This is a genomic window from Nocardia fusca NBRC 14340 (assembly GCF_001618425.1).
GTDB lineage: Bacteria > Actinomycetota > Actinomycetes > Mycobacteriales > Mycobacteriaceae > Nocardia > Nocardia fusca.
Genome location: NZ_BDCU01000018.1, coordinates 1 through 230,686, shown reverse-complemented (window position 1 = coordinate 230,686; position 230,686 = coordinate 1). Strand labels below are relative to the sequence as shown.

The window sequence follows — 230,686 nt, the reverse complement described above, 5'->3', positions numbered from 1 at the left end:
CGGACGGGGTGCGGGCGCCGGGAGGCTCGGTACCGCCCGCAACCGGGTGATGCGCTCGGCGAGGTCGGCGACCGTGGGTGCCTCGAAGATCACCCGCACCGCGACGGTGACCTCGAGGATATCGCCGATCCGGCTCAGCGCTCGCGTCGCGAGCAGCGAATTGCCGCCCAGTTCGAAGAAATCGTCCTGGGCGCCGATCTCCGGCAGTGCGAGCAACTCGCCGAAGACACCCGCCACCGTCTGCTCGACCAGGCCCCGCGGCTCCCGGAACTCGGCCGCGCGCAGGGCCGGGTCCGGTGCCGGCAGCGCCCGATGGTCGACCTTGCCGTTCGCGGTGAGCGGGATCGCATCGATCCGGATCACCGTGGCCGGAACCATATAGGCGGGCAGCCGTTCCCGCAGCGACGCGCGGATCTCCTGGGTGTCGCACGACGGTGGCGCGACCACATGGGCGACCAGGCGCTGTTCGCCGTGATCGGTGCGTACCTGTACCACCGCGGCGTCCACGGCGGCGTGGGCCACCAGCGCGGCCTCGATATCGCCCGGTTCGATCCGCAGACCGCGCAGCTTCACCTGCGTATCGGCTCGGCCCACGTAGCACAGGCTGCCGGTGGCGTCCCAGCGCACCAGGTCGCCGGTACGGTACAACCGGGCGCCGGTGCCCGCGGGATCGGCGACGAAGGTGGCCGACGTGAGGGCCGGACGTTCGTGATACCCGCGGGCCAGCTGCACCCCACCCAGGTACAGCTCGCCCGTGACACCGTCCGGAACCGGATTCAGCCGGGCATCCAGCACCCGGACCACCACATTCGCCTCGGGTGCGCCGATCGGCACGGCGGTGCCGGAGATCTCCTCGACACGGTGGGAGGTGACGCTGACCGCGGCCTCGGTCGGCCCGTACAGATTGTCGATCCGCGCGGTACCGAACTCGGTGAAGCGCCGGACCGTCTCGGCCGGCAGGGCTTCGCCGATGCACAGGACACGCCGCAGGTCCGGGAGTTCACGGCCCTGCGCGGTGGCCAGGAAGGCGGCGAGCAGCGACGGTACGAAATCGACTGTCGTCACCCGGTGTTCGGCCAGTAGCCGGGCCAGCACCCGGGGGTCGCGGTGCGCGTCGGCGTCCGCGACCACCAGTGCCGCGCCACCTACGGCCGCGGCGAACAGTTCCCACACCGACAGGTCGAAGGTCACCGGCGTACGCCAGATCAGCACATCGGAACCGTCGAGGCCGTAGTGGTCGCGCAGCCAGCACAGCTGGTTCACCACCGCGCGGTGCGGGACGGCCACACCCTTGGGCACGCCGGTCGAGCCGGAGGTGTAGATGACGTAGGCCAGATCGTCCGGACGCAGTGGCCGGAGGCGGTCCGCGTCGGTGATCGGCGCCGGATCGAACCGCGGCGCCGACAGTTCGGTGATCGGCCACTGCGGCACCTCGGGGGGCAGTTCCGCGTCGTCACCCCGGGTCAGCACGGCGATCGGCCGGGCGGTCGCGCAGACCGAGCGGATCCGGTCGGCCGGGTGTTCCGGATCCAGGGGCAGGTAGGCGGCACCGGCGGCGTGGATCGCGTACAGGCCGGTGAGCAGGTCGACGCAGCGGTGCATGGCCACCGCCACCACCGTCCCCGGTCCTACGCCCCGGTCGATGAGGGCGCGGGCCAGCCGGTTCACCCGCTGCCCGAAGTCCCCGTAGTCCAGTCGTTCGCCGGTCGCGGCGTCGATGACAGCCGTCGCCCGCGGAGTGGCCGTGAGCTGTGCCGCGAACAGATCCGCCACCGTCGCCGGGCCGGTGACGGTGCGCGCGCCGGCCGACCGCTCGGCCAGCGCCTGCCGTTCGGCCTCGGTCAGCAGATCGATATCGCCGACGGGCGCGGTGGGATCGGCGAGAACCGCGCGCAACAGCAACCGGTAGCGGTCGAATATCGTGCGGATCGACGACTCGTCGAACAGGTCGGTGGCATACCCGAATTCGACCGCCATGCCGCCGGTCCCACCATCGGCGGACAAGGTGTCGACCAGATTCAGGTGCAGATCGTATTTGGCCACGGCGGGATCGATCATCCGGGCCGTGACCGTCAGACCGTCGATCCGCACGGCCGGGATCTCGATGTTCTGGAACGAGAACCCCACCTGGGTCAGCGGCGCGTGCGCCGTCGATCGGGGCGGATTGAGCACCTCGACCAGCCGTTCGAACGGGATATCGGCATTCTCGAACGCGGCCAGATCCGCGGCGCGGACCTGGTCGAGAACCGCGGCGAACGACGCACCGGGCGCGACCCGGGTCCGCAGCACCAGCGTGTTGACGAACATCCCGACCAGGCCGTCGAGGCCGGGTTCGCCGCGGCCGGCGATCGGTGTCCCGACGGCGATGTCACCGGCCCCGGACAGGCGGGCCAGCAGCGCCGCATAGACGGCGTGCATCACCATGAACACAGTCGTGTCGTGGCGGCGGGCCAGCGCGATGACCTCGCGATGGAGGTCCGCGGGCAGTGTCGTGGAGTACGTCGCGCCCCGGAAGCTCTGCTGGGCCGGGCGGGGCCGGGCGGTGGGCAGGTCGAGTACCTCGGGCAATTCGGCGAGGGCCGAGCGCCAGTACTCGGTCTGCGCGACCGTGGGACTGTGTGGATCGTCCTCGGTGCCGAGCAGTTCCCGTTGCCACAGCGTGTAATCGGCGTACTGCACCGGCAGCGGGGCCCACTGCGGCTCCTCGCCCCGGCGCCGGGCATGGTAGGCGGTCATCAGGTCCGCGGCGAGCGGGGCGAGCGACGAGCCGTCGAAACTGATGTGGTGGACGACCAGGACGAGGGCGTGTTCCTCGGGCTCACTGCGCAGCAGGGTGACCCGGAACGGGATCTCCCGCGTCACGTCGAACCCGGCCGCGGCCTCCGCCGCGATCCGGGCCTCGACCGCCTCGGCCGCGATGGATACCGGCTCCAGCGACGTACCGGTCTCGGCCACCGGCACGATCACCTGGTGTGGCCCGCTGTCGCTGTCGGGGTAACGAGTGCGCAGTGCTTCGTGCCGGCCGAGCACATCGGCGACCGCGGCCCGCAGGGCCGCCACATCGAGGGCGCCCGACAATCGCAACACCAGCGGAATGTTGTACAGCGGTGACGCGGTGTCGAATCGATTGAGGAACCACATTCGCGTCTGCGCCGGCGACAGCGGGATCCGCTCCGGACGGTGCTGCGGAACCAGTGGTGGCCGGCCGGCCGGCGCGCTCGTGCGCAGCCGATCGGCCAGGGCCGCAACCGTCGGTGCGTCGAACACTGTGCGCAGGGCGACATCGACCCCGAATTCCGCGCTCAACCGACCGGCCACCCGGGTGGCCGACAGCGAGTTGCCGCCCAGATCGAAGAAGCTGTCGAAGGCGCCCACTCGCTCGACACCGAGCACTTCCCCGCACACCCGCGCCACGGTCTGTTCCACGCTGTCGCGCGGCGCGACGAATTCGACGGTGGTCGCGCCGAACACCGGCTCGGGCAGCGCGGCGCGATCGATCTTGCCGACCGACGAGAGCGGAAGCCGGTCGAGCACCAGCACGGCCTCCGGGACCATATGGGCCGGCAGGCGCTGCGCCGCGTACGCCAGCAGCTCCGCGGTATCCACCCCGGCCCCTGTGGGCACCACGTAGGCGGCCAGCCGGGCACCGTGCTCGCCGGCGACACCCATCACATGCGCGACCACCACCGCCGGGTGCTCGGCGAGCGCGGCCTCGATCTCGCCGAGTTCGATGCGCTGGCCGCGGATCTTGACCTGGAAGTCGGTGCGGCCGACGTATTCCAGCGTCCCGTCGGCGGTCCAGCGCGCCAGATCGCCGGTGCGGTACATCCGGGTACCGGGCGGACCGAAGGGCGCGGCCACGAACGCGGCCGCCGTGGCCGCCGGCCGCCGCAGGTATCCGCGGGCCAGTTGGACACCGGAGACGAAGAGCTGACCCGTCACCCCGACCGGAACCGGCCGCAATCCCGCATCGAGGACTACGGCGTCGATCCCGCGGATCGGTCCGCCTATCGTCACCCGGTCACCCACCGACAGGGGATCGCTGATCGCGACCATGATGGTGGTTTCGGTCGGACCGTAACCGTTGAACAATTCGCGACCGGGCGCCCACGTCGCCACCGTCTCGGCCGGGACCGCTTCGCCACCGGCCACCAGCACCCGCAGGGAGTCCAGGCCCGCCGGTGACATCGTCGCCAGCACACTCGGTGTCACGAACGCGTGCGAGACCCGCTGGGCGCGGATGAGTTCCGCCAGTTCCGCGCCGGCGAAGACATCCGGCGGCGAGACGACGAGCGCGGCCCCGTTCGCATGCGCCATCAGCAGTTCCAGGACGACCGCGTCGAAGCCGGGCGCCGCCAGCTGCAATACCCGCGCGGACGGCTCCACCCGGTAGCGCTCGCGCTGTTCGGCGGCGAAGTTCGCCAGACCCTCGTGCGTCACCGCGACACCCTTGGGAGTACCGGTCGAGCCCGAGGTGTACAGCACGTACGCCGTATCGAGAACATGGCCGGAGCGGATCCGTTCCCGGTCGGTCACCGGCGCCCCCGATCCGGCGTCGAGCGCGGCCGCGGTGTCCGGATCGTCGAGTACCAGCTGCGCGATCGACTCGGGCAGCAGTGCCCGCGTGGATTCGACCGTCACCGCGATCCGGACCGCGGCGTCGCCGAGCATCAGCGCGATACGTTCGGCCGGATTCCGCGGATCCACCGGGACGAACGCCGCACCGGTCACCGCCACCGCCCGGATACCGGCCACCAGTTCGACCGAACGCCCCATCACCAGCGCGACGTGGTCACCCGGGCCCACACCCCGCGCGATGAGTTCGCGGGCCAGCCGGTTCGACCACGCGTCCAGTTCCCCGTAGGTGACCGTCCGGTCGCCCGCGATCACCGCCGCCGCGTCGCGGTCGGTGACCGCCAGCACCTCGGCCAGGAGTCGAGGCGCCGCCGCCGGGGCGCCCGCGGCCGGGACCAGCCCGGCCCGTTCGGCTCCGGAAAGCACATCCACCGCACCGACCCGGATGCCCGGATCCGTCACGACCCCCTCGAGTACCCGGTTCAGCCGGGCCGCGAACTCCGCGACCGTCCGCCGATCGAACAGATCGGTCGCGTAGTCGACACGCAGGGTGACATCGCCACCGGCGGAGGCGTTCTCCGCGACGGTGACCACGAGGTCCACCTTCGCCGTCCCCGCCCCCGGGTCCAGGACCTCCACGGTGACGCCGGGCAGTTCCAGACCGGGCAGTTCCATGTTCTCGAAGGCCAGATACACCTGGCACAGCGGGGCGTACGCGGCCGACCGCCGGGGGTCGACCTCCTCCACGACGCGCTCGTAGGGCAGATCGCTGTTGGCGAAGCCGTCCACATCGACGGCGCGCACCCGCGCCAGGAAGTCGGTGAACGATTCGCCCGGGCGGACCTCGGTACGCAACGGCACGGTATTGACGAACATTCCGACGAGCGGTTCGAGCGCGGGTTCGCCGCGGCCGGCCACGGCGGTGCCGACGGTGATGTCGTCGGAGCCCGACAGCCGGGCAAGCAGTAGGGCGAGCGCGGCGTGCACGACCATGAAGGTGGTGACGTTCGCCGACCGGGCCAGCTCTTCGATCCCACGGAAGACCTCGGCCGGGATCACGGTCTCGGTGCGGTCGCCGCGCAGCGACCGCTGGGCGGGCCGGGCCCGGTCGGCGGGCAGTTCCAGCACCGGCGGCTTACCGGCCAATTGTTCTTTCCAGTAGTTCAACTGACGGGCAGCCGGCGAATCCGGATCTGTTTCGTCCCCGAGCAGTTCGCGATGCCAGCTGCTGTAATCGGCGTACTGCACCCGCAACGGCTGCCAGTCCGGCGTTTTGCCCTGCACCCGGGCCTCGTAGGCGGTCGCCAGATCGGCCGACAGCGGCCGCAGCGACGACCCGTCACAGCAGATGTGGTGCAGGACGACGGCCAGGACGTGCCGGCGCCGGTCGGCCGAAGCGAACAGGCCGCTGCGCAGCGGCGGCCGTGCGCTGACATCGAAACCCTGCGCCGCGAGTTCCCGGATCCGGTGCTCGAGATCCGCTCCGTCCGCGGTCTCGGGAATCAGATCGAGACCGGCGACCACCTCCTCGGCCGGCAGGACCACCTGGGACCCCGCGCCCTCGACGGCCGGGAACACGGTGCGCAGCGCCTCGTGGCGCTCCAGGACATCGGTGAGGGCGGTCCGCAGCGCGGCCACATCGAGGTGGCCGGTCAGCTGCACCACCAGCGGGATGTTGTACGCCGCCGAGTCCGGGTCGACCTGATTGATCAGCCACATCCGGTTCTGGGCGGGGGCCGGCGGAAGCGGGTCCACCCGCGGCCGGGCGCGCAGGGCGGGACGGGCCGTGCGGTGGGCGGACGCGATATGCGCCGCGAGCCCGGCGACGGTCGATGCGCCGAACAGATCGCGTACCGAGACCTCGCAGCGGGTCAGTTCGCCGATCCGGACGGCGGCGCCGGTCGCGGTGAGCGAATTGCCGCCCAGGTCGAAGAAGTCGTCCAGGACGCCGACCCGCTCGACGCCGAGAACGTCGGCGAACACATCGGCGATCGTCTCCTCGACCACTGTGCTCGGTGCGATATACGCCGCGGCCGAATCGAATACCGGCTCGGGCAGGGCCCGGTGATCGATCTTGCCGTTGACGGTCAACGGCAGTTCCGGCAGCACCACGACACTCGCCGGCACCATGTACTCAGGCAGGACCTCGGCCACCCGGTCGCGCAGAGTGTCGGCGAAGCCGGCGGCCGGATCGCCGACCGGCACCACATAGGCGACCAGCCGTGCCGCCTCCGTGCCGGGCCGATGGACGACCACGACCGCCGTCGCCACCGCACTGTCGGCCAGCAGCACATTGCGGATCTCGTCGAGTTCGATCCGGAACCCGCGCAACTGGACCTGCTGATCGGCCCGGCCGCGATACTCCAATTCGCCCCGGTCGTTCCAGCGGGCGATATCCCCGCTGCGATAGAGGCGTGCACCCGGCGCGCCGAACGGGTCGGCGACGAAACGGGCCGCGCTCAGCGCGGGCCGCCCGAGATATCCGCGCGAGAGCTGTGCCCCCGAAACATAGATCTCACCCCAGGCACCCAGCGGCGCCGGTCGCAACCGCTCGTCCAGTACATAGGTGCGCAATCCCGGCAGGGCCGTGCCGATCGCGCTCGCGGCACCCGGCACCGCGATATCCGAAGTCAACGGCAGATAGGTCACGAAAACGGTGGTCTCGGTGATCCCGTAGCTGTTGGCCACGACCGGCACCCGCGGATCGTGTTCGTACCAGGCGGCGAGCCCCGCCGGATCCAGGCGCTCCCCCGACAGGATCACCGACCGCAGCGCCAACGGCCCCGCGGTCTCCCCGCCGGCCGCGTATCGCTCCCGCGCGGCCGCGAACTGCTGGAAGGCCGAGGGAGTCTGATTGAAAACGGTCACTTTCTCGCGGGCCACCAGGCGTACGACATCGTCGGGCGACCGGGTGGTCACGGTGTCCACCACGACCACCCGGCCCCCGGAGACCAGCGGCCCGAAGATCTCCCACACCGAATAGTCGAACGCGAAGGAGTGGAACAGCGTCCACACATCGCCGGCCCGGACGCCGATCTCTGCGCAGGCATTGATCAGATACGACGCCACCGCGCGGTGGCCGATCGGCACGCCTTTCGGGCGACCGGTCGAGCCGGAGGTGTAGATGACATAGGCGATATTGTCCGGCCGCAGCGGGCGGGACCGTTCGGCATCGGTGACCGGCGTACTGTCGCCGTCGAATCCGGTGCGGTCGCCGAACACGACGAGCCGGTCGGGATCGACCGGAACGCTCTCGCGCAGTGCGGGCTTCGTGACCACCAGCACCGGCCCGGCATCGGCGAGCACGTATTCCAGCCGGTCGGCGGGGTGGGCGATATCCAGCGGCAGATACCCGGCGCCCGATTTCAGCACGGCCAGGGTGGCGACGATCAGATCCGCGTCCCGCGGCATCGCGATGGCCACCAGTGTTTCCGGCCCGGCACCGCGCGCGAGGAGAGTGCGGGCAAACCGATTGGACCGCTCGTCCAGTTCCCGATAGGTCAGGGCGGTCGAGCCACAGGTCACGGCGACCGCGTCGGGGGTGGCCGCGGCCCGGTCGGTCAGTAGACCGACCAACGTCGTTTCCGCGACCGCACCGTCGCGGCCCGCGAGCTCACCGACAACGCGTTGTTCTTCCGCCGAATCGGTAAGGGGAATATCGACGACCGGGGTGTCCAGGGGCGATTCCAGCAGACGCCGCAGGAATTCGACGAACCGCGTGGTGTGCAGTTCGAGCTCGTCCTGGCTGTACAGATTCGGATTACCGTGCAGTTCGAGCAACAGGGGCCCGTCGGCGCCGGGACGGTAGAGGTTCAGCTGCAGATCGTCGAGCGCCCCGGAAGTGAGTGCGCGATAACGCCCGACGGCGGATCCGAGGCGGATCTCGCTGTCGAAGAACAAGATGTTGACTACCGGACCGAACGAATTGGCCGCCGTATCGGCGATATTGGTCTCGCGGCGCATATCCTCGAACCGGTAGAGCTGATGCCGGATCGCCGAAACGAGTTCGGATACCGCGGCGCCGACCAATTCCTCGACCGTGGTCTGCGGCGTCACCGCGAACCGGATCGGCACCATATTCGCCAGCATGGCGGCGGCGTGCCGCAGGCGCCGGGTCACCCGGCCGCTCACCGGCATCGACAGCACGACGTCGTCGGAACCCGTCATCCTGGCCAGGAACGCCGAGAACGCCGCGATGACCACCTGGGCCGGCGAGGCCCGCTGGTTCTCCGCGAAGCGCTCCAGCAGCTCGGTCAGCCGGTCCGGCAGCTGCCGGCCGGCCATATGATCGTTGTCGCTCCACCGCGCGGCCCGTCCCGAAAGACTCACCGGTGTCGGGAGACCGGATATTTTCTCGCGCCAGTACGCCCGGTCGGATTCGAAGCGCGGACTCGCGTGGTACGCGCGATCGGCCTCGGCGATATCTCGGAGGGCGGCCGCCACCAGCGGCGGGGGCTGCCGGCCCTCGAGGATCGCGTTGTAGTTCTCGGTCACCCGGCCGATGAAATTGAATGCGCCGTATCCGTCGATGATCAGATGGTGTGCGCGTCCGTACCACAGGTACCGCCGCTCGCCGATCTTGATGAGTTTGGTGGCGGCCAGCCGGTCACGGCCGAGGTCGACGGCCTTGGTGCTGTAGTCGCGGCGCATCCACTCCATGGCGGCGGCGTAGGGGTCGTCGGCATCGGACAAATCCAGGAGTGCGTCGTCATAGACGATACTGCGGTCCACGAATTGATAAGGGCGACCGTCGTATTCGACCACCCGCACGACGAGTGATTCGGTTTCCCGCCCAGCGATATTGGTTGCCTCGGTGAGCACGTCGACGTCGATCTCACCCTCGATGTCGACGTAATGGGCGATATTGACGTTCGGCCTGCCCGGAAGATTGTCGGCCAGCCACATGCTGTATTGCGCTCGCGACAACGGAATGAGATCAAGCTCGTGGTCGACAGCTGTGGCCGATCTCGAATTCATCTTCCAACCTCTCGCTCAGACTCGGAGGCACCGGAGCACAACAGAAAACCCCCCTGCTGCGCTCGGAGCCTGGGTACGACTTCGTGGTGACGAAGCGGTGTCCACGCCCCTGCCACGTGAACACCTTTAAGAGCAAACAGCTATCAGATCGTGCGCCGGACAATTTATGCACACTCCCCGCGCGCCGTGCAACCGGGTCCGGCGTTTTGCCCATCGGCGCGCCGACCACCCGATACACGGGACATGATTCGGCGTCCGCGGGACTTGGTTCGGCCCGGACCACACGGGAAGTGGGGTGCGGCGCAGACCCTCCGCGATGTGGTCGCATATCCGGTGCGCGGGCAGGCCTTCCCGGATCGACCCGGAGGAAAGGGAGGGCCGCGAGCCACTCACCCGGCCAGGCGAGTATCCAGTTGTACGCAGGTGGCTCTGTACGAAGGGGCCAGATACAGGAAAGCTCGTGCCGTGATCGGACGTCTCACCGCACTGTTCGCCGGGCTCTGGCTGTACGGCTTCTCGATGGCCGTGATGATCCGTGCCGCAGTGGGTTTGGACCCGTGGGACGTCTTCCACCAGGGGGTCACCCGGCAGGTACCGATGAGCTTCGGCACGGTGACCGTGCTGACCGGCGCGGTGGTACTACTGGCCTGGATTCCGCTGCGGCAGTGGCCCGGTGTGGGCACGGTGAGCAATGTGGTGCTCGTCGGTGTATCGGTCGACGCGGGGCTCTGGCTGATGCCGCACTGGGAGTCGGTGCCGGTCCGGGTGGGGGCGATGATGCTCGCGGTCGTGCTCAACGCACTGGCCAGCGTGCTGTACATCGGCGCGGGGCTGGGCCCGGGTCCGCGCGACGGTCTGATGACGGGGCTCGCCCGGCGGACCGGATGGTCCATCCGCCGGGTCCGGACGATCCTCGAGGTGTCGGTCCTGAGCGTCGGCTGGCTGCTCGGCGGCAGCGTCGGTCTCGGTACCGTGGTCTACGCGGTCGCCATCGGACCGCTGATCCAGCTCATGATCCCGCTGGTCGCCGGGCGGTTACCCGGATTCGATACCCCCTCGTCGCCCCGGCGGTCGCCGGACGCGGAGGCGACCCCCGGGCCCGCCGGGACCGAGGACGGGCCGCTCCCCTCCGGCGTGTGATCCCGGGTGATCCACCACCGCGTCCGTACGCCGGATCCGCGGCTCCGGGCCGGCCCGGACACCGAACGAGCGACGCCGGTGTCCCGGCGTCGCCCGTTCGCAGGTCCGATCAGTCGCGGAAGGCGTCCTTCACCTTCTCACCCGCATCCTTCAGATTGGACTTCGTCTGGTCGGCCTTGCCTTCGTTCTTCGTCTGCTCGTCGCCGGTGGCCTTGCCGAGCTTTTCCTTGGCCTGACCGGCGAGATCTTCGGCTTTGTTGTTGATCTTGTCCTTCGCACTCATCGCCTGTCCCCTCTCGTCGGATGCGACCGGCCGGCGGTCCGGCCGATCGTCGGGCGAATAACCACCGCGCGCCCCCTCAAACACCCACCCGAGCCATTTCCCGGGACACCGCGCCGCCCGTGTATCCCGCCGGGACCTGCGTACACCGGGCGAATCGCCGGGTTCCCGGCCGCGGGCGGTGTCCTACTCGCCCGTAGCGCCACACCTGCCTATTCTGCTCCGACGACAACGGAGTCGGGAACCATACCTCCCACCACCCGAGCAGATCGGCAGGCCCGTGAACGCCACAACCATCGACCCCCTCCCGACCCCGGCCGCATCCGGTAGACGGTCCGAGGCGATCCACCGCTTCCTCGTCAAACCCGCCGACGCGGGTATCGCGGGCGCGGTGGACGGCGGCAAGCTCCTCGAATGGATCGACAAGGTCGCGTATGCCGCGGCGGCCCAGTGGAGCGGCCACTACTGCGTCACCGCCTATGTGGGCAATATCCACCTCGACCGGCCGATCGCGGTCGGCGAACTGGTCGAGTTGCACGCGAACCTCGTCTATACCGGCCGGACGAGCATGCACATACTCGTCAGTGTCTACTCGACCGACCCCACCCGGCAGAAACCGGTCCAGACGGCGCAGTGCCTCACCATCTTCGTCGCCGTCGACGAAGCGCGGCGGACGGTCGCGGTACCCCAGTGGGAACCGGCCACGATTCTCGAATTGCAGCGCCATCGGCAGGCCCGGGCCCGGATCTCGGTCCGCAAGCGCATCGAGGAGGCCATGGCCGCGCAGCGCTACACCGCCGCCGGTACCGCCCCGAGCGCGACGCTGCGATTCCTCGCGGCACCCTCGGATATCAACTGGGGCGGCAAGGTACACGGCGGCCGCACGATGGGATGGATCGACGAAGCCGCCTATGTCTGCGGCGCCGACTGGGCCGGCCAGCATGTGATCACCTCCTACTTCGGCGGGATCCGCTTCTACCGGCCGATCGTCATCGGCCATATCGTGGAGGTCACGGCACGACTGATCCATACCGGCCCGCGCAGTATGCACATCAGCGTGCACGTGACCGCGACCGACCCGCATTCCGACGAACCGGCGCTCGCCGCGCACGGCCTGGCCGTGGTCGTGGCGGTGGACGCCGCCGGCAAAGCCCGGCACATCCAGCAATGGACACCGGTCTCCGACGAGGACCGGACCCTGGCGGCCCACGCCCGTCATCTCGTGGACCTGCGCGCCGAGGTCGAACCGTTCGCCACCGCAGCCGATCTACCGGCGGACGCCGAGCCCAGCCATTTCCGCGCGCCGATTCCGGGCTGAGTCCGGTCTGGGAGCGGGTGGCCTGGTCACGTCGCCGGAACCGCGGCCGGCCGGGCTCCCACGGCACGCCGCCAGGCGGCGCCGCGCAGCAGGCGCAGGCCGTTGAGACCCACGATGATCGTGGAGCCCTCGTGTCCCGCCACGCCGAGCGGCAGCGGCAGGGTGCCCACCAGGTCCCAGACCACCAGCACCGCGATGAAGGACGCGGCGATCACCAGATTCGCGACCACGATGCGCCGGGCCCGCCGGGCCAGCGCCAGCACCGCGGGGATGGCGGTGAGATCATCACGGACCACCACAGCATCGGCGGTCCGCAGCGTCAGATCCGAACCCGCGCCGCCCATGGCGATACCGGCGTGCGCGGCTGCGAGGGCGGGCGCGTCGTTGACCCCGTCGCCCACCACCGTCACCGCGGCGCCGCCGGCCCGCAGCTGCCGGACGGCGGCGACCTTGTCCGCGGGCAGCAACTCGGCCCGGATATCGGTGATGCCGACCCGGGCGGCCAACCGCTCGGCGGCCACTTGATTGTCACCGGTCAGCAGCACCGGGTTCGCACCGGTCAGCTGCCGCGACGCCGCGACCGCGGCCGCGGCTTCCGGGCGCATCTCGTCGGCGAGGGCCAGGACGCCGATCGGCCGGTGATCGCAGGTCACCACGACCGCGGTGCAACCACGCGCTTGCAGGGCCGCCGCCGCGGCCACGGCCGTCTCGGTATCCGCGCCGGGCGCGGCCTCCGCCGCCAGCGCCGCCGGTGACCCGACCCCGACGCGGTGGTCGCCGACGCGTGCGCTCACTCCACGACCCGGTTCGGCAGCGAATTCGCCGACCGCGGGCACGTCGAGCCCCCGCGCGCGAGCGGCCCGGACGAGGGAGGCGGCGAGCGGGTGTTCGCTGGGCCGCTCCACGGCCGCCGCGAGCCGCAGGACCTCGTCGGCGTCGAACGAGTCGGTCGTGCACCGTATCTCGACCAGCTCGGGAACGCCGCGGGTCAGGGTTCCGGTCTTGTCGAACGCAAGCAGGTCGGTGGTCCCGAGCCGCTCCATCACGACGGCGGACTTGACGAGTACCCCGTGCCGCCCGGCGGTCGCGACGGCGGCCAGCAGCGGGGGCATGGTCGCCAGCACCACCGCGCACGGGGAGGCCACGATCATGAAGGTCATCGCCCGCAGCAACGCCCGCTGCAGCGACTCGCCGAACAGCAGTGGCACCACGAATATCGCGACGGTGGCGGCCACCATCGCCACGGAATAGCGCTGCTCGATCTTCTCGATGAACAGCTGGGTGCGGGCCTTGGTGCGGCTCGCCTGCTCCACCAGGGCCGCGATCCGGGCGACGACCGAATCCTGCGCCAGACGGTCGACACGGATCCACAAGGCGCCGGTGCCGTTGAGGGTGCCGGCGAAGACCTCGTCGCCGACTGATCTGTCCACCGGCAGCGGCTCTCCGGTGATGGTGGCCTGATCGACCTCGCTTCCGCCGGCGACTACGGTGGCGTCGGCGGCGATCCGTTCCCCGGGGCGTACCACGACCGTATCGCCGATCTCGAGCTCGGCGACCGGGACCGTCTCCTCCTCGTCGTCGGCGGTGACCCGGGTCGCGGTATCCGGCGCCAGATCCAGCAGACCGCGTACCGAGTCCTCGGTCCGCGCGCTCGCGAAGGCCTCCAGCGCTCCCGATGTGGCGAAAATGACGATCAGCAGCGCACCCTCCCCTACCTGCCCGATCGCCGCGGCGCCCAGCGCGGCGGCCACCATCAGCAGATCCACGTCCAGCGTTCGCTCCCGCAGCGCCCGCAGTCCGGCCGCGGCGGGTTCCCACCCGCCCGCGGCGTAGCAGGCCAGGTACAGCGCCCACCACAACCAGGCCGGACCACCGGCCAGCTGCGTCGCGACTCCGGCCGCGAAGAGCACCACCGCTGTTGCCGCCCAACGGGTTTCAGGCAGCTCGAACAGTTTCGTCCGGCGCATGGTCACCGCGGCGGGCATGAGCGTCGAATCGGCGGGCGCGCGCGTCGGAACGGCCACAGGTCACCTCCACAGCAGGAACGAACGATTCACCGACCATAACAGAACACATGAAGACGTCTTCATTTATGCTGGTTGATATGCTGTCTGCTTATGGGACACGGGGTCGAAGGCCGGGACCGCCCGATCGCGCGGCTGGACGGGGACGCGGCCGCCCGTGTCGCGACCACTCTGCAGGCACTGGCCACGCCGAGCCGGCTGCTCATCCTGAGCGAACTGCGTCAGGGGCCCCTACCGGTGACCGAGCTGGCGACGGCGGTCGGAATGGAGCAGTCGGCGGTATCGCACCAGCTACGGCTCCTGCGCAACCTCGGCCTGGTCACCGGCGCCCGCAGCGGGCGCAGCATCGTCTACAGCCTCTACGACAGCCATGTCGCCCAGCTGCTCGACGAGGCGATCTACCACAGCGAACACCTCCGCCTGGGCCTCGCCGACCGCCCCGAAGCGGCCGGCTGAGCCCGGCCGGAACGAGCGGCCCGGCGCAGGTCTGGTCGCTGCGGTGCGGTACCGGCCCCGGCACGATCCCGCCGCGCTCGGCCACGTCCACGACGGCCGGATCGATCCCGCACATCTATAGGACGCGGTGCCGGTGGGCGCGAACAGCTACCGGCACACCCACACCTTCGTCATCGACGACGATCACCGGCGGTGGCCCACGCCGGTCGGTTGATATGCCAGCCTCCGGTTGGTGACCCGCAGCTGCCGAGCGGTCGTCACGGCGAGTGTGCGTAGTTGCACCGCGGTCAAGGGGCCGCACAGCCGGTCCCAGTGCAGGGCGACCAGCTGCCCCGGCGCCGCGTCGGGCACGGCGGAGTACCCGTCCTCCCACACCGGTACCGACAGCGCCGCCGGCGCGCTCAACCGCAACCGGCCCTCGTCGAAGTGCAGCCGGCGGCGCCGCACCGTCAGCTCGTCGCCGTGTCTGGCCGTCACTGTGCCCCAGCTGATCCGGCAGCAATCGAGCACCCGGATCGGCTGCTCCCCGCCGCGACCGAGCAGACGGGTCCAGGGATAGATACCGAAGACGTGGAAGCAGTGATTGGCCGCCGCCTCCCCGACCAGCGATTCCTCGGCGAGGTACTTCCAATAGTGTCCCGCGGCCGGGCCGATCACGGCGAGTAGCTCGGTGACGAATGCGTCCGGATCCAGTCCCGCGCCGACGCCGCCGCCGATCCAGTACGACTCGACGAGCCGGTGATCGAGCGGGTCGGCGATACCGGTCATGCGCGACATCACCCGCAGGTAGGGCCAGGCCCCGGTGAAACGGCGCGCCGCGGCCCGCACCCGGTCCGCGGCGCCGCCGCGCAGGGCCGATGTCTCGGCCGGGCCACAGTAGCCGAGCCGGTTGGGCGTGTAGGCATACCGGGCGAACATCTCGGTTCCCCGGGTGCTGCGGGCATCGGCGGACATGCTCACGGGTCCACCGGCACTCCGCGCCGCCACCGCTGCTCGACGTCGCCGAACCGCCAGACGGCCGCGGCGGCAGCCCAGGTCAGGACGAAGAGTCCGACGATGATGAATCCCATCGCACCGAGATCGAGCGCACCGATCCAGGCGAGCGGGCCGGTGGTGAGATCGAGCTTGTCGGTCAGGATGGAAATGATCTCCTGCGCCCCGATCACCAGGGCCACCGCGACCGACAGGCCCGTGACCACGAAGTTGTAGTAGATCTTGCGGACCGGGCCCGCGAACGCCCAGCCGTAGGCGAAGTTCATGAACGTCCCGTCCAGGGCGTCGAACAGCGACATACCCGCCGAGAACAGGACGGGCAGTACGAGAATCGCGTACCAGGGCAGATCGGTGGCCGCCGCGCCACCGGCGATCACGAGCAGACCCACCTCGGTGACGGTGTCGAAACCCAGTCCGAACAGCAACCCGACCGGATACATCTGCCAGGGCCGGCGCACCGCGCGCATCAGCGGACCGAAGACGCGGTTCAGTGCGCCGCGGTCGTCGAGCCGGCGTTCGAGTTCGGCTTCGTCGTACGCCCCGCCCCGCATACCGCGGAACACCCGCCAGATCCCGATCAGCGACATCAGGTTCAGCAGCCCGATCAGGATGAGGAAGGTACCCGAGACACCCGTGCCGAAAACGCCGGTCCACCGCTGCAACCGCGAATTGTCGTCCTGCAGATTGACCGCGAGCGCCTTCACTCCGGCCGCCAGCAGGGCGACCAGCACGAACACGATGGTGGAATGCCCGAGGGAGAACCAGAAACCGACCGATAGCGGTTTCTGGTTCTCCGCCACGAGTTTGCGGGTCGTATTGTCGATCGCGGCGATATGGTCGGCGTCGAACGCGTGCCGCATACCCAGGGTGTAGGCGGTGATTCCGAGACCCACACCGAAAACGGCGCCGTCCACGAGATAGCCCCCCGGGACCACCAGGAACAGCAGTGTCGCGAAGCCGATGAGGTGCAGGGCGAGGATCGTGAGAATCATCCCGGCGGCACCGCGGCGCTGCGCGGGGTCCAGATCCGACCATCCCGCTCGCAGGGCCGCCACCGATTTCCGCACCGTCGGTCTCCCTCGTTTCTTCCGGGCGGCGGTCCCCGCGGACCCGCCGTGTCAGCAGATCCGCGGCAACTGCTCTCCGGCGGGCAGATCGACCACCCGGGTACCGCCGAGCGCGGTGCGCGCCACCACCATTCCCGGATGCTCCTCGACACAGCGGCCGATCACCGCCGCATGCGCCCCGAGCGGATGGGCGCGCATCGCCGCCAGTACCCGCTCCGCGTCCGCGGGCGGTACGAAGGCGACCAGTTTGCCCTCGTTGGCGACATACATCGGGTCCAGGCCGAGCAGTCCGCAGGCATCGCGGACCGCCGCCGGTACCGGCAGTGCCGTCTCGTCCAGCGCGATGCCCGTCCCCGCGGCACGGGCGATCTCGTTCAGCGTCGCGGCCACCCCGCCGCGGGTCGGGTCGCGCAGCACGTGCAGATCCGCACCCGTTTCCAGCATAGCGGCCACCAGGCCGGCCAGTGGCGCGGTATCGCTGAGCACCGTCGTCCCGAACTCCAGGCCTTCGCGGCAACTCATCACCGCGATACCGTGCACCCCGATCTCACCACTGACCACGACGATATCGCCGGGGGCCGCGCGCTCGGGCCGGATATCGACGCCGTCGGCGAGGACACCGATACCGGCGGTGTTGATGAAGATGCCGTCGCCGTGCCCGGCGTCGACGACCTTGGTGTCGCCGGTCACCAGCGAGACACCGGCCGCCGACGCCGCGGTGCCGAGCGCCTCCGCCACGTGGGCGATCTCGGACAGCGCGGTGCCCTCTTCGAGAATGAAGGCGGTGGAGAGCACCAGGGGTCGCGCGCCGGCCATGGCCAGATCGTTGACGGTGCCGTTCACCGCGAGCTCGCCGATCGAACCGCCCGGGAATACGAGCGGTTTCACGACGAAGGAATCGGTGGAGAAGGCCAGGCGGGTGCCGTCGACCGTGACGACCGCGGAATCCCCCAGGCCGGCGTCGGCGGCGGCCCCGAAGGCCGGGAGGAAGAGGTGCTCGATCAGCTCACCCGACATCGCCCCACCACCGCCGTGACCCATCACGATGTTCGGCGCGTCGCGCAGCGGCATCGGGCAGACCCACGCGTCGGTATCGATCGTCACCGCCGGGGTCATCGGATCCTCACGCATGGGCCACCTCCGCGGGCTGGTCCAGCCGGCGGTACAGGTAGTAGGCGGCACACGCGCCCTCCGACGAGACCATGGTGGCGCCCAGCGGGTTGCGCGGTGTGCACTGGGTGCCGAACGCGGCGCATTCGTTGGGTTTGATCAGACCCTGCAGCACCTCCCCGGACCGGCAGATCGACGATTCGGCCGCGTGCAGTTCGCCCACCGCGAACCGGTGTTCGGCGTCGAAGTCGCGGTAGCGCGGCGACAGCCGCCACCCACTGTCCGGGATCACGCCGATCCCCCGCCAGGCCCGGTCGGTGACCTCGAAGACATCGTCGAGCATGGCCTTGGCCGCCGGATTCCCCGCCGCCGACACCGCGCGCGGATAGGCGTTCTCCACCTCGTGCCGGCCCGCCTCGAGCTGCGCCACCGTGCGACGGATGCCCTCGAGGATATCCAGCGGCTCGAAACCGGTGACCACCATGGGGACTCGGTAGCGCTCCGCCAACGGCGGATACTCCTGGGTACCCATCACCGTGCACACATGCCCGGCCAGCAGGAACGCCTGTACCCGGCACTGCGGCGATTCCATGATGGCGGCGATCGCCGGCGGCACCAGCACATGCGACACCAGCAGCGAGAAGTTCTCGATACCGAGGCGCTGGGCCTGGTAGACGGTCATCGCGTTGGCGGGGGCGGTGGTTTCGAAACCGATTCCGAAGAAGACCACCTGCCGGTCCGGGTTGGCCTTGGCCAGTTCGAGCGCGTCCAGCGGCGAGTACACCACCCGGACGTCCCCGCCTTCGCTCTTGACGTGGAAGAGATCCTTCTCGCTGCCCGGAACCCGCAACATATCGCCGAAGGAGCAGAAGATCACCCCGGACCGGGCGGCGATCGCGAGGGCCTTGTCGATGATCTCCAGCGGGGTGACGCACACCGGGCAGCCGGGGCCGTGGATCATCTCGATCCGGTCCGGCAGCAACTGATCGATTCCGTGCCGGATGATCGAATGTGTCTGGCCGCCACATACTTCCATCATCGACCACCGGCGGTCGGTGGTGGCGCGGATCCGGTCGAGAAGTTTCTTCGCCAATTGCGGGTCACTGAATTCGTCGAGATATTTCACGGCTCCTCCTCGGGGTCGCGCTGCCGTGGAGCTTCGGGGTTGTCCACTCCCGCTTGGGCCGCCGCGACGGCGAAACCGTCGGCGAACTCCTCGTTCAATACGCCGAGGTGTTCGAATTCGGCCAGGGTCGCCAGCGCCGATTCCTCGTCCAGCCGCTGGATGGCGAACCCGACGTGCACGACGACGTAGTCGCCGATCGCGGCATCCGGGATGTACTGCAGGCATACGTCCTTGTGCACGCCGCCGAAATCGACGACCGACATGAGGGTGCCGTCGCGCTCCTCGAGACTGAGCACCTTTCCGGGAACTGCCAGGCACATGATCGTCCTCCTTTCTGCTCAGCCCGCGGCGACCGCGAGCACCTGACCGAATGCGAGGCCGCCGTCGTTGGGGGGCAGCCGGTGGTGGGTGAGCACGGTGAAACCGTGTGCCCGCAGCAGCCGCCGGGTGGCCGACAGCAGCAGCGCGTTCTGGAACACACCGCCCGAGAGTGCGACGGTCGTGGCCGGACCCGGGTGGGCCAGGGCCGTCTCCAGCACCAGCCGCGCGAGCGCGGCATGGAAACGGGCACCGATCACCGCGGCCGGTACCGCGTTCGCGGTATCGGCGATCACCGCCGCGAGCACCGGGGCGGGATCGATCGATACCGGGTCACGGGCGGCATCGATCGCGAACCGATACTCGACACCGCCCGTATCGCCGCACCGGGACACTCCTTCGAGTTCGATGGCCGCTTGCGCCTCGTAGTCCACGGTGTGGCGGACCCCGGCCAGCGAGGCCACCGCGTCGAACAGCCGGCCCATACTCGAGGTCGGTACACATCCCAGGCCGGTCTCGAACTGGTGGGCGAGCACCGCGCGTTCGGCCGCCGGGCAGGCGTTGACCGAGGCGATCGCGGGCCGCCAGTCGATACCCGCCGCCCACAGATGCGCCAGCGCCATCCGGTACGGCCGGTGCACGCTCGTATCGCCACCGGCCAGCGGCACATATTTCAGATGCGCCAGCCGGCGGTAGCCCTTGTACCCGGCGGCCAGGAACTCCCCGCCCCAGACCGCTCCGTCGGGGCCGAACCCGGTTCCGTCGAACGCGACTCCCAGCACGGTGTCGGACGGGCCGAGGCCGTGCTCCCCCATCACCGCGGCGATATGCGCGTGATGGTGCTGCACGGTGCGTACCGGGCGGTCGCCGGCGGCGCGGCGCGCCCACTCCGTGGAGCGGTAGCCCGGGTGGGTGTCGGCGACGAGCTGGGTGGGGCACACACCGGTCAGTTCCCGGAGATGCCGTTCGGTGGCGTCGAAGGCCCGCAGCGTCGCCAGATCGTCCATATCGCCGACGTGCTGGCTCAACCAGGCGTATCGGCCGTCGGCTACCGCGCAGACGTTCTTCAGATCGGCGCCCACCGCGAGCGTCGGCGCCACCGGCACGGGCAGCGCGAGGGGCAGCGGCGCGTATCCGCGCGACCGGCGCACCGGTGTTTCGGCACCGTCGACGACGCGCACCACCGAATCGTCGCAGGGCACCAGAATCCGGCGGTCGTGCCACAGCCATCCGTCGGCCAGCCCGGCGAGGCGGTCCCGGGCGTCCGCGTCCTGGTAGCAGATCGGTTCGCTGCTGCGGTTACCGGAAGTCATCACCAGCACATCGGGGCCGTCCGGATCGCCGGGCAGACCGAAGAGCAGGATATGCAGCGGGGTATAGGCCAGCAGCACACCGAGATCCGGGTTGCCCGGCGCGACGGATCCGGCGACCGGCCGGGCACCGCGCGGGAGCAGCACGATGGGGCGCTGCGGCCCGGTCAGCAGCGCCGCGGGGACACCGTCGAGCCCGGCTATCCCACGGGCGACCGCGAGATCCGGCGCCATGACCGCGAACGGTTTTCCGCCGCGGCGTTTCCGGCGGCGCAGCTCGGCCACCGCGGTCTCGTTCGTGGCGTCGCAGGCCAGGTGATAACCACCGACGCCCTTCACCGCGAGGATGCCGCCCGCGCGCAGCAGCGCCCGGGCGGCGGCCAGCGGTTCCCCACCGCCCGGCCCGGCGTAGTACAGGCGGGGGCCGCACTCCGGGCAGGCGATGGGCTGGGCGTGGAAACGGCGATCGGCGGGATCGTGGTATTCCCGGGCGCAGCGCGCGCACATCGGGAAATCGGCCATCGAGGTCCGCGCCCGGTCGTAGGGCAGGGACGCGATGATGGTGAATCGCGGACCGCAGTTGGTGCAGTTGACGAAGGGGTGCCGGTAGCGGCGGTCGGCGGGATCGCGCAGTTCCGCGGCACAGGCGGCGCAGATCGCGATATCGGGTGAGGCGAGCGTACGGCCGCCGCCCGCGGTGGTGTCGGCGATCCGGAATCCGGTACCCCCGCGGACCGGCAGCTCCCGGCACTCGATCGATTCCACCACGGCCAGCGGCGGCGGGGCGGTCCGTAGGCGGCGTTCGAACTCCGCGAGGTCGGCGGGGGTCCCCTCGGTTTCGATGAACACCCCGCTGCTGTCGTTGGACACCCGGCCGCTCAGCGACAACTCCGCCGCGGTGGTGTAGACGAACGGCCGGAATCCGACACCCTGGACCACGCCGCGCACCACGAACCGGCGCCGCGCCCGGTCCGCGGTCACGGCTGCTCACCCCGGCCCAGGAGACGCAACCCCGCCATCGCCTCGGCCGCGCCGGCCGCGTCGGTCTTCTCGACCGCGAAGCCCATATGGATGACCACCCAGTCACCGGGCCGCGCCGGATCGTCCTCGAGCAGGCCGATGTTCACCCGCCGCTGTTCACCGGCTACGTCCACCACGGCGATCTGGTGGTGGTAGCCGTCGGGGACCGCGACGACCCGGCCGGGGATACCGAGGCACATGGTCACGCCTCCTGATGTGGGCGGAGCAATTCGGTGACGACGCGACCCACGGTCGCCACGGCGGTGTCCACCGCGTCACCGACGGGGGTGGACAGCCCGAGCCGCTCGTCCACCGATTCGACCTGGCATCCGACGACCACGGTCGGGGGCACGGTGCCGCCCAGCGCCCGGACACCGGCGAACACCGCCGCCGGATCCATCGCGTGGGCGTCCAGCGCGGCGGTCTCAGCACGGTCCGGTTCGGCCCGTACCACCTCGATCCGTCCCGGCGTGCCGTGATTCGGGACCGCGTCGACCAGTACCAGCGCCTGCCAGGGGCCGAGCAGGTCATAGGCCAGGTGCATACCGCGGATGCCGTAGTCCACCACCCGCACACCGGCTGCCGGGCGCTCCGGCATCCGCCGCACCACCTCGGGTCCGAAACCGTCGTCGCCGAGGAAGATATTGCCGATCCCGGCGATCAGCACGGTATCCGTCGGCTCAGCCCCTTCCGTCGGTCGGCGTCGTCGCCCCGCCGACATCCTGGTCGTCGACCTTCCCGGTCGCCGTCTCCCCTGGTTCGTTCGCCGTCGCTTTGCGCTCCTCGTAGGGCGGAACGGCCGGTTCGCTGTCGGAGGGCGGTTCCGAGGTGAACTCCTCCTCCCGCTCGGCGTCCTCGCCGTGCGCGGAGGTCGTCTCCTCGTGACCGATATCGCCCGGCTCGCGTTCAGTAGGTCCGCCTGCCACGGTGTCGGCACCGGTGTCGCGCGAGCCCGGCTCGCCGCGTACCTGCTGTGGTTCTTCTCTCGGGTCCTGCATCGTGCCTCCTTCGGAGCGCCCCTACATATGCCGGATCTTCAGATATCTCCGGAGGTCGGGTACCGATCGCACACCCAGGTAGATACCTGCTGCCGCCAGTACCGCCACCACCGCTGTCGAGACAATTCCCACCGTCTGCATCACGTACTTCCTTTCACTTCTCGGGATCGTCGAGCGGCTCCAGTTCGTCGGGCGCGAAATAGAGGTACCGGCCGAACCATTCGTGCAGTTCGGCCGCGGGGTCGTCGTCCAGTACGACCCCGACGTGCGATTCCCCGTCCACGTCCTGGTGCACCGAGACGACCCGGGCGGGCGCACCGTCGACGAACAGATCCTGGGCGTCGGCTCGCCGGGACGGGTGCAGCCGGACCCGGCTGCCCCGGCGCACCAGCACACCCGCCACCGGTACCGCGTCGCGGTCCGGACGGACGGCACCATCGGCCACCGGGTCCCACCAATCGATCCCCTCCGGAACCTCGGGTACCGGGTGGGGCCGGTCGTGACCCGGTTCGCGCAGCACCCCGTGCAGCTGCCGCATCGCTTCCGGCGATACGGCCTCGCAGCGGTCGATGATCTCGGCCGCGCGCGGGTCGGTCGCCCGGGCCTGCGCCTTCTCCGCGTCGGTCATCGTCATCACCCGCAGCGTGAGGATCTCGTCGATCTCGGTGGAATCGAACAGCTCCCCCGTGCTCTGCGCGGCGATTTCGGGGTGGTCGTAGAGGATGATCGGCGAGATCAGCAGCAGGCTGTTATCACCGGGCGGGCCGGCGAGCACCGGGAAGCACCGGTGCGACGCGCAGCGTCCGACCGCCGGCGCGGCCGCCGCCGGTGGATCCAGTGCGGAGACGAACTGTCCGCCGCTGAGCTGCCCGAGGACGTGCGCGCCGATCAGCGAACGGGCGAGCGCGTCCTGGGTGCCGGTGGCGGGGGCGCCCACATTGCGGACCTCCGCCGTGAGCCGCAGGAACCCGCCGTCACGCTCGACGGAGAGCGCGAATTCACCGGCGAGCGGTTGCCGGGTCCGCACCAGGGTCCCGGCCACCCGGCCCACGGCATCGGCGATCTCTTCGGTATCGACGCCCGCGGGGACGGTCAGCGGACGCACGAGTGATTCCGCGGCCATCGGGCCGATGACGATCTCCTGAGGGACGGCCTCGTCCCAGGAAAGCCATGAGCGCGCGCCGACGGAGAGTTCGGCGCGCGGCCGGCCGTCGCCGCCCAGCACCTGCCGCCGCTGGAGCTGGAGGAACCGGACAGTCCATGTCAGCACCGGATCCTTAGCCGGGTCGAGCAGGAACCCGGCCGACAGTGACGACTCCTCGCCGAATCCGGCCGCGGCCGCCCCCGGCGGGCCCAGCACGCCGAACTGCCAGCGCGCCATATTCTTCCGCGTGGTCGCCCGGTAGGGATAGAGCAGATAGCCCTCGTAGAGCACCGCGTCGGCGACGGCGCGGGCCCGGGCCAGCGGTTCGGCGGTCACGGCAGCTCCTTCGCGTGCGCCAGCAGCCGGGTCACCGCGTCGTCGAAACCGAGCAGACCGTGGCCGGATTTGTAGGCGGCCAGCTCGTCGAGGGTGTCCCGGTGCAGGCGGACCCAGCCGGTATTGGGGAAATGCGCGGCCATCAGCTCCTGCCACACCGACACCGGCATATCGAAGGTGTCCTCGCGGTCCCACGGAATCTGCTGGATCGCGAAGCCACCGCTGCCCTTGATGAACACCGTGCCGCTGAACAGGAAGAGCAACGGCACCGAGCCGTCGCGCAGGGCGTGCAGGTATTTCGATCCGGTCACTTCGAAGTCGTAGGTACACGGCATCGGCATATCCACCTCGGCGCCGCCGGAGAACCCGGGCACCATGGTGGCGCAGTGCATCCAGAGGAAGGACCGCTGGGTATCCCGCCAGCGTTCGCGCGCCCCGAACAGGTCGGTCAGTCCGGCGCCCTCTTCGTCGGAGTACCGGCGGCGCGACGGCTGGATCCGTACCTGCGCGCGCAGGGCGATCGCGTGGACGGGTTCGTCCGCGAGCGAGGCGATGCCGACCCGGGCGGACAGGATCGGCGCGACGGAGTAGGGCTGCGGCCCGACCTCCAGGACCGCGAACGTCGTCGAGTGCACGGGACTCATACCGCACCCCGGGCCCGGGCCGAGACCTCCGCGAAGAACTCGTCCAGATAGTCGCGCACATCCTGACCACCGTCGAAACCGCGCCACAGCAGCCGCATCCGGCCGACGAATTCGTAGCACGCGTCGATCGGCAGGAGCAGACAGCTCGCCCGGTCGATATCGTTGTCGGGAACGCGGATCAGCAGGGCTTCGACATCGGCGGCGAGGACATCGAGTTCCGGGTGCCGCCGCAGGATCGTATTCCACCGGTCCAGCGGCAGTTCCGATTCGGTCGCGCCGGCGGGGCCGGGATAGAAGGCCACGGTCCGGTCTTCCACGGAGTTGCGGAAGAAGAAGGCCAGCCCCACCGGTATCTCCAGCGCGTCCCACTCCGCCGGGTCGATCGTGAATCCCGGGAAGGCGAGGTACCGCGCGGGCACCGCCCGGTACCGCAGTGCGGCCTGCTGGTCCACGAACAGCAGATAGCACCCGCGGCAGACACACATCAGCTGCCGGCCCTCGATATCCACGACGTGCTGGTGTTCGGCGGCGATCGGCTCGGCGCACATCTCGCAGCGCTCGCCCACCCGCGGCGCGGGCGGGCGTTCGGCGGTGATCCGCCGGAGCACTCGCGATGGCGTATTCACCCGGCCACCCCCACCGGCACGGCCACCGACAGCTCACCGGACCGTACGAGGACCGGGAGCGGTTCGAGATGACCGTCGCCGTCGAGACGCGCACCGGCCCGGACGACATCGAAATGCGCGCGACAGGTCGGACAGCGCAGGACCGCGTCACCGACCGGGTATCCGGCCCGCCGGTGCAGCGCGGCCCCCGCGAGCGAATGCCCGCAGGCCGGGCAGTGGTCTCGGTAGGCGAACAGTTGCTCACCCACCCGGCAGGCGAGCACCGGGACACCGGAGACCGAGAACCCGCCCACCTCACCGGAAACGAGTTCGGCGAGTTCGGGGGCCGCCACCCAGCTGCCCGCCGCATTGTCGCCGGAGCGCACCCGGGAGAACAGCGAGTCGGCCGAGATCAGCCCCGCCGGTTCCGGTTGCGCGGCCACGGCTTCGATGGCCTCGATCTCCGGAGCGGCGGCACGCACCGCGTCTTCCACGGCCAGTTCCAAGGTCACCGACGAGGACGGGCAGCTGCGGCAACTGCCGGTCAGCTCCAGGCGGACCACGCCGTCGACGATGCCGATCAGGGTGACATCACCGCCGTGCGAACCCAGGTACGGTCGCACGCTGTCGAGCGCGGTCCGTACCCTGGCCTCCACATCGTGCGGGTGCAGCCCGTGCACGAGCAGCAGGCTCGCGACCAGATCGTCGCGGGCCAGGAGTTCGACCGTCCCCGCGTCCAGCAGCTCGACCACGCGGGTCAATCCCGCGCCGTACAACCCGGCCACCTCGCGCACCAGCTCCTCGGCCCGCTCACGAGCGACAGCGCCGCCGGCCGAACTGGCCTCCAGCAGCGTCTCGATCCGGTCGCCCGCCGCACGCCAGCGCTGCCCGTCGGGTGCTGTGCCGTCCCGTTCGCGCGGGGATGCGTCCACCTCACCCTCCCGTCGCCGGTACCGGACTCACTCCGGTGTGGCCGTCTGCGTCGGTGAATGCAGTTTCCGCAGGCTCTGCCCCTTACCGAGGTACATGTGCACACCACACGGCAGGCAGGGATCGAAACTGCGGACGGTGCGCATGATGTCGATGCCCTTGAAGTGCTCGCGGTCGTTCTCCTCGAAGATCGGCTGGCCCTGCACCGCGTCCTCGTACGGACCCGGCGTGCCGTAGCTGTCGCGCGGACTGGCGTTCCACGGGGTGGGCGGATACGGGTGGTAGTTCGCGATCTTCCCGTCCCGGATCACCATGTGATGCGACAGCACACCGCGCACCGCCTCGGTGAAACCGCACCCGATGCCCTCCTCGGGCACCTCGAACTCCTGCCAGGTCTTGGTGTGCCCGGCCCGTATCTCCGCGAGCGCCTTCTCCGCGAAGTGCAGCGCGCAGGCCGCGGCATACGCCTGGAAGTAGGTGCGGGCGCGGTCGCGTTCGATGGTGTTGCTGCCGTGCGCGGGGATCTTCCATTCCAGCGTGACCGGGCCCGCGAGCGCGGTTTTGGGCAGGTTGATCTGCACGCTGTGTCCGGTGGACTTCACGTATCCGATATCGACCAGCTCGGCCAGCGCCGTCGCCCACAGCCGCGCCAGCGGCCCGCCGCCGGTGTCCAGGGCGAGGTGTTCGCTGCCGTCGAACCAGCGCGGCGACATGACCCAGCTGTACTTGTCCTCCAGGTCGCGTTTCTGTGGCCGGGGATTGGTGTGCTGGTTCCAGGGGTGGCGCCGGTCCACCGGATTGCCGAGCGGATCGGTGGCCACGAACGTCTCCTGGTCGGTCCAGTCCTCGTAGTAGGAACTGCCCAGCAGGATCCGCAGGCCCAGATTGATATCGACCAGGGAGGTCGTGACCAGTTTGCCGTCGACCACCACGCCCGGGGTGACGAACATCTTGCGACCCCAGTCCTCCATGTCCGCGTAGGAGAAGTTGCAGAACTCGGGATCCTGGAACGACCCCCAGCAGCCCAGCAGGGTGCGCCGCAGCCCTACCTTGTCGTAGCCGGGTATCGCGTCGTAGAAGAAGTCGAACAGATCGTCGTGCATCGGCACGACCTTCTTCATGAACTCGACGTAGCGCATCAGCCTGGTCATGTAGTCGGTCATCAGCTGGACCGTCGCCACGGTGCCCACACCGCCCGGGTACAGGGTCGACGGGTGCACATGCCGGCCCTCCATCAGGCAGAACATCTCGCGGGTGTACCGGCTCACCTGCAGGGCTTCCCGATAGAACTCCCCGGTGAACGGGTTCAGCGCGCGCATGATGTCGGCGATCGTGCGGTAGCCGTGTGCCTGCGCGTGCGGGGCCTCGGTCCGCTCGGCCACCGCGAGCACGCCGGGATTGGTCTCGGCGACCATCTTCTCGCAGAAATCCACCCCGACCAGGTTCTCCTGGAAGATGTTGTGGTCGAACATGTACTCGGCCGCCTCACCGAGGTCGACGATCCACTCGCCCAGATGTGGCGGCTGCACGCCGTAGGCCATGTTCTGGCAGTAGCAGGAGCAGGTCGCGTGGTTGTCACCGCAGATCCCGCAGATACGGCTGGTGATGAAATGGGCGTCGCGCGGGTCCTTACCGCGCATGAACACCGAGTAGCCGCGGAAGATCGACGAGGTGCTGTGGCACTCCACGACTTCACTGTTGTCGAAATCGATTTTTGTGTAGATCCCGAGACTGCCGACGATGCGGGTGATCGGATCCCACGCCATCTCGACGAGGCTGTCCGGTTCGATCGTCCGATGTGACGGCTCGGGGATGATCTGTGTCATCGCCGGATCCCTCCTACCAGGTTCGGGTCGCGCCGGTCTCGAGCTCTTCGCCCCGGTGCCGCCAGCGTGGCTCTTTGTCGACGGTACGACCGGTGATGTGACGGAGGCTGCGGACCACCGATCCATAGAGGCCCGAGGCGGCGGAGGAGATCTTCCCGCCGGGCGGTTCGTCCATGAACGGCATGAATTTGTCGGGGAAGCCGGGCATGGTGCATCCGATGCAGATACCGCCGACGTTCGGGCAGCCACCCACGCCGTTGATCCACCCGCGCTTCGGCACATTGCACTTGACCACCGGACCCCAGCACCCCAGTTTCACGATGCATTTCGGGGAGCCGTACTCGGTGGCGAAATCGCCCTCCTCGTAGTAGCCCGCGCGGTCGCAGCCCTCGTGCACGGTCGCGCCGAACAGCCACTTGGGGCGCAGTGCCTCGTCGAGCGGGATCATCGGGGCCTGACCGGTGGCCGTGTAGAGCAGATAGGTGAGCGTCTCCGACAGATTGTCCGGGTGGATGGGGCAACCGGGCACGCAGACGATCGGGATTCCGGCCTTGCTCTTCCAGTCCCAGCCGAGATAGTCGGGCACACCCATGGCACCGGTCGGATTACCGGCCATCGCGTGGATACCGCCATAGGTCGCGCAGGTACCGGCCGCCACGATGGCCGTGGCCTTCGGGGCGAGGCGGTCCAGCCATTCGCTGGTCGTCAGGGGCTGGCCGGTGGCGGGATCGTTGCCGAATCCGCACCAATACCCCTCCTCGTGCAATTGTTCGTTCGGTATTGACCCCTCCACGACCAGCACGAACGGGTCGATTTCGCCACGGTCTGCCCGGAAGAACCATTCGAGGAAATCGTCGGCACCGCCATTGGGACCGCACTCGAAATCGATGAGCGGCCAATGCACCGCGACTTTCGGGAGACCGGGGAGGGCGCCGAGGGCGATTTCCTCGACACTGGGCTGGGTGGCGGCGGTCAACGCCACCGAATCGCCGTCGCAACTGAGACCGGCGTTGATCCAGAGCACATGGATCAAGGTCTCTTCGGCTCGGACCGCTTCCTGAGTTGGCATACGCTGCCACCTTCCGGAGTCGAAGCGGGGACTGGCCGTTCCGGCTCATAGACCACGGATTGTGACTCTGATCACAACAGTCTAGATGGGGTGTCCGACACCCTCAAGACTCGGCGCGGCCGCCCGGCGCTGCTCCGCCAGCCATTCATACCAGCGGTCGAGTCCCGCCCCGGTGGTCGCCGAGACCGGGAGGATCTCGAGGCCGGGGTTCACCGTATGCGCGTACCCGGTGCAGGCGGCGAGGTCGAAATCGACATACGGCAGCAGATCGATCTTGTTCACCAGCACCAGACCGGCCGCCGCGAACATATGCGGATACTTCAGGGGTTTGTCGGTCCCCTCGGTCACCGAGATCAGTACGACCTTCCCGGCCTCACCGAGGTCGAACAGCGCCGGGCAGACGAGATTGCCGACGTTCTCGATGAAGAGCACGGTGCCGGAGGCCGGATCCAGCGCGTGCAGTGCCCGGCGCGTCATCTCGGCGTCCAGATGGCAACCGGCTCCCGTGTTGACCTGGACCGCCCGGGCTCCGGTCGCGGCGATCCGCTCGGCATCGCGCACAGTTTCCTGGTCCCCCTCGATCACCGCGATCGGGGTACCGGGCAGCGCGCGGATCGTCCGCTCGAGCAGCGTGGTCTTGCCCGCACCCGGAGAGCTGGTCATGTTCAATGCCAGGATGCCGCGCTCGCGCAGCCACTCGCGGTTGTGCTGGGCGAGGTGGTCGTTCTTCGCGAGCACTTTCTGCTCGAGCGATACCGTCTCGGTCGCCGGCGGGTGGGTATGGGGCGGCCCACCGTCGTGTGCGTGCTCATGGCTGTCGTGTGCGTGCTCGTTGCCGGGACCGTGCGAATGCGGCGGACCGTCCCGGCCGTGTTCGGGTCCGGGATCGGCCGGTCCGTCGTGTCCGACCGTGATCACGCCTACCGTGTCGTTTCCACATCCGCAGGTTGCGCACATTCTCGGCTCACTTCCATCGAGCGGATCCGCAGCTCCCGGCCCGCCCCTATCGCCACATCCGCGCTTCCGCACGCGTCGCAGAGAATGAGCAGGTCGGTGACGGTGAAGTCCGCACCGCAGTCGCGGCAGTGCGCCGCACCCGGTACGCACCGGATATCCAGACTGGCGCCGTCCGCGACGGTGCCCTCGGCGGCGATATCGAACGCGAATCGCAGCGCATCGGGTACCACGGCGGTCAGCACACCGACATCGACGGTCACGCGATACACCGCACGCCCCGCCGCGTGGTCGCACACGGCGTCGACAACACTTTGCGCAATCGCGAGTTCGTGCATGATGCTCTCGACTCGTCGAGGGATAACTGGATGCTACTCCCGCCGCATCCCCCGAGGTCACCCCGCGGCCGGCCCGATCATCGCGACCAACAACGTCTACAGACCCGACGACTCGATGCTCATCTCACACGAGGTGGATCACCGGCGTCCGAGCCGAGCCGGTGATCGAGTATCGAATTCAGCCGCGCTGTCGCCCCGCAACAGCGTCGACAGGGCGGACGGCCACCGGCCCAGCGAGTGCCCGGTCTGGCAGCACCGCCGCTACCGCCACCCGGCGGCCCGGACCGAAGACCGCTACCGCGCGCTCCCCGGTCCGGCGTCGAGGAGATCGACGGCCAGCTCGGTGCCGGTCGCCGCCCGCACCTGCTCCTTCGCGCTCATCGGTGCGCCTGCGTGGCGGGCAGGATCCGGGCACGCACCTCACCGAAACCGATCCGGGCGCCCCCGGGGCCGGGGGCGGTGGCCGTGATGGCGATCTCGTCGCCGTCCTCGAGGAAGGTCCGGGTCTCCCCGTTGACCTCCACCGGTTCGGCCCCGCCCCAGGTGAGTTCGATGAAGGCGCCGCGCTGATCTTTGCGGGCGCCGGAAATGGTTCCGGAGGCGAACAGGTCACCGGTACGCGCCGCGGCGCCGTTGATCGTGGTGTGGGCGAGCATCTGCGCGGGCGACCAGTACATCTGGGCATAGGGCGGCCGGGAGACCGGTTGCCCATTCCATTCGACGGCGAGGTCGATGTCCAGCCCCCATTTCTCCGCACCGCGCAGATACGGCAGTGGCTCGGGGTCCTGGACCGGGGTGTCGATCCGCGCCGCTTCCAGCGCGGCCAGCGGCACCACCCACGGCGAGATCGAGGTCGCGAAACTCTTACCGAGGAACGGACCCAGCGGTACGTACTCCCAGGCCTGGATATCGCGGGCGGACCAGTCGTTGACCACCACCGCGCCGAAGACGTGCTCGGCGAATTCGTCCGGCGTGATCACGGTGCCCGGCGCGGACGGCACCCCGACGACGAAACCCAGTTCGGCCTCGATATCCAGCCGCCGGGACGGTCCGAAGCTCGGTACCGCCTCGGTGGGCGATTTGCGCTGCCCGCAGGGACGGACGATATTGGTGCCGGATACGAGCACAGTGCTCGACCGGCCGTGGTAGCCGACCGGGAGGTGTTTCCAGTTCGGCATCAGGGGCGCCGAATCGGGCCGGAACAGCCTGCCCAGATTGGTGGCGTGCTGTTCGGAGGCGTAGAAGTCCACGTAGTCGGCGACTTCGATGGGCAGATGCAGCGTCACGTCGGCGAGCGGATGCACGGCGTCCGCGGGCACCTCACCCCGGACCAGTTCGGTGATCCGGGTACGGGCGGCGGCCCACTGCCGGGGGCCGAGAGCCATGAAATCGTTGAGCGACGGACGCGCGAACACCTCGTCCCCCAGCGCGACGGCCAGATCGACGACGGTGTCCGCGACCCGGACACCGACACGCGGCGCGGTGCCGGGGGTGGAGAAGACGCCATAGGGCAGGTTGTCGAGCCCGAAGGGGGAATCGGCGGGGATATCGATGACGGTCATGATGCCGAGCTTTCGGAGACGGGCCGCAGGACGGCCGGAAGCAGGTTCAGATCCACCAGTTCGGTGAGGGGGTCGCTGATACTGCAGGTTCCGAACGAGCGGAAGGCGCCCCGCACGGCTTTCTCCTCGGCTTCCGACAGCGCGGCCAGCTCGGCGGCGACCCCGGCGCCGTTCCGGTTCGCCAACACTGCCTCGAGCGCACCGGTATCGGCACCGGCGAGAGCCAGGTGGGTCGCGAGCAGCAGATTGAGGAAGCCGTGTTGTTCGAACCCGGTGGTGGGATCGGTATTGCGGACGGCATGATGCAACCCGGCGGTCGCCTTGAACGGGACCCCGGCGGCGACGGCCGACCGCAATGCCATCGCCAGTTCCCGCTCGTCGGGATACGCCGCGGCGACGATGCCGCCGGTGCGGAACTTCGCCGCGTAGGGCGAGCCGGCGAGCCGCTCCAGGACGGCCGCTCGCCGCTCGTCCCGCGGCACCTCGACGTACACCTCGAGACCCGCCGTCCGGCCGGCGATCGAGTCCAGCGTCGCGAAGAACTCCACCACGGATTCCCGCGCCGGTACGGCGATCTCGAGACCGGTCACGATCAGCCCGTCCAGCACGGCTGCCCGCTCCAGAGCCGGAACCACAGTCCCCGGACCCGCCGGGGCGGTGAACACCACGGTCAGCGAGCCGGGTGACCGCGCCGCCAGTTCGGCGAGCCGCGGAACGGGGAAGATCAGCGGTCCGACGAGTGCCGCGAACTCGCTGTCCCGATAGCGTGCGTGCGCGGTCAGCGCGGCGGGCAGCGGCGCGTTGCCGGGTGGGAAGAGGGCCGCGTCGTCACACAGCCCCCGCAGGAGAGCGGGGATCATGCGCTCGCCTCCCCCAGCCACGACCATGCGTACTCGGGGTCCTCGCACGCGAGCGCGCCCTCGCCCAGTTCCAACGGGGCGAAGGTGTCGACCATGACCGCGGTCTCCTCGACGGATTCCAGGCCGAGCGAACGTTCCATACCACCGGGCTGCGGCCCGTGCGCGTGCCCGCCCGGATGCACCGACACCGATCCGAGACCGATACCGGAACCCTTGCGCGCCTCGTAGTTCCCGCCGCAGTAGAACATGACCTCATCGGAGTCGACATTGGAGTGGTAGTACGGCACCGGGACGGCCAGCGGATGGTAGTCGACCTTGCGCGGGACGAAATTACACACCACGAATCCGGTGCCCTCGAACACCTGGTGCACCGGCGGCGGCTGATGGACACGGCCGGTGATCGGCTCGAAATCGTCGATATTGAACGTGTACGGGTACAGGCAGCCGTCCCAGCCGACCACGTCGAACGGGTGTCGCGGGTACACCATGCGGGTGCCGACGATGCCACGGGAGGTGCGGTGTTTGACCAGTACCTCCACCTCGGCCCCCTCGGCGAGCAGGACGTCGCGGGGGCCGTGCAGGTCGCGCTCGCAGTAGGGCGCATTCTCCAGCAGCTGTCCGAATCTGGAGAGGTAACGCTTGGGCGGCACGATATGGCTGCTCGACTCGATGGCGTACGCGCGCAGCGGTTCGTCGCCCTGCGGAATCCAGCGGTGGGTGGTGGAGGTCGGGATCACGACATAATCGCCCCGCCGGGCCGCGAGGGCGCCGAACACCGTTTCCACCCGCGCCGCGCCGGATTCGAGGTAGACGATCTCGTCGCCGAGGGCGTTGCGGTACAGCGGCGACTCCTTCGCCGCGACCACATAGGAGATCCGCACATCGGAATTGCCGAGCAGCAATCGGCGACCGGTGACCACATCGGTCTCCGCCCAGGTTCCGGCCGGGAAGAGCGTGTGCAATTTCAGGTGCCGCGGTGTCAGCGGATGGTTGGGCGTGGTCGTCTGGTCGGGGACCTCCCACACGTCGGCGCCGGAGATCGCCGACGGGATCCCACGGTGATAGAGCAGCGACGAATCCGAGGAGAAACCCTCCTCCCCCATCAGCTCCTCGTAGTAGAGCCGGCCGCTGTCGTCGCGGTGCCGGGTGTGGCGTTTCGGCGGAACGTTGCCGAGTTGGCGGTAGTACGCCATGACCTGCCTCCTCGTGGAAACGGATATGGATCGGGAAAGGTGGGCGCACGGTGCCGCCGCGGGTGGCCTCGGTCGCCCCGCGGCGGCGACGCGCTCAGTCCACCCGCAGTTCGATGCCCTTGGTCTCCTCGACGAAGAAGACCGTGCCCAGCGTGAGCAGCGCGCAGAACACGAAGTAGCCCGCGGGCGCCAGCGAATTGCCGGTCACGTCGATGAGCCAGGTCGCGATGAACGGTGCGGTGCCGCCGAGCAGCATGTTGGTGATGTTGTTGCCCAGCGCCAGACCGCTGTAGCGGACCGAGGCCTTCAGCATCTCCACGTAGGTCACATACGAGGCACCGTTGACGACCGAGACGCAGATGAAGAGCACCGACTGGCCGACCACCGCCTGCCAGGCGCCCGCCCCGGCCATCAGCACGAACATCGGGACGCCGAGCACGGCCGCGGCGACGCTGCCCCACAGCAGTACCGGTTTGCGGCCGTAGGTGTCGGCGAGGTAGCCCGCGATCGGCAGGGTGATCACGCCCAGGACCAGTGCCAGCGAGGTGGACAGGAACGCCAGCGTCGAGGAATGACCACCCGCGGTCTGCAGGTAGGTCGCCGCGTACACCGAGGCGATGTAGTAACCACCGGTGATGAGCGCACCCAGGAAGACGATCTTGACCACGGCGCCACCGGAAGTGCGCAGCAGTTCCATCACCGGCAGTTTCTTCGTCTCACCCTTTTCGGCGAGTTCCTCGAACTGCGGGGTGTCCTCCATATGGTTGCGGATCCAGATGCCGACGACACCGATGACCACGCTGAGCAGGAACGGAATACGCCACGCCCACGACAGAATTGTCTCTTCGGAGAAGATCGAGGTCAGGGCGAGCGCGACCAGCGAGGCGACGAGGGACCCGAGATAAGTGCCCGAGTTGACCATCGAGGTCTGGGTCGCGCGCCAGCGCCGCGGCGCCGATTCGGAAACGAAGGCGTTGGCACCGCCGAGTTCACCGCCGGCGGCGAAACCCTGCAGACACCTGGCCAGCACCAGAGCCGCGGTGGCCCAGACGCCCAGCGTGACGTAGGTCGGCATCAAGCCCATCAGTACCGTGGCGACCACCATCAGCAGGATGGTCCACGACAGCGCGCTCTTGCGGCCGTACCGGTCCCCGATATGGCCGAAGAAGATCCCGCCGGGCACCCGCAGGAAGAACGCCACCGCGAACGCGGCGAAGGTGCCCAGCAGCGCGGCCGTTTCGTTCTCCGAGACGAAGAACAGGGTGGCGACCACGGTCGCCATGTACCCGTAGATACCGAAGTCGTAGTACTCGACGACGGTACCGACGATGGCCGCGCGGACCACCTTCACCGAGGACTGGCCTTCGGAGCCACCGGCGGCCGAATCGGAGCGGTGCGCTTCTTCGGGCATCAGCTCGTTTCCCAACATGTCAGTTACCTTGTGCTTTCGTGCGAGAGTGCGACTCGGCCGCGGCCGCGCGACCGGCGATGCGCCCCATAGTCAATGCGTTGGCGACGGCGTTACCGCCGCCCACATAGCGGAGTCCGAGAACCCCGCCTCCGGCCTCGCCCGCCGCGAAGAGTCCCGGCACGGGACGCCCGGTGGCGTCGAGGACGGCAGTATCGGAATTGATCTCGAGGCCCGTATGGGTGCAGACGAGTTCGGCGGGCCGGATCTCGGCCGCATAGAACGGTCCCTCGGTGATCGGTTCGAGCCGGGTATCGCTGTGCTTGGCGGCCAGCGAGACATGGCGGCGGAAATCGTCGTCGGCACCGGCCGGCAGCTGGGCGTTCCACCGGTCGACACTGGCCGTCAGCGTCACGGCCGGCACCTCGATGGCCGCCGCGAGTTCGTCCCAGGTATCGGCCCGGGCGGTGCGCCCGGCCGCGGCCTCCTCGGCAACCCGCTCGGGGGTCCAGTCGGTGTAACCGGCCGGGAGTCCTACGCGTGCCTTCTCGTCGAAGATCATCCAGGCGGAGCCGCCCTGCTGGTCGAGGATCCCGGTGGATACCGCATACGGCGCGTCCTCGTCCATGAATCGCCGGCCGTCCCGGTTGACGTATAGCCGCGACGGCGGCGGGAAACCGGACTGCCAGTGGTGGTGTCGCTGGAAGTACACGGTCGGCATGAGCAGACCCCACTCGTGCCCGGCCAGCGCGGCGTCGACCCGGGCGCCGAAACGCAGATGATCGCCCCGGCTGCCCGGTGCCGCGACGACGAACAACGCCTCGCCTGCCGCACGGGCCGCCGGGAAGTAGCGGTCCACGAAGCCGGGGTCCCGGGCGAATCCGCCGGTGGCCACGACCACGGCGCCGCCGCGCACCTCGATACCGTCGGCCACCACTCCGGCCACCCGGCCGTCGGTGACCAGGAGTTCTTCCACCCGGGTGTTGAGCACCACCTCGACACCGTGCCCACGCCGCGCCCGGTCCAGTACCTGGATCAGGCCGTAACCCTGGTCTTTCGGTACGTGCGCCCGCCAGACGTCCTCGACGCCCGCCCGGGCCAGACCGGGCTGATGGGCGTTCCCGGATTCCACCGCGGGAATCTCGACCCCGAGGCCGATGAGCCATTCGAGCGTCGGTGCGGCCTGTTCGCAGAAGGTGTGGATCAGGCCCGGACGCAGCACCCACTGGTTGAGATCCATGTAGTGCTGGAAGAACTTCTCCGCCGAATCCTCGATTCCGAGCGCACGCTGCACACTGGTGCCGGCCGCGGTGAACAGGCCGGCGGACAGCTGGGTGGAACCACCCAGCTCCCGTTCCGATTCGAACAGCAGCACCGAGGCGCCGGCCTCGGCGGCCGAGACCGCCGCGGCCAGCCCGGCCCCGCCGCCGCCGATCACGATGACGTCGAATGCGTCGTCCACTACAGGCTCCCCTCGGTCTCCGCGACGATGCGGTGGTACAGGCCGTTGGAGACCAGTCCGCCGTCGACGGTGACCTCGCTGCCGGTCATATAGCTCGACCGGTCCGACAGCAGGTGCAGGACCGCGTCGGTGATCTCCTGCGGCGCACCCATCCGGCCCATCGGGATGGACCGCAGGGACGACTCCACGAACCCACCAGAGCCACTCACCAGCGCCGTGCCCACCAGACCGGGATGGACGGAATTGACCCGGATGTTCCATTTCGCCAGGCCACCGGCCGCCGATTTCGACAACCCGGTCAGCCCCCATTTGCTGGCGGAATAGGCCGGCGAGAAGTAACCGATCTGCCCGGAGATGGAGGAGATGTTGACGATGGAACCGCCGCCGGAATCACGCATGAGCGGTGCCACGGCCTGCATTCCGTAGAAGGGGCCGAACAGGTTGACCCGCAGGGTCCGGTCCCAGATCTCGTCCGGGGTGTCCATGAACTCGAGCCGCCGCGAGATACCCGCGTTGTTCACCAGCCCGCCGAGTTCGCCGTGGCGGGAGCCGATCTCGTCCACGACCCGGGTCCAGTCCTCCCGGTCCGCGACGTCGAGGCGGTGGGCGCTGGCGGACCCGCCGGCGGCGACGATCTCCGCCGCCGGCTCCTCGGTATCGGCGACGTCGGCCAGACACACATGGGTGCCGAGCGCGCCCAGCGCCCGAGCGTGGGCCGCGCCCATGCCCGCGGCGGCGCCGGTGACCAGGACGACGCCGGGATAGGCCGGCCGGTCAGACATGGCGGGACCCACCGTCGACGGCGATGCTGTGCCCGGTGACGTAGCGGGCACTGTCGGACAGCAGGAACAGCAGCGGACCGAACACTTCCTCGGGGGAGCCGAGCCGGTGCAGCGGGACGATCTCGAGCGCGTGCGCGAGGGCCGCGGGATCGTCCTGCACCCAGCGGGTCATCGCGGTATCGATATAGCCGGGTGCGATGGCGTTGACGCGGATTCCCTTGTCACCGAGTTCGACGGCGAGCGATTCGGTCATATGCGCCACCGCGGCCTTCGACGTGCAGTAGGCGCCGCGCCCCTTGCGCACCCGCAGCGCCGAGACCGAGGACATGTTCACGATGGCGCCGCCGGGCGCCATATGCCGGGCCGCGGCCTGGGCGCCGTAGAGCACGCCTTCGACGTTCACCTTCAATGTGGCGCCGATCTGCTCGGGCGAGATGTCCTCGGCGAGGGCGAACGGGAAGATACCGGCGTTGTTGATCCAGAAATCGATCCGCCCGAATTCCGCGATGGCGAGTTCGGCGAGTTTCTCGTGATCGGCGGGGACGGTCACATCCGCGCGCATCCCGACCACGCGGCCCGGTTCCGCCGCGAGCGACTGCGCGGCGAGTTCGGAACCGATCCCCCGCGCGGTCGCGACGACCTGCTCTTCGTTGATATCGGCGGCTACCACCGACACCCCGCGGGTGGCCAGGCCCGCCGCGAACACCGCGCCCATTCCCTGGGCCGCCCCGGTGATCACGGCGACCTTGCCGGCCATCTCCGGGTACTGCGCGGTCATCGGTGCCGCGTCCGTGCGCCCGGGGTTGAGCCGCTCGGTGGTGGTGCTCATCTGTTGTCCTCCGAAATCGTGTGGAAATCCGTGCGGGGTCGCGCCGCGGCCTACCGCTGCGGCGCGTCGTCGCGGGAGACGCGCCGATGGGCAACCGACCAGCGGTCGCCGGTGAGTTCGAGGCGGTCCTCGATCGTGGTCATCCGCACCAGGCGCGCGGACCCGCCGCGCGGGGTGGCCATGATCTGCAGGTAGGCGCCGACCTCGAGGGTCGAGGAGTCCCGGCGCCGGACCGCGATATTCGTGACGACGTGCCGGTGTACCTCGTCCGCGGCCCGGGCCGCGTCGTGGAACGCACGCGCGAATTCGGTGAGCGCCGCGGTCCCCGTGACCGGCGCGGCGTAACTCGGTGAATGGAACTCACCGGCCGGTGTGAAGGTGGCCGCCCAGTCGGCGGCCCGCCCGTTGTCGATGTGGTGGCTCTGGAAGCCGTACAGCTGGTGGACCGCGGCGACCGTCGCCGGATCGGGCAGGTCGCCGATCGAAACGGTGGTCATCGAATTCTCCTCGACGTGATCGCAGAGCCGCCGCTTGCCCCCACCGGCTCGGTGTGCGATAATCGCACGCACTGTGCGATATGAGTGAAGGCTAGGTGTCGCCGCTCACAAAAGTCAAGAAGGACGTGATGAACCACAGCACCGCCACCGGAAGCGACCGTGCCACCGGGGTCCAACCGGACTCGGGAATGTCGAAAACGCTCCACCACGGACTCGAGATCCTGGAGGCCCTGGCCCGGCATCCCCACGGGCTGTCGATCACCGATCTCGCCGACACCGTCGGCGTGCACCGGACCGTCGCGCACCGGCTGGTCCGCACCCTGGAAGCCCACCGCCTGTGCCGCCGCGACGACGCCCGGCGCGTCACTCTGGGCGCGGGTCTGGTCACCCTCGCCGAGCCGGTCGAACAGGATCTACGCACGGTCGCGCGGCCGGTGATGGAGGAACTCGCCGAACGCACCCGCGCCACCGTGCACCTGGTACTCCGCGAGAACGAGACCGAGGTCCGCGCGCTGCTGGTGGTCGAGCCACGCAACGCACAGGTCCATGTGGCCTTCCGGCCGGGTCAGATCCATCCCATAGACCGCGGCTCGGCGGGCCTGGCGATGCTGGCCGCACTGCCGGCAGTTCCCGGCGAACGCCCCGAGATCGAAACCGCGCGCGATCGGGGCTACGCCCTCACTCGTGGCGAGGTCGTGGCGACCGTGTTCGGTATCTCGGCGCTCGTACCCCGCCGCCGGGGCGAACCGCAAGCCACCATCGGCATCTCGGTCTTCGAGGTCGATGACGAGCCGGCACTCGCGATCGCGGTCCGCGAAGCGGCCCGGCAACTGGGCACCCTGCTGCACTGAACCCGGCGCCGGCCCGGAACTGCCCCTCCGCGCCGCGCGGCCGGGCCTTCCGTCGCCCGCGCCCGGGACGAGTTCGCCGCGCGCGGGCCGGGCGGGGACCGCGGCCGGATCGAAAACGGGCGCCCGACACCGGTCGGCGGAACCCGCACACACCATCTCACCTGCGCGGAGTCGCCACCGAGGTCGTCCGCGGACAGCCTTCGCGCAATCCAACGATCGGTGACTGTAGCGCCGTGTCGGTGGATTGCGACATGTCTTTCGGGTAAGTGTTCTCCGGATCACTCGGTCACTCACGACCCGGCCGATCCACTCGCCCGCCGAAAATACGGGCGAGTAGCACCCGCACGCTGTGCACATAGTGGTCCCGCGGGTGCACACTACGCAGAGCCGAGCCGAAAACGGCTCATCCGTGATCGTGCCCAACAGACGAAGGAGCCAGGGATAGTGTTCAGTCGTATCGCCATCGTGAACCGGGGAGAGGCGGCGATGCGCCTTGTCCACGCCGTCCGGGATCTGGCGGCCGAAACCGGGCAGCCGATCCAGACCATCGCGCTGCACACCGATGTCGACCGGAACGCGACCTTCGTCCGGGAAGCCGATATCGCCTACGACCTCGGTCCCGCCTCGGCCCGCCCGTACCTCGACCTCAAGGCCCTCGAGCGCGCGCTGCTGGCGACCGGCGCCGACGCCGCCTGGGTGGGCTGGGGTTTCGTCGCGGAAGACCCGGCGTTCGCCGAACTGTGCGAGCAGATCGGCGTCACCTTCATCGGCCCGAGCCCCGACGCCATGCGCAAACTCGGCGACAAGATCGGCGCGAAACTGATCGCCGAAGAGGTGGGCGTGCCGGTGGCGCCCTGGAGCCGTGGCGCGGTCGAGACGGTGGAGGCCGCCGCGGCGGCCGCGGCCGAGATCGGCTACCCGCTGATGCTGAAGGCGACCGCGGGTGGCGGTGGCCGCGGTATCCGCGTGATCAACAACGAGTCCGAGCTCGTCGATGCCTACGAGCGCACCAGTCAGGAGGCGGCACGCGCCTTCGGCAGCGGCATCGTATTCCTGGAGCGGCTGGTCACCGGCGCCCGGCACGTCGAGGTCCAGGTGATCGCGGACGGCCAGGGCACCGCCTGGGCGCTCGGTGTGCGCGACTGCTCGGTGCAGCGGCGCAACCAGAAGGTCATCGAGGAATCGGCCTCGCCGGTGCTGCGGCCCGAGCAGGCGGCCGAACTCAAGGCGTCGGCGGAGCGGCTGGCGGTCGCGGTCGGCTACCGCGGTGCGGCGACCGTCGAATTCCTCTACCACCCGGGCGACGAACTGTTCGCCTTCCTCGAGGTCAACACCCGCCTGCAGGTCGAGCACCCGATCACCGAGATCACCACCGGTTTCGACCTGGTCCGCGCGCAGCTGCACGTGGCCTCCGGCGGCCGGCTCGAAGGCGAACCGCCCGCCGAACGCGGGCACGCCATCGAGGCCCGGCTCAATGCCGAGGACCCCGACCGCGATTTCGCCCCGTCCCCCGGCCGGATCGCGCATCTGGACCTGCCGGCCGGCCCGGGTATCCGGGTCGATACCGGCGTCAGCGAGGGCGACACCATCCCCGCCGATTTCGATTCGATGATCGCCAAGATCATCGCCTACGGCCGCAACCGCGACGAGGCACTGGGCCGGTTGCGCCGGGCGATCATCGAGACCCGGGTGATCATCGAGGGCGGCGCGACCAACAAGAGTTTCGTGCTCGACCTGCTGGATCAGCCGGAGGTCATCGACGGCAGCGCGGACACCGGCTGGATCGACCGGGTGCGCGGGGAGGGCCGGCTCGTCTCCCACCGGCACTCCGCCATCGCCCTGGCCGCCGCCGCCATCGACGCCTACGAGGAGGAGGAGCAGGTCGAACAGCACCGGCTGCTGTCCACCGCCTCCGGTGGCCGGCCCCAGGTGCAGCACGACAGCGGACGTCCGCTCGACCTGAAGCTGCGCGGTGCGAGCTACCGGGTGCGGGTCGCCCGGATCGGCGCGCACCGGTTCCGGGTCGGTATCGAGGCGGGCACCGATATCCGCACCGCCGACGTCGATCTCGAACGTTTCGATCAGCACACCGGCCAGCTCGTCGTCAACGGCGTCCGCTACCGCCTGATCACCGGCACCCACGGGCCGGTGCACCTCGTCGACGTCGACGGTGTGACCCACCGGGTCAGCCGGGACGAGGGCGGCGTCGTCCGCTCCCCCGCGCCCGCGCTGGTCGTGGCCACCCCGCTGGAGGTCGGCGCCGAGGTCGAGGCCGGTGCACCGGTACTGGTGCTGGAGAGCATGAAGATGGAAACGGTGCTGCGGGCGCCGTTCCGGGCCCGGCTCAAGGAATGCAATGTCTCGGTCGGCACCCAGGTGGAAACGGGCGCACCGCTGCTGCGGCTGGAACCGCTCGCCGACGAGGGTGCCGAGGCCGAGGCCGACGCCGCGACCGCCACGGTCGAACTGGATCTGCCCGCCGAATCGGACCCGCAGCCGCACCAGCGGATGATTCGCGGCCAGCAGGATCTGCGGAGTCTGCTGCTGGGCTTCGACGTCGACCCGCACGACGACCGCCGGGTGCTCGAGGAGTACCTCGCGGCCCGCCGCGCGGCCGTGGCGGACAATCGCCGGCCGCTGGCCGAGGAGCTCGAATTGGTGCAGGTCTTCGCCGACCTGGCCGAACTGAGCCACAATCGGTCCTCGGAGGACGACCCCACCCCGGGGCACGTCCACAGTGCCCGGGAGTACTTCCACACCTATCTGCAGAGCCTGGACGTCGAGCGGGCCGGCCTCCCGGAGTCCTACCGCGCGAAGCTCGCCCAGGCGCTCGGTCACTACGGTGTCACCGAACTGGACCGCACGCCCGACCTCGAGGCCGCGGTGTTCCGGATCTTCCTGGCCCAGCAGCGGCCCGCCGATACGGTCGAGGTCGTCTCGGCGCTGCTGCGCGAATGGCTGAACGAGCCGATGCCGGACCGGGTGCTGCGCGAGCCTGTCGGCCTGGCGCTGGAGCGGCTCGTCGCCGCGACCCAGGTACGGTTCCCGGTGATCGCGGATCTCACCCGCGGCCTGGTCTTCGCCTGGTACGGACAGCCGGTGCTGCGCCGCAACCGGGCCCGCGTCTACACCGACGCGCGCAAGCACCTCAGCTACCTGGACGCGCATCCGCAGGCGTCCGACCGGACCGCGCGGATCGCCGAGATGGTGAGCGCCACCGAACCTCTGGTGCGCCTGCTGGGCCAGCGACTCTCGCGCGGCTCCGCGGACAACACCGTCATGCTGGAGGTGCTGACCCGCCGCTATTACGGCAACAAGGACCTCACCGACGTCCGTACCCGCGACGCCGGTGACTACACCTTCGTCGTCGCCGAACGCAAGGGCGTGAGCCTGGTATCGGCCGCGGTCAGCTTCGACTCGCTCCCCGGGGTGATGGCCGGTCTGGCCGAACTGTCGACCGGTTCCGCCTCCATCGAGGCCGATATCTACCTGTCGTGGGAGAACCAGCCCGGGGACTTCGATGCCATGGCGGCGGCGCTGCAGGAGGTGCTCAACGCGCAGCCGGTGTCCAACCAGGTGCACCGGATCACCGCCACCGTCGCGGGTAGCGACAACGCGGTCATGCACTATCACTTCACGTTCCGTCCGTCGGCGACCGGCTTCGACGAGGAACGTCTCATCCGCGGCCTGCATCCCTATATCGCGCAGCGGATGCAGATGAAGCGGCTGCACAAGTTCGACCTGACCCAGCTGCCGTCCTCGGACAACGAGGAGGTGTACCTGTTCCGGTGTGTCGCCAAGGAGAACCCGGCCGATGAGCGTCTCGTCGCGTTCGCCCAGGTCCGGGACCTGACCGCGCTGCGTGACCACGACGGCCGGCTGGTCACCCTGCCGACGGCGGAGAGCACCATCGCCACCTGCCTCGACTCGATCCGCCGCGCGCAGGCGGGGCGGCCGTCGTCCAAACGGCTGCAGACCAACCGCATCGTGATGTACGTCTGGCCGCCGATCGATATCACCCGTGGCGAACTGGAGTCGATCGTCGAACGGGTGCGTCCCACGACCACGGGCGCAGGCCTCGAGGAGATCCTGCTCATCGCGCGTCAGCGCGACGCCCGGACCGGTGATCTGGTGAAGCTGGCCCTGCGGATCTCCTTCGATGCCACCGGCGCGACCGAACTGACCGTCGGCGAGCGGTCCGACGATCCGGTCGAGCCGCTGGACGCCTACCGGCAGAAGGTGCTGCGCGCCAGCAGCCGCAACACGGTGTACCCGTACGAGCTCACCGGCCTGCTCGGTGAATTCACCGAGTACGACCTCGACACCGACCACACGCTGGTGCCGGTCGACCGGCCCAAGGGCCGCAACACCGCGGCGATGGTGGCGGGTGTGGTGTCCACCGTGACCGAGCGGCACCCCGAAGGTGTCACCCGGGTGGTGCTGCTCGGCGATCCCACCAAATCGCTGGGCGCGCTCTCGGAGCCGGAATGCCGCCGGGTGATCGCCGCCCTGGATCTGGCCGAGAAGTTGCAGGTCCCGCTGGAGTGGTACGCGCTGTCCTCGGGCGCCCGGATCTCGATGACCTCGGGCACCGAGAACATGGACTGGGTGGCGGCCGCGCTCAAGCGTATCGTCGAGTTCACCCAGGACGGCGGCGAGATCAATATCGTGGTCGCGGGAATCAATGTCGGCGCCCAGCCGTACTGGAACGCCGAGGCCACCATGCTCATGCACACCAAGGGCATCCTGGTGATGACCCCCGATTCGGCCATGGTCCTCACCGGTAAGCAGGCCCTGGACTTCTCCGGCGGCGTCTCCGCCGAGGACAACTTCGGGATCGGCGGCTACGACCGGGTCATGGGCCCGAACGGCCAGGCCCAGTACTGGGCGCCGAACCTGCACGCCGCCCGGGCCGTGCTGATGTCGCACTACGATCACACCTATGTCGTCCCCGGTGAGAAGGGGCCGCGCCGGGTGCCGACCACCGACCCGGTGGATCGGGACATCTCCGGTTTCCCGCATGTCATGGCGGACAGCAGTTTCAGCACGGTCGGCGAGATCTTCTCCGCCACGGCCAACCCGGACCGCAAGAAGCCGTTCGATATCCGCACGGTCATGCGGGCGGTGGCCGACCAGGATCACGCGGTGCTGGAACGGTGGGCGGGGATGGCCGATGCCGAGACCTCGGTGGTCCAGGACGCACATCTGGGTGGAATCCCGGTGTGCCTGCTGGGTATCGAGTCGCGGGGCGTACCGCGGCGCGGTTTCCCGGCCACCGACGGCCCGGACACCTACACCGCGGGCACCTTGTTCCCGCGGTCGTCGAAGAAGGCCGCGCGGGCGATCAACGCGGCCAGCGGCAACCGGCCGCTGGTGGTGCTGGCGAACCTTTCCGGGTTCGACGGTTCCCCGGAATCGATGCGCAAACTGCAGCTCGAGTACGGCGCCGAGATCGGCCGCGCGATTGTCAACTTCCAGGGCCCCATCGTGTTCACCGTGATCTCGCGGTACCACGGCGGCGCGTTCGTCGTGTTCTCCAAGACGCTGAACCCGAATATGACCGTGCTCGCGCTGGAGGGGTCGTTCGCCTCGGTCCTCGGCGGCGCCCCGGCCGCCGCGGTGGTATTCGCCGGCGAGGTGGACAAGCGCACCGCGTCGGACCCGCGGGTCCGCGATCTGGAAGCCCGCGCCGCGAACGCCTCCGGAACCGACCGCGCCACCCTCACCGCCGAACTCGACGAGCTCCGGTCCACGGTCCGCACCGAGAAACTCGGTGAGGTCGCCGCGGAGTTCGACCGCGTGCACGATATCCATCGTGCCGTCGAGGTCGGTTCGGTCGACGCCGTCATCCGGGCCGCCGAACTGCGTCCGCGCATCATCGAGGCCATCGAGGCACACCTGGCCGGCTGATCCTCCGGGCAGCCGCTCTCGATGAGCGACTGCTGAGATCCGGGCACCCGTCACCGCACGGGGTCCCGGTGATCCGCGTGCGGCCGTTGCCTATAGGCAACGGCCGCACTGCTGTACCCCGTCGGCCGCCGCGCGGCCGAGCGAACGGCGCGCCCCCTACAGCGATTCGGGTGGCCGCCCTGGGCTGTCGGCGATACCTTCGACGTCGTCGTCGATCCGGCCGACCGCTCCTTCGCGGCGCTGTATTGACGACCTGCCCCGCACCGTCGATTGGCGTCAGTGTGAGCACAAGTCTGGCCGGATGCCCCGGCCCGGACCTACCGTCACCGCCATGACCACCGGCACCACAGCGCTCAACGACATCACCGAGGCGACCGCGAAGTCCGTACGGGACAACCCCGCCGCCGCTACCGCTGTCTTCCGCGCCACCGGCTCCCCGCGAGGCGCGGTCGGCAGCACGATCACCGCGCGAACGCACCACTTCGCCGTGGACGAGCCGCCGGCGCTCGGTGGCGACGACACTGCCGCCAATCCGGTCGAGGTCTATCTCGGCGCGTTGATCTCCTGCCATATCGTCACCTACCGGTTCTGGGCCCAGCGACTGGGTCTCGTGGTCGACGACCTGTCCGTCGAGGCCGAAGGCGACCTGGACGTGCGCGGCTTCTTCGGTCTCGACGACCGGGTGCGCGCCGGGTTCCAGGCCGTGCGGGTGCGGGTGCGGATCACCGGGCCGGAGACCGCCGAGCGCTACGCCGAACTCCAGGCCGCGGTCGAGGCACACTGCCCGGTCCTGGATCTGACCACCGGTGTGACACCGGTGCACACCACTCTGGAAACCGCCTGACCGCATCCGGTCCGGAGACGCCACCGGCACGAGGCTGTCCGGAGATCCACCGGAGCACACTGATCAGGAATCGAGAAGCACAGGTGACCGGCCCGGAATTAGCGTGAGCAGCATGCACGCTTCGACACACACCACCACCGCCCGCACCGTCCACCTCGAGGTACCCGACCCCGACGCCGCCCGAGCCACCTACGCCGCCGCCTTCGGCCTCGGTGCCGAGCTGGACTTCCGCGCCGCACAGGCCCCCACGAACGGATTCCGCGGTTACATCCTTTCCCTGGTGGTGTCGCAACCCGGGAACGTCGACAGTCTCGTCGACAGCGCGCTCGGCGCCGGGTTCACCACCCTGAAGCCCGCCGAGAAGAGCTTCTGGGGCTACGGAGGTGTCCTCCGAGCTCCCGACGGCGCGATCTGGAAGGTCACGACCTCGAAGAAGAAGGACACCGGGCCGGTCTCCCGCGACATCGACGAGGTCGTGCTGCTGCTCGGAGTCGACGACGTCAAGGCCGGCAAGCGGTTCTATGTCGAACGCGGGCTGGCGGTGGCCAAGAGCTTCGGCGGCAAGTATGTGGAATTCGCGGCCCCGGACTCGCCGGTGAAGCTGGCACTCTATGGACGCCGCGCCGCGGCGAAGGACGCCGGTGTCTCCCCGGACGGGGGCGGTTCGCACCGTATCGTCATCGCCGGCACCGCTGGTTCGTTCACCGATCCCGACGGTTTCGTCTGGGAGTCCACGGCCGGGTGAAGCCGAAGGGGTCGGCGACGGCCGCGGACTTCATCGGCCGCGGGGCGTGGGGAAGGCTTCGGCGCCGCGGCAGCCGGTGTGGTGAACCCGGATGCCGTCGGCCGAGAGCATACTTCGCCGAACGTCAGTCGGCGGCGACGTGCGCCGGCCGCTGCCGGACGAAGGCGAGCACGGGCAGCGCGGTGACGAGCAGAACGGCACCGGCGGCGGTGAGCGCGAGATGATCGGCGGAGGTGAACGCCTCATGCACCGCGGCCGTGATCCGGTCGGCGAGTGCGGCGGGAAGCGAGGCGGTCGAGGAATCACCTTCGCCGGCGGCCTCGACGATCTTGCCGACGGTCTCGTCGGGAAGGTTCTGCCGGTGCAGATCATCGGCGAGTTCGGTGGCGAACCGCGTGGTCAGGATGGTGCCGAGAATACTGGCGCCCAGGACGTTACCGACCTGACGGAACATATTGACCGCGGCACTGGCCATCCCGGCCTGGTGCAGCGGAACACTGATGACGGCGGCCGCGGTGGACGGCGCCACCAGCATCCCGCTGCCGATCCCGACCAGCAGCAGACCGGGCCAGACCCGCCCGAACCCGGGCTCGGGCGGGGCGGCCAGCAGCGCGAAGACACCGGCGGCCATCACGAGCAGCCCCAGGGTGAGCATCGTTTTGAAGCCGGTGCGATGCACGAGGCGACCGGCGAGGGCACTGACGACGATGAACGGTACGAACATGACCAGCAGGCGACTTCCCGCGCCGAGTGGGGTGGTCTCCTGTACGTGCTGAAGATAGAGCACGGTGACCAGGGCGGTCCCGGTGAACGCGAACATCGTGATGGCGGCGCCGGCCAGCACCGCACTGAAGGATGCCGAACGGAACAGCGTGACGTCGAGCATCGGATCGGGATGGCGCGCCTCGTACCAGACGAAGCCCACCAGGGAAACCGCCAGTACGGCATACGCCACCAGGATGTGGCCCGCGGTGTAACCCGAGGCGCCACCCTCGATCACCGCATAGGTCAGGGCGCCCACCGCCAGCGTGCCCAGCGCGATACCGACGGGGTCGAGGGTGCGACCGGGCTGGCGGCTCTCGGCGACGAGGGTGACGGCCCCGAGCAGAGCGATCGCCCCGAGCACCACATTGATCATGTAGATCGAGTGCCAGGAGAAGGTGCCGAGCAGGGCGCCGGCGACGAGTGGCCCGACGGCCAGCCCGAGGCCGGAGCTGCCGGCCCAGATACTGATCGCCTCGGTGCGTTCGTGATCGGCGAAGGCGTGGCTGACAATGGCCAGACCGGCGGGCAGCACCATCGCACCACCCACGCCCATGACCACCTGCGCGGCGATCAGCGCCGGCGTACTGTGCGACGCGAACGCGGTGGCGCTTCCCACCGCGAACAGGGTTGCGCCGGCGGCGAAGACGAGCCGGCGGCCGACGAGGTCGGCCAGGGTTCCGGCACCGAGTACGAGACTGGCCACCACCAGGCTGTAGGCGCTACTGATCCATACCGCGGCCGCGGAACCGGCATGCAGGTCGGACTGGATGATCGCCAGACCGCCGATGGTCGACGAGACATTGACGAAGGTCATCATCGTGCCGACGCAGACCACGACCAGCACCCACCAGCGGCTTCGCGGCACGGAATCGGCAATGGCCGACGCGGGAGCGGTTTCGGAATCGTCGCGGATAGCCGATTCGGGCTGACTCATATCGTGCGGTGTCTTTCTCGCGGGTGACGCAGATATCCGATGCGCTACGGACGCGCCGCCCATCGGACTCGGCGACGCAGACGCGCAATGGCCTGCGGCCCGGCGACGCCGGCCCGTGGTTTCCGCGCCGGCCGGAACCTGCTCGGGCGCCACGGGCAGGGACAACGTACCCCGCCACGGCCGTGGGTACCGTCACCGGCGGGAAGAGCGCCGCAGGCAGGTGACGGGTCCCGCGGCGTCGGGTACCGGCTGCGGCGACCGTCCGGCCTCAGCGGGCGAAGGTCGCGGTGTGGGCAGCGGCGACCAGGCGGGTGAGGTCGGTTCCCGCGTCGTCGCCGAGCACCGCGAACGCGGGGGCGATGAGGTCGTCGGTGATCGATTCCGCACGCCGCCAGGCCGTCCGGATCTCGTCGGAGATCTCCTCGAATGGTTCGGGCCACCCGTACCAGCGGGCCTGGCCGGGGCCGTCGTTGAGTGGCGACCCGGAGATCAGCACGGCCTGCAGCGGGGTGATACCGGCGGCCCGCACAGCGAGAAGGTGCAGTCCGCCGCGCAGTTCGCGCAGAAGGTGGGCGAGCTGCATGACGCGGCCCGGCGCGTCACCGGGCAGGGGTACGGCGCGCCACCCCGCGAACAACGGGAGTCCGGCCGGATCCGCGGCCGCGACAACGGCTTCCAGCAGTTCGGCCAGGCGCGGCGCCTCGTCGAGGGAAGCGAGCTTCCGGCGGCCGAAGTCCTGACAGGCCAGCGCGTACCGGTGAGCGGCCTTCGCGGCAGGCATCGGGACCGACTCCCATGCCGCGCGGATCGAGTGGGCCGGAAAGAACCCGAATGCCGCGGTCACCACTTCGGCGTCCACCTCACCGAGCACGCCCCCGCGACCGCGGGTGTAGGGACCGAAGAATTCGTCCACACCGGTTTCGGCGGCGTACTCCCGGGCCTCCCGGGAGAACATGAAACCGCCGCCGAGTTCCTGGATATGTGCGTTCACCGTGGCGCCGACCGACATTTTCGTTCCTTCCACTGCCCGGATATCCGCCCCACCATATCCATCTTTTACGCCGTACGGACGCCGCGCGCACCGCACTGTCACGCCCGGACCGCCCACCGGCCGATACCCGGCGCGCGGTGACGGGTGTGGCCGGCCGGGTTCGGGGTATCCGCGCGCCGTGAACTCACCCACCGGAACAGCCGAGTCGTATTGGATGGATTCCACCGGGCCGACGTCGTATCCGCCGCTGACCGGCGATATCGAAGCAGAGGTCGCGGTGGTCGGCGCGGGCGTCGCGGGGATCTGCAGCGCCTGGGAGATCGCGGCCACCGGGCGTTCGGTCGTGATACTCGAGGCCGACCGGATAGTCAGCGGAACCACCGGCTACACCACAGCGAAGGTGAGCGCCCAGCACACGCTGGTCTACGACATGCTGCGGTCTTCGTTCGACGAGGAGACCGCGCGCCTGTACGCCCGCTCGCAGCAGGACGCCGTCGAGCATCTCGACCGCACGGCCACGGAATTGGGTATCGACTGCGAACTGGAGCGGGCACCCGCCTACACCTATGTCACCGAGGAGAAGCGGATCGATCAGATCCGCGCCGAGGTCGATGCGGCGCGGCATGCGGGGCTGCCGGCCACCCTGGTCACCGAGACCGGTCTACCCTTTCCGGTGGCGGCGGCCATCCGCGTGGCAGACCAGATCCAGTTCCATCCGCGCCGCTACCTGCTCGGCCTGGCCGAGGCCCTGATCGCGCGTGGCGGCCGGATCTTCGAACGCACGCGGGTCGTCGCGCTGGACGAGGGCAGTCCCTGCCGGTTGACCACCGAGGCCGGCGCCGTGGTCCGCGCGCGGGATGTCGTGGTCGCCACCCACTACCCGGTGTTCGACCGGGCACTGCTGTTCGCCCGGCTGCAACCCCGGCGCGAGCTGGCCGTCGCGGGCGTGATCGCCGCCGAGCACGACCCGCAGGGTATGTACATCACGCCGGAGAACAACACCCGCTCGGTGCGCACCGCCCCGTACGGCGCGGACCGGCGGCTGCTCATCATCACCGGCGAGCACCTACGGCCGGGCACGGTCTCGACCACGGACCGGTTCGACCTGCTGGCGCAGTGGGCTCGCGACCATTTCCCGGTGGACTCCCTCGCCTACCACTGGGGCGCACAGGACAACACCACCACCGACGGGATCCCCTATATCGGCCGCTTTCATCCCGGCGCCCGGCACGTGTACGTGAGCACCGGTTTCGGCGGCTGGGGGATGACCCACGGGATCATGGGCGGGCGGCTGCTGGCCGCCGAACTCGCCGGCGAACCGGCGCCCTGGGCGAAGATCTACGATCCGCGCCGCCTGCACCCGAAGGTCGAGGCCGGCGGCCTGCTGAAGTCCGGGCTGGATGTGGGCCGCCATCTCGTCGGCGACCGGCTCCGCCCGCACACCTTCGTCGACTCCGCCGCGGACCTGGCCCCGGGGAGTGGAGCGGTGATGCGCAGGTCCGGTCGCCGCAGCGCCGTCTACCGCGACCACGACGGGCGGCTGCACTCCGTATCGGCGGTGTGCACCCATCTGGGTTGTCTCGTCGCGTTCAACGATGCCGAAACCAGCTGGGACTGCCCATGCCACGGATCGCGGTTCGATATCGACGGCAAGGTCCTGGAAGGTCCGGCGAACACACCCCTGGAGCCGCACGACCCGGGCGAGGACTGACCGCCGACGGCGGATGCCGGAGGTAGCCGCCGGAGGCGCGGGAAGTCAGCCGGCCGCCGAGCGGACCTCGTCCGCCGCGTCGTCATCGGTACCGACCCGCACCAGCGCCGCGGCGAAGTCGGCGGACCGATCGCGCGGTGCCAGGCGAGCGAGTTCCTCTCGATCGGTGGGCAACCCGACCTTCGCGGCTCCGCGCACGGCGCGTTCGTCGAAATAGGGGCGCGCCCAGGTCCACACATCCTGCACCTCACGCAGGAAGATATCGCCACCCGTGGGACCGATTCCCTTGAACTCCTGGATCAGCTCCGCTGCCCGGCCGGTGTCGTGATCGGCTTCGTCCGCGAGCTTGCGCAGGTCACCGTCGTATTTCTCGACGGCCGTCGTGGCGGCCGCGCCCAGCTGAGTGGCGGTGCTCTCGTCATAGCGGCGATAGTGCCCGCGCCCGAGCGCGTCGACCAGGTCCTGCCGGTCCGCGTCCGCCACTTTCTGGGCGGTGCGGTAACCACTGTTCATCAACTCGGCCGTGGCGGAGATCGCGATATCGGCCGAGATGCGGGCGCTGAGCAGGTCGGTCAGCACGAGCAGCTGGAACAGCGGGGCCGGTTTGTCGTCCAGCCTGATCCCGGCTTCGGCGGCATAGGTGGTACCCGCTCGGTCGAGCAGGGCGCGCACAACGTTTCGGTGGCTCATCACTCCTCCTCGTCTCGGTCGCGCGGGTACCCGTGCCCGGCGCGCCCACACTTCCGCCGGTTCGCTCCCCACCAGGACCGGGCACGGCACGACTCCGTGGCGCGGCTCTCGCGGTGAATCGACCGGTTGCCGGCCGGCGCGCGAGCCGTCAACCCTGCACACCCGCCAGGTCACTACCGCCGGGTGACGCGGTGACCGCATCCGCTTCGCTCACCAGCCACTGCCCGCATACGCAGCGCCAGTAGCGGACCGCGCCGTGTTCGGAGATCAAGGCGGGTTCGGGCCAGGAGCACGCGGGGCAGGTGATGGTCATGACCCGAGTCTGCTGTAATGGTTCTGTGCATTTCAACCCTTACGGAGGCGTCGCTGCCGACCTGGCGGCCCGGCTCGTGAACGCGCCACCGGATCAGGATCTGGCCGCGCTGCTGGCCGAGGCCGGTTACCAACCGATCGGGACGGTGAGTCCTCGGCAAGCGGCCGAACTGCGCCGCTGGACCCGCCGGCTCGACGCGGTGTTCCGCGCACCCGGGGTCGAGCCGATCAACGCGCTGCTGGCCGAGACCACGAGCCGCCCCTATATCTCGACCCACGACGGACGCGCCCCGCACCTGCACTACGCCGCCGAGGACGCGCCGATCGAGGAACGTGTGAAGGCCTATACCGCCGCGGGGCTGGCCGAACTGTACTGCGCGGCACCCGGCCGGATCGGGCAGTGCCGGCGGGAGGAATGCCCGCGGGTGTTCGTCGACATCTCCCGCAACGGACGGCGCCGCTTCTGCTCCGAACGGTGCGCCAACCGAGTGAATGTGGCCAGGCACCGGGCCAGGTCCGCCTGCCGGGCGGGGTGACCCGCTCGCGGCATGCACGTACGGTGGCCCGGGTATCACGGCACCGGGACGGCCTCGAGCACATTCTCCGGCGACAGCGTGGGTGTGCACGAGATCAGCGCGAACCCGGCGCCGGCGAGCAGAGCTCGATATTCGGATTCGGTGCGTTCCCGCCCGCCGGTGTGTACCAGCATCTCGAGATCGATGTAGTTGCCCGGGTGCGGGTGATTCCGGTGCGGCAGTAGGAGTTCGATCACCAGCAACCGGGCCGTGGGGGCCATCGCCGCGCGTACCGTCCGCAGGATCTGCCCCGCCTGTTCGGCGGACCAGTCGTGCAGGATGTGCTTGAGCACATAGGCATCGCCGCCCTCCGGGACGGCGTCGAAGAACGAGCCACCGACCGTGGTACACCGGTCGGCGGTCCCGGCCCGGGCCAGCAGTTCCGCCGTTTCGGCCACCACCTCGGGCAGATCGAACAGCACGCCTGTGCAACCCGGCGCGCGGCGCAGTATTTCCGAGAGCAGGGCGCCGCGACCACCGCCGATATCGACGACCGTGCGGTAGCGGGTGAAGTCGTGCGCTGCCAGCACCGCGCGCTGCCCGAGGCCATCCATATCGGACATCGCGCGATCGAACATATCGCCGAGCGCGCGGTCGGCGCGGACGAGTTCGAAGAAGGCGCGGGCGGGGACGGACGGCCGGCCGGTGCGCACCACGTCCACCAGACGATTCCAGTGGTCGCGGTGCGTCGGGCTACCGAAGAACAGCACCGCGTCCCGCAGCGAGACGGGCACATCGGTGCGCAACGCCTGGGCGATGGGGGTGAGCGTATAACGACCGTCGCGGCGCCGGGCGAAGACACCGTGCGCGGTCAGCAGGCGCAGCAACCGCCGCAACGCATCGGGGTCCGCGCCGATCGCCCGCGCGAGGTCGGTGCCCGAGCGTGGGCCGGCGACGAGCGCACCCGCTATATCGAGGGCGGCGGCCGCGTGGATCGCCTGGGACAGCCAGCCCGCGGTGACCATCTCCAGGAGGGCGAAATGTGGGGGAATCAGCCGCCGGTGGATCCCGGCCAAGCCGGCGCGGACCCCCTCCACCGCGCGAACGACCGCCCGCGGCGGTGCCTTCGTTCGATCGGAGCGCATGGCGACTCCCTCTCGTAGCGGGTGTATCCGCTGAGACTACGACCTCACGCAGGCGGCCCCGGACAATGCGGCGGTCGTGTCGGACCCCGGCCGCCGACGGTCAGCCGGCCTCCGCAGACCGCGGCAGGTGCACAAGAATCAGCCCGACTCCGGCGATCAGGAAATTCTGCAGCGCGGCCGACGAGGCGTTCACATCCTCGTTGGCCCACATCCGGAACCATTCACCGCCGATGGTCAGGAAGCCGCCCGCGAACAGCAGGACGGCCAGCGTCCAGCCCAAGCTGGACAATTTCGCGGCAGTAGGGGTCGCACCCGGCCGCCCACGCAGGGCGCGCGCCCACGCGATGGCCGCCGCGAGCAGGACGAACGCGATGAGAAACTCCCAGCCGACGATGAGGATGTAGGCAACGAGCGCGACGGTCTCGTCACCGATCGCCCGCCAGTCGGTGCCGGCGCTGTGGATGGTCTGTTCCATCGACAGCACCGCGGCGACACCCCGGCGGTTGGTTTCGGTATCGGTGCAATTCGTTATCGCGACGAGCAGGTAGTAGAAGCCGGTGATGGTGGCGAGGACGGCGACCGCCAACTCCCGACTGCCGGCCAGATCCAGAAATCCCTTCCCGCGCTTCGGGTCCGAGCTGAGTGATGTATCCGCTGTGGTTGACACACGGGGATCATTTCCGATCCGCCGCACTGTCACAACGTCGTCGATTCCCCCGGCCGGGAGGCTGCGCGCCCCTCGTCGGCGCGCAGCCCGGCCCCTAGATCGATTCCGGCGCCGAACGCGATTCCCGCACCCGCTCGACCCGTCCGACCAGCAGCACATAGGAGGCGATACCCAGCAGCGTCACCACGGTCATGTAGACGAACGCGGGCGCGAAACTGGCATCGGTGACCAGGAATCCGATCACGATCGGGGTGGCGATACCGGAGAGGTTGCCGATGAAATTGAACATTCCACCGGTCATCCCGATGAGACGTTCCGGCGCCAGCGCCGAGACCAGTGACCAGGTGATGGAGGCCAATCCGTTGCCGAAGAAGGCGACCGACAGGAACACGATCACCAGCGCGGTGGAATCGGTGAAGTTCGCACCGATCAGGGTGGTGCTCAATAGCAGACCCGCGATGATCGGCCCCTTGCGGGCGATACCGAGCGAAACGCCGCGCCGCAGGAGGAAATCGGAGAAGACCCCGGAGAACAGCACCCCGATCACCGCGGCAATGAACGGCAGCGAGGCCAGGAACCCGGACTTGATGTAGTCCATCTCGCGGTATTTCACCAGATAGGTCGGGAACCAGGTGAGGAAGAACCACAGGGTGGAGGTCAGGCAGAACTGCCCGAGATACACGCCCCACAGTTTCCGCCGCCCCAGCACCGTGGCCATATCGGTCCAGGTGACCCGGGTACGCTCCGGCCGCGACGAGGTCAGATCCACCAGGCCGCCGCCCTCGCGGATATGCGCGATCTCGGCCTCGTTGGCACGGGAATCACGCGGCTCGCGGTAGACGAGATACCAGACCAGCGCCCACACCACACCGACCCCACCGGTGAAGATGAAAACCCAGTGCCAGCTCAGCACCGACTGCAGCCACGACAGCACGGGGGTCAGCAGCGCGAGTCCGATGAACTGACCCGAGGTGTAGAACCCGATGACCGAGGCACGTTCCCGCTCCGGGAACCAGGCGGTGGCCACCCGGTTGTTGATCGGATAGGCCGGAGCCTCGAAAACTCCCACCAGCAGCCGCAGTGCGATGAGCGCGACGAAACCGCCGATGACTCCCATGAACACGGTCGCCAGTGACCACAGCAGCAGGCAGGCGGGATACAGCACGCGGGGCGGCACGCGGTCGACGAACCATCCACCCGGGATCTGCAGCGCCGCATAGGTCCAGCCGAATGCCGACAGCAGCAGACCTTGTTGCGCCGAGGACAGGTCCATCTCATCGGCGATGGCGGGTACCGCGATCGACAGGTTCGCACGGTCCATGTAGTTGATGACCACTGTCACGAACAGCATGACCGCGATCAGGATTCGCGCTTTACTGGCCTTGGCGCCCAGGCCGGATGCCGCGGGCCGCTTATCGAGCATTGTCTTCATGGTCACCACTCCGCGAACGAACCGTCACTGTGACGCCAGATCGGGTTGCGCCACCGGTGTCCGACAGCCGCCCGCTCCGCCACATATTCCTCATTGATCTCGATCCCGAGGCCGGGCCCGGACGGAATCCGGACCTGCCCATCGGCATAGGTGAACACCGCCGGATCGACCAGGTAGTCGAGCAGTTCGTTGGTGGTGTTGTAGTGAATGCCCAGGCTCTGCTCCTGGATGGTCGCGTTATAGCACCCCGCGTCGATCTGCAGGCAGGATGCGAGCGCGATCGGGCCGAGCGGGCAGTGCAGCGCCAGCGCCACATCGTAGGCCTCGGCCATATGCGCGATCTTGCGGGCTTCGGTGATTCCGCCGCAGTGGGAGGGGTCGGGCTGGATGATATCCACTGCCCCCGAGGCGATGACCGATTTGAAATCCCAGCGGGAGAACAACCGCTCCCCCAGCGCGATCGGAATCGGCGACTGCCGTAGTACATCCACCACGCTGTCGACATGTTCGGACAGCACCGGCTCCTCCACGAACATCAACCGATACGGTTCCAGTTCGCGGAGCAGTACTTTCATCATCGGCTTGTGTACCCGGCCGTGGAAATCGACACCGATTCCGATATTCGGCCCGACCGCATCCCGGACAGCGGCCACATTCGCGACGCAGCGGTCGATCTTGTCCCAGGTATCGAGGTACTGCAGTTCCTCGGTGCCGTTCATCTTCACCGCGGCGAAACCGCGGTCGACCGCGTCCCGGGCCGCCTTCGCGGTCTCGTCCGGCCGGTCACCGCCGATCCAGGAGTAGACCTTGATTCGGTCGCGGACCCGTCCGCCGAGCAGTTCGTGCACGGGGACACCCAGCGCTTTGCCCTTGATATCCCACAGCGCCTGATCGATACCGGCCAGTGCGCTCATATGGATGCCGCCGCCGCGATAGAACCCGCCCCGGTACAGCACCGTCCACAGATCCTCGATCCGGCCCGCGTCCTGGCCGATCAGATAGTCCGCGAGTTCCTCGACCGTCGCGGCGACCGAGGCGGCGCGCCCCTCCAGTACGGGCTCGCCCCAGCCGACGGTGCCGTCATCGGTTTCGATACGCACGAACAGCCAGCGCGGTGGCAGCGTGAACGTCTCGATCGACGCGATCTTCATTGATTTCCTCCTGTGCAGCGGACAGCGTTGTCCGGTGACGAGCGGGTACTACGGGGTGGAAGCCCAGATCTTCGACAACCGGCGGGCCCGGGCGCGCACCTCGCGGGCGCTGTCGCCGGGCCGGTAGACGGCGGTGCCGATACCGGCCCCGCCGGCGCCGGCGGCGCGCCAGTCCGCGAGGTTGGTCTCGTCCACACCGCCGACCGGGATCAGCTCCACCTCGGCCGGCAGGACGGCGCTCACGGCCCGCATACCGGAGATTCCCAGCGCCTCGGAGGGGAACAGTTTGAGACTGCGCGCCCCGGCACGTACGGCACCGAACGCCTCGGTGGGCGTGGCGACCCCCGGGTACGAGCGCATTCCGCGGCTCCGGGTGGCCGCGATCACCTCGATATTGGTGTCGGGAGACACGATGATGTCGGCGCCGGCCGAGCGGGCCCGCTCCACTTCCTCCGGACGCAGGACGGTGCCGGCGCCGACCGGGCAGACCGTGCCGAAACGCGTCGCCAGCAACTCGATGGACCGATACGGGTCCGGTGAGTTCAGCGGCACTTCGATGGCGTGGAAACCTTCCTCGATCAGAGCCGAACCCACCTCGACGACTTCGCCCGGGGTGATGCCCCGCAGAATGGCGATCAACCCGGATGGGATGGCCTCCGATGTGCCCACCATGAATAGCTCCTCGATAGTGTTCATTTCCTGCCGGGCGTTCATCGGGCGTCCGCACCCGCCGTGACCAGCCCGGCCCCGACCGCAATCGACCACAGCCCCGCCGCGGCGGCATCCTCGTCCACCACCTGCGTGCGCACCTTCCGCGCCCACAGCGCTGTGGCGTACCGGCGGCACAGATCGGCAGCGCCGCACAGGATGATCCGGTCCGCGCCGCCGTACTGCGGCAGCAGATGGCGTACTTCGTCGGCGATGACGACGCCGGAGAGGTAATCCGCCAGCGCGGCCGGTTCGAGCAGGCCGTCGAGAACCAGCGCCCGCGCCCCGAACAGCGTGGCGGCCAGCCCGCGTTCCCGGGACGAGAAGCCGGCCGTCAGGCCGCGCGCGAAAGCCGCGTCGTCGCGGCGCGGGGTGGCCCCGGTATGGCTCAGCAGACCATGCCGGGTGACCAGTCCGTACAACTCGCCGGTCATGGCCGTGGTGAAGGACAGTACCTTGCGGTCGGCGATCCGAATCCATTTGGTGTGGGTTCCCGGCAGCACCAGGACATGTTCGGTATCCGGTCGGTCGATCGATTCGAGCGCACCGATGACCTGCGTTTCCTCACCGCGCAGGACATCCCCGGCACCATCACGCCGTGGGTCGGAGGGGACACGCAGACCTGGCACCAGGTGCAGGACGCCCGCGGCCACCGGCACCCGGGCCAGGGCCGGACCGGTGATATCGAGCCGCGCCGGGACATCGAGATACCCCGCCTCGTACCAGCCCTGCGCGCTGCCCACCATGCCGCAGGCCAGCGCCGGAACCTCCGGGGCGGCACGCAGCCACTCCCCGCACACGTCCAGGTAGGTCGCTTCGTACGCGCGGGCCCGCGCGACCGGATCGGTGGTATCGATGCCCGCGGCCATATCGAGCAGCCCGCCGGCGAGCCGCCGGGTGTCCAGGATCCGGCCGTTGTCACCCAGCAACCAGCACCGCATCGACGTCGTACCCCAGTCGAGTCCGATGAGGCGCGGCGTCGAGAGCCCTGGTCGGTCCGGTGTCATGACGGTCACTATGAACAGGACGTCCCGTTATTTCCAACCTGGTCCCTATTTATGGGACTCTGGAGCGGTGAGCGCTTCTCCCGACACCATTCCGCCCGGCACCCAGACCCTCGCCCGTGGCCTCGCCGTGATCCGCGCGGTCGGCGACGGTGCGCACGGGTTACGCGAGATCGTGGAACACACCGGCCTCGGCCGCAGCAGCACCCACCGGCTCGCACAACTACTGGTCGCCCAGGGCTTCCTGCGCCACGACAACCGGGGCTACACCCTGGGTCCGGCCCTCATCGAACTCGGTTTCCAGGCATTGCACGGCAACCCGCTACCGCTGGTGGCGCGACCGGTGCTCGAGGAACTGTCGGCCACGGTGCTCGATACGGTCCACCTGGCCGTCGAGGACGGCGGTTCGGTGCTCTATCTGGACAAACTCCCCGGCTCGCGAGGTGCGGAGATGCGCTCGCGGATCGGGTACCGTATGCCGCTGACCCGCGCGGGCGTCGGCAAGGCGCTGCTGCTCGACGCGGCCGATCGCTGGGCCGAGCAGTACACCGCCGATGAAGCGCGACTTCCGGCCGGGGCGAAGCCCGGCGACCCCGAGGACTTCCTCAGCCGCATGCAGACCTACGCCCGTACCGGCGCGGCCATGGACCTCGAGGACAACGAACCCGGTATCCGCTGTGTCGCGGCGCCGATTCGCGACGCGTCCCGCGCGATCGTGGGCGCGGTCAGCGTCTCGGCGACCACCCCGTACATGCCCCACGAGCGGATGCGCGGCCTGGTGCCGGTGGTGCGCCGCGCCGCGGGCCGGATCTCGGCCTCGCTGGGCTACCTGGCGACCTGACCCGCCGGGCGCGCACGGCGAGGCGTCCGGTCAGGATCGCTGCCCGGCCTTCCCATCTACCGGTCCGGTGCGTACCTGCCGCAAAGCTCCGGCCGCGCGGCGGGCGGGCGCGTCGCCCGAACCGACGATCGCGGGCACCGCCGAAGGAGGACAGCCGCGGCCGGCGGACCACAGCGGCGACGACGGAAACGCAAGAGCCCCAGAACAACACATAATTACCTGTGCGAAATGCATCGTTTTACCCCGCTACCGCAATATATGAGAAATTCACGCAATTAATCCCGCTGCGCGATCTTGCTCCCTCTTCCGGCTGACATCCATGTAATTCCCAGCGCCGATCCAATTGTGTCGGATGGATCACAATTCAGTTTGATTTAACCCGCGATACCTATAACGTTCGGATAACACCAGTACCAAGGTGTGCGGCGGCGCAGACGGCATCGCCGAAGCAACGGATACGACAGGAGCAATATCATGGGTTCAATGGACTTCAGCGCCCTCGGCGATTTCTTCGGCGCCTTCGGCGACATCTTCGGCGGCATCGGAACCCTGTCGAGCTTCTCTGCCGAGTAAGTATGCGCTGCGCATGAGCAGGGAATCCTGTGAAAACAGCCCGCCGGGTCACCTCCGGCGGGCTGTTGTCGTCCTCCGCCACACATTTAACGTGAGTTTCACATATATCACCACAGCAATAGCGGCTGATTCATTTATCGAAGATTGTCGATACGGGCGATCGGGAGTTGTTTCGCATACCGGGCAACGGACCCGATCGGGCCCGGTCCGGTGCCGGATTCTCCGTACCGACCGAAGCCCTTCTGGGCAACGCGAAGATCACAAACGGATTCACCGGTTCGGCACCGCGGTGACGGACCGTCCAGGTGTTCCGGGCACCGGACGGCTCGTAGCCGGACTCATCGGCACGGAATTCCGGAGCAATACATTCGAGATGCGCGCGAGTGCATGTCCCCGATGCGACGAACCCGAAGGCCGGTCCGTCGCGACGGCGCCACCCGGGGCGGTACCGGGTATGACCCCCGCCACTCCCACTGAACGGTCCCTGCGAGCGATCCGGCACCGACCTGACCGGGCATTATCCGAAAACAGGTATACCCGGGGCCGTTCGACCGGCGCGTATCCGCGCCCGATACCCGACCCTGGAAGCCGAACGAATCGGCAACCATCACATCGAGGGCAGTAATGCACGAGTGGAATTCCGACAACGTCCCGGGCTGCAGTGATCTGTACGCGGAGTGCACCGAGGCCGCGCTGATGATCCGCCGGTGCGGAAGCTGCAGCAGGCTGTTCGCCCCGCCGGTCACCCGGTGCTCGGCATGCCGGTGCGACAATTTCGAGCGTGTCCCCTCGACCGGGAGCGGATCCATCGTGTGCTGGCGGAAAATTGCCGGTGCGCCGAACGCCCGCGCCGAAGCGGTGGAGTCCGCGATAGCGATCGTGGAACTCGACGAGGGGCCCTGGGTCTACACGACGATCCACGGTGAACTGCCCGGTGCCGGGCGCCGGCCGGTCCGGGTGCGCTTCCAGGCGCCGCCGCGCGGGGACCGCTTCCCGGTATTCGTGATCAGCGGCGGGCAGCCGGCTCTCGCCGCGGAGTGACCGCCCCCGCCGTATCCCGCGCCCCCCGGGATGAGCCGCCCGCACCGCGCCCTGCCACGACCTTCCCGGGCACAACGCCTCGCCGCCGGAGTGCCCCGGCGATAGAGTTGAGGTGGCGAGAAGGACGCGTATGTTACCCGGTGCCCACAACCAGACGCGGTGGATCGCGCCCACCCCATGAACAGCGACGACCCCGCACGCACACGCCGCGAGTCGACGATGACCGTCGCGACGGAACTGGACGCTGCCGGATTCGAGGACGCGGCGGAAGTCGGTCGCGGCGGATTCGGTGTGGTCTACCGGTGCAAGCAGGAGCCGCTGGACCGGACGGTCGCGGTGAAACTGATGGCCGCGGAATCCGACGAGGACAATCGTGCCCGCTTCGCCCGGGAGCAACGTGCGATGGGCCGGTTGACCGGGCATCCCAATATCGTCACCGTGCTGGAGGAGGGCGTCACCGCCCGGGGGCGGCCTTATCTGGTGACCCCGTTCTATCCGCTGGGCTCCCTGGACACCTGGATTCGCGACCACGGGCCGCTGGCCGCCGAGGACGTGCTGCAGATCGGCGTGAAGATCGCCGGTGCGCTGGAGAGCGCACACCGGCTCGGCGTCGTGCACCGGGATGTGAAACCCGGCAATATCCTGCTCACCGATTACGGGGAGCCCGCGCTGACCGATTTCGGCATCGCGCATATCGCGGGTGGTTTCCGCACCGCCGCGGGCACCGTGACCGGCTCGCCGGCCTTCACCGCCCCCGAAGTCCTCGAAGGCGAACCGCCCACACCCAGCGCCGATGTGTACGGGCTCGGCGCCACCATGTTCTGCGCACTCACCGGGCACGCGGCGTTCGAGCGGCGCAGCGGTGAGAAAATGGTGACCCAGTTCCTGCGGATCACCACCCAGCCGCTGCCGGACCTGAGGGAGAGCGGCGTGGCCGCCGATATCAGTGACCTGGTGGAATCGGCGATGAACCGGGACAGCCGGAAGCGTCCGTCGGCCGCGGCCCTGGGACAGTACATCCGCCGGCTGCAGGAGCGGCACGGATACCCGGTGGACGAGATGGCGCTGCAGGAGCAACTCGCCCGCGAAGAGCCCGCGGACAAGCCCCGGCTACCGGCACAGCGCAAACCGATCGGCGGCGACCGCAACGGGAACATCCCCCTGGAGCTGACCAGTCTCGTCAACCGGCGCACCGAAGTGCTGGAGGTGAAGAACCTGCTGGCGAACTCCCGGCTGGTGACTCTCACCGGAACCGGCGGCGTGGGAAAGACGAGACTGGCGCTGCGGGTGGCGTCACAGGTGCGGCGGGACTTCCCGGATGGTGTGTGGCTGGTCGACCTCACCGATGTCTCCGACCGCGCGATCCTGGTCGATGTGGTGGCCGACGCGGTCGGGCTGCGCGACGAAACCGGCCGGCCGCTGCTCGATGTGCTGGTGGAGTACCTGTGCCCGCGCGAAACACTGCTGGTGCTGGACAACTGTGAGCAATTGGTGCGCGCGGTCGCGGAACTGGACGAAGCCCTGTTGAAGGGCTGTTCGGGACTGAGAATCCTCGCCACCAGCCGCGAACCCTTGAACATCGCCGGTGAGGCGGTGCTGCGGGTGACGCCGCTGATGGTTCCCGACCCGGGCCGGGTGCCCACACTGCTCGGCCTGCCCCGTTTCGACGCGGTCACCCTGTTCGCCGAACGCGCCGCCGCGGCAGTCCCGGGTTTCGAACTCGACGAGAGCAACAAGGATGCCGTGGCGCGGATCTGTGCGCGCTTGGACGGGTTGCCTCTGGCCATCGAATTGGCGGCCGCCCGGCTGCGCACCATGACACCGCAGCAGATTCTGGAACGGATGGGTATCCGCAACCCGGTGCTCACCCGGGCCAGTCGCACCGCACCGACCCGTCAGCGGACCCTGCGCCTGTGTATGGCCTCGAGTTACGACCTGTGCACTCCGGCCGAACAGCGGTTGTGGGCCCAGCTCTCGGTGTTCTCCGGAAGCTGCGAACTGGACGCCGCGGAGGATGTCTGCGATATAGGTCCCGGCCCGGACAGCGTGCTGGACGTGCTGTCGTCGCTGGTGGACAAATCGATTCTCATCCGGGAGGAAACCGACGGCGTCGTGCGTTTCCGGATGCTGCAGACCCTGCGCGACTACGGCCGGGAGAGCTTACGAGAAGCCGGTAGGGAGGGAGAACTGCGCCGGCGGCATCGCGAGTGGTACGAGCGGCTGTGCGCGGAGGCCACCGCCGGTTGGATCAGCGCCGAGCAGCCCCGCTGGATCGCCCGGCTTGCCCGGGAACAACCCAACCTGCGCGAAGCACTCGAATACTGTCTGGCCGAGGACACCGAGGCGGCGGTGGATGCCGGTCTGCGGACGGCTGCCGGGCTCTTCGAGTTCTGGAACTTCCGTGGGCTCTACGGAGAGGGCCGATCGTGGATGCAGCGCATGCTCGCGCGCTCCGGGTGGCATTCGGTGCCCAACCGGATCGAAGCTTTGTGCGCGGCGGGCAAGTTGGCCGCGATGCACGGCGAATTCCCGGCGGCGACGGACGCTCTGGCGGAAGCCCAGGAACTCGCCGAGCGCGAGACCGAGCCGATGTGCCGCGCGCAGATCGCCTATTTCGAAGGGCTTTTCGCCGTGAGCCGCGGCGAACCCGCCACCGCACTCCCCCATTTCGAAAGCGCCGTGGAACTGACCGGCGCCGACCCTGCGGATCGGCTGCGGATGAGCGCTCTCACCCTGCTCGGCTGGGCACACGAACTGAGCGCGGAGACCACCCGGGCAAGCGAGTACTACCGGGAGGTTCTCGCGATCGCCGAGCCGCGCGGTGAAGTGCTTCATCGCGCGACGGCTCTGCGCGGCATCGGTGTCGCAGCCTGGCGGGACGGCGACCGGAAACGGGCCAAGCAGCTGATACAGGATGCGTTGCGGGTCAACAGTGGCCTGAACAGCACAGTGATCAACATGTTCTGTCTGGAGGCGCTGGCCTGGGTTCTCGATATCCCCGCGGACGCCGAGCGTGCCGCGGTACTCATGGGCGCAGCAGAGGAATTGCGTCCGGCGGGGGTCCGGGTGGCGGCCGCCTTCCACGAGAAATGCGAGCACGATGCCCGGACGGCTTTGGGTGACCGCCGATTCGACGCGGCCCTTCAGCAAGGACAGAGCATGGGCATTGATGCCGCCGTGGCCTACGCGCTCGGCGAACCGGCCACCGCCGCGGGCGGCCCGGCAGACCATGCGGCGAAGCTCACCCGGCGGGAACGTCAGGTCGCCGAACTGGTCGCCCAAGGGCTCAGCAACAAGCAGATCGCGAGCAAGCTGGTGATCTCGCAGCGCACCGCCCAGGGCCATGTGGAGAACATCCTGACCAAGCTGGGGTTCACCTCACGCGCTCAGATCGCGGCCTGGGTGGTGGAGAACGCGCAGCACTGAAACCTGCTCGCCGAGGCCGCGCACGGCACTCGACGCCATCGACGCGCTCGACACCGGTGTCCGCGGCGGCCCGGAGCCTGCCGATATCACCCGCGAGAACTTCGGAGTCGAGATCCCCGAACCCTGAGCGCGCGGCTCACCGGCGGCCCGCGGCCGAGGCCGGCGCCGCGGTGACGAGGATCCGCGCGGACCGGCGCGCGAACTCGTGACCGTCCGCCGGAGACGGATCCGGGCCACCCCGTACAGGACGGCCCGGACTCCGCGGCACAGATCAGCGCAGATCGTAGCGATCGTTCTCGGCGACCTTGACCCACGCGGCGACGAAATCGTCGACGAACTTACGGCCGGCATCACGCTGTGCGTACACCTCGGCCACGGCGCGCAGCACCGAATGCGACCCGAAGATCAGGTCGTTGGCGGTGGCCGTCCATTTGGTCTCCCCGCTGCGGCGGTCGCTGCCCTCGTAGACGTTCTCCGCCGACTCCGATGCCTTCCACTCCGTGTCCTGGTTCAGAAGGTTGACGAAGAAGTCGTTGGTCAGCACACCCGGCCGGTCGGTGAACACGCCGTGCTTGGTGCCGCCATGGTTGGCCCCGAGTGCGCGCAGACCACCGACCAGCACCGTCAGCTCGGGCGCGGTGAGATCGAGCATGTAGGCCCGGTCCACCAGCAGGCGTTCCAGCGGCGCCTTCTCGCCGGTGCGCACATAGTTGCGGAACCCGTCGGCCCGCGGTTCGAGGACCGCGAACGACTCCACATCGGTGTTCTCCTGGGTGGCGTCGGTGCGGCCGGGCCGGAACGGCACGGTGACCTCGTGACCCGCGTCCCGAGCCGCCTTCTCGACCGCCGCCGAACCGGCGAGGATGATCAGGTCGGCCAGCGACACCTTCTTCCCGCCCGAGGCCGACTCGTTGAAGTCCTGCTGGATCCGCTCGAGGACGGGCAGTACTTTCCGGAGTTCGGACGGTTCGTTGACCTCCCAGTTCTTCTGCGGTTCCAGCCGGATCCGGGCGCCGTTCGCACCGCCGCGCTTATCGGTGCTGCGGAAGCTCGCCGCCGAAGCCCACGCGGTCTTGACCAATTGCGGCACCGACAGGCCGGAATCGAGGATCTTGCCCTTGAGCTCGGCGATGTCCTCGTCGTCGATCAGTTCGTGGTCGACCGCCGGGACCGGGTCCTGCCACAGCTGGGGTTCGGGAACCCACGGGCCGAGATAGCGACTGAGGGGCCCCATATCGCGGTGCAGCAGCTTGTACCACGCCTTGGCGAACGCCTCGGACAGCTCCTCGGGATGTTCCAGCCAGCGGCTGGTGATCTCCCGGTAGACGGGATCCTCCCGCAAGGCCAGGTCGGTGGTCAGCATCGTGGGTGTGCGCGCGGGGCCGTCGAAGGGATCCGGGATGGTGCCCTCGCCCGCGCCGTCCTTCGGCTTCCACTGGTACGCCCCCGCGGGACTCTTGGTGAGCTCCCATTCGTAGCCGTACAGGTTCTGCAGGAAGCCGTTGCCCCACTGGGTCGGGGTGGAGGTCCAGACGACCTCGAGACCGCTGGTGATGGCGTCCTTGCCCTTGCCGGTACCGTAGCTGCTCTTCCAGCCCAGGCCCTGCTGCTCGATCGGAGCGGCCTCGGGTTCGGCGCCGACCAGGTCGGGATCGCCCGCGCCGTGGGTCTTGCCGAAACTGTGGCCGCCGACGATGAGCGCGGCGGTCTCCTCGTCGTTCATGGCCATCCGGCCGAAGGTCTCCCGGATATCCCGGGCGGCGGCCACCGGATCGGGCCGCCCGTTGGGGCCTTCGGGGTTGACGTAGATCAAACCCATCTGGACATTGGCCAGCGGGTTCGCCAGTTCCCGGTCACCGCTGTAGCGTTCGTCGCCGAGCCAGGTGTCCTCCGGACCCCAGAAGACCTCTTCCGGTTCCCAGATATCCGGGCGCCCGAAGCCGAAGCCGAAGGTCTGGAAGCCCATCGAATCGAGCGCGACATTGCCGGCGAACACGATCAGGTCGGCCCAGGAGATGCTGTTCCCGTATTTCTGCTTCACCGGCCACAGCAGGCGGCGGGCCTTGTCCAGGCTGGCGTTGTCGGGCCAGCTGTTGAGCGGCGCGAACCGCTGCGCGCCCTGACCGCCGCCACCGCGGCCGTCGGCGATCCGGTAGGTACCCGCCGCATGCCAGCTCATCCGGATGAACAGGCCGCCGTAGTTTCCGTAGTCGGCCGGCCACCAGTCCTGCGAATCGGTGAGCACCGCCGCGACATCGGCTTTGAGGGCTTCGACGTCGAGCTTCGCGAACTCCGCGGCGTAGTCGAAATCCTCGCCGAGGGGATTGGCTTTGGACGAATGGGCGTGCAGTACCGAGACATCGATCTGCTCCGGCCACCAGTCCGTATTGGTGCGGGGGCGGTGGTCGGTATGGGCCGTAGGCGACGGGATCGCCGGATTCTCGCTCTCGCTCGCGCTGCGAGTTCCGGTGTCAGGAGCGGGTGGACGACTATCGGAGGTCACGACTTTCCTTCCTGAATAAGTGGCAGGAGCTGCGATCAGGTGCGGTGCGATGCCGCACAGTCGGGACACAGGCCCCAGTAGATGACCTCGGCTTCGTCGATCGAGTAGCCGTGGTGGTCGGAGGCTGTCAAACAGGGGGCCGCGCCGACAGCGCAATCGACATCGGCGATCGAACCGCAGGTCCGGCATACGACGTGATGGTGATTGTCACCGACGCGGGACTCGTAACGGGCCACCGAACCGGAGGGCTGGATACAACGCAGGAGTCCGGCCGCGGTGAGCGTGTGCAACGAGTCGTACACCGCCTGGTGCGAGACCGCCGACAGGCGCGACCGCACGGCGCGGATGATCGAATCGGTATCGGCATGCGGGTGGTCGTACACCGCGCTCAGCACCGCCACTCGCGGAGCTGTCACGCGCAGCGAAACTCCCCGCAGCATCTGCTGGAAATCCACGGCCGCATGCACAGCCGAAAGTCTGGTCTCTTTTCTGGAATGAGTCAAGCATTCACTGCGCGTTCGACCATCTGCACTGGTCACGGCGATTTGCTCGTCATGTCGAGTTCGATCCTGTTCGTCGCTCAGGCGGCTCGATCGCAGAGACGTACCGCTACGGCCTCCGCCCCACCGGCGCGTGCGACCGTGGAGAACTCCACGCGCTGGTCGGCGAAGAGGACTCGGTACCCGTCGGCGTCGATACTCCGGTACTCCACGAAGACCGGAGCGATATCGTCGTCGGGATCGATGTAGCCGAAGCCCTTCTGGGCGTCGTACCAGATCACCCGGCCGGACCGGACCGAGGAGCGCTCGGCCGCCGGCCGGGATAGCGAGGCGCCGGATTCGTTCTCCAGTCGCGCAGAGGCGGGCGCCGTCACCGGACGCCCGCTTTCGAGGCGCCCATGACCCGGTTCCACCACTCGTCGAGCGGGCTGGGCTCCGGCCAGACCACCCGGGCCTCTGAGCGGGACTCCGTACGTTCTCGTGTCGATGCTGTCGATATTTCGGGAGCGGGCATGACCGGATACATCTCCAAACTGGCGAATCGGGTGGACAAAAGGGTGTTCGTCGTCGGCGCGGCATATCCGCGGGCGAGACGGAGTGGGTGCGGCGGACCGGGGCGGACCACCCGGCTTCTTCGACGGGTGGCCGCTTCCCGTGCACTCCGCTCAGTACGATCGGACTTAGATAATCTCTGTCTCAAAACACAGATTTCTTATAGCACCGACAATTATCTAGTGCAAGTTGATAAGGTAGGAAACCTCGTGTACGACGACGAGGAAGAGGAGTGCATGGATCACGAGCGCGACCCGGGGCAACACCTGCCCAATCCCGATCAGGCGGTATACGGGATCTCGGTCGCAGCAGGCCTCGCGGGCATCGGCGTGCAGACGCTCCGGCTCTACGAACGCCATGGTCTGCTCACCCCCGCGCGCAGTGACGGCGGCACCCGCCGCTACAGCGGTAACGACCTCGCTCGCCTGCGCCGGATCACCGAACTCGTCGCCGCCGGCGTGAACCTCACGGGTATCGGCCGCATCCTCGACCTCGAGGATGCCAATGCCGATCTACACGCCGACAACGACCGGCTGCGCCTGGACAACGACAATCTGCGCGGCACGCCGTAGTCACATGGATCACACCGGAGAACGCGCGCGCCCGTGTCGTACCATGTCGCGCGCTCCGGGTCCACGGGGCGGCACCGGCGGAAACGCCGGCCGCCAGGGGAGTCGAATGCATATGCGGCGTCTACCCCGGATCTTTCCGATCATGCACCGCGACGGGAAATCCGTACCGACTGATCGGTCCGCGGTACACCGGTCACTGCGCGGCCCGCGCCGGAGCGACCGCGGGGCCACCGACTCCGCACTGCGGCAGGCAGTCCACCCGAGCCGGTTCGGGTGCCCGCCGCGGCGGCCGCAACAGCACCCCGGCCAGCGCCGCGCCGGTGAGCAACAGACCCGCACAGATCCACATGGCGATACCGAAACCGGAGTCGAACACCGCGGGATCGTCCAGCGCACCGGAGATCCCGACCAGCCCCGGCAGGGCCGCCACCGCGAGCAGCTGCGCCGTCCGCGCGACCGCGTTGTTCACTCCGGAAGCGATCCCGGCCTCGCTCGCCGACACGGCGCCGAGTACCGCGCCGGTGAGCGGGGCGACCAGCACCGACAGACCGAGACCGAAGACCAGCACTCCGGGCAGTACATCGAGCGGATAGGAGGCGCCGGGACCCACCCGCTGGAGCAGGATCAGCCCGCCCGCGGCGAGCAACGGCCCGAATGTCATCGGCAGGCGAGGCCCGTGCCGCTGGGCCCACCGGCCGGACGGCGCCGAGAGTGCCAGCATCAACAGCGTCACCGGTAGCGTGGCCAGCCCCGCGAGCAACGGCGAATACCCCGCGACAATCTGTAGTTCCAGTACCAGCAGGAAGAACACTCCGCCGAGCGCGGCGTACACCGCGAGAGTGACCAGGTTGGCCACCGTGAAAACCCGGGAGGCGAACAGGGCCGGTGGTACCAGTGGGTGGTCACTGCGCATCTCGATGAGGACGAAGACCGCCAGCAGCACCCCGCCGGCACCCACCAGGACCGGAAGTTCGTCGATCAACCCCAGCGTCAGCGCGCCGAGCGCCGCGGCCACCACCAGCGCACCGGGGAGATCGAGCCGGGCGGTCGCTTTCGGATCGCGGCTCTCGGGCACATGCCGCAGCGAGACCAGGACGACGATCGCCACCAGCGGCACATTGAGGAAGAAGATGGACCGCCAGCCCGCCACCTCGATCAGCCAGCCGCCCAGGAACGGGCCGAGTGCCCCCGCCACCCCACTGAACCCGGACCACAGCCCGATCGCCGCGCCCTGATCGCGATTGTCGATGGAGGCGGAGATGAGGGCGAGGCTGCCCGGCGTGAGCATGGCTCCGGCCACCCCCTGTAGCACCCGGGCGGCCACCAGCATCTCGATGTTCACGGCCGCTCCGCACAGCAGCGACGCGACAGCGAAACCCACAGCGCCGGCGACGAAAACCTTACGCCTGCCGAAACGGTCCCCGAAGGAACCGCCGAGCAGGATGAACGAGGCCAGGGTCAGCGTGTAGCCGTTGAGAGTCCACTGCAATCCGGCGACATCGGTATCGAGCGCGGCGCCGATACGGGGCAGCGCGATATTGACGACAGTGGCGTCCAGGGAAGCCACCGAGGAGCCGAGCACGGTGGCCAGCACGATCCAGCGGCCGCCGACCGACCCGAGACGGGGCAGCGCGGTGGGGTTCACGTCACCGAAGATACGGATCCGCCGCGGTTCGCCACCGCGCGACACACGCCGGGACGGGAGACGAGATCGCCGCAGCCCGGCGCCCCACCGCGCCGGTCGGCAGGGTGGGGCGCGACAGGTATCCGGGACGAGCGTCCGCGCCGGTCACATCCGGGCGTAGCGGGCGCAGGCGAAATCGTAGAGGCCGTAGGCGGCTATGCCGAGTCCGGCGGCGACCAGGAGAGCGGGGCCGAACGGCTGCGCACCCAGCGTTTTCACCGCGGCGTCCAGGCCGCTGGCCTTACCGGGATCGGACTGGAACACCGCCACGATCACGAGTACACCCACCCCGGCGATAGCCGAGCCCTTACTGAGGTACCCGACGGTTCCCAGCCTGCGCAGCAGCGCACGGTTGGTGCGCAGTTCCTTCAGGAACCGCCGGGTGGCTCCCTTGTAGATGTGGTACACGCCCACCGCGATGATCACCGCACCGACCAGCACGAGGGCGATCTTGCCGCCGGTGCTCTGCATCATTCGCGCGGACAACCCGGCGTTCTTACCACCGCTCGAGCTTCCGCTGCCCTGGACGAAACCGAACGCGGTGATCGCGTAGCCGAAGTAGACGAGGGCCACGGCGAACGCTTTGCCGCGGTGGAACAGATCGGATTTGCGGTCCTCGTCACCACGGGTGCGCGACCCGAGTGCCGCCTCCGTGAGCCGCCACAGCGCCATGAAAACGAAGGCGGCGATACCGACTACCAGCGCGGGGACGCCGCCGGGTTTGGCGGCGAGCTCGGCCATGGCACCGGATTGATCGGTGGTGCCGCCGCCACCGAAGGCAAGGCGCACGGCGAGGTAGCCGATCAGCAGGTGTACGAGCCCCGCCATCACGTAACCGGCACGGGCCAGTCGCTCGAACACGCGACTGTCGGTGACACGGTGCGCCGCGGAAACCGGCCTGGATGTGGAAACCTGGATCATCTGGCCTCTCTTCGTACCGGAGGCGCGCGACCGGCAGTACCGGAACCGGCCCCACGCGAGCCCGGCCCCGGATCGGCGTCGACCCGAAACCGCTTCTCGCGCTCGCCTGTTCGCTGCCACGCCTCCTCGAGCGAATGGAACGTTCAGCAGATACCCGGGAACGGGAGGGCGAAACGGTACGCCTACCAGTGGTGGCGCGAACGCGCCATCCCACGACCACCGGCGCGACATCTCGTCATCCCTGCCACCCCCGACGCCGCAACGCGTCCGAGGCACCGGCGAACCGGCCGCTCACAGCCCGCCCCGCGCCACGAGTTGCGACGCGATCACGGTGCGCTGGATCTCGTTGGTGCCCTCGCCGACGATCATCAGCGGGGCGTCGCGGAAGTACCGCTCGACATCGTATTCGGTGGAGTATCCGTAGCCGCCGTGGATGCGGACCGCGTTCAGGGCGACCTCCATCGCCACCTCGGAGGCGTACAGCTTGGCCATACCGGCCTCCATATCGCAGCGCTCGCCGCGGTCGTACATCTCGGCGGCGTGGCGGGTGAGCTGGCGGGCCGCGGTCAGTTTCGTCGCCATATCCGCCAGGTAGTTGCCCACCGACTGGTGCTTCCAGATGGGTTCGCCGAAACTCTCCCGCTGCTGCGCGTAGGCCAGCGAATCCTCCAGTGCGGCCGCGGCGACCCCGAGCGCTCGCGAAGCCACCTGGATGCGGCCGGTTTCCAGGCCTTTCATCATCTGCGAGAACCCTTTACCGGGCTCTCCGCCCAGGACCGCCGACCAGGGAGCCCGGTAGCCGTCGAAGGACAGTTCACAGCTCTCCACGCCTTTGTAGCCGAGTTTCGGCAGGTCACGGGATACGGTGAGGCCCGGGCCGTGTTCGACGAGCACGATCGACATACCTCGGTGCCGCGGGGTCACCGCCGGATTCGTTTTGCACAGCAGCGCGATCACGCCCGCCCGGCGCGCGTTCGTGATCCAGGTCTTGGCACCGTTGATCACGAGCTCGTCGCCGTCGCGCCGGGCCGTGGTGGTCATGGCCTGCAGATCGGAGCCGCCGCCCGGTTCGGTCAGTGCCATGGTCGCGCGGATCTCCCCCGTGGCCATGGGTGGCAGGTAGCGCTGCTTCTGTTCCTCGGTGCCGAACAGGCCGATCAGTTTCGCGACGACGGTGTGGCCGCCCATCGCCCCGGACAGTGACATCCAGCCGCGGGCCAGTTCCTCGGTCACCCGGACGTAGCAGGGCATGGAGACCGGCGTGCCGCCGTATTCCTCGGGGATCGCCAGACCGTAGATACCGATCCGCTTCATCTGCTCGATCCAGTTCTCGGGGTATCGGTCGGCGTGCTCGACCTCCTGCACCGACGGTTTCACCTCCCGATCGACGAACTCCCGCACCGTCTGCACCAGCAGCGCTTCTTCGTCGTTCAGGTAATAGCTCACGCGTGCTGTCCTCATCGTGTCGCGGGCCGACCCGTGCCCGTGCATGTCCACAGTCATGGTCGGCCAACGGTAGTTGATCGATGACCGGCGGAAATCTACGCACGTCATCAGCAGCGGCAGGTACCATCGGCGCCGTGTCCGACACCTCGGGGGAAGCCGCCTCGAACACCACGGCGCGGCGGATCCTCGACTGGGCCGAGAGCGGGGTACCCGCACTCACCGGTTTTCCGAGCGGACCCGCGCTGATCCCACCGGGCGTCGCGGCCACGGTCGCCCGCGAGCACACCACCCGGATCGCGGCGTTCACCGGCGGACGGGTCCGGCTCGACGGCGCCCGCTTGCTTACCGAGCGGGCCGCCTGCACCGGGTCCACCCGCGGCGGCACCCGCTCGGCCGGGCGGGCCTGCCGCCTGCTGCCCACCGCCGACGGCTGGGCAGCGGTCAGTTGCGCGCGGCCCGACGATCCCGTTCTGCTCGCCGCGCTCATCGGCCGGGACGCGGTCGACGATCCCTGGCCCGCAGTGGCGGAATGGCTGCGCACCCACCCCGGCGCCGAACTCGCCGAGCGCGCGGAACTGCTCGGCGTGGCTGCCGGACCGATCGCCCCCGTATCGGCGAAACCACCACAACCGCTGCGCCCGCGTCCGGTGGACAACTTGCGCGTGGTCGATTTCAGCGCCCTGTGGGCGGGCCCGCTGTGCGCCCACCTCCTCGGACTCGCGGGCGCGCGCGTGATCAAGGTGGAGACTCCCACCCGGCCCGACGGCGCCCGCCGCGGTGAACCGGGTTTCTACCGACTGCTGCACGGCGGCCACGAATCCGTCGTCCTCGACCCCGGTGACCTCGGGCAACGTCGTGCACTGCGTGAACTGGTCGCCTCCGCCGATATCGTGATCGAGGCGTCCCGCCCGCGCGCGCTGGCCGGGTTCGGGCTCGATGCCCGAGCGTTCGCCGATGCCGGCGGCACCTGGATCTCGATCACGGCGCACGGCCGGGCCTCGAATCGGATCGGCTTCGGGGACGATATCGCCGCGAGCGCGGGCCTGGTGGCACGGGCACCCGACGACACCCCGCTGTTCGTCGGCGACGCGATCGCCGACCCGTTGACCGGCCTGACCGCGGCCGTACTGGCGATGTCGGCTCCTGCCGACGGGTCCGGGCAGCTCTGGGATATTTCGATGTCCGCAGTGGTGGCCGCGACCCTCGATCCCGGAACCGCCGCGACGGTGCCGATCGACGAGTCACACATCGTCGCGCCGGCCCGCCGCGCGGCAACCGGTACCGCACCGGAAAGCGGCCGCGACACCGCCACGGTGCTCGCCGAACTGGGCGTACGGCCGGGATGACGGATCTGCTGATCCGTGACGCGGAAGTGTCGGGCGGGCCGCGCACCGACATCCTGCTCCGCGACGGCGTCGTCGCCGCGCTGGGCAGGGGCCTGCCCGCGGCCGGAATCCCGGTACTCGACGCCGAGGGTGGCGCTCTGCTGCCAGGCCTGCACGACCACCACCTGCACCTGTACGCGCTCGCGGCGGAGTCGAACTCGGTCCGCTGTGGGCCACCGCAGGTGCATACCGCCGCCGACCTGGCCCGCGCGCTCGCCGCCGCCCCGGGCGACGGCTGGATCCGCGGCATCGGCTACGTCGAAACCGTTGCCGGTCTGCTCGATTCGGCGGCACTCGATGCCCTGCACAGTGTCCGGCCGGTTCGCGTCCAGCACCGCAGCGGCGCGCTGTGGGTACTCAATTCGGCCGCCGCGTATCGGGTCGGGCTCGATTCCGCGAGCGACCCGGGTGTGGAACGCGATAGAACCGGTCGGCCGACCGGCCGGCTCTGGCGCGCGGACACCTGGTTGCGTTCGCGACTACCGGATACCGGCCCGCCCGACCTCACCGCGGTCGGCGCGCGACTGGCTCGGTACGGGATCACCGGAATCACCGACGCAACACCGGATCTGGCCGACGAATCCCTCGCCGCCCTCGGCGCCGCGGCCACCTCGGGAGAAGTGCCCCAGCGGCTCACGCTGCTGGGGGTACCGCTCGGCCGGACCGGCGCGGCCGGGGTGACCGCCGGGCCGTACAAGATCGTCCTCGCGGATTCGGGTCTGCCCGATATCGATACGCTCGTAGGCACTGTCCGGCGCGCGCACGAGTTGGACCGGCCCGTCGCCGTGCACTGCGTCAGCCGGGAAGCGCTGCTGCTGCTGCTCGCCGCATTCGACGAGGTCGGTACGGTTCCGGGCGATCGCATCGAACACGGTGCTGTCGTACCGGCCGAATCCCTGGATGTGCTGCGGCGTCTCGGCGTCTCCGTGGTGACGCAGCCGGGCTTCCTCGCCGATCGCGGCGACGACTATCTGCGGCGGATGGACCCGGCCGACCTGCCCGATCTCTACCGGTGCCGCAGTATGGCCGAGGCCGGCGTGGGCCTGGCCTTGTCCAGCGATGCCCCGTACGGTCCACTGAACCCCTGGCAGGTGGTCGCCGCGGCCGTGGCGCGGCGCGCCCCCGACGGTCGCGTCGTCGGTGCGAAGGAAACCCTGCGACCCCCGGATGCCCTGCGACGCTACCTCGCGCCGCTGCACGATCCGGGTGGCCGCGCCCGCGCCGTCGCCCCGGGCGCGGCCGCCGATCTGATACTGCTGGATCGGCCGCTGACCCGGCTGCTCGCGGAACCGACGGCGGAGGCGGTGCGGACAACGATCATCCGCGGACGGATCATATTCGACCGCTGAGCCGGGGAGGGACACTCGTCGGTGCCGGTATCGTCTCAGCGACTTCCGGCTACCTGCCGCCGCGCGGCATCGACGATCTCGTCGACCAGCCCCCATGCCCGCGCCCGCTCGGCGTCGAGCGCCACACCGGTCACGAACAGGTGCAACGCACGCCAGCGGCCGATCCGGCGCGGCACGCTCACCGTGCCCCCGGCGCCGGGGATCAAACCCATCGCCACTTCGGGTAGACGGACGACGGTATCGGGCGCGGCGACCACCCGTCCGGCGAACGCGGCGATCTCGATCCCGGCTCCGACACAGTGCCCGTGCAACCGGACCTCGATACGATCGGCGAGCCGGGCCATCAACCGGGCGGCACCACCGCGGGTACGGATCAGATGCGCGGTCGCGATATCCGGTGTGTGGCCGAACTCGTCCAGATCTCCGCCGGAGCAGAAGGACGACCCCGCACCGTCCAGGACGATCCGGCCGAACGCGTCGGCGACGACCGCGGTACGCAGCGCCTCGACCAGGCCGTCCCGTACCGCCGTCCCGTAGGCATTGCGCCGTTCCGGACGGTTGAGGGTGATCCGGAGGGTGTCGCCCTCGGCCGACAGCAGCACCGGAGCGGTATCGGGTGGCGGCGGCAGCGGCCGGCCCAACCGTCGCCGTTCGCCGAGCCAGGCACCGAATTCGGCGCCGCCCTGCAGCGTCGAGTACGCCAGCGATTCCACATCGATCGCCGCGGGCACCGGCAGATCCTCCGAGGCGCGCAACACCTGCCCGGCGATATGGGACGCCTGCGGACACCGTTGCACACGTGCGAGGAATTCGGTGCGCGCGCGATCGAGGTCCGCCACACCCACGACCGAGCGATCCGCCGTCTCGGCCGTGGCATAGGTCAGGTCCAACGCGGCGGTCAGGGGCGCCAGGTCCGGGGCGATCCCGCCGGAGCAGACCCCGACCGCCAGGCTCCCCCACGCGGCGATCCGGGCCGCGGCGGTTCGCGCGGTCGCACCGTCGGCGCCGTCCAGCTCGACGATCAGTACGGGCTCCAGCAGCGAGTCCGGGTCCAGGACCGATTCCGGGAGAGCGCCACCGGCCACTTCCGCCGCGGTAAGCGTTCGCACGTCCATATCCACCGTCCCTGACATCGTCCCTCGGAACGTAGCAGGACCCGGCCCTCGCCGATCGCTTGCCCGGACCCCGGCGCCCACCCTTCCTGCGTCCAGGTCACGCGGTCGCTGCCCGCGGGTGAGGCCGCACAGGACCTGGCCGGGACTGTCGTGCGGAGAATTCCAGTACGCTTGTCCTGCAAACTGTTCCGAGGAGGCCGACCGTGCTCCATCATGTGCAGATCGCCTGCCCGCCGGGCGGCGAAGAGTCGATGCGCGCGTTCTACCACGGCGTACTCGGCTGGGCGGAAATCCCGAAGCCGCCGCTGCTCGCCGCGCGCGGCGGGTGCTGGTTCGCGGTGCCCGGAGTGGATGGCCCGGCCGCCGAACTCCATATCGGGCCGGAGGACCCCTTCCGGCCCGCCCGCCGCGCGCACCCCGCGTTCGTCGTCGATGTGGACGCGGTCGCGGCCGGCCTCGTCGCCGCCGGGTACGCGGTGCGCTGGGCGGACGCCGCCGAGATTCCGGGACGCCGGCGCTTCCACACCGACGACCCGGCGGGCAACCGCCTGGAATTCCTGGGCGCCGGCGACGGCGCCGGGGCGCGCCGTGTTCCCTTCGATATCGCGGACTACGAACGCCGGGTGCGGGAGAGTCCGTGTTTCATCTGCGCGATCGTCGCCGGCACCCACGACTCCGAACTGGAACGGATCATCGACGAGGACGACGAGAACATCGCGTTCCTGTGCCGCTATCCGACATTGACCGGTCACACCCTCGTCGCGCCGAAACAGCATCACGAGCATGTGGTGCGCGACCTCGAGCTCGAGAAGTTCCGGCGCCTGACCGAGATGGTCCATCGGGTCGCCCGCGCGGTGGAGACCGTGGTACCGACCGAGCGTATGTACCTGGCCAGCCTCGGTAGCCAGCAGGGCAATTCCCACCTGCACTGGCATATCGCGCCCCTGCCCCCGGGCGTGCCCTATCGCGAACAGCAGTTCCACGCGCTCATGGCCGAGAACGGCGTGCTCGCATGGACGCTCGCCGATGCCGTCGACCTCGCCGGGAGACTGCGCCGGGCGCTGAACTCCTAGTCGTTCGCGAGCGGCATCCGCCCGGCCGCCACGGGAGCAACCGGACCCGGGCACGCGCAGATCCGGAGTACGCGCTTTTGTGTTCCGGCTGATCGCAATCCTGTCCGGTCGGCACTGCGCGCGCTTGGATCGAGAGCAGCAACTGCGGGTCGCCACGGGAGCGCCGGCCGGCTGTTCCCTCCGGGACGGTATCCGGTCGGCCGCCACGGGTGGTCGCCGGCGCGCGTGACAGCCGCCGGTCCACCGGCAACGGCGAGCGGGCGGCCCGACGGAGAGACCTCGGAGGAGCACCACATGGCAACGCAGACCGCGGCCACCGGAAACGACACGTTCCTCGCCGACTGGCAGGACTGGCATCGGCAGCAGGAGGCGCGGCTGGCCGATCCGCACGGATTCCTGGCGGTGACCGGCCTGCACTGGCTCACCGCGACACCGCAGCGGTTCGCCGACGCACCGGGCAGCTGGTCCACCGGCACCGACGGCGTCACCGTGGTTCTCGACGAGGACGAGGAACTGGTGATCGACGGAACCGTCCGACGCGGTACATACCGGTTCGGGATCATCGCGGAGCGCGAGGGCGTCGAGGCCGGATGGGGCGACGCCGTGATCGAGGTCGCCAAACGCGGCGGGCACGATATCGTGCGCCCACGGCACCCGGACAACCCGTTGCGCACCGGGTTCCGTGGCACGCCCGCCTACGCGCCGGATCCGAAATGGGTGGTCGCCGGACACTACACCGCGTTCGCCGAGCCGCGGCCCACCACGGTCGGGGCGGCCGTGGAAGGTCTCGAACACGTCTACGACGCCCCCGGCCGGATCGACTTCGAGTGGGACGGGCAGACATTGGGACTCACCGCTTTTCCCGGGAAGACCCCGGGCGCTCTCACCGTGCTCTTCACCGATGCGACCTCCGGCGTCACCACCTACGCCGCCAACCGCGTGCTGCAACTACCGCCGCCGGACGCGGACGGGACGGTGACCCTGGACTTCAACCGGGCCGTCAATCTGCCCTGCGCCTACACCGATCTGGCGACCTGCCCGCTCCCCCCGGCGGAGAACCGGCTCCCGGTCGCGATCGAGGCGGGCGAGAAGATCCCTTACGAGCGCAGCTGACCCGATGAGTGCGCCCACCTCCATCGCGAACCTGTCGTTCCTGACGCCGGGCAACTACCCCGACGAGGATCCCGCCGCCGGGCTCGAGGACACCCTGCGCCTGTTCGAGTTCGGTGAACGGCTCGGTTTCGACGGCGCCTGGATCCGGCAGCGCCATCTCGAGCACGGCGTCGGGTCGGCGGCGGTATTCCTGGCCGCGGCCGGACAGCGGACCCGCCGTATCCAACTGGGAACCGCCGTGATCCCGATCGGCTACGAGAGCCCGTTCCGGTTGGCCGAGGATCTGGCGATGGCCGATGTATTGTCCGGCGGGCGACTGCAACCCGGCTTCAGCGCGGGCACTCCGCCGCATGCGGAGCTGATCGGGGATCTCGTCTTCGACGGCGACTGGCGCGGCTACGACCTCTCCTACGGGCGGATCGAGCGGTTGATCGATAATCTGCGCGGCGACTACCTGGGCGAGCCGGACACGGTGATCCATTCCCCCGGCAATACGCAGCGGCCGCGGCTGCAACCGCACGATCCGGGGCTGGTCGATCGGCTCTGGTACGGCGGCGGGAGCACCCGGTCGATGCGCTGGGCCGGTGCGCACGGATTGAACTTGCTCACCGGCAATATCGTCTTCGGTGAGCACAGCGACGATTTCACCACCGCACAGCAGGGTCTGATCGCGGAATATCGCCGCCGCGTCGATCCGGCCCGGCCGGCTCGGGTCGCGGTGGGCCGGGTGATCGTCCCGTTCGACAGCGCCGACCGCACCACCCGCGAACGCTACCGCCGCTACGCGGCCGGACGATACGAGCGCACCCGCGCCCCGCAGGGCGAACGGCGGATCCTGTTCGCTCCGGATCTGGTCGGCACCGCCGAGCAGATCCTCGATCGGCTCCGCGCCGATCCGGTCCTCGCCGGGACCACGGAGTTGCGGCTGGAGCTACCGTACGAATTCCATCGCGGCGACTACGAGCAGATACTCCACGACACCGTCGAGTACATCGCACCGGAGCTGGGCTGGCAGCCGTCGGGCGAACTGGTCTGACCACTTGACCTCTTACCAATAATGGGTCTACCGTCCGTGGTATGGCACTGAAGCGGATCGCCCGCCGGTCGGTTCCGGACGAGATCTACGAGCAGCTCGTCGACGACGTCCTCACCGGCGAGCTCACCCCCGGCTCGGCCCTGCCCGCCGAACGTCAACTGGCCGAAGCGCTGGGCGTCTCCCGGCCCACTGTCCGCGAAGCGGTCCAGCGGCTCGCGCGGGCGGGGCTGGTGGAGATCCGCCAGGGCGGCAGTACCACCGTCCGCGATCCGCGCCGCTCCGGCGGCCTGGAACTGTTGCCGCGATTGCTCCTGCGCGGCGGCCGGCTCGACCACTCCGTGGTGCGCAGCATCCTGGAGACCCGGGCGACCCTGGGCCGCGAGGTCGCCGGCCTGGCCGCCCGCCGCCACGGTCCGGCCGCCGGCCCGGCACTCACGGCCGCGGTGGACACACTCGCCGGTCGAGACGATCCGCTGGCCCGCCAGCTCGCGGCACTCGCCTTCTGGGACCACGTGGTCGACGCCGCCGATTCGATCGTCTACCGCCTGCTGTTCAACCAGCTGCGCACCGTCTACGAACCCGCCATGGCCGCCCTCACCGGCGTCATGGACACCGAGGTGGGACAGCCCGAGCGCTACCGCGCGCTCGCCGCGGCCGTCATCGCCGGTGACGCCGATTCGGCCCAGACCCGTGCCGACGCGCTGCTGTCCCTGGCCGGCGCGGAATTCGACAACCTCCTGCACCGATTGGAACAGACCCCATGAACCTCTCGCATGCGCTACGCGCCCGGCGCAGCCGTAACACCGGGATCGACCGTCTCGCCGAGGGGCGGTTGGCCGCCGACGAGGCGAAGGCCGCTCGCCGCGCACCGGAGTCGCTGGCGGACGTGTTCGCCTCGTTCCGTCACGCGCCCTCGCCCTGGGTGATCGCCGCGCTACTGATCACCGCCGCCACGGCCCGTGTCCTGGTGGGCGACTGGCAACTCACCGACGCCCTGGTTCCGGTGCTCATGGTGGCCGCGTTCCCGTTCGTGGAATGGTTCATCCATGTCTGCGTGCTGCACTGGCGGCCGCGCGCCCTGGGCCGCTGGCGGATCGACTCGCTGCTGGCGCGTAAGCACCGCGAACACCATGCCGACCCGCGGATCCGGGAACTGGTCTTCATCCCGTGGCAGACCTTCCGCTGGCTGCTGCCCGTCCTGGTGGCCATCGCACTACTGGCCTTCGGGCGTCCGGGCCTGGGTCTGACCTTCCTCACCACCGTGGGCGTCCTCGGACTGGTCTACGAATGGACCCACCTCCTCGTGCACACCGACTACCAGCCGCGCAGCGCCCTCCTGCGCGCGGTGCGCCGCAACCACCGTCTGCACCATTTCAAGAACGAGCACTATTGGTTCGCCGTCACGACCGCCGGAACCGCGGACCGGGTCCTGGGCACCTATCCCGATCCCGCCTCGATCCCCAACTCCCCCACCGCGAAGGCCCTGCACAAGCCGCAGGCCGTCTGACGCTCGGCCGCGATATCGCCTTCCGGCGCTGCGCACCCGGTACCGGGTGCGCAGCGCCAACCGCCGCAGGGTAGTAGTGAACCCACAGCTTCACGGCGTTCGGGCGGTTCGGGTTTCGACGTGCACCGCCGGGGCAGCCGGTTCTTCCGCAGGTTCCACCCCACAGATCCGAGGATGGCGTATGCACCGATTTCCCGGTCAGGACACGAACACGGCACGGCATGAGATCGCCTGCCGTATCGAAGATCTGCTCGACGAGCAGGCTCGTGTGGTCGATGAGCTGCTATCCGCCGAAGCGGCGTATATCGAAGCGGTGGCCGCGGCCCGGGAAGCCGGCCTGCTGTGCCGGTCGGATCTGACCGAGGCCTATGACCGGTTGCGGGGCTGGGGTATCTCCAATTTCTCGAATCGCTGGCGAAGGCTGGTCGAAACAGGCCCGGCAGACACACCCGCGGCGCAGGTCACGCCGCGGGATCGAGTGCCGCGAACGCGCTGTCGACCGGGCGAAAACGGTGAACTCGGTGTGGTCGAGGGCTTCGGCCGCTGACCCGGTCATACCGGCCCGGTGAACACCACCTCTACACCCGGGTGATGTCGCGGCGCTCGGGCTCTTCCCAGGCCTCCCGCAATACAGCGGCCGCCAGCTGCGCGAACTCCCGCACCCGCCGCTCGCGCCGGTTCTCCGGCACCGCGACGCAGATCTCGACAGGTTCGGCGTCCAGCACCTGCCGGTAGATCAGGTCGGGCCGCGAGTACACCTGCGCAACCCCTCGCGGTACCACCGCGATACCGTGACCGGACGCGACGAGCTCGAACTTCTCCTCGATCGATGCCATACGCCGGACCTGCGCACCGATGGCCGGCTCCCCACGAGATCTGCCTCGAGCAGCGGCCGATCGGCGGCCGGCGACCCGGCGAGCCGATGAGCGACCGGCAGGCACGCGACTTTCGGCTCGGTGGCCACCGTGACAGTGCGCAGCCCGGTGCCGTCGAAAGGCCGGCGCAGATATCCGACATCGGCCCGGCCGTCACGCAGCGGCAGTTCCCGTTCCCACCACTTCAGCTGGAACAGCTCCACTTCCACCTCGGGCCGGATCTCGGCGAAGGCACGCAGGGCCGTGGATACGCGCAGCCCTGAGGCGAATCCGACGACGAGGCGCTCCACCCCGCGGTCGACCTCCCGCTCCCGCCGGACAGCGGAATCGATGGTGGTGAACAGCCCTCGGGCCTCCTCGTACAGCTGGGCACCCGACGGCGTCAATTGCACACTGCGGGTGGTGCGCTCGAGCAGCGTGCAGCCGAGTTCTTGTTCGAGCGCGCGGATCTGCCTCGAACACGGTCCATCCCGGGGCGAGAAACTCCGCGCGATCGTGCGCGACCTCGCCAAGCTCGCCGGCCCGGTCCGCGACCGGGTCGATATCGTGCGCGGCTCGCACGGCGACCCTGCCACCGTGGATCATGCCTTCGCCGGAGCCGACGCGGTCTTCTGGCTCGTCCCACCGGATCCCGCCGCGCCGAACCTGGACGCCGCGTATTCCGGCTTCACCCGCGCCGCGGCCCGCGCGTTCGCCGCACACGGTGTCCGGCACGTGGTCGGAGTTTCGGCCCTGGGCCGCGGCACACCGGTCGCGGACCGCGCCGGCCTCGTGACCGCCTCACTGGCCATGGACGACCTCATCGCCGGCTCCGGCGTCAACTATCGCGCGCTCGCGAATCCGTCGTTCATGGACAACCTACTGCGCCAGGCGCATTCCATTCGTGACGAAGGGGTGTTCACCGGCACCCTGGCCGCCGACCTGCCGGCACCGCTGGCCGCGACCGGTGATATCGCCGGGGCCGCGGCCCGGCTGCTGCTCGACCGATCGTGGACGGGGATCGGTGAGGTTCCGGTACTGGGCCCGCAGGACCTCACACCCGACGAGATGGCACAGACGATGTCGGAGGTGCTGGACAGGCCGGTGCGCTACCGGCGGGTGACGCTCGACGACCTGGCCGCGGCCACTGCGAGCTCCGGCGCCGGCGATGCTTTCGTCCGGGGCATGGTCGATATGATGCGGGCCAAGGACGAAGGCCTCGACAACGGCGTGCCGCGCACCCCGCAGACCACGACTCCCACCACCTTCCGTCAGTGGTGCACAGCGGTTCTCGCTCCGGCCGTGCTCGCCTGATCACGGCCGGACACCCTCGGGAGGTCGTTCGGTGGGCGGACCGTGGATCGCGCCCCGCCCGGCTGCCGACGGCCGGGCGGGCCGCCGGGCACGCGGGCTCTCCACGCCCCTTCTCGCGACGACCGCAGACAGCGCCGCGCGCGCCTCGATCCGGCATCGCCGGTCGATGCGGCCCGAACCGGCCGTCCCGAAGGTGTCGCGCCGGCGGCGTTCACGGGCGCTCCAAGTAGGCGACTATGCCGCCGATCAGGGCTTTCAGCGCGTCGTCGAGATCGCCGTAGGTCCCCAGGGTGCGTTCGGAGGTGATCCCGCGCATCGCCGCCGGGATGAGGGCGGCCACCTGCCGCACCTTGTCCGGGTCGAGGTCCATATCGGCGAAAGCGCGCTGACAGGCCTTGTCCCAGTTCGGTTTCCACGATGCCAGTTCCGCGGCGGTGCGCGGATAGTCACGTTCGAGTTCGGCGTGCTCGCGCGGCAGGGCGGCGCGCAGTGTTTCGATGGCCAGCGATTCCGGTCTGCGCAGCCCGCCGGCCATGGCGGCGATCATCGCGGCCACCCGCTCGTGCAGGGTGCCGTCCGGTTTGATCCCGGCGGGCAGGTCTCCGCGCTTGTCCGCGGTGTACCGCAGGACCGCCGCCCACAGGCCGTCGATATCGCCGAACTGGTACTTGATCACTCCCCAGGTGGCGCCGATATCGCGGGCGATCCGGTTACCGGAGACCGCCGCGGGATCACCGGTGGCGAGTGAGGCGATGGCCGCCTCGAGCATGCTCTCCCGAGATTGGATCCCGCGCCTGTTCGCTCGTCTCCCGCCCACCGCCGCTTCCGTCACGATGGACGACTTTACCCGCCCTGAGCAGGGTGATCCAGTTTCACATAACCCTCTTGTATTCTTTCATAGAGGGTTCTATGCTCGGGAACGCCACGTGCCCGCCGTCATACACCCACACACGGACGGTGCCGTGGCCGCGCCCGCTACAGCCCTCGATGCCTGGAGGATCGCGATGGCAAAACCACCACTACCGATGGAGCCGACGGGCTGGTTCCAGGTGGCCTGGTGCAGCGAGATCGGCGTCGGCGCGGTACACCGGATGAAGTACTTCGGCCGCGAAATGGTGGCCTGGCGATCGGCATCGGGGCGGGTCACCGTATTCGACGCCTATTGCGAGCATCTGGGCGCGCATCTCGGCTACGGCGGCCGGGTGGAGGGCGAGAACCTCGTCTGCCCGTTCCACGGCTGGGAGTGGAATCGCGAGGGACGCAATGTCTGTATCCCCTACGAGAGCCACCCGAACAAGGGCCGCCGCATCCGCAGCTACCCGGTGGTGGAGCGTAACGACGGTGTCTGGATCTGGTACGACGTCGACGGCCGGCCACCGTATTTCGAAGTGCCCGATATCTTCGCCGCGTTCGCCGACGGCAAAACCGCCGCGGACTACTACCCGCCGGTACCCGCGGCCACGCTGTACCGGCCCGGACTCGAACTGCACCCGCAGTACGTGATGGAGAACGGTGTCGATTTCGCGCACTTCAAGTACGTGCACAAGACCCCGTTCGTGCCGGAGTTCACCCGCCATGATTTCTCCGGACCCGTCTCCTACGTCGATTTCACCATCGCCTTTGACGAGGGCGTGGCCGAAGACCAGGTCAACAGCGGTGTCGAATCGATCAACGCCGGACTCGGATGTTCGATCACCAAGAGCTGGGGCATGATCGACAACCGCACCATGCCCGCGGTCACCCCGGTCGACGAGCACACCTCCGATGTCCGGTTCACCGTGTGGATCGGCCGCAAACCCGGCGACGAGAGCCCGGAGATCACCGCCTACGGCACGGCGATGGCCGGTTTCGTGATCGAGCAGTTCGAAGCCGATATCCACATCTGGGCGCATCAGCGCTACTCCGACCCGCCCGCGCTGTCGCGTAAGGAATACGCGGGCTTCCGGGCACTGCGCGAATGGGCCCGGCAGTTCTACCCGGACATCGGCGCGGCCGAACCCGCATCGAACGCGAACGCGACCGGCGCATGACCGCGGACCCGAACCAGCAGCCTCGACCCGCAGACAGAAAGGCCCACCCATGAGCACCTCCGGCAAGATCCGGGTATTCCAGGTCGCGACCGGCAACCTCGGCACCGAGATGATCGGCCGCATCCGCGATCACCCGGACCTCGAACTCGTCGGGCTGCACTGCTACACCCCGGACAAGATCGGCCGGGACGCCGGCGAGATCGTCGGCATCGGGCCGATCGGGGTGACGGCGACCGGTACGGTCGAACAGATCCTCGAGGCGCGGCCCGATGTCCTCACCTTCCACGGCGTCTTCCCCGACGAAGATCTCTACGAGAAGGTGCTGGAAGCGGGCATCAATGTGGTGACCACCGCGGATTGGATCACCGGGTTCCACCGCGACACCAACCACTCCCATCCGTCCGGCCGCAAGGTCAGTGAGATCATCCGGGCCGCGTGCGAGCGCGGCAATTCCACCTTCTACGGCACCGGTATGAACCCGGGGCTGGCGCAGGTCCTCGGGATCGTGCACACCGCCGACGTCGCCGCGATCGAGAACATCACCGTCACCGAATCGGTGGACGTCTCCTGTCACCATTCTGTCGACACCTGGAAAGCTGTCGGCTACGGCCGCCCGGTCGATGATCCGACCATCCCGGACTCGTTGCACAAGTACACCGCGGTCTTCGCCGATTCGGTCTACCTGATGGCCGACGCCTTCGACCTCGAACTGGACGAGGTCACCTTCCACTACGAGCTCGGCGCCTGCACGAAGGATATCGATCTGGGCTGGTATTTCCTGCCCAAGGGCTCACTCGGCGCCAACTACATCAAATATCAGGGTCTGGTCGACGGGGTACCGCGGGTGGAAACCCATCTCGAATGGCAGATGACCCCGCATACCGACCCCGCGTGGAATATCAAGGGCTGCTACATCACCCAGGTCACCGGCGATCCCAGCATCTACAGCAAACATATGATCTTCCCCCGGAAGGGCTTCGACCTGTCGAATCCGGAGAACTTCGCCTCGATCGGGATGACCGTCACCGGATTACCGGCCCTCAACTCCCTGCGGTCCGTTGTCGCCGCGCGTCCGGGCATCATCACCAGCGCCGATCTCCCGCTGCGCGCGTTCGCCGGGCGTTTCGCTATTTGAGCGGTGCGCCACAAGCCCCGCCGGCGCGCCCGAGCAGTCCGGCGCTGGTACCCGGCGGTGGCCCACGGCGCGCTCACTGTGCAATTATCCAGTCGGCGATATCGTCGATGACCTGCACGTCCACATGGTGGGGCCGGGTGTAGTCCGCGGGCAGGGAGATCCCCTCGCCGGGGAAGAACATGTGGTCCGCGGCCGGGTAGGTACGGATCGTCACGGGGGGGCGACCGGCGAGGGCGGTACGCCAGCCGGCCAGGTCCGCGGTCACGGTCACCTGATAGTCGCGTTCGCCCTGGAGGAACAGCATCGGTAGATCCAGGGTCGCGGCCACCGCGGCCGGGTCGTAGGCGCGCAGGTCCAGCCAGTACGGCGCGGGCATCCCGAAAGGCAGCCGGTCGGCCGGCGTGATGGGGGAAAGGTCGTCGCTGTCCACCAGTTCTGCCTGTGCCGTGACGATCTCGACCGACGGTAGGCCGGCCGCGGCGGCCGGATCGACCCTCCCCAGGTGTTCGACGACCCGCACCAGCGACCACTGCAGCGGACCGTGTCCCCGGCCAGGACGACCAGACCGGCCACCGCGGGATCGGCGGCCGCCACCCGCGGGGCAAATCTGCCACCCATACTGTGGCCGACCACGAAGACGCGATCGGCATCGATATTCGGGAGGTCGCGCAGATACCCCACTGCCGCCACCGCGTGTGGGACGTATTCGTCGGTGGGTGTGAAGACGGCCGTCGCGGCAACCGCCTCGGGATGGGCGTGGGTGACCTTGTCGAATCGCAGCACCGCCACCCCGCGACCGGCCAGCCCCCACGCGATGTCCTTCAGGTTCTTGTTCGGTCCGGCGGTGCCGTCCCGGTCGAACGGTCCGCCGCCGGCGAGCAGTACCACCGCAGGGAACGGACCCGCACCGCGCGGCGCGGTGACCGATCCCGGTACGGCGAACCGCCCGGATCCCACTGTTGTCTCCCGGCCGGCCCGCACCCGATCCGACGACGGATATCGAGCAGGAATCATGATCACACCGGCCATCCCGGCGCATCGGACTCTGCGGCTACGCTCCCCGAAGCAGTACGCCGGACAATAGTTCAACCGAAGAGCGCATGGGCGGCGGCGTAGCCCAGTGCCGCCGCGATCAACCCGATGGCGACGCTGGAGGCGGCGTAACCGATCGCGTACCGGTAGGCGCGCTGTTCGGTCAGGCGCACGGTCTCGTAGGAGAAGGTGCTGTAGGTGGTGAAGGCGCCGCAGAATCCGGTGCCCGCGAGCACCGTCCACGCGGCCGGTAGCCCCGCGCCGGTGAGACACCCCAGGATGAGGGATCCGGATACGTTGACCACGAAGGTGCCCCACGGGAACCGGCCGTCGTGCCGCGCCTGTACGAATCGGTCCAGCAGGTAGCGCAGCGGCGCGCCGACCGCGGCCCCGGCGATCACCAGCACAACGTTCATCGTGCCCCGCCCCGTCCGGCCCGCCGGGTGAGGCCGACGCCCAGCGCGCAGGCCGCTACCGCCGCGAACAGGGTCGACGCCAGATATGCGGCACCGATCACGGCGGAGCCCGGCTCGAGCAGAGCCCGGATATCGTTGGCGTAGGTGGAGAACGTGGTGAACCCGCCCAGTACGCCGACCCCCAGAAACGGGCGCGCCAGCGGATGCGCCGGTCGCAGTTCGGTGATCACCACCATCAGCGCACCGAGCAGGAAACTGCCGCCGACGTTGATGACGAACACTGCCCATGGAAACCCTCCGGCCGGTGTGGGCCAGCCGAGGGTCAGACCATAGCGGCCCAGCGCGCCCAGCGCCCCACCGGCGGCGATGACCGCGAGAATCGCACCGTGCGACGCGGCGAGCTCGGCGCGCTGGGGCGGATCCCGCAGATCGATATCCGGGTCCATGGGCAGGAACGGTCCGTGAATAGGTTGCGGATCATCGGGCACAGCGGTCTCCTCCTCCGGAGCCGTCCGGACCGGACGCGGTGGAGCCGGGCATCACGAGGCCGCGTACCAGCCGATCCGGCACGTGTCGTCGACGGGCCGGGTGATGGACCAGAGGCGGCGGAACCGGGAGGCCGCGATCTTCCAGCGGCCGTCCTCGAGGACGTAGGAGTCCTCGTATTCGCCGGTCGACAGCGTATCGGTGTGGTCGAGCAGGTTCACCTGACGGAACTGCATGGTCCACTGCCCGGAGGCGGTACCGTCGGCGTGCACGGTGATATCGGGGTGCATCCCGTGGTGCATATCGAGCACCACATGTTTGCCGTCCACCTGCCGCAGGGCGATGGATTCGAAGACCGCGGCCATTCCGTCCGCGTCCGAAACCCCCAGCTCGCCGTAGTCGAGGACGGCCCCCTCGGTAACGAAACACGCGCGGAAACGCGCGGGGTCCTTGGCATCGCAGGCGCGGAAGTAGCGGTGTTTGAGCGCCTTGATCGCCTCGATCGCTTCCAGCACGGTGAGGCGATGGGCCGGGTCGGCCTCGGGTGACGGTGATCCGGACATACGGCCTCCTCGTTCGGTGGCCGGTATCCGCGGCGCTACGCCGGCCCCGGCCGAACCGGCTCGTATCGCATCACATCACATCACCACCGGACGGCGACGACGGCCCGGCTCACCGAAGCCGTCGCCCCGAGAACCACCGAGGAGCACCGATCCTCGCGGGCCGCCGTCGCGCTTCCCCGCGAGATGCCCCACCGGCCGGATCGGCGCCTCGTCGATCGCGCCGCCGGACAACAGGTGCGTCGCGGCGGCATGTGAGCCGGCCGGACGACCGCAGGTGCGCGTTATGGTGAGGCTGCCGGACGGTCTTTCCGCCGGGCCCCGTACAGGGCCCACCGGTTCGCGAATAGTTCCGGGTCCCATCGATGCCGGGGGCCGGAAGGGCCGGGAGTTCCGCCGAACTGCTGGATCATTCGACTGCTCGCGAAAGGTGGCAGGATGCGCGCACCCTACCGGGAAGTGGTGGACCGGCGGCCGGGTATGCGACCCGCCGCGCGATGACCGGGGATATCGCGAAACGCCGGTGGCACGACTTCCGCGGGTCGCGGTTCTTCCCGGCCACCGTGATCATCGGCATCCTGGCCTGTGCCGCCGCCCTTTTCGCCGGCTCCTACACCTATGCCACCGCCAACCCGAAGCCGGAATACGTGCCCATCGCAGTGGTCGGAACGATGCCCGCCGCGCAGGCGGCGCAACTGGAAGCCGAGCTGGCGACCGCGATGGGCAGTTCGCTGCGGGTCCACCGCTTCACCGACCGCGCGACCGCGCTCGACGCGCTCCAGGACCAGGCCGTATTCGCCGTCGTCGGGACCTCCCCGGCCGACAACACGGTGACACTCGATCTGTCCAGCGCCTCCGGCCAGACGGTGGCGACCGCCCTCGCGCAGGGGCTACCGCCGATCGCCGAACACGCCGGGTACACCGTCCGGGTCGACGATCTGAATCCACTGCAGGCAGGCGACCCGCACGGTCTCACCATCTTCTACATGACGATCGCCTCGGTCGTCGTCGGATTCGTCGGCGCGGTCCAACTCGGGGTCAACGCCCGGGATCTGCACCCGGGCGAACGTATCGCCTGCACCGCGGCATACGCGCTGCTCGGCGGCTTCGCCATTGTGGCAACCGTCGATTGGGTCCTCGGCGCGCTCGAACTCCCGTTCCGATCCTGGGCGGTCCTCGCGCTCACCATGTTCACCTGCGGCATGGTCTTCACCATGTTCCAGGCCCTGTTCGGACGATGGGCGATACTGCCGACCTGGGGCATCATGATCCTGCTCGGCAACCCGACCTCCGGCGGCTCGGTGTCGTGGCCGCTGCTTCCCCGCCTGCTCGCGACGATCGGCGGGTGGCTGCCACCGGGTGCCTCGGTGAACGCCCAGCACACGGCCGTCTACTTCCCGGACCATCAGCACCTCGGCCCCTGGCTGGTGCTCGCGGGGTGGTCGGCGGTCGCGATCGGGGTCTTCCTCGTCGCACAGCGGCGATCGGACAACCGGCAGCCCGCGGGCGCCGAGGCCGGCTGAGGAGGGCGGCGTCGGTCCGCGCCGCATGGGTACGGAGGGTCCCGGCACGACCGCACCCACGCGCGCGGAACCCGGCTCAGGCCGCGAGTACGACCCCCGCCCCGGGGAGCACCGCGGTGGACTGCGGCGGGGCCTGGTATTGCTCGCGGTTGTGCGTCGCCGTGACCAGCACGGGGCCCGCACCGGTCACCACCGGCGCGCTGGTGGGCAGCGCGGCGGCATACTTCTGGTCGCCGGGGACGTCGATCCCGTTCCAGTGCCGCAGATCGACGCTGCCCGCGGCGCCGGTGTTCAGGTTCTGCCAGTGCACGGTGATCCAGCGGTAGTTGTATTGATAGTGGTAGGGCGCCGGAACCGGCACCGAGAAGGTGACCGTCCCCGGTTGTTCGCCTGTCGTCCCCACCACCGAGATCGTCTGCAGAACTCCGCCGGGAACGGCGCCGGGGCCGATTTCCGGGCCGGTCACCACCGGGATCGGCAACGGGGTCACGACCGGGGCCGCGGCGGCCTCGCCCACTGCGGAACCCACTGCCAACGGAGCGATCAGTGCGGCGATCAATACGGTCCTACGCATACGAGACATACGATCCTTTCCTCGATGAACAGTTCCCCTTGTGCAGCGGATCCGCGCGGCAGGACCTGGAGATCCGGCGCGCGGCAGAGCAACACCAACCGCCCCCGCATGCGCGGTCGACAGTATCCGAGTCGGCTGTCGTCGACGCGGAAAACGCCTGACCGGAGAATGTTTCAGATCAGGACCGGCGGTACGCGCGGCGCGACCCCGCCCGGGAAGCCGCGGAGGCCGAAGCCGCGGGGCCGACCGTGGCCGACCTGCGCACCGCGCGCTGCCGGATGGAATTCTCCGATATCGGCGCCGTCGTATGGATCCTGCGCAAATGCGTCTGGTGCGTGCCGGATTTCTCCGTCGACCGCTACCGGGACACTCTTGTGGAATTGGACCGGGATATGCGCGACGGGCACCCGTTCGTCGCATTCTCCACCCGGCATCTCATCGACGCGGTCCGCTGACCCGGCACGACAGACGTGCCTGCCCGCCGGTGCACCGGCGTCGGTGCGCGACACTGGATCGGTGAGTACCGACAACGGCCCGACACCCCCGCCGGCCAGCGCCTCGATCATCGTGCTGACACTGGCGCGGCGAGTGGAGACCGAACTCAATGCCGCCCTGGCGACGCTGGATCTGACCGTCGGCCGCCTGGGTCTGCTCGGACATATCTCCGGCGTGCCGGGTGCGTCGTTCTCGGAGCTCGCGCGGATGTCGGGGATCAGTGTGCAGAGCGTGCACACGGCGGTGAAGGCCCTGGTCGGCGCCGGACTGGTCCACGACCGTACGGCCCGCGCCGGGTCGGCGTCGGCGATCGAACTGACCGACGAAGGGATTCGCCTGCTCCGGGCCGCCCAGCAGGTGGTGACCGACGTCGACGAACGCCTGTTCGGCTCCGCGGCCGACCCGGTGCAACGCCGGATCGGCGCGGCCGTCGTGGACGCGTTCACCGGCGGAGCCGCCCCCTGAACCACGCCGCCACCACCGAGACGGCGGCGCAGCGCGGCCGGCCGGGGGCGTGGGCTCCCGTAATGTCGCCTCCACGAGGGGCGTCTGGGCGCCCGGACGAGAAGGAGGTTGCGGGTGCCGGGAACACCGTGGTCGCGCCGGATGGGTTTATCGGTCCCGATCGTGAACGCCCCGATGGGTGGAGTGGCCGGGGGGCGGCTCGCGGCCGCCGTGTCCGCGGCCGGCGGGCTCGGGATGATCGGCATGGGCAGCACCGGATCGGCCGCGGCCCTGGAATACGAACTCACCCAGCTCGATCCGGCGCCCACGGTGTTCGGTATCGGCATGGTGGGCTGGGTGCTCGAGCGCGATCCCGCCCTTCTGGAGGCGGCCCTGGCCGCGCGGCCGGCGCTCGTCTCGGTCGGTTTCACCGAGGAATGGGCCTGGGTCGACCGGGTCCACGCGGCGGGGGCGGCGGCGGTCACCCAGGTCTACGACGCGGACCATGCCCGCCGGGCCGCGGCGGCCGGGGTGGATGTCCTGGTCGCACGCGGCAGCGAGGGTGGCGGCCACGGCGAAACCCGGTTGGGCACACTCGCGGTACTGGATGCGGTACTCGACGCAGTCACGGTGCCCGTCCTCGCCGCCGGTGGTATCGCCACCGCCCGCGGTCTGGCGGCCGTGCTCGCGGCGGGGGCGGCCGGTGCCTGGCTCGGCACCTGCCTGTCGGCCTGCCCGGAAGCGCTCACCCCGGAACCCGCTCGCGCCGCGCTGGTACGCGCCCGGGCCACCGATACGGTGGTCACCCGGGTCTTCGACCTGGGGCAGCGGCTCCCGTGGCCGGACCGCTACCCCGCCCGCGTACTGGCCAACGAGACCACCCGGCACTGGGCGGAGCGGGAGGCCGCATTGTCCGGGGACGGTGCGGCCCGCGACGAGGTGGCGGCCGCCGCCGCCACCGGGGACCCCCGGCGCGCCCCGGTCGACGCCGGTGAGGGCGTCGGTGCCCTCACCCGCAGTCTCCCGGCCAGTGAGGTGATCGCCGCCCTGTGCGACGGAGCCGATCGCCTGCTGGGCCGGTGGACCGGCGGCACCGCGACCACGGCGGACAGCGGCGCGACGAGATGAAAAAGTCATCAGCCGACCGCTCCGGTTTCCGCCGGGCACCGGCGGTGGACGTTCGAGAAGCCGGGCATCGACCTGTCCTCTCGCCGGGCAACCGATCGACCGCGCAGCAGCGAAGAGGCAATCGATATCCGCGCTGCCGCAAGGTAATTGGCGCTCGTGGCATCTGGACGCGCCCTGCCGCACGCACGTAGAATCGACTGCGGCGCCGACCCGATCCGCTCACTCCCCCGCTCGCGAACAGGAGATACCGCGAGACCGGTCGAGAGATCTTCTGCCGTACCAGCGATCCCAACTCACCATCCCCTCGGAGCTCCGCTGAGGAGCTCCCGTTCCGGAACGATTCGCCCTCGGTAGGCACGGACACCACGGGCCGCACCCGCCCCGAGGTCACCGGCTCCCGGAAACAATCCCGTACCCGACCGGCTCTCCTGCCGTGTACCCACCGGCACCGCGGCCCGGACCTCGGTCGGCGATCCACCGAGCCCGTCGATCGGCCCGGCCGTACCGGTCCGAAAACCCCTGCCGGAAGACAACCGGCGCACCAAGAGACTTCGGAGGTCTGTGATGACATCGGATACCGGCGCACGCCAGGGCGCCTCGGCGGATGCGGTCGAACATCACTACGATATCGGGACCGAATTCTACCGGCTGTGGCTCGGCCCGGACCTGACCTACTCGTGCGCCCTGTGGGCCGACGGCGACGACCTCGACCGTGCGCAGCAGCGCAAGCTCGACTACCTGATCGAACAGGCCCGGCTCACCGGCACCGAACGGATACTCGATATCGGCTGCGGCTGGGGCAGACTGATGCGGGCGATCACCGACCGGCACGCACAGACCCGGGTCACCGGACTGACACTCAGCCGCGACCAGTACCGCCACGTCCGAGCCCATGCCGCGGAGCGCACCGACGTGCGCCTGCAACATTGGCAGGATCATCGGCCCGACAGCCCCTACGACACCATCTTCTGCATCGGAGCGCTCGAACATTTCGTGCGGTTCGGGCTGTCGCGCCGCGAACGCACCGCCACCTATCGGGCATTCTTCACCTATTGCCACAGTATGGTGCGCCCCGGCGGCGGCCTGGTGGTCCAGACGATCGGCAAGGGCAACCGTCCACTCGACCAGAACTCGATCACCGATGTGCAATTCCTGGCCGACGAGATCTTCCCGGAGTCGGATCCACCGCGGCTCGCCGAACTCGCCCACGCGTCGGAGAAGCTGTTCGAAATCCGTTCGGTGGTCAACGACCGCCACCACTATGCGACCACCTGCGCCGAATGGCTACGGCGGCTCCGAGCCCGGCGCGCCGAGGCGGAGAAGCTGGCCGGGGCCCGGGTCACCGAGGCCTATGAACGGTACCTGGAGGCGTCCGTCCGGCAGTTCGAGGAGGAGCACCTGGTGCTGTACCGAATCGCGCTGCGCAGAGTGGGTGATGCCGAGGCGGCGTCCGAATAGACCGGTCACACCGGCCGGTCGAGCAGCCGTTTGGGGTGCATCCCGTCGACGGCACCCATGAACGGCGGGTGGATGCTGTACCCCAGCATCCGCCGGATGTTCTCCGAGACCGTCCGCGCGGTATCCCGGCTCGTGGCCAGGGTATAGGCCTCCTGCGGCCGCAGCCAGGGTTCGCAGTACTGCACGGTCACCCCCAGGCGGGCGCCGGTACTGCGATTCGCACCGCCGCCGTGCCAGAGCGTACCGAGATAGAACGCGCAGGATCCGGCCGGCATCCGCACCGCTGTCCGGACATCGGCTTCGGCGGGACCGCGCTCGGAACCCCAGCGATGACTGCCCGGCAGCACCACTGTGGCGCCGTTGGTCTCGGTGAACGCATCGATCGCCCACATCGTCGCGGCGCTCAACGGGGGCCGGGGTCGCGGGACCGGGTAGAAACCGTCGTCGTGGTGCAGCATCTGCGCGTGTTCGCCGGGGTGGATATCGATGGCCTGCAATTGCGAGAGCAGATAATTCGGCAGGAACAACCGATCGAGCAGGGCCAGCACCCGGGGATGTTCGACGAGCGCGTCGCAGGCACGGGTCTTCTCGAGCAGATTGTAGGCTCGCCGGGTTCGCTGCCCCTCGAAGGTGTTGCGGCCGGTCCGCTCGAGGAACGGGGTGAGCGCGCCACGGAGTTGTTCGCATTCGTCGAGGGTGAGCAGGTTCTCCCAGACGACGTAGCCGTCGCGTTCGAGCGCGGACAGGTCGGCGGCGACCGTGGCCGGGTCCACCGCGTCCGAGGCGGTGGTGGTCGCCGGATGACGGCGCGCCAGATCGCCCCGCAGATCGTCCAGAGAGGTGATGACATCGACCGGAGGCGGAGATTGTGCAGGGTTCACGACTGCTCCTCGAGCGATTCGGGCCCGTCGACGGACCGAACCCAATTGTGTTACCGCTCTTACGGTTCCGCAATACTTTCAGTCCGGCCACCACGGTTGTCGCACACAGGCCCGCGGCCCCGCCGCCACCGGCCGACTGCACGGAACCGGCGTTACCGGCCCTCGGTGCGCACCGGCGAGCCGGGCGACCGTTCGTCCGGTGGCGGTGATCGGCGAGCCGTCAGTGCTTGCGACCGACCGCCCCGTAGAGCACCAGCTTGGTTTCCGGCAGATCGTCGGCGAGCCACTGCTGCAGGGGGACCACGCCGGGCCCGGTGTTCTCGAAACCGTCCAGCAACGATGTCACCTCTTCGCGCGATCGGTACCGCACCTGCGCGGAACTGTTCCGCGCATCCTGAGAGGTGCGTTCGATGATCTCTGGATGGCTGATATCGGCTCCGTGGGTGAGCGCCAGATAGCTGCCCGGCGCCATGGCCTCGCGATACCGGGCGACGAGTTCGGCCGGATTCTCGTCGTCCATCACATAGTGCAGGACGCCGACGAGCGTGAGGGCCACCGGTGCCGCGAAATCGATGCCCGATTCGGTTTCCAGCCGCCGGATGAGTTCGGCGGGACGGCGGACGTCCGCGTGCAACGCGCTCACCCCGGGATGATTGCCCATGAGGGCATTGCAGTGCACGAACACCACCGGGTCGTTGTCGACGTAGGCGACCCGCGCCGCGGGATGCGTTTCGTGCGCCACCTCGTGCACACTGGGTGAGGTCGGGATCCCCGAGCCGAGATCGACGAACTGCCGTACCCCCGCCGCGGCGGCCGTACGGACCGCGTGCAGCAGGAATTTGCGGCTGAACCACGCCAGTGACCTGGTTTCCGGAGCCACCGCGAGAATGCGATGGGCGAGCGCGCGGTCGACCTCGTAGTTGTCCTTTCCGCCCAGCAGATAGTCGTAGACCCGAGCCGAGCGTGGCATGCGCGGATCCACCCCCTGCGGTACACGTTCGATCTCCGGCTGCGGCCCCGCGACCCCGCCGCGACCGCTCGCGGCCACCCCATCGGAATTCATGTCTGCGCTTCTCCCTCCGCGGCGATGCGGACCGCGCGCCGCATGAGCGCGTCGGCCACCGGGCGCGACCGCCGTCCCAGTCCGCACGCACAGGCGATACCGTCCACCGGCCGCCCCAGTGCTGCTTCGACCACCGACAGTACGTGCAGCTGTTCTTGCTCCGTGGGCAGATCGTGTACCAGGCCCGCGTAGAAGGCGGTGCCCGCGCCCAGCGCCAGATCGCCCAGCGGGGTATAGAACTGCGGCCGCAGCGGCGGCGGAATCGAGCCGGCCGCGAGCGGGGCGTGCACGAATTCCAACGGCCGATCCGCCGGCCACTGCCGGGCGATCGCATTGGCCAAATCCACCAGCGGACGGGTGTCGCGCAGCGTGGCGCGGGCCTTGTTGTGCAGGCTGCCGAGGCATAGGTGCACGCCGAACCGGGTGCCCACCGGAGCGGCGGCCGCCAGCTCCGCCGGGCCGCGGGCCAATCCCAGCGCCCGGTCGGCCGATCCGTGGACCGGCTGCGCCATCGCAATCAGCACCAGTTCGGCGGTGGCCTCGAGCTGGACGACGACATCGGGTCCGGCCAGCTCCCGCACGGCGGTGATCTCCCGTGCGGTGGCGTCGGCGAAGGCACGGCGATGCCGCAGCACTCCGCTCGCGCCCAGTGCTACGAAGGCGAGAGTGAAGGCGGTGGGCATCCCGATCTGCAGTGCCGTTCCGGACAGATCACGGGCTCGGCGCAGTCGCGTGTACACCGGGACCGCCTCTTCGGTTTCCCGCCGGTAGCCGAGGTCGAGGGACTCGGCGGTCAGTGTGCTCCCGCGCGGCACGCGGTAGCGGGTGCGGTCCCGGCTGCTCCGCCATTCCCTGACGCGCGTCACTTCCAGTACGCCCTGGGCCGCCAGATCCTCGATGATGGGGCGGATATAGAATTCGTAGCGGCCGATCTCCCCGGTCGGGAGGGTACGCAGCCGGGGCGCGGCGGCATCGAGCATCGCCCGCATGGCGGTTTCGGTATCGGCGGCCGGAAAGCTTCCGACGAAATGGACGGCCCGCCTCTTCACGCTCGCATCCTAGCCCTCCCGGACGGCTGCCGGTGGGCCCACGCGGGAATCGGTAAACCCGCTCCCACACCGATTTCCGGCGCGGTGGGCACCACATCCGTTGCGCGCCACGGCAGCGCCCATTAGGGTCCCGGGCACATGACTGCTCGCAGGTTTCCACTCGGCCGTCCGCAGGGATCGCGGCGTATCCGTCGTTCGACGGTACGCATTTCGGCCGCTGTGGTAGCCGTTCTCGCATTTCTGGCGCCGGGGGTGGCGCACGCCGCGCAACCCGACCCGGGACAGTGCGCGCCGACCCCGTTCCCGCTGCGCGCCGGCGGCACCCTGGCGACAACCCTGTGCACACCGGCCGGTGGTGACACCGATACCGTCATGGTGCTGATGCCGGGGTCCAACTACAACGGCACGTACTGGGATTTCCCGCACGCCCCGGAGATCTACAACTTCCGGCGCGCGATGAACGCCGCCGGTTACGCGACGCTGGTGGTCGACCGGCTCGGGACCGGCGCCAGCAGCCGGCCGGCCAGCACCGGGGTCACCGCCACCGGGGACGCGCAGGCCCTGCACGAAATCATCGGCGCGCTGCGCACCGGTCTCGCCGGCGCCCGGCCCTTCGGGAAGGTCGTCACCGGTGGGCATTCGCTCAGTTCCGGGGTGGCGGTGCTGGAGGCGACCACCCATCACGATGTCGACGGAGTTCTGCTGACCGGCTATTCGCACGGCCTGAACATTGCGGGCGCGCTCGGCATCATCGGCACCTATCAGCCGGCCGAGCAGGATGCCGCCTTCGCCGGCGGCGGTTACGACAGCGGATATCTCACGACCAGGCCGGGCACGCGCGAGAAATCGTTCCATTCGCCGGCGACCGCCGACCCCGCGGTCGTCGCCGTGGACGAAGCCACCAAGGATGTGTTCGCCGCGACGGAGTATCCGGACGGGCTGACCTCCACCCTGCCGCCGATGTCCACGCAGATCACCGCCCCGGTACTCGTGGTCAACGGTAGCGACGATGTGCTGTGCTCCCGGGTCTGTGCCGATACGGCGACCCTGCAGGCCGCCGAGGCACCGCATTTCTCCCCGGCCGCGCGGTTGCGCACGTTCGTGCTGCCCGGGAGCGGGCATTCGGTGAATCTCGCCCGCAACACCGCCGACTATCAGGCGGCGGTGCGGGACTGGATGGAGTCGATCGCCGGCTGAGCGCCGCGGCGAACACGGCGGTCAGTTCAGACCGGCCACTTCCTGGGCGAGGACCGCGAGCCGGGTCTGCGCCGCCGAGACCACACCGTGCCGCTTCTTGTGCGCCTCCTCATAGGCGACGATCGCCCGGATATCGGCCGGGTCGGTCAGTTCCTTGACCGCGGCGACCGCCCGGCTCACATTGAGCCGGTCGTAATCGGCGATGGGCAACTCCCCCGGTTCGAGCACACCGATGCTCGCGCGGACCGAATGCAGCGAACCGGCGGCGGTGCCCGCGCCTTCCCGGCGGGTCACCTGCTCGGCGCTTTCGAGCGCGGCGTCGCGGGAGGCGGTCAGCGTCCGGGCGACGATATCGCCGGCGTGCGCGCCCCGGGCCAGTAGTTCACCGAGCGCGGGCGGGGTGGCCCGGACGGTGTCCAGCGCACGGTCCACACCGCGCGCGGACCAGGTGACGGGCAGATTGACCAGCTTCACGGCAGCACCGGCGGCCGCCTGTAGTGGCGTGCGGCGCAGCGCCGCCGGACCGCCGAGCGCCTCCTCGGCCAGGACGGTGGTCAGCCAGTCCACGGTCGCGGAGTGTGCCGTGATCAGTCGCTGCGCCAGCGCCGCGATATCGCTGTGCCCCGCGCTGGTCGCAAGGGCCTTGACGTACCGCGCGCGGTCGAGGAGCTGGTGTTCCAGGGTGAGATCGCCCAGCAGGGCCTCGTCGAACGGTTGCGCCTGTTCGATGAGCGCCTTCACCACGGCGGTGGCCCGGCCGAGGAAGGGGCCGATCACCTCGGGTACGCCGCCGAGTTCGCGAACCGCGGCGCCGACGGCTTCGGCACGGGCCCGGGCGTTTTCGGCGTTCTCGGACAATTCGCGGCGCACTGCCTCGGTCCGTGCCTGCCCGATGCGGGTTTCCGCGATCTGGATCTCGGTATCGGTCAACTCACGGATCGCACGCAGCTGCGCCAGCAGAGTAGTGGTTTCACGCGAAGTCATACGAATATCGTTCCTCCGGTGTCGATTTTCTGGCGGGTGCCACGATGCACCTCTGGTGCGCCTACCCGCTCTGCCTATCGATAATCAGCGTCACGGAGGAGACTTCGCCCGTTCGCCGCCCCGGCTTCCGGCCCACCGTGCCACTGCAGGAATTGTCCGAACGGTTGCTCGGGTACCGTGTGCGACAGTCGGTACGGGGCGGGAGGTGACGTTGGCGTCTTCGGCGAAGTCGCTCGGCGAGCTCGCGGGGCGGCTGACCGGCGCCCTCGAACAGGCCCGGTTCGCGCTGGCGGGACACATGAACGCACTGGCCAGACAGCTCCGCCGGTCGCAGAAGGAGTTGGCCGACGCCGATCGGTTGCTGTCCGATACCGATCGGAGGGACGCCGATACGCGCGCCGGTCATTTCGGTGACGGCGTCGAGCGTGCGGGTGCGCGGGAACCCTTTTCGGCGCAGATGCGGTCCCGGGAGCCACGGCCGGCCGACGCGACGCTGTCGAAATTGGCGACCGATGTGTACCTGCCGGGGTCGACCACCCGGATCGACGGCTTCACCCGTCTCTCCGCCGCGGAGCTGAACGCCGCCGGGATACCGGACGACGCGCTTCGGGATACGCGCAGCGGACTGGCCGCGGCGTTGTACCGGGATGAGCAAGGCCGGCACGTTCTCGCCTTCGCGGGTACCGGCCAGCGGAGCTGGAAGGGCTGGAAGACGAACCTGTACCAGGGAACCGGGCTGCATGCGCAGCAGTACGTGCTCGCCGGTCGGCTCGGCAAACTGGCTCGGACCGCCTTCGGAAACGAGCTGGTGCTGACCGGCCATTCCCTCGGTGGCGGCCTGGCAGTCACCGCGGCACTCAAGTCCGGGGCTCCGGCGGTGACCTTCAACGCCGCCGGGCTGTCCGAACGGACCGTTCGCGGACTGGGGTTGGAGCCCGAGGCGGCCCGCACCTTCGCGGCGGCGGGGCATGTGCGCAGTTACGTGGTGGCGGGGGATCCGCTGACCGGATTCCAGGAGGCGCACCAGGCGCGCCGCGTGGTGACCGGCGGGCTGCTCGGCGGGCTGGTGGGCGGCGCCTTCGGCGGTGGGGTGGGTGGCGCCCTCGGCGGTCCGATCGGCCGGGCCGCGGGCAGTATGGCGGGACGGGGGCTCGGCGGTATCGTCGGCGCCACCATGGGCGGCTCGGCCGCGGCCACGGTGACCGCCGGCGGGCTGTCCCGCGTACAACCCGCCCTCGGTACCCGTATCGACCTGCCCGACCCGTTCCCGCCGGAGGAGCGGGGCACGCGGCTATCGCACGCGCTGCGACTGCACAGTATGGGTGCGGTGCAGCAGGCTCTCGACACTGTGCGACCGTGGTCGTGACCACCACCCGGCGGCCGAGCACACGGCACGGGAGGCCGAGAGTACGGGAAGGACCAGCGCGATGGGGACACCGTTCGACCGAACCGCTGCCCGGGATTGCGCCGCGGCGATAGCGGCACACGACAGCGGTCGACTCGGCGGGGCGCTCGCCGCCGGCGCCGATCCGAATGCCGTCGGCGACGAGGGCCTCACCCTGCTGCACTGGGCGGTGCTCAGTCGGTCCGAAGCCGCGTGTGCTGTGCTGCTCGATGCCGGTGCCGACCCGCATCGCGCCGACGACGACGGTGAGACGCCTCTGCATTGCGCGGCGTCGATCGACGATCCGGCATATCTGACGACGCTGCTCACCCGGCAGGCGGATCCGGATGTGCCGAATCCGCGCACCGGGAGCACCCCGCTGCTGCAGGCCGTGCTGCGGCAATTGGATCGGAACGTATCCGTCCTGCTCCGGCACGAGGCGAACCCGAATATCGCCGATCTCGCCGGTGAACTACCGCTGCACGCCGCCGCGCAGCTGGACAGGTACGCCGACGTACTCGCGCTGCTGGAGGCGGGAGCCGACCCCGCAGCGGTCAACGGGCAAAGGGTGACGTTCCAGCGATACCTGTTCATGACCCCGTCCGTGCTGTTGCCGCCCACCTCCCGCGCCGCGGTCGACCGGATCTCCGCCTGGCTGGCGGAACACGGCATCCCGGTGGAAGACGGGTGACGACCGGCCGCCGTGGGAGCGGCGGCACACGACAGGGGTCCTCATCGACGGTCCCCGGCGGCTGCGGCTCGCCCCGGCTCGGCGGAGCTCGTATGGCGCAGCAGCCGTAACGCGTTTTCGGAGGCGGAGCCCGCCGCGGTGGTCATCAGTACCAGCGACTGGTCCGGCGTACGCGCGACGACAAGGGTCTGCTGACCGACCGTGAGCTCGCCGACGAGGGGGTGCCGCAGCAGATAGGTATCGGCCTCACAGGGTTTGATGCGATGGTCGCTCCACAGCGCGGCGAATTCCGGGGAGGCCATCGAGAGTTCGCCCACCAGGGCGGCCAGGCGAGCGTCCTCCGGGTACCGGCCCGCGACCGAGCGCAGATTACCGACCACGGCTCGCGCTTTGCGTTCCCGGTCGGCATAGAGCGCACGGGTGTGCGGATCGAGAAACAGCATGCGGCTCAGGTTCGGCCGGTCGGCCGCCCGATCCGGGGCCGCGTAATCGACATGCCCGGCGAGCAGCGCGTGACCCGGACCGTTCCAGGCGAGGACGTCGGTGCGGCGCCCGAGGAGCACGGCCGGCACCTCACCGAGCGAGCGCAGGAGCTCGCGGGTGAGTGCCGAGACCCGCTCCGCCGGCGGCCGTTCGAGTCGCCGCGGCCGCCGCGCCGCGAGGGTGTGCAGATACGCGCGTTCGTGATCGTCCAACCGCAGCGCGCCGGCCAGGGCGTCCAGCACCGCCGGGGAGGCGTTGACCGCGTGGCCCTGCTCCAGCCGCGTGTAGTACGAGGCGCTGACACCGGCGAGTTGCGCGAGTTCCTCCCGTCGCAGACCGCTCACCCGCCGCCGTTGGAGACCCGCGATCACCCCCGCGTCCTCCGGGCGCAATGCCGAACGCCGTGCTCGCAGGAATTCGCCCAGATGCCCGGAAACCGCCATCGGACCAGTGTGCCCCCGCGCCGGCACCCCGTACCTCTCCCTGGCCGGGATACCCACACCCGGGTCTGGCTGCCCCGCGGGCCGCCGCCACATGCTGGCCGTGTGAACAGCACCGATCACCGCACCGAACCCGCCGTCCGCGAGATCGTCCTGGGCGACGTCACCGTCACCCGGGTCGTCGAGTACTACGGGACCGTCCACATGTCCCCGGGGGCGTTCTTCCCCGACGCGTCCGAAGACCTGTGGCGCCGGCACGAGGACTGGCTCGCGCCGGACTTCCTGGACGCGGCCGCGAACGAATGCCGCAGCGCAATCCAGACCTGGGTGTTGCGCAGCGAAGGCCGGACCATTCTGGTGGACACCGGCGTCGGCAATCACAAGGAGCGGCCATACTCTCCGGTGTGGAGCCGGCTGGACACCGACTTCCTCGGTGATCTGGCCCGGGCCGGTGTCCGGCCCGAGGATGTCGACCTGGTGATCAACACCCACCTGCACGTCGATCACGTCGGCTGGAACACCCGGCTCGACGGCCGCGAATGGGTGCCGACCTTTCCCAACGCCACCTATCTCGTGCCCCGCGCCGACTTCGATTTCTGGAACCCCGCGAACGGATACCGTCCGACGCTGGGCCGGGGCAACCAGAACGTCTTCGAGGACAGTGTCGCCCCGGTGCACGCCGCCGGGCAGATCCGGCTCTGGGAGGACGACTACCGGATCGACGCCGGCCTGCGGCTGGAAGCCGCACCGGGCCATACCCCTGGGTCGTCGGTGCTGGCACTGCGTTCGGGTGGCGATCGTGCGCTGTTCGTGGGCGATCTGCTGCACACCGCGCTGCAGTTCGTCGAACCGGACACCAACAGCTGCTTCTGCGAAGACCCGGTGCGATCCCGGGCGACCCGCCGCCGGTTGCTCGCCCGCGCCGCCGACGACAACGCGCTCGTGATCCCCGCCCATCTCGGCGGCCACGGCGGCGCGGAGGTCACGCGCAGCGGCGACTCGTTCGCCGTCACGGCCTGGGCCCCGTTCACCCGGATCTGAACCCGAACAGGAACAACGGAATGTCCGATACCACTGTCACCACCACCGAGGGAGTCCTGCGCGGCACCGTGGCCGGCACCGTGCGCCGCTTCTTCTCCGTTCCCTATGCCGCGCCCCCGCTCGGGGCGGGCCGATTCGCGCCACCGGCGCCCCGGGAGCCGTGGACCGGCGTGCTCGACGCCACCCGGCCGGGCCCGACCGCGCCGCAGCCTCGCCGGGACGGGTTCGGCGCACTCGATATGTCACCGTATTTCGGGCCCGGCTGGATCCGGGGCGAGGACTATCTCACCGTCGATATCCGGTCCCCGGTCGGTGCGGTGGACTGCCCGGTCATGGTGTTCGTGCACGGCGGAGGTTTCGTCGCCGGGTCCGCTCGCGCCCCGATCTACGAGGGTTCCGCGTTCGCGCGCGACGGAGTCGTGCTGGTGACCGTGCAGTACCGGCTGGGGGTCTCCGGATTTCTGGAACTCCCCGGGGCCCCGCGCAACCGGGGTGTGCTCGATATCGTCGCCGCGCTGGGCTGGGTCGGCCGGAATATCGCGGCCTTCGGCGGCGATCCGGGGAACGTCACCCTGTTCGGGCAGTCGGCGGGCGCCACGATCGTCGGCGCGGTAATCGCCTCCGAAGCAGCCGCGGGCCTCTTCCGGCGGGCGATCGTGCAGAGCGGTAACGGTTTCGGCGCGTTCTCACCGGAACAGGGCGCGCGGGTCACGCGGGCCGCCGCGGCGGCCCTCGCGGTGGCCCCGACGGTATCGGGCTTCGCCTCGGTGTCCGACGCGGATCTCGTCGGCGTCGTCTCGGCCTTGCACGGGCTGGACCTGCGCACCAGCACTGACTTCGACCCGCTGCTCGGGCTGAGCCCGTTCGGCCTCGTCGCGGAATCACAGCCCGCGCAGAGTTGGTCGGCCGCGGTCGATCTGCTGATCGGCACGAATACCGAGGAGGGCAATCTCTATCTCGCCCCGCAGGGGGAACCGGCGAATTCGACCGCCGCGGATGTGCGGGCGATCGCCACCCGCGCCCACCCCGATCCGGACCGGGTCGTCGCGGCCTACCGGGCACAGCACCCGGACGCTACCTTCGGCGCGCTGCGCGCGGCGATTCTCGGCGATGCGCTGTTCGGGACGGGCAGTCGCCGGGCTGCCGCAGCGCACGGTAACGCGTTCGTCTACGAATTCGCCTGGCGGTCGGAAGCTCTGGGTGGAGCGCTCGGGGCCGCCCACGCGGTGGAGCTGCCCTTCGTGTTCGACTGCCTCCGGCTTCCGGAGTTGCACGGGCCGGGCGGCTTACTCGGCCCGGCCGAAGCTCCGGCACGGTTGGCCACGGAGATGCACACGGCCTGGGTCCGCTTCGCCAGGACCGGTGATCCCGGATGGCCGCGCTTCCGCCACGGAGCGCACGTCCGCCGGTTCGGCGGCGATGCCCCGGCCGGACGCCGAGCAACCGGCAACGGCCGCGCCTAGGGCCCGAAGGTGAGACCGAAATGCACTCCCAGCTTGTTGAGTGCTTCGGGATCACCGAAAACGGCTTCGCCGCTGACGTCTTCGTCGAGGGGGTTCACGGAACAGAAATGTTCGACGAGGCCGGTGTGGATTTCGGTGACATAGGTGGCGAAGACCAGCGCGGCTTCCAGGTCTTCGCCGTCACCGGGATACACCGGCCACGACTCGGTCACTCCGTTGCTGTCGAACACGAGCTTCCATTGCTCGTCGTTCTCCACCAGCCGCACGTCGGTGATGGTCACCATCCCGCGGCTGCATTCCGCGATCGACTGCAGTTCGGATTCGTACCACTCCCGACGTTCGTCATGGCTGCTCTCACCGATGTGACGGAAGGTCTTGTAGTCGAAGGTGTACCGGATTCCCAGCTCGTCGAGGAGGGCGAGCACCGCGCTCTGCTCGGTGTGCCCGTAGTAGCTCAGCGGCTCGTCGAACGATTCCACCAGCAGCTGTCTGCCCAGGAAGGTCCGCTGCGCGGGCGTTTCCGGGTCGACGAGCCCGAGCTCGACGATCAGATCCACGACTTCACGCACGGTGCGCTCGGGCCTCATCGGGTCCTCCTTCGATCCGTCGCGCCCCGGGTGGTAGCGACGGCCGAGGGTATCCCGGCCCTCCGACACTGTTCCCGGCCACGATGTTCCGGACTCCGATACGTCCGGTCCCGGCGGCGCTGGTGCGGGGCACCGGCTTCCGGGCCCCACCGCCGGCACGGCTACGGTGACGAGACCAGGGTGGACAGGAGTCGTTCATGGTGCGGTTGGACCATCTCGTGAACGTATTGGGCGGGTATGGAGTGCGCTTGCGCTGCTGCCCCGTGTCGCGGGCGACCGTGATCCGCAGCGTCGCGATGTTCGACGCGACCGGGGCGGAAGAAGCGACCGGCGATATCCTCCTCGCCGTGGGCGCCGGTTCCGTCCGGGCGGCGGTGGCCGGGGCGCGGGCGGCGAAAGCGGTCGCGGTGCTCGTGCGCGGCGGCGCCGGCGCCGACCGCGAAGCGGCCGCGATCGGCCCCGAGGACGGGGTCGCGGTGCTGGTGGTCGATCCCGCGGTGTCGTGGAGTCAGCTCGCCGGGGTGGTCTACGGGCTGGTGCTGGAGGGGCGGGAAACCGCGTCCGGGCGCGGTCCCACGGATCTCTTCGCGCTGGCGGACAGCTTGGCGACCGCGGTGGACGGCGCGGTGACGATCGAGGATCCGCTGTCCCGCGTGATGGCTCATTCCACGTTGGGGCGGGTGGCCGACCGAGCCCTGCGGGAGACGGTGCTGCAGCGCCGGCAACCCGCTACCTTGCGAGAACTGTTCGAATCACGCGGAATCCATGCGCATCTGGCGAGCTCCGATGCACCCGTGTTCGTCGAACCGGACCCCGGGCACGGGCTCGACGGGCGGATGGTGGTCGCGGTGCGGGTGGGCCGGGAACTGCTGGGTTCGGTGTGGGTGGCCTGCACCGAACCCATCCCGAGTGCCCGACGGGCCGCACTGGCCGACGGGGCCCGGACGGTGGCCCTGCATCTGCTGCGGTCGCGGGCCAGCGCGGACCTGGAACGCCAAGTCGAATCCGAGCTGGTGATCCGGCTGCTGGAGGGCAGCCCGGATGCCACCACCGTGGTCGGCCGGCTCGGGTTGGCGTCGGCACCCTTACGTGTGGTCGCGGTGCGTGCGCAGATCGCGGCGGAACGGCATGCCGGGCTGCTGCTGGCCTTCGAGCAGGCCACATTCGGTTTCGGCTGGTCGCGGCCGGGCCGCAGCACACTGTCGGACAACACCGTCTACACGATCCTGCCCAGCGACCGGGTGCGGACGGCGCGGGACTGGGTGACCGCGCTGCGCACGTCGCTCCCGGCCCGCGTGACGCTGTCGGCGGGGATCGGCGGGCCTGCCACGGCCGCCGACCTGCCGTCCTCCCGCCAGGAGGCGGACGAGTGCCTGGCGCTGCACGAACAGAGGTCGGCCGATATCGCGTACCCGGCCTACGACGAATCGTGGGGCGAGATCCTGCTCCAGCGGTTGCGGGCGGCGGCACGGACCGGCCGGATACCGGCGCGTGGCCCGGTCGCGCAGTTGCGCCGGTACGACAGCGCGCACGCCACGGACTATGTCGCGACCCTGCGGGCGTGGCTCGATGCCCAGGGCGATCCGGTGGTCGCCGCCGCCGATCTCGGCGTCCACCCGAATACCGTTCGCAACCGGATGCGGAAAATGCGCGAGGTGGCCGCGCTCGAGCTGGAAGATGCACGCACCCGGCTCGCCATGACGATCGATCTCGCGGCTTCCGAGGACGACTGAGCGCCGGTTGTAGAAACTGAACAACTCGCGGGGGCGAAACTGTGCTGGACGGACATGCGCCCCGCCGCCCCCCGGGCCATCATGGCTGTTACAGCGCATCGTTCGACGTGGAGGTGAGCATGGCGCGCGCAACGAGTCGGCTCGACCGCGAACGAGCAGCACAGTATCGGGTGCAGGACCCGATACCCCGCTGAATCCTCGGCTATCTCCCCATCCGTGGAGCCGGTGTCGTGAGTACCCGGCTCCACGGAGTTCTGCCGCAGGGGCGGCCTCTCCTCCCCCGACCCCGACGGCAGAACTCTTTCCGATCGAATCCCTGTAGGACGGATATGACCAATAGCTCGCCTGTATGGCTGACACCGCACGCACACGAACAACTCCGGTCCGAACTGGCCGAACTGCTCGCCGCCGAAGCCGCCGGGCAGCCCGAGAACGCCGACCCGGAAGACCGGCTCACCGCTCGGCGCCAGCGGCTGGCCCGTATCGCGCATATCCGGGACCTGTTGAACAACGCCGTATTCGGGCAGGACCCACCGGACGACGGTATCGCCGAACCCGGGATGGTGCTCACCGTCCGCTACGACGACACCGCCGACACCGAAACATTCCTGCTCGGCAGCCGCGCCGGCGACCACGACGATCTGGAGGTCTACTCCCCGGACTCGCCCCTGGGAGCCGCGCTCACCGGAGCCCGGCGCGGCGAACAACGCACCTACCGCGTACCCAACGGCACCGAGTTCCGGGTCACCCTGCTCGAGGCCGTCCCCTACGGGCACACTGTGACGAGCGCTTCTCACTCGGCATGAGGGCCGTTCGATCGAGCGCGAGGATGCATGTGCGCACGAGTGGAATCACCCTTGTCCATATCGATTCCCCAGCGATCGTCCGGGACGACCGAACGATCGCGCTGCCGGTCCGTACCTGGCTGTCCGCGGGATTCTGGGAGCTCTTCGGCCTCCCCCGCGCCGACCGGGCGCTGGCCGCGCTCTCGTTCGGCACCGCGGACGCTCCGCGCACCTACCTCGCCCGGCGCGGCGACGATCCCACGACGTGGACACCGGCGCCGCTGCGGGTGGACGTCCCCGCCACACTGGGTCCCGGCCCGGGAGTCCTGGAGATCTCCGGCCCGATGAACCGGACACGACGCCGCCTGATCGAACGGACCACCCTGGTGATCGCCCTGGCCACACCGCTCGACGGTCGACCGGACTCGGTCCTCCCGGCACAGATGTGGGAGGACGACCGGTGGCACACGACGATCCTGGTACCCGACGCCCACCCCGTGGTGCCGACGCGGAACGGCGCCGGCCGGTAGCGAAGACTCCGCGGCGGCGCGACACCAACCCGCGCGCCACCGCCGTTCCGGGCGCCGGTCACGTCCGCGGTGCACCTCGGCGGCCGCCGAGGTGCACCGCGAAGTGCTCTTCGATGGCGCGGTAGAGCCGGATCCGGTTCTCGGGGTTGGCGAAGCCGTGTCCTTCGTCGTCGGCAACAAGGTACTCGACCGGGACGCCGCGTGCGCGCAGCGAGGCGACGATATTGTCGGATTCGGCCTGGACGACACGAACATCGTTGGCCCCCTGCGCGACGAGCAGCGGGGTGGTGATCCGGTCGGCCATGGTGATCGGCGACCGGGTCCGCATATCGGCCTCCTGCTCGGGAATTTCGGGGTCGCCGACGTAGCGGTACCAGTTGTTCACGTTGTACGCCCGGGTGAACGGCGGCAGGGTACGCAAGAAGTTCGCGAGGTCGGAGATACCGACATAGTCGACGGCGGCAGCGAAACGGTCCGGTGTGACGGTGATTCCGACGAGTGCGGCGTACCCGCCGTAGGAGCCGCCGTAGATGCCGATCCGGTCGGGGTCGGCGTAGCCCCGGGCGACGGCCCAGTCGACGGCATCGATCAGGTCGTCGTGCATCGCCCGGGCGAACTCGCCGATCGCGGCCGTGACGTGCCGGCGCCCGTATCCGAGCGAACCACGGAAGTTGACCTGCAGCACGGCGTAGCCCCGGTTGGCCAAGAACTGCGCGTCGCTGCTGTACCCCCAGGAGTCGTGGGACCACGGCCCGCCGTGCACCACCAGCACCAGCGGCAGGTTCCGCGGCTCCACCCCGACCGGCAGGGTCAGGTAGGCGTGCAGGGGCAGACCGTCACGGGCGGGAAACCCGACGGGTTCCATCGGCGCCGCGACCGCCGGGTCCCGGTCCGGGTACGAGCGGAACAGCAATCGGGCCGCCCCGGTCGCGTGGTCGTAGAACCAGGCGACGCCGGGATCGCGGTCGTGGACGAACGTGGCGATCCAGCGCGTGCCGGACTCATCGGAGGACAGGGTGCCCAGCACACCGTCGGAGAGCTTCCGCAGCTCCGCGTAGACCTCGGCGAAGTGGGGATCGAGGACCTCGATGTGCGGACGGTCGCCGACGAACCGCGCCGCGAGTATCTCACCGGTAGCTCGGTCGGTGTGTACCGGCGGCGGGAGTACCCCGGGCAGCATCATCCCGCTGATGTCGAGGTCGTGCCCCTCGACCGCGGCGACGACGGTTTCCGCGCCGGTTTCGTGGTCGACCCGGACCAGCCGCAGATCGTCGCCGTCCTGGAACGATCCGACGAGCAGACCCTTGCCGTCGGTAGTGACCAGTTGGGGTTGGACGCTCATGGGATGCTCGGCGCCGCCGAGGCGACGCAGCAGCCGCGTCTGCCCGCCGGGGTCGATCGCGGAGATCTCGACCAGACCGTCCGCGGCGATCGTGGTGCGGAAGGCCGGCTCGCCCCGACGGTCGAACAGGATCCCGGCCGTCGGGTCGTCCTGCTCACGGTGCAGCACGGTTTCGCCGGTGGCGACATCGATCCGGAACACGTCGAAGAACATCGGGCGACGGTTCATCGTGACCAGCACGCTGCCCGGGACCGATGTGAGCGGTTCCGCTCCCACCACCCGGGACCCCGGCTCCAGCGGGGTGAGGTCGACGGCCGGTGAGTGCGGGTCGTCGAGGTCGACGCGGTAGAGGTGCCAGTCCTCGTTGCCGTCGGTGTCCTGCAGGTAGAGCAGCCAGCGAGGGCTGTCTGTCCAGTAGTAGGTGGTGATGCCGCGGCGGGCATCATGGGTGACCGGGACGGCGTCGTCGTGGGTCCGGTCGATGCCGCGGACCCAGACGTTGAGCCGCCCGCGGTGCGGGGCGAGGTAGGCGATGCGGGTGCCGTCCGGGGAGATGGACGGGTGTGCGAACTGTGGATCGGCGAAGAAGGTCGCGACGTCGATCAGCGCCGGCCGCTGCTCGGTCGCGTGTCCGGACACGGTCATGGAGTCTCCTGTTCGTTGACTACGACAGCAATCGGACACTGTGCCGTTGCGGCACACTCAAGCCGGACATCGGGATGACCTTCTCCCCCGCCGGTTCGGTGCGCCCGGGAGTACATGATGACCACCGTCTCGCCATCGGCGACCCTGGACCTACCCGCGGAACTGGAAGCACATCACGCCGATGTGATACGCGCTACTCTGCCGGTGATCGCCCAGCACATCGACGACATCACCGCCCTGTTCTATGAGAAGTTGTTCGCCGCCCACCCCGATCTGCTCGCCGGCCTGTTCAACCGCGGTAACCAACGACCCGTCCGGGGTGGTCACCTTCGTCGTGGAGGCTGCCGACCCCGCCGATCCGCTCCCGGACTTCATTCCCGGACAGTATGTCTCCGTCGGCGCGACGCTCCCCGACGGGGCACGCCAGCTACGCCAATACAGCCTGGTCCACGCACCGCGCGACGGGCGGCTCGCCTTCACGGTGCGGCCGGTGGCCGCCACCGCGGACCAACCCGCCGGAGAGGTCTCGAACTGGCTGACCACGCACGTCACGGTGGGCGACAACCTGGCGATCACCCTGCCCTTCGGCGACCTCACCCTCGATACCGCCGCGAGCACACCGGTGGTACTCATCTCGGCCGGCATCGGTATCACGCCCATGATCGGCATCCTCGAATACCTCGCGGCCGGCACCGCCCAGCGGCAGGTACTCGTCGCGCACGCCGACCGCAACCCGGACATCCACCCGTTGCGCACGGTCCGGCGCGACCTCGTCGACGCCCTACCGAACGCCGACCTCGAGCTGTGGTACGAACAGCCATCCGGCGACAGCCGGACCGGCACCCTCACCGTATCCGCGCTCGACCTGCCGGCGGAGGCAGATATCTACCTGTGCGGCGGGGCCGGATTCCTGCAGTCGGTACGCGCACAACTGACCGCCGCGGGAGTTCCGCTCACGCGAGTGCACTCCGAACTGTTCAGCCCCGACGACTGGTTGCTGCGATGAGATACCGATCGATCCGGGACGGCTGCCCGCTGCCGCGGTAGGCACGCGGGCGAGTCGGCAGGCGTCCGCTCGCACAGCGAACCCACCGCCTCGAAACGAGCGGCAGGCTCTATCGTTCGGACCTCATCCAGTGCGCTGTCGTAGGCGCCATGCCATCGTCGGCACCGATAGACGGCTTCTCGTCCGGCCACAACGTTTGTGCACTCCTCATAAAACTCTGCCGGGATTATGGCTGCAGAGGCCGTATCCGGACTCGATGCCGCTGGCTAGCCTTGGCCATCAGAGCAATCGACCGGGCCGATACAGTATTCCGCGGCCGCGAAAGAAGGAGTCGGCAGATATCCCGGGCAGCCACGCCAGGAGCGTGTTCCCACATCGCCGGAAGATCAGTAGAAGGATATCCGCACGTCGGTTGGGATGGATATCGCCTCGCCGGACCGGAAGGCGTAGCGCCGAGGCTGGTCGACGCGGACGGCAGAGGTGGCGCAGTGATTACGGGCAGCGCCAAAATGACCATGCGCCGTGACGCTGTCGGTGAAGCGATGAATCCGAAGACCGGGCTGGGGCTGGGAGGTGGGGTTTTGGTGGCGGTCATGGCCGTAGGTCTCATGGCCTCCTCCGAGTCGGGGGGCGGTGACGAGAGCGGAGAAGCCGGTGGCGGGTCCGACGGGGGCCCCGACCGGCACGGCGACGACACAGCGGCTTCGGCCGACCGGGAAAGAAATAGTGATTCGGACGAGCCGAGTAGCTACCTGGAAGGACCGCTCGATACCGGTCTGCCCGGGGACTTCGACACATCGATGGATCCGAACGGCGATCATCTGCCGGGGGATCCCGCGGCGGAATATGCGATTCGCACGCTACGTGAGAACGGGTGGCAGGTCAGGTTCACCGATCCTGGAACGATTACGGGCGACTCGTACATGGACTGGGAGAATACGGACGAAAACGGCCTACGCACCCTGTGGCTGCCCACCGAGCTGATGAACCTTCCACCCGATGAATTGCTCGCGGCTATCGCGAAAGCCATCGACTGAGGCGGGCATCCGCCCATGTCGAGGACGGCGTGCACCACCGCATCAGGACGCAATCATGTCCGTTCGCAGACTTGATAATTGTCGTCTTCGAAAATCCAGATTCCCCGGCGGCCCCGAATTCCCCATACTGGGAATACCCACATCGTCTGCCGCCGACTCGGCTCCGCCGACCGCAGATAGGAAGATCCTCGACCATCTACCATGGCGACCGGGTGGCCGCTTTCCTGCCGCATTACCCGCCGGTGCCGACGGAGAGCAACGATCGCGATCCTGTTACCCGACCGCCTCGAACCGACCGTCGTACCCATGTCCGCCCGGCGACCCGAGGCGGTCCCGGCTCCGCCGGATCCGGAAGTGGTAGGGTGCGGCTCGAAAAGCTGATCGTTGCGGCGGGTGCGCTCTTGATGCGGGACAACCTCTCGATACTCGGTCCGCCGCGGCGGATGAGCGGAGTGCCCCGCGTCGCCGCGGAGACGGTGCCACCGCGGCCGCCGACGGGCTGGGTAGCCCCCAGGGCGCCGACCATCGACGATGGGGCCCCGGTGTGTTGCGAGTCCGGCACTCGACCGGAGCGTGTCGAGATCCCGCCACAACGACCTGAACCGGTCGAGCCCCGCTGGACAGCTCGATATCCCACACTTTCCCCACCGCCCACTGCGCCACATCCCCACCGCCGTCCCGAGCCGAGGTCATTGCCATGAACTTCCTGGCGGCGACGCGGATGGGCGCACCGAACGGCCCGGTGTCCGACCGTGCGCCGTCACCCCGGCGAACCGCGACAAGCCGGGCAACGACGAGGGAGCCGGGCCTACCGAGCCGGCCGTCATCGACCCACTCGCTTCTTCATCCTGTGAAAGGCCCTGCGCGATGACCGTCTCCGCTCTGCCACCGCAGCGAGCGCCCGAACCGACACCGGCTCGTGTTTCCGCACTGGTCGCGGAGATCGGGGCGGGTTTACGTGCCATGCAGTCGGAGATCGCCGAGGCGATGACCCGTCGGATCATCAATGAAATCGATTACAGCCGCGACGATCCGCGTATGGCGGACCTGCGCGCCGCCAGTATCCACGCCAATGTCGTGACCATGATCGATATATTGGGCAACGATATCCCGATCGACGACGTGCAGCCCCCGATGGCGTCGGTCGAGTACGCACGCCGGCTGGCGCAGCGGAAGATTCCGTCCAATTTCCTGGTGCGCGCCTACCATATGGGCCAAGACACCATGATGCGCATCTGCTATGACGAAGTGGCCCGTCGGGAGCTGCCGTCGGCGCTGGGGCTGGCCGTGCTCAAACGGCTGACCGAACTCGTCTACGCGTACACCGACTGGATCGTCGTGTATGTCATCGAAACCTACGAGACCGAACGAATGCAGCAGCTGACCGCGCGCGGAAGTGTGCACTCTTCTACGGTGCACACGCTGCTGTCCGCGTCGACGCCGGATACGGCCGGATTCGAATCCGAGACCGGATACCGGCTCGACCACATACATCTTGCGGCAATCCTGTGGTATACGGGCAATGACGGCAGCAGCGCACTGTCCCTGCTGGATACCGGGGTACGAGCACTGGCGCACACCTTGCGCGCCGACGCCTCGCCGTTGGTGACCGTAATCGACCGGCGCACGCTGTGGGTGTGGTTTCCGTTCGGCCGGAGGCCGGCCGTCGATGCCGCCGCGTTGAGATCGGCAGCCGACCTGACCGACGGAGTGCGGCTGGCCGTCGGGCTGCCCGGCCGGGGACTCGCCGGATTCCGCCGCTCGCAGCAGCAGGCCGCGGCCGCCTACTTCATCGCGACTGTCCCGGGGACACCGTCGGACCACCTGGCGATCGGCTTCGGTGATCCCGGTGTGGCGGTGGTATCGCTACTCGCGAAGGATCTGGACGCGACGCGCGAATGGGTGCGCGAGGTTCTCGGGGCGCTGGCCGATGACACACAACAGGCAGCCGTGCTACGAGAGACCCTGAGCACCTTCTACGAAACCGGAGAAAGTCATTTCCACACCGCCCAGCAAATGACTCTGCACCGCAACACGGTCAAATACCGCATCACCAAAGCCATCGATGCGACCCGCAGCGGCGGGGGCGGGCACGAGAAACTCGATATTGCGGTAGCCCTGCAGATCTGCCGTATTCTCGGGCAGAATGTGCTCCGGCCACCGTCCTGACCGGAAGAGCTGTTTCTTGTGCTCGGATTTCGTCAAGCGGCCGATCCGGATCCCCACCGCGGACCGCCACAGCTGCCTCGACATGCGACAGTGGAGCGCTCACGCGCCGGAAACCACGACAGGACTACTCATGACGACGTCGTAGGTTGTCGATGGTGTGGACGAGCTTCTGCGTTTCGGAGAGCCAGGTGGTGTCGTCGGCAATCAGTGCCTCGCGCAATTCTCCGGCTTTTCGCCAGATACCGTGCTGGTCACCGAGTTGCCGTTGGATCTTCTCGGCCCAGTCGGCGGGTCGAACAAGTCCGGTGTACTCCTGTTCCACGAGCATATCGTCGGTCAGTTCGGAGGGGAATCGGCTGCGCAGAAAACGACCCACACCGCTGGAATCCGGGGCCAGTGCCGGCACTCCCGCGCCGAGCGCCTCGGTGATCACGAGCCCGAAGCTCTCCGCGAACGAGGGCATTATCACCAGATTCGTCTCTCTCATATCCCACAGCACGGCCGCATGGTTGCGGTGATAGGGCTTGACGGTGACCTCATGGCCTGCGGTCGCACTCAGCAGAGTTCGAGTGCTGTCCGCTTTTTCCTCTGGGACGCCGCGCACGGTCAGCGAGACATCGATTCCTTCCGCGCGCAACAGCCGGATCATTCGGGCCGCTTCCCACACTCCCTTACGGGGATCGCTGGCCCGGCCGAATACCAGGACGCGATAGGGGCCCTCAGGGTTATACATGGGGATCAATTCCGTGGCTTGGTTCCCAGTGGAGAATTCATGGTTGCCCCCGCCGGGGATGAATTCATGGACATGGGTGTCGACGCCCGCTTCGGTGGCAAGCCTGCGTCCGTAGTCGGCGAGTACGGGACCGACACCGACAACGAGATCGGCACCGGCTACCGCCTCTCGCTCCTTGCGGATCTTCACCCGCCGTCCGAATGGCCGCTCGGCGGTCACCGCGCCGAACCCGTACCCGTCCGCATGGACGAAATGCACCAGAGCAGCATCCGGGTATCGGTTCTCACGGATGAACCGGCCCGCCGCACCATAGGCATGACCTTGGGAGATGACAGTGTCGATTCCCTCGGGGAGCGTGTCCAGATCGGCGATCAGTTGTTCGTGGCGCGTCTCGGGGCCGATATGTTTGGTATGGCTGGTGCCGGATTGCGGCGCGACGAGCGTGACCCCATCAGGTAACTCGGTACCTGGCAGCGGCACTTGGCCGATACGCGCGAATACCTCGTGCCCGGCTTCGGCCAGCGAAGCCGCCAATTGACGGTTGAACGCGGTGCGTCCGCCGCTGTCGGGGGCATTCCAGTTGTAACTGACCAGCAGGACCCGGTGGCGCCTCGCGCTGCTCGAAGACATGGCGACAGCCGGGCCCATGACGTCCGAGTCCGAATTGTCGGTGGCTGGATCGTGGTGGTCGGTTCGATCGCCGGATCCCTCGGCGTCCCGCCACCCCTGAGGGGAGCCCGCGGCGGCCGGCGGGATTCCATCGCCCACTGCGAGCTGTCCCCGCGTGGTGACCGTTGTCTCGGAGTCCGAACGGCTCGACGGGTGCACGCCGTCGGGGTGTGCGGTGGCGACCGTGGGTGGTTCGGTTATCGGTGGCGGGTTGTTCTTCACCGTCGCGCTGTCGACCGAGACGGAGGGTGGAGTCGTTTCGGTGCTCTTCACCGGCGGGTGATGGTTGTATTCGACGCCCGCTCCGCTATTCGTCGACCAAGGCGTAGTCGGGCGAGAAAGTGGACCTTTGACCTGGTCGTTGCCTGCGGGTGCCGCGGTCGGCAAGGATGGCGCGGCCGCCGAAAGCCCCGCGGAATGTACCGATTCCGTTGTGTGAGGGTGCAGGTCCGGCTTCATCCCGCCCACCGGCCGGGCGTGGGTGGCGGGCGGCAATTCTGCCGGCGCGATGTCCGCTGTGACATTCGACCAAGGCGAACTCGGCCGGCTGTCGGAGTGGTCGCCAGGGCTCGAGGCCCACGGAGGGACCGTGCGTCCGGAATCTGTGGACATGCGACCTGCGCCGTGACCGGTCGGGTCGACGTCCGAATGGATCGGGCCGACCGCCGGCGGTTTTGCGACCGGAAGCTCTCGGTGAGGCTCGGGGCTGCCCGTGGAGACGGCCGTGCCGTCCCGGTTCGGCCGCGTACCAGCCGGATCCGCGGCACCGGCCGGTGGTGCGGCAGGTACGTTGTCTCCGCGTGCGGGACCGAACAGCGTGGTCGCGTCACCGATGCCGGTGATGTGCGGCGCCGAGTGTGTACCGAGGCCGCCTCCCGGGGACGGAACAGGTGCGGGGGCCGCCAGGTGGCCGACAGTGTGCACACCCCCGGACAGAAGTCCCTCGAGCGCGCCGTTGAGCGCACCCGAGTACAGATCCTGGCCGTCGGGCGCGGTGAACTCGCCTGCGTACGCACTGGCCGCGGCAGCGCCCCCCAATGAGCCCGTCACGCCTCCGGCCACCCCTGCCGCACCCCCCGCCACCAGCATCGCCGCCGTATTTCCGGCTCGCGTCCCCTGTGCGTACAGCCGTCTCAGTACCGAGCTCACTGCGGGCGTGTACAGCACCCCCGCGCCCAAGCCGCCGGCTGCGCCTCCGGCAGCGGAGATCATGACCGTCCGCCAATCGATGGCGTCCCGGTCTCCCCGCCCGCGTTGCCACTCCTGCCCGGCCCAGGAAATCCCGCCTCCGAGGACGCCACCGGCCACCACCCCATGGGTGATCAGCGCCGCTCGCGAGGAAGAGAGCCGGATACCCATCTGGATCAGCAACTGAATCAGCTGTGCGTACCACACTTGCCATTTCGCGCGGGCAGCCATCCGTACCCCGGCCGCCGCGGCGAGACCACCGCCGGGCAGGCACGCCGCGGCCAGCAACTCGACGATCAGCGCGGCACCCATCGCCAGCCAGGTGACCTGCCCCAATTCGCCGGCGAGCGCCATCTCCCGACACTGCTTGGACAGGCTGTCGCACACCTTGGCCTGCCGCCGCTTGTCCTCGGCCGATCCCGCCAACACCTTGCGGGCGTGTGTGGCGGAGTCACCAGTGATGTGGTCCGTAATCGTCGCCGCGATCGTCTCTATCTGCTCCGCCGACGCCAGGCACTCGTCCCTCGCCTGTTGCCATGCCTCGGCGCCCCCTCGCACCGAGTCCACTGCCAGACGTGGATACGGGCCCATGACCTGTTCACAAACCTCCAGCGGGAGGCCATCCGGGATCGCAACCAATCTGTATCACTCCGAGGAGAATCTCAACCAGCATCTGATCGCACTGGATCAGAACATCGTTCGGCCGTCGTTGGCCGGCTCCGGGGCCCCCGGAACGAGCTCGGATAAATCGGGCATACCGCCGGCGAGGTCGGCCAGTGGCGCCACCACGGCGGCGGTCTGCTCCTTCGCCAGCCGGGCGGCCTCACGCGCGGTATCGGTGAGCAGGCCACTCAGTTGTCCGGCAGTACCGCGCATGGCGGCCGGGGTCACGCAGACCTCGAGTACCGCCCCGGCGGAATCCACGGTCACGTGCACCGAGCCGTCGGATGTGGCGGCCTGAACCCGCAGGTCGACCAACTGCCGCTGCACCTCGCCGATCTGTGTCTGCGACTGCTCGTAGGCATCCAGCATTTCGTGCATCCGCGAGCGCATATCCCGAGTGGCCGAACCGAAGTCATCGAAGTGGTTCCGGTCCATATCTACATCCTTTCGAGCCGAATCAGGCACCGGTGCGTCGTCCTGGGAAGACGTACGCCGCCGAGAGTTCCGTGCGATCCGAGTACGAGACATGATCTACTTCCACGCAGAAGAGGTATCCCGAGGTTAATGAGGGCGCACGAATGACGAAATGCCCCGAAAGGCCAGGATTCGGACGGCCTTTAGTGCACTGTGCACACCCGGGTGACCGAGGTGCGGCGAATTGACGACCGGAAGAATCCCGATGTCAGGGTTTCTGCCGCGCGGTGTCCACCAGCAGCCGGTGCAGCGCTAGCGCCGGCGCGCCTGCCCGGTCCGCGCGTAGCTCGACCTCCGTGAATGCTTCCACCAACGCGGCGGCCGGGTCGAAACGCGCGGTGGGGGAACATCCACTGAGCCGGTCGCGCCAGTGCCGGTAGCCGCCGACTATCCGGCCGAGCGGATCGCTCGCATGTTCCGGGCCGGCGATGCGCAGGTATTCGGCGATCAGTGTGCGCCGAGTCAGCCGGTGTGCCGCGTAGTCCCCCTCGGCGGCCAACGCGCGGCCGAGTTCCCGGAGCAGGTTCGCGTAGACCGGGCGCCCTGTGGAACCGGGTGCCGGTCGACGGCCGCCGCCGAGATGGATGCGGCCCGGGTGGCAGGGTCGGTGGTCGCGGCCCGGTCGAGCACGATATGCGCCGCTCGGGTTTCCGGTTGATCGGCTCCGGAGACGACCGGCCGTTCCAGGCGGGCGGGCAGCGCATCGTCCAGGTCGGCGATTTCCAGCCCCCGCAGGTCGATGGTGTGATGTCGTTCCAGCACCTGGGCGAGGGCTGCGCAGAGCGGGCAGCCACCGCGGGTACTCGAAGCGATGGCCGGGTCTACCGGGACTACGGCTTCGACGTCACCCTCGGTGACGCGTCCGCGCGCAGCGTCGAGAAACTGCGCGAATCCGGTTTCGACGCCAGAAAGATAAATATGATCACCGACGATTTCGGCGGCCCCTGGGATGGAATATCCATCAACGGGGGTGTACCGCACCTCTCCGACGACGAGCTCGATAAGGTGGTCGAGAAGGCCGCCGCATCACTATCCGATGGCGGCATACTCGCTTATAATTTCGAGCTCGCCGATGCCGCCGAGCTCATCGGCCATCAAAGAATCCTCAACAAAGGGGCGGAGAGGACTACTACTTGAGATCGGCAGAGGCACTCGAGCCGTGGGAGTTGAGTCACGGCCTGTTTCCCTTGATGGCGCCCGCGGGATATTCCAGCGGAGAAATCCATCGGTGGGCATCGAAAGTACTGGTCAAGTTGCAGCTATAGCTGTGCGAATGTCCACCGGACCGGCGACCTCCGGATACTACCGGCACAGCCCATGATCGTCAGTACCCGAGCACACCCCCACAGCAGGTTGCCGGGGCCGAGAGAATGACGCCGACCGGTCGTCGTCCCTACGTCGCAAGCCCAAACAACTTGGGCTCCGCAAGGACTCGCAGCCCGTCGATCTCGGCCACCAGTGGCGCCCAGCGGGCAGGGTCCTGGCTTGTCTTCGAGGCCACCAGCTCACTCAACCTGGTGACTCGGTCCTCGAATGTCCTGCGTTCTTCTCTTGTCCACTCCCGATTTCTTTCGTCCTCCAACGCCGTCCAAGCCCGCGGCTGGTCATGCCACTGCCCATCGGACATCCGGTGGTTTTCGTAAAGGATTTCGGCGCGGGTGCGAATTCGCAATGAATCCACCGGAACCGGACTTTCCGATTCGACCAGTCGGACCAATTCCGAAGAGCCGAGATACAGCCTGTCGTGAGTCTGCCGGGTGACATAGCGGCCGAATCCATCGGTTTCCCGACCGTTCACAAAACGTTCCAGCCTTGCCAGGTCACTCTGCTCCCTCGGTAGGGCTATTACTTCCATATGTGTCCGAGTGCGGCTTTCCCCTATCCTTTGAATTCGAGCGAGTGTGCCTCGGGGATCCGTATTACCACCCTCTAACAGTACATTATACGGCCGGGGTATCAGAAAATCCTCGAATACATCGCGTAGCTTCTGCGCCGTTGGATACAGATAGTCGTGTGCCGTAAAATCGTCTTCCCGATAAAGGCGCGAATACGCCGGATGGAATTTTTCCAGCTCATCGGCCTGAATTACTGCCGCGCCACCCACGTCGGACAGTCGATCGCGAATACTGTCCACCAGCGTGGATTTTCCGGCACCGGGCTGCCCACCGACCACATACAATACGGGTTCTTCCACCTTTTTCAGCGGACGCATCGGCAGGTCGACAAGGAGCGCCGGCATGATTTCCTCGTCGAAAATCGACTGAATTCGATGACTCCTCAGCTCGAATTCTTCGGCAGCCTCGTTCGAATTCTCGGCCGACCGACGCGACGCTCCCGATGCGGCGCGGGCGCTCAGATCCACGACATCGCACAGCCGCCCGGTGAGCCCCTGCAGTGCACGCGCCGGCCCGCTTGCGCTGGCGAATCCTAACATCGGGTCGGCCATCCGTTCTGCAGGATTCTCATAGCTCTAAATCACTCTAAACGATCAAGGCTTTGCGAGTGACGAAGCCGTCGAATATCTACATGAAATTGTGCGCAGTGCACATTATGAGAACATTTCTTGTATTAATTGCACAACATTGCGATGATGCGCAGACAGTCCCCAGGGAAGGCGAACTCCACGGCTCCAGCTGCAAGGTCAGGCTCCGCCGGCCGCCACTCGAGCAGCGCTACCTCGCGCAGTTCCTGGCCGACGAACGGGAGAGTTCGTCGAGCGTCGCATGGCAAACCTCCACCGGACACCGTCGAAGTCCGGCACCACCGGGCAGTCGGCGAACCAGTCTCCGCCCTCGACGAGCGCACCGAGGCGAACCCCGTCAGCGACAGCCGGAGCTACGGCGCCACTCGAAGCACTGGCTCCACAGAGACATCAGTTGCGATCGAGAGCCCGGGTGTGCTGGTCACGCGCCGTCCCGGATACGGCGCATCTCCTCGATCCGGCGCGCCAGATCCTCCCGCCGGCGCCGGGCATTACTACCGTCGAACTGACCGGCGCAGGCCTCCTTCGCCGCCACCACCAGTTCATCGGAGACGTTCGGGTACGCCCGGGCAATCGCCCACAACGTCGCATCGGTTTCCGAGTCCAAGCCGGTTTCCGAACGAAGCCCACCACATTGCGCACCGAAGCCAGTTCGGCGTCGAAGTTCTGGACGAGTTCCTCACGGGTCGGGTGACCGAGCCGCATCATTCCTCCTCGAATCGATGACTTTCTCCACCGGGTCGGCGAACTTCCCCGCTGGCCGCAGGGGCCGCGTGTGGTTCGGCCGGTTTCTCACCGATGCTCCCCGCGGCAAGCGGGGCGACTCGCGCCGAACCCTCCGGCGCGGGAACACCGAACAGCTCGAACACCGCTCGGTACAGCTCACCGACCGACCCGCCGGGCGACCGCAACACCGCGTCGTCCACAAGTCGCAGACCCGACATCTGCATCCCGCATCCGACGACCGATGTCGTCGTACTCGTACAGCGGAACAGCGAAACGGAATGTCTCGTCCTCCGCCGCGAGCTCGCTCTCCAGCGCGTCCGCATCGACGCGCCCCCCGGCCGTCACGCGGCAGCACCCGGCCGGGATCGAGCCGGGACTTGCGCAGCGCAACCAGCTCACCGGGAATCGCCGCCAACTCCCGCGGTGACAACGGCATCCCCAGCAGCGCCCAGTCCTGGACGGTGAGTCCCCGCCGTATCTGCTCCCGCGGGTCGCGCTCTCGTTCATCCGCGCTGCTCAGGGTGCGTTCGTCAGCGATATCGCGGTCACCGGGATATCGGACGGTGTTCCGCACATCACGGATATCGTTTTTTCCTATCGTCTGCCGGGGGTCGTCGCCGGTGACCCATGTGCGCACCTGACCCAGAGCGTCGACATCCAGCCCGTGCCGTTGTGCTTTCTCGGCCCAGTTCTTCTCGTTCAGCAACGCGGCCACACCGTCGTCCAGCGTGGTCGTCGAGGGATTCCCGGCAAGCTCACCGCTGCGCAGCATGGCGTTGTACACCGCGGCCATCAATTCACGCAGGTTCCCCTCGCGCCGCAGCTCGTCCAATGACACCGAACGCGGCACCATCCCGCCGGCCTTCGTGTTCTCCGGTTGGCGGCTGCTGCGTCTGCGAGATGAGATCGAGCTGGCGCGTGTGCTGTATCACCGGCCGGAGAGCAGGCAGGCCGCGGTCGCGATGCTCGATCGGCTGCGTGAAGTTCTTACCGCGCTGCATCCCGGCGCGGCCCCTGCGGAGATCGATAATGCGTTCTAGCCCGGTTCGCCGGGATCCGGAGGGGCCGGCTCCGTCGTGGCGTCCGGTGTGTTCGCCGACGGTGATCCGGTCGCTTCCGAGATGCCGATGAGCTCGGTGATCTGTTTCCCTGACGACTCATCCGGCGCCGAGATACCGAACCGGTCGAACACCGCTCTGTACAGATCTGCGACCATACTGTCCGAGGCTCGGAAGACCGCCGGATCCACCACCGATGTTCCGACCATCTGCATTCCCCGGACTGTTTCGTAGAGAGAATGGTGCAGCGGTAGCAGGAGGGCGAGAATCGCTCCTGCGAAGTCCTGCTTCGGAACACTGTGCGGCATAATCCAGTTGAATCGAGACGCGATCCTCGCCGCAGTTCCCGAAACCCCGGACCCGGCGGGAACCCCACGCTCCACTGCGGTCCGGCGGAACCACTCACCGTGCTTGTCGAACTCGAACCGTACCGCACCCGGCGACCATGGCAGCGGAACAGCAAACCGGTGCGGATCGAGTCGCAATGCGGTGGCGGCGTCGACTGTTCCTTCCTCGTGGTATACCAAAATGCCGTCCACGACAGCGTGCCCCGACTCATCTCGCACCCGGCGGCCGCGTTCGTCGTACCGGTAGAGCGGAAGGGCATGGCGAAATGCGCGGTCCTCGGCGGCCAGCTGCGTTTCCAGCGCTGTCACATCGACTCGGCCTCGGTTGTCCCGCGGTAGCAGCCCGTGCGGGTCGAGCCGGGTTTTCCGGAGCGCCACCAGCCCGCCGGGGATCGCTTCCAGTTCCCGGATCGACAACGGCATACCGAGCAGGCTCCAGTCCTGAACAGTGAGGCTCCGGCGTCTTTGCTCGAGTGTGTCACGAGGCCCCCTGATCGCCCCGCTGTGGATGATTTCCTCACTGATCGCATGCTGCCCGGGGTCGCTCATGGCATGGCGTACAAAGCGGAGCTCTTGTGCGGCGATCACCGCGCTCGGGTCGCCGCCGGTGATCGATGCGCGCACCCGGGCCAGCGCGTCGACTTTCAGTCCCAGCCGCTCTGCTTGCTCCGCCCAGTCCGGCCGGTTCAGCAACCTCGCCAGACCGTCGTCCAAGGTGGTGCCCGACGGGTGGGGAATATCCCGGTTTCGCCACATCGCGTTCTGCACCGCGGCCATCAGTTCGCGCAGGTTGCCGTCGCGCCGCAACTCGTCCAACGGCACAGAGCGCAAAACCATGCCTCCCGAAATCGTTTCCTCGGGCGTGTAGAAGGCATTGTCGATCTGCTCGCGAGTCGCTTGCGGATGTAGGCCGGAAAGGACCACGCGCAACCGATCGATCACGGCGATTACGGCTTGCCTGGTCTCCGGTCGGTGATAGAGCACTCGCGCCAACTCGGACTCATCCTGTACACGCCGCTGCCGCCACCCTCGCTTGTCGGCCGCCGGGCTTTCCCGGGGTATCGGGGCGCCCGCTTCACCTTCCCGACGGGCCACGGGCGGCTCGTCGATATCCCTCGTCCCCCGCACGCGAGGCGGTGCCTGCCCGGAGACCGGATCACCGTCATCACGCTCCCCCGCCGGGTTCGCCGGTCCGGCAGGAGCGGCGCCCGGTCTCCGAGCATTCGAGTCATCCGGTAGGACCATCGTTCGCTCGGGCCCGGCGACCGGCTCGGCGTCGACCGCTCCCGGTTCCTCCGGACGCAGAAAACGTACTGCGGTAGACCGACGTCCCCCGGGCTGCCCGGCCGATTCGCCCCAACCGTCGATCCGGGTGAATCCGTGCTGGGCCGCGAGCCGGGATATGGCGGTATCCACTGCTCCGTCGCGGGTGACCAGCGGTGTCGGTGTGCCATCCCCGTGGTGGCCCGGCAGATCATCGGCGATGGCATCGGCCGCGATCGCCTCGACCCGGAATTCGGTGGCCAGATGACCGAGGTTACGCAGGACGTCGCTGAACATATCAACACCCTGTGGGGTGTTGTCCCCGGTCCGGATCTCGGCTCGCACCACCCCGGCCGAATCGATGGTGGCCCGGACGCCGTATCGGTCTCCGCCCCCATAGCGATCGACATAACTATCGAGGCGGCGATACTCCGTTTCGATATCGCTGCGCTCCAGAATCGCGGCCACATCCGGATCTCGGCGGGCCGCGTCCAGCGCTCCGGCGTGCCCGTTCACAAAGGCGGCCACCACGATACGGTCCGGCGTCCCCGGCAGATACGCGACCTGATCGGTGAGCAGCCGCGCACCGGAGCCGGGGGCCGCGCTGTCCCGGATGGTCGTGGTGAGCACATCCCGCGCCAATAGCACCTCGAGGCGGAGCGCAGCACGGGCCCAGAGGGACCGCTGCCACGCCGATCTGGTGATCGCGTTGTCGGCGAGCTCTCGTGCGGAGGTCTTCCCGGTGCGGTCCAGCAGATGCCCGAAGTCATGGGAAATGACGGCGTACAGGGGTCGGATCCGAGCACTGTCCGCGAAATGGTGTAGTTCGGCGTTCGCCTCTACCAGACGCCGTATCTTCCCGGGATCCGCGGCGAACAGCTGATCCAGAACCAGATGCCGAGTGAACCGCACCGCGCCGTCCGCCGCAGTCACCGGACGATACTGCACTTCGGCCGGGACCAGCTCGGGCTTCCCGTCGTCGATCGGCCCGATCTCGATGGAGTCCAACACAACGTGTGGTGCTCCGGCGAAATTGTCCACCACCACGCGGGCATATTCTCGCGCGACCTCCGGATCCACCGAATCCGGATCGAAACCGAGCACCGGAATATCCGACCCGGTGGTTTCGAGCAACTGCCTGCGCAACTCGACGGCCACACCCTCCGGATCCAACGAAGTCCAGTCGTCACTGCCCGGTACTCCGAGCAATCCCGCACTGCTACCTACATCCGGCAGCAGCCGTGATCCATCCGGGGTCACGGCGGCGGGGCCGGCGTGATCGCCGTCGGTGGAGCTCCCGAATCCGGTGAGCACGGCCGGGTACGGGATCGGTCCGGGTGGGTGCCCGGGACCGGCGAGGTGGGGCGGCGTGGTGATCGGGGTGTCGATGGCCTGGTGTGGCGGGTTGTCCGGTGTGCTGGTGAGGTTGTGTGGAGCCGAGGGGTGGCCGGTACGGGCCGGAGTGTTGCGGATGGTGCCGGGTGGGAGGTGTGGCGAGGGAGCGCCGGTAGGTGTGGCTGTCGCGGTCGGGGGGTGGGTGACGGTGCTCGTGGGGGGTGCGGAGGGTCCCGGTTCCAGGGGCAGGTTGCGCTGGGCTTGCCAGGGCGAGGGAGTGTGTTCTGGCGTGGGAAGCCGTGGTGGGGTGGAGTATTCGGTGGTGCGCGTCCACGGAATGTTCGGTTGCGGTTCAGGACGGTTGTGGGCACCAGAGGAAAACGGTGTGGCCGAGGTTTCGACGGGTGGATCGGGTGGGGTGGATGCGGTGGAGCGTTCCGTGGCGGCGGCATTGCCGGTGGTGTGGGTTGCCCAGTCGGTGACAAGGGCCGTTGGGGTGGTAGCCGGGCCGTGGGATGCCGGGACCGCGGTGATGGCGGATGCGTCGTCTTCGTCGGCGGCGGGGCCGGTCGAGCACCGGGGGACGGTGTCCGAGTGGTCCGCCGGGGCACCGTGTGTGATGGGGCCGGGCTGTGAGTCGATACCCGTATAGGCGGTGGTGCCGGCTACTGCCGGGACGCCCGGGGCAGTGAGATCGGGACTCGGATTCGATGCCGATCTGTCGCTGGGTGGAAGATGCTCGGTCGATGCTGCGGCGGGATCGGGATCGGGATCGGTCGCGGTTCCTGCTGCCTCGACGACCGAATTCGCACCAGGTTTCACCGAACTCACCGGGGCGGCCGGCGGCCTGTCGCCGGGACGGGACGAGGGGTGTGCAGAGCCGGCCGCGGTGATACCGGGTAGGTCGGCACGACCGGACGGACCCGATGCGCGCGCGTTCATGTCCCGGGCGAAGATCGCCGCCAGGTCACTCGGTTTCGGAGACCGGGCAGGGCGGCCGAACAGCCCGGCCGGTGGAGGCGGTGGGGTAGCCGAATGGCCGAGAGTGTGGACACCCCCGGAAAGCAAACCCTCCAAAGCGCCGCTGACCGCGCCCAGATAGAACTCCGACCCATCGGGCATCGCGAGGTCCCCACTGTACGCACTCGCGGCCACCGCGCCCCCCAACGTGCCCGTCGCACCGCCGGCCACCCCGGCCGCACCACCGGCCAACAGCATCGCCACGGCGTTCGCTCCCCGTGTCCCTGCCGCCTGCAACCGCGCCAACGCCCCCGCCACCGGCCGCGTGTACAGCACTCCCGCACCCACACCGCCGGCCGCTCCCCCGGCACCGGACACCGTCACCGTTTCCCAGTCGATCGTGTCCCGATCCCCTCGGTGCTGCTGCCAGACCTGCCCGCCCCAGGTGACGCCACCGGCGAATACTCCACCCACCACGATCCCCTGGCCGACCAACGCCGCGCGCGATGCCGACAACCGGGCACACAGCGCGATCACCGACTCGATCAACTGCGCCCACGCCAGTTGCCATCCTTTCCGCGCAGCCGCCCGCGCCCCGGCTGCCGCAGCCATCCCGCCCACCGGCATCGCCAGCGACGCCAGCAACTCCACCACCAGCGCCGAACCCATGACGATCCACGTGAACTGCCCCAGCTCGATGGCATTGGCCGTCTCGCGGCACTCCACCACCTTGCTCGCGCAGAACACAGCCAGATCCCGTTTCCGGTCCGCCGACCCGTCCAGGACCCGCTGCGCCTCGACGGCTGCGTCACCGGATAAACACCCCGGCACGGACGATGCCACGCCCGCGAGCTCCTCGGCCTCCGAACGACACCTTCGTGCCGCCCGCTCCCAGGCATCGCCCCCCGCTCGCAACGCCTCCGGATTGCCTCGCGGAAACGGACCCAGTACCGCTTCACACACCCCCAGCGGAAAGCCCTCCGGCAGCGCGACCAACCGACTCACCTCGAACATGACCATCAACGCGACAACAGACTCGACACCGGCAGAGCACAAGGTCTCACACCTCGTCCCGGGCGCCCATCACTGAGAACCCCCACCGGGCTGCTACGCGGAGGGTGGCATGGTGACCTCATCGGTCAGCAGCTTCCAGTGCCCGGGCAGGGGTCGGTGGCCGCCGATCCGGGTGCTGACCGCGGGTGAGGGACGCGCGAAGTGCCGGGGAATTCGAACGCCTCGGTCCCCTCCTCGAAGTCCTGGTCGCGATCTGTTCCGACAAGGCGTGGCGGTGAAGATCCCGTACAGCATGGCCACCGGCGAGCACACCGCGCAGCCTGATCCTGGACCCGGCACACGCAGGTCAGGGCAGACCGAAGGCCAACAGGACATTGCCCGGCATACCGGTGGTGATCTGCCGGCCGTAACCGGAATTGGTGAACAGCATGCCGTTCGCGACGACGGCGCCATGGCCGTTGATACCGCCGCCGACGCCCGGCACCCCGTTCACGGTGTGGAAGTGCCGTGCCGTGTTGTATTCCCAGAGGATGGCACCGGTCTCGGCGGAGAAAACGCGCATCTTGCCGTCCAGACTGCCCTCGTAGACCAGGCCGGGTGTCGACGAGACGGCGTTCGGCATGGCGAGCTGGCACAGCGGGAGCATCGGTATCGGCGGTGGATCGAACAGGCAACCGTGGGCGGGGTTCGGCGTGCTCCAGATGACCTCGCCGGTCGCCGGGTGCAACGCGAAAAGTGTGCCCGGCGTGCCCTGATAAGTGGCAACATACAGGCGGTGGCCGTCATAGCTGGCACCCCATTGGATGCCTTGCAGTGACTCCGAGCCCGGGATGGGCAGCACCGGCACCGGCGTGTTCAACCTGGTCTGCCAGACGATCTCGCCGGTGACGGCGTCGAGCAGGTGGTAGACACCGCTCTTCTGGCCCGCGCCGACGACCAAGCGGTCACCTATCTCGAAAATGTTCGGCTGCGAACCGAAGTCGAAATCGTGACCGGGCTCCGGGCAGTTGCCGCCCGGCGGCGGGTAGGTGCAGCGGCCGTTCCAGGGCGCTTCCCCGGGAGTCATCCGGCGGACCCACCGGACGGTTCCGGTGTCGATGTCCAGCGCGCCGATCGCTTCCGCACCCTCGGGCCGGCCCGTGTAGGGGTTGCCCGCGGTGTAGTACAGCGTGCGCGATTCCGGGTGGATCGTGGGTGACGACCACACCGGCGCACCGCTGGGGGCAAACGGCGGCGACCCACTGGGGGTCGGCTCCGGTGGCGGGATCGTGTAGTGCTGCCATTGCACGTTACCGGTCGCGGCGTCGAGCGCCACAACACTTCCCCGGAAGGTGCAACACGGGTACAGGTCGCTGGTGGCGGTACCCAGCTCTTGACTGGACACACCGACATAGACGTGACCGTCGAACACGAGGGGCGAACCGGTGATGATCGCGTAACGATGGTTGTCCAGTTGACGGACCCACCGCTGGGCACCGGTCTGCGCGTCGAGGGCCCACATCCTGGCCGAGTTGTCGCCGAAATAGACCGTTCCATCGACGACCGCGGGCCCGTTGCGCAGCCCGTACGTCGGGAGATTTCCGCCGAGGGGCGTCTCGGCTCGGAACGACCACCGGGTCGCACCGGTGGTCGCATCCAGCGCATAGAACGTACCGTTGCGGCCACCGACGTAAACGGTTCCGTCCACGACTGCCGGCTGGCTGGAAGCGGCGATCGAGTCGGGGAACGCGAACGCCCACTTCAGCTGCAACGAGGACACTGTGGTCGGCGTGAGAGCGGTCTCGTGTGGATTGTGCCGGGAACCGGCAAGGTCGAACTGCCACATCGGCCAATCACCATCGGTGCCGACAGGTGGCGCGGCGCTCACGACGCTGGAGTTCGGCAACAGCAGGATCGCCGCGGCAACAAGGATCGGTAACCGCAAAAATGATGCCTTCCGCAGTCCGAACGCCCAAGCCGCGAAGATCATTGCCAAAGTCCCTCCATGCCAGGGTCTTTCCGTTTCGGTGATGGAATCTTCCCACTCCTGAGGCCGGGGATTTTCAGGCCCAGGACGAATTGTCGGAATTGTTATCTGCGTCGGCCCCGGACTCTCCCGACCGAGCGGCAGACCGTTCCGCCCGGCTTCCGCCCATTCGAAACCGCATTGCACGCACCGGTACCAACGGCCGTAACCCGCCTTTCGGGGAGTCCGCTCTACCGGCCGATCATGCCGGGGTCGGCCTCCACAACGATGCGGTAGCCGATACCGGCGGGAACACTACCGGCGATGCGGACGGTGAGTTGTACCCAGCACAGTCGAGGATCCCGTGGGTCCGGCACCAGCTCGGCCCGGGCGCCGACGATGAAGGGGTTCGGATCCCCCGGACCACTCGATATCCACGTATGCGTGACGACCGCCGCCTCGGCATCGAGGTAAGGCAGCGAATCAGGCACGAACACCGATGCCACCCGGGGCTTCGAGGCCGAGACACTGCGGCCGAAGAATATGCCCCCGGTCGGTGGCCGGCCACCGATCCACACCACACCGCTGTACTCGGTGCTCCGCCTGACCTGCCCTGTTCCGGCATCGGTGATCAGGTGGTCGAGCCGGCGTTCGGGGAGCACGGGCGAGGTCATACTGCTATCCCGGCGCTGCGCAGAAGCGCTCGGAGGAAGCTTTGTTCGCGCAAGACGCCCGTCGTCGCGGGCCGTGATCGCCGCGGCGGCGCCTGGGCGGCGGTTCCGTCGAACGGTGTTGCCATCGCGAGGGTCCTTCGGTTCGGTGCGGGTCGTTTCCGAGTGCTCAGCCGCCCGACGGACCGGACCACGGTCGCGCGCTGGCGAGGGCCTTGCTCACGCCGCTCATCTCGTGCAGTTCGATCGCCCGGGTCAGTCGTCCGCCACTGTAATCGTCCGGCAGCGGATCGGGCAGGTCGATTTTCGCGCCGAGCACGCGCTGCACCTGAGCGAGCCCGCTCGCGGTGCTCGTCGCGCCGGCCGCACCACCTATCGCCGCACCGACGGCACCACCGACGGTGCGCCCGGCCACCGTTCCGGCTATCCGGGCGGTGTTGCCACCGATCGCACTGCCGAGCGCGCCACCGAGCGCGGACCCGGCAAGACCACCGGCGACTCCACCGATCACCGAGCGGTGCACACGGTTCGTCTCCTGAAAGATCGTCAGCGGGTCACCGGCGACCACGTAGCTGCGGATGTTCCCGGCGGCGGCATATTCTCTCGCCGCAGGCGGGTCGAGGCCCAGACCACGAATCGTCTGATCGGCCAACCCGGCGCCGTTGAATATCACTGCGGGCGCGCCCGATTTGAGTGCCGCCGCCGTGGCGAGTCCACCTCCGAGCGAATGACCAGTGATCACCAGTTCGTCGCCGAATGCCACGCGCGCCAATTTGCCGAGGCGTCCGGCCAGAACGTATTGACGCGCGGGTAGGCCCATACCCTGGGAGAAATTGGTATGCCAGCTTCGCAGGCTGGTGCGGAAAGTACCCGCGAACGCCAGCACGTGACGACCTCGATCATCCCGGTAGATGACGCTGGTGAGGCCACTGCGCGCATCATTGGTCGCGTTCGGCGGTATTCCCAGATTCTCCAGCTCCGCACTGTCGAGTCGGACGAATCCGTCGATACTGTGGCCGGATCGGGTCGGGAAGTACACATCGTCGGCCAACTTCGCCAAGGACCAATCGGTCCGTTGCGCCCTCGGTGAGCGCATGGTCGCCGCGAAGGTGCCTCCCCTCGCGTGTCGAGATCCGCTGCCGGCACCGCGGCTATCCCGTCCGCCGGGCCCGGAGCGTTGGCTATCCGCCGCGGCCGGCCGACCGGCCCGCTCGATCTCATCGGTCCCGTTCTCGATCGTCCTGGCCATCGAGCGCATCCGCCCGTTGAGGCCCCCGCCGGCCCCGCGCAGCACACTGCTCACTCGACCGGCCAGCTCGACGAACCGTCTCGTCGGTGGTGTCACCGCCGTAGGGCCGTTCCGGGCCGGTCGGTATCGCCCCCGAGCCGGCGGATATCGGCGTGCGGCGTCGGCTTCCCGGCCCGGGGCAGTCGGCAGTGTTCGCGAAAGCCGGTAGCCGAGCGTGCGCTTCCGGGTCCCCGGCTCGCTGTGTGTGGCACCGGTGCGCCGTTGTCAGCTCGTGGGAACGGCGGCGGTCAGTGACCGGATCTGTTCGGGGGAACGGGCTCGAAGCCACCTCACCGCGATCTCGTAACCTCGATCGAACAGTTCGCCCGCATCAGCGCTCGGGGCTCCCAGTGCCGACCCGTAGGGCATTCCGGCGAAGATCGTCGATTCCCGTAGGCGAGGGTCCTGGAAGGGCCGTGGGCGATGTCGGACAGCGGGTAGGCCGGACCCGAGTAACGGGAAAAGCAGGCCGCCTCGGCTGTCGTGCGGCTCCGGGCCGTACAGGTCCAGGATCACCGAGGGGTGCGGTGCGAAAACCTCGTGAGGTACACGGTATTCGCACCCACCGTCGTAGACATCGTCGAGCCCCGCGGCCGCCGGAAGCATCCCCGGTATCCGGGTCGCGGCGACCAGCGCTTCTACCAGCGGCATATCGGTGCGTCCGAGTTTCGGCAGATCCCGCGGCAGCAACAGGTTTCCGAAGCGCGCCGAATAGACCGGAATCAGCAGCGAGGAAGCAGTGGGATCGGTCGGGTCGGACAACCGGAAATCAGCGAACGTCCGGTCACCGGCTATCGCCCGGGCGAGGTCGTGAACCCGCGCATGGGGATAGAGGACCCGGTTTCGCAGCATCGACCCGAAGTTGCGTTTCCCCATGACCATGCTCTCGGGGTGCTCGACGGCGAGCTGTCGCAGCTGTTCACGCCGCATACCCGTCGCGGCCGCGACGGCGCCGATCGCCCCACCGCTCACCCCGAGTGCCAGCGGCTGCCAGCCGGTCTCGGTATCCCGGAACCGCTCGTCGAACGCATCGCGCGCCCCGGCGACCATGCCCACCATCACCGACAGGCTGCGCCCGGCGACTCCGACCAGTATCCGCACCACCGGTGCCGCACCCATCCGTTCGATCCCTTTCGACCACATTCCAGAACACCCAGCCGACCAGCCTCCGGACCCACGGAAACCACGGCGGCCGCCGCCGCGGTGTTCCCCACATCGAGAACCGGCCCGGAACCGGACGTACCGTCCCGCTCGCGGACAAGTGGTCACCTTCACCGGGATACCCCACGCGCCACCGTCGCCGATCCGGTCCACCCACTCATCGCTTCCCTCGACCCCTCGGAGGGTTCGTATCGAAGGAGGTAGCGAGTAGTCCAGGGCAGCGAACAGCACAGCGTGAGAAAAGACTGTGCCGGTCCGAGCCGCGATGTCGTTGGCCTCCGCACCAGGGCATTCCGAGGCTAACGGAAACGCACGGATGCCGATACGTCCCGGAGAGCCACAATTCCAGCCCGCGATTGTGCACTGTGCACACCGGGCTGCCCGAAATGATCCGGATCGATTCGGTAACCGCGGCGGACTCGGCACCCGCCCACGGATCCGCATCGACCGCCTCGCCGGACAGGGCCCGGGCTTGTGCAAATTGCCCAAAGCTCACCGCCGATTATGTCCCTTCGACATATTTTCCGGCGGCGAACCGGTGGTTAACCTACCTATTGCCCTCTCCGTCGAAAGGCTGTCCGCGATGACCGCTTCCGCACCACCACCGCGGCACCGGCCCGAACCGACACCGGCTCTGGTGTCCAGCCTCCGGTGACACGATCTGGGTGTCCATCGGCTGATGAATCTTCCCCCGGAAGAGTTGCCGGCGGCCATTGCGAACGGCATCGATCGATATGGGCGCACGGCACGGTCGGCGCCGTCTCCGCGCGCAGAAGTATCGCGGCCCCGCGCTGTGGACGCAGGACCTATAAAGGCGGTGTGGTAACCGAGTGTTCGACTCTTCGAAACTCACCCGAATGTGTCAGCTGCTCCCGGACACGCTGACGCTGCACCTCGGTCGAGGGGCGGCTGTGCTGGCGAGCGACGCGCGTTCCAGCGCGCGGGGCCTGCACAAGTTGGACAAGGTTGTGCACGAATCGGACGCGAGGGGAAGCCGGACAGAGTTCGGCCCCGGGAACGGCGTCGCAATGCGCAACCGGACTTCGGCCGCACCGGTATTCGATCCGACCCGGCCGGTCGGTATCCACAATATGCCCCCCTTGGGGCGGTTGCGGTTCACCGATCGGCGCCACAACAATGTATTTCTCGTTGCCTACGACAGCAAACCTGTCGGAATCTATAAATGGCGCGCCAACGAGAAGTACACCGAGAACGAAGCGCGTGCATACGAGGCGAATCTCCTGCTGGGGTTGACGGTGGTCCCACCCACCATAGTTTTTACCGGACCGCTGGGGAAAGGATCGTTTCAGGAATATGTCCTGAACCATGGTGGGTCCGATGGCACCAGGAGTGCCGCGGGCCAGGAGATCGGTGCCTTCGACTACATCATGGCCCACGCCGATCGAACATCGGACAACGCCCTGGCGCGGGTGCATCCGCTCGGGAAAATAGCCGCGACCGACAACGAAATCATCATGCAGGAGCGTGTGCCGTTCGAGAACGGGAACATCATCATCTCCGGCTTTGTGGCGGACAACCTGAATCGACCGCTCGACGCGGCGTTGGTCGACACGCTGGAGAGAGTGGACCCGAGAGAGTTCAGTAGGAACCTGCAATCGATGGGGTATTCACGGGACGGCGCCGACTGGTCCGCGGAGCGACTCGCCGAGATACAGTGCGAGAAAATGATCACCGGCGCGGCGTGGGGCGGCCGCCCGATCATCCGCCCCGATGAGCGGCCCACCTACCTGCCGGTGCAGGGCGAATTCTACGACTGATACTGCCACGGGCACCCGGGTTCGGGTAACCAAAATTCCTTGATCACGATGTGGACATCGGGTCGATCCATCTGGTTGCATGTGAATTCGTTTCCATCGGGTTTCGCGGCGGCGTGACACGACCCGCTTCCCCTCGGGCGTCTCGGGCCGCCACTGGGCGCCCCGCCGGGGAGAGAGCGAGGAACAGAGTGCCGAAAGATTATCGTTCCACGCTGGTGGAGCAGGTGCGGAAGTACGTGCCCGCGCTCCCTCCAGGGAAGGTGGATTCGCTGCGCACGACGGTGCTGGTGGGCGAGCTCTCGCTGGCCTCCGTCGACCTCGTGAGCGCCTTGGTCGACGACGCGGTGCCCGTCGACCCGCAGGACGTGCCTACGCTACGGTGGCTGCTCGAAAGCGTCACGTTGCCCCCGGACACCCCGGCCGACCTCGCCGACCGGCTGGTGGTCGAGTGAGGTTCGCCGACTCGAAGCCCGCGCGCGGCTCCCGCCTACCAAAGGGTGGACGGTCCGGCGACAACCCAGCCGGCGTCGGTAGGCTTGACCCAAAAGCTCAATGACACCGCGATTATCTGCGCGCGGTAGATGATCTCGACGTTCACATGGCTGCCGGTAGGGCCCCAGTGGAAGTCCCCGGGATCGAGTTCGGCGAGCCAAGACAAATCCTGTTCCCACTCGCCGGCAGCGAGGCGGCGATCCGCCTCGTCATCGGCGCTCGCACCGACCGAGCCGGACCACAGACTCTTGAGCACATGCCGGACCGGCGTATGGTCGACGAGCTGTTCGGCCTCAGGGATCTTCCCAGCTCGGAGCAGGCTGAAGTAGCGGCTGACGACCGCTTCGACGTCGATCTCGGCAGGGCGCTCCGTCCAGACTTTCACGGCGAGACCGTATGATCCCGGCGTGTGCTCGGCAACCCGGTTTCTGCGCATGGATGGCCCCGGGTTGGGTCACAGTCGGCCGAAGAGGCGCTTGGCTCGAGAACGTTCTCGACAACGAGCTCGTAGGAGCCGGTGATGAGACCCTCCGCCAATTCGCGGGTGAATGGTCACGGGATGCAGTGGGGCCCGAATCGGTTCGGGTCCACCGGCTGCTGGTCCTTCGGCAGCTTTTCCACGACCAGCAGATACGATTCTGTCACCAGGTCGTCGACAAGCGTTGCGTCGATGTCACCACCCGGGGTCAACGTGATCCAGTGCTGTTTGTTCATGTGATAACCCGGTGTGATGTGTTCGAAGGACTCCCGCAGCGCCTTCGCCTCGCCGGGCTCGGCTTTCAAGATCACCATGGGCTCACCGGTCACTTGCGTGAGTAGCATGAAGACCTTTCCACGGACCTTGAAGACGTCCCAGTCCGCACCGAACGGGTGCTCCAGACTTGCGCCGGGTAGCTCTTGCGCCCTCGCCGCCGCCCGCTCTTGCTGTTTCGTTCCCTGCATACAACCGCCCTCTCCGGTTCACAAATTGCGGATCGGCACACTGAATCAGCGTGGTGATGCGATTCCGAGGGTTCGATTTTCCCTCATCGATTGGGCCGGAACACCGGGACGTTGATCTCCGGGTCGGGAGTCACCCTCATCGCGAGATCGGCCGTGGCATAGAGATCGGCCAGGATACCGGCGCCCGGCATCACCGAGTACGGAACGAGGTCTCCGGCGCGCATGATGCCGTCGGCGCCGACGAACATCCTGCCAGTAGTTGGCCGGGTCGAACCCGTCGGGAGGTCGAATCGCTCGTCGAGGAGGCGTATCCATTCCGCCGGACGGGATCCGCTGGCCGGAAGCGGGGCCGCCGCCGCCGTCGCTCGGGAGGGGCGATGATCCCGCCAAGGGCGCAGACGACCCGCGCCCTTCGGACGACCCGTCGAAAGACACCCGATCCGATGCGGGTAAGGCCCCGCCGCCACCGCCGGGCGACAGCGGAAACGAACCCCCGCCTCGGCCCCCTTCGATCGGCGTGCCGGCCGACGATCCATTCGATCAGGACTAGCTTGCTGGTCCGCCGATGAGCCGTGGCGGGTCGACCGTCGTTGATCCTGCTGGAACAGGTGCAGTAGGTGGTCGGGTCGACCCTCGAACAAATGCCCTCCGATGCCACGCACTGGTCGCGGTCCTCGATGGCCGAGCGGTCCGGGTTGTCGAAATCGACGGTCGGTCGACCAGTGGAACACCAACCCGCGTCCGTTCGTCCGGCGCAAGACCGCCGGGGAGATCCTCGACTCTCTCGCCCGATATCTGCGACGGATTTCAGGCGCGGAAAACCAGCTGGTCGGGCCATTCGAAGCTCGAGCCCGCGAATGCCACAGCGGAGCAGATCCCACCGAGAACGAGTCGCTCGGAGAAGCAACGCCGTCCTTGACCGGACGCCCTTTGCACAGTCAGCCGATGATCTCGGCCGGCGGCGAGCTCTGTCGTTCCCACTATCTGGAAAAAAGTCACTGAAATTGCCGGTGACCTGCGGTTCACCGAAAAGCACTGCCGCCCGGCGGATTATCGGATCTTAATATAGGCGGGTGCCGGGAATTCTTGGTTACTCGTATGCAGACGCCGGCGCTCTGGTCGGCGGGCTCGTCGGCGGGTTCACGCCGGCCGGATTCGTCGGTTCCGCAGTGCTCTCGGGCACTTTGGCCGGTGTCGGTGCGGCAATGGACGGCCGAGATATGAGCGGTGTGCTTACGGAAGCGGGTGTCGCGGCAATCGGTGCGGCCGGCGGCGGATGGGCCGGCGGTGAATTGGCGCGGGCGGGTATGAAACTCCTGGCGCCGCGGTTGGCCAAAGCTGCCGTCGACGGTACCGGCGGTGGCCTGACCGGCGGTTTGCAGAAATTCGGGCTCGAGGCCGCCGAAACGGTGCTGCGGACAACAGGTCGGCACGACGCGGGCATCATTCCCGCAGTGACCGCCGGGTTCGCGGGGTTCTGGGCCACTGATCAGGGCAAGATGCCGACCGTCGTGACGATCGATATCGGCAACGGGGGCTGCCCGGTGGAAATGCGGAGTCTGCAGATGCCCGCCGAACTCGGCGGCACTGTCGGCGACATGTATCGGAAGCTCCCTCCTACCTGTGCGATGTGTGGCGCTGTTTCGGTACCGGAAATCGGCCGACCACACCGGCAGTCACACTGCCGACCCGCGTTTCCGCGGAGGAATCCGCCGGCATCCACGAGTACGCCAAGAAAGTCGCACAGTTCAATACCATGATCGACGGTTTCGTGCGCCTTGATCGCCAAGTACTGGATCTCGTCACGGCAGGTGTCGATAAGATCGATGAACAGGGTCGGCTGGCGGTGAGCCGGCTCATCGAAACGGTCAACAAGGACGCGGGAACCGCACCACCCAGCGGCAAATCGCTCGAGGCCTATGCACTGGACAGAGTGAACAGCGCTTTCGCGGACGGCCGGGAAATCCTGTCCCAGGCCATTGTTATGAGCCGGGGAGTGGCCGGCAAGCTGGACCAGAACACCGACCGTATGAGCGGCCCGTCCGAAACTCCGGAACCCGGAGCTCCAGGCGGCCGATGAGGAGCCCCGCAGACGCGCGGTTTCCGAACTCGGCGAGGTGATCTGTCGGCGACCCCGACATCCCCGAGCAGGAAGCCGATATGCTGACCCGCTCCCCGATCACCGTGGTCGACAAGATCCGCACCCCGCTGCACGTCGCCCGGGGCGCCAACGACGTCCGGCCCAGCGAGAACAGGTGTTCGGCATGGTCGTCGGGCTGCTCCCGCACGCTACTCGCGCGGGAGGAGCCTGGAGTTCGGCAGCGGCGGAGCCGGCAATGGCGGCAGCTGGCCGGGCGGGAACTCGCCGAACAGGGCAGGCTTGCCGGCATCTTCCGGGTCGGCAGGTTCGAAGCCGAGTTCGGCCTGGTAGCGGCGCCGGTACTCGACGATCTCGTCGTGATCGCGGCCGATGAAGTTCCACCACATCACGATCCGCTCCCCCAACGGGACGCCGCCCAGCAGGATGACGCGGGCTTCGGCGTCGCCTGCGGTGATGACCAACGTCCCGGATCCGGGCGGTATGTAGGCGAGCGATCGATGGCCGACACCAGCCGAGTTCACCGTGACCGCGCCGCTCTCGGCGAGGACGGCGTGCTCGAAGTCGGCCCGCACGGTGAGCCGTACCGAGGCACCGGGGTCGAGTATCAGTTCGGCACCGAGCAGGTCGGGTGTCCGCGTATCGACCGGAGAGACCGATCCGAGGAGCGCGCCGAGGAACACGCGCGCCGTGGCGCCGGGAAGTGTCACCGGCTCGGGCGCGTAGTGCGCGAACGCGTTCTCACTGAAACGCGTCTCGTCCGGCAGCGCGTACCACAGCTGCACGCCGTGCAGGGTGCTCGTCTCGGGGTCGCTGATCTCCTGATGGGTGATGCCACGGCCCGCGATCATCAGGTTGAGCTCTCCCGGCACGACCGCGGCCGCGTTGCCGCCGGAGTCGAGATGCTGGACGCGCCCGGTGAACAGCCAGGACACCGTCGCGAGCCCGGTGTGCGGGTGCCGCGGCATCCGCATACCACCGGTCACCGAGACATCGTCGGGACCGTAGTGATCCAGAAAGCACCACGCCCCCACCAGCGACCTCTGCCGCTGCGGGAGGGTCCGGTACACGGTCATCTCCCGCACGCCGCCGAGGGGCACGAGGCGCGGCTCGAGGACCTCTATCGCCGTACACGGCTGCCCATGATCCAGGACTCTCATCTCGGGGCGTGTGTCGAAGTCGGTCATCGGATGATCTTCCCTTCGGTATCGCGGGGACGCACCGAATGCTCGCTGAGGATCGAGATCCGGTTGAACGCGTTGATCGTGACCGCCACCCACTCGGCCGCAACGAATGCCTCCTCGCCGAGAACCGATCGGGCGCCTGCGAGATCGGCATCCGAGTCTTCGGTGGTGGGGAGCAGTGTGGCGGCTTCGGCGACGGCGAGCACCGCCCGTTGCCGATCATCGAACAATCCGGCCTCCCGCCATACCGGCAGCAAGTCCAGCTTCTGCTGCGCTATCCCGGCCCGTCTCGCCTCGCGCGAATGCAGATCCACGCAGAACGCGCACGCGTTGATTTGCGACGCACGCAGCTTGATCAACTCGGACTCCTGGATCGAGAGTCCCCGCTGCAACGCCGCCTCGCGAATCGCCGACGCGAACGCGTTCGCAGCCTTCCACGCCTCGGGCATCACCCTGTCCAAGGACGGACGCATCGTGTCTCCATTTCCGCGGGGACAGCGCACACCCGTCTTCCGCTCTCGAGTCGTCTATCTCGACCGAACAGGCCTCGCCGACCGCCTGCGCCGCCGCCGATGGCCCGCCGGCCGGCGCTGCGCCGGCTGCCGCCGGGCTACCGTATGCGCGAATTCACGACTTGTTCAATATCTCCTACGACCGTGATTCGGCCACCATCGCCGGGATCGGGATCCGGCATGATCGCTTCCGGGTCGACGAGATAGACCTCGTGACCATCCAGCGTGAGCCGACGCACGACCTCCAGCAGCATGCGCCGGCCCACATCGTCGATCGAATAGACCATCGTGAGGTCCAAAGCCACCTCGGCTTCTGCGGGCGCAGTGTCCACTGCCTCTCGGACTATTCTCTCGGCTGCGGCAAAGCCGATCCCGCCCTGCAGTTGCAGGACCCGGATCGCGTCCGGTCCACGGCCGACGACGTGGTTGGATCGCACGACCGCGCGCGCAGCGGCCGGGACCTCCATCACGTGCAGACCCATATCGGAGGAGAATCGTTCGAACAGTGACACCCCGCGAACGCTGTTCCCGTGGGGGTCCAGCCGTGGCGAGAAGGTGGCGATGCCGATCTGGCCGGGAAGCGCGCCGATCAGGCCCCCGGCCACGCCGCTTTTCGCCGGAATGCCGACCTGGGTCGCCCAGTCACCGGCCGCGTCGTACATTCCGCAGGTGAACATGACGCTCAGCACCTGACGCACCACCGGTTCGGGTATCACCCGCTCACCCGAGACAGGATTGATCCCGCGGTTGGCCAACGTCGCGACCATCACGGCCAGATCCCGCGTGGTGACGAGCACGGAGCACTGGCGGGTGTAGCCGTCGACGACGGTCCTCGGGTCCTCGGTGAGGATGTTGTGGCCGCGGAGCATATGCGCGATGGCCAGGTTGCGGTGCGCGTGCTCCAGCTCCGACGCGCACACCGCCTCGTCGATCGTGAGCCGACGACCGGCAAACGCCGAAAGGCCGTGGACCACGCGCTCCACGCGCTCCACCGGAGTCAGTTCCGCCGAGCCGGCCAGCGAATGCGTGGTGATCGCGCCGGCGTTGATCATGGGATTGTAGGGGCGTCCGGTATCGCTTTCGAGGGAGATCTGGTTGAACGCCTCTCCTGATGGCTCGACACCGACTTTGGCGAGCACAGGGTCGAAGCCACGATCAGCCAGTGCCATCGCGTAGGTGAACGGCTTGGAGATCGATTGGATCGTGAACTCGGTATCGATATCGCCGGCACCGTAGACCTGGCCGTCAACAGTGGCGAAGACCGCGCCGAGACGTTCGGGGTCCGCCGCCGCGAGCTCGGGGATATAGCCCGCCGGTTCTCCGGAGGTGTCCGACTCCACATCTCCGAGCGCCTCGGTCAGGTAGTCGGGAACGACCGACCGCATTCGTGCTCCTCCCTGCAGATGTGCAACCTCCTGCGCTGTGACGTCGGCGCCGAGCTCGTGGTGCGCCGTCCTGATGTTTGTCGACGCCGCACCGAATCATCCCGTCGATGCGTAACGCCGGCGGATATCATGCCCCGCTCCGGGTAGCGCGCGTGACCAGGGCGATGTCGGTAGGTGTCGGCAGGCGGAACACACCGCCGTTCGCGACGAATTCATCGCCATGTGTTCGCAGATGGCGAGCGAACAGTGGGCACACCGGTACGACGGTGAGGTTCTTGCTGATGCTGTCTGCCAGCGCCGCCCGCACCAGCAGCCCGGCCAGACCCCGTCCGCCGAACTCCTGATCTACTTCGGTGTGGAAAAAGATCCGGTCGGCGGCTGCTCCGGGTGAGTCGATGAAATCGGCCCTGCCGACGGGTGGTCCCTCGGCGAGGCTCACGGTATAGGAGCTGATGGGGTCGGCGATATCGAGTTCGACCGTCACGGACGCACCGGTGTTGTCGATCAAGCCCTCGGTCATCTGGGTGTCCTTTCGTGAGACGGCGTCGCGGCTCGGGCCACGTGCCCCTTTGCCGGGCCGTCGTGTGGGAAGCGGGAACAGACCGGATGGTCACCGGATCCGGAGGCCAGGACCCGATAGCCGGCGGCGACCGCCGGGCGCGCCGAGACGGTGCCGAGTTTCCCCGCCCCCAGGATCCCGATGGTGGTGACAGGGCTGGTCATCGTGCCACCCCCAGGGTGGCAGTGGGCTGTTCGGCCAGCAGCTCGCGGACCCGGGGGATGACCGCAGTGCCGTACAGCTCGACCGACCGTAGCCGGGCAGCCGCGGAGACGGTGCCGGCGGCGGAGTAGATCATGTCGAACCGGCCCACATCCAGCACCCGGATCGCCTGGGCGATCTTGTTCGCTACCGTCTCGACCGAGCCGACATACAGTGACCCGTGTTCGACCTCGGTGTCGAATTCTTCCCGGCGCAGCGGTGGCCAGCCGCGCAACGCACCGATGCGGTCACGGATCTCCCGGTACCCGGGATAGAGCAGCTCCTTGGCCTCCTCGTCGGTGGCGGCGACGAAACCGGGCGAGTGCACCCCGACCGGCCGCGCGGGCGTGCCGAACTCCTGACTCGCCCGCCGGTAAAGATCTACATAGGGAGCGAACCGGCCGGGGGCGCCGCCGATGACGGCAAGCATGAGCCGGAACCCGTAGCGGGCAGTGCGTAGCACCGACTCAGGTGTACCGCCGACCCCGACCCACGTAGCGAGACGTCCCGATTCGGTCTTCGGGTACACATCCGCATCGCGCAGGGCGGCACGGGTGGTGCCCTCCCAGGTGACCGGCGTCTCGTCCAAGAGCCGGTGGAACAGATCGATCTTCTCCTCGAACAGCACCTCGTAATCCTTCAGGTCGTACCCGAACAGCGGGAACGACTCGGTGAACGAACCCCGTCCGAGGATCACCTCGGCACGGCCGCTGGAGAGCGCGTCCACGGTGGCAAAACGTTGGAACACCCGCACCGGGTCGTCCGAGGACAGCACCGTCACCCCCGAGGCGAGCCGGATGCGCTTCGTGGCGGTCGCGATCCCGGCCAGCACCGTTTCCGGGCTGGAGATCGCGTACTCCGGCCGGTGGTGCTCACCCAGTGCGATCACATCGATGCCGACCTGATCGGCCAGAACTGCCTCGGTCACCGCGGCGCGGATCGCCTGCGCGTGCGAGACGATCTCACCCCGGTCGTTGCGGGGCCGATCGCCGAAGCTGTCGATACCGAACTCGATCTGCGATACATCCATCATGTAACTCTCTCAGGGCGTTCGTTGTGTCTGTGTGTGACGGTGCGAGGTCATGAGGGAATGTTGCCTCGTCCGATCAAGGGGATGTTCATGCTTCTCTCCTCGCCGGGCCGATATGCAATAGGGGCCGGTGACACGAACAGAGACCGGCTCCGACCAGGTTCGACGGGCAGGTCGGAACGTCTCCCCGGCCTGGAAACGACCGTACGGCGGCCGTCCGGCAGGCGTCCAAGACTTGTTCGGATGCGAAACGATAGGATCCGTCTATCGATATCAGCCCCCGCGTCCTCCGTTACTTCATGGCCGTGGCCGAAGAACTCCACTTCGGCCGCGCGGCCACGCGTCTCTACATCGCCCAGCCGTCCCTGAGTCATCAGATCCGCAAGCTCGAGGAGACGCTCGGAACCCCACTGTTCGTGCGTTCGAACCGTCGGGTGCAGCTCACCGCCGCAGGTCGGACGCTGGCTCGCGAGGCGCCGACAGCGCTGGCCGCGCTGGAACAAGCCATACAGCTCACGCGACTGGCCGGATCAGGGATCGCCACGACGATTCGGCTGGGCTATACCCCGGTCACCGGCTTCGACATGCTCACCACCCTGCTGAATGCTCTCCATGACGACCACCCCGGCCTCACCGTCGACGCGCGAGAACTCTTCAGCGCCGAGATTCCCGAACGCCTCTGTGCCGGCGACCTGGACATCGGTCTCGCCCTTTCACCACAGCCCATCGACGGCGTAGGCGGCGAGATCCTCCGCAAAGAGCCCGTTTCCGCGCTCCTGGGCACTCGTCACCGTCTCGCTGCCGCACCGACGATCCCGGTGACAGCCCTTCGCGACGAGACACTGCTGCTGTTCCCTCGCCGCCTCGCCCCGGCGTACTACGACGGCATCATCGCCGCATGCCACGAAGCGGGCTTCTCACCCGAAATTCGCGCATTCGAGGAACCGCCGGTGAATGCCATGCTCGCCCGGCTCTCGAGCGGGCGCGAGGTCAGCTTGGCCCCTGCATCGTTCGCTGAGCACGCCGCGAAGGCCGGCACCGGCATTCTTCTTCGCGACGTCGTCGATCCGCCGATCCCGGCAGAACTCTCGATGCTGTGGCCCGCGAACGATCCCTCGCCCGCCATCGCCAGTGTCCTCGCCACCGCCCGGCGATGCGCGGAACGAAACGGATGGCTACGCCACCCCCTCACGTAATGCCTGAGCCGCCCACGCACCGACGCGGCACAGTAGCAGCTATCCGCCCGTCACCGGGCTCTCGAAGCTCATGCGGGTCAACTGCTCGGACACTGCCCATAACTTTGCCGCGGCTTCGGCGTCCCGTGCGGATCGATAGACATGTAGTTCGGTGGGTCTGCCGGTGAATTCTCCGATACCGTTCGGGCCGTAGAAGCCTCCACCGTGCGATTCACTGCCGGTGGCCGCGTAGAGAATCGGTTGAACGCCCTCATCTACTCCGTGGACGAAAAGACCCCACCGCTTCAGCTTGCCTATCACCGCTGCCTGCGGTGATAGCCGGGTACGGCCCAGGTTGGGCCCGGCTGAGTAGAGGTTGGTGAGGGTCGTTCCCGGATGGGCCGCCGTGCTGGTGATACCCCAACCGGCCTGGGCGCTCCGCCGATCGAGTTCGAGTGCAAAGAGTAGATTTGCGAGCTTGGAGATACCGTATGAACGCGCCGGGGAGTAGCTTCGCTCGGACTGGAGGTCGTTCCAGTCGAACGTGCCGAACCGGGCAGCGCTGCTGGTAACGGTGGTGACCCTGGCTTCGCCCGCGCGCAGCAGCGGAAACAGGCCCGCAGTCAGAGCGAAGTGTCCGAGGTGATTGGTGCCGAACTGAAGCTCGTGACCGTCCTGGGTGAGTTGGCGGGTCGCAGGTGCCATGACCCCCGCGTTGTTCACGAGCAGATGTAGGGGTCGTCGGTCGGCCAGGAGGCGGCGGGTCAGCTCGGCGACCGAACCGAGTGATGCGAGATCGAGGGCCTCGAGTGTTACCTCGGCCTCGGGAGCCGCAGTCCGGATTGCGTCGACTGCGGACCTACCCTTCTCCTGGTTCCTTACCGGCAGGACAAGTTCCGCGCCCGCCTGTGCCAGACGCGTCGCAAGCGCGAGGCCCACACCGTCGCTCGCTCCCGTGACGATCGCGCGCTTTCCGGTCAGCCGCGGTACGGACATGATCGGGATCGGACGTTTCATATCCGCTCCTTCCACTGGGTCATGACAACTTGGACAGCGCGGCACTCGGACTTTGTGACGGACGCGGGAATGCCTCGCCCGCCTGACCCTTCTGGCCACACGACGGGTTCATCTGCTGTCGTCTTCGGCGACGTGCGGAATCGGAGCGCACGTCAGCTGTGAGCAGACGCTCGAGGTGGGCCATGGCGCCGTGCTGCGCGGCGTCGAGGAAGGCCCGCAGCAATCGGTCCTGGTCCGCGCGAGAGACAGGCTCGTGCTCGTGCCGTGGCCCAGCGAGGCGGGCGCGAGCCCGATGGCAGAGTTGGCGGGCGTTCGTTTCGGATATCCCGAACCGGTCGGCAACATCGCGGAACGGATAGGCGAAAGCCTCGCGGAGCACGAAGACAGCGCGTTCGGTGGGCGTCAACCGCTGCAGCAGGAGCAGGACGGCGTGCTCGATATCCGCCGCCCGCTCGGTCGTCAGTGACGGGTCGTCGGAGGTGGGTAACTCTTCCGGGGGCCAGCGATCGACCAGAACTTCGTGGCGTGCGCGGGCCGAGCTGGTCGCGTTCAGCGTGACCCGGGTCGTGATCGTCACAAGGAATGCGATCCGATCGCGCACCTGTGTCCGGTCTGCGCCCTGCCAGCGGAGCCAGACGTCCTGGACGATGTCCTCGGCGTCGGCCGCCCGGCCCAGCATTCGGTAGGCGATCCCGAAAAGACGGGGTCGGGCGCCCTGGAAGTCTGCCACGTACCCGGCGACCTCCGATGACGAGGGACGCGTCTGGTCCGGCTCGGATATGACGTTGGTAATGCTCGTCGAGTGCATGGCGGACGTCCTTTCGTGCGGACCTCGACCGCCACTCGGATCGGCGATCGAATAGGCGACCCCGGATGGGCCACATATCCACCGTCGCCCGGCACGGGTGCTGATCGCGCCCTTGGTGATCCCGGGCGAACCCCTGGTGAAGCGCAGCCAGGGACACGTGCCCCCTGGGTTCTTTCCCCGGCCACCGGTGTAGACAGGCGGCGCCGATAGCCGCTGTCGAGATCTGAACTGCAGGGTTGCAGGACGCCGACCGAGAGTTATGCTGCGGACCGCACCCGTGCGGGTGACATCATGAGCGGGTCCGCTCCGACTGTGGTGGGACCGGCCGCCCCGGGGGCAACCCTGGTCCACGCACCAGGGATCGGCCACGGCCAGCGGGGCGCGTGATGCAGCCCCTGTGTCATTCAGCGTGGGGCAGAGCATCCCCGAGCTGTCGGCGGGAGGTGATCGACAGCTTCGTGAAGATTTTGCGCAGATGCCACTCGACCGTCCGCGGGCTGAGGAAGAGCCGGGCACCCACCTCCGGATTGGAGAGGCCTTCGCCGACGAGCATCGCGATCTGCCTCTCCTGCGGCGTCAGCTCGTCGCTCGAGGTTTCGACGCTGCGTTTTCGGATTTTTTCACCACTGGCCAGTAGCTCACGGCGGGCGCGTTCGGCGAACGCCGCCATGCCGATCGAGACGAACATGTCGTAGGCGGTGCGCAAATGGTGCCGTGCGTCGACGCGCCGCGACTGCCGGCGCAACCATTCGCCGTACAGCAGATGAGCGCGCGCCAGTTCGGGGCGTAACAATGTCCGGCCCAACCGCTCGATCGACTCGCGGTAGAGGTCGTCCGCAGCGGTCTCGTCGGCGAGCAGCGCCCGGCAGCGTGCCAGGATCCCATGTGACCAGTCGGTGTCGGCTGTCTCTGCCGCGTCGGCCAGATGTTCGAGCGCGCCGCGGGCGGCCTTGTCGTCTCCCACCCGCACCGCCGCCTCGATGAGTTCGGGCAGCACCCACACCGAGACGACCAGCTGGGCGATCCGGGTGCTGGCCTGGGCTGCCGAGAGGGCGTCCTGGTAGCGGCCGAGGCCGTTGTAGAGGACCGCTGCCGACCATTGCGCTGTGGTGACGCCGGTCAACTGGCCGTCCGCTGCGCTTTGTTCGATCGTGGCGGCGATCAGCGCCGACGCATCGGTCTCATTGCCCTGCATTGCCGTCAGTATGAGAGTTGTATACGGAGCGAGGGGGATGCCGGTGGCGGCAGCGATACCTTCGGATTCGGCGACGATCCCGGCCGCGGTGGCGAAATCCCCGATCAAGGAGGTCGCTGCCCCCAACGAGGCGAGATAGATGGGGAGTTCGGTCAGGATTCCGGCGGTGCGCACGACCTCGGCCGCTCTGGCATACGTTTCGAGCATGACTTGTTCGTCCCAGACAGCCGGGCTCAGGCCGCACGCCGCCCAGCCCCATTTCAGGAGGTCTGGCACGGGCAGGTCCACGAGTGCGGTCATCGCGCGCCGCAACGCGGTCATCGCGGTGCCGCGCCCCTCGGTGACGAGCAGCGCGCAGCCCTCCAGCACCAGGTCGATCGGCCGCGGGCTGCCCGGCCGGGGAGGGAGTTCCCGGATCGCCCCGGAGATCGCCATGAGACTCTCGGCGTCGGCAGCACCCCACGCCGCGGCACCCCAGGCGAGAAGATACGTCTCCAGCGCGAGCTCGGAGTCGAAGGGCTCCAGTCGCCGCGCCGCAGCCAACAGCATCGGCGGGGCCTCCTGGTTGAAGCCTGCCGCGTGCGCGATACGACCCCGCACCAGCTGGGCTCGTGCGCGGAGCCACTCGCTGGGCACATCGAGTTCGGCGATATCGATGAGTCTGCGGGCGGCATCCAGATCGCCCGCCCGGACACTCGCGTCCGCGGCGGCCACCGCGCGTTCGGCGCGCCGCGCAGTGTTCGAGGTCAGTGCCACGGAACGCTGTAGGAAGGCAGCAGCGGAGGCCAGCCCGCCGCGCGCCTGCGCCCGGCCGGCGGACAGCTCGAGTTCCGCTGCGACGGTTTCGTCCGGTTCGGCGGCGGCGGAGGCCAGGTGCCAAGCGCGGCGATCCGGGTCGATCTGCGGGTCGGTGACCTCCGCCAACGCCAGATGCACTGCGCGGCGGTCCTCGTCTCCGGCGGCTCGGTACACCGCCGAGCGTACGAGCGGGTGGCGGAAAGTCACGCGTATGTCGAAGGACACCAGTCCGGCGGTCTCGTCGTCGAGGGCCGTCGCCGACGTGACGCCCAGTCGCTGCGCGGCACGCCAGACCAGGGCGGGGTCACCGACCGGCTCGGCGGCGGCGATCAGCAGCAGCAACCGACTCTGCTCCGCTAGTTTCTCGATCCTCGACAGGAAGCTCTGCTCGATCCGATTGGGCAGCGTATCGGTTCGCGGCAGGCCGAACCCGCCGGCCAGCTGGGTAACGGTGCGCTCGCGGGGCAGCTCCAGCAGAGCCAGCGGGTTACCCCCGGCTTCAGCGACGATCCGATCGCGGATGTGGTGATCGAGCCGGGCGTGGGTCGCCGCCTCGAGCAGAGCGTGGGCGTCGGCCTTGCCGAGTCCCATGACTTCCAGCTCGGGCAGCCCGAGGAGATCCCGAATCCGCCGGCGGGCGCCGAAAACGAGCGCGACCGACTCGGCGAGCAACCGTCGGGCCACGAAGCCGAGAACTTGTGCCGAGGCCTGGTCCATCCACTGCGCGTCGTCGACCACACACAGCACAGGGCCGCTTTCCGAAACCTCCGACAACAAACTCAGCACCGCCAGTGCGACCAGGAAGCGTTCCGGTGGGGTGCCCGCTCGCATCCCGAATACCGTCTCGAGGGCGTCGCGCTGCGGTTCGGGCAGTTCTTTCACTCGATCCAGCAGCGGCACACACAACTGGTGCAAGGTGGCGAACGCCAACTCCATCTCGGACTCGACACCGACCGCCCGCATCACCCGCATACCTGTCGCCGAATTCTCCAGGTATTCGAGCAGCGCGGACTTCCCGGCTCCGGGCGCGCCGTGCACGACAAGGACACGGCTCTCACCGGTGCGGACGGCCTCGGTCAGCTGATCGAGGACGCCGCATTCCGATTCTCGCCCGACAAGCCCGACTTGCCTTCGAAACGCCACCCTCGCCTGCCTTCACGTCGGTCGATCGGAACCGGATCGGTCCCGACAATCCTGAGAGGATAGTCGTGACTATTGTCCAGATCGGGAAGACTTGATCCGCGCTCGGGCCGTGCTATGGGTGCAAAGGTAGTGGTCTACCGGCTGATCATGATCCTCGTCCACTTCCTCGCCGGGAATCGACTCGCGCCACGGATGCGTCACGCTGCGCGGCGAGAGTGACCGCCACCGCTGTCGCGGCGAGAAGTGCGACTACCACGACGGTCGAGGTCGGGATCGCCGCCGTGGCGACCGGTGCGATGAGCACCGCCGCGGACGTGCCGAACAGCACTCGTGTGCGAATCGGCGAATGCGCCACCATTCCGGCATGAGCCGCCCACAGCAGCACCAAGAACAGGGCGGTGGGGATTGCCACGGCATAGCCGGTGACCAGCGAAGAGGTACCGGTACGGCCGTCACCGTTACGCACTGCGACTTCCAAACCCGCACCGAGCGCGGCCAGCGCGGCGAAAATCGCGTAGTGGGCGTACCCCCAGACGAACGACCGGGTCCGTCGATCGCTCAATGCCGCCCCGCTCGGCTCGAGATCATAGAGCCACCACAGCGCGAACAACAGGACCAGCCCGGACAACGCGGTTACCACCAGGGTTGGCCGCAGGCCGTGATCGAGGGCATCGGCGACCCCGGTGGACACCGCGAGAACGCTCTCCCCCAGGAGGATGATCGTGAATAGGGTGTAGCGCTCGGCGATGTGGTGTGGATGCCATGCGGTGCCACGGGCTCGTTCGGCCCATACCGGTATCGCCAGCTCGGCGGCGGCGAGCGCGAGAAAAACCGGATTCGCCACCACTGCGGGCAGCACGTCGAGCTCGGCCGGCAGCAGTCGTAGCAACCACAGAGCTTCGAGTACCGCGATACCGATTGCGTACCGCAATGCGGTCCGCCGGCCAGGCCGATCGTCGCGCGCCGCCCGGAGCCATTGCGCCACGAGACCGCTGCGCATCACCAGATAGCCGACAGTGATCGCGAGATAGTCGTCGTGACCGAACGCGGCGGGCACACCCGCGGCGAGTATCAGCACGCCGACCATCTGCACCCACGTCAGCAGGCGATAGGGCACATCGTCGGTGTCGTAGGACGAGGCGAACCAGGTGAAGTTCATCCACGCCCACCAGATCGCGAAGAACACCTGCAGGAACGGCAGCAAACCCGAGAGCGGATGACCAGCGCCGATGGCGTGCCCGAGCTGCGAGACGATGGCGGCGACCGCGACCACGAAGCTCAGGTCGAAAAGCAGCTCGAGCCGAGTCGACGCACGATGCGGTTCATCGACCGACCGGCCACGCATCCGGACACGCAGCCGACCGGAGTGGGCGCTATTGGTCACTCGACCAACTTCCCGATGGTCGAAACGTCGCGCATCAGGCGAGCTATATCGGCAGGAATGTCGGGAATCGCTTCCCGTTCGATCCGGCCGGGCCCCGACCACACGAGGTTGACGCGCAGCTCCGGATCGAGCTCCGGATAGTCCGACCGGTTGTGGCACCCTCGTGTTTCACGTCGCTCCAGGGCAGCGTCCAAGGTGGCCCGGGCAGCCATAGCCGACGACTTCAGATCGAAGGCATGTGCCAGATCCTGGAAACCGGCGGGGTCCGGATGCACGCCGATATCCGCCATCCGTTCCTCGAGCTCGTCGAGCTCGGACAACCCCGCGCGGATCCCGGCGTCGTCGCGGACCACACCCGCATGCTCGGTCATCGTATTGCGCAGCGTCCGCTGTAGTGCCCGGACGTTCTGCTGCCCGTCCGCCGCCAGCAGTTCGTCGACCTCACGGCGGGCCTCGGCGAGCGCGCCTTCGGACCGCCGCTGCACCGATAGCGCGGCCGAGTACTGCGCGGCGGCCTCCCCCACGATCCGGCCGTAGACGAAAAGCTCGATCAGCGAATTGCCGCCGAGCCGGTTGGCACCGTGCAGACCACTGGACGCCTCACCTATCGCATATAAACCCTCGACGCCGGTCCCGTGGTCGTGCGCCCGCACCCAGACACCACCCATCGAATAATGGGCCGTGGGTGCGATTTCGATGGGCGACCGGGTGATATCGAGCATCTGCAGCTCCAGCATCGTCTGGTAGACGCGCGGCAGCCGCCGCATGATCGTCTCCCGTGGCAGATGCGAAACATCCAGCCACACGCCACCGTTATCCGTGCCCCGGCCCTCCTTGATCTCGGTGTAGGCGGCGAGTGCGACCCGATCACGGGTGGACAGTTCCATCCGTTCGGGGTCGTATCGCTTCATGAACCGCTCGCCCGCGGCGTTGCGAAGAACTCCGCCCTCCCCGCGGGCGGCCTCCGAAACCAGCGTTCCGGCGGCGTTCTCCGGCTCGATCAGCCCGGAAGGATGGAACTGAACCAGCTCCGGATCCCGGATCCGCCCACCCGCCAGCACCGCCAGCCGCACGGAGTCGCCAGTGTTCTCGTCCCGGCGCGACGATGTACGACGCCAGATCCGGGTGTGCCCGCCCGCGGCGAGGATCACCGCGTCGGCCCGGAATGCGTAGCGCCCGCCGTCGTCGAGATCGAAACCGTACGCACCGAAGACGACGTTGTCGTGCACCAGGATCCGAGTGACATAACAGGTGTCGATGATCCGGATGCCGAGCTGCGCGGCGCGGTTCACCAGGGTTCGCTGGATCTCGAGGCCCGTGTAATCACCCGCGAACGCGGTGCGCCGGTAGGTGTGCGCGCCGAAGAAGCGCTGGGAGATCCGGCCATCGGACTCGCGAGCGAACGGCATCCCCCACCGTTCCAGGTCCTCGATGCCGCGTGCGGCATGCTCGGTGACGATCCGCACTGTATCCGGGCGCGCCAGCAGGTAGCTTTCGGTGATCGTATCCGCGGCGTGCTGTTGCCAACTGTCCTCGAGGTCCATCGTCGACAGCGCGGCGTTGATACCGCCGGCAGCGAGTGTGGTGTGAGCATCGGCCTTCGGTCGTTTGCCGACCACCAGAACATCGATACCGCGTTCGGCCAGCTCGATCGCGGCCCGCAGGCCTGCCCCGCCGGTGCCGATCACCAGCACCGATGTCGCGACCTGACGTTCGTCGGGGTAGACGAGCATCAATTCCATCCCTTCGAATCACGATCGGCGCGCGCGGGCGGCTGTGTACCGCCCGCGCGCCCCGGATCACTGCTGCGCCAGCCACTCCGACAGGCGTGTCTGCGCGAGTTGCGCGTCCCGCCCGGGCAGCAGACTGCCGGGCTTCAGTACCGCCCCGAAGTACTGCGACTGTGGGTCGGTGCGAACCTCACGCGGATCGGAGCGGGCAGTCAGCACTGTGCGGATCCACTGGTCGAGTCCGAACACCTCCGGACCCGCGACCTCGACGGTGCCGCCGACCGGCGTACCCGCGGCGGTGCGGCCCACGGCGGCGGCGACATCGTCGGCAGCCATCGGTTGCACGTTCGCGCCCGACAACCGGACCACGCCGTCGCGGGTCGCGGAATCGGCTATGCCACCGGCGAACTCGAAGAATTGGGTGGCATGTACCAGCGAGTACGGCAGGCCCGATCCTTTGATCAGTTCCTCCTGAGCCACCTTCGCCCGGAAGTACCCCGACTCCGGCAATCGTTCGGTACCTACGACCGACAGCGCGACATAGTGCCCGACCCCGGCCCCGCGCGCCGCCTCGAGCAGGTTGGTGGTGGAGGTTCGGAAGAAGTTCATGACGTCGTCGTCGGCGAAGGACGGCGAGTTGGACACGTCGATCACGACGTCGGCGTCCTGCAGGACTTCTTTGACTCCTTCCCCCGTGAGCGTGTTCACTCCCGTATTGGGTGCGGCCGGAACCGCCTGATGGCCGTGCTCCCCCAGCCGAGTGACGAGTTTCGAGCCGATCAGCCCGGTGCCGCCGATGACGACGATCTTCATGCTCATTCCTTCCATCGAGCGCTAATTCTGAAACCGATATGTCCCTGCACTGAGGACAAGCCGGGCAGCTATTTCGTGACGGTTGTCGCCATTCATGCTCGCTAGGTGATGCGGAGGTCGTGCGCTCACGAGACAACTAGGACGAGACCGGGCGCCGGATTGTGACGAACCGGTCGCGGTGTCAGTTCCGTTGTTCGGGTGGCACGTACTCGAAGGTCGGCCCCGCGGTCGTCATACCGTCACCGCTCGGCATCTTCATCAATGCCTGGGCCTGTGATTTCAGGGCGTACATCGCCCCGACCGCGTCCCTCATCTGCGACGGGCTGCCGTTGAAAACATCCTCCAGCAGGTAGAGCAATAGGCAATAGGTGTTGTTGAATTCTTCCTGCGCTATGCGGATTTCACTGCCCTGTGCATAGTCGGCAGTACGCTGATTCGGCCGCATGGGCAGAATCCCCTCCGGATCGATCCGGATCGGCTCACCGCTCGGACCGGACTGCGGAGTGTCACCCGGCCGAAATCGGCGGCCCTGCGCGAGTTCGACGAAGCGGTAGTAATGGGCTACCTCGTCGCGATCGGGATGATAGATGTTCTTGTCGCCGTCCCACACCTCGGTCCGCGCGGCGCCCTCCCCCTGCTCGACGATCTCCGCCAGAGCCGACAGCGCGGACTTCAGATCGTGCACCGGAATGATTTCGCCCCCGCCGCCGCTGAAATGCATCTCGTTCAGTTGCCGTCCCGGGTCGCCACAGAAGACCGCGTCTTCGCCGAGGGTGTCACACAGGGTCCGGATGCCCCTTTCGATGGCGGCATAGAACTGCCCGATCGTCTCGTACCTGTCGGATTCGGGCGGCGCATCGGCCGCCGCCGGTTTCTCGACGGCCAGGAACTGCTCGAGCGCCGCGGCGCCGAACGGCAGCAGGTGGACCTGGACAGATCGATCACCGTGCGGCAGTGGATGGGGGTATGCGGGAAGCAATTCGGGTGTATCGATACTCGGCTCGCCACCCACCGCGTTGAGCAGGTTCGCCGCCAACGCCAGATGCAGCATTTCCTCCACGAACACGCTGCCGATCACCTGCACCGCTTCGGTATTGCGCCCGGGATCCAACGAGTACAACGCACACAGGTACGGCGGGATGGTCGAATGCTCGAGTTCGATCGCCCACTGCAGGTGACGGCGGAGATCGTCCAATGTATCGATGGCGGGAGCGCCACTTGCATGCATGGTAGAACCTCGTCTCGGCAAGTCGTCGGCTGTCGATAACTAGGACAAGGCTTCGCAGCGATCCGTGACAACCTCCGTATGCGAACTCTCAGCCGAGCACTGGAGCGCAGCTACACCGGCGGCTCGGAATCGGACGGCCGGCGCGGTATTCCCAGGTCGAGGGTGTCGGCAAGCGCCGTCGCGATGACCGACGGTCCACGCGCGGCGCTGGAACTGCTGAACGACCTGGACACCGATACGCGGATGGCGGGGCACCATCGCCTGCACGCCGTCCGCGCCCACCTACTGGAACTGGCCGACGACAACGCTGCCGCACGCGCCGCGTACCTGCACGCCGCCCGGCTGACCACCAGCCTGCCCGAGCAGCGCTACCCGCTCGATCGGGCTGATCGGCTTTCCGGTCAGGGCCCGCCCCTCAGGCGCCGGCCTTCACCGAGGCGCGGTCAGTAATCCCAGACGGCCGGTACGAAACGGAAGGCGTTGCCGGCGACCGCCACGTGGCAGACGGACGGGAACGGCAGGTGAGTGGCCACCAGTTGCTCGCCGCTCGCCGCCAGCTCTTGCAATAGACGGATCCTGACGCGGGCCGATTCCTCGGGGTCGTGCTCGAAGCCGTTGTGCCACTCGGGATTGTCGAATCCGGGCTGGAACACGGCATCGCCGGCGAACGTCAGCCGGTCGCCGCCGGACTCCAGGCGGACGATGCTGTGGCCGGGGGTGTGACCGCCGGTGCGACAGATCATTACGCCTGGCGCCACCTCGTACTCCGTCTCGAACGGCCGCAACTGGCTGCGGTACACGTCCAGGAACCGCGAGGCGGTTTGTCGAAGCACCTCCGGCACCGGTGCCGGCATGGCGGTGCGGGAGAAATCAGGCGCCACCCAGAACTCGGCCTCGGCGGCCGCCAGGTGGACCCGCAGGTCGGGGCGCAGCCGACCTCTCAGCCCGTCGACGAGCAGCCCGCCGATGTGGTCCATGTGCAAGTGGGTGAGCACCACGTCGGTCACGGATGCGGGATCTATCCCGGCGGCATCCAGCCGCACGGCCAACTGCCCGGCCCGCGGGAAGCCCGGAAACTCTGTCCCCAGCCCGGAATCGATCAGAATGGTCCGCCCACCGCTGCGCACCACGGCGACATTCAGTGGCCAGTCGAGCATCTCAGGTGGCAGGAACATGTCACTGAGCCAGGCCGAGAGGTCGGCCGTGGGGGCGTTGGTGGCCATCGTCACGGCGGGTATCGGCAGCACCCCGTCGCTGATCACCATCACGTCGATATCGCCGACCTTCAGCGCGTAACGCGACGGAACCAATTCGTCGTACCCCGGTGCATCGGGGCGTGCAATGTCGACCTGGCTCATTGTGTTCTCCTTTTGACGAAAGATAACCGGAGACCTCGACGGCGCCATGGGGGCCACACCGTTCAGTCATACCTAGGACCGGATGGCAGACCGGTTTGTGACGACCGCCCCGCTGCCTCGCCCCGCCCCGCCCCGCCCGACCGATCGCGCCGAGGATCGGCGACAGGATTCCCCGACGCGGCCACATCGGTCACGTCCCACACGTCAGAGCCTCTCTTGTACTCGAAGTCGCTCGTCTTCCGCAGCGGGCATTGTTCCGGGTTCGGAACGAACGACAGGATTCCCGGCGGACGGATCTCCGCGCCGAGAGCTACCGGTTACCCGGCCCGGCATGCTCGGCCATCCGCCGCCACAGGCCGGCCGGTACCGCCCCCGCCGGGAGCTTCGCGCCGAACGGATTTCCTGCCGACGGCCGGTCCCTGGTCTCCGGGGACCAGGGTGTCTCCCGGGGGCGACCGGGCACCCGGGACTGCGAGTCTCGAGACCTGGGTTCCGCGCCGAATGCGCCTTCGCCCCAGGGGAATGAGGCAAACATGTCACATCAGCCGTTGGATGGATCCGCAGCGCTCGTCACCGGCGCCGGTTGCGCCATCGGTCGCGCGACCGCACACCACCTGGTCCGAGCGGGCGCGGCCGTCGCCCTCGTCTCGGACCGCGGTGATCGTCTGGAACGGATTGTGGACGACATAACGATGTCGGGCGGCAAAGCCATCGCTGTGGCCGCCGACATCACCGATCCGGCGCTCGCCTATCAGGCGGTCGAGGACACACGCGAACGGCTCGGTCGCCTGGACGTGCTGGTCAACGGTGCCGGCCTCATGGGGCTCGATACCGCCCTGCACACCCCGGTCGAGGAGTGGGACCGGATGGTCTCGCTCAATGTGTCGGCGCTGCTGCACGTGACGCACGCCGCCGTGCCGTATCTGATCGACGCGGCGGCGACCTCGCCGCGGCAGATAGCGGACCTCGTGAATGTGGGGTCGCTGGCCGGGCGGGTCGCCCGCCCGGCAGGCAGCGTCGACAACCTGACCGCGGCCGGCCTCAACGGGTTCACCGAGTCGCTGCGTCAGGAACTGCGACCCGAATCCGTCCGGGTCAGTGTGGTGGCACCCGGGGCCGTGCACGAGACCATCCACGGTGCGGCGCATCGGCCGGCAGGCTCGATGGCGGAACGGCTGCAGCCGGAGCACGTAGCGGACGCCATCGCCTACATCGTCACGCGGGAGCAGGGAGTGGCCGTCAACGAGCTGCTGATCCGGGCCGTCGGGCAAACCTGGTAACCGGGGTGAGCGCGGAACAACACAGCGACCGGTCAGCTGTCCAGCGCCGCCCGGAGCTCCCTACGCGAGGTGATGCCCAGCTTGGTGAACACCTTGCGCAGATGCCATTCGACCGTGCGGGAACTGATGAACAGCTCGGCGCCGATCTCGGAATTCGTCCGGCCGTCGCCGGCGAGCCGGGCGATCTGGGCTTCCTGCGCGGTCAGGACATCGGGCGCCTGCGCCCGTCGCCGAACCGACTCACCGGTTGCGAGCAGTTCGCGACGGGCGCGTTCGGCAAAGGCGCCGGCACCGCAGCGGCGCAGCATCTCGTGGGCGGTGCGCAGATGCTCGCGGGCGTCGATGCGGCGGTTCTCGCGACGTAACCACTCGCCGTACACCAGGTGGGCGCGCGCGAGATGAACGACCACCCGGGTGCGTGTGAAACGCTCGATGGCCTCGCGGTACAGCAGGTCGGCGGCATCACCTCCGCTGAGCAGGGCTCTCGACCGGGCCAGCGCTCCGAGGGCCCAGTCCGTGCCGCTCGCCTCGGCTCGCAGCTCGAGGCGTCGCATGGCTGCTGCGGCCGAATCCCGGGCATCGCCGCGGACGCCCGCCTCCACCAGCTCGATGAGTGAAGCGTCGTAAACCCCGAGGTCGTCGTACTCGATGGCTTGTTCCGCGCTGGCCAAGGCGGCCTGGTACCGGCCGAGACCGTTGTACAGCACGGCGAGCAAGTGCTGACACGAACCGATGGCGCGCCCCTCGCCCCAGGCGGTCGCCCGTTCCAGGCCGGACTCGATCAGTGTGGCAGCCCGGGAGTCCTCTCCCCGCCAGGCGATGAGCAGGGCTTCGGCGTATCCGAGAGTTGAGTTGCCGGTCGCCTTTGTGAGTGCGGTGGCCTCCTCCACCAGAACCGAGGCCGCATCGAACTCTCCGGCGTGTACATGCACGGCCGCGCGGTAGGTGAGAGCCAGGGGAAGGAAGTTGAGCGCGCCGATCTCGCGCGCCGTCCTCACCGCGATATCGGTCAAGTGGAACATGGTCTCGTCGTCCCAGACATCGAGGCCGGCCGGCCATGCCAGCCACAGCCACCGCATGATGTCGTCCTCGTTTCCGCCGGACTCGTCGCGAAACGACCGCAGCGCAGTGATCAACAACGCGGCCCCCTGGTCGTGACCATCGACGAAGCGCGCGGTCAGGCCGTCGAGAAGCCCGTCGATCCGCCGCGGCGGCCGTGGTCCCGACGGCGCGGCGCGGGCCGCCTCGGCCGCGGCGCGCACGCCGCCGTGTACGTCGAGCCGGCCCGCGAAAACCGCGGATCCGATCGCTTCGACGTATGCCTCCCGGGCCTGGCCCGGGAGGTACGGCGCCAGCTGTCCGGCCGCCTCGAGCAGTAGCGGATACACCTCACCGCTGCGCTTGCGCGCGAAGACGATCTGGGCGCGCAGCCGCGCCAGCCGGCCCCGCTGGAGGTCGTCGAGCCGACCCATCTCCGCCGCCGCCAGAAGTTCGAGCGCCGTATCCGGGGTCCCGGCGTCGAAAGCCGCCTGGGCCGCCGCCATCGCCCGCACCCCACGCCGGCCGAGATCGGGTGTCAGCTCGGTCGCACGTCTCAGAAACGCGGCCGCCGCCGCGATGCCCCCGCGAGCCTGCGCCCGATCCGCGGAACGTTCCAGTTCGGCGGCCACCTCTTCGTCCGGTCCAACCGCCGCGTTGGCGTGATGCCATGCGCGGCGATCCGGGTCGGAGACGGGGTCGGTGGCCGCGGCCAGCGCCCGGTGCACATCCCGGCGCCGGCCCGCTTCCGCCGCTCGATAGGCCGCCGAGCGCACCAGCGGATGGCGGAATCGCACCCGCGCTCCGAACTCGACCAGCCCCGCCGACTCGGCCACCCGCGCAGCGTCGGCACCGATATCGAGCTGCTCGGCCACCCGCCGTAACAAGGACAAGTCCCCCATCGGTTCGGCCGCCGCCGCCAGCAACAGACGTTGCGCCGCGTCCGGAAGCGATTCGATACGCCGCAGGAATCCCTGCTCGATCTGATTCGCGACGGGCCCGGTGTCCGGTCGGATGAACCCACCGGCCAGTTCCGCCGCCGACAACCCGCGCGGCAACTCCAGCAACGCAAGAGGGTTACCGCGGGCCTCGGAAACGATCCGGTCCGTGATGTGCTCGTCGAGCCGCCCGGGCACCGCGGATCGCAGCAGCGCCCGCGCATCGCTGTCCCGCAAGCCCCCGATCATGAGCTCAGGCAAACCCGCAAACGGATCGTCGCACGGAGCGGGTGTCGAGGTCCGCACCGCGACGACCAGCAACACCCTTTCCGCGAGCAGCCGGCGTGCGACGAAGGAGAGCATCTGCGCGGACACCTGGTCGAGCCACTGCGCATCGTCTACCACGCAGATGAGCGGTTGCTCCTCCGCCACCTCGGCCAGCAGGCCGAGTACCGCCAGCCCGACCAGGAAACGATCCGGCGGGCTTCCGGCACTCAGGCCGAAGGCAACCGATAGCGCATCCTGCTGCGGCCCGGGAAGGCGATCGAGATGGCCCAGCATCGGCGCGCACAGTTGATGCAACCCCGCGAACGCCAGCTCCATCTGGGACTCGACACCGACGGCCCGCGCGATCCGGCACCCCGCCGCGCGCCGCACCACATATTCCACCAACGCGGACTTGCCGATCCCCGCCTCGCCGCGCAGCACCAGCACCCGGCCCCGGCCGGACATGGCATCCGATGTCAGCCGATCCAGCGATGCACACTCGCTACGCCTGCCACGCAGCAGATCGCCGCTCGACATTCACACCACCACCGCATTGAAGAAACCAAGCCCTGGTCACCGGGGTCAACTCATGATGTCACCCGCATGGGTGACGTCCGGACACCCACCCAGGGGAGAAATACCGGGGCTCATGTAGCCGGCCCCGCTTTTCCAGGGATTCGGCCGCCTGCACCGCGGTCCGGCTCATACGGGCCGCCCGATCGATCGCCGAGTCAGCCGGCGGTCGAGGTCACCAGGAAAAGGCCCGCCACGAGCTCGACGACTGCCACCACCGGTTGAAGCAGCGTTGGACCACGTTGCGGCGCCGATAGGCCACCGGATCGAACGCTGGTGGTCGGCCACCGGCGCTGCCCCTGCGGCGGCCATGGCCCAGGCACTGTGGATTCGAATGCCGGATTCGGTACGATCACGCGGTCGGACCCCGGACACCGATACCGCATGTTCGAACCACCGGACAAAGGGGATGCTGTCCGACGATCGGACCTCGTGAGATCGGTGTCGGATCGGTGTGCCCGAACAGTGACTTTCGAAGAATGATGAGACTCACATCCCGATGACGATCTCGCGTCCCTCACCAGCGGGTCCGGACACTGCGGCGGCGACCCTCTATGGCAGGCAGCAGGAACGCGGTGCACTGGCAGCCCTGATGGAACGGGCACAGGCAGGCAACGGTGGATTCGCTGTAGTACACGGGGAGCCGGGAATCGGCAAAAGCGCACTTCTGGATGATGCTGCCCGTGCTGCCGCAGATATGCGCGTATTACATGTGACGTGCGTCGAATGGGAATCCGACCTCGGCTACGCGACACTGCACCACCTGCTGAAACCTGCGCTCGAGCTGCTCGATCGGCTACCCGAACCGCAGGCAGCCGCACTCCGGGTGGTGTTCGGGCTGGCGGATGGACCTACCCCGGATCGATTCCTGGTCGGCTTGGCGGCGCTGTCGCTGCTGTCGGAGCTGGCCGAGGACAACCCGCTGCTCTGCATAGTGGACGACGCACACTGGGCCGCCGACGCGTCGATCAATGTCCTCGAGTTCGTGGCACGGCGTCTGGACACCGAGCCGATCGCGCTGGTGCTGGCAGCACGCGCCCACGAAGGGCACCGCCTCAAACTTACGGGAGGTGTGGACCTGCCGTTGGCCGGCCTGGACCGATCGTCGGCGCGTCAGCTGCTCGTCGAACAGGTCGGTACGCGGTTGACTCCGTTGCAGCGCGATGTAGTACTGGATGCCACTGCGGGCAATCCGCTGGCGATCCGCGAACTCCCGGCCACGGTCGTCGGTACACGCGTGCCACCGAGGCCCCTGCCACTCGTCGAGGAGTTGCAGCGGGCGTTCCTGCGTCGGGTTCGTTGTCACAGCGAACCACTACAGCGCCTGATGCTGTTGATCGCCGCGGACGGCCATCTCGGGTGGGACGTGTTGCGCCGGGCAGCGTCTGTGTTCGATGCCGACCTCGAATCCGCTATCGAAGGACTCGGCGACCTCGACGACCTGGTCACCGTGGAAGGGCCGACGGTGGTGTTCCGGCACCCGCTGATTCGCTCCGCTGTCTATCACGGGGCCACAGTGGCGGATCGGCGCAATGCCCATCGAGCCTTGGCAGCCGCGGTAGATGACGAAGACGAACGTCGTGCGTGGCATCTGGGACAGGGGGTGGAAGGACGTGACGAGGATGTCGCCCGAGAACTGGAGCAAGCGGCGCGCCGCGCCGCCCGATCGAGTTCCGCCACCACCGCTGCTCTGCTCGCCCGGGCAATGGAAGTGGGTGAGCCCGGGTTGAGTCGGGCCCGGCGCAGGCTCGAATCCGCGGAAGCATGGTGGCATGGCGGAGATTTCGACCGGGCCAAGACGATGCTGGAGGGCATCGAACCGGATAGTTCACTCGAGCCCCTTCGCTTCCGGACAACCCTGCTGCGGGCGTCGCTGGAACTGCACATCGGCCGGCCCGCCGACGCTTTGGCGATGCTGCGCCCGATCCTCCCCAGCGCGCTGGAAGCGGGTTCGCAACAGTCGATCCCGGTGCTGATGCGGTTCTGGGAAGCCGGCTTCGCCGCCAACGCGGCGGATGCGTGGGCAGAGTTGTCGAACGTGGTCGAGCAGCACGATCTCTCCGGCAGCGGCGTGTGGGAGATTCTCGGTCGGCTCCTGCGCGGCACCTGCCGAACCCTGAAGGGAAAGGAAGCCGGATTGGAGCCCGGCGATCTGGACGCGGCAGAGCACCTGACAGATCCGAGTCCGGCAGCCTGGGCCGCCGGGATGATCTGGGAACTCGGAGACCGGAAGCGCGGGCGACACCTGAGCAAGATCGCGATGCAACACGCACGACGCCTCGGGACACCGGTGTCCCTGTCCTGGGCGTTGTGGCGGGTGGTCATCGACGACCTGGCAAGCGGGCGTTTCCGTTCGGCGGACGCGTTCGCGGAGGAAGGCTACCGGCTGACGGAGGAAACCGGACAGCGGAACGCGCACCTCGCGTTTCGCGGCGCCCAGGTCATGCTGGCAGCGCTGCGCGGCGACGACGAGCCGGCCCGTACGCTCGCCGGCCGCGTCATGGCCGACGCGATCGCCCACGGCATGGTCAGCATCGTCGTCCTCGTCCAGCGCGCGCTCGGCCTGCTCGAACTTGCGGCCGGCAGGCCCGAACAGGCGCTGCTGCACTTCCAGCCGCCGGCCGGCGGCTCCTACCTCAGCGTCACCGTGGTGAACGTGCCCGACCTGGTCGAGGCGGCGGTCCAGTCGAACCACGCCGACCTGGCCGCCGAACCACTGGCACTGTTCACCCGATGGGCGCAGGCCGCCGACACACCAGAACTGAACGCCTTGGCCGCCAGATGCCGCGCACTACTCGCCCCGCCCGAGCACGCGGCAGCCGATTTCCGTCGCGCACTGGAACTGCACGAACACACGGACCAGCCGTTCGAGACGGCGAGAACCCAACTGCTTTTCGGTCGGCATCTGCGCCGCGGCCGACGGAAGTTCGAGGCCCGTGCGCCGCTCAACTCCGCCCTGGAGACCTTCCAGACGCTGGGTGCCAACCTCTGGGCAGATCGCGCCCGAGAAGAACTGCGCGCCACAGGCGTACGCATCCAACCCCGCGCTGCCACCAGTACCGTGCAACTCACGCCGCAGGAAGCACGGATCGCCGAAGCCGTCGCCGACGGTTACACGAACCGGGATATCGCGGCACAGATGTTCCTCAGCACCCGGACGATCGACTACCACTTGCGCAAGATGTACCAGAAGGCCGGAGTCAACTCCCGTGCCGAACTCACCCGGATCCTGCTGACCGAAGCCGGCAATGACCAGGGCGCCCGCAAGCGCGAGAACCGAGCTACCAACCAGCGATGAGTGCCCCGGACGGAGCCGTAGGCCGAGATTCCCAACCAGGCGCGGGACGGGCCACAGCCTCGAAACTCTGGGAACGATCGAACGACACGTCGTACTCGACCCACCGACGCGGGAAGGCCGCCACGGTCACCGCCGACGCTGCGGCGCTTGCTCACGGGCGTCACCGACGTGAGCTTTCCAACCACCCGAGGGGTAGCGCCGCTGTGCTCGGCTTGACCACAACGTCGTTGATCTCGCCCGGCCAGGCGGCGCCGGTAATGGCGCCGTGGTCGCAGATTTCGCGCCACCGTGCCAGCGCACCCTCGATCGCCTTCTCACCGAGCCCGGCGTCCGTCCAGGCGGCACGGAGGTGATCGGGGTCGACCGCGCGCGCCCGAGCCAGTGTGTCCGCACTCAGTTCGACGTGGTGAAACTGCTTTACGAAGGGAGAGCGAATCCACGGGCTTCCGGGGTGACCCCGGCCGCATCGGCCAATTGCCTCCGCACCAGCGCCGGGTACGCGGGACTCGGAAACACCCACTGCTGGTTGGAGCCCGGCCCGAACGGTCCCTGTACCCGGCCCGTGGGTGGGACGCGACCGAACCCCAGTGCTTCGTCGAGCCGGTAGGCGCTCACCTCACGGGCGGCCAGATTCCCGGCTCCGACCGGGATGCCGTATCGGAGGCGCCGTATCCCTGCGTCTCTCGGGCACAATGGCAGGTTCTCGAAAAAGTCCGGCTTGTACACCGACCGGGAACCCGGCGGCGTGGCGGCGAGGTAGGTCATGCTCATCCCCCCGCCCAGCACCTCCGGCTTCTTCGATCCCATGGTCTGCATCGCCTGCTCGAAGGGACTCGGACGGAAGGTTCTGTCCGCCCGGCCGAGATCGCTGGCGGCTATTCGAAGCCCGTCGGCTACGCTCCGATCAGTCTGTGCGGCTTTCCGGCTCGTCGCCTCGACAGATTTCAAGATTCTGTCCCGCAGACCCTCACAGAGTTTCCCGAACATCACGACATCCCTTCTCGGGCCGGCGGGCGGCGACCTACCCCCTCGCCGCGGCGGCGGGCATCTATGCGGTGTTCCGGTCGCCCAACCGGCAGATGTGCTGCGTTCGGGCACTTTCCCGGTTCAGCGAGTCCCGCAGTGTTCGTGCCCTGGCGGCTTCTGTCACATCTCTACCGGGGTGCTTCTTGGAGTGCGCGGACTTCGATGCGTGACCCCAGTGCGGTGGAGGCTTGTTCGGCCCAGGCCACGGCGGCGGATTCGTCGTCGGCGTTGATGATCCAGAAGCCACCGACGTACTCGGTGGCCTCGACGAAGGGCGCCCGGATGTGCGACGGGACGTTTCCGGTGGCGTCGACGGTGATCGCGGTCGAGGGCGGGTGCAGCCCGCCGGCGGCGACCAGCGCCTCGGCGGCGGCGAGGTCGCTGTTGAACTTGTCGACGGCGGCCATCATCGTTTCCAGTTCGGCGGGGTCCATATCCTGTATCGAGTCCATCGTCGGTTCCTCGGCACTGTCATGGGGCAGGGTCAGGAAGTATTGCGGCACTGCGGTTCTCCTTCAATACGGATTGATGGTGTTCTTTCGGCAGCCCGTTGGGGTTTTTCTCCTGGGCGGAGACATCCACGCGGTGGGTGTCGGCCTGGATGAACTTCCAGGAGCAGCTGGGGCCGGTCGGGGCTTCGCGCGCGGCACCGGCGCCGGGCCCGAGGAAACGGTGCGAACCCATCAGCTATCTCTCACCTGCCTGCGGCAGCGTGGCACGGGTGTGCGCCCCGTTGTCGATCGTCTTCTGTCCGGAATCGGTAGTCACGACTTTCTCCTGCTCCCTTCGATTGGCCACCGTTTGCCGGGAATACGCCGTTGAACCGGGCATTCATGCCGACGTGCAGCTCACCTGCCGGGCCATCTCCTCGGCACTCGTTCACCGGCGGCGGGGCCTCAGTCTGCCCGACCGGCAAAGAAGTCGATATCGGTCATATTGCCGGTCTTGTTGCGCCTGGCCAGGACTGGCTATTCACGTGTTACCCGCAACCCGGCCGAGCCCAGATAATCCAATCGACATGGCGAGTCGGTGCCAGAGACAACTAACAGGTCGAACTGTCCGGCAACACCCCATGCGCGAGGCACTCCACCAAGAGAGCAACCTGCCATGGCAGGTGGTTCTCCCGGAATGACCTCGAGTCGGCATCCGATGATCAGCTGATCTATCGAAAGGAATTCGATGAAGAGAACGACAGCTGCTGCCGCGCGAGTCGCGGCCGGGGCGGTGACCGTGTCGATACTGGGCTTTGCCACGGTGATCGGCTCCGGTACAGCCCAAGCCGCACCGCAGGACTGTACCGTCACGCGGGACCTTTTCGGTGCCACAGCGGCCTGCCATGACCTCGACGCGCCTGCCGGCAGAGAATACGCACTGATCGTCGAGTGCTTCGGCCTGCACGGCGTACCGAATGCGTTTCCGCTCATGGCCATCGGCCCGTACCAGGGCTCCTGGAGTGGCTCCTTCCCACCCACCGGCCAGGGTGCGGCCACATGCCTGGGGCCCACCAGTATCGGACCCGCGACCAACGCCTACGTAACGATCTATCGTGACTGATCCGACCACACCGAGAGACGGCCTGAACATCATGCGCCGTACCGACCCTCGACGCTGATGACCCGTGCGTGCGGGCAGGTGCCGAGCTCGGTGGCCGGGAGCCGAACGGAGCTGCTCGACCAGGTGCTGCGATACCCGATGTCCTTCCCGCCCGGGTTCCGCCTAGGAATACTCCACGACCTACCGACGTCGTGTCATTCGCCCGGCCCCTCACCGGGTTGCACCGCGGCGCCGCGATATCGGTGGCACCTCACATTTGTCCGGGCTACTTCGTCGGATTACTGCAAGCGCGGGGTCGGCTGCCAAGCAGTCGGCCGCAGCCGGGAAATCTCGAACGGAGACACGATGATCTCGCATGAGGTCCAGATCAGGGCGTTGCTGGAGAGCCGCACCGACGCACAGCGGTCCAAGGACATCGATCGCCTCATGTCCTTCTATTCACCGGACATCGTCTATTACGATGCCGTGGCACCCTTGCGGTTCACGGGTCCCGACGAAGTGCGCCGCAACTTCGTGCGATGGTTCGAAGGGTACGTAGGCCCCATCGGCTTGGAAACCCACGATCTGACCGTTATGACAGCCGAAGACACGGCTTTCGCCCACATGCTCCACCTGGACTCTGGAATGCGCCGCGGCGGGATCGAGCTGCCGATATGGGTGCGCGAAACAGTCTGTCTGCGACGGACGGACGACGTGTGGGCGATAACGCACGAGCACATCTCACTCCCGGTCAATCCGGCGAATTTTCAAGTCTGGTTCGCGTCCGAGAAGGAATCTCCCGCCCGAGGCGGTGGCCGATCCATATTCGGGCTGGTCACAACCAGTTTTCTCGCGCGTTTCAGTCTGCGGGGGAAAGCGTTCGGGAGCTCGGAGTGAGAAGCCTGTCCTGAGCCAGGACCCGGCTCAGCGCCCGCGTGAACATCACATGCGGCGAGACAGCGTCGACGCGGACCGTTCCACGGGCGCCGCCGGCACCGGACCGGCCCGGACGCGCGGGCCCGTTCGCTGACGGCCCCCGAGGTGAATTGCTCATATCCTGGCAGGCGATCTGTACCCGGTTCCGGCGTCGGCGAGACGCCGGAATCCGGGGATTCACCCCGAGAATGCTGCAGGTATTCCCCGACGCACTGCTGAGCAGAAACTTCACTGGAACGAAGGAGGTCACTGGTGATCGACTGGACTGATACCCCGCCCCACCGGGTGAGCGTTGTCGTGGCGGGTGCGGGAGCTCGTGGTGGTTACGAGGCCGGCGTGCTCTCGGTGCTGGTGCCGCGCCTGCGCAACGCGGGTGTGGACACGGTGCGGTTCGTCGGCACCAGCGCCGGAGCCATCAACGCGACGGTCTTCGCCGCCCTGTCCCATCTGCCGCCGGACGAGCAGGCCCAGCAGGCGCTGCAGGTGTGGCGCGACATCACCGTCCGCGACGTGTTCCGGTCCCCGGTGATCGGCCTGCCTCGCCTCGTGGGCCGCACTGCCGGTCAACTGCTGGGGATGCCGGGGGTGCAGTTGACCAATCTGCTCGATACTTCTCCCCTGCACCGCACAGCCCACACCGCTATCGATTGGAAAATGCTGCGCCTCAACATAACCGAGAGGCGAGCCACGTTGGCAGTGGTCGCGACATCCGGTGCGGACAATCGGACCGTGGTGTTCGTCGACCGCGCCGACGAAGCACCGCTGCCGCCGTCCGACGATGAACGGCCGATCGATTACGTGGCCGTCGAGATCACGGCCGAGCATGTACTCGCTTCGGCGGCGATTCCGGTCGTGTTCCCACCTGTACAGGTCAGCGATCCGCCGCGGCGTGCCGGTTGGTATCTGGACGGCGGAATACGACTCAACGCGCCACTCAAACCCGCGATCGCACTGGGCACCGAGGCGATCGTGGTCGTGGCGACCCACCCCGTAATCGATTCCCCACCGCCGGCACCCGCGAACAACCTGCCGCCCGACGTGGACGACGTCATCGTGCGGTTGATGGATGCCGCGCTGGTCGACCGCATGATCGAGGATGTGCGCACGCTGGCCAAGATCAACATGTTGGTGGACTCGACCGTATCCGCCACCACGACCGAGCCGCCGAAAAAGATCATCCCCTTCCTCCCCATCACACCGCCCACGCGAGCGACCCTGGGTGACCTCGCCGAGGAGGTTTTCGCCGAGCAACGCCATCGTCAGAGCGGAATCGTGTCGACGCTGCGTCGGGCAGAGTTACGGATGCTGGGCCGCGCGTTGAGCGGCGACGGACCACGCCGCGGCGATTTGTTCAGCTACCTGTACTTCGACCGCGATTTCATCGAAGCATCCATCGAACTCGGTCGGCGTCACGCCGACGCCGCACTCGACGGCGCACCGGCACAACGGCTGCCATGGTGGACCGGACCACGAGGACCGGTGTCGACCACCCGAGAGAGCAGCAGGTGAACATCCCGACAATCCGGTCACCATAAAGGTCACTATGGCGACAGAACCGGGCCGGGCGGTATCGACGGTCCCCCCCCCCCCGGGGCCGGAAGTCCACCCGACGAGGCGGTACCTCGAACGCCGCGACGGCACGTGCTCCGGCGGCTCGGCACGGCGCAGAGCAACCCCTCGCACTCACGCGTCGACGACGACGGGCAGTCGGCGCAACCCGTGGAGCGCGCGAGAACGCAGCGGCGCCACCTTCCCCGCGACGTGCGCGTGCGGATACCGTTCGAAGAAACGTTGGACAGCGATAGCCGCTTCCGCACGGGCGAGGGTGGCGCCGATACAGAAGTGGGTCCCCGCACCGAAGGTGAGGTGGCGATGCGGCTCCCGGCGTAGGGGATCGAATACGTGTGGGTCGGGGAAAATTTCCGGATCACGATTCGCCGCGGCCAGAAGCACCACGATCGGCGTTCCCGCGGTGATGGCGCGACCGGCGAGCCGGGTATCGGTCTTGGCGACCCGGACGACGTACTGGACAGGGGCGTCGTAGCGGAGGGATTCTTCGATCACCGCCGTGTAATCGCCGTCGGCCGGGCGCAGGTGCGGCTGCCGCAGCAGCGTGTGCAGGGTGTTTCCGAGAAGATGGGTGGTGGTGCCGAAGCCGCCGACCAGCAGCATGCTGCACGTGGCGATGGCCTCGCGCAGGCTCAGTTGTGCCGGACACTGCTGCGCCAAACCGGCGATGAGCCCGGGCCCCTCCGGGTCCGCCTGGGTCAGGCGATCCCTGAAGTACGCTGTCATCTCGCTGACGAGGGCACGGGAACGCCGGCGTTCCTCCGCTGTTCTGGCGCCGTCCAGCAATGAGGCGAGCACGTTTCCCCACGCGGCGAAGCGCGGGGCCTCGGTGTCCGGGAGCCCGAGGATATGCGAGATCACCGCCATGGGGACGGCCTCGGCATAGTTGGTGATCAGATCCGTGACCCGGCCGCGAGGAAGCTCGTTCAGGCAGTGCCCGACGATCTTTTCGATCCGGGGGCCGAGGTCGGCGAGTTCGCGCCGGTGGAACGTGGGAGCGACCAGGGAGCGCAGCTCCGTGTGCCGGGGCGGCTCCAGTTTCAGAAAGGAGTCGTCGACCGGATGCACCAGCGTGACGTCGCCGGCCGCGTGACGACGTCGGGCCGACGCCCCGATGGGCGCCGGGCCGAAATCGCCGCCGGTGAGCACCTGCCGGCTCGGGCCGTGGGCGGCGGTGAACAGCAGGCCGCGACGGCTGGTGGCCAGAGCACCTCGGGCGCGGACCTTCTCGTATTGCCGGTGCCGGTCGGTCCCCGGTCGCGCCCAGAGGATCCGGGCGCCGGGGTCACCGCGAAGGACATCCGAGAAGAGCCGCGCCTTCTCCAGAGACATTGTTGCCATGGTCGGATTTCGCCTTCCCTAGGCACCGACCACCGTTTCGGCTGGTGCTGCCTGCCGGGCGGGATGGTAACTGGACCAGTAGTACTGGCGATAGAATTGCTCGGCCAACGTCACCCAGGTGTTCAGCTGATCACGATCGCCGAGGAAGCGGTGCATGTTGACCAGCAGCCAACTCCACACGGCCTGACTGTCCCGGCAGTTGTCGCAGTCTCCGGTGGTGGCGCAGTACTGCACACTGTGATCGGTCCGGTAGGCGTTGAAGCGGCCCACGATCGGGTGACCCTCGGTCAGGCGCCGGGCATGCGCCGGGTGATCGTTGCTGATGCTGGGGCAGGTCTCCGCGCCGAAGGTACCCCAATGCGTGCGGCCGGTCACCAGCGTGCGGAAGTAGTAGGGGTGGCCGATGACGGTGTCGGGGTAGGTCTCGCGCATGCGAGTCATTTCCTCGATCGCCCGCTCTTCATTGCGTAGTCGCGCAGTGGGATCGGTGCCGTTGTCGCTGTAGTAGCCGAAATTGATCTGGTTGCCGTTGCCGGCGATGGCCTCGACGGTTCGTTCGAGGTACGGCATCCCGGCCTCGCTGAGCGTGTAGACCCAGGTGGCCCGCGGGTCGTCGGCGTACGTGCGCAGCGCCTTGCCGAACAACCCGCTCATCCGCCGGCCGTTGGGTCCGTGACCACGCAACTCGTCGTCTACCGGACCACCGCCCCACAGGGAGACCGCGATGGCGAGGTCTTCCAGCCCGTCATAGGGTATCGGCCGCGTGCCGTTCGTCACCACGGTGACATTGCGAATCGTCTCCGCGAACACGCGGACCCGGTCCAGGACCAGCGCCGGCTCCCCGCCGATCAGTAGCGTACTGGTGATCTTCTTGGAATCGCGCAGGTCTTCGGCGAACGCGCGGATGGTGTCCAGATCACGAATCTCGACGCTCTGCTTGTCCATATCGTGTTCGAAGAACCAGCAGCCCTTGCACCGTAGATTACAGGCGTCGGTAACCCAGACCTCCACGGTTCGGATACCTCGGGCTACTTCGTTCACGCGCAACAAACGCTCCGCCAAAGCCGGATCCTCTTGCGCGAGTTCGAATGCTCTGGTTACAATGCGTTCCTTGCTTGGCCTGACGTCCAGGAAAACAGGCTGAGACACGACATCCTCCTCGGTGCGATGCGGCAAGATTTGCGCGCTGCTGGATGTCACCGGCGAGTCGAACATGTCGAAAATCGACAGTACTCCCGATGCGTTGCCGATCGAGCGGATCGGCAGAGGGTTGGCGAGAATGCGGATACGGAGCGGTCTTGGGGTTCTGAGCTCGTTAGCGCTACGAATGATTCTAGGACAAACCCTGCTACAGCGTGATGATTCCACGCCATCCCCGACACTCTTGGCTATCTATACCTAGATTGTCGGACTTATTACGGCGCAACGGGATTCGATGTGCATATTCTACAGACCCAGCGCGGCCGAGATACGGCATGCCGGCGACAGCGCCGATCGTCGTGGTGCAACCGATGTGGCTGCACCACGACGACGTCACAACCCGAGCGGTGGAGTGGGGGGAAACTCCACCGGCATCGCGGAGAGTGCGCGATGGAAAGGCCCCGGCCGCCAGCGCAGTTCGTCCACCGAGCAGCCGAGCCGCATTTCGGGGAGCGCGTCGAGCAACTGATCGATCGCGTTCTGGGCGACCATATAGGCGATCGACTTGGCAGGACAGGCGTGCGGGCCCGCACCCCATGCCAGGTGAGCGTTGTTGTCGGTGTACTGACCCGAGTGGATCGCCGGATCGTTGTTGCACGCCGACATGCCGATGACAACCGGCTGATCGGCGGGCAACCAGACTCCGTCCCGCATGATCGGCTGCCTCGGGTAGCTGAGGCAGTAGTTCGCCATCGGCGGATCGGTGTACAGCAGCTCGTTCAGTGCGTCCCGGGTCGTCGGGGCCGCGCCGGGTGACGATGTGCCGGTGAACCGCGGGTCGGTGATCATGAGAAGCAGGGTGTTGACCGTCAGATTGGTCAGCGGCTCGATCCCCGCCCCGTAGAGCACGGCCAATTGGTGCACCATCTCCGCATCCTCGAGCCCTGCCGGGTGACCCACCAGACGAGAGGTGATGTCGCGGCCGGGTTCGGCGCGCTTGAGTGCGACCAGCTCCAGAAGTGCTTCGTTGATCCTGGCGTCCGCGTCGGTGGCGGCGGCACCGCCTTCGAACATGGCGGCCATCCCGGCGGCGATGTGCTGCCCCAGATCCGCCGGGCAACCCAGCATGGCGTTGAGCACCTGGAAGGTCAGCGGGAAGGCGTACTGGCCGATCACCTCGGCTCGGCCGTCCATACAGAAGTCGTTGATCAGCGGCGCCGCAACCTCTTCGACGTTCCGGTGCATAGAGAACAGATCGACCCCGTCGAGAGCGGCGGCGATCGCCTGCCGGTACCGGGCATGCTCCCGTCCGGTGCTACGCATTACATTGGGACGCCATGCCATCATGGGCATGAGCGGATGGTCGGCAGGAACGGTCTTCTCCCACGACCGCGCGTCGGCCGGAAAATGATCGGGGTCGTTGTAGATATCGATCGCGGTGTGGTAACCGAGCACCAACGTGGCCGGAATACCGGGGGCCAGCTCCACCGGCGCGAGAGTTCCGTACCGGTCACGCATCTGGGCGAATACACGATGCGGATCGGCGGCATACTCCTCGGTGTACAGAGCAACGCGAGGCGGCGCACCGGTCGGACCGTGAACGGAGTAGGGGCATCCGGCGGTATCGGTTTGGGACGAAGGAAGAGACTTGGTCAATGCCGGGAACTCCAATGAAGACAACAGCGACAGATCCGAGAGATTGTCCTCTATAGGACATCCCTTGTGTCGGAACAGTATTGGTGTGGCGGATCGCCCGCAAGCGAGAGGCGGGTGCGATCGACCACTCCACGCTGCACCGGCATCCGGCCGGAGCGGTCGTCCAGCGGCCCCAGGTCAACCAAAATCGCAGGCAGGACCCATGCCTTGCCTCTTTGATCCAAACCATCTCGGCGACAACGCGTTCCGGGTCCACGCGTCCGCATTACGGAAATCCCGCACCATCCGAGCGGTTTCGCCTCGGCACGCGAAGCCGTAGTCCGTTGTCGACGTCTTTTATATGTCACATTTCCGCCAAAATTCGTGGCTGAGAATTCTGGGTCGGCGACCGTCTTGTTGCGACCGGGCGAGGCTGCATGTCACCGTGGGGCTCCCCGTCACTTTCCGAAAATTGCGGGGAATCGCCTCCCGGACCAGCGTCCCGATCACCGGAGCCGGCGCCGGCAGCATCGGCGCCTGGTCCGCTTCGATACCGCGGGTGGTGACGGTTTCGGCAAAAGCACCCAATAGGGCGGTTTCGGCCGTTTCGCCGCATCGTCCCCCAAGCCGATCAGGACACGGCGTTCGAAGCGTTCCGGATGGGCCGAGCCCTCGCGGCCCGCCTCGCAGTAGTGGCCCAGGAAGCGCCGCCGGAGACGCCGGCCACGGTCACCGACACCGTCCTACTGGGCCTCGGCCAGGCGCGCGACCGCGCCCGGATGCTGTGATGGCTGGGCGGCTTCGGTATCGCACTGGTGCTGGTACTCCTGATCGCCACCGGCTCGGCCCGGTATCGGTCCCGCCACTCACGGTGGCGCGCATCATCGGCCACCACACCGTGGGAGTGCCCGTGACCGCCGACTGGAGCACAGCCCAGGATTCGATCGTGTGGCTGGTACGGGTCCCCCAGGTGTTGCTCGGCGCGCTGGTCGGCGCCGCTCTCGCGGTGGCGGGGGCGGTCTTGCAGACCCTGGTCCGCAATGTGCTGGCCGATCCGCATATCCTCGGCGTCACCTCCGGCGCCTCCACCGGCGCGGCGGTATCCCTGCTGTTCGGTGGTTCCGTGGCCGCCGGGGCGTCCGCCGCCAGCGCGTTCACCGGAGCCGTGCTGGCCACCGCACTTCTGGTCGCGATCGCCCACCTCAACGGGCAGATGACATCGCTGCGGCTGCTGCTCGGCGGGGTCACCATCGGCTACCTGTTCTCCGCCGCCACCAGTTTCCTGATCTTCGCCTCCGACGATCAGGAGGGCGCCCGCACCGTGCTGTTCTGGCTACTGGGCTCACTCGGCTCGGCCGCCTGGCCCTCGGTCGCCACCACCACAGCCGTCACCGTTGTCGCGATCCTCGCACTCGTTCTGCTCGCCACCCGGTTGGACATGCTCGCCGCCGGTGACGATACTGCGCGTGCACTCGGCCTGTCCCCCGGGCGGCTACGCATGATCACCCTCGGCATCGTGGCCCTGGCCATCGGTGATGTGGTCGCCGTCGCGGGGGCGATCGGGTTCGTGGGCCTGATCGTCCCGCACGTCGCCCGGTTGTGTGTCTGCACCGGGCACCGGCGTCTGCTGCCCCTGTCCGCCCTGCTCGGCGCACTGTTTCTGGTGGTGGCCGATGTGGTGGCCCGGCTCGCTTCGCACCCCGTGAGCTACCACTGGGCATCGTCACCGCGGTGGTCGGCGCCCCCCTTCTCCTCGTATTGATGCGCCGACAGCGTCGGGCCGGGCGAGTAGCACGCCGTCCGGCTCTACGCCGTCATCGCACTCACGACGACGCGCACATCGGCGACGGGTGTGCTCGGGGTGGTCTCCCGGATCGGGAGGACCGGTCATCACCCCTTCGGTCACTACGAAATCCGCACTGCGAGTGCGCTTCCGACTGTCCTCGGCACCGCCCGGCGTGCACACCCGGCGAGGCGTCCGATACATTACCCGGCGGCATTATCGAACATGAATTTCGTTACCTACGGGAAGGAAGTGTGGCGGTGAAAATCGCCTTCGTCGGAAAGGGCGGCAGCGGCAAAACGACCCTGTCCTCACTGTTCATTCGCCAGCTGGCCGCGCAGTCCGTGCCGGTACTGGCAATCGACGCCGACATCAACCAGCATCTGGCGACCGCGCTGGGTGCCACCGAGGAGGAATCGGCGTCGCTGCCGACCCTCGCCGACCAGCTGCCGTTGATCAAGGACTATCTGCGCGGCAGCAACCCGCGCATCCCCTCTGGTGAGGCGATGCTCAAGACCACCCCGCCGGGAAACGGATCACGGCTGCTCGGCGTGGTGGAGGACAATCCGATCTACTCCGCCTGCGTACGGGAAATCGAGGGGGCACGGCTGATGGTGACCGGCCGGTTCTCCGAAGAGGAGCTGGGGGTGGCCTGCTACCACTCCAAAGTCGGCGCCGCCGAGATGCTGCTCAACCATATGGTCGATCTCCCGGGCGAGTACGTCGTGGTCGATATGACCGCCGGCGCCGACTCGTTCGCGTCGGGCCTGTTCACCCGTTTCGATCTGACCGCGCTGGTGTGCGAACCGACATTGCGCAGCGTCGGCGTCTATCGTCAATACCTCGACTACGCCAAGGATTTCGGCATCCGCATCGCGGTGATCGGTAATAAGATCTCCGACGACCAGGACCTCGAGTTCCTGCGCGAACAGGTCGGCGACGACCTGCTGTGCTGGATAGGACGTTCCGCACACGTACGGGCCGCCGAACGCGGCGATATCCGGCCGATCACCGACCTCGAACCGGAGAACCGCAAGGCTCTCGCCGAGATCCGGAACGCACTCGACACCGTCGATCGGGACTGGAACACCTACCATCACCACACGGTGCAATTCCATATCCGCAACGCCGAAGCCTGGGCGGGCCGCGACGTGATCACACAGATCGATCCGGACTTCGTCCTGCGACCGGACCTGCGCTCCGGGCAGTCCACCGCACTGGCGACTCACTGACCTAACGGAAGCCGATTCGCCTGCGACCAGCTCTCCTTCTCGGGCGGTTTCCACATCCACCGACCGGTGGTCGCAGGCGATAGGGCAGTGCGCAATCGACGGGCGACCCCGGAGCACGGGGCCCTGTTTCGCAAGCGCGGGGCTGTGCAGGCGGACCCGCTGTCCGGACCGAGAAGCCGGTGAGACCTAGTGATCGGGGAGAGAGCCGGGGTCGGGCCTGCAGGTCATGTCGGCATCGGGGAGGGTGCCGTCACGGAAGTAGGTGTTGACGGTCTCGTTCACGCAGCGGCTCAGGTCGGCGCGGAGGACGCCGTGCACGCGGGTGTCCGCCAACGTAACCATTCGCGACCCTGTCAAGTCCTCGTGTAGTGCAAGGCCTTGCTGATAGGGAGTGCGTGTGTCGCCGGTCGCCTGCAGGATCAGGGCCGGTGCCGAGTTGTGCACAGCGGTGATCTCCTCGATCGGGTCCGGCCAGAACGCGCACGCGGTGATGTTGTTGGCGAACGCACCGAACACCGGTTGGGTTGCCCGGACACTTTCGATGTTGCGGCGATACCAGGCCGGGTCCCGGGGTGCGGCCCGGTCGCCGCACAGGACGGCGGCCATTCCCGAGGCATTCATCGGAACGCCGCCGCTGATCTTCGTTTTCAGCTGCTCCAAGTCGACGGGCAGCCCGGACACCCCGTCGGCTACGAGCCGCACGACCTCGGCGAGGTCGGCGTTCTTCTGCGGATTCGACAACAGCGCCAACAGCATCATCGGCACGGTGTGTTCATCGATGAGATAGCCGTTGCCGACGACCGGATGCGTGGCGGCGCGTCGGATCATGTCCTCGACGAAGGCGCGGACCTGTGGCCCGCTGCTACCGAAGTGGTAGTCGGCGTCGCGGCGGGCCGCCCAGTTCGCCCAGTCGTCGAGCCCGGCCTCGTTGACGGCACCCATGTCCTGGTACGTGCCGATCCAGTAGCGGTCCGGGTCCATGGCGCTGTCCAGCACCATCCGGTCGGTGCGCTGCGGGAACATCTGCGAATAGACCGCGCCCAGATAGGTGCCGTAGGAGCCGCCATAGTAGTTGAGCCGGCGCTCGCCGAATGCGCTGCGGATGATGTCCATGTCCCGGGCGGTATTGCGGGTGGTGATCTGGCGGGCCTTCTCGGGATCGGGGGCCACGCAGGATGCCGCGAGCGCGGCGGCCAGGGCGGTGTCGCGTGCGAAGCCGAAGGCGTCGAAACCGGCCGAGAACAACATGGTGGGCAGCGGCAGCGCACAGTTCACCGGATCCGAGCGGCCGATACCACGCGGGTCCATGCCGATCAGGTCGTATCGGGCACGGACCTCCGGTGTGAGTCGATCCCGCAGGTCGACCATCATGCCCAGGCCCGGACCACCCGGACCGCCCGGGTTGGACAGCATGATCCCGTGCCTGCGGGCCGGGTCGGTGGCCGGGAGGCGCGAGATCGCCACGGTCAGCGTGCGGGAGTCCGGTCGGTTGTAGTCGAGCGGCACGACAACACCCGCGCACTGCGCCCCCGCACCATCGAGCACCGCGTCGTTACACGACCCCCAGTCCAGCTGCTGGTGATAGAACGACTCCAGCCCACCCGGGATGTCATCGACCGGGTCGGCGCTCGCCGGCCCCGTCGGCACTGTGGCGAATGCGGCCGCCGTGATGACTCCGAACACAAGCCATCGAATCCATCGAATCGGCATCGGATCTCCTGTCCGCGACATCTGTGTCCGCATCCTGTTTCCGCCGCTCGGACATCTCGGGTCTCGCACCGGCGCTGTGTCGTTTGCCGAAGCCCGGGCTCCCGGGTCGGCCGTCACCCATGACTCACCACGATCACGGCGGTCGGGGCCCTGAAATCTGTTTTTGCGAAGCCGGCGTGGCGCAAGGATCGCAGTCTCGTGCGGCAGTGGCGTTCGCCGGACAATGCCCCGGCGTGTCGAGGTCGGCCTGCGCACCGGGATCGGTTCCGTCCGGTCGACCTCTCCTCCACGCAGGTGGCCGCGGCAGTTGTCGGCGACCCTCGGTCGAGCCCGCTGGTGCGGATCGGCAGGATGCCGCCGTCGTGCTCGGTGACCGTGCCGTCACCGACCTCCGTCCTTGCGACCAGCACCTCTCCTCGCGAGCTGCTGATCGGCCGAACCGGAACCGGCAATCGTTATGCTATCGTGCAGGCAGTCGTTACGCTATCGTGATCTTGGCCCAAATGTGACATGCCTGGTCAGCGCGGGCCCGAAGTGCTTCGGGTTGGCCGGTCGAACGCGGGAGGCATGATGGAACCCGAGCAGACTCTGCCGACATATCGGAAAAACGGGGACCGGACAGTATGTCCGGCTACCAGCGGATCGGGCCTCCCGGTCGACGGCATGCGCCGGCCACCGGTGACGCTTCGGCGCATCGGTCGCCTCTGGCTCGCAGTCCTCGCGCTCGCCGCGGTCGCGCTGCCGGCGGCATTGTCGATGCCTGTCGCGCGAGCCGCAGTGCCGCCACCCGGCGAGGATCCTTTCTACGCCGCACCGGCCGACCTCGCGTCGCATCCGAACGGAACGGTGCTCGGGTCGCGAACGATCCCCCTGCTCGGCCTGCCGCTGCCGGTGGACGCGTATCAATTACGTTATCGCACAACCGATTCGGACGAGAATCCGCAACTGGACGTGACGACGGTGCTGGTGCCACCCGTGCCCTCGGACGGACCGCGGCCGGTGTTGTCGTACCAGGTCCCCGAGAATAGTCTCGACACCCGGTGCGCACCGTCGTTCACCCTGCGCGGCGGACGCAACGGCACCGATATGGCGGCCATCGCGCAGGATGCCCCCTTCCTCGCGGACGCACTCCGGCGCGGATGGGCCGTCGTGGTCAGCGATTACGAAGGGCCGCAGTCGCGGCTCTTCGACGGGGTGACATCCGGGCGTGGAGTCCTGGACGGAATTCGGGCCGCCCGGTCCTTCGCTCCGGCCGGGATCGATGCCGCCGGCCCGATCGGCGCCTTCGGGTATTCGAGTGGCGCCTTCGCCACGCTGTGGGCCGCGCAGCTGCGCCAGGAATACGCACCCGACGTGGAGTTCGCCGGCGTCAGCGCCGGCGGCGTCCCGACCGATATCCCGTCCATGGCACAACGCGCCGACGGTGAGGCGGGGGCGATACTGATCCTGCTGGGGCTGGCCCGCAACGAACCCGATTCCAGGCTGTCCGATCTACTGAACGACCAGGGACGCAGTGCCCTGCACACCGCGGACACATCCTCCTGCGGTGCGGATCTGGTCCAGAAATACCCGGATATCCACATCGACGACCTCGCCGCGGTCCCGAACTTGCCGACGCATCCCGCTTTCCGCGCCGCCGCCCGCCCCAACGAACTCGGTGGCACCGCCCCCGACGCCCCGCTCTACCTGTACCACAGTGTCTCCGACGAGAAGATTCCCGTCGCCGGCTACACCGCCCTCGTCGATGCCTACTGCGCCGAAGGCGCCACCCTCACCGCGACCCACTCGCTGTTCCCGGGACATATCGGAGCCGCGGCGGGTGAAGCATTCGGCGGCATGAACTTCCTCGCCGACCGCTTCGCCGGCATCCCGCCGGCCCCGGGGTGCGCGGAGCAGTAAGGACGCGCGGTGCGCGAACACCGACGGCCGAGCTTCTTCGACCGGCTTTCGGACAGTCGAACCGCCGACCGCCGACCGGATGCACGGCCGGCGGTCAGCGGGCCGGGACGACCGGGACGACCGGGACGACCGGGACGTGCAGTAGTTCCACAGTTCGCTTGTCCACCAGGTCACTCAGGGTGTAGTTGTCCAGTTCGCGATAGAACGTCTCCTGCGCCGCACCCAGCATGTGCCGCAAGCGGCAGGCCGGCACCAGCGGGCACGGCGTATCCCCACCGCACTCCACCACTCGAGCCTCACCCTCGAGACCGCGCACGATCTGCCCGACCGTGGCGGTGCGGCCGCGATGCGCCGCCACCAGACCGAGTTCGGCGAGCCTGCTCACCGCCTTCGCCACATAGTGCTCGGAGGCGTTGACCTGCCGGGCAATGAGTTTGACGGTCACCCGCTCGGATGCGGCCCCGCTCACCGCGAGGCGCATCATCGTGCGCAGACCGAGATCGGCGAACCGGGACAGTTGCACAGCTCGACCCGGTTGGGATGTACTCGGGTTCACGGGTTCGGCACCGTCTCCGTGTGCCACCCTCCTCGCACGCGACACCGCCCCGCGCGCACGGCCGCTCGACAGGCGTTGTCATCGACGGTAAGCATGGGCGGGTGGTGAGCCGCCGAGACCAGATCAAACGCGTCGCTGCCGGGCTTTTCGTCGAGCGCGGAGTAGCGGGAACCAGCGTCCGGGATATCGCCGAGGGTGTCGGGATGTTGTCCGGGAGCCTCTACCATCATTTCCCCTCCAAGGACGCGATCGCGTTCGCGATCCTGGACGATTTCCTGACCGACCTGAATGCCCGCTACCGATCCGTACTTCCGCACGTGAACGGGATGCGGGAGGAGTTGCGCGCCCTGGTCTATTCCTCGATCGAGATCGCCGAGGCGCATCCGTACGCGACCGAGATCTATCAGAACGAGAAGGCGTACCACGGACCGGGCGCGCCCACGGAGATCGCGCACGCGGTCCGGGAGGCGCATACATTCTGGATCGACGCCGCGACCCGGGCCAGCGCCTGCGGGGAACTACGCGCCGGGCTCGACCCGGTCGAGTTCGCGCGGATGCTGCGCGAGGGTGTCTGGTGGTCGATCCGCTACCACCGGGAACATCTGTCGCAGCGCCGCGCCGAGGTGACCGACACCGTGGTGGCCGCGTTCGTCGACGGCGGCGCCGCGCCGGGGATCCGCGCGTCCGGCGCCCCGGCGAGCGACGCCGCGGTGATCATCGATCGGCTCGACCGTATCGAGCGCCGACTGGAGGACCTGTCGAAACACCTGGTCGACGAGTCGTAACCCGTTTTCGGCTGCCCCCTTTCGCGACAACCCGTTGACAGAGGCAGTGGCGCAGGACACACTCTCAAGCAATTGCTTGGCTACGGCCAAGCACATGCTTGATTGGTGGTGGTCTCATGAGACGTACCCGGATTCTTTCCTGGGTACTGGCCGCGGCGCTGCTGCCGGTGGGATGTGCTCAGGTCCGTGAACCGGTGGACGATTACATCGTCATCGGCATGGACGAGGATTCGACCGGGCCGGGCGCGTCCTATTCGACGATCGCCGGCGACACCGTCCGTGCCACGGTGGATCGACTCAATGCCCAGGGCGGGATCGGCGGCAAAGAGGTCCGGCTGGTGGTGGAGAACGACGAGAGCAGCCCGACCAATACCCCGTCCATCATTCGCAAACTGGTCGACCAGGGCGCGTCCGCCGTCATCCTGGCGACCGGGAGCGGATCGGCACTCCAGGCCAAACAGATCTCGCAATCCACCGAGGTCGTCACCCTCGCGCCCACCGCGCTGACCGACGCGGTCGCCGGTCCGCCCGGTAACGAGTTCGCCTATATGGTCCCCAATCCGCTGGCCCAGTACGCCGATGTCTACTGCGGAGCCTTCGCCGCGCAGGGCAGGAAGCGGCTCGGTGTGCTCGCCGATTCGAGTCCGGCGATCGCGGGCATCCTCGCTACGCTCCACCCGAAGCTGCGCGCGTGCATCGATATCGTCGGCACCCAGAAGGCGGCCGTCGACGCCGCCGATCTCACCGCCGGGGTGAGCCGGCTCCTCGACAGCGACCCCGACGTCGTATTGGTCGCCAGCGTCGGCGGGAACTTCGAACTGCTCGCGCAGAACACGGTGCATCGGCTGGCGCCCGGACTGCAACGGTTCTCGCTGGCGTCGATCGGAAACCAGCCGCAGTCGTGGAAGCTCGCCGCGCCCGGTTCCCTCGACGGCCTCGTCTATATGGGCAGCCTGAGCGACGACAATCCGCGGACCACCGAACTACAGAACTGGCTGCGCACGGTCAAGGGACCGAATTACTCCCTCACCGCGTACGACGCCCAGGCCTACGACTCGGTGATGCTGCTCGCGCGGGCGATCGAACTCGCCGGAACCCATACCGATCGGCAACGTCTCAACCAGGCCCTGCAGCAGGTCCGTGGTATTCCGGCAAGTTTCGGCCAGGCGCCGCTGACCCTGTCGTTCGCGCCGGACGACCATATCGCCCCGGATTCGGCCTGCGGGCTGGTGCTCATCGAATTCGGTGCCGACAACACCCCGACCGGCCCCTGGGCCGAGTACCAGCCGGAGTGCGCACCGAAGGGATCCGATCGATGAGTGATCCACAGTTGTGGCTGGCCGGGGCCGAGATCGGTTGTTTCTTCGCGCTCGTCGCGTTGTCGATCTACCTGGTCGTGGTGGGTGCGTCGTTCTTCAACTTCGCCGCGGGACCGTACGCGATGGCCGCGGGCCTGCTGGCCGGATACGCGTCCGCTCAGTGGGGTGTACCGGTCATTGCCGGCGCGGCACTGGGAGTCGTCGCGGCCGTGGCGATATCGCTGGTGACCGACATCGTGGTGGTCCGGCCGGTGCAACGGCGGTCCGGCGGTGCCGAACTTCCGGCCCTGGTCGCGGTCACTGCGACGCTGTTCGCCATTCAGCAACTGGCGGGCACGATCTTCGGCCGGACCCCGGTCTCGGTCGCGAACCTGTTGCCGCTGCCGGATTTCCACCTGGGACCGGTCTCGGTACAGGGCACGACGGCGACCATCATCCTGGTCACCGCGGTGGTCCTGGTGGCCACAGTTGTGTGGCTACGCAGTACGACCACCGGTCAATTGCTGCGCGCGGTGGGCGACAATCACGACGCGGCCCGGATGATCGGCGTGAACGTCACCCGGGTGCGGTGGTGGGCGTTCGGGCTCTCCGGCGCGATCGCCGGGATCGCGGGAGTGGTCTTCGCGGCGAAATCGGGTGCCCAGTTCACCAGCGGATTGTCCTGGACGCTCACGGGTTTCCTCGCACTGGTCGTCGGCGGCACCGGGAAACCGTGGGCACCGTTGGCCGGCGGGCTGGCACTGGGCTGGGTCCAGGTTTTCGGCAGTTTCTATTTCGGCGCCACCGGCAGTTCGATCGCCATCTTCCTCGTCGCCCTCGTGTTCTTCGCGTTCCGCCCCGAAGGACTGTTCCAACGAAAGGTGCGTGTGTGATGGCCGTTTCCGCGATCGCGACCACCAAACCCGCCGCGCGGACCGTACTCGGGGAACTCGGCGTATGTCTCGCCGTCGTCGCCGTGGTGCTGCTGTGGATGGGGCCGAGCCTGTACCGGCAGGATCTCGTCTTCCTGGCCGCCACCTACGCGCTGGTGGCGCTGGGCATGTACCTGCCCTTCGTGCTGGCCGGCTCGCTGTCCATGGCGTACAGCGCCTATGCGGCCATCGGCGCGTACGCGGTGGCCTACCTCTCGGTGAAACAGGGGTTGTCGCCGTGGTGGGGCTGGCTCGCGGGCATGGTGATCGCCGCCGCCGTCGCTCTCGTCCTCGCGGTCGCGACCAGGAAGCTGTCCGGGTTCTACCTCGCCGCCGTGACCTTGCTGTTCGCCATCGCGTTCGAGCATTGGCTGGGCGACGCCACCACGATCACCGGCGGAGCGTCGGGGATCTCCGGTATTCCGGTGCCCGCGCTGTTCGGCTGGGACCCCCCGCGCTATGCCCAGGTGGTGGCCGCGATCGCGTTCGTGTGCGTGGTCGCGGTGTTCATCGACCGCCTGCGCCGATCGGCCTGGGGCCTCGCGTTGTCCGCCGCGCGCGAGAACGCACCCGCGGTGCAGTCCACCGGTATCTCGCCCACTCATCTGACCGTGGTCGCCCTGGCCTCCGGCGCGGCGATCGCCTCCACCGGAGGCGCTCTGTTCACCGCCTCGGTGCAGGCGGTGACCCCGGAAACCTTCGGCCTGGACCTGGTGTTCCTCGCCATCTTCATGCCGATCATCGGTGGCCGCGGATCGGCCTGGGGCGCTCCGCTCGGGGCGCTGATCGTCGTCGGCGTCAGCCTGAACATGCCCGGCTATCAGGGGTCGGGCGAACTGCTGCTGGCGGTGGTCGTGCTGGTCATCCTCTTACTCGCCCCCGGCGGCGTCATCGGCTGGACCCAGCGGGCCTTCGAACGGCTCGTACCGTCCCGGAATCAGGACAGGAGGTGACAGTGATGGCACCCGCCGAACCCGCGTCCCTGCTGTCGGTGCGGGGCTTGACCAAGCACTACGGTGGCGTCACCGCGGTGGACCAGGTGAGTTTCGACCTGCCGGCCGGCAGCGTCCTCGGCCTGGTCGGCCCCAACGGCGCCGGAAAGACCACCCTGGTCGACTGCATCGTGGGCACTCAATCCGCCGACGCGGGAACAGTGCACGTGGACGGCCGTGCCCTGTCCGCCGGGCCCGCGGCCCGTGCGCGAGCAGGACTGGCCCGGACGTTCCAGCACCCGCAGCTGGCCCTGGAACTGACCCCGGTCGAGAACATCGTGCCCGGGATCGTCGGCCGGTCCATCGGTTCCTACGGGGCATCGGTGCGCGCGTTCCTGCGCGGGCTCGCGGGCACACCCCGGCCGGTACTCGACACCGCGGCGGCCGTTGCCGCGGAATACGGCGTCACCACCGAACGCGTACCGACGGGCAGCCTCGGCCTGGGCTCCCAGCGGCTCGTCGAAATCGCCCGCGCCATGGCCGCGCGCCCCCGGGTGCTGCTGCTGGACGAGCCCTTCGCCGGATCCGATACCGACGGGATCGCGGCGATCTCCCACGCGGTCCGGCAGGTGCGTGCCGCGGGACATTCGGTGGTCCTGGTGGATCACAATGTCGACCTGATCGCCGAACTCGCCGACTCGGTGGTGCTGCTGGCCGAGGGTGCCGTGGCGTTCACCGGCAACCCGCAGGACTGTATGCGCAGTGCCGAGATGCGCTCCGTGTACTTCGGAACCACTCAGGAGGCCCGATGATCACCGCCCGCGGAGTCGGCGTCCGTTACGGAAAGGCCGTCGCGGTCCGCGAGACAGCGCTCGAGGCGCGGTCCGGGGAGGTCACAGCGGTGGTCGGGCCGAACGGTGCCGGTAAATCGAGCCTGCTGTCCGCGCTGTTCGGCAGTACACCGGCGACCGGAACCGTCCTCGTCGACGACAACGACCTCAGCGGGGAGCCCGCCCAGAAGAGGCTGCGCGCCGGAATCGCGTTCGTCCCGCAGGGGCGGCAACTGTTCCCGCGCCTGACGGTTCGGGAGAACCTGGAGATCGGGGCGCGGCTGCTGGGCGCTCGCAACAACGTGCTCGATACGGCATTCGAACGCTTCCCGATCCTGCGGACGCGGTCGAAACAGCTCGCCGGGGTCCTCTCCGGCGGGGAGCAACAGATGCTGCTGCTCGCCCGGGCCCTGCTGGTGCGGCCGCGCGCGCTACTGCTCGACGAGATGACCACCGGACTTTCCCCCAAGATCGCCGGGGAACTGCTCGACCACGTTCGCGGCCTGGCGGATTCGGGAATCACCGTGCTCGTCGCCGAGCCGGCACTGTACCGGGTGTCCCGGATCGTCGACCGCGGATACGTCATGATCCGGGGCTCCCTCTCCGCGCCGCAGGACGACACCGACGAACTCGACACCGCCTACCGAGCCGCCATGGGGATGCTCGAGGAAGCTCTGTAATGGAACACGTGCCCCTGGCCGATCTCCCCGGATTCACAGTGGACCCGGAGGCGTACACCGGCTACGCCGTCGGCGATCTGGTCCGCCATTGGGCCCGCACCCGCGCGGACGAACCCGCCTATATCAGCCTGGCCGGGACCACCACCTGGGCCGACTACGATCGCCTCGCCGACCGGGTCTGCGCGGCACTGCTCTCGCTCGGAGAGATTCCCGCGGTCGCGGTGTATCTGCCCGACACCATGGAATTCCACGCCACGCTCGTCGGCGCCTACCGCGCGGGGATCCTCGCGGTCGCCGTCGGGGCCCGGTCCGGCCCGGCGGAAGTCGCGCATCTGATGTCGGCCTCGGGGTCCACCGTGCTCGTCACCGCCCGCGAGAACCGGGGTGTCCCCGTATCGGACCTGTCGGAAGAACTGCGGGCGCGCCACACGGCCCCGGCGCACCTGGTGATCGTCGACGGGCTACAGGTCGGCACCGACGGCACCGTGGAGCACGCGGGCCGCCCGGCGCCGGTCCGGGAATTCTCGGTGGACGATGTATGCCTGCTCAACAGCACCTCCGGCACCACGGGCCGGCCGAAGCTCGTCATGCAGACCCAGCGACGATGGAGTGCGTTCGCCGCGATCGCCTGCCGGAACGCGCAGATGGACGCCCGGGAGATCGTCGCCGCGTTCGTGCCCGCGCCCTTCGGATTCGGGCTGTGGACCTCGCATTTCCTGCCCGCGCTCCTCGGCCGCCCGGCGTTGGTGATGCACCGCTTCGATCCGGCGGTCGCGATCGATCTGATGGCCGAGTACCGCGCCACGATCCTCGCCTGTGTGAGCACCCAGTTCCGGATGATGCTGCAGACCCCGGACCGAGCGGTGTCCCGGGCCGACGCGCTGCGAATCATGTTCACCGGCGGTGAGGCCGTGCCCTACGCCGAAGCGCGGCGTTTCGAAGAAACCACCGGCGCGCTGGTACTTCAGTTCTACGGCTCCAACGAAACCGGCGCGGCGAGCGCCACGACCGTCCATGACGACGAGGAAACCCGGCTCGGCACCGGTGGCCGGCTCATCGAGGCGATGAACGTCCGCATCCTCGAGGGTGGCACCCGAGGTCCGGGTGTCCGGCGTGGGCAACCGGCGGTCCGCGGGCCACTCATGTCCCCCGGTTACTGGAACGACGACGCCGCCAACGCCGAACTCTTCACCGACGACGGCTGGATCCGGCTCGGCGATATCGTCGAAGTCGACGATTCCGACCGGCTGCGCGTGGTGGGCCGTCTGGCCGACCTGATCATCCGCGGCGGCAAGAACATCTCCGCCCTGGAAGTGGAGGATTTCATTCGTGAACATCCCGCGGTGGAAATGGTCGCCGCGGTCGGCGTACCCGATCCGCTGTTCGGGGAGCGGCTGTGCGCGGCGGTGACCTTGGTTCCGGGGACCGATCAGCTGTCGCTCGCCGACCTCAACGCCTGGCTGCGCGCACAGGGCATCACCCGGGAGTACCTGCCGGAACGGCTGCGCGTGCTGGAGAGCATGCCGTTGGCGCCGGGCGGGAAGATCGCCAAAGCGCAGGTCGAGCAGTTGGTCGAGACGAGTGCGGGAGATGACGATGACGGACGACGCAACCAGCGGTGACCTCGGCGGGCGCACGGCGATCGTCACCGGTGCCGCACGGGGGCAGGGACGAGCCATCGGCCGGGCACTGGCCCGGCGTGGTGCCACCGTATGGCTCGCGGACCTCTGCGCACCCGGCGATACCGCCCCCTATCCGCTGGCCACCGAGGACGACCTGACCGAAACAGCGCGGCTGATCGAAGCGGACGGCGGCGCCTGCCACACCGGCTTGCTCGACGTCCGCGACTCCGCCGCTGTCACCGCGTTCGCCGGGACCGTCGCCGCCCGGACCGGCAGTATCGACATTCTCGTCACCGCCGCGGGCATCGTCGGATTCGCGCCGGTCACCGAACTCTCCGACCGCATGTGGGCCGATATGCTCGCCACCAACCTGACCGGCACCTTCCACTGCATCCGGGCGGCACTCCCCCATATGACCACCGGCTGGGGCCGGATCGTCGCCATCTCCTCGATGAGCGGCCGGCAGGGCACCCCGAACCTCGCGCATTATTCGGCGTCGAAATGGGGCGTGATCGGGCTCGTCAAATCCGTCGCCCTCGAATACGCGGAAAGCGGTATCACCGCGAATGTCGTATGTCCCACGAATGTGGACACCCCGATGCTCCACAATCCGGCCCTGTACTCCCTGTTCGCCCCCGATCTCGACAATCCCTCCCGCCACGACGTCGAAGAGCGGTACGCGCGGATGAGCCCCATGCGGATCCCGTGGTGCCCGCCCGAAGCGATCGCCGACGCCGTCGGCCATCTCGTCGGCGAGACCGGGCGCTATGTCACCGGAACGGTGCTCGACGTCGGGTTGGGTGGAACTGCCCGGATGCCGTGAGACCTGCGGGTTCGCGAGGTGCACGCTCCGAAGGACCTTGTTCGGCGCGAAAGGGGAAAAATCCGCGAGACGCCTGTGCGGCGCGCGGGTGAATCCGGGTTGCTTCGGTAGCGTGCTCACCCGACCGGTATCCGAGACCATTGAGGAGTAGCGGGTGCGTACAAGGAGTCGGTGGGTGGTGCGGAAGCGGCTGCGGAGAGTCGCTGCGGTTGTTGCGTCGATGGTCCTGACCACCTGGGTGGGCGGGGCAGTGGTCAGCGCGTCCCCGTTGGGCACTCCGGTGCTGCGGGCCCCGGCGGGTGGGTACGAAGAACTCTTCGTACCCTCCGGCATGGGACCGATCAAGGTCCAGGTGCAGTGGGCGGCGCGCGGTGGCAGTGCGGCGCTCTACGTTCTCGACGGCCTCCGCGCGCCGGCCGACCACAGTCAGTGGACCAGTGATACCGACGCCCTGCGGCAGTTCGCGGGCGACAATGTCACCCTGGTCTTCCCGGTCGGCGGCCGTTCCAGTTTCTACACCGACTGGTACCGGCCCAGCGGGACCAACGGCCAGGCGGAAACGTACAAGTGGGAAACCTTCCTCACCCGTGAATTGCCCGCCTTCCTCGCCGGATACGGGGTGTCGCGGACCAACAAGGCCATCGTGGGCGCCTCCATGGGCGGCGGGGCCGCGCTGACATTGGCCGCGCACCACCGTGACCAGTTCAAGTTCGCCGGATCCTTCTCCGGATTCCTGAACCCGACTTTCCCGATGTGGAACGAAGCGGTCCGCGCCGCGCTGTGGGACGAGGGCCGGTTCAACGTGGACGATATGTGGGGGCCGGTCGGTGACCCGGCCTGGACCCGCAACGATCCGACCGTGCAAGCCGAACTCCTGCGCGGCCTGCCGATGTACGTCTCGGCCGGCAACGGTAGTCCCGGGGCTCCCGATGTGCCGTACGGGGTCGGCAACACGGTGAACGCCATGGGGCTGGAGGCGACAGCCGCGGTGGGCACGCAGATCTTCCGCGACCGGGTCGCGGCGCTGGGTATCCCGGCCCGTATCGACATCGTCGACGGCACCCACACCTGGCCCTACTGGGGTCGGGCACTCGCCACCGCCCGCCCGATGATCCTGGACGTACTCGGGGCCCACTGACGGTACTCATCAGGCGTCCGCGATTCGGTCGGACGCCTGATGAGGGTCGAACTCCCCGGCTCGAATCACGAGCGGACTCCGACGTCCGGCGCACCGGGTCGGCGTCGCCCCGGCACAGCCCCCGCGAAGCTCGCCGGGCCGGCGCCCTCCCGCTGAGAAGCAGAGCCGGAATCCGTGAGTAGACTGCGGGGTCGCACACGGTTTCGAGTGGCGTGGATTCCCGTACGGAGTTCGATCATGGAGACGTACACCGGCGATATCGTCGAAGGACACGACAGCCTCGAGTTACGTGTCTACGCCGAGCTGAACGACTTCCTACCCCCGCGGTCCCGGTTCTCGGTACTTCAGCGCCCGGTACGTCCCCATCAGACCGTGAAGGACATCGTCGAGGCGGCCGGTATCCCGCACACCGAAATCGACCTTCTGCTGGTGAACGGTGAATCGGTCGACTTCCGGCACCGTCCGGACGCCGGCGATCGGCTCGCCGTCTACCCGGTGTTCGAGAGCCTCGATATCGCCGCACTGACCCGGGTGCGCCCGCACCCGCTGCGTGAACCGCGCCTACTCGTCGACGTCAATCTCGGGGGCGCCGCTCGACTGTTACGGCTGATGGGTCTCGACGTCCGCTGTGAATTCGACGCCGAAGACCCGCAGCTCGCCGAGATCGCCATGAATGACCACCGCATCCTGCTCACCCGGGACCGCGGTCTGCTCGCCCGCCGTATCGTCTCCCACGGCCTCTTCGTGCGCGCCGACCTTCCGATCGATCAGGTGGTGGAGGTGATCGACCGCCTCGACCTGGCCAACTGCCTGGCCCCACTCACCCGCTGCCTCCGCTGCGGCGCATCCCTGGCAGACGTAGCGAAAGCCGACGTGATCGACCGGCTACCTCCCCTCACCCGCCGCTATCACGACACCTTCCGCCGATGCACCGGCTGCACCCGGGTCTACTGGGCGGGTGCCCACCAGGACCGCCTCGACGAACTCGTTGCCCGGATCATGTCGAAGATCCGGCGCACACCTCCACCGGAGGACGCCCGAGTTCCGGGCACCCCACGGTGACCGACGACTCGGCCTTCGCACTGGCTCGGCAGATGGCCGATGCGCACCGGCACTGCCCGGGCGCCCACCCCGAACCTGTTTCCCGGTCGTGGATTCGTCCTCCGTTCGACCCGGCGCGGCGTTTCGGCGGCACCAGCAGAGCGGTCCGCCGACCGGCGGCGCCGGGTCCCGGCTCAGTCGTCGTCCGGTTCGACGGACAGCACCGTGGCGGTGCTCATATCGACCGTCACCTCGTAGCCGGCGCCGTCACGGGTTCGCATGTCGACCTCCAACTCGGGGGCACCGCTGGACAGGTCGACCTCGACGGATTCGACCGTCGCCCCCATCAGCGCCTGCAGCGCCGCCTCCAGCGACTGCTGGTCCTCGGGCACCGGCTGCGCGGTCGCCGCGGCGGACCCACCCCCGACAAGAATTACGGCGAGCACTGCGCCTGCCCACAACCGGCGTACCCCGCCGCTGTGGTGACCGATCGTGTACATCACTGAGTCCTCCTCGATATATCGGTAGCTGGATCCGCGATACTGCGGTTACCGCATATTGCGTCGTTTGCGCTGGTAGGACGTACTGCGCCTGCCGAGTTACCCACTCTGGGACGGCCTACGCATCGTCCGCGTCTCGGCGTGCAACCCGATCCAGGGAAGCGGGCGCATACCGCGGGCCGGGGTGGCCGGTGGCCGGTGGCCGGTGGCCGAGGATGCGACAGCGGCGGGCGTCGTCTGTCCGAACACCGGTCCGGACCACGCCGCGGAACCCGGTCACAACCGTGAGCCCGGCATTGGGTTGGCGCCGCGGCCCGGCGCGGCTTTCGGGGGTCGTATGGAAGATGGGCAAAATCTCGATGTCTGGAGTGTATAAGGTCACACGGATCGACATTCCGATCATCGCTCAACTCGCCGCCGAATCTCGCCATAGGGCAACGTCTTCGCTGAACAACCAGTTCTTCTGAACTACTGGACAACGAATTACCCACGTTGGACACTAGAGCAATCTGCTATTGAAGGGGTGATTCAAATGGTCAGAACACACACGGTAGTCGCAGGGGAAACGTTGCCGGCCTTGGCATTGCGCTTCTACGGCGACGCCGGACTACACCGACTGATCGCCACCGCCGGCGCGATCGCCGACCCCGACACCATCGATGTCGGGCAACAATTGATCATCCCCGACTTCACCAGGTACGAGGTTGCCTCCGGGGATACGTTGGCGGCCTTGGCATTACGCTTCTACGGCGACGCCGGACTACACCGACTGATCGCCACCGCCAGCGCGATCACCGACCCCGACACCATCGAAGCGGGACAACAGCTCATCATTCCCGACCTGACGAGATACAAGGTCCTCGCCGGAGACACGGTCTCGGAGTTGGCGTCACGTTTCTACGGCGACGCCTCGTTTTCCCCACTGATCGCCACCGTCAACGGCCTGGACGATCCCGAGGTCATCGCCGCCGGCGATGTCCTGGTGTTGTTCGTCGGACGCAGCGACGGATTCGGGCTCACGATCGTGGACCGCAACGAGAGCGACCCTCGTATGTGGTACTACCGGTTCCAGACCAGCGCGATCGGCTGGAACCCCGGGGTCAACGTCCTGCTTCCCGACGACTACCTGACCAGCGGACGCACCTATCCCGTCCTCTACCTCCTCCATGGCGGCGGCGAGGATTTCCGTCAGTTCGATTTCCTGGGCATCCGCGACCTGACCGCCGGAAAGCCGATCATCGTCGTGATGCCCGACGGCGGGCGCGCGGGCTGGTATTCCAACCCGGTCAGCTCGTTCGTCGGCCCGCGCAACTGGGAGACGTTCCACATCGCCCAGCTGATCCCCTGGATCGAGGCGAATTTCCGCACCTATGCCGAGTACGACGGGCGTGCGGTCGCCGGGTTCTCGATGGGTGGCTTCGGTGCGTTGAAGTACACCGCGAAGTACTACGGCCACTTCGCTTCGGTCAGCAGCCATTCCGGCCCGGCGAGTCTGCGTCGCGATTTCGGCCTGGTCGTCCATTGGGCGAACCTGTCCTCGGCGACAGTGGAATTGGGCGGCGGCACAATCTACGGCGCGCCCTTCTGGAACCAGGCCAGGGTCAGCGCCGACAACCCGGTCGAGCGGATCGACAGCTACCGGAACAAACGGATCTTCCTGGTCGCCGGCACCAGCCCGGATCCGGTCAACTGGTTCGACAGCGTCAACGAGACCCAGGTGCTGGCCGGCCAGCGGGAGTTCCGCGCGCGCCTGCGCGACGCCGGGATCCCGCACGAATGGCACGAGGTGTCCGGCGGTCACGTCTTCCGGCCCGAGATGTTCACCCTCGACCTCGACGGCATCCTCGCGCGGCTACGACCGGCGGCTACCGTGTCCTCCTCGAGTGCGATGCCGGGCGCTGCGTGACCCCACGTCGCCTCGAAACCGATCACCGGCTCGCGCCGGAGTCCGGCCGATAACTGCCCGGGTTCACATGTGCACGCATCCCCTGCGGGCCAAACAGTATGAGTAGTTCGACCACGGCCCCGTCGGCGCTGCCGAGCCAGTGGGGCAGGGACGTGTCGAATTCGGCGGCCTCCCCGGGTGGCAGGGTCAGGTCACGCTCGCCCAGCACCAGCCGCAGGCGACCGTTGAGGACGTAGAGCCATTCGAAACCCGAGTGGGTCTGCGGCGTCGGCTCCTGCGGTTTCGGCTGCGCGGGAATGATCATTTTGAACGCCTGCACTCCGCCCGGCCGCCGGGACAACGGAATGAACATCATTCCGTACCGCCGGATCGGCTTCAGGTGGATCCGTGGGTCACCGGTGCGCGGGGCACCGACGAGGTCGTCCAAGGGAACGTCGTAGGTGCGAGCCAGCGGCAGCAGCAACTCCAGGGTCGCCCGGCGTTGTCCGCTCTCCAGCCGGGAGAGGGTGCTCTCCGATACCCCGGTGGTCGCCGCGAGCTCGGCGAGGGTGATGCCGCGGTCGCGCCGCAGCGCACGCAGCCGGGGCCCCACCGCGTCGAGCACATCGCCTGTTTCGTGGTCCACGTGGCCATCTTGCCGGAACGGCAAGATTTCGTGTCAGGACGACAGCGCGTCGGTGAGGCTGAAGGCGTTCCGGCACAGGCCGGCTCCCTACCACCAGGACACCGATGCCATGATCGCCACAGCACTCCGCCGACTCCTCTCCGCGCGCACGGTAGCGGCCCTCACCCTCACACTCCTGCTCACCGCCGGCACCGCCGCCTGCGCCACGACCACCGCCTCCGACGTCCCCCGGTACGCCGCCGCCACCCGGGGCGACCCCGAGTTCGAGCAGACCTTCCGGCACGAATTCGCCGATATCGACGGCGTCCGCATGCACTACGTGACCGGAGGCAGCGGCACACCGGTAGTGCTGATCCACGGGTGGCCGCAGACCTGGTACGGCTGGTGGGAGATCATGCCCGAACTCGCCGAGCAGCACACCGTCTACGCCGTCGACCTCCCCGGGCTGGGTGACAGCACCGGCTCCCCGACCGGTTACGACAAAGCCACCCTGGCGCGCTACATCCACACACTGATCGCCGATCGGCTCGGAATCCGGGACGCCCGCGTCGTCGGACACGATTTCGGTGCCGCGGTGGCATTCCAGTACGCCGACCAGTTCCCGGCCGATACCGCCCGCCTCGGCTACCTCGACCTGCCCCTGCCGGGGCCCGCGATCGACGCGCCCACCTACCGTTCGATGAGCTGGCATATCGCCTTCCATTCCCAGCGCCGTGTCCCCGAGGCCGTCGTCGGCGACGACGTCCGCGAATACCTGGCGCTGTTCTACCCGCAGGTCTCGTTCGGGGGGACGGCCTTCGGCGGCACCACGGACCGCTCCCCGTTCACCGAGGCCGAAATCGACGAATACGCACGAACGTACAGTCGGCCCGAGGTCCTGACCGGCGGCTTCGAGCTGTACCGGGCTCTCGAACAGGATGTCCGCGATACCGGCGCGGCACCGCCGACACAGGTACCGGCCCTACTCATGACCGCCCAGGGGCAGCTCGACCCGGTCCGAGCCACCGTCGCCCCCTCTATGAGCAATATCGTGCGCGCGGTGGATGTGCCGAACGCAGGACACTGGCTCGTGGAGGAGAACCCCGGCTTCGTCACCGCGGAACTGCTGCGCTTCCTCGACAGGTGACGGCGCGAGCCCGGCCCTGCGAGATGTTGCCGTACCGGCGATCGCCCCGCTGAGCGGTGCGCCCGCGGAGTCGAGCGCTGCGCGCGCCGCCGGAACCCGAAACACGCACGCAAGTGTGGTGCAACATCGGATCATTACTCTCACGCTGTCCAGACGTCGTGTGCCGACCCAGCGGAAATGAGTTTCCGGGCGGGCAGCATCGTTCAGGGAGCAATCGAATGAGTGTCACCACACCCGGCGAACCCGGACCCGGGATCGACCAGGAATACCTCGGCAAGCGGACACTGCGCACCGGAACGGCGGGTTGGGTGCTGCTGGCCGGGCTCGGCGTCGGTTATGTGATCAGCGGCGACTACTCCGGATGGAACTTCGGCCTGGCCGAGGGTGGCTTCGGCGGCCTGGCCGTCGCCACGGTCGTGATCGCGGCCATGTACGGCGCGATGGTGCTGAGTATGGCCGAGATGTCCGCCGCCCTGCCCACCGCGGGTGGCGGTTACACATTCGCTCGCCGGGCCCTGGGGCCATGGGGCGGGTTCGCGACCGGAACAGCGGTGCTGATCGAATACTCGATCGCACCGGCCGCGATCGCCACATTCATCGGCGCCTATGTCGAATCCCTCGGCCTGTTCGGCATCACCGACGGGTGGTGGGTGTATCTCGTCGTGTACACGATCTTCGTGGGCATCCATCTGGCAGGTGTCGGTGAAGCGCTGAAGGCGATGTTCGTCATCACGGCGATCGCTCTCGTCGGTCTCGTGATCTTCGCGGTCGCAAGCATCGGCAGCTTCTCCGTGTCGAACCTGACCGATATCGCCCCCGACCCGGATGCCGCGGGAGCCGGCGAGTTCCTGCCGTTCGGCTACCTCGGGATCTGGTCGGCGCTCCCCTTCGCCATCTGGTTCTTCCTCGCCGTCGAGGGTGTCCCGCTCGCGGCAGAGGAAGCGCGGGATCCCGCGCGCAACGTGCCACGAGGCATCATCGCGGCGATGACGGTCCTGGTCGTGACGGGGGCGGTGGTGCTGGTTCTCGTCCCCGGAGTGGGCGGGGCCGCCGCGATGCAGGCATCCGGAAATCCGCTCGTCGAAGCGCTGGGCTCGGGCACCGCGGCGACGGTCGTGAACTACATCGGGTTGGCCGGTCTCGTCGCGAGTTTCTTCTCGATCATCTTCGCCTACTCACGGCAACTGTTCGCGTTGTCACGCGCGGGCTACCTGCCGCGTAGGCTCTCTGTCACCAACGCACGCAAGGCTCCGGCACCGGCCTTGATCGTGCCCGGCGTCATCGGCTTCGGCCTGTCGCTCTTCGGCAACGGCGCGACACTGCTCAATATGGCGGTGTTCGGCGCGGCACTGAGTTACGTGCTCATGATGATCAGTCATATCGTGCTGCGGATCCGGGAACCGGGTTTGAAAAGGCCGTACCGGACGCCCGGTGGCCTCGTCACCGCCGGCTTCGCGCTGGTGATCGCCGTCCTGTCGGTGATCGCGACCTTCCTCGTGGACTCCACCGCGGCGTTCGGCTGCCTGGTCGTTTTTCTGCTGTTCATGCTGTATTTCGCCCTCTACAGCCGGACGCGACTGGTCTCCGGTTCTCCCGACGAGGAGTTCGCCGCGCTCGCCGCCGCGGAAGACGAACTCCGCTGACCCATCGGTGGCGAACCATCCATCGTCCGCTTGCCGTGGACGGGCACCGCGAAAGGAGTTCTGGCACGATCGAATCCAACGCCTCAGTTGCCCGGCGCCAGGACGGCAACAACGTCACGACGAAAGGACCGGGTCGAGATCGTGGGTATGGCCAACGGGTTCAGCGAACGCAGTGCGTACGACCGCAAGGCCGAGATCGTCGAAGTCTTCACCGATGCCTTCGGCGAGATGATCGCCGCCGACCCGGACGCGTTCCGCAAGAAGTTCCGCAAAATGGCGGACAACCCGTTCGCCTTCTACCGCGGGTCCGCCTGCCTGTTCTACAACGATATGGCCGCCACCGAGGATCGGTGGGTCGATGAGCGCACCAGCAGGGTCTGGATCCAGGGCGACCTGCATGCGGAGAATTTCGGCACCTATATGGATTCCGCCGGACAATTCGTCTTCGACGTCAACGATTTCGACGAAGCATATCTCGGCGCGTTCACCTGGGATATCAAACGTTTCTGCGCCAGCGTGGCGCTGCTGGCCCGCCGCAAAGCCGTCTCCGATGCCGATATCGAGGCATTGACAGCGACGTATGTGCGCTCGTATGTGCGCATGGTACGCGCCTTTCACGACGGCACCCAGAATGAACAGGACTTCAAACTGCATCTGCGGAACACCACGGGTCCCGTGCACGATGTGCTGCTCGATGCCCGGATGAGCACCCGCACCGCCCTGTTGGCGAGCACCACGATGGTCGAGAACTACGAACGCCGATTCCGGCCGGGCAAGGATGTCCGCTGTGTGGACGAAGAGGAGCGCGCCCTGGTGTTGGACGCCTTCACCCGGTACCTCGAGACGATCCCGGCACACAAGCGGTTCCGCAGCATCACCTACCAGGTGAAAGATATCGTCGGCCGCAAAGGATTCGGGATCGGGTCGGCGGGGCTGCCCGCGTACAACATTCTCGTGGAGGGGCAGACCGAGGCGCTGGAGAACGATGTGATCCTGTCCATGAAACAGGGGAATATCGCCGCGCCCAGCCGGGTCGTGCGGGACGAACGAATCCGGGACTACTTCCGGCACCACGGGCACCGCACCGCCGTGTCCCAGCGCGCTCTCCAGGCCCATGCCGACCCCTGGCTCGGCTACACCGAGATAGGCGGGGACGGTTATATCGTCTCCGAACTCTCCCCTTACGTGAGCGATCTCGACTGGTCCGATCTCACCGAGCCGGAGGAAATGCAACCGGTGATCGAATATCTCGGCCACGCGACCGCGGGTATGCACTGCGTCTCCGACGCCGACTCCGATCAGACACTGGTCGATTTCCAGAGCGAGGAGGCGATCATGGCGGCCATCGGCTCCGATGAGGACGAATTCGTGCGCGCTATGGTGGATTTCGGCCAGTCCTATGCTCTGCGCACGCGGACCGACCACGAGCTTTTCGTCGATGCGTTCCGTAACGGCGAGATCCCCGGACTGGAGCGATCGACACCCATCGTCTGACAACCGCCGCTGTGCAGGGTCGGCGGCGGAGTCGGCCTCGCCTACTCGTGCCGCCCGGGCTGCGGCGTTGTTCCCCGGTCGGCGTCGCGGCTCGCTTCGATTCCACCGGCAGCCCGGTGCAGGGTGGCGACGAGAGTTGGCAGCTGATTCCGGTCGTAGCGGACCGAAGGCATCGATACGGACAGACCCGCCAGCGCGGTACCGTCCGCGTCCCGCACCGGCACCCCGACCGCGACAACCCCGCGCTCCGAGAGCCCGTCGTTCAGCGCGAACCCCGCCCGGCGCACCTTGGCGAGCTGGGTGCGCAGACTCGGCAGGTCCGGCCGTTCGTCGGGGCGCTCCGTATATCGCGTTTCGTCGTAGAGCTCGTCCAACTCGGCTGAGCCGAGCTCCGCGAGCAGCACCAGACCGGCGGTCGTGCGATGGGCCGGAAACACCATCCCCTCCCTCGACCCCACCCGCAGCGCCTGCCGGCACTCGACACTGGCTATGAACCGCGCCGTGTCCCCGGCCCGGATCGTCAGGTTCGCCGACTCCCCCACCAGATCTGGAGCTGTATCGGGGTTTCGAGCAGGAACTGCTGGTTCCGCTGTGGACCGAGATCGGTGATCTGATGCCGGCACATCCGCGGTCGCGGGCGGTGCCGCATCTGTGGCGGTGGGAGAATCTGCTACGGCTGGCGGCGCAGGCGGGCGATATCGTGCCGGTCGGCCGCGGGGGTGAGCGGCGGGCGATCGCGCTGGCGAATCCGGCGCTCGGTGGGCGGCCGTTCGCGACGCCGACATTGTGGGCGGCGATCCAGTATCTGATGCCGGGAGAGGATGCCCCGGAGCACCGGCACACCCAGCATGCCTTCCGGTTCGTGGTGGAGGGGTCGGGGGTGTGGACCGTGGTCGGTGGCACCGGGGACACGGCCGACGGTGACGCGGTGCCGATGCGGCGCGGAGATTTCCTGCCGCAGGCCGGGTGGAATTGGCATGCGCACCACAATGCGACCGCGGAGCCGATGGCCTGGATCGACGGGCTGGATATCCCGTTCCAGTACGTGATGGAGTCGCAGTTCTTCGAGTTCGGGCGCGCGGAGATCAGCGACGCGGAGCGGATCACGCCGCAGCGGTCGCGATCGGAGCGGCTGTGGGGGCATCCCGGGCTGCGACCGCTGTCGGTGGGTGCGGTGGCGCCGGGTTCGCCGCTGCTGGCCTACAAATGGGAGAACACGGATGCCGCGTTGAACGATCAGCTCCTGTTGGAGAAGGAGGGATACGGCGGGACCGTCGAACCCGGGCACGCGGCGGTGCGGTTCTCCAATCCGCACGACGGCACCGATGTGCTGCCGACCATGCGGGCGGAGTTCCATCGGGTCACCCGAGGTTCGGAAACCGCGCCGGTCCGGGAGACCGGGTCGTCGGTGTATCAGGTGTTCGATGGGTCCGACACGGTGACCGTGGGAGACAAGAGCTGGTCGGTCACCCGCGGTGACCTGTTCGTCGTCCCCTCGTGGGAACCCTTTTCCGCCAGATCGGAAGCCGGTGACACCGACTCCGATTCCGGCGCCCTGGACCTTTTCCGTTTCTCGGACGCGCCCGTTTTCGAGGCGCTCCAGCTCGACCGTCAGGAGATCACCCGATGAAACTCGCCACTCTGCGCGTCGACGGCGGCACCCGCGCGGTGCGCCGCGACGGTGACACGCTCGTCGACCTGGGCTACGACGACCTCGGCGCGCTGTTCGCCCGGGGCGACTGGCCCACGATCGCGGCCGAGGCCACCGGCCGGACCTGGCCGGTGGCCGGCGCGGATTTCGCCGCGGTGGTGCCGAACCCGTCGAAGGTGATCTGCGTCGGGCACAACTACACCAACCACATCAAGGAGATGGGGCGCGAACTGCCCGGCTACCCGACGCTTTTCCCGAAGTTCGCCGACAGCCTCATCGGGCCGAACGACCCGATCGTGAAACCGGCCGAAACCGACGCGCTGGACTGGGAGGTCGAGCTGGTGGTGGTCGTGGGCAAGCCGGTGCGGCGGGCCGCCGAGGCCGAAGCCGCGGACGCCATCGCGGGGTTCACCGTGATGAACGATGTGTCGGTGCGGGACTGGCAGTTCCGCACGATCGAATGGACGCAGGGCAAGATCTGGGATTCCTCCACCCCGGTCGGGCCCTATGTCGTCACCCCGGACGAGGTCGGCGGGGTACGGCCGGCGCTCGAGGTGCAGACGCTCGTCGACGGGCAGGTCATGCAGCACGACGACACCGGGACGCTGCTGTTCGACTCGGTGCACCTGGTGCAGTACGTGTCGACGGTGATCCGGTTGAACCCGGGCGACCTGATCGCCACCGGAACCCCGGCCGGGGTCGGGCACGCCCGGGACCCGAAGGTCTACCTGGCCGGCGGGGAAATCGTGGTGACCCGGATCGCCGGGCTGGGGGCGTGCACGAACAAGGTCGTGAACGCCTCGTGACCGGGCGGACACACGCCGACTCGCTGAAGTGGGCCGAGCACGGGACGGGACTGTTCGTCACACACGTCGCCCTGCTCGATGACAGGTCGATGTCGGCGCCGAGCAGCCTGCCCGGGTGGACGCGTAGGCATCTGGTGGCACATGTCGCGGCCAATGCCGACGCGCTCGGGAATCTGGTGCACTGGGCACGCACCGGCGAACGCACGCCGATGTATTCCTCGGCCGACCAGCGCAATGCCGATATCGAGTCGGGTGCGGAACTGACCGCGGACGAGCTGACGGCCTGGTTGAACAGGGCGGTGCGCACACTGTCCGTCGCAATGGATGCGCTGACCGGGGACGACTGGCACAACGAGGTCGTCACCGCGCAGGGGCGGACCGTCCCGGCCACGGAGATCCCGTGGCTGCGGGCGCGCGAGGTGTGTGTCCATGCCGTCGATCTCGGCACGGGCACCACCTTCGCCGACCTCCCCGACGAATTCCTGGCCGCGCTCGTCACCGATATCCGGGGCAGACGTGGGCTCGGCGAAATCCCCGACGGCCCGCTACCCGAGGTCGCCGCCTACCTCGCCGGTCGTCCCCATTCCCTCGCCGGTGTCCCCGACCTCGGCCCCTGGTTGTAGAGGAGGCTCATCGTGAGCACCCCTGACGTCGTCATCGTCGGCGGCGGCATCGGCGGGCTGAGTACCGCTTTCGCGCTGTCCCGGCTCGGCCTGCAGGTGCGGGTCCTGGAGCAGGCGAAACAGTTCGGTGAGGTCGGGGCGGGTATTCAGCTCGCGCCCAACTGCACCCGCATCCTGCACGACTACGGTCTGCTGGACGCCGTGAAAGCCCGCGGGGTGGTGCCCGACCGGATGGTGATGCGGGACGCGGTCGACGGAAGCGAACTGACCTCGCTCGACCTGCGCGATCTGGAGCGCGAGTACGGCTTCCCGTATCTGGTCATCCACCGCAGTGATCTGCACGCGCTGTTCCTGGAGGCGTGCCGGGACGCAGGCGTCGAACTGCGTACCGAACAACGCGTCGTCTCGTACGCCCAGGGCGATGGAAAGGCCCGTGCGACAACTCGGGCCGGTACGGTCCACGAGGCCGATATCGTGATCGCGGCCGACGGGTTGCATTCCGTCGCGCGCACACTGCTCACCGACGACCGGCCGGTGTCCTCGGCCTATGTCGCCTACCGCGGTACCGTGCCGATCGCGGAAGTGGACCGGCCGGTGGACCTCGCCGAAGTGGTCGTCTACGTCGGTCCGCGGTGCCATTTCGTCCACTACGGGCTGCGTGGCGGCGATCTGCTCAATCAGGTGGCGGTGTTCGAATCCCCGAAGGCCGTGGCCGGGCTCGACGACTGGGGTACTCCCGACGAACTCGACACCGCCTTCGCCGCGACCTGCGATTTCGTCCAGGATCGGTTACCGCATCTGTGGCGGGACAAGTGGTGGCGGATGTACGACCGCGATCCGATCGACACCTGGGTCGATGGACGGATCGCGCTGCTCGGCGACGCCGCCCACCCGCCGCTGCAGTACATGGCGCAGGGCGCGATCATGGCGATCGAGGACGGGTGGGTGCTCGCCGAGCATGTGCGGCGCCTGCGGGGCGACGACGGCGTGGTCGACTGGACAGGGGCCCTCGCGGCGTACGAGGCGGTCCGGCCGGAACACTGCCGGCGGGTGGTGCTGACGGCTCGGGTGTGGGGTGAACTCTGGCATCTCGACGGGATCCGGCGCGCGCAGCGCAATATGCTGCTGCGGGCACGCGAAGTCGGCGACTACTCGTTCACCGACTGGATTTATGGTCCGACGGCGCTGTTCCCCGCGGACGAACCCCCGATGTTCGAGCCGATACCGCTCGCCTCGGCCGACCGGGTGGCCGCCGGGCGGGCGTAGTCACCCGGCGCCGCCCGGTCCGGCCCTCGAACCGATTCACCGGCGGGCGTCCCCCACCACCGCGCTCCCGGCTCTTACGGCTGTGGCGGCTGCCTGCCTTGCCGCCAGCACAGCCACGACAGTAATATGTGATGCCCATCACATTCAACGCTCGGGCTGTGCCGTTATCGGCAGCGCAGGCGTCCGAAGGAGGGATCCAACCCATCCGGAACGGGGATTCGTAGTACCGAGGAGAACAACTATGTCCGGTTTGGTACGCAAGAACTTCGATTCACCCGAGGAAACCCGTCCATTCGAGGCAGGCAAGGGCAAAATCGACCTGGTCAACCTCGACGCCGGCCCCGTGGGCCGGGCTGTCTTCGAACCCGGCTGGCGCTGGTCGGAACATGTCCGGCCGATCGCCGGAACCGACAGTTGCCAGGCACCCCATACGGGCTACTGCGTCTCGGGGCACCTGGCGGTGGTCATGGACGACGGTGAGAAACAGGAATTCGGCCCCGGCGATTTCATGATCGTCCCACCTGGACACGATGCCTGGACCGTCGGCGACGAACCCTGCGTCATGATCGACTGGCAGGGGGTCACCGACTACGCCAAGCGGTGAGGTTCGCACCGCCCGCCGGATATCAGTTGACCTGGCGGCTGCGGCCGCTCCAGTACGGTGCGCGCAGCTTGAACTTCTGGAGTTTTCCGGTCGCGGTCCGGGCCAGCTCGCTCCGGAACTCCACCGAGGTCGGCGCCTTGTAGCCGGCCAGCCGCTGTTTGCACCAGGCGATCAATTCCGCTTCGGTCGCGTTGCTCGCTTCGGCGTCCGGGGTCAGCACGACCAGCGCTTTGATCGTCTCGCCCCACTTCTCGCTCGGCACCGCGATCACCGCCACCTCGGCCACGGCGGCATGGGAGAACAGGCAATCCTCGACTTCGATCGACGACACGTTCTCCCCGCCGGTGATGATCACGTCCTTTTTGCGGTCGGCGATGGTCAGGTAGCCGTCGTCGCCGAGCGCGCCACCGTCGCCGGTGTGGAACCATCCGCCGGCCAGCGCCGCCGCGCTCTCCTCGGGGCGGCCCCAGTAACCCTCCATCACCACATTGGACCGGGCCAGAACCTCTCCGGAACCCTCCTCGGGCTCCTCGGCCCGCAGCCGGACGCCCAGGGCCGGGGCACCGGCGCGGGTCAGCTTCGCGGCCCTGGTCTCCGGGTCGAGGTCGTCCCATTCCGCCCGCGCGCGGTTGACGGTCAGCAGCGGGGAGGTTTCGGTCAGGCCGTAGATCTGGATGAACTCCCAGCCGAGTTCCTCCTCGACGCGGGCGACGGTTTTCGTCGGCGGCGGTGCACCGGCCATGATGATCCGCACCCGGTCGCGTCCGGGGATCTCGCCCTCCCAGGTCTGCGCGGCGTCGAGCACCGCGGCAGCGACCGCGGGCGCCGCGCACATCACCGTGACACCGTGGTCGCGCACCCGGCGCAGGATCTCGGCGCCGTCGATCTTGCGCAGGACGATGTGCCGGGCGCCGACGCCGGTCATCGCGAACGGCATGCCCCAGCCGTTCGCGTGGAACATCGGCAGGGTGTGCAGATATACGTCGCGGTCGCTGATCGTGGCGTGCAGGCCGAAGGTGACGGCATTGACCCAGATACTGCGATGGGTGATCTGCACGCCCTTCGGGCGGGCGGTCGTCCCGGAGGTGTAGTTGATGGTGGCGGTGGCGGATTCGTCGGGTTCCCACGGCCGCGGCACCGCCCCGGGGGCGGCGTAGAGGTCGGCATCGGCGCCCAGTACGAATTTGCGCTCGCAGTCGACCTCGCCGAGCGAGTCCGCGAGTTCCGGGTCCACGTACAGGGCGCGGGCCCCGGAATCCTCGACGATGTAGCGCACCTCGTCCGGGCGCAGGCGGAAGTTGATCGGGACCAGCACCCGGCCCCATCCGCTCACCCCGAAGAACGAGGTCAGCAGCCGGCTCGAATTGTGACTGACCACCGCGACCCGGTCCCCGGCTGCGATACCCAGTTCGTCGAGGCGGGCGGCCTGTCTACGGGCGAGGTCGGCGACCTGGGAATAGGTCGGCGAGCCCTGGCCGGGGGCGGGCTGGGCGGGTTCGTCGACGATACCGATCCGGTCGCCGTACACGGTTTCGGCGCGGTCGAGGAAATCGGAGACACTGAACGGGACGAACATGGCCCTCCTACGGATCTCGCGTGCGCCGGGAGTCGATTCTGCGGATCTACCGGCGGTCCGACGATTGTCTCCCTGAACGGGCTTCCGTGGGCCGGAATTCTTGCGGCGAACCGTGAGCCTCAGGTGTCCCGCTGGGCCAGCGCGTGGCGCGCCTCCTCGTGGAGCACGTCGAGCAGTTCCTGCTCCAGCGCGACGAACTCCGGTGTGGTGATCATCGACAGCTCGCGTGGCCGCGGCAGATCGACGCGCACATCGCGTCGCACGGTGGCCGGGCGCGCCGACAGGACGATCACGCGATCGGACAGGTACACCGCCTCCCGGATGTCGTGGGTGATCATCAGCACCATCCACCGGTATCGCTGCCAGACATCCTGGAGCCACGACTGCATCTCGGTGCGGGTCAGCGAGTCCAGTGCGCCGAAGGGCTCGTCCAGCAGCAGCAGTTCGCGCTCCTGGACGACGGTCCGCAGCAACGCCGCCCGCTGCCGCATACCGCCGGAGAGCTGAGACGGGCGGGCGTCCTCGAATCCGGACAACCCGAAGACCGGGAACAGTTCGCGGGCCCGGCGCCGGGCCTCCGGTTTCGGGACGCCGTGCACCTGGAGACCCAGGACGGTGTTGTCCAGGACCGTGCGCCACGGGAACAGCAGATCCTTCTGCGGCATATAGGCGCAGTGCGGTGCCGTCGGTTCTCCGTCGCTGGTACCGAAACGGATACTGCCCGAGTCGGGGGTCTCCAGGCCGGCCAGCATATTGAAGACAGTGCTCTTGCCGCAGCCGCTCGGACCGATGACGGAGACGAACTCACCGGGTTGCGCGGTGAACGACACACCGCCGAGGACCGGCCGGTCGGGGCGGCCCCGGCCGGGCTGCGGAAACGATTTGGTGAGGCCGTCGACGGCGATCCGATGCCCGCGCGCGTCAGTCACGCCGACTCCTGTTCTCCGCGCGGGACCACGGTGCGACGAGCCGTTCGATCGCGAAGGTCAGCAGGTACAGCGCGATACTGAGCAGCGCGGTCACGAGTACCGCCGCCAGCACCAGGTCGGTGCGGAAAGAATTCTTCTGCAGGCTCATATAGATGCCGAGGCCCTCGCTGGCGCCGACGTATTCGGCGAATACCGCGCCGACGACCGCATAGGTGATCCCGATCCGCAATGCGGTGAAGAATCGCGGCACCGCGGACGGCAACCGCACATAACGGAACACCTGGGCACGGGACGCTCCCATACTGCGCAGCAGCGCGCCCGCCTCGCGGTCGGCCGCGGCGAATCCCTCGATCAGCCCGATCGCCATCGGGAAGAAGGTGACGAGTGCGACGACGAGCACTTTCGGGAGCAGCCCGAAACCGAACCAGATGATCATCAACGGTGCTATCGCGATGATCGGCAGCGTCTGGGAGGCGACGAACAACGGCACGAACGCGCGACGCAGCCAGGACGAGAAGTCGACCACCACGGCCAGCAGCCAGGCCAGGCTCAGCGATACCGCGAATCCGGCCAGTGTCACCTGGAGGGTGGCAGCGGCATGGATCCCGATCTCGTCGCGGTGCGCCCACCCCTGCTCCACGACCCGCGCCGGGGACGGCAACAGTTGCGGGCGAATACCGCTGGCCTCGACATAGACCTGCCACAGCACGACGAGTAGCGCCACCGTCACGACGGACGGGAGTGCCCAGCGGATCCCGGTCGATCGGCCCGGCGCGGTCCGGGCGGCCGGATTCGTCCCGGGTGGGACCGCTCGCTCGGAGTTGTCAGGAAGCCGTGAGGTAGTCATTGGTGAAGTAGCTCGACCAGTCCGGCTCCTCGGTCAGTGGGGCGCCGTCGGGACCGGTCAGCAGACCCTTCTCGTACAGGAAACCGGAATTCGCGGCCCACTGCTCGCGGGTCTGGACGCCCACCCGGCCGTCGGGACCCTTCATGAATTGCTCGGCCAGCATCCGCTGACTCTCGAAAACCAGGCCCTCGTCGTTGAACGCGCCGGGATTGGCGGCGAGGAGGTCCTGAGCGGCCGCGTCCGGATCGTCCGCGGCGAACTGGTAACCGCGCTGCAGGGCCTGCACGAACTTTCGCGCACGGTCGGGGTTCGCGGCCAGCCAGTCCTGGTTGGCGTCGACCACGATGGCGTACGCGTCCGGGAAACCGAAGTCGGTGTAGCGGAAGTACCGCATCGGGGTGCCGTGGTGCTCGGCTTCGATGCCCTCCCAGCCGAGGTAGGAGACGGTGAAGTCGGCCCGGCCCGAATAGACGGCCTCGTAGGCCGAGGTGCCCAGGGTGACGGTGGTGAATTCGCCGCGGCCGCCGTCGTTGCGGATCACCTGCTGGAGCGCTTCCACCTCACCGGGGTCGCCGAAACCGGCGTAGGTCTTGCCGTCCAGATCCTTCGGGCGGGTGATGTCGGTGCGGTCGGCCTTCACCCCGATCCCGGTCGCCCAGTGTCGCAGCGGTGCGAGCACGGACAGCGTATGCGCCCCCGACGCCCGCGCGAACGTCGACGAATTATGGGTGCTGATACCGAATTCGGCGTTACCGGCGTCGATGACCGTATCGACCGCGGTGTTGTTGTACGGCAGGATCTGCACATCCAGACCGGCGTCGGCGAAGTAGCCGCGCTGCTGCGCGACGAACAGCCCCGTGTGATTGGTGTTCGGCGTCCAGTCCAGGGCGAAACGGATGGTCTCGCCGTCGCCGGGCCCCGCGGTGCAGGCGGTGAGCGCGGACAGCGCCGCCACGGTCGCGACCGCGACGGCGAGGACGCGGCGCAGGCGGCCGCTCATGCGGCGGGCCAGGGCTGCGGATGCAGGGCGGTATCCCAGAACATCAGCTCGTACCGGGTGGCCACGGTGAACGCCGTCGCCATCGCCGCGCGATCCCGCTCGCTCGCCGCCTCGGCCGCCGCGTCGACGAACGACCGGGCCGCGGCCGCGGACTCCTGGAACTCCGCGGCGCCGTAGGTGGATACCCACTGGGCGTACGGGTGGCCGGGGTCGGCCGCGAGGACCGCGGCCGCGCTCGCGGCCAGATCACGACCGACCTCGGCGTAGATCCAGAAACACGGCAGCGCGGCCGCCGCGCCGACCGCGTAGGACTCGGTCGCGGCGGTGGCGATGAGGTAGGAGACGTATCCCAGGCAGGCCGTGGACGGTTCCGGCTCGCCTTCCCGCGCGGGGAGCCGGCTGTCGCCGAGGAGGTCGCGGTGCAGTTCCGCCTCGACGGCGACCGCCGTGGCGGCCGAACCCGCCCAGAACTGCGCGGCCTGCGCGTCGGGTGACTTGGCCGAGAGGAGGGCCAGCACCTTCGAATAACCGGCGAGATACAGCGAATCCTGCTCCACGTAGGTGCGGAACACCTCGAGCGGGAGGGTGCCGTCGCCGAGCCGGCGCAGGAATTCGAGCTCATCGATGGCGCCGCGCAGATCTTTCGTCCGATCCCAGAGGTGTTCGGTGAATCTGCCGGATTCGGTGGTGTGCGCGCGTGCAGCCAAGACATTCCTTCGTCAGCATTACCTGGACAGGTTCTCGGGTATGTTCTCAGCCCCGCAGTCGCGGAGCACCCCGTGTCAGAACGAATCCGACCATAACAGTTGATCGGCGCACGGTGGGCGGGAGGTCGTATCCGGGGTCCGGTCGCGGGAAGTGGCCGCCCGGCCGGGGGAGTTGCGCGGACGTGCACGAACCGGCCGGGCCGTGACCCATGTGCGTCAGCGACCGTGACATTCCCGCGACCATTTCGTAATCTAACAGTGATCTTGTCGTCGAGCGTTACGAGTAGTCATCATTATGCCTGGTCAACACCGCAAACCGGCCCGAGCCCGAAAGATCGCTCCGCTGGCCGGAAGCGCGATCGCGGCAACGGCGGTGATCGCACTGTCCGTAACAGCGCGCCCCGGCCCGGATGCGCAACCCGCCGCGGCCGCGGTCGACGCGGCCGCCGTCCCCGCCGCCGGCCCCGGCAAGGCCGCGGAGACGACGACGCACGCGCCGGAGGCGCCGATACCGGTAGCCGGCATCGCCCGGGCTCCGGAGGCGACGACGAATACGCCCGATACGCCGGCGCCGGCAGCCACGGCCGAGCGACCTCCGGAGCCCGCCCGGTACGCGAAACGGCATGCGCCTCCCCCGCCCCCTGTCATCCCGTGCTCCACCGAACTCGCCGGTGCGCGTCCGCAGGTGGCGCAGGTGGGCAACCTGATCGACCAGACGTTCGGCGTCGGCGATATCGGGGGCGCCAACGGCCGCTACGACGGCGACCACGGCGCGGGCCTGGCGCTCGACTTCATGACCTCCGATCCCGCCCGCGGCGACGCGATCGCCGACTTCGTGCTGGCCAACAAAGAGCGCTTCGGCGTGACCTATGTGATCTGGCAGCAGCGGTACAACGACGGCAGCGGCTGGTCCTACATGGAGGATCGCGGCGACCCCACCGCCAATCACTACGACCACGTACACGTCTCGTTCGACTCGACGGCCGACATCCACGTGACCTGCTGACGCACGTCCGCGTTTCGGGTTAGTGGCGGGCCGGCTGGGTATCGCGCCACCGCACACACCCGACCGTCGAGGCGAAACAAGGAGGACGACGATGGTCGCAACCGACGCGGACCGAGTCCGGGCGGCACTGTCCGCCGCTGATTTTCCGGCCGAGAAACCGGAGCTGGTGCACTGCGCGACCAGGGCGCACGCCGACAACGACACGGTGCGCGCCCTGAAGGCGATCCCCCCGGAGACCTACGGCAATCTGCAGGAAGTTCTGCAATCGGTGAACCTCGAGCCGCGGCGGTCGCCGGCGGACCGGGCCGCCCAACGGCGCACCCACCACCATCCGGGCCTGGCGGAGCAGGAGATAGAGGTTCCACCCAACCCGATCACCGAGGAACTCGGATACAACCGCGACAGCTGACCGGATACCGGCGTGGCCCGGTGGCATGATCCGCAGGAACCTGGGTAGCCGCCGCAGATGACCACGACACCTCCCCTCGCTCTCGTGACCGGCGCCTCGAGCGGTATCGGCCTGGAACTCGCCACCGTGTTCGCCGAACGCGGCTATGACGTGGTCATGGCCGCAGAGGACGCGGAGATCGAAACCGCGGCCGAGACAGTCCGCCGCCCCGGGATCGAGGTGCGCGCGGTTCAAGTCGATCTGCGCACGCCGGAAGGCGTGGAACAGGTGTACTCCGCGGCGACCCAGGACGAACGGCCACTCGACGCGGTCGCGCTCAACGCCGGGGTCGGTCGCGGCGGCAACTTCGCCGAGACCGACCTCGACGACGAACTCGATCTCATCGCGCTCAATGTGCGCTCGACCGTGCACCTGGCCAAGCTGACGCTGGGCGATATGGTGCGGCGCGACACCGGTGGACTGCTGTTCACCTCCTCGGTCGCGGCGATGATGCCCGGCGCCGGGCAGGCGGTGTACCACGCGTCGAAATCGTTCATCCAGTCCTTCGCCGAGGCGCTGCGCGAGGAAGTGCGCGATACCGGGGTGACCGTGACCGCGCTGATGCCGGGACCGACCGATACGGACTTCTTCCGCCGCGCCGGTCTCCTCGACACACCGATGGGTCGCGGACCCAAGGAGGATCCGGCGCGGGTGGCGCGACAAGGTGTGGACGCGCTGCTCCAGGACAAACAGAAGGTCGTCGGTGGATCGCTGGGCACCCGCGCGATGGCGACGGTCGCGCATGTACTGCCGGATTCGGTGAAGGTCACCGCGAGCCGGGTGATGAACGCCGCGCTCCCCCACCGCCCCTGACCGCGCGCCCGGATCGCCGAGGGTGGAGCCACGACCGCGGAATCGCCTGGTGCGATATCGGTTCCGCGGCCCTGTCGATGAGGGGGTGCCGCAGCGGGTGAGTACGGCTCGCGCGGTGTTCAGCGACCGGAGACGCCCTGCTCCACCGCGACCGATGCGCCGAGCCCGACGATCAGCGCCCCACCCGCGCCCCCGACCGCCTCCAGGCGCTTCGGCGACCGCGCGAACCAGTTGCGCGCCGCGGAGGCGAGCAATGCCCAGGCGCTGTCGCATACCAGCGCGATCACCAGGAAAATCGAGCCCAGCACCAGCAACTGCAGTGGGAGCGAGCCCGCGGCCTGATCGGCGAAATGGGGTAGCACCGCCGCGAAGAATACGATCGCCTTCGGGTTGGTGACACCGACGACCACGCTCTGCCGGAACACCCGGCGCCCACTCGCCGGTGCCACGGGCGCGCCCAGCACCTCGCGCAGCGCCTTCCGCTCCCGGATGGACTGGACCCCGAGATGAATCAGGTACAGCGCACCCGCCACCTTGACGATCGCCATGGCGGTGGCCGAGGCCGCCAGCACCGCGCCCAATCCCACGGCGACGAACAGCAGGGCGATCTGGACACCCAGCGAGTGGCCCAGGACCGAGATCAACGCCGCGCGGCGCCCGAGGGTGAGTGCGCGCCCGATGGTGAACAGCACGCCGGGCCCGGGAACCACGACGATGAGGGTGGCGGCGGCCATGAAGGCGAGCAGATTGGCGGCGGGAACCATCTGCGAATTTTATGCCCCGGGCGGCGGGTGCGCGCCCCCGGAACAGGTGGGCCGGCACTCGATGACCGGCAGACCCGTTCCGGTCACCTGCCGGAGGGGTTCTCCGGAAGTAGCGGCCCGAGAGGGCCGAGATCGATATTGAGGTCTTCGGGGGTGAGGCCGAAATGCTCACGCAACTCGTCCATTCGCTGTTCGAGGAGCATCAGCGTGGTGCCGATACGCTCGACCTGGTCCTCGCTCAGATCGCCGGCGTCGACCCGCCGCAGGGCCTGCCGTTCCATCAGCTGACGCAGCAGTTCCACCAGCGTGAGGACGAGCGTGACCAGGCCGCGTTCCACCGTTTCGGGATCGGTGTCGATACGCGGGGAGATACCGTCGAATTCGGTCATCCGGGTGGCTCCTGCCCGGGACCGTACAGGGTGCTGACGGAGGAGATCAGCGCCCGCAGCGAAATCTGGACCAGATCGACGTCAGCGATGGCGAGCTTGATATCGCCGGTGACGACGACGCCACCGGCCAGCACCCGGTCCAGCAGGTCGACCAGTGCGATGCGGCGCTCGCTGTCGACGCTGTTCACCGCGGCTCGCGTTCCACACCCGCGAACGAATACGGAGGCCACGGGCCGGTGAGTTCGAGCCGGATACCGGGGAATTCGGCAGCGAGCGCGTCGACGGCCGCGGCGAAATCCTCGGCGCGTTCGTCGTCGACCAGGTAGGTCCCGTTGAGCACCATCCAATCACTGCGACCGCTCAGCGCCGGATCGGTGGTCGGCTGACGGCGACCGGCCGCGGCGCGACGGCTCAACCGGGTATGGATGACCTCCGCACGCTGGGCAGCATCATGTTCCACGGTCTCCTGCGCGGACAGCTGAGCGCGGCGGCGGGCAAGATAGGCCGCGCCCGCGCCTTTCGCGGTGTCCTCGGCGCGGGCCTCGGCCACGGCCGCGGTGAGTGCGGCGCGATCCCCGTAGACCTTCACGCCCCATTCGGTGCGACCGGTGACCAGAACCAGCGCCGCCTCCAGATCCGCCTGCCGGTCCCGGAGCAGTTCACGCACCCGCTCGTCGTCGAGAAAAACGGTCGCCAGCCGCAACGGTGCCGACGGGGCCCGGCGCACCGCGGCGGAGACCACCGCATCGTGTGCCCGGGCGGTGGCGGCCAGCCAGTCCAGATCCTCCAGGTTGCGGCTCAGCGGCTGCGCCCCGAACACCTCGAGCGGTACCGAACCCACGAGCGCGGCGAGCGGCTCGGAGATCACGACCCGGATCGGCTCACCGGCCACTCCGGTGAGCCCGTCGAACCCCGCGGCGGCAGCCGCGGCCGCCGTCACGGCATACAGCCAGACACCGGTCCCGCTGGTCGTCACGGCGGATCGCTCTCCTGCGATTCGCGCCGCTCTTCGACGGCTTCGCGACGTCCCCGTCCGGCCTCGAGCTCGGCGATCCGGTCGCGTAGTTCGCGGTTCTCCAGTTCGAGGTCACGATCCTGCCGCTCGAGCGTCCGGGCCTTGCTGTTGAGCCACGGGTCGGTCTCCCACCAGTCGATACCCACGGCCTTGGCGGTCTCCAGGGACGCGACCACCAGTCGCAGTTTGATGGTGAGCAATTCGATATCGAGCAGGTTCACCTGGATATCGCCCGCGATGACCAGCCCTTTGTCCAGGACGCGTTCGAGAATATCGGCGAGGTTGGTCGATTGATGCCCGCCACCGTAGGGCTGCGGCTCGTAGGACCCACCACCTCCGACCACCGTCATCGCCGGCCTCTTCCGCCGATATCGGTGCTGCCGCGCGCGTAGCGCGCGGTTCTGCGGTAGGCCAGCAGATTCCCGTCGAAGTCGATCTCCACCTCGTAGAGCGCGAGCATATCCGCCGACGAGGGGATGCGGTGGTCCTCGAGCACCTCGATCTCCACCAGCCGGCCGTCCTCGAGCGGCTCCATCGAGGTCACCCCCTCCACCGATTTCGACGTCAGCTCCCGCAGATGTTCGATCGCCGCCGCCGCGGCCTCCCTGGCGGTCAGAGGTTGGTCCGGATCCGGATCGACATCCGCGGCATTCTCGGCGGCCGACCTGCGGCTCATGGCGACCTTCTCCTCTCACCGGACGGCGGGGCTCCGCCGGCGGGACGCCTGATCCGGGAGAGAACCTCCCGCAACGCCCGGTCCCGCTCGTCCTCGGAGATCTCGCCGGCCGCGGCGGCTTCCTCGATGTCCTCGATATCGCGCCGGACGGCGGCCGGACTTCGCCACTGCTGGTCGACCTGCTCCTGGATCACTTCACCCAGCCAGATCACCCCGCGGACCGGAGCCAGCGGCAACAGGACGATCGACGACAGCAGTCCCATGTCTTCACCCCGCGGGTTCGCCGACAGTAACGAAATCGTAGGGCGCCATCGGGCCGAGTAGCTCCAGCCGGACCCGTCCATCCCATTCCTCGCCGAGCTCGGTCAGCGCTTGCAGCAGATCGTCCTCCCGGGACAGCTCGAGCAGCACGGCGAGATGCACCGCCTCCTCTTCGTGTGTGGGCTGACGCTCCCGCACGGTCGGATCGAGATCGCTCAGAGCGGCCGCCACCCGGCGGGTGTCTGCGGCGCGTTTGGCTTCGATCTCCTGGTTCACGATCTCGCCCAATCTGATTCGCTCGTTCCGGGTGGCCTCTTCGGGTTTGTCACGGATCTCCGCGCGCAATCGTGCCGCGTCGGAATTCTCGTCCAAGATCTCCTGGAACACGGTGTTCTCGGTGTAGCGTCCCCGGATCACGTACTGGGCACGGCCTTCCAGATCGTCGAGCGCGTTGCGGAACTGCTCGTGGTTGGGGGCGAGCAGTTCCTTCTCCACCGCTTCGGTATCGGTCACCACACCGCCGAACTGCAGCGGCAGCACCGGAGCGACAGCCGCCGTCCCGTCCAGCAGGCGCGCGTGCGCGGTGAGATCATCGGGCATGCCCAGGGGGCGGTCGAGCGAGACCTCGCTGACCAGGGCGGCGATATCGCCGTGCCGTACGACGGCGACGTCGGCGGGTGGGTCACCGATCCCCCGAGCGTGTGGCTCCGGCTCCACATCGGCGGTCACGATGCCATAGATGTACACCCCGGTCCGCTGGTCGCGATCGCTTCCGGTTGTGGTGCTCGCGGTGGACATCATCGCTCCCCTCGTTTGGAGGCACGGGAGGTCTGGCGCTGGTCCTGCACGTCCCCGAGGAAGTCCTGCACCTTTTTCCCCGCCGCTTCGATGGCGCCTTTCGTCTTGTGCTCGGCCGCCCCCTCGGTGACATCGCCCACGAGGTCGGTGAGTCCCTTGGGCTCGTTACTGGAAATCTCCAGACGGTTGACGGCCTCGGCGAAACGCAGATACGTGTCGACGCTGGCGACCACCACGCGGGCGTCGATGGTCACCAGTTCGATGCCGACCAGAGAGACCCGGACGAACGCGTCGACGACCAGTCCTTTGTCGAGGATGGTGTCGATGACCTCGGCCAGGCCGGATGAGTTCGGGCGGGCGACCGCGCCGCTACCGCCGCCGCCCGCGGGTTCTATGGTCATGTCCGCGCTCCTCGCCTCTCGCGGGAACGGCGTGGCGCGGCAGCGCGGCGCCGCGCGGCCGGGCGGCGAGCAGGCTCCGATTCGGCCTCGTCCTCGGTATCCTCCTCAGCCGAATCCTCCTCCGTCTCGCCGTCCTCGTCCTCGTCGAGTTCGTCTTCTTCCTCTTCTTCGCCGTCTTCTTCGTGGTCTTCTTCGCCCTCGGCGGGTTCCTCGCCCTCGCCGGCTTCGTCCTCCGCGCCCTCGTCCTCGGCGCTCTCCTGCTCCCTGCGCCGCGCGGTCTCGTCGTCCTCGACGACCTCGCCGTCACGGATCTCCCCGTGCCAGCCCACGATGTCGTCGGGACGCAGCACCGCCTCGGTCATGACATAACGTTCGAAATGCTTGAGTTCCAGGCGGCATCGGCGCCCGGCCGCGCGCCAGATATTGGCGGTCTTCTCGAACAAGCCCTGCGGGTGATACTCCAGAACCACCAGGACCCGGGTGAAATTCGGGCCCAGCTCGTGGAAGGTGACCGCGCCGTCGATATAGCCCTTGGCCCCTTTGGATCGCCAGACGATCCGCTCGAACGGCACCTGTTCGAGAATCGTGGACTCCCAGGTCCGCCGCGACCAGAACACGCGCCCGGTCCAGGAGAGTTTCTCGTCGGCGACCTGTTCGACCTGTTCCACCTTCTTCGTGAACTTGGGGAATTCCGCGAACTGGGTCCACTGGTCGTAGACGAGCTCGACCCCGGCACCGATATCGATGTGCTCGACGATATTGGCCAGTTTGAGTTTCTTGCCCTTGCCGCCCTTGCCGCCCCCACCGGTGAGCGCATCCTTGGCAGACGACATCGTGTCCTTGACCGATTGCCCGACTTTGCTCATTCCCGCGCTCATGGCCGCTCGCATCGGGGAGGCGCCCTCGGAGAGCTTCTCGACGCCTGTCAGCGCCGCGAGCAGGTTGCCGCCCTGGCCTTCGGCGTATTCGTTCAACCGGCCGGCCGCACCCGACACCCCGCCGGACAGACCGGACACGGCACGTTGGGCGAGGGTTCCGGCGAGATTCTGCACCGACTGCCGGAGCAGATCGCCGGGATTCGCCTGGTCGGCGGTCTTCCGGGCGGCCGAACCGGCCGATTTCGCGGCGCCGGTCGCCCGGCCGGCGGTGCCGGTGGCGGCCTTTCCGACTCCCGAGGCGGTATCGCGCAATACTTTCGCCATCGCTGTCACCGCCTCGTGCGCCGTACGGGCGCTTCGTCGGTATCGGCCGTGGCACGACGCCGACGCGTCGTGGTCTTCCCGCTCTCCCCGGGGCCCGACGACCGGGTACCGGAACGGGAGGACTTGGCCGCGGTCGTCCGGCGGGCACGCGGCCGGGGCGCGGGTTCTTCGGCTTCTTCTTCGTCCGGGGACTCGTCGAGCTCTTCGTCCGTCTCATCGGGCTCCGGCTCGGTGTCCTCCGCCGCCGCGGCGGCCCGCCGTCGACCACCGCCGTCCTCGTCCTCGTCCGGCACGGGAGATTGCAGCCGCTCGTTCAGCGCATCGAGGCGGTTGCTCGCCGCGGTCACGGCCGCCGACCGGACCGCCCCCAGCAGCTCGCCCCGCACAGTATCGGTGATCTTGGTCAGCTCCGCGGAGCCACCCAGCGTCGATGTGCCGCGTTCGAGTAGCTCACCCGCGAGCCCCGTGGATCGTTTGGACATCGCCGCGCCGGCCAGTCCCATCGCCCAGCGCATTTTGCGGGTACGACCCAGGAAATATCCGATTCCCACCCCTAACGCAATTCTTGCTCCGCCTTTCATGCTCACTCCTCGCCGCCTCGGGTACCGCTACACCTCACGACGGGAGCGGCCGAGACCAGAGACCCCAGAAATGGGATAGACCACGGTACGGTGGACGATCTCCAGCGTATTCCTGGTTACCCGCATGGTCGATAGGCGTACAGGGCAAGAAACGAACACGGCGGCGAACCGGCGAGACCCCGTAGCGACCCTTCATCCGACATTCGCTCGGGCGGTCGCGCACGACCGGCCCCAACGCGCACCAGCGCGCCACCGCGGGAACTCGTATTCGCCTACAGTGCGCAGTCGCGGTCCCGCCCCCGCGGTGAGACTTCCGCCGGAAGCGACGCCGGGCGGCGGACCGCCGGTGATTCAGTTGCGGATCAAGGTGATAGGCAGGCCGTCCTTGGGGAACGGCAGCGAGTGGTAGTCCATCGGTGGCATGTAGCCGGGATCGACTGTCCAGTGGTACTCGCGCAGCAACCTGTGCATGATCGCCTTCACCTCCAGACCCCCGAAATACATTCCGATGCATTTGTGTACACCGCCGCCGAACGGTTCCCACGCGAAGCGGTGCGATTTGTCCTCGCGGCGTTCTGGACCGAACCGGTCGGGGTCGAAGGACAGCGGATCGGTCCAGTAGTCCTCCATGAGATGGGTGAACTGGACACCCACGATGACATCGGTACCGGCGGGGATACGAACGCCCTCGACCACGGTGTCCTTCACCGCGTACCGGACCAGCACCGGGACCGGGGCCCGCAGGCGCAGCGCCTCCCGCATCACCAGATCGATCGAGACCAGCTTGTCCAGCTCGGCCATCGAGGGCGCCGGCCCGAGCGCGAGCGCCTCGGCCCGGCACCGCTCCTGCCAGTCCGGATGCTGCCCGAGGTACTGCAGCATGGTCGAAGTGGTGATGGTGGAGGTGTCGTGGGCCGCCATCATCAGGAAGATCATATGGTTGACCACGTCGTCGTCGCTGAACCGCTCGCCGTCCTCGTTCTCGACGTGGCAGAGCACCGAGAAGATATCGTCGGTCGGCCGGGCGCGTTTGGCGGGCAGGTAGTGGCGGAGGAAGTCCTCGAGCACTCTGCGGCCGCGATAGGCCCGGCCCCACCGGGTGAACGGCGCGTTGATCCGGACGATCCCGGCGGCGGCCTGTACACAGGCGATGAACGCTTTGTTGATGCGGTCCATCTCGGCCTGCCCGGTGTCCTGCACACCGCCCATGAACAGATCCGCGGCGATATCGAGGGTGAGCTGCTTGAGTTTCCAGTACGACGGGAACTCGGTGCCTTCTTCCCAGGCCGCCACCCCCTGTTCGATGGCCGGGTGCAGGCGCTGGGTGTAGGCCTCGAGGCGGGTTCTCGTGAATGCCTCCTGCATGATCCGCCGGTGCGCCAGGTGCTCCTCGAAATCGATGAGCATGAGACCGCGGTGGAAGAACGGGCCGACGAGTTCGGACCAGGCCGGCTCGTTGGCGAACGCCTTGTCCTTGTTCTGTAGTGCCGCGCCGCAGGCATCGGGCCCGAGCAACATCACCGCGTTCTTACCGAGCGCGCGGAAGGGCGCGACCGGGCCGTAGCGCTCCCAGCGGCCGCGGCACAGCGCGACCGGGTCCTTGGCGTACTCCAGCACCTGCCCGAGCAGGGGTAATCCGCGGTCGTCGCGGTGCTGGACCGGGATCGGCCGCGTGGCCGCCGGCCCCGTCGTAGCGGCTTCCTCGCGTGGCTCCAGGGCCTCGGCCTTCATCTGCTCACCTCATGCTGGTGTGGCGGTGGTCACGTCCAGCCTGATTCAGGAAGGGCATCCTGTCAACCTTGGCTCGCCGATTCCTGTGGCATGCTGAGGACGTGGCCGTGCAATCGGGGGTCTACCGGGGCGTCAGCGCGGCCGATCGCGCCGCCGAACGCCGCGCCCGGCTACTCGAAGCGGGCCTGACCGTATGGGCGGACCCGGACACGCGGACCACGATGACCGCCGTCTGCGCCGCGGCGGGACTGAGCGAGCGCTACTTCTACGAAAGCTTCTCCGGGCTCGACGCCTTGCTCGAAGCGGTGATGGACGGGATCGCGGCGGAGATCGAGGAGAACAGCCGGCGGGCCGCCGAGCACGCCGGCGCGGACCCGGCCGCGCGCGCCCAGGCCTCGATCCGCGCATTCGTCCAGCAGCTGCTCGACGATCCACGCAAAGGCCGGGTGGCCATCGTGGAATCGGTCGCGGTACCGAAATTGCGCCGGCGCCGGACCGAACTCCTGCGCCACCTCGCCCATCAGTCGGCGCTGGAGGCGCGGGAATTCTTCGGTCCGCGCGACCGCAGCGAGAACGCCGACGAAACCGCCGGCCTGCTCTTCGTCGGCGGTATGGCCGAACTCGTCACCGCCTGGCTCGACGGCACCCTGCGGGCGTCCGCGGACGAGATCGTCGACGCGGCCGCACGCGCTCTGGTCGGCCTCTACCGCTGAGGCCGGTGCGCACGCCGATTCGCTCGGTGCCCGTGCGGCGGGCCTCGTCCGAACGCTCGGGGCAGGCGCGTTCGAGCGGCGCAGCGAAGCGACGTCGACGACGGGCTCTCGGTGATCCGGTACGAGCGCGTCAGGCCACAGGGGTCCGCCGGCCCGTCACCTCGGCGGAGCGGCGGCGCGCCCCGAGGTACGGCAGGGCGAACTGGTAGAGCCCGGAGAAGAAGAGCAGGGCGAGCGGAATCAGCGGCAGATAGGAGACCCAGACGATGGGCTCCGGCAGCGACAGCGCGACGATCGTCGCCAACACGGTCAGTGTGAAGGCGACGGCGGACCAGCGGTGCAGCTGCCGGATGCGGTACGCGGCCGGCCGACCCGGCGATCCCGCGTCCGCCCGCCGCGCGGAGTCCGCGGCCGCGCCACCGTGCCGGGCCGCGACAAGAGGTCGCACGAACAGATAGACGCCGGACAGGAACAGGAAGGCCAGTGGCGGAAGCGGTAGATAGGACACCCACTCCGGACCCTGCACAGCAAGGACGACCACGGTGATCACCAGGGTCGCCGTGAAGATCGGCACCAGCGTGCGGTGGGTCCGCCGGATCGGCCCGTTCCAGTTCATTACGTCCTCCTCGGGAGAAATTCGCGGTCCGGCGCTCTGCCGTGCGAATGTCGATGCGGACGACGGTAATGGCGGCCCTGTGACCTGCGCTTCTCGATTCCTGATCACTTGGTCCGGGCCGGGGTGGCGTCCGGGGCGGGTCGCCGGGTGACGCGGCGACCGCCTGCTCGAACTGCGCGCGAGCCGCGGCCTCCCACGTATCGTCCGACGCCGGGCCGGCAGCGCGTACCCGGCCGAGCCGACCGGCCCGCGCCGAAGGCCGAAGCGGCGGATTCGCGGCGTGGGCCGTGTGCTTGGCTGTCGGATATGACGTGGAATCCGGTTCGAGTGGGTATCGGGACACTGGCCTGGGCGGCCACCCTCGCCGGAGCCGCCGGGGTGGGTCTGCACTTCAGTCGCTCGAGTTCCCGCCTGCTCGTGCTCGCGGCCGCGGGTGCGCCGTATCTGATGGGTTCCGCGCTCGTCGGGGTGGCGGTGTTCGCCGCCGGACGGCGCTGGGGCGGCGTGGGGCTGGCCGGTGTGGTCGCCGCCGCCGGCATCTGGACACAGGCTCCGCTCTACACCGGCGGTGAGGATGACGGCCACGGCCGCACGGTGACCGTGATGCAGGCCAATCTCCTCTTCGACGGCGCGGATCCGCGAGCGCTGGTCGACGAGGTGCGCGCCCGGAAGGTCGAGATACTCACCGTCGACGAACTCACCCCGGCCGCGGTCGCGGCACTCGGCCGGGCCGGACTGGACGAGACGCTGCCCCATCGATACCTCTCCCCCGGCCGAACCGCGGCCGGAACCGGGATCTGGAGCAGCCACCCGCTCTCCGACACCGTCGAGTACGACGGATTCGTGCTGAACCAGCTCTCGGCGACCGCGGCGATCCCGGAGATCGGGCCGGTGGCGGTGTACGCGTTCCACCCGGTACCACCGGTGTACGGGACACCGGTGTGGGCGGACGAGTTGTCGCGGCTGCGCGCGATCCTCGAACGGGCACCCGCGGACCGGCCGGTGCTGGTCGGCGGTGACTTCAACGCGACCTACGATCATGCGCAGTACCGCGCGCTCGCGGCGGGCCGGTTCGCCGACGCCGCCGTGCAGGCGGGGGGCGGGCACCTGGTCACCTACCCGACCGATAAGCGGTGGCCGCCGCTGGTGGGCATCGACCACATTCTGACCGCGGGCGGCCGCGCGGTGGCGGTCGAGACAGTGGGCCTGCCCGGCGCGGATCACCGGGCCCTGGTCGCTCGGATCCAGCTGTCGAGGGAAGATGGACAGACCACCGGCTCCGCCGGCCACCGATGAGCTACCGGCGAACAGCTGCGCCCGCCCGTAGCTCGCGCACAGTTCCGTCCGTCGCCCGACCGGTTGCCGGCCCGTCGGTGACGACCACCACGGCCTCGCGTTTCCCCGCCGTGGCGTTGCGCGGCGCCGAGTTCGCCTCGCGCAGATTCGAATCATGACAGGACGGTCACGACGCGACGCCGGGATCGCGGCAGCCGGTACCCGCTCGGACCGCTGCTAGCATCCGCTGTGCCGTCGCCGACCGATCCGCACCGGTCGCCCGTGGCGGACAGCCCGTGACGGTAAGCCGCAGAGGTGGAGACCATTCGATGACTACTCGTGCCGAAGTGTTCACTACCGCCGCCGAACTGGCGGCGACGCTCGCGTCCGGAACCGAAGTGACGCTGCTGGATGTGCGGTGGCGGCTGGACCGCCCCGACGGGCGTGCCGAGTACCGCGCCGGCCATCTGCCCGGCGCCGTCTACGTCGACCTGGACAGCGAACTGTCCGATCACTCGGTGACCGGCCGCGGGCGCCACCCGCTACCCGACGGTGCGGCACTGCAACGGAGCCTGCGGGCCTGGGGCGTCCGCGACCGCGTCCCGGTGGTGGTCTACGACGACTGGAATCGCGCCGGTTCGGCGCGCGCCTGGTGGGTGCTCACCGCCGCCGGACTGCCCGGTGTCCGCATCCTCGACGGCGGTCTGCCGGCATGGCGGGAGTTCGGCGGCGCCCTCGAGAGCGGCCAGGTGATCCCGGCGCCCGGCGACGTCACCGTGACCCGGCCGGACCTCTACACCGGTGCGCGCGATGTCGTGACGGCGGAGGAATTGGCCGATATCGCCGCACAGGGATCGCTCGTCGATGTCCGGGCCCCGGAGCGGTACCGGGGCGAGAACGAACCGGTCGATCCCGTGGCCGGCCATATCCCGGGCGCACGCAATGTTCCCGCGACGGCCCTGCTCGACGAGTCCGGCCGGTTCCTTCCGGACGAGGAGATCCTCGCCCGGTATCCGGCCGGCGACCCGGCGGTCTACTGCGGTTCGGGCGTGACGGCCGCGATCGCCGTCGCCGCGCTCACCGCGGCGGGGCGGGACGCGAGCCTATTTCCCGGCTCCTGGTCTCAGTGGAGCGCGGATCCGTCCAATCCCGTAGAGATCGGCGACCCGTCGGCGCCGGAGGCCTGAGCCCACAGGTTCGGTGTCACGGTCGCGGCTCCGGCGCACCGCGCCAGCGCTCACGACACCGAGCACCGTCGTGGCGACCTCGGCGCCCCGGCGAAGGCGTAACGCGTCCGGCCGGTCGGGGCGAAGGCCGGCACCGGCGCGGTCGATGCCCGGGCGGAAGCCGGTGCGGCGCCACGAGAGCCGACGAGCACCCCGGGCCGTCCGGGGTCTACCGCACGGACTCGACGCCGGCGGTGAGATGATCCCGGAGCACGGTGGCGCCGGGTTCGGCGAGCCAGTCGCCGAAGGTGCGCAGGCCGGGGTGGATCACGCGGAGAGCTTCGATATCGGCGTGCCAGCGGTGACCGTCGCGCCAACTCGTCCGCACCGCGGCGATCTCGGTGCCGAGCGCCGCAGCCTCGTCGTCGGTGACCTGCTCGTACCGCACCGCGATACCGGTGGCCTCGCTGATCGCGGCGGCGGCCGCGACCGGGGTCGGCTGGTCCCCCGCGAGTTCCAGAGTGCGTCCGGCGAAACGGGCGGGGTCGGTGAAGGCGAGGAGAGCGAATTCGGCGATATCCTCCACCGCGATGATCTGCATCGGCTCGTGGGGTGGGAACAGATGCCGATGCACCCCACGAGATATACCGTCGATACCGGCCACCGCGACTCCCAGATAGTTGGTCATGAACCGGACCGGTCGCAGCACCGTCGGCACGGCGACTCTGTCGAAGAGATACTCCTCGATCGCCCGCTTCCCGGCCCCGCCCGGCAGTGGCGCCGAGGTCGAGGCCACCGTGCTGAACACGACCTGCTCGACCCCCGCGGCCACCGCCGCATCGATCAGCGCCCGGCCGCGCGCCGCCTCGAGTTCGGTATCGACGCCGGACGGCCCCAACGCCACGGGCGGTATGCCGAATACGCCGGCGACACCTTCCAGTGCGGGCGCCAGGCCGGACAGGTCGTCGAAATCTCCGCGCACCAGCCGGGCGCCCGCGGCAGCCAGTGCGAGCGCGTCCGGGGCCTCGGTATCACGGACCAGGGCACGCACCGGCCGGCCCGCGGCCAGCAGGCGCCGCGCGGTGGCGCCGCCCTGCCGGCCGGTGGCACCGGTGACGAGAATCGGAGAATCGGAATCGGTGCGCACGGCGTCCGTTCCGTCGAATGTGGATACTGACATGATCCGGAATACTTCGCCCGTTTCCCTTTCCCGGACAAGGATTACGTGACATGACAGCACTACCCGCGCCCAACAGTGAGCGTGCCGATGCCCGGCGCAATCGAGAGCTCGTCCTGCAGACCGCCGTACGGGTGTTCACCGAGGACGGGCCGGAGGTATCGATCGGCCGGATCGCCCAGCGCGCGGGCGTGGGCGCCGGGACGGTGTACCGGCATTTCCCCAGTAAGGAGATCCTGATCGAGGCGGTACTCGCCGAACATGTCGCGAGTCTCGCCCGGGCGGCCGACCGGTGGGCCGGATCGGCCGCGCCCGGCGACGCGCTGTTCGGTTTCCTGCTCGAGGTGATCGAGAAAACCGCGGGCCGCAAACAGATCTGCGATGCGCTGACCGCTGATCAGAGCTGGCCGCATGCCTTGCTCACGACCGCGGCGCGACAGTTCGACGAGGCGTTGCGGCGCCTGTTGCACAACGCGCAACGGGCCGGTGCGGTGGACGCCGAGGTACAGGTCGCCGATCTGACCGCGCTGACCGTCGGCGGCGCCGCGATCCGGTCGGCGCACCGCAGCCGGGCGCGCGGCGCCCGGCTCGTCCGGCAATTACTCGATGTCGTGCGGACCACGACCGTCACGGAAGGAGCCGACTTCCGCGACAGCGCGATACCGCGTCGTCACGAAACCGGGCGCGGCCGGCATTGCGCGGAATGCGGTACCCGGTTGCGGGACCGGACCACCGGCCGGCCCGCTCGCTACTGCGGGCCGACCTGCCGACAGCGCGGATACCGTCGGCGGACGGGCACCTGAGCATCACCGCCCGTACCTACAAAGAATCAGCAGAACGGGTCGGCGGCGTGCTACGAAAATCGTCGGTGCACATTGCTAGGGTGACGCCATGGCCGAAACGCCACTGACCAGGTTGCGCGGACTGTGCACTGCGCTCCCCGAGACCTCCGAGCGGATCAGCCACGGCGCACCCACCTGGTTCATCCGGGGGAGAAAGACCTTCGTCACCTACGCCGATCACCATCACAGCGATCGACCGGGTTTCTGGTGCGCCGCGCCGCCCGGCGCCCAAGAGGCCATGGTGAGCGCCGAACCCGAACGATTCTTCCGCCCGCCCTATGTAGGGCACCGCGGCTGGCTCGGGGTCTATCTGGATGTACCGGTCGATTGGGTGGAGATCGGCGAGATCGTGGTCGACGCCTACCGCACCGTCGCCCCGAAGACACTGGTGGCCCGGCTGGACGGAACCGGCCCCGGGTAGCGGCCGCAGCCCCCGGGCAACCACGCCCGGCAGGTGTGGCGTTACGGGCTCAGGCCGCAGAAGAAGTGGACCGGCCCACTGCGCGGCGAGCTCGGTGCAGCCGTGAGGTGGTCCGAACCGACTGCGGGACAAGACTATTCGGGTAATGAAGTCAGGGCGCGCACCAGATGGCGTGCATGGGAGTGGCGTGGCCCGAGCAGCAGGGTTACTGCCTTCCCGTAACCCCCACCCACACACGAGCGGTGCCGGGTGGCACGTCGGCCACCCGGCACCACCGATTTCCCGCACCGGACTCAGCGGTACCGGCGCACCAGAGCGAACGCCGCGGCCAGGCACAGTGTGGCCGTGAACGCGTAGATCCCGCGGGCCGCGAAACGGGTCCGTAGGGAGAAATCCAGTTCCGGTGTTCCCATCGCCGCACCGATGAGCCGGTCCAGCATCGGACCGTCCGGGATGCGCCCGGCCACTGTGCCCCCGTCTGTCGAAGCCGCTGTCACCATCACCGCTCCTCTCGTGGAGCTCAGTCGGTTTTCCAGGTCACGATCTCGTCGAGATCCGCCCGGGCGGTACGGAACGAATTCACCGGATGCTCGGTATCGGGGTAACCGAACGAGATCGCGGCGAGCACCCTGCGGGTGCCGGGCAGGCCGAAATAGTCGCGGATGAACGGAGAGTACGAGGCGACCGAGGCCTGCGGGATGGTCGCCAGGCCCAGGGAGTGCGCGGCCAGCAGCACCGTGTTGACGAACAGGCCGGTATCGATGGCGCCGTAGGGTCCCAGCTCGTCCTCGGTGGAGATGATCGCGACATGCGGTGCGTCGAAGAATTCGAAATTGCGCACGAACTGGCGCAGCGACGCCTCCGCATCCCCTTTCCCGATACCGAGACTCTCGTAGAGCTGGATTCCGGACTCCTTGCGCCGTTGCCGGTACGGGCCGGAGAACCCCGCGGGATGCGCCAGATCCGGGGTGGCCGGAGCGCCGGACCGGACATGCGCGACCAGGGCGTCGCGGAACCGGTCGGTGGCCGCACCCTCGGTGACCACCACCTGCCACGGCTGGGTGTTCGACCACGACGGGGTACGCAGCGCCAGGGTCAGCAGTCGTTCGATCACCTCGTGCGGAACCTGATCCGGCAGGAACTGCCGGCAGGCCCATCGCTGGTCCAGGATCGTGCGCAAGGTCTCGTACTGGTGGGTGTCGACATCTGTCGAGGTCACGGGATGGCCCCCTCGCAATTCATTTGTGCACTGGATAGGCAGTTCCAATTCAAGACTGGACTTTAGCAGCGCTGGTCTCATTTTGGAACCGCCAGGATCGGGCTCCGTAGAATGGGAGCGTGCGATACGAAGAACTCGCTGATTTCCCCTGTTCGATCACCCGGCCGCTAGTGGTTCTCGGGGACCGGTGGACCCTGCTGGTACTCAAGACGGCCTTCAACGGGGTCCGGCGCTTCAACGCGTTCCAGGCCGCACTGGGTATCCCGCGCGGCCGCTTACAGGACCGTCTCGACCGCCTGGTCGAGCACGAGATCCTGGTCAAACAGAAGACCGCCGACGGCGTCTACGAGGAGTACCGCCTCACCCCCAAGGGTCACGACCTGTACCCCGTTCTCATCGCTTTCCGGGATTGGGGCGACCGCTATATGGCCCCGGACGGCCCGCCGGTGCACTTCATGCACCGCGACTGCAGCGGCGAAGCACATGTGACCCTGGCCTGCGACGAATGCGGCGAGCATGTCACCGCCCGTGATATCGCGCCGGTACCCGGTCCGGGCATGACCGCGGAGGTCGCCGCGCCCGGCCCCCGCGCCGGCTCGGCGCGGGGCGCCTGACCGGCAGGCCCCGGATACGACGAACGTCCGCCCTCGCCCCCGCGGCACCGGACCGGCCGCGAGGACGAGAACGGCGGGCCTGCTTGTTCCAGAGCTCGCAGTCCGGCGAGCTGGGTCAACAGCACACCGGACACCGAGACGGCCGCGGAGCGCAGCACCGCCTCCCCCGGACGCGCCCCGGCCGCCCCCGCCGGGCCTGCCGGGACCAGCCGAGCGGGTCGAAGCCCAGAGGCCGGGCCACCAGCAGGTGTGCGGCCACCGCCGCCAGCGGGCTCGCCGCCCGGACCACCAGGACGGCCATCTCGTCGGTGGAGGCATGGTCGTCGCACACCTCCGTGAAGGCATCGAGCCACGGTGCCCCCTGCCCACCGCATGCCAGCGCGTAGGGTTCGCCCGCCGAAATTCGCTCGATCAGTGGAACAGCGGAATCGTGGTCGTTATCGCCATTTATATTTCGCAGGCCCGGAACGGCGCCGTCATCGATCGTCACGGCGTCAACTTTCTCTCGATCGAATGGTCCCGGATAATCGAGATCCCGCGGATCGAAAATTCGGTGACGAATTCCCGTCCGCACATTCGGATCGGTGGCTGCTACGGTCCCGCCGCCGATCCGGAATCCACTCCATCGTGAAATCCGTACGCGCATAAGTTGTTCGACTACGTGCACCCGGGACCGCGATCGCGCCGACGATCAGAATCGTATCGAAAATCGACCTGCGGCCATCCCCCGACCGGGTACTCATGACACCTCACCCACCGTTCACACAACCGAAACCAGAATTGCCGCGATCGGAAACATCGCAATTAAAACCATTGCGCCCGGCGCCCGGACGATATATTTCCCACCGCGGCCGCGACGCACCCGCGGACCGGCGACGACGACGCCCCGCGCGACCCGCGTCAGTACGAACGCCAGTTGCGCACCGCCGGCACGTCACCGAACGCCGGAACATGGTCGGCGACCCAGTCGGCGTAGGTGCGCGCCGGCCGGCCGAGGACTTCGGCGATATCGCCGGTCACCACGGCGTTGCCGCCGGCCCGGGCGAAAGCCTGACCTGCCAGCGCCCCGTCCGCGAATTCCGTGGTCGCCCCGGCGGCGAGCATATGTTCCCGGGCCGCACTCTCGGCGATGTCGACCACCTCGACCGGGTGTCCCAGCGCGGCGGCGAGTGTGGCGGCCTGGTCGTGGGTGGTGAGCAGTTCCGGGCCCGTGAGCGTGTAGATCCGACCGGTATGCGCGGAGGAGAGCAGCGCTTCGGTGGCGACGGCGGCGACATCGCGCGGGTCGACCACTCCCTGCGCGCCGGAGCCGGTGAGGTTCGAGACGGGGAGCCCGGCGCGGATCGCGCTCGCCCAGGCGAGAGTGTTCGAGGCGAATGAACTGGGACGCAGGACCGTCCAGTCCACGCCGCCGGCGCGAACGGCTTCCTCCCCGGGCAGATGCCAGGTCCCCACCCGCCCGAGTTCGGGGTCCCCGGTGCCGATCGCGGACAACTTCACGATACGGCGGGCTCCGGCGTCGCGGGCCGCCCGGATCAGCGCGCGGTCGGTCTCGATGTGTTCCGGCCCGAGCACACCGAGGACGAATACCGATTCGGCGCCCTTCATCGCGCGGGCCACGCCGGGCATGTCGGTGTAATCGCCGTGGACGACCTCCACTCCGTCGGGAACCGAGGCCGTATCGGGATTGCGGGTGACAGCACGAACTCGTTCGCCGCGAGCGGCCAGCTGCCGGACGATCTCGCTGCCGATGGTGCCCGTGGCACCGGTGATCAGGATCATGGCACCACCGTGCCCTCGCCCGGGGCCGGACCGATAGGAGATTTCGGCACAATCGGAGCATCCTGACCTGCATACACTCGTAGAGTGACCATCCCGCCGGCGAAGCTGCCGTCCGTGACCACCGACCTCACCGAGACCACGACGCCCGCCCCACCGTCCCTGCGTCCGTGGCTCACCGAACTCGGCCGCATTCCGGCGAACCGCAACTTCGCCGTACCCTTCGCCCATATTCCGTGGGCCACCACCATGATCGTGCTACGCACCGAACAGGGTTACGGCTCGCGCGACCCGCTCGTCCTCGGACCACGCACCCGGGCGTCCTATGCCACCGCGGACAAACCCCTCGGTTGCCTCAGGCTGCGGCTCGCGCCGGGCGCTACCGGGCCGGTGCTGGGGGTCGGCGCCGACGACCTGACCGACCGGGTCGTCCGCCTCGCCGAACTACCGGGCCCGGCGGCCGGCCTCGCCGCCGAACTCGCCGAGCTGCGCCACGACGAGCTGCTGCCCTACCTGGAAAAGCGGCTACCGCGACGTATCCGGGAGAGCCCGACTCAGCGGCTGCATCGGACTCTGCTCCGGACCGCCGTCGACACCGTATCCGCGGACCCCACCGGCGGTACGGTCCCCGCGCTGGCCGGTGCCCTCGCCGTGAGCGAACGCCAGCTGCGCAACCTCTTCACCGCCGGGATCGGCGTTTCCCCGAAGCACTACACCCGGATAGACCGGGTCCGGAGGGTGCTCGCCGCGGCCGGAACTTCCTCGTGGTCACACCTGGCCGCCGGTGCCGGCTATTATGACCAGTCCCATATGGCCGCCGAATTCCGTTCTCTCATGGGCGTTTCCCCGAGGTCGTTCGTGGACGGCACCCGGCTTCCGGTACTGCCCTGCCGGCCGTCGAGGCCGGGCTGGCCGGTACCGGTGCAGTGGGCCGGCCGTCGTCACCCTCCTCGAGAATGCGAAAGCGTGGCACCGACCGGCCGCCCTACCTCTCCGTCTGATGGAATCCCTGCTGGCTCCCCTGCCCGGTGCGGAGGAATTCCTGGCCGCCGGACCACCCTGGTGGTTCGGCTTCCACGCGGTGCCCGGTCTCGCGGAAACAGTTCTGGTGGGTCACGAGGCCGAATACATCGACTGGTTCCTCACCGCGGGCACCACCGGGCCCGACCGTGTTCCAGCGGACCTGCGCGAGGCCGTCATCCGCGCGTATACCGGACCCGAGGCGCTGCGCGGCGGCTTCGCCTACTACCGCGCCATGCCCGAGAACGCGCGCCTGATCGCCACCGCGGTCGCCGATTCCCGGCTGCGCGTACCGACTCTCGCCCTGGGCGCCGACAGCGTGGGTAGCGCACTGCACCGGCAATTGAGCACGGTCGCCGACGATCTCGTCGGCCGGCTGATCCCGGAGTGCGGCCACATCATCCCGCTCGACCGCCCCGACGCACTGCTCGCCGAGATCGTCCCCTTCCTACGCTGACCGCGGCGGGTTCATCCGCCGCCCGATTGGACCGGAATATCGGGCGGCAGTTGCAACGCCACCGTGATCAGCGAGTGGATGCGGGCACTGATCACCGTCAGCAGGCCGTGGATCTCGGCCGGAGCGGTTTCCGCGGCGGCGTGCAGGAGTTTCAGGTCGTCGTCGATACGGTCCAGCACCAACTACCAGCTCTACGACGCCGCCGACTAGTGTCGGATGTATGTCCGCGGACTCGGCAAATGCGTAGCGTCACCGGCACCGAACGCCCGGTGTGCCGCGCACCCCGCGCGCGCTGAGCCGTGACCGGTGTCCGCGCCGGGCGACCTTCGCGCAGGTATCCGGACGGCCGGTCACGCGAACACCGGGCAGCGAACAACGCCCCACCGCGTCCGCCCCGACGACCGCGGTACCGGACAGCCGATGACGTCTCGAGAAGCAGGAGAAGCCGAAATGAGTGTCAGTCTCGCCAAGGGCGGAAATGTCTCGCTGTCGAAGCAGGCGCCGAACCTGACCGCAGTGGCGGTCGGTCTGGGCTGGGATGTGCGGTCGACCACGGGCGCCGACTTCGATCTGGACGCCAGCGCCATCGCGACGGGCCCGGACCAGAAAGTGGTGTCCGACCAGCACTTCGTGTTCTACAACAACCTACGTTCCCCCGAAGGCAGTATCGAGCACACCGGCGACAACCTCACCGGTGCGGGCGAAGGCGACGACGAGGTGATCCATGTCGATCTGGCGGCCACCCCGCCGACAATCACCAATATCTTCTTCCCCGTGTCCATCCACGACGCCGATGCCCGGCAGCAGTCGTTCGGCCAGGTGCGCAACGCGTTCATCCGGGTGGTGGACCGGGCCAACGGCGCGGAACTGGCGCGCTACGACCTGTCCGAGGACGCTTCCACCGAAACCGCGATGGTGTTCGGCGAGCTGTACCGCCACGGTGCCGAGTGGAAGTTCCGCGCCATCGGGCAGGGTTACGCCTCCGGGCTCGCCGGGATCGCCCGCGACTACGGCGTCAACGTCTGACCACCCGTCGAGATGCTTTCGGGCGCCCGGCTCGGGATCACGGTGACGGGGCTGCCGGTCGGCCATGTCACCGAACCGCTGATCGGTCGGGGGCTCGACGATCTTGGTTCTTCGCCGCGCCCGGTGTCGCCGTCACAGTCGCATCCAGCTCGACGAAGCAGGGTCGGCACGACCGGGTGACGGACGGGACCCAGGTGGTCGAGACGTCC

Annotated in this window: 210 protein-coding genes and 4 pseudogenes (1 of these 214 cut by a window edge); 88 read left to right on the top strand and 126 right to left on the bottom strand. The window is 68.3% G+C overall.

Annotated features, from left to right (window positions below; genetic code table 11):
- Window positions 1-9,552: the beginning of a non-ribosomal peptide synthetase gene (locus NF4_RS10440; protein ID WP_084533022.1), read on the bottom strand. 14,895 nt of this gene lie to the left of the window's left edge; 9,552 of the gene's 24,447 nt are visible here — the first part of the coding sequence; its start codon is at window positions 9,550-9,552; its stop codon lies beyond the left edge, outside the window.
- Between the two features lie 519 nt (window positions 9,553-10,071).
- On the opposite strand from NF4_RS10440, the gene yczE reads away from it, so the two are divergent.
- Window positions 10,072-10,692 (top strand): membrane protein YczE, encoded by a 621-nt coding sequence (yczE, locus tag NF4_RS10435; protein WP_063127370.1) that lies wholly within the window; start codon window positions 10,072-10,074, stop codon window positions 10,690-10,692.
- Window positions 10,693-10,801: 109 nt separating this feature from the next.
- Here the strand turns inward: yczE and NF4_RS10430 are convergent, their stop codons facing one another.
- Window positions 10,802-10,975, bottom strand: a complete 174-nt coding sequence (locus tag NF4_RS10430) for a CsbD family protein (RefSeq protein WP_063127079.1) — start codon at window positions 10,973-10,975, stop codon at window positions 10,802-10,804.
- A gap of 277 nt (window positions 10,976-11,252) precedes the next feature.
- On the opposite strand from NF4_RS10430, the gene NF4_RS10425 reads away from it, so the two are divergent.
- Window positions 11,253-12,290 carry an acyl-CoA thioesterase gene (locus NF4_RS10425; RefSeq protein WP_232330398.1) on the top strand — a complete coding sequence of 346 codons (1,038 nt, stop codon included), beginning with the start codon at window positions 11,253-11,255 and terminating at the stop codon, window positions 12,288-12,290.
- A gap of 26 nt (window positions 12,291-12,316) precedes the next feature.
- Here the strand turns inward: NF4_RS10425 and NF4_RS10420 are convergent, their stop codons facing one another.
- Window positions 12,317-14,275 (bottom strand): heavy metal translocating P-type ATPase, encoded by a 1,959-nt coding sequence (locus NF4_RS10420; protein ID WP_157120221.1) that lies wholly within the window; start codon window positions 14,273-14,275, stop codon window positions 12,317-12,319.
- Window positions 14,276-14,407: 132 nt separating this feature from the next.
- Here NF4_RS10420 and NF4_RS10415 point away from each other — a divergent pair, with 132 nt between their 5' ends.
- On the top strand, window positions 14,408-14,770 hold the full coding sequence (locus NF4_RS10415) for an ArsR/SmtB family transcription factor (protein ID WP_030520078.1): 363 nt from the start codon (window positions 14,408-14,410) through the stop codon (window positions 14,768-14,770).
- A gap of 183 nt (window positions 14,771-14,953) precedes the next feature.
- Here the strand turns inward: NF4_RS10415 and NF4_RS10410 are convergent, their stop codons facing one another.
- The 26 genes from NF4_RS10410 to NF4_RS10290 all read right to left on the bottom strand — a co-directional run bounded on the left by NF4_RS10410 (window position 14,954) and on the right by NF4_RS10290 (window position 39,151).
- On the bottom strand, window positions 14,954-15,724 hold the full coding sequence (locus tag NF4_RS10410; protein ID WP_063127368.1) for a DUF6390 family protein: 771 nt from the start codon (window positions 15,722-15,724) through the stop codon (window positions 14,954-14,956).
- A 2-nt stretch (window positions 15,725-15,726) separates the two neighbouring features.
- Window positions 15,727-16,788 (bottom strand): Nickel transporter NicT, encoded by a 1,062-nt coding sequence (nicT, locus tag NF4_RS10405; RefSeq protein WP_198165308.1) that lies wholly within the window; start codon window positions 16,786-16,788, stop codon window positions 15,727-15,729.
- Between the two features lie 93 nt (window positions 16,789-16,881).
- Complete coding sequence (hypE, locus tag NF4_RS10400) at window positions 16,882-17,961, bottom strand: hydrogenase expression/formation protein HypE (protein WP_063127077.1); 1,080 nt, start codon at window positions 17,959-17,961, stop codon at window positions 16,882-16,884.
- Complete coding sequence (gene hypD, locus NF4_RS10395) at window positions 17,954-19,066, bottom strand: hydrogenase formation protein HypD (protein WP_063127076.1); 1,113 nt, start codon at window positions 19,064-19,066, stop codon at window positions 17,954-17,956. The genes hypE and hypD overlap by 8 nt, the downstream gene beginning before the upstream one ends.
- Window positions 19,063-19,386 (bottom strand): HypC/HybG/HupF family hydrogenase formation chaperone, encoded by a 324-nt coding sequence (locus NF4_RS10390; protein ID WP_063127075.1) that lies wholly within the window; start codon window positions 19,384-19,386, stop codon window positions 19,063-19,065. Before NF4_RS10390 ends, hypD begins: the two co-directional genes overlap by 4 nt.
- Window positions 19,387-19,404: 18 nt before the next feature.
- Window positions 19,405-21,675: a carbamoyltransferase HypF gene (hypF, locus tag NF4_RS10385; RefSeq protein ID WP_084533021.1), complete on the bottom strand. Its 2,271-nt coding sequence runs from the start codon at window positions 21,673-21,675 to the stop codon at window positions 19,405-19,407.
- Window positions 21,672-21,914, bottom strand: a complete 243-nt coding sequence (locus NF4_RS10380; protein WP_063127074.1) for a HypC/HybG/HupF family hydrogenase formation chaperone — start codon at window positions 21,912-21,914, stop codon at window positions 21,672-21,674. Before NF4_RS10380 ends, hypF begins: the two co-directional genes overlap by 4 nt.
- 2 nt (window positions 21,915-21,916) lie before the next feature.
- A complete protein-coding gene (locus NF4_RS10375; protein ID WP_063127073.1) occupies window positions 21,917-22,435 on the bottom strand; it encodes a hydrogenase maturation protease in 519 nt (172 codons plus the stop codon).
- Window positions 22,395-22,712 carry a hypothetical protein gene (locus NF4_RS10370; protein WP_063127072.1) on the bottom strand — a complete coding sequence of 106 codons (318 nt, stop codon included), beginning with the start codon at window positions 22,710-22,712 and terminating at the stop codon, window positions 22,395-22,397. Before NF4_RS10370 ends, NF4_RS10375 begins: the two co-directional genes overlap by 41 nt.
- Before the next feature lie 21 nt (window positions 22,713-22,733).
- The gene (locus NF4_RS40255; protein ID WP_396940061.1) at window positions 22,734-22,853 is read right to left on the bottom strand and encodes a DUF6893 family small protein; all 120 of its coding nucleotides are present in this window, start codon (window positions 22,851-22,853) and stop codon (window positions 22,734-22,736) included.
- A 13-nt stretch (window positions 22,854-22,866) separates the two neighbouring features.
- Window positions 22,867-24,192 carry a hypothetical protein gene (locus tag NF4_RS10365; protein ID WP_063127071.1) on the bottom strand — a complete coding sequence of 442 codons (1,326 nt, stop codon included), beginning with the start codon at window positions 24,190-24,192 and terminating at the stop codon, window positions 22,867-22,869.
- Window positions 24,189-24,836 carry a DUF6084 family protein gene (locus tag NF4_RS10360; RefSeq protein ID WP_063127070.1) on the bottom strand — a complete coding sequence of 216 codons (648 nt, stop codon included), beginning with the start codon at window positions 24,834-24,836 and terminating at the stop codon, window positions 24,189-24,191. Before NF4_RS10360 ends, NF4_RS10365 begins: the two co-directional genes overlap by 4 nt.
- The gene (locus NF4_RS10355) at window positions 24,833-25,462 is read right to left on the bottom strand and encodes a DUF5947 family protein (RefSeq protein WP_063127069.1); all 630 of its coding nucleotides are present in this window, start codon (window positions 25,460-25,462) and stop codon (window positions 24,833-24,835) included. Before NF4_RS10355 ends, NF4_RS10360 begins: the two co-directional genes overlap by 4 nt.
- Entirely contained in the window at window positions 25,459-26,373 is a 915-nt protein-coding gene (locus tag NF4_RS10350) for a NifU family protein (RefSeq protein ID WP_063127068.1), read from the bottom strand. Before NF4_RS10350 ends, NF4_RS10355 begins: the two co-directional genes overlap by 4 nt.
- 27 nt (window positions 26,374-26,400) lie before the next feature.
- Window positions 26,401-28,197: a nickel-dependent hydrogenase large subunit gene (locus NF4_RS10345; protein WP_063127067.1), complete on the bottom strand. Its 1,797-nt coding sequence runs from the start codon at window positions 28,195-28,197 to the stop codon at window positions 26,401-26,403.
- Between the two features lie 13 nt (window positions 28,198-28,210).
- On the bottom strand, window positions 28,211-29,266 hold the full coding sequence (locus tag NF4_RS10340) for an NADH-quinone oxidoreductase subunit B family protein (RefSeq protein WP_063127066.1): 1,056 nt from the start codon (window positions 29,264-29,266) through the stop codon (window positions 28,211-28,213).
- An 81-nt stretch (window positions 29,267-29,347) separates the two neighbouring features.
- Window positions 29,348-30,223 (bottom strand): hydrogenase nickel incorporation protein HypB, encoded by an 876-nt coding sequence (gene hypB / locus NF4_RS10335; RefSeq protein ID WP_063127065.1) that lies wholly within the window; start codon window positions 30,221-30,223, stop codon window positions 29,348-29,350.
- A complete protein-coding gene (gene hypA / locus NF4_RS10330) occupies window positions 30,187-30,558 on the bottom strand; it encodes a hydrogenase maturation nickel metallochaperone HypA (RefSeq protein ID WP_063127064.1) in 372 nt (123 codons plus the stop codon). The genes hypB and hypA overlap by 37 nt, the downstream gene beginning before the upstream one ends.
- A 377-nt stretch (window positions 30,559-30,935) precedes the next feature.
- Entirely contained in the window at window positions 30,936-32,120 is a 1,185-nt protein-coding gene (gene fahA / locus NF4_RS10325) for a fumarylacetoacetase (protein ID WP_063127063.1), read from the bottom strand.
- Window positions 32,117-32,980 (bottom strand): hypothetical protein, encoded by an 864-nt coding sequence (locus NF4_RS10320; protein ID WP_063127062.1) that lies wholly within the window; start codon window positions 32,978-32,980, stop codon window positions 32,117-32,119. Before NF4_RS10320 ends, fahA begins: the two co-directional genes overlap by 4 nt.
- Complete coding sequence (locus NF4_RS10315) at window positions 32,977-34,173, bottom strand: homogentisate 1,2-dioxygenase (RefSeq protein WP_063127061.1); 1,197 nt, start codon at window positions 34,171-34,173, stop codon at window positions 32,977-32,979. Before NF4_RS10315 ends, NF4_RS10320 begins: the two co-directional genes overlap by 4 nt.
- 94 nt (window positions 34,174-34,267) lie before the next feature.
- Window positions 34,268-35,584, bottom strand: a complete 1,317-nt coding sequence (locus NF4_RS10310) for an MFS transporter (RefSeq protein WP_063127365.1) — start codon at window positions 35,582-35,584, stop codon at window positions 34,268-34,270.
- 19 nt (window positions 35,585-35,603) lie between these two features.
- Entirely contained in the window at window positions 35,604-37,043 is a 1,440-nt protein-coding gene (locus NF4_RS10305; RefSeq protein WP_063127060.1) for an FAD-dependent oxidoreductase, read from the bottom strand.
- Window positions 37,043-37,825 (bottom strand): SDR family NAD(P)-dependent oxidoreductase, encoded by a 783-nt coding sequence (locus NF4_RS39160; protein WP_063127364.1) that lies wholly within the window; start codon window positions 37,823-37,825, stop codon window positions 37,043-37,045. Before NF4_RS39160 ends, NF4_RS10305 begins: the two co-directional genes overlap by 1 nt.
- Entirely contained in the window at window positions 37,818-38,654 is an 837-nt protein-coding gene (locus tag NF4_RS10295) for an SDR family NAD(P)-dependent oxidoreductase (RefSeq protein WP_063127059.1), read from the bottom strand. The genes NF4_RS39160 and NF4_RS10295 overlap by 8 nt, the downstream gene beginning before the upstream one ends.
- A gap of 50 nt (window positions 38,655-38,704) precedes the next feature.
- A complete protein-coding gene (locus tag NF4_RS10290; protein ID WP_063127363.1) occupies window positions 38,705-39,151 on the bottom strand; it encodes a nuclear transport factor 2 family protein in 447 nt (148 codons plus the stop codon).
- Between the two features lie 128 nt (window positions 39,152-39,279).
- On the opposite strand from NF4_RS10290, the gene NF4_RS10285 reads away from it, so the two are divergent.
- The 4 genes from NF4_RS10285 to NF4_RS10270 all read left to right on the top strand — a co-directional run bounded on the left by NF4_RS10285 (window position 39,280) and on the right by NF4_RS10270 (window position 47,501).
- Window positions 39,280-40,002 (top strand): IclR family transcriptional regulator, encoded by a 723-nt coding sequence (locus NF4_RS10285; RefSeq protein WP_063127362.1) that lies wholly within the window; start codon window positions 39,280-39,282, stop codon window positions 40,000-40,002.
- Between the two features lie 444 nt (window positions 40,003-40,446).
- Entirely contained in the window at window positions 40,447-45,912 is a 5,466-nt protein-coding gene (locus NF4_RS10280; protein ID WP_063127058.1) for an ATP-binding protein, read from the top strand.
- A gap of 331 nt (window positions 45,913-46,243) precedes the next feature.
- Window positions 46,244-46,756 (top strand): OsmC family protein, encoded by a 513-nt coding sequence (locus NF4_RS10275; protein ID WP_063127057.1) that lies wholly within the window; start codon window positions 46,244-46,246, stop codon window positions 46,754-46,756.
- A gap of 112 nt (window positions 46,757-46,868) precedes the next feature.
- Complete coding sequence (locus NF4_RS10270) at window positions 46,869-47,501, top strand: VOC family protein (protein WP_063127056.1); 633 nt, start codon at window positions 46,869-46,871, stop codon at window positions 47,499-47,501.
- Window positions 47,502-47,625: 124 nt separating this feature from the next.
- On the opposite strand, the gene NF4_RS10265 is transcribed toward NF4_RS10270, so the two are convergent.
- Together NF4_RS10265 and NF4_RS10260 are read right to left on the bottom strand one after the other, a co-directional pair.
- Window positions 47,626-49,200, bottom strand: a complete 1,575-nt coding sequence (locus tag NF4_RS10265) for an MFS transporter (protein WP_063127055.1) — start codon at window positions 49,198-49,200, stop codon at window positions 47,626-47,628.
- 268 nt (window positions 49,201-49,468) lie between these two features.
- A complete protein-coding gene (locus tag NF4_RS10260) occupies window positions 49,469-50,209 on the bottom strand; it encodes an SCO6745 family protein (RefSeq protein ID WP_063127054.1) in 741 nt (246 codons plus the stop codon).
- A 160-nt stretch (window positions 50,210-50,369) separates the two neighbouring features.
- Between NF4_RS10260 and NF4_RS10255 the strand changes: the two genes are divergently transcribed.
- Entirely contained in the window at window positions 50,370-51,902 is a 1,533-nt protein-coding gene (locus NF4_RS10255; protein ID WP_232330397.1) for an FAD-dependent oxidoreductase, read from the top strand.
- Window positions 51,903-51,947: 45 nt separating this feature from the next.
- Here the strand turns inward: NF4_RS10255 and NF4_RS10250 are convergent, their stop codons facing one another.
- Both NF4_RS10250 and NF4_RS10245 read right to left on the bottom strand, forming a co-directional pair.
- Complete coding sequence (locus tag NF4_RS10250) at window positions 51,948-52,592, bottom strand: HhH-GDP family DNA glycosylase (RefSeq protein ID WP_063127052.1); 645 nt, start codon at window positions 52,590-52,592, stop codon at window positions 51,948-51,950.
- Between the two features lie 148 nt (window positions 52,593-52,740).
- The gene (locus NF4_RS10245; protein ID WP_232330396.1) at window positions 52,741-52,905 is read right to left on the bottom strand and encodes a hypothetical protein; all 165 of its coding nucleotides are present in this window, start codon (window positions 52,903-52,905) and stop codon (window positions 52,741-52,743) included.
- Window positions 52,906-52,930: 25 nt separating this feature from the next.
- Between NF4_RS10245 and NF4_RS10240 the strand changes: the two genes are divergently transcribed.
- A complete protein-coding gene (locus NF4_RS10240) occupies window positions 52,931-53,440 on the top strand; it encodes a CGNR zinc finger domain-containing protein (RefSeq protein WP_063127050.1) in 510 nt (169 codons plus the stop codon).
- A 35-nt stretch (window positions 53,441-53,475) separates the two neighbouring features.
- On the opposite strand, the gene NF4_RS10235 is transcribed toward NF4_RS10240, so the two are convergent.
- The 6 genes from NF4_RS10235 to NF4_RS10210 all read right to left on the bottom strand — a co-directional run bounded on the left by NF4_RS10235 (window position 53,476) and on the right by NF4_RS10210 (window position 59,529).
- The gene (locus tag NF4_RS10235; RefSeq protein WP_063127049.1) at window positions 53,476-54,564 is read right to left on the bottom strand and encodes a methyltransferase; all 1,089 of its coding nucleotides are present in this window, start codon (window positions 54,562-54,564) and stop codon (window positions 53,476-53,478) included.
- A gap of 100 nt (window positions 54,565-54,664) precedes the next feature.
- The gene (locus NF4_RS10230) at window positions 54,665-55,231 is read right to left on the bottom strand and encodes a DUF2165 domain-containing protein (protein ID WP_198165288.1); all 567 of its coding nucleotides are present in this window, start codon (window positions 55,229-55,231) and stop codon (window positions 54,665-54,667) included.
- A gap of 94 nt (window positions 55,232-55,325) precedes the next feature.
- The gene (locus tag NF4_RS10225) at window positions 55,326-56,663 is read right to left on the bottom strand and encodes an MFS transporter (RefSeq protein WP_084533056.1); all 1,338 of its coding nucleotides are present in this window, start codon (window positions 56,661-56,663) and stop codon (window positions 55,326-55,328) included.
- Between the two features lie 2 nt (window positions 56,664-56,665).
- Window positions 56,666-57,814, bottom strand: a complete 1,149-nt coding sequence (gene dgoD / locus NF4_RS10220) for a galactonate dehydratase (protein ID WP_063127048.1) — start codon at window positions 57,812-57,814, stop codon at window positions 56,666-56,668.
- Between the two features lie 48 nt (window positions 57,815-57,862).
- Entirely contained in the window at window positions 57,863-58,486 is a 624-nt protein-coding gene (locus NF4_RS10215) for a 2-dehydro-3-deoxy-6-phosphogalactonate aldolase (protein ID WP_063127359.1), read from the bottom strand.
- Between the two features lie 38 nt (window positions 58,487-58,524).
- Window positions 58,525-59,529, bottom strand: coding sequence for a 2-dehydro-3-deoxygalactonokinase (locus tag NF4_RS10210; RefSeq protein ID WP_063127047.1), 1,005 nt, complete (start codon window positions 59,527-59,529; stop codon window positions 58,525-58,527).
- 67 nt (window positions 59,530-59,596) lie between these two features.
- Here NF4_RS10210 and NF4_RS10205 point away from each other — a divergent pair, with 67 nt between their 5' ends.
- The 4 genes and pseudogenes from NF4_RS10205 to NF4_RS39155 form a co-directional block, all read left to right on the top strand.
- Window positions 59,597-60,367 (top strand): IclR family transcriptional regulator, encoded by a 771-nt coding sequence (locus tag NF4_RS10205; RefSeq protein WP_063127046.1) that lies wholly within the window; start codon window positions 59,597-59,599, stop codon window positions 60,365-60,367.
- Between the two features lie 1,383 nt (window positions 60,368-61,750).
- Window positions 61,751-61,981: a PhlB family protein gene (locus NF4_RS10200; RefSeq protein ID WP_232330395.1), complete on the top strand. Its 231-nt coding sequence runs from the start codon at window positions 61,751-61,753 to the stop codon at window positions 61,979-61,981.
- A gap of 177 nt (window positions 61,982-62,158) precedes the next feature.
- Window positions 62,159-65,407, top strand: coding sequence for a protein kinase domain-containing protein (locus tag NF4_RS10195; RefSeq protein WP_063127357.1), 3,249 nt, complete (start codon window positions 62,159-62,161; stop codon window positions 65,405-65,407).
- Window positions 65,408-65,435: 28 nt separating this feature from the next.
- Window positions 65,436-65,534 (top strand): annotated as a pseudogene (locus NF4_RS39155) (aldo/keto reductase); the annotation flags it as partial.
- Between the two features lie 144 nt (window positions 65,535-65,678).
- Here NF4_RS39155 and katG read toward each other — a convergent pair.
- From katG to NF4_RS10180, 3 genes are all read right to left on the bottom strand, one after another.
- Complete coding sequence (gene katG, locus NF4_RS10190; RefSeq protein WP_063127045.1) at window positions 65,679-67,910, bottom strand: catalase/peroxidase HPI; 2,232 nt, start codon at window positions 67,908-67,910, stop codon at window positions 65,679-65,681.
- Window positions 67,911-67,945: 35 nt separating this feature from the next.
- Window positions 67,946-68,350, bottom strand: coding sequence for a Fur family transcriptional regulator (locus NF4_RS10185; RefSeq protein ID WP_063127356.1), 405 nt, complete (start codon window positions 68,348-68,350; stop codon window positions 67,946-67,948).
- A 140-nt stretch (window positions 68,351-68,490) separates the two neighbouring features.
- Window positions 68,491-68,784 carry a cold shock domain-containing protein gene (locus NF4_RS10180; RefSeq protein WP_232330394.1) on the bottom strand — a complete coding sequence of 98 codons (294 nt, stop codon included), beginning with the start codon at window positions 68,782-68,784 and terminating at the stop codon, window positions 68,491-68,493.
- A 414-nt stretch (window positions 68,785-69,198) separates the two neighbouring features.
- On the opposite strand from NF4_RS10180, the gene NF4_RS10175 reads away from it, so the two are divergent.
- The gene (locus NF4_RS10175; RefSeq protein WP_063127354.1) at window positions 69,199-69,534 is read left to right on the top strand and encodes a MerR family transcriptional regulator; all 336 of its coding nucleotides are present in this window, start codon (window positions 69,199-69,201) and stop codon (window positions 69,532-69,534) included.
- Between the two features lie 193 nt (window positions 69,535-69,727).
- On the opposite strand, the gene NF4_RS10170 is transcribed toward NF4_RS10175, so the two are convergent.
- The 3 genes from NF4_RS10170 to NF4_RS10160 form a co-directional block, all read right to left on the bottom strand.
- On the bottom strand, window positions 69,728-71,179 hold the full coding sequence (locus NF4_RS10170; protein ID WP_063127353.1) for an MFS transporter: 1,452 nt from the start codon (window positions 71,177-71,179) through the stop codon (window positions 69,728-69,730).
- 144 nt (window positions 71,180-71,323) lie between these two features.
- A complete protein-coding gene (locus NF4_RS10165; RefSeq protein ID WP_063127044.1) occupies window positions 71,324-72,139 on the bottom strand; it encodes a DUF1206 domain-containing protein in 816 nt (271 codons plus the stop codon).
- A gap of 291 nt (window positions 72,140-72,430) precedes the next feature.
- A complete protein-coding gene (locus NF4_RS10160; protein ID WP_063127352.1) occupies window positions 72,431-73,600 on the bottom strand; it encodes an acyl-CoA dehydrogenase family protein in 1,170 nt (389 codons plus the stop codon).
- Between the two features lie 119 nt (window positions 73,601-73,719).
- Between NF4_RS10160 and NF4_RS10155 the strand changes: the two genes are divergently transcribed.
- Together NF4_RS10155 and NF4_RS10150 are read left to right on the top strand one after the other, a co-directional pair.
- On the top strand, window positions 73,720-74,931 hold the full coding sequence (locus tag NF4_RS10155) for a CoA transferase (protein ID WP_232330393.1): 1,212 nt from the start codon (window positions 73,720-73,722) through the stop codon (window positions 74,929-74,931).
- The gene (locus NF4_RS10150; protein WP_063127043.1) at window positions 74,928-76,319 is read left to right on the top strand and encodes an amidohydrolase family protein; all 1,392 of its coding nucleotides are present in this window, start codon (window positions 74,928-74,930) and stop codon (window positions 76,317-76,319) included. The genes NF4_RS10155 and NF4_RS10150 overlap by 4 nt, the downstream gene beginning before the upstream one ends.
- 35 nt (window positions 76,320-76,354) lie before the next feature.
- On the opposite strand, the gene NF4_RS10145 is transcribed toward NF4_RS10150, so the two are convergent.
- A complete protein-coding gene (locus tag NF4_RS10145) occupies window positions 76,355-77,434 on the bottom strand; it encodes an enoyl-CoA hydratase/isomerase family protein (RefSeq protein WP_063127042.1) in 1,080 nt (359 codons plus the stop codon).
- Window positions 77,435-77,637: 203 nt separating this feature from the next.
- Between NF4_RS10145 and NF4_RS38545 the strand changes: the two genes are divergently transcribed.
- The 6 genes from NF4_RS38545 to NF4_RS10110 all read left to right on the top strand — a co-directional run bounded on the left by NF4_RS38545 (window position 77,638) and on the right by NF4_RS10110 (window position 82,710).
- Entirely contained in the window at window positions 77,638-78,507 is an 870-nt protein-coding gene (locus NF4_RS38545; protein WP_198165287.1) for an HIT domain-containing protein, read from the top strand.
- Between the two features lie 294 nt (window positions 78,508-78,801).
- Complete coding sequence (locus NF4_RS10130; protein WP_063127041.1) at window positions 78,802-79,620, top strand: DUF1684 domain-containing protein; 819 nt, start codon at window positions 78,802-78,804, stop codon at window positions 79,618-79,620.
- A gap of 4 nt (window positions 79,621-79,624) precedes the next feature.
- Window positions 79,625-80,656: an LLM class flavin-dependent oxidoreductase gene (locus NF4_RS10125; RefSeq protein ID WP_063127040.1), complete on the top strand. Its 1,032-nt coding sequence runs from the start codon at window positions 79,625-79,627 to the stop codon at window positions 80,654-80,656.
- Between the two features lie 41 nt (window positions 80,657-80,697).
- Complete coding sequence (locus NF4_RS10120; RefSeq protein ID WP_063127039.1) at window positions 80,698-81,420, top strand: FadR/GntR family transcriptional regulator; 723 nt, start codon at window positions 80,698-80,700, stop codon at window positions 81,418-81,420.
- Complete coding sequence (locus NF4_RS10115; RefSeq protein WP_084533015.1) at window positions 81,417-82,163, top strand: sterol desaturase family protein; 747 nt, start codon at window positions 81,417-81,419, stop codon at window positions 82,161-82,163. Before NF4_RS10120 ends, NF4_RS10115 begins: the two co-directional genes overlap by 4 nt.
- A gap of 181 nt (window positions 82,164-82,344) precedes the next feature.
- Window positions 82,345-82,710, top strand: a complete 366-nt coding sequence (locus tag NF4_RS10110; protein ID WP_063127038.1) for a hypothetical protein — start codon at window positions 82,345-82,347, stop codon at window positions 82,708-82,710.
- 31 nt (window positions 82,711-82,741) lie between these two features.
- Here NF4_RS10110 and NF4_RS40000 read toward each other — a convergent pair.
- Window positions 82,742-83,550, bottom strand: a pseudogene (locus tag NF4_RS40000) (LysR family transcriptional regulator).
- Here NF4_RS40000 and NF4_RS10095 point away from each other — a divergent pair.
- Entirely contained in the window at window positions 83,441-84,331 is an 891-nt protein-coding gene (locus tag NF4_RS10095) for an NAD(P)H-binding protein (RefSeq protein ID WP_232330392.1), read from the top strand. The pseudogene NF4_RS40000 and the gene NF4_RS10095 overlap by 110 nt on opposite strands.
- Window positions 84,332-84,542: 211 nt before the next feature.
- Here the strand turns inward: NF4_RS10095 and NF4_RS10090 are convergent, their stop codons facing one another.
- A complete protein-coding gene (locus tag NF4_RS10090) occupies window positions 84,543-85,163 on the bottom strand; it encodes a TetR/AcrR family transcriptional regulator (RefSeq protein ID WP_063127035.1) in 621 nt (206 codons plus the stop codon).
- A 172-nt stretch (window positions 85,164-85,335) separates the two neighbouring features.
- On the opposite strand from NF4_RS10090, the gene NF4_RS10085 reads away from it, so the two are divergent.
- Together NF4_RS10085 and NF4_RS10080 are read left to right on the top strand one after the other, a co-directional pair.
- Window positions 85,336-86,361, top strand: coding sequence for a Rieske 2Fe-2S domain-containing protein (locus tag NF4_RS10085; RefSeq protein ID WP_063127034.1), 1,026 nt, complete (start codon window positions 85,336-85,338; stop codon window positions 86,359-86,361).
- A gap of 49 nt (window positions 86,362-86,410) precedes the next feature.
- Window positions 86,411-87,496, top strand: coding sequence for an NAD(P)H-dependent amine dehydrogenase family protein (locus NF4_RS10080; RefSeq protein WP_063127033.1), 1,086 nt, complete (start codon window positions 86,411-86,413; stop codon window positions 87,494-87,496).
- A 73-nt stretch (window positions 87,497-87,569) separates the two neighbouring features.
- Here NF4_RS10080 and NF4_RS39145 read toward each other — a convergent pair whose 3' ends face one another.
- The 5 genes and pseudogenes from NF4_RS39145 to NF4_RS10055 form a co-directional block, all read right to left on the bottom strand.
- Window positions 87,570-88,016, bottom strand: coding sequence for an alpha/beta hydrolase family protein (locus NF4_RS39145; protein WP_063127032.1), 447 nt, complete (start codon window positions 88,014-88,016; stop codon window positions 87,570-87,572).
- A 41-nt stretch (window positions 88,017-88,057) separates the two neighbouring features.
- Window positions 88,058-88,510: pseudogene (locus tag NF4_RS39995) on the bottom strand (alpha/beta hydrolase family protein); the annotation flags it as partial.
- Between the two features lie 71 nt (window positions 88,511-88,581).
- Complete coding sequence (gene crcB, locus NF4_RS10065) at window positions 88,582-88,944, bottom strand: fluoride efflux transporter CrcB (protein ID WP_063127030.1); 363 nt, start codon at window positions 88,942-88,944, stop codon at window positions 88,582-88,584.
- Window positions 88,941-89,432 carry a fluoride efflux transporter FluC gene (locus NF4_RS10060; protein ID WP_232330391.1) on the bottom strand — a complete coding sequence of 164 codons (492 nt, stop codon included), beginning with the start codon at window positions 89,430-89,432 and terminating at the stop codon, window positions 88,941-88,943. Before NF4_RS10060 ends, crcB begins: the two co-directional genes overlap by 4 nt.
- Before the next feature lie 51 nt (window positions 89,433-89,483).
- Window positions 89,484-89,993: a nuclear transport factor 2 family protein gene (locus NF4_RS10055; protein ID WP_063127028.1), complete on the bottom strand. Its 510-nt coding sequence runs from the start codon at window positions 89,991-89,993 to the stop codon at window positions 89,484-89,486.
- Between the two features lie 494 nt (window positions 89,994-90,487).
- Here NF4_RS10055 and NF4_RS10050 point away from each other — a divergent pair, with 494 nt between their 5' ends.
- Window positions 90,488-91,513 carry an ABC-2 transporter permease gene (locus tag NF4_RS10050; RefSeq protein WP_063127027.1) on the top strand — a complete coding sequence of 342 codons (1,026 nt, stop codon included), beginning with the start codon at window positions 90,488-90,490 and terminating at the stop codon, window positions 91,511-91,513.
- Between the two features lie 76 nt (window positions 91,514-91,589).
- On the opposite strand, the gene NF4_RS10045 is transcribed toward NF4_RS10050, so the two are convergent.
- Window positions 91,590-92,087 (bottom strand): hypothetical protein, encoded by a 498-nt coding sequence (locus tag NF4_RS10045; protein ID WP_084533011.1) that lies wholly within the window; start codon window positions 92,085-92,087, stop codon window positions 91,590-91,592.
- Between the two features lie 248 nt (window positions 92,088-92,335).
- Between NF4_RS10045 and NF4_RS10040 the strand changes: the two genes are divergently transcribed.
- From NF4_RS10040 to NF4_RS10025, 4 genes are all read left to right on the top strand, one after another.
- Window positions 92,336-92,542 carry a hypothetical protein gene (locus NF4_RS10040; protein ID WP_063127025.1) on the top strand — a complete coding sequence of 69 codons (207 nt, stop codon included), beginning with the start codon at window positions 92,336-92,338 and terminating at the stop codon, window positions 92,540-92,542.
- 61 nt (window positions 92,543-92,603) lie between these two features.
- Window positions 92,604-93,047: a MarR family winged helix-turn-helix transcriptional regulator gene (locus NF4_RS10035; RefSeq protein WP_063127024.1), complete on the top strand. Its 444-nt coding sequence runs from the start codon at window positions 92,604-92,606 to the stop codon at window positions 93,045-93,047.
- A 114-nt stretch (window positions 93,048-93,161) separates the two neighbouring features.
- Window positions 93,162-94,154, top strand: a complete 993-nt coding sequence (locus NF4_RS10030; protein ID WP_157120142.1) for an NAD(P)H-dependent flavin oxidoreductase — start codon at window positions 93,162-93,164, stop codon at window positions 94,152-94,154.
- A gap of 564 nt (window positions 94,155-94,718) precedes the next feature.
- Window positions 94,719-95,612 carry a class I SAM-dependent methyltransferase gene (locus NF4_RS10025; RefSeq protein WP_063127022.1) on the top strand — a complete coding sequence of 298 codons (894 nt, stop codon included), beginning with the start codon at window positions 94,719-94,721 and terminating at the stop codon, window positions 95,610-95,612.
- Between the two features lie 5 nt (window positions 95,613-95,617).
- On the opposite strand, the gene NF4_RS10020 is transcribed toward NF4_RS10025, so the two are convergent.
- From NF4_RS10020 to NF4_RS10010, 3 genes are all read right to left on the bottom strand, one after another.
- On the bottom strand, window positions 95,618-96,493 hold the full coding sequence (locus tag NF4_RS10020; protein ID WP_063127021.1) for a phytanoyl-CoA dioxygenase family protein: 876 nt from the start codon (window positions 96,491-96,493) through the stop codon (window positions 95,618-95,620).
- A 220-nt stretch (window positions 96,494-96,713) separates the two neighbouring features.
- A complete protein-coding gene (locus tag NF4_RS10015) occupies window positions 96,714-97,556 on the bottom strand; it encodes an SAM-dependent methyltransferase (protein WP_063814543.1) in 843 nt (280 codons plus the stop codon).
- Window positions 97,553-98,605 (bottom strand): hypothetical protein, encoded by a 1,053-nt coding sequence (locus tag NF4_RS10010; protein ID WP_157120140.1) that lies wholly within the window; start codon window positions 98,603-98,605, stop codon window positions 97,553-97,555. Before NF4_RS10010 ends, NF4_RS10015 begins: the two co-directional genes overlap by 4 nt.
- Window positions 98,606-98,824: 219 nt before the next feature.
- On the opposite strand from NF4_RS10010, the gene NF4_RS10005 reads away from it, so the two are divergent.
- Window positions 98,825-99,802, top strand: coding sequence for an alpha/beta hydrolase (locus NF4_RS10005; protein ID WP_232330390.1), 978 nt, complete (start codon window positions 98,825-98,827; stop codon window positions 99,800-99,802).
- A 21-nt stretch (window positions 99,803-99,823) separates the two neighbouring features.
- Here NF4_RS10005 and NF4_RS10000 read toward each other — a convergent pair whose 3' ends face one another.
- Window positions 99,824-100,786 carry a hypothetical protein gene (locus NF4_RS10000; RefSeq protein WP_063127020.1) on the bottom strand — a complete coding sequence of 321 codons (963 nt, stop codon included), beginning with the start codon at window positions 100,784-100,786 and terminating at the stop codon, window positions 99,824-99,826.
- Window positions 100,787-100,991: 205 nt separating this feature from the next.
- On the opposite strand from NF4_RS10000, the gene NF4_RS09995 reads away from it, so the two are divergent.
- Both NF4_RS09995 and NF4_RS09990 read left to right on the top strand, forming a co-directional pair.
- Window positions 100,992-102,152 carry a Tle-like phospholipase domain-containing protein gene (locus tag NF4_RS09995; protein ID WP_063127019.1) on the top strand — a complete coding sequence of 387 codons (1,161 nt, stop codon included), beginning with the start codon at window positions 100,992-100,994 and terminating at the stop codon, window positions 102,150-102,152.
- Between the two features lie 61 nt (window positions 102,153-102,213).
- On the top strand, window positions 102,214-102,861 hold the full coding sequence (locus tag NF4_RS09990) for an ankyrin repeat domain-containing protein (RefSeq protein ID WP_063127018.1): 648 nt from the start codon (window positions 102,214-102,216) through the stop codon (window positions 102,859-102,861).
- A gap of 41 nt (window positions 102,862-102,902) precedes the next feature.
- On the opposite strand, the gene NF4_RS09985 is transcribed toward NF4_RS09990, so the two are convergent.
- A complete protein-coding gene (locus tag NF4_RS09985; RefSeq protein WP_063127017.1) occupies window positions 102,903-103,787 on the bottom strand; it encodes a helix-turn-helix domain-containing protein in 885 nt (294 codons plus the stop codon).
- Between the two features lie 102 nt (window positions 103,788-103,889).
- On the opposite strand from NF4_RS09985, the gene NF4_RS09980 reads away from it, so the two are divergent.
- Window positions 103,890-104,825 carry an MBL fold metallo-hydrolase gene (locus NF4_RS09980; protein ID WP_063127016.1) on the top strand — a complete coding sequence of 312 codons (936 nt, stop codon included), beginning with the start codon at window positions 103,890-103,892 and terminating at the stop codon, window positions 104,823-104,825.
- A gap of 20 nt (window positions 104,826-104,845) precedes the next feature.
- Window positions 104,846-106,288 (top strand): carboxylesterase/lipase family protein, encoded by a 1,443-nt coding sequence (locus NF4_RS09975; RefSeq protein WP_063127015.1) that lies wholly within the window; start codon window positions 104,846-104,848, stop codon window positions 106,286-106,288.
- Here the strand turns inward: NF4_RS09975 and NF4_RS09970 are convergent.
- The gene (locus NF4_RS09970; RefSeq protein WP_157120138.1) at window positions 106,285-106,875 is read right to left on the bottom strand and encodes a hypothetical protein; all 591 of its coding nucleotides are present in this window, start codon (window positions 106,873-106,875) and stop codon (window positions 106,285-106,287) included. The genes NF4_RS09975 and NF4_RS09970 overlap by 4 nt on opposite strands.
- Window positions 106,876-107,072: 197 nt before the next feature.
- On the opposite strand from NF4_RS09970, the gene NF4_RS09965 reads away from it, so the two are divergent.
- The 3 genes from NF4_RS09965 (at window position 107,073) to NF4_RS09955 (ending at window position 109,923) form a co-directional block, all read left to right on the top strand.
- The gene (locus tag NF4_RS09965) at window positions 107,073-108,608 is read left to right on the top strand and encodes a PucR family transcriptional regulator (RefSeq protein WP_063127013.1); all 1,536 of its coding nucleotides are present in this window, start codon (window positions 107,073-107,075) and stop codon (window positions 108,606-108,608) included.
- Window positions 108,609-108,937: 329 nt separating this feature from the next.
- Window positions 108,938-109,414: a GreA/GreB family elongation factor gene (locus NF4_RS09960; RefSeq protein WP_063127012.1), complete on the top strand. Its 477-nt coding sequence runs from the start codon at window positions 108,938-108,940 to the stop codon at window positions 109,412-109,414.
- Window positions 109,415-109,443: 29 nt separating this feature from the next.
- The gene (locus NF4_RS09955; RefSeq protein ID WP_157120136.1) at window positions 109,444-109,923 is read left to right on the top strand and encodes a hypothetical protein; all 480 of its coding nucleotides are present in this window, start codon (window positions 109,444-109,446) and stop codon (window positions 109,921-109,923) included.
- A 58-nt stretch (window positions 109,924-109,981) separates the two neighbouring features.
- On the opposite strand, the gene NF4_RS09950 is transcribed toward NF4_RS09955, so the two are convergent.
- Complete coding sequence (locus NF4_RS09950; RefSeq protein WP_063127010.1) at window positions 109,982-111,910, bottom strand: S9 family peptidase; 1,929 nt, start codon at window positions 111,908-111,910, stop codon at window positions 109,982-109,984.
- A gap of 150 nt (window positions 111,911-112,060) precedes the next feature.
- On the bottom strand, window positions 112,061-112,237 hold the full coding sequence (locus NF4_RS40250) for a hypothetical protein (RefSeq protein ID WP_439956749.1): 177 nt from the start codon (window positions 112,235-112,237) through the stop codon (window positions 112,061-112,063).
- Here NF4_RS40250 and NF4_RS09945 point away from each other — a divergent pair.
- The 3 genes from NF4_RS09945 (at window position 112,230) to NF4_RS09935 (ending at window position 116,122) form a co-directional block, all read left to right on the top strand.
- On the top strand, window positions 112,230-112,916 hold the full coding sequence (locus NF4_RS09945; RefSeq protein WP_063127009.1) for a ferredoxin reductase domain-containing protein: 687 nt from the start codon (window positions 112,230-112,232) through the stop codon (window positions 112,914-112,916). The genes NF4_RS40250 and NF4_RS09945 overlap by 8 nt on opposite strands.
- 488 nt (window positions 112,917-113,404) lie before the next feature.
- Complete coding sequence (locus tag NF4_RS09940) at window positions 113,405-113,953, top strand: hypothetical protein (RefSeq protein WP_157120134.1); 549 nt, start codon at window positions 113,405-113,407, stop codon at window positions 113,951-113,953.
- 867 nt (window positions 113,954-114,820) lie between these two features.
- Window positions 114,821-116,122 (top strand): PucR family transcriptional regulator, encoded by a 1,302-nt coding sequence (locus NF4_RS09935; protein WP_063127007.1) that lies wholly within the window; start codon window positions 114,821-114,823, stop codon window positions 116,120-116,122.
- Between the two features lie 124 nt (window positions 116,123-116,246).
- Here NF4_RS09935 and NF4_RS09930 read toward each other — a convergent pair whose 3' ends face one another.
- The 3 genes from NF4_RS09930 to NF4_RS09920 all read right to left on the bottom strand — a co-directional run bounded on the left by NF4_RS09930 (window position 116,247) and on the right by NF4_RS09920 (window position 120,348).
- On the bottom strand, window positions 116,247-119,279 hold the full coding sequence (locus NF4_RS09930; protein ID WP_198165282.1) for a glycosyltransferase: 3,033 nt from the start codon (window positions 119,277-119,279) through the stop codon (window positions 116,247-116,249).
- A 120-nt stretch (window positions 119,280-119,399) separates the two neighbouring features.
- Window positions 119,400-119,810 (bottom strand): YbaB/EbfC family nucleoid-associated protein, encoded by a 411-nt coding sequence (locus NF4_RS09925; RefSeq protein ID WP_063127005.1) that lies wholly within the window; start codon window positions 119,808-119,810, stop codon window positions 119,400-119,402.
- Window positions 119,811-120,057: 247 nt separating this feature from the next.
- Window positions 120,058-120,348, bottom strand: a complete 291-nt coding sequence (locus NF4_RS09920) for a hypothetical protein (RefSeq protein WP_063127004.1) — start codon at window positions 120,346-120,348, stop codon at window positions 120,058-120,060.
- 134 nt (window positions 120,349-120,482) lie between these two features.
- Between NF4_RS09920 and NF4_RS09915 the strand changes: the two genes are divergently transcribed.
- The gene (locus NF4_RS09915; RefSeq protein ID WP_063127003.1) at window positions 120,483-120,986 is read left to right on the top strand and encodes a class I SAM-dependent methyltransferase; all 504 of its coding nucleotides are present in this window, start codon (window positions 120,483-120,485) and stop codon (window positions 120,984-120,986) included.
- A gap of 256 nt (window positions 120,987-121,242) precedes the next feature.
- Here NF4_RS09915 and NF4_RS36410 read toward each other — a convergent pair whose 3' ends face one another.
- Entirely contained in the window at window positions 121,243-122,295 is a 1,053-nt protein-coding gene (locus NF4_RS36410; protein WP_084533008.1) for a zeta toxin family protein, read from the bottom strand.
- A 457-nt stretch (window positions 122,296-122,752) separates the two neighbouring features.
- A complete protein-coding gene (locus NF4_RS09900; protein WP_232330389.1) occupies window positions 122,753-122,938 on the bottom strand; it encodes a hypothetical protein in 186 nt (61 codons plus the stop codon).
- A gap of 847 nt (window positions 122,939-123,785) precedes the next feature.
- On the opposite strand from NF4_RS09900, the gene NF4_RS09890 reads away from it, so the two are divergent.
- The gene (locus NF4_RS09890; RefSeq protein WP_157120132.1) at window positions 123,786-124,097 is read left to right on the top strand and encodes a hypothetical protein; all 312 of its coding nucleotides are present in this window, start codon (window positions 123,786-123,788) and stop codon (window positions 124,095-124,097) included.
- On the opposite strand, the gene NF4_RS09885 is transcribed toward NF4_RS09890, so the two are convergent.
- From NF4_RS09885 to NF4_RS09865, 5 genes are all read right to left on the bottom strand, one after another.
- Window positions 124,094-129,034, bottom strand: coding sequence for a hypothetical protein (locus NF4_RS09885; protein WP_157120130.1), 4,941 nt, complete (start codon window positions 129,032-129,034; stop codon window positions 124,094-124,096). The genes NF4_RS09890 and NF4_RS09885 overlap by 4 nt on opposite strands.
- Before the next feature lie 346 nt (window positions 129,035-129,380).
- Complete coding sequence (locus tag NF4_RS09880; RefSeq protein ID WP_063126997.1) at window positions 129,381-131,003, bottom strand: outer membrane protein assembly factor BamB family protein; 1,623 nt, start codon at window positions 131,001-131,003, stop codon at window positions 129,381-129,383.
- A gap of 227 nt (window positions 131,004-131,230) precedes the next feature.
- Complete coding sequence (locus NF4_RS09875) at window positions 131,231-131,653, bottom strand: hypothetical protein (RefSeq protein ID WP_063126996.1); 423 nt, start codon at window positions 131,651-131,653, stop codon at window positions 131,231-131,233.
- Between the two features lie 166 nt (window positions 131,654-131,819).
- Window positions 131,820-132,710 carry a Tle-like phospholipase domain-containing protein gene (locus NF4_RS09870; protein ID WP_157120128.1) on the bottom strand — a complete coding sequence of 297 codons (891 nt, stop codon included), beginning with the start codon at window positions 132,708-132,710 and terminating at the stop codon, window positions 131,820-131,822.
- Window positions 132,711-133,163: 453 nt separating this feature from the next.
- Window positions 133,164-134,057 (bottom strand): hypothetical protein, encoded by an 894-nt coding sequence (locus NF4_RS09865; RefSeq protein WP_157120126.1) that lies wholly within the window; start codon window positions 134,055-134,057, stop codon window positions 133,164-133,166.
- 1,151 nt (window positions 134,058-135,208) lie between these two features.
- Between NF4_RS09865 and NF4_RS09860 the strand changes: the two genes are divergently transcribed.
- Both NF4_RS09860 and NF4_RS09855 read left to right on the top strand, forming a co-directional pair.
- Window positions 135,209-135,877 carry a hypothetical protein gene (locus NF4_RS09860; RefSeq protein ID WP_232330388.1) on the top strand — a complete coding sequence of 223 codons (669 nt, stop codon included), beginning with the start codon at window positions 135,209-135,211 and terminating at the stop codon, window positions 135,875-135,877.
- 188 nt (window positions 135,878-136,065) lie between these two features.
- Complete coding sequence (locus NF4_RS09855; RefSeq protein ID WP_157120122.1) at window positions 136,066-136,329, top strand: hypothetical protein; 264 nt, start codon at window positions 136,066-136,068, stop codon at window positions 136,327-136,329.
- A 35-nt stretch (window positions 136,330-136,364) separates the two neighbouring features.
- Here the strand turns inward: NF4_RS09855 and NF4_RS09850 are convergent, their stop codons facing one another.
- The 4 genes from NF4_RS09850 to NF4_RS37665 form a co-directional block, all read right to left on the bottom strand.
- Window positions 136,365-136,754, bottom strand: coding sequence for a hypothetical protein (locus NF4_RS09850; protein WP_063126991.1), 390 nt, complete (start codon window positions 136,752-136,754; stop codon window positions 136,365-136,367).
- Window positions 136,755-136,921: 167 nt separating this feature from the next.
- On the bottom strand, window positions 136,922-137,311 hold the full coding sequence (locus NF4_RS09845; RefSeq protein WP_063126990.1) for an MmcQ/YjbR family DNA-binding protein: 390 nt from the start codon (window positions 137,309-137,311) through the stop codon (window positions 136,922-136,924).
- Between the two features lie 83 nt (window positions 137,312-137,394).
- Window positions 137,395-137,559: a hypothetical protein gene (locus tag NF4_RS37670; protein WP_232330387.1), complete on the bottom strand. Its 165-nt coding sequence runs from the start codon at window positions 137,557-137,559 to the stop codon at window positions 137,395-137,397.
- Between the two features lie 774 nt (window positions 137,560-138,333).
- Window positions 138,334-138,981: a hypothetical protein gene (locus NF4_RS37665; RefSeq protein ID WP_157120120.1), complete on the bottom strand. Its 648-nt coding sequence runs from the start codon at window positions 138,979-138,981 to the stop codon at window positions 138,334-138,336.
- A gap of 86 nt (window positions 138,982-139,067) precedes the next feature.
- Between NF4_RS37665 and NF4_RS09835 the strand changes: the two genes are divergently transcribed.
- The gene (locus tag NF4_RS09835) at window positions 139,068-139,391 is read left to right on the top strand and encodes a hypothetical protein (protein ID WP_063126988.1); all 324 of its coding nucleotides are present in this window, start codon (window positions 139,068-139,070) and stop codon (window positions 139,389-139,391) included.
- A gap of 209 nt (window positions 139,392-139,600) precedes the next feature.
- On the opposite strand, the gene NF4_RS09830 is transcribed toward NF4_RS09835, so the two are convergent.
- The 6 genes from NF4_RS09830 to NF4_RS09810 form a co-directional block, all read right to left on the bottom strand.
- Window positions 139,601-140,596, bottom strand: coding sequence for a pirin family protein (locus NF4_RS09830; RefSeq protein ID WP_063126987.1), 996 nt, complete (start codon window positions 140,594-140,596; stop codon window positions 139,601-139,603).
- Window positions 140,593-141,066, bottom strand: a complete 474-nt coding sequence (locus NF4_RS09825; protein ID WP_063126986.1) for a carboxymuconolactone decarboxylase family protein — start codon at window positions 141,064-141,066, stop codon at window positions 140,593-140,595. Before NF4_RS09825 ends, NF4_RS09830 begins: the two co-directional genes overlap by 4 nt.
- 137 nt (window positions 141,067-141,203) lie before the next feature.
- On the bottom strand, window positions 141,204-142,490 hold the full coding sequence (locus NF4_RS09820) for a glutaminase (protein WP_063126985.1): 1,287 nt from the start codon (window positions 142,488-142,490) through the stop codon (window positions 141,204-141,206).
- A 127-nt stretch (window positions 142,491-142,617) separates the two neighbouring features.
- On the bottom strand, window positions 142,618-143,010 hold the full coding sequence (locus NF4_RS09815; RefSeq protein WP_063126984.1) for a GNAT family N-acetyltransferase: 393 nt from the start codon (window positions 143,008-143,010) through the stop codon (window positions 142,618-142,620).
- On the bottom strand, window positions 143,007-143,213 hold the full coding sequence (locus NF4_RS38535; RefSeq protein ID WP_084533007.1) for an NAD(P)-binding domain-containing protein: 207 nt from the start codon (window positions 143,211-143,213) through the stop codon (window positions 143,007-143,009). The genes NF4_RS09815 and NF4_RS38535 overlap by 4 nt, the downstream gene beginning before the upstream one ends.
- Complete coding sequence (locus NF4_RS09810; protein WP_198165281.1) at window positions 143,210-144,283, bottom strand: LLM class flavin-dependent oxidoreductase; 1,074 nt, start codon at window positions 144,281-144,283, stop codon at window positions 143,210-143,212. Before NF4_RS09810 ends, NF4_RS38535 begins: the two co-directional genes overlap by 4 nt.
- Before the next feature lie 263 nt (window positions 144,284-144,546).
- Between NF4_RS09810 and NF4_RS09805 the strand changes: the two genes are divergently transcribed.
- Entirely contained in the window at window positions 144,547-145,476 is a 930-nt protein-coding gene (locus NF4_RS09805) for a LysR substrate-binding domain-containing protein (RefSeq protein WP_369690925.1), read from the top strand.
- A 39-nt stretch (window positions 145,477-145,515) separates the two neighbouring features.
- Here NF4_RS09805 and NF4_RS09800 read toward each other — a convergent pair whose 3' ends face one another.
- The 7 genes from NF4_RS09800 to NF4_RS09770 all read right to left on the bottom strand — a co-directional run bounded on the left by NF4_RS09800 (window position 145,516) and on the right by NF4_RS09770 (window position 155,571).
- Window positions 145,516-146,472: an SDR family oxidoreductase gene (locus NF4_RS09800; protein WP_063127343.1), complete on the bottom strand. Its 957-nt coding sequence runs from the start codon at window positions 146,470-146,472 to the stop codon at window positions 145,516-145,518.
- 19 nt (window positions 146,473-146,491) lie between these two features.
- On the bottom strand, window positions 146,492-147,280 hold the full coding sequence (locus NF4_RS09795) for a sigma-70 family RNA polymerase sigma factor (RefSeq protein ID WP_063126982.1): 789 nt from the start codon (window positions 147,278-147,280) through the stop codon (window positions 146,492-146,494).
- 400 nt (window positions 147,281-147,680) lie between these two features.
- On the bottom strand, window positions 147,681-150,416 hold the full coding sequence (locus NF4_RS09790) for a helix-turn-helix transcriptional regulator (RefSeq protein WP_063126981.1): 2,736 nt from the start codon (window positions 150,414-150,416) through the stop codon (window positions 147,681-147,683).
- A 145-nt stretch (window positions 150,417-150,561) separates the two neighbouring features.
- Window positions 150,562-151,800: a low temperature requirement protein A gene (locus NF4_RS09785; RefSeq protein WP_198165280.1), complete on the bottom strand. Its 1,239-nt coding sequence runs from the start codon at window positions 151,798-151,800 to the stop codon at window positions 150,562-150,564.
- A complete protein-coding gene (locus NF4_RS09780; RefSeq protein WP_063127341.1) occupies window positions 151,797-153,533 on the bottom strand; it encodes an L-aspartate oxidase in 1,737 nt (578 codons plus the stop codon). Before NF4_RS09780 ends, NF4_RS09785 begins: the two co-directional genes overlap by 4 nt.
- 66 nt (window positions 153,534-153,599) lie before the next feature.
- Complete coding sequence (locus tag NF4_RS09775) at window positions 153,600-154,343, bottom strand: SDR family oxidoreductase (RefSeq protein ID WP_063127340.1); 744 nt, start codon at window positions 154,341-154,343, stop codon at window positions 153,600-153,602.
- A 181-nt stretch (window positions 154,344-154,524) separates the two neighbouring features.
- The gene (locus NF4_RS09770) at window positions 154,525-155,571 is read right to left on the bottom strand and encodes a ferritin-like domain-containing protein (protein ID WP_063126980.1); all 1,047 of its coding nucleotides are present in this window, start codon (window positions 155,569-155,571) and stop codon (window positions 154,525-154,527) included.
- Window positions 155,572-155,754: 183 nt separating this feature from the next.
- Between NF4_RS09770 and NF4_RS09765 the strand changes: the two genes are divergently transcribed.
- A complete protein-coding gene (locus tag NF4_RS09765; RefSeq protein WP_198165279.1) occupies window positions 155,755-156,021 on the top strand; it encodes a hypothetical protein in 267 nt (88 codons plus the stop codon).
- Here NF4_RS09765 and NF4_RS09760 read toward each other — a convergent pair.
- A complete protein-coding gene (locus NF4_RS09760) occupies window positions 156,015-156,929 on the bottom strand; it encodes an MBL fold metallo-hydrolase (protein ID WP_063126978.1) in 915 nt (304 codons plus the stop codon). The genes NF4_RS09765 and NF4_RS09760 overlap by 7 nt on opposite strands.
- Before the next feature lie 533 nt (window positions 156,930-157,462).
- Between NF4_RS09760 and NF4_RS09755 the strand changes: the two genes are divergently transcribed.
- Window positions 157,463-158,209, top strand: coding sequence for an SDR family NAD(P)-dependent oxidoreductase (locus NF4_RS09755; RefSeq protein ID WP_063126977.1), 747 nt, complete (start codon window positions 157,463-157,465; stop codon window positions 158,207-158,209).
- Between the two features lie 32 nt (window positions 158,210-158,241).
- Here the strand turns inward: NF4_RS09755 and NF4_RS09750 are convergent, their stop codons facing one another.
- Window positions 158,242-160,989, bottom strand: coding sequence for a helix-turn-helix transcriptional regulator (locus NF4_RS09750; RefSeq protein WP_084533005.1), 2,748 nt, complete (start codon window positions 160,987-160,989; stop codon window positions 158,242-158,244).
- Window positions 160,990-161,524: 535 nt separating this feature from the next.
- Between NF4_RS09750 and NF4_RS09745 the strand changes: the two genes are divergently transcribed.
- Entirely contained in the window at window positions 161,525-164,323 is a 2,799-nt protein-coding gene (locus NF4_RS09745) for an AAA family ATPase (protein ID WP_084533004.1), read from the top strand.
- Window positions 164,324-164,740: 417 nt separating this feature from the next.
- On the opposite strand, the gene NF4_RS09740 is transcribed toward NF4_RS09745, so the two are convergent.
- The 3 genes from NF4_RS09740 to NF4_RS38530 form a co-directional block, all read right to left on the bottom strand.
- The gene (locus NF4_RS09740) at window positions 164,741-165,130 is read right to left on the bottom strand and encodes a hypothetical protein (RefSeq protein ID WP_157120118.1); all 390 of its coding nucleotides are present in this window, start codon (window positions 165,128-165,130) and stop codon (window positions 164,741-164,743) included.
- Between the two features lie 347 nt (window positions 165,131-165,477).
- On the bottom strand, window positions 165,478-165,801 hold the full coding sequence (locus NF4_RS09735; protein ID WP_232330386.1) for a YciI family protein: 324 nt from the start codon (window positions 165,799-165,801) through the stop codon (window positions 165,478-165,480).
- 19 nt (window positions 165,802-165,820) lie between these two features.
- Window positions 165,821-166,033 (bottom strand): hypothetical protein, encoded by a 213-nt coding sequence (locus NF4_RS38530; protein WP_198165316.1) that lies wholly within the window; start codon window positions 166,031-166,033, stop codon window positions 165,821-165,823.
- Window positions 166,034-166,528: 495 nt separating this feature from the next.
- Here NF4_RS38530 and NF4_RS09730 point away from each other — a divergent pair, with 495 nt between their 5' ends.
- The 3 genes from NF4_RS09730 (at window position 166,529) to NF4_RS09720 (ending at window position 169,327) form a co-directional block, all read left to right on the top strand.
- The gene (locus NF4_RS09730) at window positions 166,529-166,903 is read left to right on the top strand and encodes a hypothetical protein (protein WP_232330385.1); all 375 of its coding nucleotides are present in this window, start codon (window positions 166,529-166,531) and stop codon (window positions 166,901-166,903) included.
- 345 nt (window positions 166,904-167,248) lie between these two features.
- Window positions 167,249-167,779, top strand: coding sequence for a YybH family protein (locus NF4_RS09725; RefSeq protein WP_063126972.1), 531 nt, complete (start codon window positions 167,249-167,251; stop codon window positions 167,777-167,779).
- Window positions 167,780-168,070: 291 nt separating this feature from the next.
- Window positions 168,071-169,327, top strand: a complete 1,257-nt coding sequence (locus NF4_RS09720; protein ID WP_063126971.1) for a patatin-like phospholipase family protein — start codon at window positions 168,071-168,073, stop codon at window positions 169,325-169,327.
- A gap of 174 nt (window positions 169,328-169,501) precedes the next feature.
- Here the strand turns inward: NF4_RS09720 and NF4_RS09715 are convergent, their stop codons facing one another.
- From NF4_RS09715 to NF4_RS09705, 3 genes are all read right to left on the bottom strand, one after another.
- The gene (locus tag NF4_RS09715) at window positions 169,502-170,719 is read right to left on the bottom strand and encodes a cytochrome P450 (RefSeq protein WP_063126970.1); all 1,218 of its coding nucleotides are present in this window, start codon (window positions 170,717-170,719) and stop codon (window positions 169,502-169,504) included.
- A gap of 27 nt (window positions 170,720-170,746) precedes the next feature.
- Window positions 170,747-171,790 carry a radical SAM family protein gene (locus NF4_RS09710; RefSeq protein WP_063126969.1) on the bottom strand — a complete coding sequence of 348 codons (1,044 nt, stop codon included), beginning with the start codon at window positions 171,788-171,790 and terminating at the stop codon, window positions 170,747-170,749.
- A gap of 471 nt (window positions 171,791-172,261) precedes the next feature.
- Window positions 172,262-173,386: a cytochrome P450 family protein gene (locus tag NF4_RS09705; protein ID WP_063126968.1), complete on the bottom strand. Its 1,125-nt coding sequence runs from the start codon at window positions 173,384-173,386 to the stop codon at window positions 172,262-172,264.
- A gap of 776 nt (window positions 173,387-174,162) precedes the next feature.
- On the opposite strand from NF4_RS09705, the gene NF4_RS39770 reads away from it, so the two are divergent.
- The 3 genes from NF4_RS39770 to NF4_RS09695 all read left to right on the top strand — a co-directional run bounded on the left by NF4_RS39770 (window position 174,163) and on the right by NF4_RS09695 (window position 176,518).
- Complete coding sequence (locus NF4_RS39770) at window positions 174,163-174,291, top strand: hypothetical protein (RefSeq protein WP_269749590.1); 129 nt, start codon at window positions 174,163-174,165, stop codon at window positions 174,289-174,291.
- 122 nt (window positions 174,292-174,413) lie between these two features.
- Window positions 174,414-175,265, top strand: coding sequence for a FecCD family ABC transporter permease (locus tag NF4_RS09700; protein ID WP_232330384.1), 852 nt, complete (start codon window positions 174,414-174,416; stop codon window positions 175,263-175,265).
- A 275-nt stretch (window positions 175,266-175,540) separates the two neighbouring features.
- A complete protein-coding gene (locus NF4_RS09695; protein WP_232330383.1) occupies window positions 175,541-176,518 on the top strand; it encodes an ATP-binding protein in 978 nt (325 codons plus the stop codon).
- A 186-nt stretch (window positions 176,519-176,704) separates the two neighbouring features.
- Here NF4_RS09695 and NF4_RS09690 read toward each other — a convergent pair whose 3' ends face one another.
- On the bottom strand, window positions 176,705-178,228 hold the full coding sequence (locus NF4_RS09690) for an alpha/beta hydrolase (protein ID WP_232330382.1): 1,524 nt from the start codon (window positions 178,226-178,228) through the stop codon (window positions 176,705-176,707).
- 663 nt (window positions 178,229-178,891) lie between these two features.
- On the opposite strand from NF4_RS09690, the gene NF4_RS09685 reads away from it, so the two are divergent.
- Entirely contained in the window at window positions 178,892-180,127 is a 1,236-nt protein-coding gene (locus NF4_RS09685) for a lipase family protein (RefSeq protein WP_063814554.1), read from the top strand.
- A 94-nt stretch (window positions 180,128-180,221) separates the two neighbouring features.
- Here NF4_RS09685 and NF4_RS09680 read toward each other — a convergent pair whose 3' ends face one another.
- Window positions 180,222-180,650 carry an RrF2 family transcriptional regulator gene (locus tag NF4_RS09680; RefSeq protein WP_063126966.1) on the bottom strand — a complete coding sequence of 143 codons (429 nt, stop codon included), beginning with the start codon at window positions 180,648-180,650 and terminating at the stop codon, window positions 180,222-180,224.
- A gap of 134 nt (window positions 180,651-180,784) precedes the next feature.
- Here NF4_RS09680 and NF4_RS09675 point away from each other — a divergent pair, with 134 nt between their 5' ends.
- The 10 genes from NF4_RS09675 to NF4_RS09630 all read left to right on the top strand — a co-directional run bounded on the left by NF4_RS09675 (window position 180,785) and on the right by NF4_RS09630 (window position 190,785).
- Window positions 180,785-181,468: a TetR/AcrR family transcriptional regulator gene (locus tag NF4_RS09675; RefSeq protein ID WP_063126965.1), complete on the top strand. Its 684-nt coding sequence runs from the start codon at window positions 180,785-180,787 to the stop codon at window positions 181,466-181,468.
- Between the two features lie 116 nt (window positions 181,469-181,584).
- The gene (locus tag NF4_RS09670; RefSeq protein ID WP_063126964.1) at window positions 181,585-182,787 is read left to right on the top strand and encodes an ABC transporter substrate-binding protein; all 1,203 of its coding nucleotides are present in this window, start codon (window positions 181,585-181,587) and stop codon (window positions 182,785-182,787) included.
- Window positions 182,784-183,659, top strand: a complete 876-nt coding sequence (locus tag NF4_RS09665; protein WP_063126963.1) for a branched-chain amino acid ABC transporter permease — start codon at window positions 182,784-182,786, stop codon at window positions 183,657-183,659. The genes NF4_RS09670 and NF4_RS09665 overlap by 4 nt, the downstream gene beginning before the upstream one ends.
- Window positions 183,659-184,651: a branched-chain amino acid ABC transporter permease gene (locus NF4_RS09660; RefSeq protein WP_063126962.1), complete on the top strand. Its 993-nt coding sequence runs from the start codon at window positions 183,659-183,661 to the stop codon at window positions 184,649-184,651. The genes NF4_RS09665 and NF4_RS09660 overlap by 1 nt, the downstream gene beginning before the upstream one ends.
- A gap of 5 nt (window positions 184,652-184,656) precedes the next feature.
- Window positions 184,657-185,442 carry an ABC transporter ATP-binding protein gene (locus tag NF4_RS09655; RefSeq protein WP_063127336.1) on the top strand — a complete coding sequence of 262 codons (786 nt, stop codon included), beginning with the start codon at window positions 184,657-184,659 and terminating at the stop codon, window positions 185,440-185,442.
- Window positions 185,439-186,140: an ABC transporter ATP-binding protein gene (locus NF4_RS09650; protein WP_063126961.1), complete on the top strand. Its 702-nt coding sequence runs from the start codon at window positions 185,439-185,441 to the stop codon at window positions 186,138-186,140. The genes NF4_RS09655 and NF4_RS09650 overlap by 4 nt, the downstream gene beginning before the upstream one ends.
- The gene (locus tag NF4_RS09645; protein WP_063126960.1) at window positions 186,140-187,762 is read left to right on the top strand and encodes a class I adenylate-forming enzyme family protein; all 1,623 of its coding nucleotides are present in this window, start codon (window positions 186,140-186,142) and stop codon (window positions 187,760-187,762) included. The genes NF4_RS09650 and NF4_RS09645 overlap by 1 nt, the downstream gene beginning before the upstream one ends.
- Window positions 187,737-188,585, top strand: coding sequence for a mycofactocin-coupled SDR family oxidoreductase (locus tag NF4_RS09640; RefSeq protein WP_063126959.1), 849 nt, complete (start codon window positions 187,737-187,739; stop codon window positions 188,583-188,585). The genes NF4_RS09645 and NF4_RS09640 overlap by 26 nt, the downstream gene beginning before the upstream one ends.
- Before the next feature lie 220 nt (window positions 188,586-188,805).
- Complete coding sequence (locus NF4_RS09635; RefSeq protein WP_063126958.1) at window positions 188,806-189,723, top strand: alpha/beta hydrolase; 918 nt, start codon at window positions 188,806-188,808, stop codon at window positions 189,721-189,723.
- 237 nt (window positions 189,724-189,960) lie between these two features.
- Window positions 189,961-190,785: a Mut7-C RNAse domain-containing protein gene (locus NF4_RS09630; RefSeq protein WP_198165278.1), complete on the top strand. Its 825-nt coding sequence runs from the start codon at window positions 189,961-189,963 to the stop codon at window positions 190,783-190,785.
- A 173-nt stretch (window positions 190,786-190,958) separates the two neighbouring features.
- Here the strand turns inward: NF4_RS09630 and NF4_RS09625 are convergent, their stop codons facing one another.
- Window positions 190,959-191,267 (bottom strand): PepSY domain-containing protein, encoded by a 309-nt coding sequence (locus NF4_RS09625; RefSeq protein WP_157120114.1) that lies wholly within the window; start codon window positions 191,265-191,267, stop codon window positions 190,959-190,961.
- Window positions 191,268-191,796: 529 nt separating this feature from the next.
- Between NF4_RS09625 and NF4_RS09615 the strand changes: the two genes are divergently transcribed.
- Window positions 191,797-193,170 carry an alpha/beta hydrolase-fold protein gene (locus NF4_RS09615; protein ID WP_063126955.1) on the top strand — a complete coding sequence of 458 codons (1,374 nt, stop codon included), beginning with the start codon at window positions 191,797-191,799 and terminating at the stop codon, window positions 193,168-193,170.
- A gap of 22 nt (window positions 193,171-193,192) precedes the next feature.
- On the opposite strand, the gene NF4_RS09610 is transcribed toward NF4_RS09615, so the two are convergent.
- Window positions 193,193-193,795 carry a helix-turn-helix domain-containing protein gene (locus NF4_RS09610; protein WP_063126954.1) on the bottom strand — a complete coding sequence of 201 codons (603 nt, stop codon included), beginning with the start codon at window positions 193,793-193,795 and terminating at the stop codon, window positions 193,193-193,195.
- A 109-nt stretch (window positions 193,796-193,904) separates the two neighbouring features.
- Here NF4_RS09610 and NF4_RS09605 point away from each other — a divergent pair, with 109 nt between their 5' ends.
- From NF4_RS09605 to NF4_RS09595, 3 genes are all read left to right on the top strand, one after another.
- Window positions 193,905-194,921 carry an alpha/beta fold hydrolase gene (locus NF4_RS09605; protein WP_063126953.1) on the top strand — a complete coding sequence of 339 codons (1,017 nt, stop codon included), beginning with the start codon at window positions 193,905-193,907 and terminating at the stop codon, window positions 194,919-194,921.
- Window positions 194,922-195,139: 218 nt separating this feature from the next.
- Window positions 195,140-196,564 carry an ethanolamine permease gene (gene eat / locus NF4_RS09600; protein WP_063126952.1) on the top strand — a complete coding sequence of 475 codons (1,425 nt, stop codon included), beginning with the start codon at window positions 195,140-195,142 and terminating at the stop codon, window positions 196,562-196,564.
- A gap of 147 nt (window positions 196,565-196,711) precedes the next feature.
- Complete coding sequence (locus tag NF4_RS09595) at window positions 196,712-198,058, top strand: DUF2252 domain-containing protein (RefSeq protein WP_063126951.1); 1,347 nt, start codon at window positions 196,712-196,714, stop codon at window positions 198,056-198,058.
- 41 nt (window positions 198,059-198,099) lie between these two features.
- Here the strand turns inward: NF4_RS09595 and NF4_RS09590 are convergent, their stop codons facing one another.
- The gene (locus NF4_RS09590; protein ID WP_439956748.1) at window positions 198,100-198,600 is read right to left on the bottom strand and encodes an IclR family transcriptional regulator; all 501 of its coding nucleotides are present in this window, start codon (window positions 198,598-198,600) and stop codon (window positions 198,100-198,102) included.
- Between the two features lie 5 nt (window positions 198,601-198,605).
- Here NF4_RS09590 and NF4_RS09585 point away from each other — a divergent pair, with 5 nt between their 5' ends.
- From NF4_RS09585 to NF4_RS09565, 5 genes are all read left to right on the top strand, one after another.
- Complete coding sequence (locus tag NF4_RS09585) at window positions 198,606-199,688, top strand: cupin domain-containing protein (protein ID WP_084532998.1); 1,083 nt, start codon at window positions 198,606-198,608, stop codon at window positions 199,686-199,688.
- Entirely contained in the window at window positions 199,685-200,515 is an 831-nt protein-coding gene (locus tag NF4_RS38525) for a fumarylacetoacetate hydrolase family protein (protein ID WP_063126950.1), read from the top strand. The genes NF4_RS09585 and NF4_RS38525 overlap by 4 nt, the downstream gene beginning before the upstream one ends.
- Entirely contained in the window at window positions 200,512-201,138 is a 627-nt protein-coding gene (locus NF4_RS38520; protein ID WP_063126949.1) for a maleylpyruvate isomerase family mycothiol-dependent enzyme, read from the top strand. The genes NF4_RS38525 and NF4_RS38520 overlap by 4 nt, the downstream gene beginning before the upstream one ends.
- 12 nt (window positions 201,139-201,150) lie before the next feature.
- The gene (locus NF4_RS09570; RefSeq protein ID WP_063126948.1) at window positions 201,151-202,404 is read left to right on the top strand and encodes an FAD-dependent oxidoreductase; all 1,254 of its coding nucleotides are present in this window, start codon (window positions 201,151-201,153) and stop codon (window positions 202,402-202,404) included.
- A gap of 241 nt (window positions 202,405-202,645) precedes the next feature.
- Complete coding sequence (locus tag NF4_RS09565; protein ID WP_063126947.1) at window positions 202,646-203,008, top strand: cupin domain-containing protein; 363 nt, start codon at window positions 202,646-202,648, stop codon at window positions 203,006-203,008.
- A gap of 22 nt (window positions 203,009-203,030) precedes the next feature.
- Here NF4_RS09565 and NF4_RS09560 read toward each other — a convergent pair whose 3' ends face one another.
- The 5 genes from NF4_RS09560 to NF4_RS09540 all read right to left on the bottom strand — a co-directional run bounded on the left by NF4_RS09560 (window position 203,031) and on the right by NF4_RS09540 (window position 208,067).
- The gene (locus NF4_RS09560) at window positions 203,031-204,584 is read right to left on the bottom strand and encodes an AMP-binding protein (protein WP_063126946.1); all 1,554 of its coding nucleotides are present in this window, start codon (window positions 204,582-204,584) and stop codon (window positions 203,031-203,033) included.
- 119 nt (window positions 204,585-204,703) lie between these two features.
- A complete protein-coding gene (locus NF4_RS09555; protein WP_063126945.1) occupies window positions 204,704-205,513 on the bottom strand; it encodes an ABC transporter ATP-binding protein in 810 nt (269 codons plus the stop codon).
- Window positions 205,506-206,360, bottom strand: coding sequence for an ABC transporter permease (locus tag NF4_RS09550; protein WP_063126944.1), 855 nt, complete (start codon window positions 206,358-206,360; stop codon window positions 205,506-205,508). The genes NF4_RS09555 and NF4_RS09550 overlap by 8 nt, the downstream gene beginning before the upstream one ends.
- Window positions 206,338-207,360, bottom strand: a complete 1,023-nt coding sequence (locus NF4_RS09545) for an ABC transporter substrate-binding protein (protein WP_063126943.1) — start codon at window positions 207,358-207,360, stop codon at window positions 206,338-206,340. Before NF4_RS09545 ends, NF4_RS09550 begins: the two co-directional genes overlap by 23 nt.
- Window positions 207,357-208,067 (bottom strand): TenA family protein, encoded by a 711-nt coding sequence (locus tag NF4_RS09540; RefSeq protein WP_063126942.1) that lies wholly within the window; start codon window positions 208,065-208,067, stop codon window positions 207,357-207,359. Before NF4_RS09540 ends, NF4_RS09545 begins: the two co-directional genes overlap by 4 nt.
- 295 nt (window positions 208,068-208,362) lie before the next feature.
- On the opposite strand from NF4_RS09540, the gene NF4_RS39990 reads away from it, so the two are divergent.
- From NF4_RS39990 to NF4_RS09525, 3 genes are all read left to right on the top strand, one after another.
- Window positions 208,363-209,073 carry a VldE C-terminal domain-containing protein gene (locus NF4_RS39990; RefSeq protein ID WP_063126941.1) on the top strand — a complete coding sequence of 237 codons (711 nt, stop codon included), beginning with the start codon at window positions 208,363-208,365 and terminating at the stop codon, window positions 209,071-209,073.
- Window positions 209,074-209,164: 91 nt separating this feature from the next.
- The gene (locus NF4_RS09530; RefSeq protein WP_063126940.1) at window positions 209,165-209,482 is read left to right on the top strand and encodes a DUF2795 domain-containing protein; all 318 of its coding nucleotides are present in this window, start codon (window positions 209,165-209,167) and stop codon (window positions 209,480-209,482) included.
- Window positions 209,483-209,539: 57 nt separating this feature from the next.
- Window positions 209,540-210,334, top strand: coding sequence for an SDR family NAD(P)-dependent oxidoreductase (locus tag NF4_RS09525; RefSeq protein ID WP_063126939.1), 795 nt, complete (start codon window positions 209,540-209,542; stop codon window positions 210,332-210,334).
- Between the two features lie 119 nt (window positions 210,335-210,453).
- On the opposite strand, the gene NF4_RS09520 is transcribed toward NF4_RS09525, so the two are convergent.
- From NF4_RS09520 to NF4_RS09465, 12 genes are all read right to left on the bottom strand, one after another.
- On the bottom strand, window positions 210,454-211,098 hold the full coding sequence (locus tag NF4_RS09520; protein WP_063126938.1) for a LysE family translocator: 645 nt from the start codon (window positions 211,096-211,098) through the stop codon (window positions 210,454-210,456).
- Between the two features lie 83 nt (window positions 211,099-211,181).
- On the bottom strand, window positions 211,182-211,487 hold the full coding sequence (locus NF4_RS09515) for a gas vesicle protein K (RefSeq protein ID WP_063126937.1): 306 nt from the start codon (window positions 211,485-211,487) through the stop codon (window positions 211,182-211,184).
- Window positions 211,484-211,675, bottom strand: coding sequence for a gas vesicle protein (locus NF4_RS09510; protein ID WP_039829105.1), 192 nt, complete (start codon window positions 211,673-211,675; stop codon window positions 211,484-211,486). Before NF4_RS09510 ends, NF4_RS09515 begins: the two co-directional genes overlap by 4 nt.
- Entirely contained in the window at window positions 211,672-212,463 is a 792-nt protein-coding gene (locus tag NF4_RS09505) for a GvpL/GvpF family gas vesicle protein (RefSeq protein WP_063126935.1), read from the bottom strand. Before NF4_RS09505 ends, NF4_RS09510 begins: the two co-directional genes overlap by 4 nt.
- Window positions 212,460-212,852: a gas vesicle protein GvpJ gene (gvpJ, locus tag NF4_RS09500; protein WP_063126934.1), complete on the bottom strand. Its 393-nt coding sequence runs from the start codon at window positions 212,850-212,852 to the stop codon at window positions 212,460-212,462. The genes NF4_RS09505 and gvpJ (NF4_RS09500) overlap by 4 nt, the downstream gene beginning before the upstream one ends.
- Window positions 212,849-213,178, bottom strand: coding sequence for a gas vesicle protein GvpO (gene gvpO, locus NF4_RS09495; RefSeq protein WP_063126933.1), 330 nt, complete (start codon window positions 213,176-213,178; stop codon window positions 212,849-212,851). The genes gvpJ (NF4_RS09500) and gvpO overlap by 4 nt, the downstream gene beginning before the upstream one ends.
- Window positions 213,175-213,441 (bottom strand): gas vesicle protein GvpG, encoded by a 267-nt coding sequence (locus NF4_RS09490; protein ID WP_063126932.1) that lies wholly within the window; start codon window positions 213,439-213,441, stop codon window positions 213,175-213,177. The genes gvpO and NF4_RS09490 overlap by 4 nt, the downstream gene beginning before the upstream one ends.
- 4 nt (window positions 213,442-213,445) lie before the next feature.
- Window positions 213,446-214,237 carry a GvpL/GvpF family gas vesicle protein gene (locus NF4_RS09485; RefSeq protein WP_063126931.1) on the bottom strand — a complete coding sequence of 264 codons (792 nt, stop codon included), beginning with the start codon at window positions 214,235-214,237 and terminating at the stop codon, window positions 213,446-213,448.
- Window positions 214,237-214,638: a gas vesicle protein GvpJ gene (gvpJ, locus tag NF4_RS09480; protein WP_063126930.1), complete on the bottom strand. Its 402-nt coding sequence runs from the start codon at window positions 214,636-214,638 to the stop codon at window positions 214,237-214,239. Before gvpJ (NF4_RS09480) ends, NF4_RS09485 begins: the two co-directional genes overlap by 1 nt.
- Window positions 214,635-215,840: an SRPBCC family protein gene (locus NF4_RS09475; RefSeq protein ID WP_063126929.1), complete on the bottom strand. Its 1,206-nt coding sequence runs from the start codon at window positions 215,838-215,840 to the stop codon at window positions 214,635-214,637. The genes gvpJ (NF4_RS09480) and NF4_RS09475 overlap by 4 nt, the downstream gene beginning before the upstream one ends.
- A gap of 5 nt (window positions 215,841-215,845) precedes the next feature.
- Window positions 215,846-216,421, bottom strand: a complete 576-nt coding sequence (locus NF4_RS09470) for a hypothetical protein (RefSeq protein WP_063814540.1) — start codon at window positions 216,419-216,421, stop codon at window positions 215,846-215,848.
- A 351-nt stretch (window positions 216,422-216,772) separates the two neighbouring features.
- Window positions 216,773-218,152, bottom strand: coding sequence for a cytochrome P450 (locus tag NF4_RS09465; RefSeq protein WP_084532996.1), 1,380 nt, complete (start codon window positions 218,150-218,152; stop codon window positions 216,773-216,775).
- 101 nt (window positions 218,153-218,253) lie between these two features.
- On the opposite strand from NF4_RS09465, the gene NF4_RS09460 reads away from it, so the two are divergent.
- Entirely contained in the window at window positions 218,254-218,865 is a 612-nt protein-coding gene (locus NF4_RS09460; protein WP_063126927.1) for a TetR/AcrR family transcriptional regulator, read from the top strand.
- A gap of 130 nt (window positions 218,866-218,995) precedes the next feature.
- On the opposite strand, the gene NF4_RS38515 is transcribed toward NF4_RS09460, so the two are convergent.
- Window positions 218,996-219,481, bottom strand: a complete 486-nt coding sequence (locus NF4_RS38515) for a hypothetical protein (protein WP_198165277.1) — start codon at window positions 219,479-219,481, stop codon at window positions 218,996-218,998.
- A 306-nt stretch (window positions 219,482-219,787) separates the two neighbouring features.
- On the opposite strand from NF4_RS38515, the gene NF4_RS09445 reads away from it, so the two are divergent.
- Window positions 219,788-220,777 (top strand): endonuclease/exonuclease/phosphatase family protein, encoded by a 990-nt coding sequence (locus NF4_RS09445; protein WP_063126926.1) that lies wholly within the window; start codon window positions 219,788-219,790, stop codon window positions 220,775-220,777.
- A 308-nt stretch (window positions 220,778-221,085) separates the two neighbouring features.
- Window positions 221,086-221,943, top strand: coding sequence for a sulfurtransferase (locus NF4_RS09440; RefSeq protein ID WP_063126925.1), 858 nt, complete (start codon window positions 221,086-221,088; stop codon window positions 221,941-221,943).
- A 208-nt stretch (window positions 221,944-222,151) separates the two neighbouring features.
- On the opposite strand, the gene NF4_RS09435 is transcribed toward NF4_RS09440, so the two are convergent.
- Entirely contained in the window at window positions 222,152-223,102 is a 951-nt protein-coding gene (locus NF4_RS09435) for an NmrA family NAD(P)-binding protein (protein WP_084532995.1), read from the bottom strand.
- A 50-nt stretch (window positions 223,103-223,152) separates the two neighbouring features.
- On the opposite strand from NF4_RS09435, the gene NF4_RS09430 reads away from it, so the two are divergent.
- The gene (locus NF4_RS09430) at window positions 223,153-223,902 is read left to right on the top strand and encodes a TetR family transcriptional regulator (RefSeq protein ID WP_063126924.1); all 750 of its coding nucleotides are present in this window, start codon (window positions 223,153-223,155) and stop codon (window positions 223,900-223,902) included.
- An 88-nt stretch (window positions 223,903-223,990) separates the two neighbouring features.
- Window positions 223,991-224,362: an MmcQ/YjbR family DNA-binding protein gene (locus NF4_RS09425; RefSeq protein WP_063126923.1), complete on the top strand. Its 372-nt coding sequence runs from the start codon at window positions 223,991-223,993 to the stop codon at window positions 224,360-224,362.
- Window positions 224,363-224,655: 293 nt separating this feature from the next.
- Here the strand turns inward: NF4_RS09425 and NF4_RS37650 are convergent, their stop codons facing one another.
- Together NF4_RS37650 and NF4_RS09420 are read right to left on the bottom strand one after the other, a co-directional pair.
- Window positions 224,656-224,862: a hypothetical protein gene (locus tag NF4_RS37650; RefSeq protein WP_157120112.1), complete on the bottom strand. Its 207-nt coding sequence runs from the start codon at window positions 224,860-224,862 to the stop codon at window positions 224,656-224,658.
- 20 nt (window positions 224,863-224,882) lie between these two features.
- Window positions 224,883-225,581, bottom strand: coding sequence for a nitroreductase (locus tag NF4_RS09420; protein WP_063126922.1), 699 nt, complete (start codon window positions 225,579-225,581; stop codon window positions 224,883-224,885).
- 119 nt (window positions 225,582-225,700) lie between these two features.
- On the opposite strand from NF4_RS09420, the gene NF4_RS09415 reads away from it, so the two are divergent.
- Entirely contained in the window at window positions 225,701-226,195 is a 495-nt protein-coding gene (locus NF4_RS09415) for a winged helix-turn-helix transcriptional regulator (RefSeq protein WP_063126921.1), read from the top strand.
- A 115-nt stretch (window positions 226,196-226,310) separates the two neighbouring features.
- Here NF4_RS09415 and NF4_RS37645 read toward each other — a convergent pair whose 3' ends face one another.
- Both NF4_RS37645 and NF4_RS09405 read right to left on the bottom strand, forming a co-directional pair.
- Window positions 226,311-226,685 (bottom strand): hypothetical protein, encoded by a 375-nt coding sequence (locus NF4_RS37645; protein WP_157120110.1) that lies wholly within the window; start codon window positions 226,683-226,685, stop codon window positions 226,311-226,313.
- A 410-nt stretch (window positions 226,686-227,095) separates the two neighbouring features.
- Window positions 227,096-227,977, bottom strand: a complete 882-nt coding sequence (locus tag NF4_RS09405; protein ID WP_063126919.1) for an NAD(P)H-binding protein — start codon at window positions 227,975-227,977, stop codon at window positions 227,096-227,098.
- Window positions 227,978-228,223: 246 nt separating this feature from the next.
- Here NF4_RS09405 and NF4_RS39985 point away from each other — a divergent pair.
- Together NF4_RS39985 and NF4_RS39135 are read left to right on the top strand one after the other, a co-directional pair.
- Window positions 228,224-228,820 (top strand): annotated as a pseudogene (locus NF4_RS39985) (helix-turn-helix domain-containing protein); the annotation flags it as partial.
- A gap of 154 nt (window positions 228,821-228,974) precedes the next feature.
- Window positions 228,975-229,451, top strand: coding sequence for an alpha/beta fold hydrolase (locus NF4_RS39135; protein WP_063126917.1), 477 nt, complete (start codon window positions 228,975-228,977; stop codon window positions 229,449-229,451).
- Between the two features lie 11 nt (window positions 229,452-229,462).
- Here the strand turns inward: NF4_RS39135 and NF4_RS37635 are convergent, their stop codons facing one another.
- Window positions 229,463-229,633 carry a hypothetical protein gene (locus tag NF4_RS37635; RefSeq protein WP_157120106.1) on the bottom strand — a complete coding sequence of 57 codons (171 nt, stop codon included), beginning with the start codon at window positions 229,631-229,633 and terminating at the stop codon, window positions 229,463-229,465.
- A 268-nt stretch (window positions 229,634-229,901) separates the two neighbouring features.
- Here NF4_RS37635 and NF4_RS09390 point away from each other — a divergent pair, with 268 nt between their 5' ends.
- The gene (locus NF4_RS09390; RefSeq protein WP_063126916.1) at window positions 229,902-230,477 is read left to right on the top strand and encodes a TerD family protein; all 576 of its coding nucleotides are present in this window, start codon (window positions 229,902-229,904) and stop codon (window positions 230,475-230,477) included.
- Window positions 230,478-230,686: the final 209 nt, after the last annotated feature.

What these genes read in the sequence shown, in the direction of transcription:
- yczE (WP_063127370.1), top strand. Translation starts at nt 10,072, where the DNA reads ATGGCCGTGATGATCCGTGCCGCAGTGGGTTTGGACCCGTGGGACGTC.
- NF4_RS10430 (WP_063127079.1), bottom strand. Translation starts at nt 10,975, where the DNA reads ATGAGTGCGAAGGACAAGATCAACAACAAAGCCGAAGATCTCGCCGGT.
- NF4_RS10420 (WP_157120221.1), bottom strand. Translation starts at nt 14,275, where the DNA reads ATGCCCGCCGCGGTGACCATGCGCCGGACGAAACTGTTCGAGCTGCCT.
- NF4_RS10415 (WP_030520078.1), top strand. Translation starts at nt 14,408, where the DNA reads ATGGGACACGGGGTCGAAGGCCGGGACCGCCCGATCGCGCGGCTGGAC.
- NF4_RS10410 (WP_063127368.1), bottom strand. Translation starts at nt 15,724, where the DNA reads ATGTCCGCCGATGCCCGCAGCACCCGGGGAACCGAGATGTTCGCCCGG.
- hypE (WP_063127077.1), bottom strand. Translation starts at nt 17,961, where the DNA reads ATGCGTGAGGATCCGATGACCCCGGCGGTGACGATCGATACCGACGCG.
- NF4_RS10390 (WP_063127075.1), bottom strand. Translation starts at nt 19,386, where the DNA reads ATGTGCCTGGCAGTTCCCGGAAAGGTGCTCAGTCTCGAGGAGCGCGAC.
- NF4_RS10380 (WP_063127074.1), bottom strand. Translation starts at nt 21,914, where the DNA reads ATGTGCCTCGGTATCCCCGGCCGGGTCGTCGCGGTCCCCGACGGCTAC.
- NF4_RS10375 (WP_063127073.1), bottom strand. Translation starts at nt 22,435, where the DNA reads ATGTCGGCGGGGCGACGACGCCGACCGACGGAAGGGGCTGAGCCGACG.
- NF4_RS10370 (WP_063127072.1), bottom strand. Translation starts at nt 22,712, where the DNA reads ATGCAGGACCCGAGAGAAGAACCACAGCAGGTACGCGGCGAGCCGGGC.
- NF4_RS40255 (WP_396940061.1), bottom strand. Translation starts at nt 22,853, where the DNA reads ATGCAGACGGTGGGAATTGTCTCGACAGCGGTGGTGGCGGTACTGGCG.
- NF4_RS10360 (WP_063127070.1), bottom strand. Translation starts at nt 24,836, where the DNA reads ATGAGTCCCGTGCACTCGACGACGTTCGCGGTCCTGGAGGTCGGGCCG.
- NF4_RS10345 (WP_063127067.1), bottom strand. Translation starts at nt 28,197, where the DNA reads ATGACACAGATCATCCCCGAGCCGTCACATCGGACGATCGAACCGGAC.
- NF4_RS10340 (WP_063127066.1), bottom strand. Translation starts at nt 29,266, where the DNA reads ATGCCAACTCAGGAAGCGGTCCGAGCCGAAGAGACCTTGATCCATGTG.
- hypB (WP_063127065.1), bottom strand. Translation starts at nt 30,223, where the DNA reads ATGTGCGCAACCTGCGGATGTGGAAACGACACGGTAGGCGTGATCACG.
- hypA (WP_063127064.1), bottom strand. Translation starts at nt 30,558, where the DNA reads ATGCACGAACTCGCGATTGCGCAAAGTGTTGTCGACGCCGTGTGCGAC.
- fahA (WP_063127063.1), bottom strand. Translation starts at nt 32,120, where the DNA reads ATGACCGTCATCGATATCCCCGCCGATTCCCCCTTCGGGCTCGACAAC.
- NF4_RS10320 (WP_063127062.1), bottom strand. Translation starts at nt 32,980, where the DNA reads ATGATCCCCGCTCTCCTGCGGGGGCTGTGTGACGACGCGGCCCTCTTC.
- NF4_RS10315 (WP_063127061.1), bottom strand. Translation starts at nt 34,173, where the DNA reads ATGGCGTACTACCGCCAACTCGGCAACGTTCCGCCGAAACGCCACACC.
- NF4_RS10310 (WP_063127365.1), bottom strand. Translation starts at nt 35,584, where the DNA reads ATGCCCGAAGAAGCGCACCGCTCCGATTCGGCCGCCGGTGGCTCCGAA.
- NF4_RS39160 (WP_063127364.1), bottom strand. Translation starts at nt 37,825, where the DNA reads ATGTCTGACCGGCCGGCCTATCCCGGCGTCGTCCTGGTCACCGGCGCC.
- NF4_RS10295 (WP_063127059.1), bottom strand. Translation starts at nt 38,654, where the DNA reads ATGAGCACCACCACCGAGCGGCTCAACCCCGGGCGCACGGACGCGGCA.
- NF4_RS10290 (WP_063127363.1), bottom strand. Translation starts at nt 39,151, where the DNA reads ATGACCACCGTTTCGATCGGCGACCTGCCCGATCCGGCGACGGTCGCC.
- NF4_RS10285 (WP_063127362.1), top strand. Translation starts at nt 39,280, where the DNA reads ATGAACCACAGCACCGCCACCGGAAGCGACCGTGCCACCGGGGTCCAA.
- NF4_RS10275 (WP_063127057.1), top strand. Translation starts at nt 46,244, where the DNA reads ATGACCACCGGCACCACAGCGCTCAACGACATCACCGAGGCGACCGCG.
- NF4_RS10270 (WP_063127056.1), top strand. Translation starts at nt 46,869, where the DNA reads ATGCACGCTTCGACACACACCACCACCGCCCGCACCGTCCACCTCGAG.
- NF4_RS10265 (WP_063127055.1), bottom strand. Translation starts at nt 49,200, where the DNA reads ATGAGTCAGCCCGAATCGGCTATCCGCGACGATTCCGAAACCGCTCCC.
- NF4_RS10260 (WP_063127054.1), bottom strand. Translation starts at nt 50,209, where the DNA reads ATGTCGGTCGGCGCCACGGTGAACGCACATATCCAGGAACTCGGCGGC.
- NF4_RS10250 (WP_063127052.1), bottom strand. Translation starts at nt 52,592, where the DNA reads ATGAGCCACCGAAACGTTGTGCGCGCCCTGCTCGACCGAGCGGGTACC.
- NF4_RS10245 (WP_232330396.1), bottom strand. Translation starts at nt 52,905, where the DNA reads ATGACCATCACCTGCCCCGCGTGCTCCTGGCCCGAACCCGCCTTGATC.
- NF4_RS10235 (WP_063127049.1), bottom strand. Translation starts at nt 54,564, where the DNA reads ATGCGCTCCGATCGAACGAAGGCACCGCCGCGGGCGGTCGTTCGCGCG.
- NF4_RS10225 (WP_084533056.1), bottom strand. Translation starts at nt 56,663, where the DNA reads ATGAAGACAATGCTCGATAAGCGGCCCGCGGCATCCGGCCTGGGCGCC.
- dgoD (WP_063127048.1), bottom strand. Translation starts at nt 57,814, where the DNA reads ATGAAGATCGCGTCGATCGAGACGTTCACGCTGCCACCGCGCTGGCTG.
- NF4_RS10215 (WP_063127359.1), bottom strand. Translation starts at nt 58,486, where the DNA reads ATGGTGGGCACATCGGAGGCCATCCCATCCGGGTTGATCGCCATTCTG.
- NF4_RS10210 (WP_063127047.1), bottom strand. Translation starts at nt 59,529, where the DNA reads ATGACACCGGACCGACCAGGGCTCTCGACGCCGCGCCTCATCGGACTC.
- NF4_RS10195 (WP_063127357.1), top strand. Translation starts at nt 62,159, where the DNA reads ATGAACAGCGACGACCCCGCACGCACACGCCGCGAGTCGACGATGACC.
- NF4_RS10185 (WP_063127356.1), bottom strand. Translation starts at nt 68,350, where the DNA reads ATGCTGCGGGGAGTTTCGCTGCGCGTGACAGCTCCGCGAGTGGCGGTG.
- NF4_RS10175 (WP_063127354.1), top strand. Translation starts at nt 69,199, where the DNA reads ATGGATCACGAGCGCGACCCGGGGCAACACCTGCCCAATCCCGATCAG.
- NF4_RS10165 (WP_063127044.1), bottom strand. Translation starts at nt 72,139, where the DNA reads ATGATCCAGGTTTCCACATCCAGGCCGGTTTCCGCGGCGCACCGTGTC.
- NF4_RS10160 (WP_063127352.1), bottom strand. Translation starts at nt 73,600, where the DNA reads ATGAGGACAGCACGCGTGAGCTATTACCTGAACGACGAAGAAGCGCTG.
- NF4_RS10150 (WP_063127043.1), top strand. Translation starts at nt 74,928, where the DNA reads ATGACGGATCTGCTGATCCGTGACGCGGAAGTGTCGGGCGGGCCGCGC.
- NF4_RS10145 (WP_063127042.1), bottom strand. Translation starts at nt 77,434, where the DNA reads ATGGACGTGCGAACGCTTACCGCGGCGGAAGTGGCCGGTGGCGCTCTC.
- NF4_RS10130 (WP_063127041.1), top strand. Translation starts at nt 78,802, where the DNA reads ATGGCAACGCAGACCGCGGCCACCGGAAACGACACGTTCCTCGCCGAC.
- NF4_RS10125 (WP_063127040.1), top strand. Translation starts at nt 79,625, where the DNA reads ATGAGTGCGCCCACCTCCATCGCGAACCTGTCGTTCCTGACGCCGGGC.
- NF4_RS10120 (WP_063127039.1), top strand. Translation starts at nt 80,698, where the DNA reads ATGGCACTGAAGCGGATCGCCCGCCGGTCGGTTCCGGACGAGATCTAC.
- NF4_RS10115 (WP_084533015.1), top strand. Translation starts at nt 81,417, where the DNA reads ATGAACCTCTCGCATGCGCTACGCGCCCGGCGCAGCCGTAACACCGGG.
- NF4_RS10110 (WP_063127038.1), top strand. Translation starts at nt 82,345, where the DNA reads ATGCACCGATTTCCCGGTCAGGACACGAACACGGCACGGCATGAGATC.
- NF4_RS10085 (WP_063127034.1), top strand. Translation starts at nt 85,336, where the DNA reads ATGGCAAAACCACCACTACCGATGGAGCCGACGGGCTGGTTCCAGGTG.
- NF4_RS10080 (WP_063127033.1), top strand. Translation starts at nt 86,411, where the DNA reads ATGAGCACCTCCGGCAAGATCCGGGTATTCCAGGTCGCGACCGGCAAC.
- crcB (WP_063127030.1), bottom strand. Translation starts at nt 88,944, where the DNA reads ATGAACGTTGTGCTGGTGATCGCCGGGGCCGCGGTCGGCGCGCCGCTG.
- NF4_RS10055 (WP_063127028.1), bottom strand. Translation starts at nt 89,993, where the DNA reads ATGTCCGGATCACCGTCACCCGAGGCCGACCCGGCCCATCGCCTCACC.
- NF4_RS10050 (WP_063127027.1), top strand. Translation starts at nt 90,488, where the DNA reads ATGACCGGGGATATCGCGAAACGCCGGTGGCACGACTTCCGCGGGTCG.
- NF4_RS10045 (WP_084533011.1), bottom strand. Translation starts at nt 92,087, where the DNA reads ATGCGTAGGACCGTATTGATCGCCGCACTGATCGCTCCGTTGGCAGTG.
- NF4_RS10025 (WP_063127022.1), top strand. Translation starts at nt 94,719, where the DNA reads ATGACATCGGATACCGGCGCACGCCAGGGCGCCTCGGCGGATGCGGTC.
- NF4_RS10015 (WP_063814543.1), bottom strand. Translation starts at nt 97,556, where the DNA reads ATGAATTCCGATGGGGTGGCCGCGAGCGGTCGCGGCGGGGTCGCGGGG.
- NF4_RS10000 (WP_063127020.1), bottom strand. Translation starts at nt 100,786, where the DNA reads ATGACTTCGCGTGAAACCACTACTCTGCTGGCGCAGCTGCGTGCGATC.
- NF4_RS09990 (WP_063127018.1), top strand. Translation starts at nt 102,214, where the DNA reads ATGGGGACACCGTTCGACCGAACCGCTGCCCGGGATTGCGCCGCGGCG.
- NF4_RS09985 (WP_063127017.1), bottom strand. Translation starts at nt 103,787, where the DNA reads ATGGCGGTTTCCGGGCATCTGGGCGAATTCCTGCGAGCACGGCGTTCG.
- NF4_RS09975 (WP_063127015.1), top strand. Translation starts at nt 104,846, where the DNA reads ATGTCCGATACCACTGTCACCACCACCGAGGGAGTCCTGCGCGGCACC.
- NF4_RS09970 (WP_157120138.1), bottom strand. Translation starts at nt 106,875, where the DNA reads ATGAGGCCCGAGCGCACCGTGCGTGAAGTCGTGGATCTGATCGTCGAG.
- NF4_RS09965 (WP_063127013.1), top strand. Translation starts at nt 107,073, where the DNA reads ATGGTGCGGTTGGACCATCTCGTGAACGTATTGGGCGGGTATGGAGTG.
- NF4_RS09960 (WP_063127012.1), top strand. Translation starts at nt 108,938, where the DNA reads ATGACCAATAGCTCGCCTGTATGGCTGACACCGCACGCACACGAACAA.
- NF4_RS09950 (WP_063127010.1), bottom strand. Translation starts at nt 111,910, where the DNA reads ATGACCGTGTCCGGACACGCGACCGAGCAGCGGCCGGCGCTGATCGAC.
- NF4_RS09935 (WP_063127007.1), top strand. Translation starts at nt 114,821, where the DNA reads ATGACCGTCTCCGCTCTGCCACCGCAGCGAGCGCCCGAACCGACACCG.
- NF4_RS09925 (WP_063127005.1), bottom strand. Translation starts at nt 119,810, where the DNA reads ATGGACCGGAACCACTTCGATGACTTCGGTTCGGCCACTCGGGATATG.
- NF4_RS09915 (WP_063127003.1), top strand. Translation starts at nt 120,483, where the DNA reads ATGCGCCGCTCGGGTTTCCGGTTGATCGGCTCCGGAGACGACCGGCCG.
- NF4_RS36410 (WP_084533008.1), bottom strand. Translation starts at nt 122,295, where the DNA reads ATGGCCGACCCGATGTTAGGATTCGCCAGCGCAAGCGGGCCGGCGCGT.
- NF4_RS09885 (WP_157120130.1), bottom strand. Translation starts at nt 129,034, where the DNA reads ATGTTCGAGGTGAGTCGGTTGGTCGCGCTGCCGGAGGGCTTTCCGCTG.
- NF4_RS09880 (WP_063126997.1), bottom strand. Translation starts at nt 131,003, where the DNA reads ATGATCTTCGCGGCTTGGGCGTTCGGACTGCGGAAGGCATCATTTTTG.
- NF4_RS09875 (WP_063126996.1), bottom strand. Translation starts at nt 131,653, where the DNA reads ATGACCTCGCCCGTGCTCCCCGAACGCCGGCTCGACCACCTGATCACC.
- NF4_RS09865 (WP_157120126.1), bottom strand. Translation starts at nt 134,057, where the DNA reads ATGGGTGCGGCACCGGTGGTGCGGATACTGGTCGGAGTCGCCGGGCGC.
- NF4_RS09845 (WP_063126990.1), bottom strand. Translation starts at nt 137,311, where the DNA reads ATGCAGGGAACGAAACAGCAAGAGCGGGCGGCGGCGAGGGCGCAAGAG.
- NF4_RS37670 (WP_232330387.1), bottom strand. Translation starts at nt 137,559, where the DNA reads ATGTTCGTCGGCGCCGACGGCATCATGCGCGCCGGAGACCTCGTTCCG.
- NF4_RS09835 (WP_063126988.1), top strand. Translation starts at nt 139,068, where the DNA reads ATGATCGACGGTTTCGTGCGCCTTGATCGCCAAGTACTGGATCTCGTC.
- NF4_RS09830 (WP_063126987.1), bottom strand. Translation starts at nt 140,596, where the DNA reads ATGACCGACTTCGACACACGCCCCGAGATGAGAGTCCTGGATCATGGG.
- NF4_RS09825 (WP_063126986.1), bottom strand. Translation starts at nt 141,066, where the DNA reads ATGCGTCCGTCCTTGGACAGGGTGATGCCCGAGGCGTGGAAGGCTGCG.
- NF4_RS09820 (WP_063126985.1), bottom strand. Translation starts at nt 142,490, where the DNA reads ATGCGGTCGGTCGTTCCCGACTACCTGACCGAGGCGCTCGGAGATGTG.
- NF4_RS09815 (WP_063126984.1), bottom strand. Translation starts at nt 143,010, where the DNA reads ATGACCGAGGGCTTGATCGACAACACCGGTGCGTCCGTGACGGTCGAA.
- NF4_RS38535 (WP_084533007.1), bottom strand. Translation starts at nt 143,213, where the DNA reads ATGACCAGCCCTGTCACCACCATCGGGATCCTGGGGGCGGGGAAACTC.
- NF4_RS09810 (WP_198165281.1), bottom strand. Translation starts at nt 144,283, where the DNA reads ATGATGGATGTATCGCAGATCGAGTTCGGTATCGACAGCTTCGGCGAT.
- NF4_RS09800 (WP_063127343.1), bottom strand. Translation starts at nt 146,472, where the DNA reads ATGAAACGTCCGATCCCGATCATGTCCGTACCGCGGCTGACCGGAAAG.
- NF4_RS09795 (WP_063126982.1), bottom strand. Translation starts at nt 147,280, where the DNA reads ATGCACTCGACGAGCATTACCAACGTCATATCCGAGCCGGACCAGACG.
- NF4_RS09780 (WP_063127341.1), bottom strand. Translation starts at nt 153,533, where the DNA reads ATGCTCGTCTACCCCGACGAACGTCAGGTCGCGACATCGGTGCTGGTG.
- NF4_RS09775 (WP_063127340.1), bottom strand. Translation starts at nt 154,343, where the DNA reads ATGAAGATCGTCGTCATCGGCGGCACCGGGCTGATCGGCTCGAAACTC.
- NF4_RS09770 (WP_063126980.1), bottom strand. Translation starts at nt 155,571, where the DNA reads ATGCATGCAAGTGGCGCTCCCGCCATCGATACATTGGACGATCTCCGC.
- NF4_RS09765 (WP_198165279.1), top strand. Translation starts at nt 155,755, where the DNA reads ATGACCGACGGTCCACGCGCGGCGCTGGAACTGCTGAACGACCTGGAC.
- NF4_RS09760 (WP_063126978.1), bottom strand. Translation starts at nt 156,929, where the DNA reads ATGAGCCAGGTCGACATTGCACGCCCCGATGCACCGGGGTACGACGAA.
- NF4_RS09755 (WP_063126977.1), top strand. Translation starts at nt 157,463, where the DNA reads ATGTCACATCAGCCGTTGGATGGATCCGCAGCGCTCGTCACCGGCGCC.
- NF4_RS09750 (WP_084533005.1), bottom strand. Translation starts at nt 160,989, where the DNA reads ATGTCGAGCGGCGATCTGCTGCGTGGCAGGCGTAGCGAGTGTGCATCG.
- NF4_RS09745 (WP_084533004.1), top strand. Translation starts at nt 161,525, where the DNA reads ATGACGATCTCGCGTCCCTCACCAGCGGGTCCGGACACTGCGGCGGCG.
- NF4_RS09740 (WP_157120118.1), bottom strand. Translation starts at nt 165,130, where the DNA reads ATGGGATCGAAGAAGCCGGAGGTGCTGGGCGGGGGGATGAGCATGACC.
- NF4_RS09735 (WP_232330386.1), bottom strand. Translation starts at nt 165,801, where the DNA reads ATGGACTCGATACAGGATATGGACCCCGCCGAACTGGAAACGATGATG.
- NF4_RS38530 (WP_198165316.1), bottom strand. Translation starts at nt 166,033, where the DNA reads ATGGGTTCGCACCGTTTCCTCGGGCCCGGCGCCGGTGCCGCGCGCGAA.
- NF4_RS09730 (WP_232330385.1), top strand. Translation starts at nt 166,529, where the DNA reads ATGAAGAGAACGACAGCTGCTGCCGCGCGAGTCGCGGCCGGGGCGGTG.
- NF4_RS09725 (WP_063126972.1), top strand. Translation starts at nt 167,249, where the DNA reads ATGATCTCGCATGAGGTCCAGATCAGGGCGTTGCTGGAGAGCCGCACC.
- NF4_RS09715 (WP_063126970.1), bottom strand. Translation starts at nt 170,719, where the DNA reads ATGTCTCTGGAGAAGGCGCGGCTCTTCTCGGATGTCCTTCGCGGTGAC.
- NF4_RS09705 (WP_063126968.1), bottom strand. Translation starts at nt 173,386, where the DNA reads ATGCGTGACCGGTACGGAACTCTCGCGCCGGTGGAGCTGGCCCCCGGT.
- NF4_RS39770 (WP_269749590.1), top strand. Translation starts at nt 174,163, where the DNA reads ATGGGCCGAGCCCTCGCGGCCCGCCTCGCAGTAGTGGCCCAGGAAGCG.
- NF4_RS09690 (WP_232330382.1), bottom strand. Translation starts at nt 178,228, where the DNA reads ATGCCGATTCGATGGATTCGATGGCTTGTGTTCGGAGTCATCACGGCG.
- NF4_RS09685 (WP_063814554.1), top strand. Translation starts at nt 178,892, where the DNA reads ATGCGCCGGCCACCGGTGACGCTTCGGCGCATCGGTCGCCTCTGGCTC.
- NF4_RS09670 (WP_063126964.1), top strand. Translation starts at nt 181,585, where the DNA reads ATGAGACGTACCCGGATTCTTTCCTGGGTACTGGCCGCGGCGCTGCTG.
- NF4_RS09665 (WP_063126963.1), top strand. Translation starts at nt 182,784, where the DNA reads ATGAGTGATCCACAGTTGTGGCTGGCCGGGGCCGAGATCGGTTGTTTC.
- NF4_RS09660 (WP_063126962.1), top strand. Translation starts at nt 183,659, where the DNA reads ATGGCCGTTTCCGCGATCGCGACCACCAAACCCGCCGCGCGGACCGTA.
- NF4_RS09655 (WP_063127336.1), top strand. Translation starts at nt 184,657, where the DNA reads ATGGCACCCGCCGAACCCGCGTCCCTGCTGTCGGTGCGGGGCTTGACC.
- NF4_RS09650 (WP_063126961.1), top strand. Translation starts at nt 185,439, where the DNA reads ATGATCACCGCCCGCGGAGTCGGCGTCCGTTACGGAAAGGCCGTCGCG.
- NF4_RS09645 (WP_063126960.1), top strand. Translation starts at nt 186,140, where the DNA reads ATGGAACACGTGCCCCTGGCCGATCTCCCCGGATTCACAGTGGACCCG.
- NF4_RS09640 (WP_063126959.1), top strand. Translation starts at nt 187,737, where the DNA reads ATGACGGACGACGCAACCAGCGGTGACCTCGGCGGGCGCACGGCGATC.
- NF4_RS09635 (WP_063126958.1), top strand. Translation starts at nt 188,806, where the DNA reads ATGGTCCTGACCACCTGGGTGGGCGGGGCAGTGGTCAGCGCGTCCCCG.
- NF4_RS09630 (WP_198165278.1), top strand. Translation starts at nt 189,961, where the DNA reads ATGGAGACGTACACCGGCGATATCGTCGAAGGACACGACAGCCTCGAG.
- NF4_RS09615 (WP_063126955.1), top strand. Translation starts at nt 191,797, where the DNA reads ATGGTCAGAACACACACGGTAGTCGCAGGGGAAACGTTGCCGGCCTTG.
- NF4_RS09605 (WP_063126953.1), top strand. Translation starts at nt 193,905, where the DNA reads ATGATCGCCACAGCACTCCGCCGACTCCTCTCCGCGCGCACGGTAGCG.
- eat (WP_063126952.1), top strand. Translation starts at nt 195,140, where the DNA reads ATGAGTGTCACCACACCCGGCGAACCCGGACCCGGGATCGACCAGGAA.
- NF4_RS09595 (WP_063126951.1), top strand. Translation starts at nt 196,712, where the DNA reads ATGGCCAACGGGTTCAGCGAACGCAGTGCGTACGACCGCAAGGCCGAG.
- NF4_RS38525 (WP_063126950.1), top strand. Translation starts at nt 199,685, where the DNA reads ATGAAACTCGCCACTCTGCGCGTCGACGGCGGCACCCGCGCGGTGCGC.
- NF4_RS09565 (WP_063126947.1), top strand. Translation starts at nt 202,646, where the DNA reads ATGTCCGGTTTGGTACGCAAGAACTTCGATTCACCCGAGGAAACCCGT.
- NF4_RS09560 (WP_063126946.1), bottom strand. Translation starts at nt 204,584, where the DNA reads ATGTTCGTCCCGTTCAGTGTCTCCGATTTCCTCGACCGCGCCGAAACC.
- NF4_RS09550 (WP_063126944.1), bottom strand. Translation starts at nt 206,360, where the DNA reads ATGACTACCTCACGGCTTCCTGACAACTCCGAGCGAGCGGTCCCACCC.
- NF4_RS09545 (WP_063126943.1), bottom strand. Translation starts at nt 207,360, where the DNA reads ATGAGCGGCCGCCTGCGCCGCGTCCTCGCCGTCGCGGTCGCGACCGTG.
- NF4_RS39990 (WP_063126941.1), top strand. Translation starts at nt 208,363, where the DNA reads ATGCCTGGTCAACACCGCAAACCGGCCCGAGCCCGAAAGATCGCTCCG.
- NF4_RS09530 (WP_063126940.1), top strand. Translation starts at nt 209,165, where the DNA reads ATGGTCGCAACCGACGCGGACCGAGTCCGGGCGGCACTGTCCGCCGCT.
- NF4_RS09525 (WP_063126939.1), top strand. Translation starts at nt 209,540, where the DNA reads ATGACCACGACACCTCCCCTCGCTCTCGTGACCGGCGCCTCGAGCGGT.
- NF4_RS09520 (WP_063126938.1), bottom strand. Translation starts at nt 211,098, where the DNA reads ATGGTTCCCGCCGCCAATCTGCTCGCCTTCATGGCCGCCGCCACCCTC.
- NF4_RS09515 (WP_063126937.1), bottom strand. Translation starts at nt 211,487, where the DNA reads ATGACCGAATTCGACGGTATCTCCCCGCGTATCGACACCGATCCCGAA.
- gvpJ (WP_063126934.1), bottom strand. Translation starts at nt 212,852, where the DNA reads ATGACGGTGGTCGGAGGTGGTGGGTCCTACGAGCCGCAGCCCTACGGT.
- gvpO (WP_063126933.1), bottom strand. Translation starts at nt 213,178, where the DNA reads ATGAGCCGCAGGTCGGCCGCCGAGAATGCCGCGGATGTCGATCCGGAT.
- NF4_RS09490 (WP_063126932.1), bottom strand. Translation starts at nt 213,441, where the DNA reads ATGGGACTGCTGTCGTCGATCGTCCTGTTGCCGCTGGCTCCGGTCCGC.
- NF4_RS09485 (WP_063126931.1), bottom strand. Translation starts at nt 214,237, where the DNA reads ATGTCCACCGCGAGCACCACAACCGGAAGCGATCGCGACCAGCGGACC.
- gvpJ (WP_063126930.1), bottom strand. Translation starts at nt 214,638, where the DNA reads ATGACCATAGAACCCGCGGGCGGCGGCGGTAGCGGCGCGGTCGCCCGC.
- NF4_RS09475 (WP_063126929.1), bottom strand. Translation starts at nt 215,840, where the DNA reads ATGGCGAAAGTATTGCGCGATACCGCCTCGGGAGTCGGAAAGGCCGCC.
- NF4_RS09470 (WP_063814540.1), bottom strand. Translation starts at nt 216,421, where the DNA reads ATGAAAGGCGGAGCAAGAATTGCGTTAGGGGTGGGAATCGGATATTTC.
- NF4_RS09465 (WP_084532996.1), bottom strand. Translation starts at nt 218,152, where the DNA reads ATGAAGGCCGAGGCCCTGGAGCCACGCGAGGAAGCCGCTACGACGGGG.
- NF4_RS38515 (WP_198165277.1), bottom strand. Translation starts at nt 219,481, where the DNA reads ATGAACTGGAACGGGCCGATCCGGCGGACCCACCGCACGCTGGTGCCG.
- NF4_RS09445 (WP_063126926.1), top strand. Translation starts at nt 219,788, where the DNA reads ATGACGTGGAATCCGGTTCGAGTGGGTATCGGGACACTGGCCTGGGCG.
- NF4_RS09440 (WP_063126925.1), top strand. Translation starts at nt 221,086, where the DNA reads ATGACTACTCGTGCCGAAGTGTTCACTACCGCCGCCGAACTGGCGGCG.
- NF4_RS09435 (WP_084532995.1), bottom strand. Translation starts at nt 223,102, where the DNA reads ATGTCAGTATCCACATTCGACGGAACGGACGCCGTGCGCACCGATTCC.
- NF4_RS09430 (WP_063126924.1), top strand. Translation starts at nt 223,153, where the DNA reads ATGACAGCACTACCCGCGCCCAACAGTGAGCGTGCCGATGCCCGGCGC.
- NF4_RS09425 (WP_063126923.1), top strand. Translation starts at nt 223,991, where the DNA reads ATGGCCGAAACGCCACTGACCAGGTTGCGCGGACTGTGCACTGCGCTC.
- NF4_RS37650 (WP_157120112.1), bottom strand. Translation starts at nt 224,862, where the DNA reads ATGGTGACAGCGGCTTCGACAGACGGGGGCACAGTGGCCGGGCGCATC.
- NF4_RS09405 (WP_063126919.1), bottom strand. Translation starts at nt 227,977, where the DNA reads ATGATCCTGATCACCGGTGCCACGGGCACCATCGGCAGCGAGATCGTC.
- NF4_RS39135 (WP_063126917.1), top strand. Translation starts at nt 228,975, where the DNA reads ATGGAATCCCTGCTGGCTCCCCTGCCCGGTGCGGAGGAATTCCTGGCC.
- NF4_RS09390 (WP_063126916.1), top strand. Translation starts at nt 229,902, where the DNA reads ATGAGTGTCAGTCTCGCCAAGGGCGGAAATGTCTCGCTGTCGAAGCAG.